The sequence below is a fragment of the Methanoregula sp. genome (assembly GCF_028679125.1).
In the GTDB taxonomy this organism is placed as follows: domain Archaea; phylum Halobacteriota; class Methanomicrobia; order Methanomicrobiales; family Methanospirillaceae; genus Methanoregula.
Genome location: NZ_JAJRCG010000001.1, coordinates 111,867 through 315,949 on the forward strand (window position 1 = coordinate 111,867; position 204,083 = coordinate 315,949).

Annotated in this window: 215 protein-coding genes, 4 tRNA genes and 1 pseudogene (1 of these 220 only partly in view); 128 read left to right on the plus strand and 92 right to left on the minus strand. The window is 54.0% G+C overall.

From position 1 onward, the window contains the following. From LUQ43_RS00640 to LUQ43_RS00650, 3 genes are all read left to right on the plus strand, one after another. Nucleotides 1–270, plus strand: the 3' portion of a protein-coding gene (locus LUQ43_RS00640; protein ID WP_299962716.1) for a PEGA domain-containing protein. The gene continues 765 nt to the left of window position 1, outside the view; the window shows 270 of its 1,035 coding nt (coding positions 766–1,035); its start codon lies off the left edge, out of view; it ends in the stop codon at nucleotides 268–270. 194 nt (nucleotides 271–464) lie between these two features. Next, nucleotides 465–1,523, plus strand: a complete 1,059-nt coding sequence (locus LUQ43_RS00645) for a PEGA domain-containing protein (RefSeq protein ID WP_299962718.1) — start codon at nucleotides 465–467, stop codon at nucleotides 1,521–1,523. Nucleotides 1,524–1,865: 342 nt separating this feature from the next. Next, on the plus strand, nucleotides 1,866–2,819 hold the full coding sequence (locus LUQ43_RS00650) for a PEGA domain-containing protein (RefSeq protein ID WP_299962720.1): 954 nt from the start codon (nucleotides 1,866–1,868) through the stop codon (nucleotides 2,817–2,819). A gap of 43 nt (nucleotides 2,820–2,862) precedes the next feature. Here LUQ43_RS00650 and LUQ43_RS00655 read toward each other — a convergent pair whose 3' ends face one another. Then, nucleotides 2,863–3,264, minus strand: coding sequence for a DUF473 domain-containing protein (locus LUQ43_RS00655; RefSeq protein WP_299962723.1), 402 nt, complete (start codon nucleotides 3,262–3,264; stop codon nucleotides 2,863–2,865). A gap of 6 nt (nucleotides 3,265–3,270) precedes the next feature. Further along, nucleotides 3,271–4,077 (minus strand): proteasome assembly chaperone family protein, encoded by an 807-nt coding sequence (locus tag LUQ43_RS00660; protein ID WP_299962725.1) that lies wholly within the window; start codon nucleotides 4,075–4,077, stop codon nucleotides 3,271–3,273. 34 nt (nucleotides 4,078–4,111) lie between these two features. Here LUQ43_RS00660 and LUQ43_RS00665 point away from each other — a divergent pair, with 34 nt between their 5' ends. The 3 genes from LUQ43_RS00665 to LUQ43_RS00675 all read left to right on the plus strand — a co-directional run bounded on the left by LUQ43_RS00665 (nucleotide 4,112) and on the right by LUQ43_RS00675 (nucleotide 5,525). Then, nucleotides 4,112–4,423, plus strand: coding sequence for a DUF5611 family protein (locus LUQ43_RS00665; protein WP_299962726.1), 312 nt, complete (start codon nucleotides 4,112–4,114; stop codon nucleotides 4,421–4,423). 119 nt (nucleotides 4,424–4,542) lie between these two features. Continuing rightward, nucleotides 4,543–4,761, plus strand: coding sequence for a hypothetical protein (locus LUQ43_RS00670; protein WP_299962728.1), 219 nt, complete (start codon nucleotides 4,543–4,545; stop codon nucleotides 4,759–4,761). A 2-nt stretch (nucleotides 4,762–4,763) separates the two neighbouring features. After that, nucleotides 4,764–5,525 (plus strand): zinc-ribbon domain-containing protein, encoded by a 762-nt coding sequence (locus tag LUQ43_RS00675; protein ID WP_299962730.1) that lies wholly within the window; start codon nucleotides 4,764–4,766, stop codon nucleotides 5,523–5,525. A 253-nt stretch (nucleotides 5,526–5,778) separates the two neighbouring features. Here LUQ43_RS00675 and LUQ43_RS00680 read toward each other — a convergent pair whose 3' ends face one another. From LUQ43_RS00680 to LUQ43_RS00690, 3 genes are all read right to left on the minus strand, one after another. Further along, nucleotides 5,779–7,047 (minus strand): WD40 repeat domain-containing protein, encoded by a 1,269-nt coding sequence (locus tag LUQ43_RS00680; RefSeq protein WP_299962732.1) that lies wholly within the window; start codon nucleotides 7,045–7,047, stop codon nucleotides 5,779–5,781. Between the two features lie 147 nt (nucleotides 7,048–7,194). Next, a complete protein-coding gene (gene leuS, locus LUQ43_RS00685) occupies nucleotides 7,195–9,987 on the minus strand; it encodes a leucine--tRNA ligase (protein ID WP_299962734.1) in 2,793 nt (930 codons plus the stop codon). A gap of 18 nt (nucleotides 9,988–10,005) precedes the next feature. After that, on the minus strand, nucleotides 10,006–11,979 hold the full coding sequence (locus LUQ43_RS00690; RefSeq protein WP_299962736.1) for a PINc/VapC family ATPase: 1,974 nt from the start codon (nucleotides 11,977–11,979) through the stop codon (nucleotides 10,006–10,008). 449 nt (nucleotides 11,980–12,428) lie between these two features. Between LUQ43_RS00690 and LUQ43_RS00695 the strand changes: the two genes are divergently transcribed. Beyond that, nucleotides 12,429–13,586: an ATP-binding protein gene (locus LUQ43_RS00695; RefSeq protein WP_299962738.1), complete on the plus strand. Its 1,158-nt coding sequence runs from the start codon at nucleotides 12,429–12,431 to the stop codon at nucleotides 13,584–13,586. Continuing rightward, nucleotides 13,587–14,186 carry a hypothetical protein gene (locus LUQ43_RS00700; protein ID WP_299962740.1) on the plus strand — a complete coding sequence of 200 codons (600 nt, stop codon included), beginning with the start codon at nucleotides 13,587–13,589 and terminating at the stop codon, nucleotides 14,184–14,186. A 44-nt stretch (nucleotides 14,187–14,230) separates the two neighbouring features. Here the strand turns inward: LUQ43_RS00700 and LUQ43_RS00705 are convergent, their stop codons facing one another. Together LUQ43_RS00705 and LUQ43_RS00710 are read right to left on the minus strand one after the other, a co-directional pair. After that, a complete protein-coding gene (locus LUQ43_RS00705; protein ID WP_299962742.1) occupies nucleotides 14,231–14,593 on the minus strand; it encodes an NIPSNAP family protein in 363 nt (120 codons plus the stop codon). Nucleotides 14,594–15,201: 608 nt separating this feature from the next. Further along, complete coding sequence (locus tag LUQ43_RS00710; RefSeq protein WP_299962744.1) at nucleotides 15,202–15,720, minus strand: hypothetical protein; 519 nt, start codon at nucleotides 15,718–15,720, stop codon at nucleotides 15,202–15,204. A gap of 94 nt (nucleotides 15,721–15,814) precedes the next feature. On the opposite strand from LUQ43_RS00710, the gene LUQ43_RS00715 reads away from it, so the two are divergent. Continuing rightward, on the plus strand, nucleotides 15,815–16,096 hold the full coding sequence (locus LUQ43_RS00715) for a hypothetical protein (RefSeq protein WP_299962746.1): 282 nt from the start codon (nucleotides 15,815–15,817) through the stop codon (nucleotides 16,094–16,096). Here the strand turns inward: LUQ43_RS00715 and LUQ43_RS00720 are convergent. Continuing rightward, the gene (locus tag LUQ43_RS00720; protein ID WP_299962748.1) at nucleotides 16,038–17,561 is read right to left on the minus strand and encodes a hypothetical protein; all 1,524 of its coding nucleotides are present in this window, start codon (nucleotides 17,559–17,561) and stop codon (nucleotides 16,038–16,040) included. The two genes, LUQ43_RS00715 and LUQ43_RS00720, sit on opposite strands and share 59 nt — an antisense overlap. Before the next feature lie 229 nt (nucleotides 17,562–17,790). After that, a complete protein-coding gene (locus LUQ43_RS00725; RefSeq protein ID WP_299962750.1) occupies nucleotides 17,791–20,388 on the minus strand; it encodes a YcdB/YcdC domain-containing protein in 2,598 nt (865 codons plus the stop codon). Nucleotides 20,389–20,543: 155 nt separating this feature from the next. Between LUQ43_RS00725 and LUQ43_RS00730 the strand changes: the two genes are divergently transcribed. Further along, entirely contained in the window at nucleotides 20,544–21,365 is an 822-nt protein-coding gene (locus LUQ43_RS00730; protein ID WP_299962752.1) for an FHA domain-containing protein, read from the plus strand. An 80-nt stretch (nucleotides 21,366–21,445) separates the two neighbouring features. Here LUQ43_RS00730 and LUQ43_RS00735 read toward each other — a convergent pair whose 3' ends face one another. Next, nucleotides 21,446–23,638, minus strand: a complete 2,193-nt coding sequence (locus tag LUQ43_RS00735) for a serine/threonine-protein kinase (RefSeq protein ID WP_299962754.1) — start codon at nucleotides 23,636–23,638, stop codon at nucleotides 21,446–21,448. Between the two features lie 373 nt (nucleotides 23,639–24,011). Here LUQ43_RS00735 and LUQ43_RS00740 point away from each other — a divergent pair, with 373 nt between their 5' ends. Continuing rightward, nucleotides 24,012–24,332: a hypothetical protein gene (locus tag LUQ43_RS00740; protein ID WP_299962756.1), complete on the plus strand. Its 321-nt coding sequence runs from the start codon at nucleotides 24,012–24,014 to the stop codon at nucleotides 24,330–24,332. Nucleotides 24,333–24,935: 603 nt separating this feature from the next. On the opposite strand, the gene LUQ43_RS00745 is transcribed toward LUQ43_RS00740, so the two are convergent. From LUQ43_RS00745 to LUQ43_RS00770, 6 genes are all read right to left on the minus strand, one after another. Continuing rightward, nucleotides 24,936–25,343, minus strand: coding sequence for a bacteriohemerythrin (locus LUQ43_RS00745; RefSeq protein ID WP_299962758.1), 408 nt, complete (start codon nucleotides 25,341–25,343; stop codon nucleotides 24,936–24,938). 68 nt (nucleotides 25,344–25,411) lie between these two features. After that, entirely contained in the window at nucleotides 25,412–25,906 is a 495-nt protein-coding gene (locus LUQ43_RS00750) for an ATP-binding protein (protein ID WP_299962761.1), read from the minus strand. Continuing rightward, on the minus strand, nucleotides 25,827–26,240 hold the full coding sequence (locus LUQ43_RS00755; protein ID WP_299962763.1) for a pyridoxamine 5'-phosphate oxidase family protein: 414 nt from the start codon (nucleotides 26,238–26,240) through the stop codon (nucleotides 25,827–25,829). The genes LUQ43_RS00750 and LUQ43_RS00755 overlap by 80 nt, the downstream gene beginning before the upstream one ends. Before the next feature lie 214 nt (nucleotides 26,241–26,454). After that, entirely contained in the window at nucleotides 26,455–27,021 is a 567-nt protein-coding gene (locus tag LUQ43_RS00760) for a hypothetical protein (protein ID WP_299962765.1), read from the minus strand. Between the two features lie 28 nt (nucleotides 27,022–27,049). Then, nucleotides 27,050–28,042 (minus strand): hypothetical protein, encoded by a 993-nt coding sequence (locus LUQ43_RS00765; RefSeq protein WP_299962767.1) that lies wholly within the window; start codon nucleotides 28,040–28,042, stop codon nucleotides 27,050–27,052. A 4-nt stretch (nucleotides 28,043–28,046) separates the two neighbouring features. Continuing rightward, nucleotides 28,047–28,676 carry a hypothetical protein gene (locus tag LUQ43_RS00770; protein ID WP_299962769.1) on the minus strand — a complete coding sequence of 210 codons (630 nt, stop codon included), beginning with the start codon at nucleotides 28,674–28,676 and terminating at the stop codon, nucleotides 28,047–28,049. A gap of 782 nt (nucleotides 28,677–29,458) precedes the next feature. Between LUQ43_RS00770 and LUQ43_RS00775 the strand changes: the two genes are divergently transcribed. The 5 genes from LUQ43_RS00775 (at nucleotide 29,459) to LUQ43_RS00795 (ending at nucleotide 36,153) form a co-directional block, all read left to right on the plus strand. Further along, nucleotides 29,459–29,830, plus strand: a complete 372-nt coding sequence (locus tag LUQ43_RS00775; RefSeq protein ID WP_299962771.1) for a hypothetical protein — start codon at nucleotides 29,459–29,461, stop codon at nucleotides 29,828–29,830. A gap of 854 nt (nucleotides 29,831–30,684) precedes the next feature. Beyond that, nucleotides 30,685–32,178: a DHA2 family efflux MFS transporter permease subunit gene (locus LUQ43_RS00780; RefSeq protein ID WP_299962773.1), complete on the plus strand. Its 1,494-nt coding sequence runs from the start codon at nucleotides 30,685–30,687 to the stop codon at nucleotides 32,176–32,178. A gap of 235 nt (nucleotides 32,179–32,413) precedes the next feature. Then, nucleotides 32,414–32,563, plus strand: a complete 150-nt coding sequence (locus tag LUQ43_RS00785; protein WP_299962775.1) for a hypothetical protein — start codon at nucleotides 32,414–32,416, stop codon at nucleotides 32,561–32,563. Nucleotides 32,564–32,701: 138 nt separating this feature from the next. Continuing rightward, nucleotides 32,702–34,327 (plus strand): putative manganese-dependent inorganic diphosphatase, encoded by a 1,626-nt coding sequence (locus LUQ43_RS00790; RefSeq protein WP_299962777.1) that lies wholly within the window; start codon nucleotides 32,702–32,704, stop codon nucleotides 34,325–34,327. Between the two features lie 224 nt (nucleotides 34,328–34,551). Beyond that, nucleotides 34,552–36,153: a PKD domain-containing protein gene (locus LUQ43_RS00795; protein WP_299962779.1), complete on the plus strand. Its 1,602-nt coding sequence runs from the start codon at nucleotides 34,552–34,554 to the stop codon at nucleotides 36,151–36,153. Between the two features lie 144 nt (nucleotides 36,154–36,297). On the opposite strand, the gene LUQ43_RS00800 is transcribed toward LUQ43_RS00795, so the two are convergent. Beyond that, nucleotides 36,298–37,029, minus strand: coding sequence for a hypothetical protein (locus LUQ43_RS00800; RefSeq protein WP_299962781.1), 732 nt, complete (start codon nucleotides 37,027–37,029; stop codon nucleotides 36,298–36,300). Between the two features lie 266 nt (nucleotides 37,030–37,295). On the opposite strand from LUQ43_RS00800, the gene LUQ43_RS00805 reads away from it, so the two are divergent. The 3 genes from LUQ43_RS00805 to LUQ43_RS00815 all read left to right on the plus strand — a co-directional run bounded on the left by LUQ43_RS00805 (nucleotide 37,296) and on the right by LUQ43_RS00815 (nucleotide 40,951). Beyond that, a complete protein-coding gene (locus tag LUQ43_RS00805) occupies nucleotides 37,296–38,000 on the plus strand; it encodes a hypothetical protein (protein WP_299962783.1) in 705 nt (234 codons plus the stop codon). 453 nt (nucleotides 38,001–38,453) lie between these two features. After that, nucleotides 38,454–39,116: a DUF4013 domain-containing protein gene (locus LUQ43_RS00810; RefSeq protein WP_299962785.1), complete on the plus strand. Its 663-nt coding sequence runs from the start codon at nucleotides 38,454–38,456 to the stop codon at nucleotides 39,114–39,116. A gap of 254 nt (nucleotides 39,117–39,370) precedes the next feature. After that, nucleotides 39,371–40,951, plus strand: a complete 1,581-nt coding sequence (locus LUQ43_RS00815) for a PKD domain-containing protein (protein ID WP_299962787.1) — start codon at nucleotides 39,371–39,373, stop codon at nucleotides 40,949–40,951. 62 nt (nucleotides 40,952–41,013) lie between these two features. Here the strand turns inward: LUQ43_RS00815 and LUQ43_RS00820 are convergent, their stop codons facing one another. Beyond that, nucleotides 41,014–42,144, minus strand: coding sequence for a PH domain-containing protein (locus LUQ43_RS00820; RefSeq protein ID WP_299962790.1), 1,131 nt, complete (start codon nucleotides 42,142–42,144; stop codon nucleotides 41,014–41,016). A 327-nt stretch (nucleotides 42,145–42,471) separates the two neighbouring features. Here LUQ43_RS00820 and LUQ43_RS00825 point away from each other — a divergent pair, with 327 nt between their 5' ends. Then, complete coding sequence (locus LUQ43_RS00825; protein WP_299962792.1) at nucleotides 42,472–43,473, plus strand: hypothetical protein; 1,002 nt, start codon at nucleotides 42,472–42,474, stop codon at nucleotides 43,471–43,473. 118 nt (nucleotides 43,474–43,591) lie between these two features. Continuing rightward, the gene (locus LUQ43_RS00830; RefSeq protein ID WP_299962794.1) at nucleotides 43,592–43,861 is read left to right on the plus strand and encodes a hypothetical protein; all 270 of its coding nucleotides are present in this window, start codon (nucleotides 43,592–43,594) and stop codon (nucleotides 43,859–43,861) included. Nucleotides 43,862–43,947: 86 nt separating this feature from the next. On the opposite strand, the gene hisI is transcribed toward LUQ43_RS00830, so the two are convergent. Together hisI and LUQ43_RS00840 are read right to left on the minus strand one after the other, a co-directional pair. Then, entirely contained in the window at nucleotides 43,948–44,316 is a 369-nt protein-coding gene (gene hisI, locus LUQ43_RS00835; protein ID WP_299962796.1) for a phosphoribosyl-AMP cyclohydrolase, read from the minus strand. Continuing rightward, nucleotides 44,317–45,516 carry an A24 family peptidase C-terminal domain-containing protein gene (locus LUQ43_RS00840; protein WP_299962798.1) on the minus strand — a complete coding sequence of 400 codons (1,200 nt, stop codon included), beginning with the start codon at nucleotides 45,514–45,516 and terminating at the stop codon, nucleotides 44,317–44,319. It abuts the gene before it with no gap. Nucleotides 45,517–45,678: 162 nt separating this feature from the next. Between LUQ43_RS00840 and LUQ43_RS00845 the strand changes: the two genes are divergently transcribed. The 3 genes from LUQ43_RS00845 to LUQ43_RS00855 all read left to right on the plus strand — a co-directional run bounded on the left by LUQ43_RS00845 (nucleotide 45,679) and on the right by LUQ43_RS00855 (nucleotide 48,840). After that, a complete protein-coding gene (locus tag LUQ43_RS00845) occupies nucleotides 45,679–46,290 on the plus strand; it encodes a hypothetical protein (protein ID WP_299962800.1) in 612 nt (203 codons plus the stop codon). Between the two features lie 131 nt (nucleotides 46,291–46,421). Beyond that, nucleotides 46,422–47,987 carry a Cache 3/Cache 2 fusion domain-containing protein gene (locus LUQ43_RS00850; protein WP_299962802.1) on the plus strand — a complete coding sequence of 522 codons (1,566 nt, stop codon included), beginning with the start codon at nucleotides 46,422–46,424 and terminating at the stop codon, nucleotides 47,985–47,987. Nucleotides 47,988–48,045: 58 nt separating this feature from the next. After that, on the plus strand, nucleotides 48,046–48,840 hold the full coding sequence (locus tag LUQ43_RS00855; RefSeq protein ID WP_299962804.1) for a response regulator: 795 nt from the start codon (nucleotides 48,046–48,048) through the stop codon (nucleotides 48,838–48,840). A gap of 114 nt (nucleotides 48,841–48,954) precedes the next feature. Here LUQ43_RS00855 and minD read toward each other — a convergent pair whose 3' ends face one another. From minD to LUQ43_RS00870, 3 genes are all read right to left on the minus strand, one after another. Next, nucleotides 48,955–49,746 carry a cell division ATPase MinD gene (gene minD / locus LUQ43_RS00860; RefSeq protein WP_299962807.1) on the minus strand — a complete coding sequence of 264 codons (792 nt, stop codon included), beginning with the start codon at nucleotides 49,744–49,746 and terminating at the stop codon, nucleotides 48,955–48,957. Nucleotides 49,747–49,817: 71 nt separating this feature from the next. Beyond that, nucleotides 49,818–50,345, minus strand: a complete 528-nt coding sequence (locus tag LUQ43_RS00865; protein ID WP_299962809.1) for a hypothetical protein — start codon at nucleotides 50,343–50,345, stop codon at nucleotides 49,818–49,820. Nucleotides 50,346–50,401: 56 nt separating this feature from the next. Further along, the gene (locus LUQ43_RS00870; protein WP_299962811.1) at nucleotides 50,402–51,082 is read right to left on the minus strand and encodes a hypothetical protein; all 681 of its coding nucleotides are present in this window, start codon (nucleotides 51,080–51,082) and stop codon (nucleotides 50,402–50,404) included. A gap of 1,144 nt (nucleotides 51,083–52,226) precedes the next feature. Here LUQ43_RS00870 and LUQ43_RS00875 point away from each other — a divergent pair. The 5 genes from LUQ43_RS00875 to LUQ43_RS00895 all read left to right on the plus strand — a co-directional run bounded on the left by LUQ43_RS00875 (nucleotide 52,227) and on the right by LUQ43_RS00895 (nucleotide 57,933). After that, nucleotides 52,227–52,574, plus strand: coding sequence for a roadblock/LC7 domain-containing protein (locus tag LUQ43_RS00875; protein ID WP_299962813.1), 348 nt, complete (start codon nucleotides 52,227–52,229; stop codon nucleotides 52,572–52,574). Nucleotides 52,575–52,586: 12 nt separating this feature from the next. Beyond that, the gene (locus LUQ43_RS00880) at nucleotides 52,587–53,345 is read left to right on the plus strand and encodes a roadblock/LC7 domain-containing protein (RefSeq protein WP_299962815.1); all 759 of its coding nucleotides are present in this window, start codon (nucleotides 52,587–52,589) and stop codon (nucleotides 53,343–53,345) included. Between the two features lie 367 nt (nucleotides 53,346–53,712). Then, entirely contained in the window at nucleotides 53,713–55,956 is a 2,244-nt protein-coding gene (locus LUQ43_RS00885; RefSeq protein ID WP_299963133.1) for an ATPase, T2SS/T4P/T4SS family, read from the plus strand. Next, complete coding sequence (locus LUQ43_RS00890) at nucleotides 55,949–56,872, plus strand: type II secretion system F family protein (RefSeq protein ID WP_299962817.1); 924 nt, start codon at nucleotides 55,949–55,951, stop codon at nucleotides 56,870–56,872. Before LUQ43_RS00885 ends, LUQ43_RS00890 begins: the two co-directional genes overlap by 8 nt. Nucleotides 56,873–56,874: 2 nt before the next feature. Continuing rightward, entirely contained in the window at nucleotides 56,875–57,933 is a 1,059-nt protein-coding gene (locus LUQ43_RS00895) for a type II secretion system F family protein (RefSeq protein WP_299962819.1), read from the plus strand. Nucleotides 57,934–58,023: 90 nt separating this feature from the next. On the opposite strand, the gene yciH is transcribed toward LUQ43_RS00895, so the two are convergent. Then, on the minus strand, nucleotides 58,024–58,329 hold the full coding sequence (gene yciH, locus LUQ43_RS00900) for a stress response translation initiation inhibitor YciH (RefSeq protein WP_299962821.1): 306 nt from the start codon (nucleotides 58,327–58,329) through the stop codon (nucleotides 58,024–58,026). A 170-nt stretch (nucleotides 58,330–58,499) separates the two neighbouring features. Between yciH and LUQ43_RS00905 the strand changes: the two genes are divergently transcribed. Beyond that, nucleotides 58,500–59,942 (plus strand): cobyric acid synthase, encoded by a 1,443-nt coding sequence (locus tag LUQ43_RS00905; RefSeq protein WP_299962823.1) that lies wholly within the window; start codon nucleotides 58,500–58,502, stop codon nucleotides 59,940–59,942. A 14-nt stretch (nucleotides 59,943–59,956) separates the two neighbouring features. On the opposite strand, the gene LUQ43_RS00910 is transcribed toward LUQ43_RS00905, so the two are convergent. Next, nucleotides 59,957–60,223, minus strand: coding sequence for a hypothetical protein (locus tag LUQ43_RS00910; protein ID WP_299962825.1), 267 nt, complete (start codon nucleotides 60,221–60,223; stop codon nucleotides 59,957–59,959). A 118-nt stretch (nucleotides 60,224–60,341) separates the two neighbouring features. Here LUQ43_RS00910 and LUQ43_RS00915 point away from each other — a divergent pair, with 118 nt between their 5' ends. After that, complete coding sequence (locus LUQ43_RS00915; protein WP_299962827.1) at nucleotides 60,342–61,520, plus strand: NDP-sugar synthase; 1,179 nt, start codon at nucleotides 60,342–60,344, stop codon at nucleotides 61,518–61,520. Between the two features lie 93 nt (nucleotides 61,521–61,613). Here LUQ43_RS00915 and LUQ43_RS00920 read toward each other — a convergent pair whose 3' ends face one another. Next, nucleotides 61,614–62,399, minus strand: coding sequence for a CBS domain-containing protein (locus LUQ43_RS00920; protein ID WP_299962829.1), 786 nt, complete (start codon nucleotides 62,397–62,399; stop codon nucleotides 61,614–61,616). Between the two features lie 306 nt (nucleotides 62,400–62,705). On the opposite strand from LUQ43_RS00920, the gene LUQ43_RS00925 reads away from it, so the two are divergent. Beyond that, on the plus strand, nucleotides 62,706–63,401 hold the full coding sequence (locus LUQ43_RS00925) for a hypothetical protein (RefSeq protein ID WP_299962831.1): 696 nt from the start codon (nucleotides 62,706–62,708) through the stop codon (nucleotides 63,399–63,401). A gap of 265 nt (nucleotides 63,402–63,666) precedes the next feature. Here the strand turns inward: LUQ43_RS00925 and LUQ43_RS00930 are convergent, their stop codons facing one another. Continuing rightward, entirely contained in the window at nucleotides 63,667–64,242 is a 576-nt protein-coding gene (locus LUQ43_RS00930) for an HVO_0476 family zinc finger protein (RefSeq protein WP_299962833.1), read from the minus strand. Between the two features lie 33 nt (nucleotides 64,243–64,275). Here LUQ43_RS00930 and LUQ43_RS00935 point away from each other — a divergent pair, with 33 nt between their 5' ends. Beyond that, nucleotides 64,276–64,704, plus strand: coding sequence for a DUF371 domain-containing protein (locus tag LUQ43_RS00935; RefSeq protein WP_299962835.1), 429 nt, complete (start codon nucleotides 64,276–64,278; stop codon nucleotides 64,702–64,704). Here LUQ43_RS00935 and xseB read toward each other — a convergent pair. Together xseB and xseA are read right to left on the minus strand one after the other, a co-directional pair. After that, nucleotides 64,688–64,873, minus strand: a complete 186-nt coding sequence (xseB, locus tag LUQ43_RS00940; protein ID WP_299962837.1) for an exodeoxyribonuclease VII small subunit — start codon at nucleotides 64,871–64,873, stop codon at nucleotides 64,688–64,690. The genes LUQ43_RS00935 and xseB overlap by 17 nt on opposite strands. Beyond that, on the minus strand, nucleotides 64,857–66,110 hold the full coding sequence (gene xseA / locus LUQ43_RS00945) for an exodeoxyribonuclease VII large subunit (protein ID WP_299962839.1): 1,254 nt from the start codon (nucleotides 66,108–66,110) through the stop codon (nucleotides 64,857–64,859). The genes xseB and xseA overlap by 17 nt, the downstream gene beginning before the upstream one ends. Nucleotides 66,111–66,152: 42 nt before the next feature. Between xseA and LUQ43_RS00950 the strand changes: the two genes are divergently transcribed. The 14 genes from LUQ43_RS00950 (at nucleotide 66,153) to LUQ43_RS01015 (ending at nucleotide 74,826) form a co-directional block, all read left to right on the plus strand. Continuing rightward, nucleotides 66,153–66,974, plus strand: a complete 822-nt coding sequence (locus LUQ43_RS00950) for a sugar phosphate isomerase/epimerase family protein (RefSeq protein ID WP_299962841.1) — start codon at nucleotides 66,153–66,155, stop codon at nucleotides 66,972–66,974. Nucleotides 66,975–67,068: 94 nt separating this feature from the next. Next, nucleotides 67,069–68,346 carry a hemolysin family protein gene (locus tag LUQ43_RS00955; RefSeq protein WP_299962843.1) on the plus strand — a complete coding sequence of 426 codons (1,278 nt, stop codon included), beginning with the start codon at nucleotides 67,069–67,071 and terminating at the stop codon, nucleotides 68,344–68,346. A 26-nt stretch (nucleotides 68,347–68,372) separates the two neighbouring features. Beyond that, nucleotides 68,373–68,981, plus strand: a complete 609-nt coding sequence (purN, locus tag LUQ43_RS00960) for a phosphoribosylglycinamide formyltransferase (RefSeq protein WP_299962845.1) — start codon at nucleotides 68,373–68,375, stop codon at nucleotides 68,979–68,981. 96 nt (nucleotides 68,982–69,077) lie between these two features. Next, nucleotides 69,078–69,407, plus strand: a complete 330-nt coding sequence (locus tag LUQ43_RS00965; RefSeq protein ID WP_299962848.1) for a ribonuclease P protein component 4 — start codon at nucleotides 69,078–69,080, stop codon at nucleotides 69,405–69,407. Continuing rightward, the gene (locus LUQ43_RS13350) at nucleotides 69,388–69,927 is read left to right on the plus strand and encodes a YhbY family RNA-binding protein (RefSeq protein ID WP_363318464.1); all 540 of its coding nucleotides are present in this window, start codon (nucleotides 69,388–69,390) and stop codon (nucleotides 69,925–69,927) included. Before LUQ43_RS00965 ends, LUQ43_RS13350 begins: the two co-directional genes overlap by 20 nt. A 167-nt stretch (nucleotides 69,928–70,094) precedes the next feature. Beyond that, nucleotides 70,095–70,682, plus strand: a complete 588-nt coding sequence (locus tag LUQ43_RS00975; RefSeq protein ID WP_299962850.1) for a 30S ribosomal protein S19e — start codon at nucleotides 70,095–70,097, stop codon at nucleotides 70,680–70,682. Between the two features lie 9 nt (nucleotides 70,683–70,691). Continuing rightward, nucleotides 70,692–71,030, plus strand: a complete 339-nt coding sequence (locus LUQ43_RS00980; protein WP_299962852.1) for a DNA-binding protein — start codon at nucleotides 70,692–70,694, stop codon at nucleotides 71,028–71,030. Continuing rightward, nucleotides 71,030–71,620: an alpha hydrolase gene (locus tag LUQ43_RS00985; protein ID WP_299962854.1), complete on the plus strand. Its 591-nt coding sequence runs from the start codon at nucleotides 71,030–71,032 to the stop codon at nucleotides 71,618–71,620. Before LUQ43_RS00980 ends, LUQ43_RS00985 begins: the two co-directional genes overlap by 1 nt. 12 nt (nucleotides 71,621–71,632) lie before the next feature. Continuing rightward, nucleotides 71,633–71,785, plus strand: coding sequence for a 50S ribosomal protein L39e (locus LUQ43_RS00990; protein WP_299962856.1), 153 nt, complete (start codon nucleotides 71,633–71,635; stop codon nucleotides 71,783–71,785). A gap of 3 nt (nucleotides 71,786–71,788) precedes the next feature. Then, nucleotides 71,789–72,055: a 50S ribosomal protein L31e gene (locus LUQ43_RS00995; protein WP_299962858.1), complete on the plus strand. Its 267-nt coding sequence runs from the start codon at nucleotides 71,789–71,791 to the stop codon at nucleotides 72,053–72,055. Then, nucleotides 72,056–72,718: a translation initiation factor IF-6 gene (locus tag LUQ43_RS01000; RefSeq protein ID WP_299962860.1), complete on the plus strand. Its 663-nt coding sequence runs from the start codon at nucleotides 72,056–72,058 to the stop codon at nucleotides 72,716–72,718. Nucleotides 72,719–72,725: 7 nt separating this feature from the next. Continuing rightward, nucleotides 72,726–72,917, plus strand: a complete 192-nt coding sequence (rpl18a, locus tag LUQ43_RS01005) for a 50S ribosomal protein L18Ae (protein WP_299962862.1) — start codon at nucleotides 72,726–72,728, stop codon at nucleotides 72,915–72,917. A gap of 91 nt (nucleotides 72,918–73,008) precedes the next feature. Continuing rightward, nucleotides 73,009–73,752 carry a hypothetical protein gene (locus tag LUQ43_RS01010; RefSeq protein ID WP_299962864.1) on the plus strand — a complete coding sequence of 248 codons (744 nt, stop codon included), beginning with the start codon at nucleotides 73,009–73,011 and terminating at the stop codon, nucleotides 73,750–73,752. A 606-nt stretch (nucleotides 73,753–74,358) separates the two neighbouring features. Further along, on the plus strand, nucleotides 74,359–74,826 hold the full coding sequence (locus LUQ43_RS01015; RefSeq protein ID WP_299962866.1) for a RidA family protein: 468 nt from the start codon (nucleotides 74,359–74,361) through the stop codon (nucleotides 74,824–74,826). A 44-nt stretch (nucleotides 74,827–74,870) separates the two neighbouring features. On the opposite strand, the gene LUQ43_RS01020 is transcribed toward LUQ43_RS01015, so the two are convergent. From LUQ43_RS01020 to LUQ43_RS01045, 6 genes are all read right to left on the minus strand, one after another. Beyond that, nucleotides 74,871–76,502 (minus strand): PAS domain S-box protein, encoded by a 1,632-nt coding sequence (locus tag LUQ43_RS01020; protein WP_299962868.1) that lies wholly within the window; start codon nucleotides 76,500–76,502, stop codon nucleotides 74,871–74,873. A gap of 156 nt (nucleotides 76,503–76,658) precedes the next feature. After that, nucleotides 76,659–76,907 (minus strand): hypothetical protein, encoded by a 249-nt coding sequence (locus LUQ43_RS01025; RefSeq protein ID WP_299962870.1) that lies wholly within the window; start codon nucleotides 76,905–76,907, stop codon nucleotides 76,659–76,661. 68 nt (nucleotides 76,908–76,975) lie between these two features. Beyond that, nucleotides 76,976–77,617, minus strand: coding sequence for a DJ-1/PfpI family protein (locus LUQ43_RS01030; protein WP_299962872.1), 642 nt, complete (start codon nucleotides 77,615–77,617; stop codon nucleotides 76,976–76,978). Nucleotides 77,618–77,676: 59 nt separating this feature from the next. Then, nucleotides 77,677–78,786, minus strand: a complete 1,110-nt coding sequence (locus tag LUQ43_RS01035) for a hypothetical protein (RefSeq protein WP_299962874.1) — start codon at nucleotides 78,784–78,786, stop codon at nucleotides 77,677–77,679. A 94-nt stretch (nucleotides 78,787–78,880) separates the two neighbouring features. After that, on the minus strand, nucleotides 78,881–80,104 hold the full coding sequence (locus LUQ43_RS01040) for a type III PLP-dependent enzyme (protein WP_299962876.1): 1,224 nt from the start codon (nucleotides 80,102–80,104) through the stop codon (nucleotides 78,881–78,883). Between the two features lie 12 nt (nucleotides 80,105–80,116). After that, entirely contained in the window at nucleotides 80,117–81,562 is a 1,446-nt protein-coding gene (locus LUQ43_RS01045; protein ID WP_299962878.1) for a saccharopine dehydrogenase C-terminal domain-containing protein, read from the minus strand. Nucleotides 81,563–81,806: 244 nt separating this feature from the next. Here LUQ43_RS01045 and pfdA point away from each other — a divergent pair, with 244 nt between their 5' ends. Genes pfdA through LUQ43_RS01095 form a run of 10 tightly spaced genes read left to right on the plus strand, consistent with a single transcriptional unit; the run spans nucleotide 81,807 to nucleotide 89,577 of the window. Continuing rightward, the gene (gene pfdA, locus LUQ43_RS01050; RefSeq protein ID WP_299962880.1) at nucleotides 81,807–82,259 is read left to right on the plus strand and encodes a prefoldin subunit alpha; all 453 of its coding nucleotides are present in this window, start codon (nucleotides 81,807–81,809) and stop codon (nucleotides 82,257–82,259) included. Nucleotides 82,260–82,276: 17 nt separating this feature from the next. Further along, on the plus strand, nucleotides 82,277–83,332 hold the full coding sequence (gene ftsY, locus LUQ43_RS01055; protein WP_299962882.1) for a signal recognition particle-docking protein FtsY: 1,056 nt from the start codon (nucleotides 82,277–82,279) through the stop codon (nucleotides 83,330–83,332). Next, on the plus strand, nucleotides 83,332–84,660 hold the full coding sequence (locus LUQ43_RS01060) for a signal recognition particle protein Srp54 (RefSeq protein ID WP_299962884.1): 1,329 nt from the start codon (nucleotides 83,332–83,334) through the stop codon (nucleotides 84,658–84,660). Before ftsY ends, LUQ43_RS01060 begins: the two co-directional genes overlap by 1 nt. Nucleotide 84,661: 1 nt before the next feature. Beyond that, entirely contained in the window at nucleotides 84,662–85,240 is a 579-nt protein-coding gene (gene trmY, locus LUQ43_RS01065; protein WP_299962886.1) for a tRNA (pseudouridine(54)-N(1))-methyltransferase TrmY, read from the plus strand. Beyond that, nucleotides 85,231–86,463 (plus strand): tRNA pseudouridine(54/55) synthase Pus10, encoded by a 1,233-nt coding sequence (locus LUQ43_RS01070; RefSeq protein ID WP_299962888.1) that lies wholly within the window; start codon nucleotides 85,231–85,233, stop codon nucleotides 86,461–86,463. The genes trmY and LUQ43_RS01070 overlap by 10 nt, the downstream gene beginning before the upstream one ends. A gap of 1 nt (nucleotide 86,464) precedes the next feature. Further along, nucleotides 86,465–86,755, plus strand: coding sequence for a 50S ribosomal protein L21e (locus tag LUQ43_RS01075; RefSeq protein ID WP_299962890.1), 291 nt, complete (start codon nucleotides 86,465–86,467; stop codon nucleotides 86,753–86,755). Between the two features lie 21 nt (nucleotides 86,756–86,776). Next, nucleotides 86,777–87,127, plus strand: coding sequence for an RNA polymerase Rpb4 family protein (locus tag LUQ43_RS01080; RefSeq protein WP_299963135.1), 351 nt, complete (start codon nucleotides 86,777–86,779; stop codon nucleotides 87,125–87,127). A gap of 10 nt (nucleotides 87,128–87,137) precedes the next feature. Further along, nucleotides 87,138–87,701, plus strand: coding sequence for a DUF655 domain-containing protein (locus LUQ43_RS01085; protein WP_299962892.1), 564 nt, complete (start codon nucleotides 87,138–87,140; stop codon nucleotides 87,699–87,701). Beyond that, nucleotides 87,698–88,462 (plus strand): 16S rRNA (adenine(1518)-N(6)/adenine(1519)-N(6))-dimethyltransferase RsmA, encoded by a 765-nt coding sequence (gene rsmA, locus LUQ43_RS01090; protein ID WP_299962894.1) that lies wholly within the window; start codon nucleotides 87,698–87,700, stop codon nucleotides 88,460–88,462. The genes LUQ43_RS01085 and rsmA overlap by 4 nt, the downstream gene beginning before the upstream one ends. 59 nt (nucleotides 88,463–88,521) lie before the next feature. Continuing rightward, nucleotides 88,522–89,577 (plus strand): DUF1848 domain-containing protein, encoded by a 1,056-nt coding sequence (locus LUQ43_RS01095; protein ID WP_299962896.1) that lies wholly within the window; start codon nucleotides 88,522–88,524, stop codon nucleotides 89,575–89,577. Here LUQ43_RS01095 and thiC read toward each other — a convergent pair. Next, on the minus strand, nucleotides 89,563–90,816 hold the full coding sequence (gene thiC / locus LUQ43_RS01100) for a phosphomethylpyrimidine synthase ThiC (protein ID WP_299962898.1): 1,254 nt from the start codon (nucleotides 90,814–90,816) through the stop codon (nucleotides 89,563–89,565). The two genes, LUQ43_RS01095 and thiC, sit on opposite strands and share 15 nt — an antisense overlap. 308 nt (nucleotides 90,817–91,124) lie before the next feature. Between thiC and LUQ43_RS01105 the strand changes: the two genes are divergently transcribed. Then, entirely contained in the window at nucleotides 91,125–91,673 is a 549-nt protein-coding gene (locus tag LUQ43_RS01105) for a HemK2/MTQ2 family protein methyltransferase (RefSeq protein WP_299962899.1), read from the plus strand. Between the two features lie 8 nt (nucleotides 91,674–91,681). Here LUQ43_RS01105 and LUQ43_RS01110 read toward each other — a convergent pair whose 3' ends face one another. The 5 genes from LUQ43_RS01110 to LUQ43_RS01130 form a co-directional block, all read right to left on the minus strand. Beyond that, nucleotides 91,682–92,467, minus strand: a complete 786-nt coding sequence (locus tag LUQ43_RS01110; RefSeq protein ID WP_299962901.1) for an ABC transporter permease — start codon at nucleotides 92,465–92,467, stop codon at nucleotides 91,682–91,684. A 2-nt stretch (nucleotides 92,468–92,469) separates the two neighbouring features. Continuing rightward, nucleotides 92,470–93,384 (minus strand): ABC transporter ATP-binding protein, encoded by a 915-nt coding sequence (locus LUQ43_RS01115; RefSeq protein WP_299962903.1) that lies wholly within the window; start codon nucleotides 93,382–93,384, stop codon nucleotides 92,470–92,472. Nucleotides 93,385–93,464: 80 nt separating this feature from the next. Then, the gene (locus tag LUQ43_RS01120; protein ID WP_299962904.1) at nucleotides 93,465–93,887 is read right to left on the minus strand and encodes a phosphate-starvation-inducible PsiE family protein; all 423 of its coding nucleotides are present in this window, start codon (nucleotides 93,885–93,887) and stop codon (nucleotides 93,465–93,467) included. Nucleotides 93,888–93,972: 85 nt separating this feature from the next. Beyond that, complete coding sequence (locus LUQ43_RS01125; RefSeq protein ID WP_299962906.1) at nucleotides 93,973–94,443, minus strand: HEAT repeat domain-containing protein; 471 nt, start codon at nucleotides 94,441–94,443, stop codon at nucleotides 93,973–93,975. A 15-nt stretch (nucleotides 94,444–94,458) separates the two neighbouring features. Continuing rightward, nucleotides 94,459–94,806: a hypothetical protein gene (locus LUQ43_RS01130; RefSeq protein ID WP_299962908.1), complete on the minus strand. Its 348-nt coding sequence runs from the start codon at nucleotides 94,804–94,806 to the stop codon at nucleotides 94,459–94,461. On the opposite strand from LUQ43_RS01130, the gene LUQ43_RS01135 reads away from it, so the two are divergent. Then, complete coding sequence (locus LUQ43_RS01135) at nucleotides 94,805–94,927, plus strand: hypothetical protein (RefSeq protein WP_299962910.1); 123 nt, start codon at nucleotides 94,805–94,807, stop codon at nucleotides 94,925–94,927. The two genes, LUQ43_RS01130 and LUQ43_RS01135, sit on opposite strands and share 2 nt — an antisense overlap. A 91-nt stretch (nucleotides 94,928–95,018) precedes the next feature. Here the strand turns inward: LUQ43_RS01135 and LUQ43_RS01140 are convergent, their stop codons facing one another. Then, on the minus strand, nucleotides 95,019–95,393 hold the full coding sequence (locus LUQ43_RS01140) for a hypothetical protein (RefSeq protein ID WP_299962912.1): 375 nt from the start codon (nucleotides 95,391–95,393) through the stop codon (nucleotides 95,019–95,021). Nucleotides 95,394–95,557: 164 nt separating this feature from the next. Between LUQ43_RS01140 and LUQ43_RS01145 the strand changes: the two genes are divergently transcribed. Continuing rightward, entirely contained in the window at nucleotides 95,558–95,746 is a 189-nt protein-coding gene (locus LUQ43_RS01145) for a hypothetical protein (protein WP_299962914.1), read from the plus strand. Nucleotides 95,747–96,192: 446 nt separating this feature from the next. Here the strand turns inward: LUQ43_RS01145 and LUQ43_RS01150 are convergent. Next, a tRNA-Glu gene (locus LUQ43_RS01150) sits at nucleotides 96,193–96,267 on the minus strand. A gap of 144 nt (nucleotides 96,268–96,411) precedes the next feature. Between LUQ43_RS01150 and LUQ43_RS01155 the strand changes: the two genes are divergently transcribed. Further along, nucleotides 96,412–97,524: a GTP-binding protein gene (locus LUQ43_RS01155; protein WP_299962916.1), complete on the plus strand. Its 1,113-nt coding sequence runs from the start codon at nucleotides 96,412–96,414 to the stop codon at nucleotides 97,522–97,524. Nucleotides 97,525–97,791: 267 nt separating this feature from the next. Here the strand turns inward: LUQ43_RS01155 and LUQ43_RS01160 are convergent, their stop codons facing one another. Beyond that, on the minus strand, nucleotides 97,792–98,916 hold the full coding sequence (locus tag LUQ43_RS01160; RefSeq protein WP_299962918.1) for a tRNA (guanine(10)-N(2))-dimethyltransferase: 1,125 nt from the start codon (nucleotides 98,914–98,916) through the stop codon (nucleotides 97,792–97,794). Between the two features lie 62 nt (nucleotides 98,917–98,978). On the opposite strand from LUQ43_RS01160, the gene LUQ43_RS01165 reads away from it, so the two are divergent. From LUQ43_RS01165 to LUQ43_RS01175, 3 genes are all read left to right on the plus strand, one after another. Beyond that, nucleotides 98,979–99,053: transfer RNA gene (locus LUQ43_RS01165), tRNA-Arg, on the plus strand. Nucleotides 99,054–99,105: 52 nt separating this feature from the next. Further along, complete coding sequence (locus LUQ43_RS01170; protein ID WP_299962920.1) at nucleotides 99,106–99,954, plus strand: geranylgeranylglycerol-phosphate geranylgeranyltransferase; 849 nt, start codon at nucleotides 99,106–99,108, stop codon at nucleotides 99,952–99,954. 92 nt (nucleotides 99,955–100,046) lie between these two features. Further along, nucleotides 100,047–100,460 carry a polymer-forming cytoskeletal protein gene (locus LUQ43_RS01175; RefSeq protein ID WP_299962922.1) on the plus strand — a complete coding sequence of 138 codons (414 nt, stop codon included), beginning with the start codon at nucleotides 100,047–100,049 and terminating at the stop codon, nucleotides 100,458–100,460. On the opposite strand, the gene LUQ43_RS01180 is transcribed toward LUQ43_RS01175, so the two are convergent. Genes LUQ43_RS01180 through LUQ43_RS01195 form a run of 4 tightly spaced genes read right to left on the minus strand, consistent with a single transcriptional unit; the run spans nucleotide 100,425 to nucleotide 103,960 of the window. Beyond that, nucleotides 100,425–101,126: a DUF116 domain-containing protein gene (locus tag LUQ43_RS01180; protein ID WP_299962924.1), complete on the minus strand. Its 702-nt coding sequence runs from the start codon at nucleotides 101,124–101,126 to the stop codon at nucleotides 100,425–100,427. The genes LUQ43_RS01175 and LUQ43_RS01180 overlap by 36 nt on opposite strands. Nucleotides 101,127–101,148: 22 nt before the next feature. Beyond that, nucleotides 101,149–102,192 carry an S-methyl-5-thioribose-1-phosphate isomerase gene (gene mtnA, locus LUQ43_RS01185; RefSeq protein ID WP_299962926.1) on the minus strand — a complete coding sequence of 348 codons (1,044 nt, stop codon included), beginning with the start codon at nucleotides 102,190–102,192 and terminating at the stop codon, nucleotides 101,149–101,151. Next, nucleotides 102,193–103,470: a CoB--CoM heterodisulfide reductase iron-sulfur subunit A family protein gene (locus LUQ43_RS01190; RefSeq protein WP_299962928.1), complete on the minus strand. Its 1,278-nt coding sequence runs from the start codon at nucleotides 103,468–103,470 to the stop codon at nucleotides 102,193–102,195. Continuing rightward, a complete protein-coding gene (locus LUQ43_RS01195) occupies nucleotides 103,463–103,960 on the minus strand; it encodes a gamma carbonic anhydrase family protein (protein WP_299962931.1) in 498 nt (165 codons plus the stop codon). The genes LUQ43_RS01190 and LUQ43_RS01195 overlap by 8 nt, the downstream gene beginning before the upstream one ends. Nucleotides 103,961–103,990: 30 nt before the next feature. On the opposite strand from LUQ43_RS01195, the gene LUQ43_RS01200 reads away from it, so the two are divergent. Beyond that, nucleotides 103,991–104,449 (plus strand): phosphopantetheine adenylyltransferase, encoded by a 459-nt coding sequence (locus LUQ43_RS01200; protein ID WP_299962933.1) that lies wholly within the window; start codon nucleotides 103,991–103,993, stop codon nucleotides 104,447–104,449. A 136-nt stretch (nucleotides 104,450–104,585) separates the two neighbouring features. On the opposite strand, the gene LUQ43_RS01205 is transcribed toward LUQ43_RS01200, so the two are convergent. The 3 genes from LUQ43_RS01205 to pyrB all read right to left on the minus strand — a co-directional run bounded on the left by LUQ43_RS01205 (nucleotide 104,586) and on the right by pyrB (nucleotide 108,384). Then, complete coding sequence (locus LUQ43_RS01205; RefSeq protein ID WP_299962935.1) at nucleotides 104,586–106,856, minus strand: PKD domain-containing protein; 2,271 nt, start codon at nucleotides 106,854–106,856, stop codon at nucleotides 104,586–104,588. A 161-nt stretch (nucleotides 106,857–107,017) separates the two neighbouring features. Next, entirely contained in the window at nucleotides 107,018–107,491 is a 474-nt protein-coding gene (gene pyrI / locus LUQ43_RS01210; RefSeq protein ID WP_299962937.1) for an aspartate carbamoyltransferase regulatory subunit, read from the minus strand. Next, nucleotides 107,488–108,384, minus strand: coding sequence for an aspartate carbamoyltransferase (gene pyrB / locus LUQ43_RS01215; protein ID WP_299962939.1), 897 nt, complete (start codon nucleotides 108,382–108,384; stop codon nucleotides 107,488–107,490). The genes pyrI and pyrB overlap by 4 nt, the downstream gene beginning before the upstream one ends. Before the next feature lie 155 nt (nucleotides 108,385–108,539). Between pyrB and LUQ43_RS01220 the strand changes: the two genes are divergently transcribed. The 4 genes from LUQ43_RS01220 (at nucleotide 108,540) to LUQ43_RS01235 (ending at nucleotide 112,855) form a co-directional block, all read left to right on the plus strand. Then, on the plus strand, nucleotides 108,540–109,634 hold the full coding sequence (locus LUQ43_RS01220) for a DegT/DnrJ/EryC1/StrS family aminotransferase (RefSeq protein WP_299962941.1): 1,095 nt from the start codon (nucleotides 108,540–108,542) through the stop codon (nucleotides 109,632–109,634). Between the two features lies 1 nt (nucleotide 109,635). Further along, nucleotides 109,636–110,544, plus strand: coding sequence for a Gfo/Idh/MocA family oxidoreductase (locus LUQ43_RS01225; RefSeq protein WP_299962943.1), 909 nt, complete (start codon nucleotides 109,636–109,638; stop codon nucleotides 110,542–110,544). A 12-nt stretch (nucleotides 110,545–110,556) separates the two neighbouring features. Next, complete coding sequence (locus LUQ43_RS01230) at nucleotides 110,557–112,005, plus strand: nucleotide sugar dehydrogenase (protein ID WP_299962945.1); 1,449 nt, start codon at nucleotides 110,557–110,559, stop codon at nucleotides 112,003–112,005. Between the two features lie 76 nt (nucleotides 112,006–112,081). Next, nucleotides 112,082–112,855: a DUF169 domain-containing protein gene (locus LUQ43_RS01235; protein ID WP_299962947.1), complete on the plus strand. Its 774-nt coding sequence runs from the start codon at nucleotides 112,082–112,084 to the stop codon at nucleotides 112,853–112,855. A 42-nt stretch (nucleotides 112,856–112,897) separates the two neighbouring features. Here LUQ43_RS01235 and LUQ43_RS01240 read toward each other — a convergent pair whose 3' ends face one another. Further along, the gene (locus tag LUQ43_RS01240; RefSeq protein ID WP_299962949.1) at nucleotides 112,898–113,401 is read right to left on the minus strand and encodes a hypothetical protein; all 504 of its coding nucleotides are present in this window, start codon (nucleotides 113,399–113,401) and stop codon (nucleotides 112,898–112,900) included. A gap of 649 nt (nucleotides 113,402–114,050) precedes the next feature. Here LUQ43_RS01240 and LUQ43_RS01245 point away from each other — a divergent pair. Then, nucleotides 114,051–115,025, plus strand: coding sequence for an RDD family protein (locus LUQ43_RS01245; protein ID WP_299962951.1), 975 nt, complete (start codon nucleotides 114,051–114,053; stop codon nucleotides 115,023–115,025). An 80-nt stretch (nucleotides 115,026–115,105) separates the two neighbouring features. Here LUQ43_RS01245 and LUQ43_RS01250 read toward each other — a convergent pair whose 3' ends face one another. From LUQ43_RS01250 to LUQ43_RS01265, 4 genes are read right to left on the minus strand one after another with little or no spacing between them, the layout of a single operon-like run. Further along, complete coding sequence (locus LUQ43_RS01250) at nucleotides 115,106–115,831, minus strand: protein-L-isoaspartate carboxylmethyltransferase (protein ID WP_299962953.1); 726 nt, start codon at nucleotides 115,829–115,831, stop codon at nucleotides 115,106–115,108. Further along, nucleotides 115,831–116,169, minus strand: coding sequence for a nascent polypeptide-associated complex protein (locus LUQ43_RS01255; RefSeq protein WP_299962955.1), 339 nt, complete (start codon nucleotides 116,167–116,169; stop codon nucleotides 115,831–115,833). Before LUQ43_RS01255 ends, LUQ43_RS01250 begins: the two co-directional genes overlap by 1 nt. Next, nucleotides 116,093–116,647, minus strand: a complete 555-nt coding sequence (locus LUQ43_RS01260) for a PUA domain-containing protein (protein ID WP_363318465.1) — start codon at nucleotides 116,645–116,647, stop codon at nucleotides 116,093–116,095. The genes LUQ43_RS01255 and LUQ43_RS01260 overlap by 77 nt, the downstream gene beginning before the upstream one ends. Beyond that, on the minus strand, nucleotides 116,592–117,998 hold the full coding sequence (locus tag LUQ43_RS01265) for a DHH family phosphoesterase (RefSeq protein ID WP_299962957.1): 1,407 nt from the start codon (nucleotides 117,996–117,998) through the stop codon (nucleotides 116,592–116,594). Before LUQ43_RS01265 ends, LUQ43_RS01260 begins: the two co-directional genes overlap by 56 nt. Nucleotides 117,999–118,035: 37 nt before the next feature. Between LUQ43_RS01265 and LUQ43_RS01270 the strand changes: the two genes are divergently transcribed. From LUQ43_RS01270 to LUQ43_RS01330, 13 genes are all read left to right on the plus strand, one after another. Then, nucleotides 118,036–119,436, plus strand: a complete 1,401-nt coding sequence (locus LUQ43_RS01270) for an NAD(P)H-hydrate dehydratase (protein ID WP_299962959.1) — start codon at nucleotides 118,036–118,038, stop codon at nucleotides 119,434–119,436. Further along, the gene (gene moaC, locus LUQ43_RS01275; RefSeq protein ID WP_299962961.1) at nucleotides 119,437–119,910 is read left to right on the plus strand and encodes a cyclic pyranopterin monophosphate synthase MoaC; all 474 of its coding nucleotides are present in this window, start codon (nucleotides 119,437–119,439) and stop codon (nucleotides 119,908–119,910) included. Nucleotides 119,911–120,152: 242 nt separating this feature from the next. Then, on the plus strand, nucleotides 120,153–120,665 hold the full coding sequence (locus LUQ43_RS01280) for a hypothetical protein (protein ID WP_299962962.1): 513 nt from the start codon (nucleotides 120,153–120,155) through the stop codon (nucleotides 120,663–120,665). Nucleotides 120,666–120,774: 109 nt separating this feature from the next. Further along, complete coding sequence (locus tag LUQ43_RS01285) at nucleotides 120,775–121,623, plus strand: Shedu anti-phage system protein SduA domain-containing protein (protein WP_299962964.1); 849 nt, start codon at nucleotides 120,775–120,777, stop codon at nucleotides 121,621–121,623. A 179-nt stretch (nucleotides 121,624–121,802) separates the two neighbouring features. Then, nucleotides 121,803–122,393, plus strand: a complete 591-nt coding sequence (locus LUQ43_RS01290) for a 50S ribosomal protein L15e (protein ID WP_299962966.1) — start codon at nucleotides 121,803–121,805, stop codon at nucleotides 122,391–122,393. Nucleotides 122,394–122,425: 32 nt separating this feature from the next. Then, nucleotides 122,426–123,070, plus strand: a complete 645-nt coding sequence (locus tag LUQ43_RS01295) for an RNase P subunit p30 family protein (RefSeq protein ID WP_299962968.1) — start codon at nucleotides 122,426–122,428, stop codon at nucleotides 123,068–123,070. Next, entirely contained in the window at nucleotides 123,067–123,597 is a 531-nt protein-coding gene (locus tag LUQ43_RS01300; protein WP_299962970.1) for an Rpp14/Pop5 family protein, read from the plus strand. Before LUQ43_RS01295 ends, LUQ43_RS01300 begins: the two co-directional genes overlap by 4 nt. Continuing rightward, nucleotides 123,569–124,291: an archaeal proteasome endopeptidase complex subunit alpha gene (gene psmA, locus LUQ43_RS01305; RefSeq protein WP_299962972.1), complete on the plus strand. Its 723-nt coding sequence runs from the start codon at nucleotides 123,569–123,571 to the stop codon at nucleotides 124,289–124,291. Before LUQ43_RS01300 ends, psmA begins: the two co-directional genes overlap by 29 nt. 4 nt (nucleotides 124,292–124,295) lie before the next feature. After that, nucleotides 124,296–125,000: a ribosome assembly factor SBDS gene (locus LUQ43_RS01310; protein ID WP_299962974.1), complete on the plus strand. Its 705-nt coding sequence runs from the start codon at nucleotides 124,296–124,298 to the stop codon at nucleotides 124,998–125,000. A 43-nt stretch (nucleotides 125,001–125,043) separates the two neighbouring features. Beyond that, the gene (locus LUQ43_RS01315) at nucleotides 125,044–125,337 is read left to right on the plus strand and encodes a 50S ribosomal protein L37ae (protein ID WP_299962976.1); all 294 of its coding nucleotides are present in this window, start codon (nucleotides 125,044–125,046) and stop codon (nucleotides 125,335–125,337) included. A 10-nt stretch (nucleotides 125,338–125,347) separates the two neighbouring features. Next, complete coding sequence (locus tag LUQ43_RS01320) at nucleotides 125,348–125,482, plus strand: DNA-directed RNA polymerase subunit P (protein WP_012107386.1); 135 nt, start codon at nucleotides 125,348–125,350, stop codon at nucleotides 125,480–125,482. A gap of 69 nt (nucleotides 125,483–125,551) precedes the next feature. Continuing rightward, on the plus strand, nucleotides 125,552–125,800 hold the full coding sequence (locus tag LUQ43_RS01325; protein ID WP_299962984.1) for a KEOPS complex subunit Pcc1: 249 nt from the start codon (nucleotides 125,552–125,554) through the stop codon (nucleotides 125,798–125,800). Between the two features lie 88 nt (nucleotides 125,801–125,888). Further along, on the plus strand, nucleotides 125,889–126,251 hold the full coding sequence (locus tag LUQ43_RS01330) for a prefoldin subunit beta (RefSeq protein ID WP_299962986.1): 363 nt from the start codon (nucleotides 125,889–125,891) through the stop codon (nucleotides 126,249–126,251). A 274-nt stretch (nucleotides 126,252–126,525) separates the two neighbouring features. Here the strand turns inward: LUQ43_RS01330 and LUQ43_RS01335 are convergent, their stop codons facing one another. Then, complete coding sequence (locus LUQ43_RS01335) at nucleotides 126,526–128,043, minus strand: 2-isopropylmalate synthase (RefSeq protein ID WP_299962988.1); 1,518 nt, start codon at nucleotides 128,041–128,043, stop codon at nucleotides 126,526–126,528. 168 nt (nucleotides 128,044–128,211) lie between these two features. Here LUQ43_RS01335 and LUQ43_RS01340 point away from each other — a divergent pair, with 168 nt between their 5' ends. From LUQ43_RS01340 to LUQ43_RS01350, 3 genes are all read left to right on the plus strand, one after another. Continuing rightward, nucleotides 128,212–128,820, plus strand: a complete 609-nt coding sequence (locus LUQ43_RS01340) for a uracil-DNA glycosylase family protein (RefSeq protein WP_299962990.1) — start codon at nucleotides 128,212–128,214, stop codon at nucleotides 128,818–128,820. Nucleotides 128,821–129,015: 195 nt separating this feature from the next. Further along, nucleotides 129,016–129,121, plus strand: a tRNA-Tyr gene (locus LUQ43_RS01345). A gap of 13 nt (nucleotides 129,122–129,134) precedes the next feature. Further along, nucleotides 129,135–129,207: transfer RNA gene (locus LUQ43_RS01350), tRNA-Asp, on the plus strand. Nucleotides 129,208–129,548: 341 nt separating this feature from the next. Here the strand turns inward: LUQ43_RS01350 and LUQ43_RS01355 are convergent. After that, on the minus strand, nucleotides 129,549–130,124 hold the full coding sequence (locus LUQ43_RS01355) for a recombinase family protein (RefSeq protein ID WP_299962992.1): 576 nt from the start codon (nucleotides 130,122–130,124) through the stop codon (nucleotides 129,549–129,551). Between the two features lie 514 nt (nucleotides 130,125–130,638). Between LUQ43_RS01355 and LUQ43_RS01360 the strand changes: the two genes are divergently transcribed. The 3 genes from LUQ43_RS01360 to LUQ43_RS01370 all read left to right on the plus strand — a co-directional run bounded on the left by LUQ43_RS01360 (nucleotide 130,639) and on the right by LUQ43_RS01370 (nucleotide 133,683). Beyond that, a complete protein-coding gene (locus tag LUQ43_RS01360; protein ID WP_299962994.1) occupies nucleotides 130,639–131,922 on the plus strand; it encodes a hypothetical protein in 1,284 nt (427 codons plus the stop codon). A gap of 64 nt (nucleotides 131,923–131,986) precedes the next feature. Beyond that, the gene (locus LUQ43_RS01365; RefSeq protein WP_299962996.1) at nucleotides 131,987–132,631 is read left to right on the plus strand and encodes a DUF2441 domain-containing protein; all 645 of its coding nucleotides are present in this window, start codon (nucleotides 131,987–131,989) and stop codon (nucleotides 132,629–132,631) included. A gap of 446 nt (nucleotides 132,632–133,077) precedes the next feature. Continuing rightward, on the plus strand, nucleotides 133,078–133,683 hold the full coding sequence (locus tag LUQ43_RS01370) for a tetratricopeptide repeat protein (protein WP_299962998.1): 606 nt from the start codon (nucleotides 133,078–133,080) through the stop codon (nucleotides 133,681–133,683). 9 nt (nucleotides 133,684–133,692) lie between these two features. Here LUQ43_RS01370 and LUQ43_RS01375 read toward each other — a convergent pair whose 3' ends face one another. The 5 genes from LUQ43_RS01375 to LUQ43_RS01395 all read right to left on the minus strand — a co-directional run bounded on the left by LUQ43_RS01375 (nucleotide 133,693) and on the right by LUQ43_RS01395 (nucleotide 137,394). After that, nucleotides 133,693–134,514 carry a hypothetical protein gene (locus LUQ43_RS01375; protein ID WP_299963000.1) on the minus strand — a complete coding sequence of 274 codons (822 nt, stop codon included), beginning with the start codon at nucleotides 134,512–134,514 and terminating at the stop codon, nucleotides 133,693–133,695. Between the two features lie 300 nt (nucleotides 134,515–134,814). Next, nucleotides 134,815–135,522 carry a hypothetical protein gene (locus LUQ43_RS01380; protein WP_299963002.1) on the minus strand — a complete coding sequence of 236 codons (708 nt, stop codon included), beginning with the start codon at nucleotides 135,520–135,522 and terminating at the stop codon, nucleotides 134,815–134,817. Nucleotides 135,523–135,787: 265 nt separating this feature from the next. Continuing rightward, nucleotides 135,788–136,072, minus strand: coding sequence for a hypothetical protein (locus LUQ43_RS01385; RefSeq protein WP_299963004.1), 285 nt, complete (start codon nucleotides 136,070–136,072; stop codon nucleotides 135,788–135,790). 132 nt (nucleotides 136,073–136,204) lie between these two features. Further along, nucleotides 136,205–136,675 (minus strand): hypothetical protein, encoded by a 471-nt coding sequence (locus LUQ43_RS01390; RefSeq protein ID WP_299963006.1) that lies wholly within the window; start codon nucleotides 136,673–136,675, stop codon nucleotides 136,205–136,207. Nucleotides 136,676–136,749: 74 nt separating this feature from the next. Continuing rightward, complete coding sequence (locus LUQ43_RS01395) at nucleotides 136,750–137,394, minus strand: hypothetical protein (RefSeq protein ID WP_299963008.1); 645 nt, start codon at nucleotides 137,392–137,394, stop codon at nucleotides 136,750–136,752. 39 nt (nucleotides 137,395–137,433) lie between these two features. Between LUQ43_RS01395 and LUQ43_RS01400 the strand changes: the two genes are divergently transcribed. The 3 genes from LUQ43_RS01400 to LUQ43_RS01410 all read left to right on the plus strand — a co-directional run bounded on the left by LUQ43_RS01400 (nucleotide 137,434) and on the right by LUQ43_RS01410 (nucleotide 140,303). After that, nucleotides 137,434–137,943: a hypothetical protein gene (locus tag LUQ43_RS01400; protein ID WP_299963010.1), complete on the plus strand. Its 510-nt coding sequence runs from the start codon at nucleotides 137,434–137,436 to the stop codon at nucleotides 137,941–137,943. A 110-nt stretch (nucleotides 137,944–138,053) separates the two neighbouring features. Then, the gene (locus LUQ43_RS01405) at nucleotides 138,054–139,613 is read left to right on the plus strand and encodes a zinc ribbon domain-containing protein (RefSeq protein ID WP_299963012.1); all 1,560 of its coding nucleotides are present in this window, start codon (nucleotides 138,054–138,056) and stop codon (nucleotides 139,611–139,613) included. 63 nt (nucleotides 139,614–139,676) lie between these two features. Further along, the gene (locus LUQ43_RS01410; protein ID WP_299963014.1) at nucleotides 139,677–140,303 is read left to right on the plus strand and encodes a PH domain-containing protein; all 627 of its coding nucleotides are present in this window, start codon (nucleotides 139,677–139,679) and stop codon (nucleotides 140,301–140,303) included. Nucleotides 140,304–140,306: 3 nt separating this feature from the next. Here LUQ43_RS01410 and LUQ43_RS01415 read toward each other — a convergent pair whose 3' ends face one another. Continuing rightward, entirely contained in the window at nucleotides 140,307–141,230 is a 924-nt protein-coding gene (locus LUQ43_RS01415; protein ID WP_299963016.1) for a DUF4349 domain-containing protein, read from the minus strand. A 280-nt stretch (nucleotides 141,231–141,510) separates the two neighbouring features. Then, on the minus strand, nucleotides 141,511–141,681 hold the full coding sequence (locus tag LUQ43_RS01420) for a hypothetical protein (protein WP_299963018.1): 171 nt from the start codon (nucleotides 141,679–141,681) through the stop codon (nucleotides 141,511–141,513). Nucleotides 141,682–141,694: 13 nt separating this feature from the next. On the opposite strand from LUQ43_RS01420, the gene LUQ43_RS01425 reads away from it, so the two are divergent. The 6 genes from LUQ43_RS01425 (at nucleotide 141,695) to LUQ43_RS01450 (ending at nucleotide 147,182) form a co-directional block, all read left to right on the plus strand. Continuing rightward, the gene (locus LUQ43_RS01425) at nucleotides 141,695–142,069 is read left to right on the plus strand and encodes a hypothetical protein (RefSeq protein ID WP_299963020.1); all 375 of its coding nucleotides are present in this window, start codon (nucleotides 141,695–141,697) and stop codon (nucleotides 142,067–142,069) included. Between the two features lie 91 nt (nucleotides 142,070–142,160). Next, nucleotides 142,161–142,778 carry a HEAT repeat domain-containing protein gene (locus tag LUQ43_RS01430; RefSeq protein ID WP_299963021.1) on the plus strand — a complete coding sequence of 206 codons (618 nt, stop codon included), beginning with the start codon at nucleotides 142,161–142,163 and terminating at the stop codon, nucleotides 142,776–142,778. A 487-nt stretch (nucleotides 142,779–143,265) separates the two neighbouring features. After that, a complete protein-coding gene (locus tag LUQ43_RS01435; RefSeq protein ID WP_299963023.1) occupies nucleotides 143,266–145,419 on the plus strand; it encodes a PAS domain-containing protein in 2,154 nt (717 codons plus the stop codon). A gap of 136 nt (nucleotides 145,420–145,555) precedes the next feature. Then, a complete protein-coding gene (locus LUQ43_RS01440; RefSeq protein WP_299963025.1) occupies nucleotides 145,556–146,083 on the plus strand; it encodes a CAP domain-containing protein in 528 nt (175 codons plus the stop codon). Between the two features lie 63 nt (nucleotides 146,084–146,146). After that, complete coding sequence (locus LUQ43_RS01445) at nucleotides 146,147–146,773, plus strand: ArsR family transcriptional regulator (RefSeq protein WP_299963027.1); 627 nt, start codon at nucleotides 146,147–146,149, stop codon at nucleotides 146,771–146,773. Beyond that, nucleotides 146,763–147,182, plus strand: a complete 420-nt coding sequence (locus LUQ43_RS01450) for a hypothetical protein (protein ID WP_299963029.1) — start codon at nucleotides 146,763–146,765, stop codon at nucleotides 147,180–147,182. Before LUQ43_RS01445 ends, LUQ43_RS01450 begins: the two co-directional genes overlap by 11 nt. A 16-nt stretch (nucleotides 147,183–147,198) precedes the next feature. Here LUQ43_RS01450 and LUQ43_RS01455 read toward each other — a convergent pair whose 3' ends face one another. The 3 genes from LUQ43_RS01455 to LUQ43_RS01465 all read right to left on the minus strand — a co-directional run bounded on the left by LUQ43_RS01455 (nucleotide 147,199) and on the right by LUQ43_RS01465 (nucleotide 150,466). After that, entirely contained in the window at nucleotides 147,199–147,918 is a 720-nt protein-coding gene (locus tag LUQ43_RS01455; RefSeq protein WP_299963031.1) for a hypothetical protein, read from the minus strand. A 98-nt stretch (nucleotides 147,919–148,016) separates the two neighbouring features. Continuing rightward, nucleotides 148,017–150,200 carry an anaerobic ribonucleoside-triphosphate reductase gene (nrdD, locus tag LUQ43_RS01460; protein ID WP_299963137.1) on the minus strand — a complete coding sequence of 728 codons (2,184 nt, stop codon included), beginning with the start codon at nucleotides 150,198–150,200 and terminating at the stop codon, nucleotides 148,017–148,019. Beyond that, nucleotides 150,200–150,466 (minus strand): glutaredoxin domain-containing protein, encoded by a 267-nt coding sequence (locus tag LUQ43_RS01465; RefSeq protein ID WP_299963033.1) that lies wholly within the window; start codon nucleotides 150,464–150,466, stop codon nucleotides 150,200–150,202. Before LUQ43_RS01465 ends, nrdD begins: the two co-directional genes overlap by 1 nt. A gap of 142 nt (nucleotides 150,467–150,608) precedes the next feature. Between LUQ43_RS01465 and thpR the strand changes: the two genes are divergently transcribed. From thpR to LUQ43_RS01480, 3 genes are all read left to right on the plus strand, one after another. After that, nucleotides 150,609–151,148 carry an RNA 2',3'-cyclic phosphodiesterase gene (gene thpR, locus LUQ43_RS01470; RefSeq protein WP_299963035.1) on the plus strand — a complete coding sequence of 180 codons (540 nt, stop codon included), beginning with the start codon at nucleotides 150,609–150,611 and terminating at the stop codon, nucleotides 151,146–151,148. After that, complete coding sequence (gene cca, locus LUQ43_RS01475; protein WP_299963037.1) at nucleotides 151,142–152,533, plus strand: CCA tRNA nucleotidyltransferase; 1,392 nt, start codon at nucleotides 151,142–151,144, stop codon at nucleotides 152,531–152,533. Before thpR ends, cca begins: the two co-directional genes overlap by 7 nt. Before the next feature lie 154 nt (nucleotides 152,534–152,687). Beyond that, the gene (locus LUQ43_RS01480; RefSeq protein WP_299963039.1) at nucleotides 152,688–153,836 is read left to right on the plus strand and encodes a hypothetical protein; all 1,149 of its coding nucleotides are present in this window, start codon (nucleotides 152,688–152,690) and stop codon (nucleotides 153,834–153,836) included. A gap of 441 nt (nucleotides 153,837–154,277) precedes the next feature. Here the strand turns inward: LUQ43_RS01480 and LUQ43_RS01485 are convergent, their stop codons facing one another. From LUQ43_RS01485 to LUQ43_RS01510, 6 genes are all read right to left on the minus strand, one after another. After that, the gene (locus LUQ43_RS01485) at nucleotides 154,278–154,607 is read right to left on the minus strand and encodes a P-II family nitrogen regulator (protein WP_299963041.1); all 330 of its coding nucleotides are present in this window, start codon (nucleotides 154,605–154,607) and stop codon (nucleotides 154,278–154,280) included. Between the two features lie 4 nt (nucleotides 154,608–154,611). Beyond that, nucleotides 154,612–155,040, minus strand: a complete 429-nt coding sequence (locus LUQ43_RS01490; protein ID WP_363318466.1) for a P-II family nitrogen regulator — start codon at nucleotides 155,038–155,040, stop codon at nucleotides 154,612–154,614. A 14-nt stretch (nucleotides 155,041–155,054) separates the two neighbouring features. Further along, nucleotides 155,055–156,257, minus strand: coding sequence for an ammonium transporter (locus LUQ43_RS01495; RefSeq protein ID WP_299963043.1), 1,203 nt, complete (start codon nucleotides 156,255–156,257; stop codon nucleotides 155,055–155,057). Nucleotides 156,258–156,897: 640 nt separating this feature from the next. After that, entirely contained in the window at nucleotides 156,898–157,566 is a 669-nt protein-coding gene (locus LUQ43_RS01500; protein ID WP_299963045.1) for a type 1 glutamine amidotransferase, read from the minus strand. Between the two features lie 63 nt (nucleotides 157,567–157,629). Further along, on the minus strand, nucleotides 157,630–158,826 hold the full coding sequence (locus LUQ43_RS01505) for an ammonium transporter (RefSeq protein ID WP_299963047.1): 1,197 nt from the start codon (nucleotides 158,824–158,826) through the stop codon (nucleotides 157,630–157,632). 205 nt (nucleotides 158,827–159,031) lie between these two features. Next, complete coding sequence (locus LUQ43_RS01510; RefSeq protein WP_299963049.1) at nucleotides 159,032–160,357, minus strand: glutamine synthetase beta-grasp domain-containing protein; 1,326 nt, start codon at nucleotides 160,355–160,357, stop codon at nucleotides 159,032–159,034. 120 nt (nucleotides 160,358–160,477) lie between these two features. Here LUQ43_RS01510 and LUQ43_RS01515 point away from each other — a divergent pair, with 120 nt between their 5' ends. From LUQ43_RS01515 to LUQ43_RS01530, 4 genes are read left to right on the plus strand one after another with little or no spacing between them, the layout of a single operon-like run. Beyond that, a complete protein-coding gene (locus tag LUQ43_RS01515) occupies nucleotides 160,478–161,530 on the plus strand; it encodes a glutamine amidotransferase family protein (protein WP_299963051.1) in 1,053 nt (350 codons plus the stop codon). Further along, nucleotides 161,527–163,038, plus strand: coding sequence for a glutamate synthase-related protein (locus LUQ43_RS01520; protein WP_299963053.1), 1,512 nt, complete (start codon nucleotides 161,527–161,529; stop codon nucleotides 163,036–163,038). The genes LUQ43_RS01515 and LUQ43_RS01520 overlap by 4 nt, the downstream gene beginning before the upstream one ends. Nucleotide 163,039: 1 nt before the next feature. Next, nucleotides 163,040–163,783: a hypothetical protein gene (locus LUQ43_RS01525; protein ID WP_299963139.1), complete on the plus strand. Its 744-nt coding sequence runs from the start codon at nucleotides 163,040–163,042 to the stop codon at nucleotides 163,781–163,783. Between the two features lie 5 nt (nucleotides 163,784–163,788). Next, entirely contained in the window at nucleotides 163,789–164,823 is a 1,035-nt protein-coding gene (locus LUQ43_RS01530) for a Coenzyme F420 hydrogenase/dehydrogenase, beta subunit C-terminal domain (protein WP_299963055.1), read from the plus strand. A gap of 190 nt (nucleotides 164,824–165,013) precedes the next feature. On the opposite strand, the gene queC is transcribed toward LUQ43_RS01530, so the two are convergent. Together queC and LUQ43_RS01540 are read right to left on the minus strand one after the other, a co-directional pair. Next, on the minus strand, nucleotides 165,014–165,670 hold the full coding sequence (queC, locus tag LUQ43_RS01535; RefSeq protein WP_299963057.1) for a 7-cyano-7-deazaguanine synthase QueC: 657 nt from the start codon (nucleotides 165,668–165,670) through the stop codon (nucleotides 165,014–165,016). A gap of 375 nt (nucleotides 165,671–166,045) precedes the next feature. Continuing rightward, on the minus strand, nucleotides 166,046–166,405 hold the full coding sequence (locus LUQ43_RS01540; protein ID WP_299963059.1) for a hypothetical protein: 360 nt from the start codon (nucleotides 166,403–166,405) through the stop codon (nucleotides 166,046–166,048). 96 nt (nucleotides 166,406–166,501) lie between these two features. On the opposite strand from LUQ43_RS01540, the gene LUQ43_RS01545 reads away from it, so the two are divergent. Then, on the plus strand, nucleotides 166,502–166,690 hold the full coding sequence (locus LUQ43_RS01545) for a hypothetical protein (protein ID WP_299963061.1): 189 nt from the start codon (nucleotides 166,502–166,504) through the stop codon (nucleotides 166,688–166,690). A 270-nt stretch (nucleotides 166,691–166,960) separates the two neighbouring features. On the opposite strand, the gene LUQ43_RS01550 is transcribed toward LUQ43_RS01545, so the two are convergent. Both LUQ43_RS01550 and LUQ43_RS01555 read right to left on the minus strand, forming a co-directional pair. Then, nucleotides 166,961–167,233, minus strand: coding sequence for a type II toxin-antitoxin system RelE/ParE family toxin (locus LUQ43_RS01550; protein ID WP_299963063.1), 273 nt, complete (start codon nucleotides 167,231–167,233; stop codon nucleotides 166,961–166,963). A gap of 1 nt (nucleotide 167,234) precedes the next feature. Beyond that, complete coding sequence (locus tag LUQ43_RS01555; RefSeq protein WP_299963065.1) at nucleotides 167,235–167,435, minus strand: hypothetical protein; 201 nt, start codon at nucleotides 167,433–167,435, stop codon at nucleotides 167,235–167,237. Between the two features lie 21 nt (nucleotides 167,436–167,456). Here LUQ43_RS01555 and LUQ43_RS13355 point away from each other — a divergent pair, with 21 nt between their 5' ends. Then, the gene (locus LUQ43_RS13355; protein WP_363318470.1) at nucleotides 167,457–167,648 is read left to right on the plus strand and encodes a HepT-like ribonuclease domain-containing protein; all 192 of its coding nucleotides are present in this window, start codon (nucleotides 167,457–167,459) and stop codon (nucleotides 167,646–167,648) included. Nucleotides 167,649–167,671: 23 nt separating this feature from the next. Continuing rightward, nucleotides 167,672–167,899 (plus strand): hypothetical protein, encoded by a 228-nt coding sequence (locus tag LUQ43_RS01560; RefSeq protein WP_299963067.1) that lies wholly within the window; start codon nucleotides 167,672–167,674, stop codon nucleotides 167,897–167,899. Nucleotides 167,900–167,962: 63 nt separating this feature from the next. Here the strand turns inward: LUQ43_RS01560 and LUQ43_RS01565 are convergent, their stop codons facing one another. The 4 genes from LUQ43_RS01565 to LUQ43_RS01575 form a co-directional block, all read right to left on the minus strand. Then, a complete protein-coding gene (locus LUQ43_RS01565) occupies nucleotides 167,963–168,610 on the minus strand; it encodes an AAA family ATPase (protein WP_299963069.1) in 648 nt (215 codons plus the stop codon). 182 nt (nucleotides 168,611–168,792) lie between these two features. Continuing rightward, nucleotides 168,793–169,011 carry a type II toxin-antitoxin system HicA family toxin gene (locus LUQ43_RS13360; RefSeq protein WP_363318467.1) on the minus strand — a complete coding sequence of 73 codons (219 nt, stop codon included), beginning with the start codon at nucleotides 169,009–169,011 and terminating at the stop codon, nucleotides 168,793–168,795. Next, nucleotides 169,008–169,232, minus strand: coding sequence for a type II toxin-antitoxin system HicB family antitoxin (locus tag LUQ43_RS01570; RefSeq protein WP_299963071.1), 225 nt, complete (start codon nucleotides 169,230–169,232; stop codon nucleotides 169,008–169,010). The genes LUQ43_RS13360 and LUQ43_RS01570 overlap by 4 nt, the downstream gene beginning before the upstream one ends. A gap of 169 nt (nucleotides 169,233–169,401) precedes the next feature. Continuing rightward, a complete protein-coding gene (locus tag LUQ43_RS01575; RefSeq protein WP_299963073.1) occupies nucleotides 169,402–169,593 on the minus strand; it encodes a hypothetical protein in 192 nt (63 codons plus the stop codon). Nucleotides 169,594–169,911: 318 nt separating this feature from the next. On the opposite strand from LUQ43_RS01575, the gene LUQ43_RS01580 reads away from it, so the two are divergent. Together LUQ43_RS01580 and LUQ43_RS01585 are read left to right on the plus strand one after the other, a co-directional pair. Next, nucleotides 169,912–170,169 carry a MarR family transcriptional regulator gene (locus tag LUQ43_RS01580; protein ID WP_299963075.1) on the plus strand — a complete coding sequence of 86 codons (258 nt, stop codon included), beginning with the start codon at nucleotides 169,912–169,914 and terminating at the stop codon, nucleotides 170,167–170,169. Nucleotides 170,170–170,380: 211 nt separating this feature from the next. Next, complete coding sequence (locus LUQ43_RS01585; RefSeq protein ID WP_299963077.1) at nucleotides 170,381–171,517, plus strand: DUF4238 domain-containing protein; 1,137 nt, start codon at nucleotides 170,381–170,383, stop codon at nucleotides 171,515–171,517. 53 nt (nucleotides 171,518–171,570) lie between these two features. Here LUQ43_RS01585 and LUQ43_RS01590 read toward each other — a convergent pair whose 3' ends face one another. Together LUQ43_RS01590 and LUQ43_RS01595 are read right to left on the minus strand one after the other, a co-directional pair. Next, nucleotides 171,571–173,232 carry a DEAD/DEAH box helicase family protein gene (locus LUQ43_RS01590; RefSeq protein WP_299963078.1) on the minus strand — a complete coding sequence of 554 codons (1,662 nt, stop codon included), beginning with the start codon at nucleotides 173,230–173,232 and terminating at the stop codon, nucleotides 171,571–171,573. A 1-nt stretch (nucleotide 173,233) separates the two neighbouring features. After that, nucleotides 173,234–175,600: an ATP-binding protein gene (locus LUQ43_RS01595; RefSeq protein WP_299963079.1), complete on the minus strand. Its 2,367-nt coding sequence runs from the start codon at nucleotides 175,598–175,600 to the stop codon at nucleotides 173,234–173,236. 136 nt (nucleotides 175,601–175,736) lie between these two features. Here LUQ43_RS01595 and LUQ43_RS01600 point away from each other — a divergent pair, with 136 nt between their 5' ends. After that, nucleotides 175,737–176,147 carry a very short patch repair endonuclease gene (locus LUQ43_RS01600; protein ID WP_299963080.1) on the plus strand — a complete coding sequence of 137 codons (411 nt, stop codon included), beginning with the start codon at nucleotides 175,737–175,739 and terminating at the stop codon, nucleotides 176,145–176,147. 12 nt (nucleotides 176,148–176,159) lie between these two features. On the opposite strand, the gene LUQ43_RS01605 is transcribed toward LUQ43_RS01600, so the two are convergent. The 6 genes from LUQ43_RS01605 to LUQ43_RS01630 form a co-directional block, all read right to left on the minus strand. Next, complete coding sequence (locus tag LUQ43_RS01605) at nucleotides 176,160–177,005, minus strand: hypothetical protein (RefSeq protein WP_299963081.1); 846 nt, start codon at nucleotides 177,003–177,005, stop codon at nucleotides 176,160–176,162. Beyond that, nucleotides 177,002–179,296, minus strand: coding sequence for an ATP-binding protein (locus tag LUQ43_RS01610; RefSeq protein WP_299963082.1), 2,295 nt, complete (start codon nucleotides 179,294–179,296; stop codon nucleotides 177,002–177,004). The genes LUQ43_RS01605 and LUQ43_RS01610 overlap by 4 nt, the downstream gene beginning before the upstream one ends. Beyond that, entirely contained in the window at nucleotides 179,296–180,510 is a 1,215-nt protein-coding gene (locus tag LUQ43_RS01615) for a DNA cytosine methyltransferase (protein ID WP_299963083.1), read from the minus strand. The genes LUQ43_RS01610 and LUQ43_RS01615 overlap by 1 nt, the downstream gene beginning before the upstream one ends. A 91-nt stretch (nucleotides 180,511–180,601) precedes the next feature. Next, the gene (locus LUQ43_RS01620; protein WP_299963084.1) at nucleotides 180,602–180,841 is read right to left on the minus strand and encodes a hypothetical protein; all 240 of its coding nucleotides are present in this window, start codon (nucleotides 180,839–180,841) and stop codon (nucleotides 180,602–180,604) included. Nucleotides 180,842–181,120: 279 nt separating this feature from the next. Then, on the minus strand, nucleotides 181,121–181,867 hold the full coding sequence (locus LUQ43_RS01625) for a winged helix-turn-helix transcriptional regulator (RefSeq protein ID WP_299963085.1): 747 nt from the start codon (nucleotides 181,865–181,867) through the stop codon (nucleotides 181,121–181,123). A gap of 99 nt (nucleotides 181,868–181,966) precedes the next feature. Continuing rightward, nucleotides 181,967–182,389: a pre-peptidase C-terminal domain-containing protein gene (locus LUQ43_RS01630; RefSeq protein ID WP_299963086.1), complete on the minus strand. Its 423-nt coding sequence runs from the start codon at nucleotides 182,387–182,389 to the stop codon at nucleotides 181,967–181,969. Between the two features lie 309 nt (nucleotides 182,390–182,698). On the opposite strand from LUQ43_RS01630, the gene LUQ43_RS01635 reads away from it, so the two are divergent. From LUQ43_RS01635 to LUQ43_RS01695, 13 genes are all read left to right on the plus strand, one after another. Beyond that, a complete protein-coding gene (locus LUQ43_RS01635; RefSeq protein ID WP_299963088.1) occupies nucleotides 182,699–183,256 on the plus strand; it encodes a hypothetical protein in 558 nt (185 codons plus the stop codon). 28 nt (nucleotides 183,257–183,284) lie between these two features. Next, complete coding sequence (locus tag LUQ43_RS01640) at nucleotides 183,285–184,658, plus strand: hypothetical protein (RefSeq protein WP_299963090.1); 1,374 nt, start codon at nucleotides 183,285–183,287, stop codon at nucleotides 184,656–184,658. A gap of 343 nt (nucleotides 184,659–185,001) precedes the next feature. After that, nucleotides 185,002–186,201, plus strand: a complete 1,200-nt coding sequence (locus tag LUQ43_RS01645) for a C39 family peptidase (protein WP_299963092.1) — start codon at nucleotides 185,002–185,004, stop codon at nucleotides 186,199–186,201. A gap of 15 nt (nucleotides 186,202–186,216) precedes the next feature. After that, entirely contained in the window at nucleotides 186,217–187,542 is a 1,326-nt protein-coding gene (locus LUQ43_RS01650; protein WP_299963093.1) for a PQQ-binding-like beta-propeller repeat protein, read from the plus strand. Between the two features lie 997 nt (nucleotides 187,543–188,539). Next, nucleotides 188,540–189,460, plus strand: a complete 921-nt coding sequence (locus tag LUQ43_RS01655; protein ID WP_299963095.1) for a hypothetical protein — start codon at nucleotides 188,540–188,542, stop codon at nucleotides 189,458–189,460. Between the two features lie 252 nt (nucleotides 189,461–189,712). Beyond that, nucleotides 189,713–190,171, plus strand: coding sequence for a hypothetical protein (locus tag LUQ43_RS01660; protein ID WP_299963097.1), 459 nt, complete (start codon nucleotides 189,713–189,715; stop codon nucleotides 190,169–190,171). Nucleotides 190,172–190,182: 11 nt separating this feature from the next. Beyond that, nucleotides 190,183–190,734 carry a hypothetical protein gene (locus tag LUQ43_RS01665; RefSeq protein ID WP_299963100.1) on the plus strand — a complete coding sequence of 184 codons (552 nt, stop codon included), beginning with the start codon at nucleotides 190,183–190,185 and terminating at the stop codon, nucleotides 190,732–190,734. Between the two features lie 489 nt (nucleotides 190,735–191,223). Further along, the gene (locus LUQ43_RS01670) at nucleotides 191,224–191,493 is read left to right on the plus strand and encodes a hypothetical protein (RefSeq protein ID WP_299963102.1); all 270 of its coding nucleotides are present in this window, start codon (nucleotides 191,224–191,226) and stop codon (nucleotides 191,491–191,493) included. After that, nucleotides 191,490–191,843, plus strand: coding sequence for a hypothetical protein (locus LUQ43_RS01675; RefSeq protein ID WP_299963104.1), 354 nt, complete (start codon nucleotides 191,490–191,492; stop codon nucleotides 191,841–191,843). Before LUQ43_RS01670 ends, LUQ43_RS01675 begins: the two co-directional genes overlap by 4 nt. Nucleotides 191,844–192,775: 932 nt before the next feature. Further along, nucleotides 192,776–193,081 (plus strand): hypothetical protein, encoded by a 306-nt coding sequence (locus LUQ43_RS13365; protein ID WP_363318468.1) that lies wholly within the window; start codon nucleotides 192,776–192,778, stop codon nucleotides 193,079–193,081. Between the two features lie 62 nt (nucleotides 193,082–193,143). Next, on the plus strand, nucleotides 193,144–193,308 hold the full coding sequence (locus LUQ43_RS01685) for a hypothetical protein (RefSeq protein WP_299963106.1): 165 nt from the start codon (nucleotides 193,144–193,146) through the stop codon (nucleotides 193,306–193,308). Then, on the plus strand, nucleotides 193,298–193,771 hold the full coding sequence (locus LUQ43_RS01690) for a hypothetical protein (RefSeq protein WP_299963107.1): 474 nt from the start codon (nucleotides 193,298–193,300) through the stop codon (nucleotides 193,769–193,771). The genes LUQ43_RS01685 and LUQ43_RS01690 overlap by 11 nt, the downstream gene beginning before the upstream one ends. Nucleotides 193,772–193,838: 67 nt before the next feature. Continuing rightward, nucleotides 193,839–194,408, plus strand: coding sequence for a hypothetical protein (locus tag LUQ43_RS01695; RefSeq protein ID WP_299963109.1), 570 nt, complete (start codon nucleotides 193,839–193,841; stop codon nucleotides 194,406–194,408). 124 nt (nucleotides 194,409–194,532) lie between these two features. Here LUQ43_RS01695 and LUQ43_RS01700 read toward each other — a convergent pair whose 3' ends face one another. Beyond that, entirely contained in the window at nucleotides 194,533–195,807 is a 1,275-nt protein-coding gene (locus LUQ43_RS01700) for an ATP-binding protein (protein ID WP_299963111.1), read from the minus strand. A gap of 241 nt (nucleotides 195,808–196,048) precedes the next feature. Between LUQ43_RS01700 and LUQ43_RS01705 the strand changes: the two genes are divergently transcribed. Beyond that, a complete protein-coding gene (locus LUQ43_RS01705; protein ID WP_299963113.1) occupies nucleotides 196,049–197,740 on the plus strand; it encodes a PAS domain-containing sensor histidine kinase in 1,692 nt (563 codons plus the stop codon). 171 nt (nucleotides 197,741–197,911) lie between these two features. Here the strand turns inward: LUQ43_RS01705 and LUQ43_RS01710 are convergent, their stop codons facing one another. Further along, nucleotides 197,912–198,259 carry an SHOCT domain-containing protein gene (locus LUQ43_RS01710; protein WP_299963115.1) on the minus strand — a complete coding sequence of 116 codons (348 nt, stop codon included), beginning with the start codon at nucleotides 198,257–198,259 and terminating at the stop codon, nucleotides 197,912–197,914. A 359-nt stretch (nucleotides 198,260–198,618) separates the two neighbouring features. On the opposite strand from LUQ43_RS01710, the gene kdpA reads away from it, so the two are divergent. From kdpA to LUQ43_RS01725, 3 genes and pseudogenes are all read left to right on the plus strand, one after another. Further along, a complete protein-coding gene (gene kdpA / locus LUQ43_RS01715; RefSeq protein WP_299963117.1) occupies nucleotides 198,619–201,048 on the plus strand; it encodes a potassium-transporting ATPase subunit KdpA in 2,430 nt (809 codons plus the stop codon). Continuing rightward, on the plus strand, nucleotides 201,041–203,140 hold the full coding sequence (gene kdpB, locus LUQ43_RS01720; RefSeq protein ID WP_299963119.1) for a potassium-transporting ATPase subunit KdpB: 2,100 nt from the start codon (nucleotides 201,041–201,043) through the stop codon (nucleotides 203,138–203,140). Before kdpA ends, kdpB begins: the two co-directional genes overlap by 8 nt. Then, a pseudogene (locus LUQ43_RS01725) lies at nucleotides 203,137–204,083 on the plus strand (sensor histidine kinase KdpD); the annotation flags it as partial. The gene kdpB and the pseudogene LUQ43_RS01725, both read left to right, overlap by 4 nt.

A 204,083-nucleotide genomic window follows, 5' to 3' on the forward strand; every position in this document is an offset into this window, starting at 1 on the left:
AGCGGGTACACTGATTATTCGAGAAGTGTAAAAGTCACGAACGGTGGCGTTACCACTGTGGATGCCAGTCTCGACATGATAACAACCGCACCCACCGCCACCTCAGTTCCGACCACCGCACCGACCACGATTAAAGTAACCCGAAAGTCCACCATAGTAACCTCCACACCCTGGCCAAGCGACACGCCGACTACTGCCGCCTCTCCGGTGGGTACCCTGGTGGTTGTCGGTGCTATTGGATTTACCCTGATCGCGGTCCGGAAACACTGATCCCGGTTTATCCATTAGGAATCAAGTCCCCTTTTTTCAACAGATTTTACTGAAGTATCTTCGTATCGGGATAGTGTAACCCCTTCGGACAATATATTACACCGCGGCGTTAAAATAATCCCATTTCCCACAAACTGAATTTATCCCTTGGCGGCTACTGATGTATCTCCTATAAGCCCCAGAGGGAGTAAAGTATGAACCATTCTTTCGTAATACGGTTTTCCTTGGTTATGGCCCTGCTGCTTGTCATGGCATTTCCTGCCAGTGCAGAGTCATCATCCATCTCATCCATCAGCCCGTCCGTAGCATATCTTGGAACATCAACAACAGTCACCATCACCGGTTCTGACTTTAACACGAGCTCCGTGAAAGTTAAACTCATACGGGATGACGAGTCCAACATCACGGCATCGGTCTCATCCCTGAGCAGCACAACGATCGTCTGCAAGTTCTCGATCTCGTCATCAAAAGAGACCGGCAGCTGGGATCTTGTTGTCGTGAACGAGGATGATTCGGAAGTCGTCAAGGTCGACGGATTCAGCCTGAGAAATGCGATCACCCTCTCCTCCATCTCGCCTGTCACCGGCCAGACCGATAACGAGAGCGTTGAATTTACCCTTACCGGTACCGGATTCTCCGATGTCGAGTCGGTATATCTCTATAATTCCGATTACGACAACGTGACTGCGAGTGTCGATGATGTCGATTCCACCGAAGTCACCGGATATTTCGACCTGGATGATATTGACGAAGATACCTACAAGGTCTGTGTCCTGGATTCCGCTGGAACCCGGAAGTGCGGGCTGTCGTTTGAGGTTACCACGGACCAGCTCGGTACTATCGACATATCCTCATCGCCATCCAGTGCAGCTGTCTATGTAGATGGCACGTACTATGGAACATCCCCCTGTACAGTTGATGAACTCACCGAGGGCTCCCATAAAGTCCTGATTGAGAAGACCGGCTATACTGACTGGGGAAAATTTGTCAAGGTAACCTCCGGAGGAACGACAACCGTGGATGCAGATCTCGTTGCGATAACAACCGCACCGACAACCGTGCCGACCACGGTTCCGACAACCGTACCCACTACCCAAAAAGCACCCCAGAATACTGGCGCCATGCAACAGCAGCAGACCCCCCCAAGTTCAACACCTGTACCTACGACAACAACACAAGAATCGCCCCTTGAAGGTGCGTTTGTGGTGGCTGCAATCGGTATCGGTATCCTGGCGCTCCACCGGAAATACTAACTTTTTTAAGACGCAGGCATCCTGCTTCATGAAGAAGCGATCGGATGAAACCTGTCACGGTCTGTTATCCCTGCTCAAGGGTTGTATGATGGAAGAGAAACTCTGCCCTGTGCGTCAGGGAGAATATTTTTGAACTATTCTCCGGTATGACTACACATTATTTATGAGATGTAATCCCGTTCCGGATGATTGCCGGCTCATCCGGACTGGTAACGGGAAATACCTTGCCCGTCTGGGATAATCGTAATCCGGTTTTCTGATTATTTTAACCCAGGCGATATACACAAAATATATCCTGATTCCATCCATTTCACGTCGCTTAATATGCGGGATGGAAGACGTATGATAAAAAAATTTCTCGTTTATATCGGCCTGATCATGACCCTTACAGTGGTGCTCCCGGCGTCGGTATCCGCGGTGGGAAACATCTCTGTTGCATCATCTCCGGGAGGAGCGGAGATCTACCTGGATGACTCGACTACCGGCCTGTACACGCCCGGGATCATCGAAAGCGTAACAGCAGGAACGCATACCGTCAAGCTGATGTTGACCGGGTATGAGACCAGTTCGAACACCGCGTACGTCACCGACAACCTGACCTCGACGATAGATACTGTGACACTCACCAACCTGACCAGTGAGGTATACTTCTACTCCTATCCCCCCGAGGCAACAGTCTATGTCGACGGGACAAAGAAAGGGTACACGAACGATTCGTTCACCATCGGGTATGGATCGCGTGAGATCGTGCTCGTCCTCGACGACTACGAGAACTGGTCCTCGACCCTGCTCGTCAACAGCAGCACGCAGTCCCTGACTGCTGAGCTGGAGTCCTCGGTGGTCAATGGCAGTATCTACTTCACCTCCTCGCCTTCCAACGCTGAGGTATACATATTCGAGGAATATTACGGTACAACCCCCCTGACCGTTGATGACCTCGAAGAGGGTTCGTACGATGTTATCATCTACAAGTCAGGGTATGAGAACTGGACCGATGTTGTCTATGTGACGGCCGGGGAGGAATACGATGAAGATGCAGATCTCGATGCAACGGAGACAACCGCTACCACGGCCGCAACAACCGTGACAACCGTCAGGACCTCGACTCCCGTCCAGACTATCGCCACGGTTGCTGCCGTGAAAACATATGATCTGACCACAACGAAGGTCAAATCAACGGTAACTGTGCCGACACCGTGGCCGACCGATACACCCACAGCGGCTTCATCCCCCCTCGATCCGCTCCTGATCATTGGTGCGGTGGGTATGGGCTTAGTCGTGATCAAACGGCACTGATCCGGGCCTCAATAAAAAAGAAATTTTTTCCGTGTCTTTTATTTCATCCCGCGTGGTAACACGAGGACTTGAGCACTTCGACTTCGGTCGGCTTCATCAGGCTCTCGTGGAACACTTCCTTGATCACGGAGGTAGAGCAGAACTTCACCTGCACCCGCGCGGACATGCGCTCCCTCTCCTCGTATGCCATGCCCCCGTGCGAGAACTCCACCACGCGTTTCATGGAGATGGCAGTGGAGAGAAGGAATACGCAGATCCCGGAATCGCCGGGAGAGAGATCCTCCACATCGATCGATGTCATGAAGATATGCTTGTCCTCGCCCGGCTCAACCCCGGCAATGGTCACGATGTTATGCGTGCTCTGCAATTCGATCGTTCTCGGCCTGCCGGATCTGAGATCCTTGATGATATCAGGCGATATGCTGGTTAGTGCGGCGCATCTCATGTCAGGTCACCCGTACATCGGCAGGTCTTTTTTGGGAGTCGTATCCGCGGACTGCTGCACTTCTTCGGCAAGTTTTCCCATGGTCTGTTCGATCTCCACGGCCTGTTCGATCAGCGGCTGGATGTCGAGGGCAAGGTTGTACATCTTGTTGAGCACGTCGATTGTGGCAGCGGCTGCCCGCGGGTCGGGAGCATTGATAGTCTCTCCCAGCAGCCCGATCGCAGGGATGGTGCGGGCCTTACATTCCGTGAGGAGGCTGGACGCGATCCCCGAGATGCTCCCGATCGGGAGGACGAGCGTATTGTCCTGGATCCGCTGGAGTGCTTCCGGTGTCGTGGCAACGCCAAAGACCCGTTTCTCCGGCTCATTGGTGACGATACCGGCAATGGTCAGGACTTCCTTAGGCTTGAAGGGTTCCAGCCACCCTATCAGGGCGCTTGCGATCTCGTAGCAGATCGGGGGGGCAATCGGGATATCGGCAACGATCGCGGTGATGGGAGTATCGCCGATATTTTTAGCGTATATGCGGACAGGATCGTTGATGAGTCCCTTGTTCATCATCGCCAGCGGCGGGAAGTAGCGGGAGTTCATGGAACCGATCTGCTCAAAATTGAGCTGGTCGACCAGGTACTGGAGGGCGATGGTGCCCACGAGCCCGCTTCCCGGGAATCCCAGGAGGACCGCCCCGTTCTCCGAAAGGGGACTGGATATGATATTGAGATCGCGCTTCTGGGTGATCTCCACGAGGTCTTCGTGGACAGAACCCAGTTTGGTGAGGATCTTTGTACAACACTCAGGAGTCTCTGCCGTCATTAGATTAACATACACAAAAGTACTAAAAAAGTGTATGCAAGAGTATCCTATAAAACGCGGGTTGACAAAAGATCTTGAGTCCCTGGCTGCCGCGGAACTGAAAGCCTGTTTCGGCATTGAACCCCAGAAGACCGACAAGGGTTTCCGGGTCGTGTTCGGTGCGCTGAAGCGACTGGATGTGTTCATAGGGGCCGGAGGGAAGTCCGTCATCATCGATACGGAATCGGACATCAGTGCAAGCGATGAGGTTATCATCGACACCAACAAGCGGTTCCGGAAATTTCTCGATGGGGTGACCGGGTTCTCCACCAAGGAACGGGTCAAGCGGGCCAAGAGCGTGGAATAAAGACTCCCTGGTTCTCTACACCCCGGCGTCATCCGGTGGGGCGGTACTGCCGGGAATTAAATCCTTTTCCCGGCGTGGTATGCCCCACATTTCCCCCCTTTGTGGTGACCGTTCTGTCCGTGTATCGGATCCCGGTCCGTTCCGGGGCCGGCTATGGCGTCAGCACGGTGGTTCATGGTTGTGAATTTTTGGCCGTCCAGACCACGGTTCATGATCTTTTTTTACTGGTCATCGGTATCCTCGTGATTGCAGCCATACGGTTCCGTCGTTACCGCTCGCGCGTTACCCTTGAGGAAGGCTCATTAATTCCGGTGGTGAACCGGAGGGTACGTGATTGATCATGCCGTTCTGTCCTGAATGCGGGAAAAGCGTAGCACCCAATGCAAAATTCTGCAGGAACTGCGGGGCATCATTATCGGAAGAAGCCTCCCCAGTACCTGCACCAGCGGCTGTTTCATCGGCAAGCACCCCAATTGTTCCGGCCTGCAGTACTCACATGAGCCCGGATGAGAAGACCAGCGGGAATTGCGATGTATTGGCATCCGGTACATCCCCTGCCCCCGCAGATCCGGCCGCTGCCCCGGGTAGCGAAGAGGTTATCGGGGTAATTGCCAATGCCCGCAAGATGAAGATGCTGGGAATGTCGTATGATACGTACAACATCGTCATCACGAACCGGCGCATGATCCTCTCCCGGCTCACCCAGGCGATGCTGAATGCAGCCATTGCCGAAGCACAGGCAAAGGCCAAAGCCGAAGGCAAGGGCTTCTTCGGTATCATGGGCGACCAGATGGCAGCCCAGTTCCAGTACGCACGGCGGTATGAGTCCATGGCACCTGATGCAGTCTTAAAAGAGACGCCCGGCAATACCGCTATTGAAAACGCAGCAGTTTCCGCGATTGATTTGCGCCTGTTATCGGATGATACCAACGCGGCTTACAGCGAATTCGCCATGACTATCAAATCCAGCGCCGGCAAGGCCGAATACCGTATCGGAGAAGATGACCGGTTTGTCACTATCCTGAAATCAGCCTACGGGGACCGGGTCCACATGCCCTTCGGGTATTTCCGGGCCGGTGGCGTGAAAATAAAATTTTTCTGATCTTTTTTTAAAGCAGGGAACCGCTGGTGTTTCCTTGTTCACCGGTTACAACACGGGTGGGATTCGATCTCACCTTTTGGAATCCACCATAGTATCATTACATTACCGGCAGACCAACGAAATACCGGGTCACCTCAGCCCCCGATAAGAACGTGTGACACAGGAAATGAAGATCCCTGAGATCTTTACTGCGCCGTGTAGCCGGAGCGGATCGTCAAGGATCCTGACAGAACCTGAGATGAATACCTGCCATTTACTGCCGGTATCGTTTTACCAGGGAGAACGCACCGGCCACGGCCGGAAGAACGATCCATACACCAACAGGTGATTGTTTTGTTGCAGCCGGTGTCGCAGTTGTCGTCTCCAATACGGTACCAGTAACAACCGGGACCAGAGTTGCAACTGTTGTTACCGTGGTCTTAGGCACCGGGTTGAGCGATGCGGCCACAAATATCGTATCGGAATCGGCATCAGAACCGCTGACCCCGGTGAGGGTGAGCCCGTACAGGTAATACTGGTCCGCAACAGCGATCCGCGATCCGTCCCTGCTGACTGCCAGTGTCCGTGGCTGAATGCGGCTGTCGAACGACCGCTTGGTCAGGAGATTACCGTTGTGATCGAAGACAAAGAGGGTACCGTCATTTGCGCCAGCGGCAACAACCGCACCGTTTCTCGAAGTGGCCACCGCGTTTGCCCACTGTCCGGTCGAGTACGTCCAGTGGGTCTTGCCGTACCGGTCAAGGCCGCGGACGGCATTGTCCTGGCTCCCGACAACGATGAGCGAGCAGTCCTCACTACAGGCCAGATCATTGATGGTATCCTTGGTTACCTCGGCCTGCCAGTTCAGCAGGCCTTTCCGGGTATGCGAGGAGACCCGGGAACCCCCGGCCGTGATGATGGTAGATCCGTCATCTGCAATCTGGATATAATCGTCGAGGCTTCCTGCACGGGGGTCGGTCCAGACCGGCTCAAGGTCGGGCGCGAAGAAGCGTATTCCAGCATCCGTGGTAACAACCACCAGGTCGCCCGAGGGGGCGATGGCCATCTTTTTTACTATATCGGTCTTGTTCCTGCCATAGAAGTCACCGTTGGTGGCCCACGAGTTGTAGTTGCCCTTGTCGTCAGCGGATATGACAAAGGAACCATTTTTCGATACGGCAACGGCCTTGATCTGCCCATCCATGTTCCGCGACCAGATCTGCGAGCCGCTGGTGTTCAGCAGGGTGATCGTGCTGCCCGAACTCGAGACAATGTACTGGCCATCGGCGCTCATGGCAGCAATGAACCCGACCTGCCCGCCCCAGTGTGCATCCCCCTCCCAGTTCCGGACCAGCAGCTGGCTGCCCCCGGAAAAGACTTTCGATGCATCCGGTGTTATCGTGACCCCGGAGAAAACATTGTCTGCGAGGATCGGGGATTGTTTCCAGTCGATCCCGAGACTTGTTGCGGCCGCGGTGCCAACGAGGCATGCGGAGAGAAGGAGAACTACTGCCAGATACCTGTTCAGGAAGCCGGTGCGCATGGAATATCCATGAATCGTATCATGCACCGGGTTATCTTATTTGTGGAACCTCGCGGTTATACGCATGGAAGATCCGCTGGATATTCCGGTCTGATGCACGGGAAAATGGTCAGGAAAACCGGCTAATTGAAAAAAAGGGATGTCTGATTATTCAATAATAATCGCCGGCTTGAACGGCAGTGCGGTCAGTGCCTTGACCAGGCCGCTTCCTTCCGCCTCAACGATGTGGACCGGCACGCCGAATTCCTGTTCGAGGAATGCCTTGGCGGAGTCGAAGACTGCCTTCTCGTTGATAGGTTCGCGTGCGAGCGGCTCGACCACGTACGGGGGCAGGCGGTGGATGAGGGTCGTGCACTGCTTGGCTGCATCGGTTGCTTCCTTGCCGCGCTTCCGCATGTTCTCGTCCTTCATGATCTCCTTGATCACGCTGTTCCTGTCGCTCGCTGTTGCGATCATGCGGAAGATATCGTGCTTCCATGCAGGGGCAAGGGCGATGGTGATCGACTTGGGCGTGATCTGGATCAGCTTCCGGATCGACTCGATATCCTCGACCGTCCGGGCAAGGAGTTCTTCGGCCAGCTCGATCTTCTCGTTGACCAGCTTCTTGTCCGCAACCGGCCACGGGGCGAACGAGATGAGTCCTTCTCCTGCCATCTCTTTCCAGAGGTGTTCGCCCGTGAACGGGATGAACGGGGCAAGGAGCCGGGTCCAGACCGAGCAGAGGGTGTGGAGATCCCTGCTGCCATCGCAATCCTTCGGCATGCGCCGGCGGTACCACTTCAGGTCGGTCTCGATCCCGAAGTATGCCTCCTGCAGGGCCTGTCGGGTCTGGAAGTTGTCCAGCGCCTCGGTGGTCCTGGCAATATGCTCCTGGAGCCGGCTCATGAGCCAGCGGTCGATGTCGTGCGGTTCGCCGCTCGCGTCCTTTATCTCCATCACGGTGTTGTAGAACCGCTCGATCTGCTTTTTCGTTGAGAGGACGAGCTCGTTCCTCCAGTCAAAGTCCTGCCATGGCTCGGCGCTGCCCATCAGGAACATACGGACGGTGTCGCCGCCGAACTCGCTGACCGCGTCTTCGAGCAGGAAAACATTGCCCTTGGACGAGGACATCTTGGCGCCGTTCAACAGGCCCATGCCGAAAACGACCATGCCCTTGGGGAGGAATTTTTTCTGTCCTTCAAAGACCGTGCAGTGGTGGAAGATCTGGAAGGTCAGGTGGTTGGAGATGAGATCCTTTGCCGAGAACCGGAAGTCGTACGGGTACCAGTACAGGAACTCCTCCCGCATGGCGTCGAGTTTCTTCTTCTGGGGGAGATCGTCTGACTTCTTCCCGAGGAAGATGTAGTCGAAGACCTCGGGGGTGAGGAGCTTGGGGTCTATCTCACGGATCTTATGGGCGATGGTGTAATACGCCATGTAGACCGTGGAGTCCGAGAGCGGCTCGATCAGCTGCTGCTTGTCCCACGGGAAGCGGGTACCGAGGCCGACACGGCGGGTGCAGGCCCAGTCCTTGAGCCAGTCGACCGTGCGGTCGAACTCGACCCGGACTTCGGGGGGCACGAGTGCCATGTCCTTTAAGTGGTCCGAGACTTCCTGCTTCCACGCGGGGTCGCTGTACTTCAGGAACCACTGGTCATGGAGGATCTTGACCTTGACCCGGTTGCCGCACCGGCAGATGACGGGGCGCTGGTCGAACTCGTACATGACGACCGAGTCGTACTTTTCGGTCATGAGTTCGGCAACTTCGTCGCGGGCGATCTTCACGGGCTTGCCGCCGTACTGTGCGAAGAGCTTGCCTTTCGAGAACTCCGCGGAGTAGATCTCCTGCGTGAGGGCATCCATCCGGCTGTCCATCTGGTTTGCGATTGCAGCCTTCTCGACTGCGAACTGGGCCGGGACTTCGCCGTATCCCTCGACCTTGATGAGCGGGATCGGCTTGATGGTCGTGTACTTCCCTGCCTGCTGGAGGTCGCGGAGGGCAATGTAATCGAACGGGGCGTGGGCGGGGACGCTCATCACCATGCCGCTTGCCATGTCGGGGTCCACGAACTCCGCGGGGAGGATCGGGACCTCGCCGCAGAGCGGGTGGCTGACCTTCTTATCAACAAGGTCGCTTCCCTTGATCTCTTCCCTGATCTCGACCGTGTGGTCCTGGAGGACGAGTTTCTCGGCCGCCTCTTTCGAGATGATCCAGGCCCTGCCGTCCACGAGCGCCTTGACGTAGGTGACCGTCGGGTTGGCCCAGAGGTTCGTAACCCCGTGGATGGTCTCGGGCCGGAGGGTTGCGCAGGGGATGAACGCGTCGCCGAACCGGAACATGACGAGCGTGAACTTGATCACTTCGGCCTTGTCGCCTTCAAGGAGATCGTGGTCGCCGACCGGGTTGTCGTCTACCGTGCAGTACCGCACCGGGTGGACACCCTTGATCACGTGCCCTGCCTCGTACAGGTGCTTCCACTGCCATTCGATGAACTTCGAATAGGTCGGGTCGACGGTGATGAACCGGCGGCGCCAGTCAATGGAGAGACCGCAGGCGGTCATGACCCGCTGGTACTCGTTGGCAAAGTGCTTGACAATCGTCAGCGGGTCGGTGAACTCGTCGAGAACATTCTGCGGAACGCGGTAGAGATCGCGGTACAGCCGGATCGTCTTCTCGTCCTTGTTGGCGATCCGTTTCGAGATACCGACTACGGGTGCCCCGGTGACGTGGAACGCCATCGGGAAGAGCACCTGTTTTCCCTTCATCCGCTGGTACCGTGCAACAACGTCCGGCACAATGTAGGTCCTGCCGTGCCCGACGTGCATGGCGCCGCTCGGGTACGGGAAGGCAACGTTCAGGTAATACTTTTCGAGTTTCGAGGGGTTGGACTCAAAAGAATGTGTCCACTTCTCGTGCGCTTCTTCTTCGAATGCAGATAGATCGAACTGGCTCACAGACATGCACCATCCACGAAAAAATTATACCGGTCTTAACTTGATGACCTCATTGTTCGTATAGCGCCGGATCATTTCCTGCGCAATGCTGGAATTCTTGGCAAGATGGATCTCGCCGGTCTCGTTCACGGTTGCGGTGAAGAGGTATTCTTTGCCGGCAAAGACGTCCACGATCTTGCCGCTCTCGCCCGGGGCAACGATCGTGAGCTGTTTCTTGTCGGTCTGGATCTTCAGGCCTCCGCCGAGATTGAACTCCTCGTCGTTCTTGGGCTGGACCTGTTGCCGGTCGAACTCGGAGCGGGGCTTGATGTCGATCCCGATGCCGAGCTTGTTGACAATGGCGGAGATGTTCTTGCCGCCCTTGCCGATTGCGGCGGGGACATCCTTGTCATCGATATAGACAACGGCTTTGGTGTCGGAGAGCATCTGGACGTCCACAAATCCGTCGGAGTAGCGCCCGATCTCGCGCTGGATCTCCTTCTCGTTGAGTTTCCACCCGGGCCGCTCGTCGCTCTCCTTCTCCCGCTCTTTCCGGGCGGGTTCGGGAGTTGCCTGCGGTGCCCGCATGGACTCGTGGGTGTTGACCGGCTGGCCAACGTTCTGCACCTGGATCCCTGAACGTGCAGCGGGGACCGCTGCTGCCTGCGGGACGACCATTACCGGCATGACGATGGTCTGGCCATCGTACCGGAAGATATCGAGCACGAGTTCGCCCGTCTCGTGGTCGGTGACCGTGGTGACGGGCCGGAGGTGTACCTCGCCGCCCATCCCCTCGGGGACCTTGATGGTGAACGCGACGTCGTACACTTTCGTGATGACGCCCTGCTTAAGGAAGATGATGGTGTTGACGACCTGCGACAGGACCGAGAAGTCTACCCGGTCGGAGAAGCGCTGGACTGCGTCCTGCACGCCATTGGCGTGGATGACACCGACCATGCCGAGGCCGGCCAGGCGCATGTCGGAGAAGACACTGAAGTCCTCGGCCTTCCGGAGCTCGTCGAAGATGACGAAGTCGGGGCGGACGAGCAGGAGGACGTCGGCGGTGTTGGCCATGCTGCCGTCAAGCATCGTGTACTGCGTGATCTGGTCCGGGACCTGGAGTTCGCGTGGGGCTTCCATGGTCTTGACAACAAAGCCGCTTTCTGAGAGGTATGTTGCAACGCTCTGGGCGAGCGTGGTCTTGCCGCCACCCGGGGCGCCGACGATGAGCATGCCCCGCTTGTCGCTCGTGATCCTCTTCGTGATGATATCGGACTTGGTGTAGTCCTTCAAGGTCACGTCAACGATCGGGCGGACCGCGGTGATCTCCATGCCGTCCGAGAACGGCCTGCGGGCAATGGCGATCCGCATGGAGCCGATCTGGACGACCGTGATGCCGCGCTTCTCGACTTCGATGAAGCCGTCGGGGTCTCTCTTCGCCCGCTCAAGAATTTCCTGGGCCATCATCCGGAGCTCGTACTCGCTTGTGGGAGCGTCGCGGATCTTCACGAGTTTCATGTCGTTGATGGAGCCCTTCTTGGCCATCGGGCTGATCCGTTCCTTAAGGTACACCGCAATCGTGTGCTCGTCAAAGAACTGGTCGATGGCGAGCGGGACAAAATCGGTTACCTGGGGTTTTAAGTAGATGACATCGAGCCCCTTGGCCCGGGCCACCTCGGCCTGCACGTTGTCGCTCGTGATGAACCGTGCCTTGTTCTCAATGGCGATACTGCGAATCATCGCGTCGATCTCGCCGCCGCTTGCAAGCTTTACCTGTTCAAGCGTGGGGCGGATACCGGAGAACTTCAGTTCAATGGTCTTCTCTTCGGCCATTTTGCACAGCGACTGGAGCTCGTTGAGGCCCGAGAACCCGATCTCGCGCCCGTTGTTTGCCTGCGCCTCGAGTTCAGCAATCACTGCTTCCGGGACGATTATTGTTGCACCCTTGTATTCACCGGCTTTTATCATCGATGTTATGCGCCCGTCAATAAGGACGCTGGTATCTGGTACTAAAATCATATGATATCCTCTTTCGTTATGGTCTTCTATGGTATGCTATACTATTCTCGTGGGAGAACGCAGCACGCGCTCCCTGTTTGTGTGCCAGCTACGTTGTTACGACGTGCAGCACATATTATTCAACGATGCAGCATCGTTGATGTGGTAGATATAGTACCACAGGGTTTATAAGAGTAAGGGGAGGCAAAGGTGGTGTCAAATCCTGAAAGAATGAGGCACGAAAAAATTTGTCAAAATTTTCGAGTTGCGGTCCCGAACTATGAGAATGGAGTAGGGGGATTTAGTAAATTTTGAGAGGGGTAAAAAAAATCTCGTTTCGAGAAACGATAATTTCGATTTTAACCTATCGTTTTTATGTGAGGCTATTTAGGTTAACAAAAATCTCCAAAAAATTTACATAATTTTATGTATTGTTATTTTAAAAGGTAGTCAACTGGAGTTCTTCTTTCATGAAAGTAATTCGTTTGAAAGCGAAAAATTGGAGAAATTTTCAGGATGTTGATATCTCTCTTCAAGATATCACATTTTTAATAGGTCCAAATGCATCTGGCAAATCCAATTTTATTGATATTTTTAGATTTTTACATGATATTGTCGTAATTGGCCTTCAAAAAGCTATTACCACTCGTGGGGGAATGTCCAAAATTCGTTGTTTGTCCGCGAGAAGATATCCAGATATTGAGATTGAAATCCATTTAGGGGAACGATATGACCAATCACCAACGTGGATTTATTCTCTACGGATCATGCAAGAAGGCCGCAGAAAACATCAACATTTGGTGCGTTCAGAAGTTATTGTTAAAGAGGGAAAGCGGATTTTAAACCGACCTGATGATAAAGATAAATCAGATCGAGAAAAATTATCGCGGACGCATCTCGAACAAATGCAAGTTAATGATGCGTTTCGTCCAATTTTCCAATATTTTGAGACATTTAAGTACTTTCATGTAATCCCTCAATTAATTCGAAATCCTCAAGCATTCTCCGGCCCGGGAATTCCTGAAGATCCATATGGGCAACATTTTCTTGAATATTTGGCGAAAACAAATCCGAAATTAAGGAAAAATCGTTTAGATAAGATTCAGGATGCTCTACGAATTGCTGTTCCAAGATTACAAGAATTATCTTTTGTAAAAGATGAACTTGGCTTTCCACATTTAGAAGCTCATTATGATCATTGGCGGCCTAAAGCGGGAAAACAAAGAGAGGATCAATTTTCTGATGGCACCTTAAGGCTTATTGGACTCTTGTGGTCAATTTTAGATACGAGGGATTCTTTACTATTGCTTGAGGAACCTGAATTATCATTAAATTCTGGAATTATTCAAAATTTAGTTCCAATTATATATGAAATTCAAAAGAAAAAAACAAAACCTAGCCAAGTGGTAGTCAGTTCGCATAGTTGGGAATTATTATCATATTCCGGAATTCGAGGGGATGAAATTATTATTTTTAATCCCACGCATGAAGGAACGGATATAAAATTAGCATCTGATATTAGAGAAATTCGGAAATTATTACAAAGTGGAATGCTTCCGGCAGATGCCATTTTCCCTGTAATATCTCCAAAAAATATTGGGACACAATTAACGTTATTGGAGTTTTGAATGGAAAAAATTCCAATTAATATTGTTTGTGAAGATGATTGTTCCGAGGCAACAATAAAAAAAATTATTGCTATGCGATCTGATTTGGAAATAGGTACAATTTACAAAAAAAGAGGAAGAAACTACATTCAAGAAAATATCAATTTCTTCAATGAAGTTGCTGAAGTCACACCATATATTGTGTTCTCAGATTTAGATTTCGATACATGTGCTCCAAATTTAATAAGAACATGGCTGAGAAAAGAGAAACATAATAATCTTCTTTTTCGCATTGCAGTACCCGAAGTAGAAGCTTGGTTAATTGCCGATACCCAAAATTTTTCAAGATATTTTGAAGTACCAAAACAAGAAATTCGACAAGATGTTGAATTGTTATATGATGCAAAAAAATATCTTTTTCATATCATCGGAAAACATTGCAAAAAAGACATTCAAACTGATATTTTGCCGAAAGGAACGTCAACTGTCGGAAAAGGGTATAACAAACGTATGTTAATTTATATTTCGCGATATTGGAATCCGATGAAAGCAAAAGAAAATTCAGATAGTTTGGATCGTTGTATTAACAGGGTTTTAGAATTCTCACCTTCAATTGAATAAGGGTATCCCCCAATCGCCCCCCATTCTCTCAATAAGTGGATCAACTATCTTAGATTAAACCCCGGTCCATACCCCATCTCACTCATCACCCGCCCCGTCACCTTCAACACCGGCTCCCCGGTCTCAGCAACCGTCTCCTTCTTGATAGCGATCCACTCTTCGTCCGCGAGAAATGCCTTCCACTGGCGATCCATTGTCGCGACATCAGGCCAGCGCAGGATATAGATGAACTCAAAGTCCACAACCGACGTACTTTCCCAGAGCGCAACAAACTCGAAACCGTACCGCTTCATGATCCGCATTGCGTGGTTCCTGAACCGGTTATGGAAGACCTCCTTCTTGTCGGGCGCGACCTCATAGATACGAATCTGGTAGACACCACGGGAATTGTTCTGCTCGTTCGTCATGATTTGTACTCCAGTATCACGCTGCAAAAGATTCTCAAAAGGGATAGCAGTGCAACGATGATGTATCTTATCGTGTGATGGCGGACCCCCCCTCCCGTACGTGGGGGGGGGGTCTCCCGGATACCCCCCGGCTCAAAAACGCCCCGCCTCAGCAGATGTACAGACGGCAGACCCGGCTCTACCGGTGATTTCCCGGAACCCCCCGGCCCCTGATCGAAGGGGGGTCTGGTGCATACCCCCCCACCCCCATGCAGGGGGGGTCTGATCGATTTGAAAAAAAGTGGAGGGGGGGTATGCCGGACACCCCCCTCCTCAAAAATGGGAACTGTGCATTATTGCACACGGATTTTTCAGGCCCGTGTATCCAAGGTCCGGGGGAGCGGTCGTTTCGAAGGCTTCCCAGAAATGATCACGGGGGGTCTGATCCGGCCGGAGGGGGGGAGGGGTATGCCGGATACCTCCCCCCCATGGGGGTGGGGGGGTCTGATCGATTTGAAAATAAAAGGGAGGGGGGGTATGCTGGATACCCCCCTGCATGCCAGCTCCCGGCATCGCCGTTCCATATCGCAGCCCGGATCCCCGCACGCGTACCTGAACGTCCGGGTACCTCAGATCGGGACACCCAGGCGCTGCTGACTGCATTCCTCGACAGTATCGGTCATGGTATTGTAGGACAAATTCCTGTTGTATGCGTCCCGTACCAGAGGAATTCTCTTGTTCTCTCTTGCATATCCCGCACTGGTAGCGTCATCTTTTGTCGCTTTGAGGATGTTATACTTGTAGTTCACCGCACACACCCCTTTCGGGTCCGGAGTATTCTGCATGCAGGTGGTAAACGCCAGCTGGGTGGTTACATCGGAGATAACAGGGGTAGCAGCCAAACATACATTAGCCGCATTGAAAAATGCCGTGTCCGCAATTGCCGCCGTGTCCGGTTCCGGGGCTGGTGCGGATGTCGGCAGGGGGGTAACTGCGGGGGTCGGCGTTGGAGTATACGTGACCGCCTGAGTGTTTTCAACCTGACCAACCGGACCAACCGGCGTGTTACTGGTACTCGTACAACCACTTATAGCCGTCATCAGGACGACAACTGCCATCATTACCATGAGAACCGATGAACCTTTCATGTTCCTTTAGATCGACTGGGGGACGATAAACTCTTGGATTGGGGACCCGCTGCACACACGGTCTCACTCTCCTCTGGTATCCAACGTCCCGACCGTGCTGACCTTCGTTGTCGCGCTGATCATCTCAACGGTTATCATTTACTACGTTGCAAAATTCTTCGGTGCAAAGGACAGTCTGACCACGGCCGTCCTCGCTGCACTGATCGGCACCGCTGTGTACACGATCTTTTATTACGTGCTGGGCCAGGGGCTGCTGCCGGTATTGCAGAAACTGTACACGATCGGCTGGCTTCGGGCCAAAAAAGAGTATTTCCCTTTTAGAAAACTCCTGACAGGAAACCCCAGACCTGGTCTATCAGGTTGGCGGATGCTGTAGTTTTTGTGTTCTGTCCGCTGGTCAACGGGTTCGGTGTTTCCGAAACCAGGTTCGATTGTACGGGTACGGTATCACCGGATCCGGCCGGGTTAACGGTTGAGGGGAAGATCACGATCGTGTCATCGACAGCCGGATCTTCGAATACCTGGACAAGCGCTTCGTAGGCATCGTTGCCCTGCAGGCTCCCGGCCCCGCGAATCTTGAATACGCGTGTACCATCTGCATTGGTGTTGTCCTTGAGCATCCGGTTCAGGACCCAGCCGTCCGCTGTGTTTCCTGCGGTATTGTTGGCCAGGTAAATATCAAAGACATTGTTCAGCATCGGGTGCTGGACGACAACATGGAATTTGCCATCTTCCAGTCCGGTCGTTGCCCTGTCGAGATCCAGGGAATAGGATCCGGCGGGATTCGGGTGGACAATTACCTGGTCTGCGTAACCCGCCATGCCGGAACCCGGCGCACCAATGATCCAGATGGCCACACCGGGACCCGGGTTGCCTTTTGCGGTACCGGAGATCGTGATCGTGTTTCCCTTCATGACAACCGAGAGTGTCGAGAGATTGCCCTCCGGGGACTCGATGTTCGCCGGCCTCGCCATGATGAAGGAGACCCTGGCGTACTGCGTGTCGTTTATATGAGGGAGATCCCGGGGCGAACCGGCTGCAAACACCTCGAACATGCCGGCATCAATGAGGGCCTTCTGGCTGTTCCATGTATATGACCATTGGTGATCCGCACCGACACTGGCTGCCAGGAACGTGGATGCATTGTTGTCGATAACGGGGGAGTTGCCCGGATGTGTACTCTGGATCTGTGCTCCCTTCGCGTCCAGGTTGGGCCCGGTGATAAAGAGATACGTTGTACCGGAACCGGTGTTGGTGCCGGAGAACGTGACCGTATCTCCTATGGAATACCTCCCGCTTTTAGGCTGGGTTATGGTTACGGATGCATTGCTTCCGGTTCCTGCCGGGTTCCCACTGGTGGATGTGTCCATGGCGGCCACTTGAGCGTTTGCCGGTCTTTTCATGATGAAGGTAACCGTATCGAAACGCGTACTGTTGACATGCGGTAAATCCCGTGGTGTACTGGCTGCATAGACCGTGTACACTCCGGCATCGATGAGCACGTTCTTCGTATTCCATTCCCAGGACCATGTGTTACCTAGAGAACCCCTGATGGCGAGGAACGTGGATACATTGCCATCAGTAACGGGAGAATCGTGCGGATTGGTACTCTGGATCTCTGATCCTTTCGTGTTCAGGTTGGGCCCGGTAATAAAGAGGTACGTTGTACCGGAAGCGTTGTTGGTACCGGAGAACGTGAGTGTATCTCCGATAGAATAAGCCCCCTCGTTGGGCTGGACGATTGTTACGGATCCTCCGTCTCCGGTGGATCCCGCGACCGGGATTATCGCAGCCAGGATCGACAGGCATACTGCGAAAAGTACAAACAGGTTTTTCTTCATAAGTATTCCCGGGATCGTTTTCTCCTGCAAGGTAATAAGCACCCAAAATATCCGGGGTTATGGGGTGAACCTCCCGGTTCAGCCCTGAAATGGCCGGTGCAGCCGGAGAACAGGGTAAAAAGAGTGTATCCCTCGTTTTTCACAGGAGGAAGCATTTTTTAAAAAGAATCAGATCTGGATATGCGGGACACTCCCTTCTCAGCCTTCGCGTCACGGAAAAAAGGCCCGATCAGGTACGGTGGATGTAGTGCAACGACAGCAGGGTCCCGTTCTCTGAATCGACCCATCCCTCGGCCGGGTCGGGGTAATCCTGTGCCCGGATCGCGGTATCATCGAACCGGACATACCAGCCAAGCGGGATGACGCCGGGCGATGGGAGGTACTGATCCTGGTTGTAGATATCCATCCACCGGAGGTCCGCAGATACGATCCTGAAACTGTCGGACGATTCCGGGTGGCATATCCTGGCATGCCGTTCAACAAGCGCTGTTGCTTCGTCACGGGAGATGGCCGGGGAAGATTGCGCTGCGACCGCATTCTCCGGAGTGTACCATGCCTTATAGTACCTGACGACGTTACCGGTCCCCGGATCCACCGTAATGGTGATACCGTTATTGTTGCTGGGGACCCCCTGAATGATTCTCCGGTAATCAAAGAAGTAGGTGCCGTCATAATCAGCCTGCGAATCGACCAGCGTTAAGGGGAGTCCGCCATTCCGTTCCCGGATCTCGTTCTCCGCAGCCCGCTGTGCAATCTCCATGGATACAGCGGCGAGACGGGGTACCTCCAGAGTACCCGTCCAGTACCGGGAAGGAACCTGGTACTCGGTAAGATCGCCGGTATTCGCATCGAGCGTGCCAAGGACAAGTTGCTGGTCGCCCTTACGCATGTCAAAATGCCACCAACGGGAGTTGACGGAGATATCGGAATAATCCATCACGATACGGTCGGGGGAATACTGCGGGAACGCGGACCTGGCGATCTTTTCTGCCTGCTCTTTCGTTATCACTGCACCCTTCTTCGCAAAAGCGGAAGAGTAATTCCCCGCCGATACCGCAGTGAATACCGATGTATTGTACCAGACGCACCCGATGATATCGCGGAAGTTTTCATTGTTAACCGGAGAGAAACCTGCAGGAATCACATTCAGACGGGAAAATCCTTCCATTGCCATAGTTTCCCCGGCAGTTGTAACCTGATCGGCTGGAATTGCCTGGACGCCGGTCCCGGACAGGGCCGGTTGATCGGTCACCGGATTAATCCGGGCGGCAAGGATGAAATCGGATCCCGGGATGGGATTGCCGGCCGGATCGACCTCCGTCACCGTGAACAGCGTGACGTTTGCGGACGATGTTACGCGGGGTGCCGTTCCGTTCAGCGTTACTTTCAGCCATTCGCCGTTTGATGGCGGGTAGGACAACACCCATCCGCTGACACTCAATAATCGGCCGGCTGAATCCGGCTGGGGATTTTCAACGCCGTCAAGGACAAGAGAATACTCCCACCGGGGTTTCTCCAGGCCGGTTGACATCTGCAGAACGTCCGCCGAAGGGAAGGTCTCGTTACCGGTCTCCGAAAAGTTCACCCTGAACGAGACGGTTACCGGGATCCCGGATGCAAGGTCCCCCGTTGGATCGACCACGACCGAGTCCACTTCAAACGAGGATCCCGCCGCGGGTTCTGCATAGGGAAATTCATTCCGGGGCTGCGTGATTGCTGTTTCTCCCGTTTCTCCCGTGTCGTTTACGATCACCGGCCGGGACGTTTCCCCTGTTGTTACCCCGGCTGGAGTGACCGACGGTGAGGGAGCGATCGCAATAATATCATCGACATTCGGATCTTTGAACGCCTCGATGAGCGCCTTGTAGGCATTGTCACCCTGCAGGCCCCCGGGACCATACATCATGAAGATTTTTGAACCATTTGCATCGTTGTTCTCTTTGAGCATCCTGTTCCAGATCCAGGAGTTCATGCTATTTTCGTTGCCGTTGGTGTTGGGGGTGATATCAAAGACCTTGTTCTGCATCGGGTGCTGGACGACAACATGATAATTGCCGGCTTCTATCCGGCTGATCGCATTGCTGTCGATGATGTAGGTGAAATAGTTCCCTGCCGGATCCGGGGAAACATATCCCCAGCCGGACCCGCCGCCCCCGTGTACCGGATCGGGATCCCACTCCGTGGTCCAGATCACGAGTTCGGGAGGCGGGTTGCCTTTTACCGTACCGGAGATCCTGATCCTGTCTCCCTCCCTGACAACAGAAGGCGGCGGGAGAATATCGTTATCCGAAATACTCTGCCGTTCCGGCCGGGTTATGATAATGGGTTCATTGCTGCCGGTCGATGCGATCATACCCGTCGGCATTCCCGTGTTTTCCGGCGAAAGTTTCAGGAACGATACCGTGTCGGAATTCGTTCTGTTGATATGGGCCAGATCCCGTGGCGCTCCGGCAGCATGGATCGTGAACGTACCGGGCCCGATGAGAACATTCCGGGTATCCCACGTGTATGACCACCGGTTATCTGGTCCGACAGGGACCGCCTGGAACGAAGATGCATCGCCATCGCTCACCGGAGACTGGTCCGGGTGCATGCTCTGGATCCGGGCACCGTTCATGTTCAGGCCGGGTCCGGTGATAAAGAGATACGTTGTACCGGAATCCGTATTTGTACCGGAGAATGTGATGATATCTCCCCAGGTATACATCCCGCTTTGTGGCGCGGCGATTGTTACGGAGCCGCCATCTCCGGTTAATCCTGCTGCCGGACCAATGACAGTCAGGAGAAACAGGCAGATGGCTGCAGGAACGAACAGGTTTTTTCTCATACCCCTCACGGGATCTACTCTTTCCTGCAAGATAATAAGCGCCTCATATAACCGGGGTTATGGGTTGAACTTCCCGGTTCAGCCCTGAACCGGCCGGTGCAACCCGGTAAAGAAGATATAACTCCGGAACGCATATGCTGAAAGAGGGAGTGGGTATGAGGGAAACGGGTAGCAGGACCTGGGTACATCAGAATGACCCGGGCGAAAAGTTCCGGACGGTCGAGGGTCTCGGAGACCTGGACCCGCTTGCAGAACTCTCCGAATACCTCGATGTCCTTTCGAACAGCACCCGGCTTAAGATACTGAAATGCCTGGAGAAAAAACCCGGCACAACCCGGGAGATCTCGCAGGAGGTCGAGACCAGTTATGAGAATACGAAAAAGCATCTCGACCGGCTCTGTCAGATCGGGGTGATCAAAAAAGAGGCAGGGATCACGGACCCCCGGCAGAAAGGCGTCCAGCTCTTTTGGGAATACTCCCTTGTGCCCGGCGGGCTTGAACTGATGGTCCGCAATCTGGGACTGTTCTCCCACATGAAAATGCATATTGTCAGGAACGATATATCCGAAAAGATCGACGAGACACGAAAAATGGTCTCCCGCGAACTCTTCGGAAATGCCCCGGTCCTCATCGTGCTTGGCGGGCAGGATGACGGGATGGCCTTCTCCCTCTCCCACGATATCATACTGATTGGCAGGACCGATCCTGAAAAACAGGCACTGGTCAGTCCCGGACAGGACCTTGTCCTGTCGCAGGGATATTCCTCCGTGAGCCGGGTCTCCCGGCCCCATGCCCGGCTTGTCCGGAACAAAAAAACCTGGTGCATCGAGGACTGCGGGAGCCGCGGGGGCACCACGATCAACAAAACCCCCCTCGGCCAGAACGAGTATGTTCCCCTCCATGACGGGGATCTTATCGAACTGTCGAAGGGAACGACCGGCGCAAAACTTCTCGTGATCATCCCCCCGGGTACCTGATGAGGCCCCCTCCTACGGCCGGGACGCCCGGGTTTCCGGCAGGGCCAGCAGGTCTATAAAACGGCAAAGAAGAGGTTCTTTCAGGACCCGTCACCAGGGAGGTCCGTGTCATGGTCACCCAGGTACCCCCCGAGGGCATCCAGTAACTCATCGGCTGACTGGTAACGCTGTTGTGGATCCTTGGCAAGGCATTTCAGGATAATTTTTTCCACGTCCGCTGCATCCGGATTAAAATATGAGGGGATGACCGGATCGTCATAGAGTATCTCATTGACCATCTCCATCATGCTCGCGTCATCAAACGGTATCATGCCGGTGACGAGTTCGTAAAAGACCGCGCCAATCTGGTACATATCCGTCCGTTCATCCGTACTGCCGAATTTTTCCGGTGCGATCTGTTCCGGTGCCGCATACGAGAGAGAGAAGCCGGCAACCGTGGTATTCCTGGTATTTTCTTCAAGGACTTTGCTGATCCCCCAGTCGGTGATCTTCGGCACGATCTCAACCGTGAGGAGGATGTTCTGCGGCTTGATATCGCGGTGAATGCACCGGCGTGCATGGGCATACCGGATCCCTTCCGCAATACCCCGGATAATCCGGGCTGCCGTGAGGACCGGCACCGGTTTTGCCAGGGTATCGAGGGACCCGGCGACAAATTCCATCTCGACATAGGGAACCGGGAGAATGTTTGCCGCTGTCACTTCGACAATATTGGGGTGGTGCATGGTCTCCCACACCTTTATCTCGTGCAAAAAGGACCTCCCGGTCCTTTCATTCGACCTGATGGGAATCTTGATGGCGACTTTCCGGTTGTCGCTTACACGGTACGCGGAATAGACCATGGCAAATCCCCCGCTGCCGATGGGGGAGATCTGCGTGTATTTACCCGCGAGTTCCTCGGGAAACGCATTCATCGGGGACGCCGGGGATGCAGGATCTCCTGCTGCCAGGGTTACCGGGAGAGCAATCCCGGTATCTCCCGTCCGCCCCTGTCCCGCCTTCCCCTCCGGGAGAAGGAGCGTATCGCAAGGAGAATTTTCCGGAACGGTGTTGTTTCTCTTTTTCCTGGAGAGAACTATCGCACCGCCGATACCTCCAAGGAGGACGATGCCGGAGATCCCCGCAAGGATTCCGTACGGCAGGCCGCCACCGGAGTTCGCTGCGGGTGAGATATTACCGGAAGAATTGCCGGGCACTCCCTGCACGGTCTCTGCCGGGATGGGGGTCGGTGAACTGCCGGCAGCTGCCGGTCCTGCGGTGTTGTTATTGACGATCCTGGTGCCGGAACCCGTGGTTCCGTTGCCGTTGAAATACGTCACGTTAACCGACGGGGAATTGGATAATGCAGCGGCAGCGGTTGCCGGGGGTGTCCCAAAGGTGAATGAGACCGGTACGATCAGGTCATCATTCTTCGGGCCATTGACCGCGGCGGAAAATGCGGAATATGCAGCCTCTCCATAGAGTCTCCCGTTTCCCCGGAACGTGAATATGTTTGAACGGATCCTGTTGTTGAACAGGTAATCGCCGTTCAGGTCAAAATCAAACGCGTCATCGGCCGAGGGGTGTTCAACAAACACATGATAATTCCCCGGGAGCAGGTGGGTGGCTGCACTGTCGATACCCAGGGAAAAGGACCCGTCAGGATCCTGTCCGACAACAGACCTGTCTGAATAGTTCGGGCCAATCACCCAGATGGCAATACCGGGTCCCGGGTTTCCGGTCGCCCTCCCGGAGATGGTGATCGTATCTCCCTGTTTCGCTGCCGTTGGACTGACTGATGCGGAGAGTACTGGTTCTGTGATATTGATTGCCACACTGTCATAGATCGCACTGCCCAGGTGCGTTTTGTCACGCGGCGTACTGACCGCATAGATCGTATAGGACCCGGTATTCAGGGGCACTTTATGGGTATCCCAAGTCCATGTCCACTGGTGGTCGGTCCCGACCGGGACAATCTTGAATGTGGATCCGACACTGTCAGTGACAGGCGAGATTCTCGAATCATTGCTCTCGATCTGTGAACCGGCAGCCAGAAGACTGGGTCCGGTGATGAAGAGATAGGTCCTGTTGGAATCGGTGTTGGTACCGGAAAACAGGATTTTGTCGCCAAAGATAAAGGATCCTCCTGCGGGTGGGGACGTGGCAATGGTGACGGCAGAAGGACTAATGATTTGTGCCGGGCTCCCGTTAAGGGATGCCGAGACCGGTTGTATCGCAACGGGGATGACGAACAGACATGAAGCGACAATTATTAAAAAAATGACCTCTCTCATTGTTTCCGGCTCTGGAGAAAAATATTGTGCTTTATTATTAATAACATGCTGATATTTCCGTCCTTTTCCTGCAAGGGAAACTAGAGACAAGAAACGGGGCTAAAGGGGATCTGGTTCGCGTATGGATCATTCAACTGCACACGCACAGAGGAATGGATGAATAAATAACAGAAAAATTACGAAGGCGATGGTGATTTCCTGAGTTCTTCCGTATCCGATTCGTGGGAATAAGGAGTGGTCACCTGGCAGATTTCCTCAAGCCCTCTGTCCGCTCCTCTGCAAATCCCCTTCATTCCTCCTCCCGGTACGATGCGTCGCTCCAATGAATATACCTCCACGACAGGATTAATTGCAAAAAGCACAAGCACTTTACATGGTATCGAACGTCTCGACCGTGCTGACCTTCGTTGTCGCACTGATCATTTCAACGGTCATCATTTACTATATCGCAAAACTCTTCGGTGCAAAGGACAGCCTGACCACGGCCGTCCTCGCTGCACTGATCGGCACCGCCGTGTACACGATCTTTTATTATGTGCTGGGCCAGGGGCTGCTGCCGGCATTCATTGCCGGGATCGTCTGGCTGTTGGCATTGCAGAAACTATACACGATCGGCTGGCTCCGGGCGTTCGTGATCGCGGTCTTCATCTGGATCGTGACCTCCATCGCCGGGTGGTTCCTGCCGGTGCTGTGATACGGATTTGCACTACCGGGTACTACCCGGTATCCTCTTCCGTCACCTCATCTCCCCATCTGTCGGAACAATTCCCTGATTACTGCTCCCCCTGGCTCTCCCTCTCCGTCGGAGACCCCCCGTCACAACCTGTCTGACAACACCCCCCTACAAAATTCTCCGACGTGAAACATCCGTTCCGGATCTGATCCGCCTCTTCTTCGCCACTTCCGACACCCGGTGGCACCCCCCGATTTGCCTATAGAATGCGAATACGTGCTTCTTTTTGCTGGGTGATTTTCGCGTGTGCATGTGCAAAAAGGGGGAAGCCGGTTTTGGGGGCGATCGGCCGCTGGAACACTGCTAAATACTGTCATTGTCCGGGCACAGTTTACCTGGATTTACGCCAATCCGGGGGTATTTTGAACGAATCCCAAAACAATACTGTCGTTTTTCCGGGCAATACTGTCGGTGATGTAAAAAAACAGGGTGATCCGGGGCGGAAATGAGCCCGGATTGGGGGATGTCAAAATCCATGGATCCCCCTACGTCCCTCAACGGTTGGAGCACAGCCCACCCATAACAGGGATCATGGGGCGTCTGGAGGGGCCGTGCCGGTATCCCTCACTTCAGCCCGTTCCTGATGAACGTGTCGGAATATTTCTTGTCCGTCTCCCTGATGTGAGTAGTCACCCAGTCTTTGAGGAAATTCATGAGATCAAGCGAGAGCCCGAGCTTCCCTGCCTGGTAATCCGCCTGGAACCCGGTGACCTTTTTAACAAACGCATCGTGTTTCAATTTGTGGCTGAGGTAACCGGGATACTTGAACTGCTGCATGTACTTCTCCTCGGCCTGGAAATGGTACACCGCATAGGAAGCAAGCTCCTGCAGGGTCGTCTCCAGCACCTGCTTTGCCTGTCCGGCTTTCATTGCATCGTGCAGGGTATTGATCAGCTGGATGAGTTTTTTGTGCTGGCTGTCGATCTCCCCTACCCTGACACTCAGGTCTTCGTTCCAGTTCATGAGAGCCATAACGCTTGATTTTATCCGGGAAGTGATAAAGCCATCTACGGGACCGGTGGAGCAGCCGGGGCTCCGCATTACCTGCGGAAGATTCCTTCCGGTACCGCGATCGCGAATCGAGCACCCTCCCCCGGGATACCGGTCTCGCTGATGGTGATGCCGGTGATTGACAGGATCTCCCGGGAGAGGAAAAGTTCGAGCCCGGTATTTTTCCCAAAACCGCGTTCGAACAGGTGCGTTTTGTCTTCCCGGGAAATGCCGGCCCCGTCATCAGCAACGGATATGACGAGTCCGGTGCCGGCGGGACGATGGGATACCGATATGCGGGTGACTGTCCCCCCGTGCTGCCGGGCATTATCGAACAGGTTGTAAGAGACCTTGATAAGGAGCGGGTCAGTAAAACCGGCCCCGGAAATGTGATCTTCCTCTCCCCTTACAGGAGAATACCGGAGAGCCGCTTCATTATTACCAGAAGGGTACTCTGTAACCGTATCAGCGCTTCCAGACTTCCAGGCTTGACATATTTTTGCCGTGGTACGTGATCTCGCCCGCTTTGAATACGAGCACGACAAAATCCGGGTTCTCGGGTGTCTTGAAGAATTGCTCGTACATCGGGATCCAGTACTTCTTCTTCGTTGCAACGTCCTCGTGGATCGTTCCTTTTGCCGCTATCTCGACATATGGTTCGGAGAGTTCCTTCCCCGACCAGATCGAGAGAGCTGCCGCAGCGTTCTTCTTCAGCTGGCCGACCTTTTTGCTGGCCTTCAGGCTCGCCCCGACAAGGGTCATATCGGGAAAACCGGTAAGCACCATGAACCGGACGTCCGGCAGCTTCCCATCCACTGTTGCAACAGCGGCTGTATGCGGGCCGCCGATCACTTCCATAATCTGGTCTTTGAGTGCCATGCGGGACATTCCCTGTCATGATCCCATATACATTGGGATTGGGGAACCCCGATCGACGGGAACAGAGTTTTGATGCTCCTGCACCGGAACCGGTTCAGCCCGGGGGTTTGGGAACCATCGGTTACATTTCCTGCACTGCAGTTTCGGTCCGGTCTCTGTGGCACGCTACCGAAGCCCGCGGTGCGGGCAGGTGAACGCGTGATCGTGGACAACGTCATCTGTCCTGTATGTTCGGAACCGGATTTACGTCATCACCCTGTACAGTTGTAGTTTCCCTGTTCGCAGCCGGCAAGCCGGTGCGATCCCATCCTGTCAGAAAAGATCGTGTAATACTGTCCATGATATTCGAAGACGGTGAAGAGGGGAAACATTCAGCACGCGTCTTGTTTTTACATGCTGCATCATAAAACCGGTAAAGGTCACTTTCGTTCCCCTGGAACCAGGTTACAACGCGTGAACCGTAATTCCATGCAGCGGGATCGTTATTTACCCCCTGCATGGATCTCGCAAACTCGGGAAAATCTGCAAAATCATCCCGATTAAGGAGTATCATAGTCATATTCATTTTGTGAACTTTACTGAGATTCCATTCCTGAATCTCAAAATTCGTATCGATTATCTTCTGGCCCTGCACCAGGTGATCTCCCGGTGATGAAGAATGTACTGAGGGGAGATCCTTTGCAGGGAACAAGATTCCGTATAGGGAAAAACCGCCCGCAATTCCCAGGACTACGATGATACTGATCAGGATAATAGTAAGTATCAGGACTTTTTTCTGCATAGTACCGTCGGGATAAAGTGATGGTAAATTATGGGTGCATCAATGGCGCTGTTGTCGGAGTGAGAGTCGGCTCACGCGGTGTTACTCCGTATAGGGGCATAACGGTAAGCTCCCTTGTTACGGTACTATTGGGGACAACATTCCCGAAATTATCCACAACGGATATCTGTACGACGTTTTTTGTCCTGCCTTCACGCACGGCCGGTGCGGTACCCTGAAGCGTAACCACAACCCGCTCTTCGTTTACATTCCCCGGGTAGGAGAGTTCGAACCCGCTCAGGTCCAGCACCGTACCGGGCATGGCAGGCCGTTTGTTCTCGACACCATCAAGGACAAGGGTATATGACCACTGCGGGTTGTCAAGTGTTGTGGAGAAGACCAGGTCATGATCCGTGGGGAACGTCGTTGCCGTCCCCGTCAGTACAAAATTAATGGAGGATGTCACGGTCACGGGGGTTCCTGACGTAACAGGCCCGCCGGGATTCATGGTGACCAGTTCTTCCAGGATAAGTTTTTCCGGACTGACCGCTGCGGGCGATCCGGGTTTTACTAAAACGACTGATGTCGTGCCATAGGGGGAATATTCCAGGTGGTTTTTGTCATGCGGCTTACTGACGGCAAACACCGTGTACGCCCCGGGAGCAACGGTACTCTTTCCCGTGTCCCATGAAAAGGACCAGCGGCCATCCGCTCCCACGGCCGCTGTCGCGAATGTGGAGGCATCGCCATCAGTGACCGGGGCGCCTTTCGGGTAATCACTCTGGATCTGTGCGCCGCCCTCGTCCAGGTTGGGCCCGGTGAGGAAGAGATAGGTTGTCCGGGAACCGGTGTTGGTGCCCGTGAGGTTGATCGTATCGCCATTCCGGAACTGGAAGACGGGGTCTGCCTGTGCACTTTCGGGAATCACTGCATATACGACCACACTTCCCGGTTCGGCTGCAGGGGTTTGGGCTGCCACTGCCGTGACGATGGCGAGCAGGACTGCCACCACGATCAGAATCGAAGAGATTTTCCGGTCCATTGTTTCACTCCCTGGAACTGGCTGACTGTCGTTTCCCGATGATGTGAACAATCCCGCACGCACTGGCAATCCCGCAGAAAATTACAATCGGGGCAGGGCTCCCCTTCTGCGTCGTCGGGATCGTTGTCGGGACCGGTGCCGGGGTTGTCGTCACCCGGGGATAGATGGGGATCTGGCTGTCCGAACGCGAGGTATTCGGGATGATCTTCCCGGCATCATCTCGTTCAGATGTATCCATGATGCTGGTCATCGTTACCCTGCTTACCTCGGGTGCGGTGCCATTCACGATAACAACAACCGACTGCTGCACATTGGCCGGGTAGTTCAGTTCAAACCCGCTCAGGGTCAGTTGTTCGGCCGTGACCGTTTTGTCTGGATTCCTGAAGCCGTCAAGGATGAGTGCATAGGTCCAGAGCGGGTTCTCCAGCCTTGTCGTGAAAACCAGGTTATGATCTGCGGGAAATGTCCCCTCGGACCCGCGTGGCGGGAAATCGATAACCGCTTTGTAGGTCACCGGGGACCCGGAGGTGATATTTTCAGAGGTTGGGAGTGCCCCGGAGGAGGGCTGGAATGCAGATGCTGTGCCGATGAGTGATATGAGGAAGAGGAGCACCAGAAATTGTTTAAATCTCATGAGGAATTATAAGCCCAGTCTCTATTTATGTATTACATTATTATTCCCGGATTATGGCGATAGGCATACTGTCCCTTTTTAAAATGGTGTTCTCTTTCGTCCTCATTGTTGAGAATATGCTGACGGCTCCCGCTATACGGTGAGCCCTGCGTTTGGAAGATACCGGTGATGCTACTGCACCACAGCCGGTTCAGCCCAGGGGTTCGGGAACCATCGGTTACATTTCTTGCAATGCAGTTTCGGGCCGGTCTCTGTGGTGCGCCACCGAAGCCCGCAGTGCGGGCAGGTGAACGCATGATCATGGACAACGTCATCTGTCATGTATGCCCGGTATGCCAAGGGTAATACATAGGCATATCGATCGGGGAACCTGTCCAGACGGTACCGCACGGATGTATCGTCCCCTTATTTGGATCTCCTTTCTCCTCATCCAAAAAATACTTGGAGGGGGGTCTCCCGCATACCCCCCCACCCGGGCCGGCACAATGCGATACGATTTCGTGCCCGGCAATTTCGAAATGTACCCGGGTAACGACGGCTGAGTGCGCCTGGCCCGGCTCCCGTGTGATCCGACCGGGAGAACGACCGGCCGTGATCGAAGGGGGGTCTGGTGCATACCCCCCACCCCCATGCAGGGGGGGTCTCCGCGATTTGAAAATAAAAGGGAGGGGGGGTCTGTGTAAATATATTTCCTGATGATGGGGGGTATGCCGGAGATCCCCCCGTTTCCTCCTGGGAAGCATGCCAACATATAAGACATGAAACCGCGAGAGGACTCGTGTATGCCGGATTCCAGGACCCTCCTGTTCGTCCACAATCTTGACAGCGGGGTACTCCAGTCACTCCATGACTATTCCTCGGCTCATCCGGTTTCATCCAAATCGGATCCCTGCACTCTCAGCATAATGACCAACAGCCCGGTGGGGATGAAGAAGGAGTGGAAACGGTTCTTAAAAGATTGTGCAATTCCGTCACGGACCCTTGACCGCGATGAGTTCTTATCAGAATTCGGATCCCGCCCGGTCACGTTCCCGGTTGTGCTTCTCAGGAAAGGAACGGAACTCTCGATTTTTATCAGCACGGAAGAGCTCAACCTGTGCCATGACCTCAGTGACCTTATCCTCCTTGTGAAAGAACGGATTCCCCGGGTATGAGATTCTCACCCACGCGGAGGATTTTTCCGGATGACCCTCCCGGTGACCCCGTACGAATGCTCACGGTTTTCCCGGTTTACCGAACCGTTGTTCAGCCGGAACTCTAAATAAAAACTACCTGTACGGCAGCCCAGATGATACCGAACCGTGAGTGGAGAAATGCGCCGATTACGGAGATCAGGTACGACACAGGATTTGATCCGATAACAATTGTAATGGGATAATTTTCCTTGCAGCCCGTTTCCTGTATACCGGAATTAACGAATTAATGATATAATCGATTCCCTCATCATCCTCTGGCATCCCCGTTGTCTCTCCGTCTTTTATCCCAGGATTACCTGAACCTCCTATTGTCGCGACAACAAAGACAGACCGGATTCATGATGCCCAAGGGTTTAGGTATTGCAGTTCCTGGTGATATTTTTCCCATGGCAGATTCTCCCAATATATCAGGTCTTGCCCGGAATTCTGATCTCGAACCCTCCATGACCCGAAAAAAACTTTCAGATTGTGTGCAATGCCCTCACATGTCCACGTGTGATGCTCATATTACCGGTGGCAGCCACGAACACCGGGAAGGACCCGATCCCTGCGAACTGAATCTCGAAAGCGAGTGCAGTCGTGATGATCAGAACCGTCTGGATATGGACCGGTTTATTAGGTCCATTTTATCACCCTAAGGTTGTCGCATGCAAAATTAAAATGGGATCAGGGCGGTTCTGTAACTCCAGGATGTTATCGTTGCCCTGCGTTCGTTATCCTCTGCACACGGCTGATGATAACCCCGTTATCTTCCTGTTCCCTCCAAAATTCAATCCGCAAACATCATCTGTCATCATCAACAACCTCTGAGAATGGAAAACCCGGATACCCGCGGGAACGAGAAGGGTCTTGGCCTCCTCGTCTTCTCCATCTCGCTTGCCATGTTCATGACAAGCCTTGACGGCACGATCGTCAATATCGCACTCCCGACCATCTCCGAAGCATTCAATGTCTCGACAAGCACCGTGAGCTGGGTTGCCACGTCCTACCTGCTGGTGATGGTGGGCTGCGTGCTCGTGTTCGGGAAGATCTCGGATACGATTGGGTACAAGAAAATTTTCATCTCCGGTTTTGCCATCTTCACGCTCGGATCGTTCTTCTGCGGTTTCCTCCCGGAGGTAATTGCGGGGTTCCCCTCGCTCGTGGGATCCCGGATGTTCCAGGCCGTTGGCGCAGCGATGCTCATGGCGGTGGCTGCTGCCATGATCTCCACCTATGTCCCCATGCAGCAGAAAGGAAAGGCAATGAGCATCATCATGATGCTCGCAGCACTCGGCACGGCCCTTGGCCCGACCATCGGCGGCATCCTCACCCAGTACCTCTCCTGGCACTGGATCTTCTTCATCAACATACCGGTCGGGATTGTTGCGATCCTTCTCGGGGCAAAGGTCATCCCGGCGTCAGTCCCGGTGCAGCGCACCGGCAGTTTTGACAGGGCAGGTGCCGTGCTCGCGTTTGCCGGGCTTGCGTCGCTGGTCTTTGTTGTCTCAGAAGGTTCCGTGTTCGGCTGGACCTCCCCGGTGATCCTTGGCATTGCAGCACTCGCGATCATCTCCCTTGGCTGGTTCGCCCGGCACGAACTCGGGAGTGCCGATCCGCTGCTCGACCTGCGCATCTTCCGGAGCAGGAATTTCATCCTCGCAAACCTGCTCCTCTTCCTGGTCTTCTTCAGCCTGTCCGGGATCAGTTATCTCCTGCCCTTCTACCTGGAATATGTCCACAACTACGATACCTCGACTGCCGGTCTGATCATGACCTCGCTCTCGTTTGCCATGATGGTTGCCGGTCTCATTGCGGGCGCGACCTTCAACCGTGTAGGGCCGCGCCGGCTCTGCATCATGGCAGCCATTCCCCTTGTCATCGGGTACGTCATGATGACTCAGCTGCATGTCTATACCTCGACCGGGTTCGTCATCCTCGCCCTTGCCCTGATCGGCTTCGGGATGGGCCTGATGGTCAGTCCGTCCACGACGATGATCATGATGGCGGTCTCAAAGGCAAAGGCGGGGATGATCTCGAGCATGACCAGCCTGGAGAGGACCGCTCCCCAGTCCCTCGGGATCGCGACCTTCAACGCGATCCTGATCGCGGGTGTCATCGCGGTTGCCAAAGGTTACGATGTGACCACGAAATCCCCGGTCAATATCAAGATGGAGGTGCTCTCTGCCGGGTTCGATATCGCGTTCATCCTGTCTGTCGTGCTGGGCATCGTGATCCTGATAATCACGCTCGTGGTGAAAGAGGAGATCCACCCGGACTATGCAGAGGATGCGAAGATCCTGCTCAAGAACAAGGATTCGCAGTAACGTATCCGGGAAATTCCCGATCACGTTTTTTGGATTGTAGTGCTTCTTTTTTAAGGGGATTTCGCGGTTCCGTTATGATACGTTCCCGGCCGTGATATGAATACATGAGTTCGCCAGGTGGGCGCTGAACTCATTCATGAGGTTGTTTACTGCCGTTAATTATGGGTAATACCTCAGGACCCGGCGTTTTTATACATCTCTTTATCGTGTCACCCGCCAAGTATGCATCTATCCTATGCAGTACTCCTTAAAAAAGATCAAAACTATTCGTGACAAGCTGAGCAGGATCGGTATCCGGGAAAATAACCTTGACGATGCAGCGATCCTTGCTACGTACAGTATCAACCAGAAAGGCAATCTCTGTCCGGTTCTCCGGATTCCCTGATCCTTTTTTCCCGGTTCTCCGTGATGGCAGTATTGCCCGGCAGGAGATCGCGCCGCAGTTTTCCCCGGCTCCCCGTACGTTAAGACCCGGGACAACCCACCAGTTAGCAAGAAATCCTGGACAGCAGGAACCAGCACTATGAACCAGATCTACCTTTTCGGTCACCGCCAGCCTGACACGGACAGCATCGCGAGTGTCATCGGGTACGCGGAGTTCCTGAACATGGCCGAGCCGGGGAAGTATATCCCGGCCCGGTGCGGCGAGCTGAACCCGGAGTCCCGGTACATGCTCGAACGGTTCGGCGTCAAAGAGCCGGTCTTCGTTGAATCGGTTGAACCAAAACTCTCGGATATTACCTACAAACCGGTCTTCTCGCTCCCGCAGGATGTCCCGACGGTTGATGTCGCGACGCTGATGGCAAAGGAAGGGATACGCAATGTTGTCATCACCGATTCCGCGGACCGGCCGGTCGGGATGGTGGGCGAACATGCGCTTGCCAATGCCTATATCCGGAAGATCCACCTCTCCGAGCTGACGGTCACGCCCATTCCGGTCGGGACGCTTGCACGGATACTCAGCGCGGAGATCATCGTCTCTTCGCGTGAGACGCTCGAAGGCCGGGTCTACATCGCCATCGACGCCCTGCATGTCACCCTTGCGAAGATGACAAAGAACGATATCGCTGTTGTCGGGGACGATGAGCCCACCCAGCTCGCCCTCATCTCTGCGGGGATCGCCTGCCTGATCATTGCGGAAGGCGCACCCGTGGGCGAACGGGTATCCGCAGCCGCAACAAAAGGCGGAGTTACGGTCCTCTCCACCGATCTCGATGCATTCGGTGTCGGCAAGATGATGAACCTCTCCCTCCCGGCCCGGGAGGTCATGGAGACGGAAGTTCCGGTCCTCACGTTCGATGATACGCTTGCCCGGGCGAGAAAAGTGGTTACGTCATCGAAATTCCGGGCTGCCTGCGTTGTGACAAAGGAAGGCACGCTTGCCGGTGTTCTTACCCGGACAACGCTTTTAGACGAGGTCCGGAAACCGGTCATCCTCCTTGACCATAATGAATCCTCGCAGGCCGTGAGCGGGATTGAGGAGGCAGAGATCGTGGAGATCATCGATCACCACCGGCTCGGGACCATCACCACGTTAAAACCCATCCGGTTCCTCAACGACCCGGTCGGGTCGACATCGACCATCATCGCGATGAAATTATCAGAGTCCGGGCAGAACCCCTCAAAAGCGGTTGCCGGGATCCTTCTCTGCGGCATCCTGTCGGATACCCTTGCCCTGCGGATGTCAACGACCACCTCCCGTGATAAAAAGGCTGTGGAGTACCTTTCACAGGTTTCCGGGGAGAATCCGGATCAGCTGGGTATCGCCCTGCTGGAACGGGGCATGGATCTCTCGGGGGCATCCCTTGCAACCATCCTTGCCCGGGATACCAAGGTCTTCGACCTGTCCGGCAAAAAGGTGTTCATCTCGCAGGTCATGGTCCCGTCATTTGCCTGGAACCAGGAACGGGCACGGGAGATCCAGGCAGAACTCGCGAAGGTGAAGACAACGGGGGGTGCCGATCTTGCCTTTGTCCTCTTTACCAGCGTGATGGATAATTCGAGCGAGTGTTATGGTGAAGCGGACCCGGATCTGCTCCATATGGTTTTTGGAAAATCCCTGCCGGTTCACCTTGACGGTGTCATGTCCCGGAAAAAAGATTTCCTTCCCTGGATTGGCTCGAAGCTCCGCACCTGTTCCGGAATGTAATGGTTTTTTCACTTTTTGGATCCGGATAACAAATCTCCGGAAATCTGATCATGCCAATAATATCAGGGTTGTGGTTGGGTAACCATCCGGATATGATAAAAAGAACTCTTGTTTTTTTATAGAAGATCATTACTAATCTCCTCTATAGTACATTCTGTGGGAGGGATTTGATTACGAATTACCTATCTCGATCTGGTGAACATCTCACCGTTTCAAAAAACCCGGTGGCCGACCTGCGGCTGAACCGGGCAGACGGGATTACACTCTGGCTGTGTTTCCTTCTTTTTCTTGTCATGATCATTGGCCTGGTACCGGTGATAAGCGCCACTGCGCCGGATGCATCGTTTACAGTGAACCATACCAGCGGGGATAAACCCCTTGCCGTGCAGTTCATCGATACATCAACCCATACCCCGACCAAATGGTTCTGGTCGTTTGGTGATGGTGTGTCATCGGTAGACTCGGATCCGACCCATGCCTACACGAAGACGGGAACCTATACGGTCACCCTCACGGTCACCAATGCAGACGGCAGTGATACCCTGAGCCGGGGTGATTATATCACCTGCACGGAATCCAATGCATCCCCGGTGGCGTCATTCACGTCCACGGGCGCGACCGGAGCAATACCCCTGACGGTCAAATTCATTGATACCTCGACGGAAAACCCGACCTCATGGGCCTGGTCATTCGGTGATGGCGGGACGTCAGCGGAGCAGGACCCGAGTCATACGTACACGAAGAAGGGTACCTATACGGTGACGATGACCGCCACGAACTCCGGTGGCAGTGCAACGGTGACGAAAGACTCGTATGTCACTGTGAGCGAAGAAGCGATTGCACCGGATGCATCGTTCACGGCAACCACCACCGCGGGAACGATCCCGTTCACCGTGAAGTTTATCGATACCTCCTCAAACAGCCCGACATCCTGGCTCTGGACGTTTGGCGACGGGTATTCCGCTCTTACCCAGAACCCCACCCATACGTATACTCAAGCGGGAGACTACACGGTCACCATGACCGCCACGAACTCCCAGGGCAGTTCCACCGCTACAGAACCCGACTACATTACCGCGGAGATGGCAGTTCCAATCGCCTCCTTTAAAGCCGATGTCACTTCGGGGACTGCGCCGCTGGTTGTGCAGTTCAACGATACCTCCAATAACTCCCCGACCTCCTGGAGCTGGTATTTTGGCGATGAGGGCAGTTCAACCGTGCAGAACCCCCTGCACGTGTTTAACGACAAGGGCTCCTACACGATCGTCCTGACCGTAAAGAACAGTGAGGGATCCAATTCGACAAGCAGGCCAAAGTACATCAACGTCTCTGCACTGGTCACCCCATCGGCATCCTTTTCTGTTGACACTTCCAGCGGACTGGAACCGCTGACCGTGCACTTCACCGATACCTCGATAAACAAGCCCACTTCATGGCAGTGGACGTTCGGTGACGGATCCTCGTCATCAGAACAGAATCCGGTTCATACGTATTACAGCGCCGGCACGTATACGATAGTCCTCACAGTAACCAATTCCCAGGGAAGCGACACCTACACTTCTTCGGGCCGCATCACGGTTATGGGTACAACGACCCTGCCGACTGCCACACCAGCCATTACTGAAGAAGTCATGACCATGGGGCCCACAAATGCACCCGAAGTGACGCAGACTCCTGCTGCTTCCGGAACCGGGTCATTGAGTGGTACTCCGTCATGGCTCATCCCAGCCCTGTTCATTATTGTGATCGCTGTGGTTATCGTGATCCTGATCCTAAGGAGAAGGCCGCCCCGGGGTTATTCCGGATCACGGGGAAGGGATCTCTGATCCCCGTATGGAATTCTAATCCCTTTTTTTAATCCGTGTTAATGTTGTGCTGAAGGCCGCTGTCATGCACCTGCCATTTTCGATGAGTTCTTGCAAGCAGCATCCCGGGTGTCCCGGCAACAAAGGGGATTGTCAGAAACCCGCTCATGCGTTCTTATGGAATACCATCTCTAGGCTATCGAACCGGTCCATCTCCACAGTCTTTACCGGGACATACAGTTCATAGATAACCGGCTGGTCAAGAATCAGGGTCCGGTTCAGTCTCAGCTGCGCAGATACTTTTCCCCTGGACCGGATATTGATGCCGATGTCATAGTTCGTTGGCCTGGCATTCCGGGGCATGATGGTCGCATCAATCCTGACAAAATTCCATGTCGGTGATGTAACCGTTCCCATGCAACTGGTACCCCCCAGGTTGTTGGTATCGACATAGTTGGCGATGTACGGATCAACCTCCATTAGATCGGAGGTATACGGCATGGCATTTGCCTTCAGGAATGCCAGCATCTGTTCTTTTGAGTATGCGTCCAGCCGGGTATTGGGTTCCTGGATGCCGTATCCCGTGTTGTTTGCCACTTGCGGGAATGCCATCCTCATACCGCAGTCGGGAAGGTCCGATCTGAAATAATCCTTCGAGAATTCCAGGATGACGATATAGGGGTCATTGGCTGCTTCGGTGATGGATGATTTTTGTATCCAGGTGGTTGTTGGCGCAGGAGTAATCACGGGTGTTGTGGCGGCAGGTGATGGTGTGGGGGTTGCGACAGGAACCGGTTCACTCGCGAGAGTGGTAACCTGCAGAGAAACTGTCGGGGTTTCAGGAGCTGCAGGTGTCCGGGTGACCACAGTTACATTGCCCGCAGGTACTGAAGACATACACCCGGTACTGAATACTAATCCGGAGATCAGGATTATGCAGAAAATAATGAATGGAATTATTTTCATTGATTGGTTATACTACCGGGAATATGTTAAATACGATCGGTTATGTTCCTGTTGGTTGTAACATGCGATCGATACACCCCGCTCCCGCACTTGCGTTCGTTCTGTTTTAGAATATTTAATGAGCTTACCCGACGATTGGTCTTTAATATGCAAATCGGTATTCTAATAACAAAATACAGCATTTTCTCGTTGATAACATGAACCTTACTACCTCTCGCGTTTTTCCCGTACTGTGCTGGATCCTGATCCTGTCATGTGGCGTATTCTCTGCTGGGTGCACCACTTCCCCTACCCAATCCACTGGGTCACTGGCGTCTATCGGTACGACCGTAACAACCGTGGTCCCGGTTGTAACTGCCGCGACAGCGACTCCCGCCCAGACCCAGATTCAGCTTGTTAAAGCCAATCTTGCTGATGGCGTTTCCGTTTCATATCCGGCTGACTGGCAGAAAGAAGAGATCTCGGAACTTGCCCTGCGTGACTACGGGCGCACTACCTTGAACATCGCCAACTTCTACTCTCCAGACATCTCGTCAGGGCAACAGAATCCCGATGGGACAAACCCTGACACGTCCGCCTATACAACACTCAGCATTGATGTCGACCCGAACACAGTCACGGATTTTGAGCAGTACTTCAATCTCGTAACACTTGCGCTGCAGAAGAGTTATGGTTCAATTACCATCACCAAGCATAATTATCAGCTCAAAATTTCCGGTTATGATTCCTACCAGATGGACTTTGATACTAAAACTATGCGGGGATCCTACATCTTCACGGATGTGGACGGAACGATCTATATCTTTGCTTTTAAGAATCCCTCCCCAAACTCTTTGGAAGTTGAAAACATGTACAAGTCTGTTGTGATTACCCCGACGGTCACGACGACAAAGCACCGGTAGGTGCAAACTCCTTTTTCTGGTGCCGGTTATTCCCAGGTGTTTTGACCTCGTTGGAGCATAATCTTGCTAACCGCAATCAACCCCATTCCCAATCCTTATTGGCCATGCAACTTGACAACTGCTGATACTATATAGGTCCTGCCCTTCGTCTTCTACCGGTATGTATGTCGGCTGTACGGTATCCACATGTACATAAATAATCTGTTCAATCTGCATTGATACAGAAGCAGGCTGATTGGAAATCACATGAGCACAACGATTCTCCAACCAGTGTTATAAAATAATGGCAATCGGCAGGGTGAACCACACCTTTTCCGGGGTACTGGGAGTTCAGGAGAAGTTAGATTTCTTACCTGCCCAATCGCACACCAGTGAAATTACTCCTGCCGGTTTTTTATAGATATGAGCCGTATTGGAAATACGCCGGACATCGGTACAAGGTGAAACACAGTTATGGATTACGGAAGTGTTCTTGGTGACTCCTTTGGTTATGCAAAGGATTCAGTGATTGGTAAGTGGAAACAGTGGCTGTTGTTCCTTATCGCAACAATTCTCTTAACGATTCCGCTGCTCGGGTACGTTTTAAAGGTCTTCCGTGGCGAGAAGCCCGCGCCGGAAGTAGACGGGTGGGGCACCCTCATCATTGACGGTATCAAGTATGCGATCGTCAGCATCATCTGGGCTATTCCCTGTATAATTATCCTCGTTCTGCTGGCTGGCAGCCTGATTGGAGCTATTGCAACGATGAACACGGCAGCCATGATGGCATTCGTCACCGGAGCCATCATCAGCTTCATACTCCTCGTGATCGTTGCCATCATCACCGGGCTCCTTGCCACCATCGGTATCATCCGCTTTGCACGGACCGGCAGCATGGGTGAGGCTTTCAACTTCGGTGCCATCCTTGAGACTATCGGTAAGATCGGCTGGGGCACCTACATCATTGCCATGATCGTCCTGATCATCGTCCAGGTCATCTTCTTCGCGGTCATCAGCGGTCTGAACATGATCGTACCGATGCTGGGCCTCGTGGTGGAGTTCATCATCCTTGCACCCTACTCGATCTTTGTGGCCCGCTACCTCTGCCAGGTCTATGACGCGGCAGGGACAGCGTAACCCCCCAACATCTCACATCACTTTTTTCCTATCAGGGAACACGCCACCGCAATTTTCCCCGTGAAAAACGCAAATAACCGCGTTCCGGATAAAGGATCCATCCGGGTTCAATTATTCACCTGTAGCGATCAAGGCATCACTCCCCCGATGCACCGAAAATATATACCCCGGTGCAGTATCAGGTATCATCACCGTCCCGGCAATAGTTACCCTCTCACCGGGGCGGTTACCTTCTATTTATCTGGATGACTCGTATGAAACAAACCGTGTGGCTCTTCCTTTTTCTTGCTGCCGGGCTCTTAATTCTGCCGGCAGTTGCCGGTGCCAGCGCACCGGACGCATCGCTCACCGCAAACATCACGAGCGGGGGCATCCCTCTCTCCGTCAAGTTCATTGATACCTCGACAAACAGTCCCTCCACGTGGACATGGTCATTTGGCGACGGTGGCACGTCAACGGAGGAAGACCCGGTACATACATATACTTCAGCAGGCACCTATACGGTCACACTGACCGTAATCAATTCTGACGGAAGCGATACGACCACCAAGTCCGGGTATATTACCCTGAGCAAGTCCGCATCATCCCCTTCTGCGACATTCATCGCCAATATCACCTCGGGAACGCAGCCACTCGCGGTTCAGTTTGTCGATGCCTCCACGAATTCCCCCTCCACCTGGGCATGGTCGTTTGGTGACGGCGGAACTTCGACTTCACAAAATCCGACCCACACCTACACGAGCACCGGAAGCTTCACGGTAACACTCACCGCAGTCAATACCGCGGGGAGTTCCACGGTCTCCAAGGAGGCCTATATCACGGTATCGTCAACCTCATCATCCCCGGGCGCCTCGTTCACATCTACCGAGACCTCGGGATCGTGCCCGCTCACGATCCAGTTCATTGATACCTCCTCCAACTCCCCGAACTCGTGGGTCTGGTCGTTTGGCGATGGCGGGACTTCAACCTTGCAGAATCCGTCCCACAAGTACGTGACCTCCGGTACCTATACTGTTACGATGACCGCAACAAATTCCGGCGGCAGCGACACGGATACCGAGACGGATTACATCACAGTGGATGAAACTGAACCGATATCCACATTCAAAACCAACGTGACGTCCGGTCCCGTCCCGATGGCAGTCCAGTTCAATGATACGTCGCTGAATTCCCCGACTTCGTGGTACTGGTACTTCGGGGATGGCGGGACCTCAACAGAACAGAACCCGGTGAACACGTATACTGCTGAAGGAACCTATACCGTGGTCTTCACCGCAACAAACTCCGAAGGCAGCAACACCACCTCGATTGCGGACTACATCAACGTGACTGCCGTCACTCCCCCGACCCCTTCGTTCACGGCGGATGTCATGACCGGTACTGCCCCGCTCACGGTCCAGTTCACCGACACTACCACGCATTCTCCGACCTCGTGGGAATGGAGTTTTGGTGACGGTGACACATCAACGCTCCAGAACCCGAAGCACCGGTATACCTCGGTGGGTACCTATACCGTGTCCCTGATTGCCAGCAATGCAGGGGGGAGTCGGACGATAACGACCAGCAGTTTCATCATTGTCATGTCTGATGGTTCGACCTCCGCAACCATGACCGGGACGCCGGCACCTGCAGCCACCGAGGCTGCCATGCAACAACCCCCGGCTGCTGTAACACCGGAGGTCACAGCCACATCTGAAGCATCTTCGCAGGGAGAATCATCCAATATATTCGTGATCGTTGGTGTGGTCATCCTTGTGGGTGTTGGTGCCCTTGGTTTTCTCCGCATGAGAAGACCCCCTCAGGGACAGGTACATTCACACCGGAAGGATCTCTGAACGGCAGAGCAAGAGGTGATCCGGTAGATTTGAATTTTAAAAATATTTTTCAGGATTGGTTTTCAGGAACGGCGCCTGTTCTCCTTTCGGACGGTGCTGATATGCTCGTGGCAATAACAGCGCCTGTCGCTCCCGATGTGGTGGGGCAGTTCCTTTCTTCCGCAGATAACGCAGGCACAGGAATCCGGGAGATCCTCTTCCGTAATCCAGGTTACCGCACCCGGTTGTTTGGTTGGATCCGTGCCTGACGAGTTCCCCCCTGGGGCGGTGGGCCTGGTGACCTGTCCGGGGCCCGGCATACCCGCATGGCTCTCGTAGATCTTTTTGAGGTAAGCGATCTGCTCTTCCTCGCGTGCCATCGGCCTGCACATGAACGTCTCCAGCATCTGCCGGGCCTTCTGCGGGTCGGGAATGCCGAAGAGGCAGTCGAGGGGATACCGCGAAGCCTCTTCCCTGCCTTTTGCATACCCGATCCCGACACCAAGGTTATCCTTCTGCCCGCTGGCACCAACGCCCCTGAACGATGTCTCTGCACCCCAGCGGGTGATGCTCTGCGCGATCACCGTCCCGTAATTGTACCGAGCACCAAGGAAATCCTGTTCCAGCACCACCCTCCCGATCTGGTGGTGAGGGATCATGTGCTCCTGCCGCTTCCAGACTCCTCCCCGGATGTAAATCCCGTTGCTGGTGATGGTATACGTGATTGATTGCCGGAATTTCTCTGTGGTGGCAAGTACGATGACCGTGGCAACGATGCTGAATGGCTGGACCAGGAATGCGATCCACTGCAACAGGACTGAAATGAATGTTCCGGAGATCTCCGGGCCTGCCGAACCGTGCGTAAGTACGAACGCCGTGATGGCGCTCAGGCCAAGGGTAATGAACGGCCCGGTCCACATTGCTGCATTACGCATCGCCCAGCCTGCCGCGATCACCGCAAGGAAAATCCCTATCGGGGCGATGAACAGGATCGTGAGCGCTGCTGAATCGTTGATCCCGTTCGAGTACTGGCTGACCGTTGAGGTATACTGGGTCATCACATCAGGATACCCTGCAACCGACCCGGTTGTTGCAGCAGGAGCAAGGGATGGGATCGATGAGGACACGGCTGAGGATGCTGCAAGGTACATCCCGTCCAGCAGCCAGCGTATGGCCACACAGGCGATAACAAGATAGATCGCAATGGGTGCCATGAGATATTTCCCGATGAAACTCAGTGCTTCCGGTCTGGCCGAGAAGAGGGGTTTATCATCGGCAGTGTCCGGTCCGCCGCGGTTTTCCGGGAAGGGTTGCGGAAAGGAAACCGGCTGAACTGTGCCCAGCGGGCAGCCGCAGTCAGGGCAGTGGTTATTGGCCGGATCCGTGCTGCGATTGCATCGGGGACATACGTTGACCGGTTTCATGTATCGTCAGGTCACTATTGCGCAGAGCGGATAAAATAAATTCCTGTTTGCTCCCGGCGATCGGCAGGCAGAAGGAGGCACTATCCTTTTTTATTGCACGTCCACGTATCGTATTCTGTGACATGGGCAGACCGGGTTTTGTTGATTTTTATTATCGTACTCCTTGCCGGTGCCGGGTGTATCATGCCCCGTGGCAATGATGCTGCGGTGCCGGCATCGTCCCCCACCATGACGTCGTTTGTTATCGTGGAGACGGAGACCGTAACACCCTCCCCGGTACCCCCCGGCCCTGCCACGGCAACCCCGGTTATTACGGCAGAACCCACGATACCCCCGCAGGATGTTCTTGAGACCGGCGGGAAGAAGAAGCCCTTCGCGTATGCGATACGAAGCCGCTCGCAGTTCCTGTATTACACCACCTATGACGGCGTGCGGGATTACCTCCGGGACCGGTATCCCGATCGCCCTACGGACTTTTACAATCTCTCCACGCTTGAAGTCTATTACCGGCAGTATGTCAGCGATCCCGTCCAGAGATCCTATCTCGATGCATTCGTGGAGAACCTGAACGACCGGAGCACCCTGCGTCCCGAGCGGGCCCGTATTGCCGTGAGCCTGATCCAGCATATTCCCTATGCCGAGACCACCCGGACGCTCTACCCGTATGAAGTCCTGTATTATGATATGGGGAAATGCGAGGACAAATCGATCCTGATGGCCTATGTCCTCTCAGAGATGGGATACGGGACTGCCCTTCTCCTGTATTACCCGGAGCACCACATGGCGCTCGGGCTTAAATGCCCGAAACAGTACAGTATCGACGGATCCGGTTACTGTTTTATCGAGACTACCACGCCCAGCATCATGACATTTGACAATGGTACGTACGCGGGTATCGGGAAACTCAGATCGCGGCCGGAGATCATCCGGATATCTGACGGGGATTCGTTTGACCAGATCAGCGAGGAGTATACCGATGCACAGGCCTTTGATGCGGTGCTGAACAGTGCCGAATGGGACGAGAAGGGGATGTACCTTGACGATTTCAACTACGGGCAACTCGGGTATCTCCGTGAGAAATACGGGCTGCTTGAACTCGATCCCCTGAGCGTCTCGTAGCTGTGCGGGTGGTTCTGCTATCCCCGGCACTCCCGGTGGCAGGGCGGGACCACACTTTCACCTCCTGCATGCCGGAGGTTCATCTGCCCACCCTTCCAACGGGGATCCGGTGAACAGTATGAAACGGACGGAACTGGACCCGCTGATCTTCCGGTGGAAGAAGACCACCCGGGCCCTGAAGATCCATGAGCAGCCCTACGGACGGTATATCACGGATATCCTGGAACAGCGGACCGATGCGGAACTGGCCCGGTTCTCCGACCCGGTCGAGGCTGCGGCATTCTTCTGCCTGCTTGCGCTCTCAAAGGAGGTCTGGCCGGAAGGACTCCCGGGGCGTCAGCCTGTGCCGGGACAGTCCACACTCGTGTCCGGGCAGGGTATGACATGAGGGGATGTGAGAGCATGACGATGACTGCGGGATATCCGGGAATGATCAGGTAAAATCAGAATATGAAAACCGGGCGGGACGGACTGTTAGTGCCCGGGTTTCTTGTATACTTTTTCAGGGTCAAAGACCTTGGTGCCGATCACGGTACCGTCAAGCGTGCGGTAGAAACAGGTCCGGTATCCGGTGTGGCAGGCAGCGCCGGTCTGTTCAACTTCGTAGATGAGGCAGTCCTCGTCACAGTCCGCAAAGATCCGCAGCACCTTCTGGAAATGGCCGCTCTCCTCTCCCTTTTTCCAGAGTTTCTTCCGGCTCCGGCTGTAGTAGTGGGCAAAGCCGGTCTCCTGCGTGAGGCGGACCGCTTCGTCGTTTGCATAGGCCATCATCAGTACCTCGCGGCTCTGTGCATCCTGTACGATGACGGGGATCAGCCCGTCGGCAAATTTCAGGGGTAACATCTAGATTCCTCCGGTAACCAGTTTCATAATCACAAACAGGAAATCCCCGAAGATCACGGCAGTGACGAATCCTGCGGTGATGGGGATGATGAACGGCACGGCATAGGAGATCCAGACCGTGCCGGCTTTTTTGTATGTCGCGAGTTCGCGGGTGAACTCTTCCGGGTGCTCCCGGAGATCCTTGGTATAGATCCTTCCCTCTCCGGCATACATCCTCCTGATCGAATCGAAGAACCCGATGAATTTCCTGCTGACCTTACCCTCCTTCTCTTCGAACTCCTCCATCACAAAACCCCATTCGTTCTGGATTGCCGAGCCCTTGACCGGGAAGCCGAAGAAGAGGTACATGAGCGGGGCCCGGTTGCCCCGGACAATGTTGATGACGAAGATTGCTACTGGTGCAACAAGGTTGAGCAGGAGGGCATTGATCAGCGCCGAGAATGCAAGGAACCCGATCGGGGAGGTGCCAAGGAGCGGGGTGAACGGGAAGGTTGGCACACAGAGCGAGATGAAAACAAGCGCCCAGGCATCAGCACCGCCAAAGAGGTGCATCCGGCCAAAGGTGTAAAAAACCCCGCAGAAGACTGCAAGAAGCAGGATCACGATGGCTGATGTGCCCCACCCCCCGGTACTGCCATACATCAGGACGGAGGTGATCGCGAAGATCAGGACAATCAGCACAAAATACCAGCGGGTCAGTACTTCGCTTACGTTCGATTCCCGGTGTGCATCCTTCTGTTTCCCCTTCTTCTTTGGCTCCTCCGGCCATCCCCGGTACTCCATCCAGGAGATGTACCCAAAAACCCCGGCAAACATCGCGTACCAGGGAATAAGCTGGATATTCACCGACGGGGCAAGAACGAACCATGACAGCGCCGGCAGAATGAGTACGGGGGCAAGGTACCAGAAGATGCGGGACTTTGCATAATACCCGGTCAGGCCCAATGAATCGGTCCGGCCCCGGTTATCGAGATAGTCCGCGTACAGGAAACTTGCCACGAGCGCAAGGTACCCGGTGACGAGGCTCATGCTTGCCGTCTGCTGCCAGAGGAATACCGATGTGCAGGTTACACCCACGGCGAGCATGGGGAGCCAGTGGATGAACGGCACGCGGCGATCCCGGATGTCCAGGTACGATGTGTAGACCAGCGTAATGAGGACCGCGATCGCCGAGATGATGAGTGGGTAGAACAGTTCCATAGATCCGGTATACTGTCTCTTCTTGGAACACTTATGTATGGCGATTTTTCAAAACGCCCGTAAAGCTTCCGTAATTATATATTATCCTGTATCGCATATCACCATGCGTATGAATCACGGGTTTTTGGGCATTCACTGACTGAAAACCGGTGGAGTCTGTTCATGGATATTCAGGACCTGATAGATACTGTTCTTAAAAATGCAAAAAAAATGGGCACCTTCCCGCTTCCCGATCTGCTGAAGGCAGCCATGAAAGACAAAGTCAGCGGTATTGCCATTGCACCGGAGCCCGGGATAATTGCCTGCCTTGCCTTTGTCAGCGGTGAACCGGATGGAGCTATCTACATCGATGCAAAGGGGGAGCTCTATGGGGACCGGGCGGTCATGCCGCTCACGCATATGGATTCGTTTACGCTCTGTGAAGTGCAGCAGGATATCGTCGAGGCCCTGGTTATGGGATGCCGAATCTTCGAGAAGAATCACCTGACACGGGGCAGTACGCATGAAATCCAAGAAATTGGTATCAAGCGGGAGGCGATCGGGCACCTTACCCTCCATATTATGAAGGACCGGGAGCCGCAGAAAGGTGTACGCGTTACGATGCGGAAAGATGGCCGGGTGGTTGGCAGCGACGTGACGTTCGACGATGGCAGCGTGGGGTTCCGGATACTGTTCGGGATCTATGAATGCGTTGTACAGAACCGCAGCCAGAGCATCCGGGCCTTCCCTGTGCAATTCACTGAAGCATCACCGGACCAGGTAATTGATCTCTGAAGTCGATTTTTCCCAGGCAGTATTTAAGGTTTGACCCCTGTCATTTTTTAATTAAATCATGTTTTTAACTATTTACTTTGTAAAATACAATTCGAAATCCTTTTAATTGAATAATACCAGAATTGAGATTCATGAAGATTGGTCGCGAAGATTTTGAGGCGCTGATCAGAGGCGACAAGACCATCGTCCCCTATATCGAACTCGACCCGCTTGCGGGAACGTACTCGGTATTCGGGGTAAAAACAGCCGGCAACCCGAATTATCTTATCAAGGCTATTTATGAGATGTACGAGGCCAATCTTAACCGGAAACTTGCCGTCAAAGCGGTGCGCAAGCTCTTCCGGTCAGTCGGGGCGGGCTCCGTCGGGCTGAACAATATGCTGAAGAAGCTCGGCATGGAATTAAAACCCGAAGAGTTCCTGATGCTGGTCTTCAAGCTCCAGCACCAGCAGGGCTGGGGTGCCCCGTTTGAGCTGGTTTCGGCCAGTGACAAGCGGATCGTCGTCAGGACCAAGCACACGTTTGAGTCCGTGGTGCTCAAGGACTGGAACATGGCAGTCTGTGGCGTCCACCAGGGCTGGATCGAAGGAGTCCTCATGTCAGTGACCGGCAAGTCGTGGTATTGTCTTGAGAAGAGCTGCCATGCGAAAGGCGACGAGTATTGCGAGTTCGTTGCCGACCGGGTCCCTGCGAGCTGGAGGTTCAAGGCTGAAGCCATTGTCAAGGGCGAATCTGCCATCACCGAGTTTATCGAGCACAAACCCCTTGAGGGCAAGATCTCCCTCATGGATGAACCGGTGGTCATGATGCCCCGCTTCATCTTCACGTCCATGACCAATTCATTGAAGAAGACCATGGGAGAGGCGCCGGCAAGCGGTGTCAATTATCGTGCATACAAGGACATGGGCAAGGAAAATGTCGAGCACTACAAGAAGATGAGTGTCTCGTTTGACCTCTCAAGGACCAAACTTGACAACGATCTCACCCTGCTGGACAGCCGTTTCACCGCATTCGGGGCGCCTTCAGTTTCCGGAGGCAAGATTGCGTATGGCAGCCATATCGTCAACGATAACTTCGAGGTTGTTGATTCCGTCGAGAAGGAAGTGGGCAGCAAGGCCACCGTATTCCAGAAAATCGGCGATAAGGCAATCCGTGTATCTACCAACGTTATTGGCGCTGACGGCAAGCGGGCTGTCGGGACCGAGATTTCAAGCATTGTCTACGATGCCGTGATCAAGAACGGGCAGACCTATTACGGCACTGCAGATGTTGTTGGTAAAAAGATGGTCGTGGCATATGAGCCAATCAGGAATTCCGCAGGAGAGATCATCGGTATCCTTTTTGTCGGAATCCCTGAAGACATGGTCTACGGCACGTTAATGGAAGAGAAACTTAAAAAGATCAATCCCAAGACCATCTGCGATATGGCGTTTGCCTTCTACTCCCAGATGGGCTGGTTCAATTTCGTCAAGGAAGACTGGGACGAGGCATCAAAGACCAGGACCATTACGCTTTCCCATACGGTCGAGTCCGAATCCTTCGGGAACATCGGCAAGAATGTCTGTTACTGCACTGCCGGCCTGCTCGCCGGAATCATCGAGGGATCGTTCGGGATCAGGGTCGATGCAAAAGAGATCCAGTGCAAGTCCAAAGGGGACGAGCACTGTGTCTTTGCGATTACCAATAAAAAGGAGTAAATCCAATTTTTTTAAATAGCATCTCCACCAATTTTTATAAAACTTTTCCCTGATTCCCATGGTATCCATCCCCCGTATCCTGATCGTTGAAGACGATGAGATCATCTCTAACCTGATCACCACCATGCTGGAGCGGAGAGGGTACAGTGTTGTCGGGAAGATCGATTCCGGCGAGGGAGCGATCCTCAAGGCGGCTGAACTGGAACCCGATCTCGTGTTGATGGATATCACCCTGAAAGGACAGATGGATGGCGTGGCCGCGGCACAGTTCATCTTCCAGCTCTTCCATATGCCTATCGTCTTCCTGACGGCCCATTGCGACGATACCCTGCTGGAACGCGCAAAGAATGCCCAGCCGCTTGGCTATATCCTCAAGCCGTTCTCCGACAAGGATCTCTCGTCGAATGTCGAGCTGGCCCTGTACAACCATGGCATCCGGAAGAAATACTTTGATGTCCCGCCGATCGGCGAACCAAAGAAGCTCATGATGATCATGGATCCGGTCTTCGTCCTGGATACCCGGGGCAGGATTGTCTTTTTCAACCCCTATGCGGCGCGGTTTCTTGAACTTGGGGAGAAGGAGATCCTGATGAACCACTGGCGCAAGGTGATGATGATCATCAACGATACAAGCGGGGACGAAGTCCCTGACCCGGTCCCCGAAGTGGTTAAACAGATGCTCGTTGTCACCTATGAATTCAATACTGCAATCGTGACCACGACCGGCAAGACCCGTAAGGTATCGGTTACGGTGCGCCCTATCAAGGATGACAATCACGAACTGATCGGGGTGCTCATGCATGTCCGGGAAAAGACCCTCGACCAGATCCGGATGGCTGCGATTAAAAAATAACAGCCGGCAAGGTATCCAAAACGGTATACCTGCAACCCCGAGGTCTTCGCGATGGGGATTGCCGGAGAAATAACCTGCCGCTGGTTAACGTGGCAGGGAAAAATACCTGATGAATTATTCAGGCTTCTTCCTGAACAGAACCCGGCTGAACCGGTCGATGAATCCTTCTTTTGCTTCCGTTGTCTTCTCTTCCTTGTATGCGATACCTGCGAGATCCGATGCGATCTTCTTTATCGCCCGTGACGCCGGCGATGTCGGGTACTTGATAACAATCGGGGTCTTGGCAGATGATGCACGCCGCACATTGGCATCCTCCGGGATGATGCCGATTACCCGGACGCCCAGGACCTTCTCCATCTTCTTGGTGATGACATCGCTCTTTTCCTGGTCCGTGCGGTTAATGATGCATCCCAGGACATGCCCGCCAACAACCTCGGTCAGGATCTTGGTCTTGAGGGCATCGACAATAGAGGAGATCTCCGGATTGACAACAAGGATCACTTCATCGGCAATGGCAAGGGGGACGACACCATCCTTGCTGATACCCGCCGGGGCATCGATCAGCAGGAATTCGCATCGCTTGACCAGTTCGCTCATCACATCCCGGATCTTCTCAGGATCGGCCTGCTGGAATCCCTGAAGAGAGATGCCGCTGGGGATCACCTTGAGGTTGCCCGGCGTGGTATAAATTGCATCATCGATCTTTCCCTTTCCGGCCAGCACCTCGTGCAGGGTGACCGGGGCATCCTGGAGCCCCATGATAAGGCCGACATTGGCCATACCGATATCGGCATCCATGAGATAGGTCTCTTTCCCCAGCTGGGCAAGCATGGTGCCGAGGTTGACGGACACCATGGTCTTACCTGTTCCGCCTTTGCCGGAAGCGATGGTATATACCTTAACCATGGGGTGACCTGATCTGCGATGCGTGATCGGTGAACTGCATAATCCAGTGTCTGCTCCTTCTTATATTCGTTTTATAGCCACCAGTTTAAAATAACTTGGGTTTCTTCGGCAATCATCCTGCGCCTTTCCCTGGGGATTTGGAGCGTTGTACGGGCAATTCCAACAAGATCAGATCCCTGGTGGGTAAGTCCGATAAGGACAATGTCCCCGGATTCGTCAGTGGGACTGCTGGCATACAGCGCGGCATACTGTGCAGCATCCTCGTATGCAGATGTTCCCCCGCTTGAAGCAAACAGGAGCCCGTCGGATGTGGCGATGGTAAACTGGTCCAGGGAGTATTTCACCGCAAGGGCACGCAGGCTCCCGTTTATCGTGGTCTGGCCATCAATAACATTACCCGGTTTAACCGGAGGAAGTACAGGTGAGACCGGGACATTCGTTTCGGGTGCAGTCCGTTTTGCCAGGGGGAATACCGGTCTGAGTTCCGGCTGGTAGGCAAAGTTCTGGCGGGGCCCTTCCCGTTTCCTGGACCGTGCACGGAAAAGGAGCATTGCTGCGGCAATGATGGCAAGTATAACAACCAGTGTAAGGATGATCACCAGCGAATCGGAAAGAGGAAGTATGGCAGGAATAACGATCCACTCCGGTAAACGGGTCAGCGTTCCATCAGATGATCCATCTGGAGCTGCTTGATAAGATTCTTGCAGTCGCTCCGGATACGGGTTGTTACGTGATCAAGGTCCATGCTGTCCAGCGCATCGATATTGCTCTCGAGATCATCATCGACGGGGGGAACTGCGGCACTCTCTGGTTCAGTCCTGGCTTCCGGAACTGCATTCACTGGTTCGCGGCGGTGTACCACGGTCGCGGAGGGTGTTGCTGATAAGGGAATTTTATTGCGGAATGCAGGAGCTGCTGGTGCCGGTATTGTGGTTTTGGGGTGCTGGACCGGTGCAACCGGGAATGCTGCTGATTGCACAGCCGGGATTTTTCGTGCCTTCCCGGGGTGAGATGCACCGATCGTACCCGTTTTTACGATTTTACAGGTTGGATTGAACTCAATGGAGAGTTTGAGTTGAGCCTCGTCCAGCGATGCAAGTATCACATCCACCATTTCTCCGAGGGCAGTTTGCATCTCTGCCCACCCGGTGTCCCCGCCTTTTCCCCGGAACTTTATAAGGATGCAGGTACCTTCCCGAAAGACGAAGGTTGCTGTGACCGGGCCGGAAAAGATGCTGCCCGTACCGGTGAACCTCTTCTGTTCCATTTCGGCAATAATGCTCTCTATGGATATGTTCTTCCGGATCTCAAGGAAGGTACCCCGCGGGAGTTGCATTCATTAGGGTGTTACGATATTCTCCTATTTAGTTTCTTTTTATTGATGTCGGCATATGAAAATGGGCAGGGCGATCCTCCTGTTCGTACTCACAGAAATTATGGGGCCCGTACTTCTCTCATAATTCCTCCGTGAATCCTGGTAATGTACATTGCCTGCCAAAAACCTGAGTGAATAGTTACACCATTATCAGCATCGCAATCGATCCCTGATTAAAAAAAAACTCTGGAGAAATCCCTTTTTGATAGGGCATCTGTCATGCACCCTGTTTGTACACCGTCCGACCCCCGCTCCCACCGGAGCCAGGACAATCCCTTCAGTCATCCCGTAAAACTGCATGAATCCGGCTCGGAAATGGGAGGGGCTTGGGGGGGTAGGGCGGTGTACTTTGATATTTTACCGCCCGTGACCAACAGGTCAGGGAGAAAATTTCCGACTGTCTTTACGTGAATCACGTTGGTTTGTCCGCACGGGAAGTACACCGCCAGACCCTCGCTCAACGAGTGCAATATAAGCCCGGGAGCGTTAGCATATCGAAATGCTTTCTACCGGGCAAAAAAAAATTTCAACCACCCCCTCGACCCCTACTCAAAATTTTTCAGGCAGGGTCTGGTAGATCAATCCCTCACAACACGCCGGAAACTGCAAAATATTGTCGGTTATTCAATTGAATTATCGGTTAATTAACCGGTAACCGGTTCGTTAACTTACACCCTGTGATCGCGATTGAACATTTTTCAGCAGGGTCTGCTTGAAAAAATATGCTCTGGAGAATACCTTAATCCAGACGAATTGCAGGAATCCCGTACGTCCCTGAAATATGCTTTGTGAATAGTGGATAGTCGGCAGGTACCGGGTCGCAATGTTTCTGGAAGATGGTTGAATATTCGGCTGGCTTGTTTGCTGTAGAGTGACCATATCCGGTGCCCACTGCCGGTTTGGATCGTAACTTTTCTTTGGTTCGGGCAGGCATTGAGTGAAGTACTGGGGGCAGAGCGGTATTCTTCAATACTTATTTCAGGATCGAACGATATCCTCTTACATTGCGTGATTATCCTTAAATACACTCAATTTTCCGTAAAATTAAAAAACAATCTATTAATAGATGAAACACAAGAGGATATTTTTATATCACGGTGGGTATATGCTAAAACCATTATTAGAAGAGTTCCTTAAAGTGGAAGGAGTATCCGCTGCCGTAGTGGTGGGACGGGACGGCTTTGTTATTGAGAGTGCTGTCTCGGGAAAGGTGGATCTTGAGGCTCTCGGCGCCATGGCATCGACCGGTCTGGGAACTTCCGAGGCCATGGGAAATACCTTGGGGAAGGGCGAACTCCTGCAGATGCTGGTGGAACTTGAAAAAGGGCCGATCCTCTTATCCCCCTTATCGGCGGATGAACTCATCGCCCTGGTGGCCGATACCTCGGCAAATGTCGGGCGGATCCGGTACGAACTGAAGAAGAACAAAGAGAGAATTGTTGCAGCGCTCTGATCCCCATTTTTTATGAAATTTCCCGCAGGAACTGACGGAGGAACCATCTCCACACCTCGTGACGAGGATGCCGCCCGGGAACTGCGGTCTTTCACCGGGGCCATTGAGGTCGAGTCCGGGTCAGGCAAGGGATTTGTCCTTGCCGATAAGGGGACCCTGTTTGCTGCGTATTTCCGATCAGATCAGGGCAGTTTCAAAGGAAATGCGGCCCTCTCCCATATCTCGTTTGACACCGACAGCGGGGATGACGAGATCTTCAGCCTGCGGAGTTACAATCCCTCGGAATTCTCCCGGGCGATCAGTATATCCCGGGAAGAAGGACTCATCCTCCCCTCTGTTGTAAGGATACTTCCATCCGAAGAAGAAACAGCGGTGTCGTCTCTTCCGCCATCCCCTTCCGTGAACAAGATAGTCTCCCCGGTACCGGTTACCCCCCGTCTCCCCGATGAGGCCAGGTTCCGGAAGATCATGAGCCTGCCGGGAGTACTTGCAGTTTCAGCATTCTTTGAAGGGTTCCCGGTACAGTCGTACGGGGACAAGGATTTCGAGCATGTGGCGGCATTTGCAGAGGATTTCGTGCGGGCCGGGACAAAGGTTGCCCAGGAGATGGGGATTGGCGATCTCGATCAGCTTATCCTTGAGACCGGCAGCAACAAGTTGATCATCGCTCCGTGTGGTGACCTGTATCTCTGCCTCTTCACCTCGTCCGATGCCCAGCTCGGATTAATCAGGGTGCTGCTCAGAAGTATCCAGAAGGAGAGTGCCGGATGAGGGAGATGTATGGACCCCATGATTGATGTGGGTTCGCAACCGGTGACTATAGTTCATAAAAGACCATCATCCGGTTCAGGGAATGCCAGTATGTATGTACAGATCATCCGGTCTCCCTGGAGAAAAGACAGGGAAATAACGATGTCTGGGGATTGCGAACAGTACTTTGGAGGGATCAGGTTTGGGTAATGACGATGATGATTCGTTCGGCGATGTGGACGGTCTCCTGGAGCAGATCGGAGGAAAGAAGAAACCAAATCAGCCGGATGCGAAAAAAGAGGTTCCTTCTGTCCCGGTAACTCCTGCACCGCCTGCTCCCGCGTCCGTGCCCAAATCCCCGTCAGCCAGGGGGGATTTCTCGCTTCTCATGAAAAAACTGGGCATCGCTTCAAAGGATGGTGCGCCGGTTGTATCAAAGCCGGATCCCTCCAGCATATCATCACCGGAAAAAGCATCGCTGCCGGAACCTGCAGCCCCGCCGATTCTGAATCTCGATGATCTTCTGGAGGATGAACCTCCTGCACCGGCTCCTGTCCGTAATGTTTCATCGACCCCGGTTGAATCCGCTCCATCTCAACCTCCCGCAGCCCGAAAGGACGTGCTGTCGGAAGACCCATCCCCCTCATCCCAAGAGACCCCGTCTCCTGCAGCGGAAAAAGAGATTCTCCCTGAGATCCGGGATGACGATCCCCGTATCGTCACCAAAAAGGAACAACTCGCAAGAAAAGCCAAGGCGGTCCAGGAAGATGAGCCCCTCTCAGAATCCGAGGATGTTACTGATGAGAAGATCATCTCCGTTGACCAGATCTCCGACATTACCGGCCTGATCCTGCCCAAGGGTGCAACATTCCATATCGAGGAACTCAAACTGCACAGCCGCATCAATGCTTTTGAAAGCACCGGCATCGGCGAGCTCCCGGATGAGTTTGCTGAGATCTGGAAAAAGGAGTTCTCAACGGCAGGTTTCCATGATCTGGATCTTGCGGATACGGCACTCAGCGACAAGGAAACCCTCAAACCCGCGGTAAAAAAATTCAGTATTGCCAGCCTGTTTGCAGCCATACGGACCACCGAAGAGGAGTATGATGCCAGGAAACACGGGGCGCTTGTGGATCTCGCGTTTGCTCCCAAGGCGGGCATCGAGGAGATGGAGATGTACCCGGTCAACGAGCCCTATGCCTATGTCCGGATCACCTATGATCACTCCACCCACGAATATACCTACAATGTGCTCGAACCGGTCCTTACGGAACCTGAGAAGAACCTGTTAAAGGAGATCAAGGAACGCCTCTTCGAGACGCTTGATATTAACACCAAAGACCTCTCCCGTGAGGAGGCCAGGCAGAAGCTCAGATCTGCAACAAATGAGATCCTGCAGGATTATGGCATCCGTCTTACCCCGGTACAGAAAGAGAAACTCCATTACAACATGCACAAGGATTTCCTCGGTGACGGCCTGATCGATCCGATCATGCACGACAAATATATCGAGGATATCTCGTGCGATGGTGTCCATACGCCGATCTTCGCCTTCCATGCCAGCTATGAATCGATGAAGACCACGCTTGCGTACCACACCTCCGAAGAGCTGGACTCATTCGTCACCAAACTCGCCCAGCGTGCCGGGAAATATATCTCCATTGCCGAACCGATTCTCGATGCCTCCATGCAGGACGGGTCCCGTATCCAGATGACTCTTGGCACCGAAGTGACCGCCCATGGGTCCACCTTCACCATCCGTAAGTTCAAGGACGAACCGATCACGCCAACGGATCTCATCGAGTGGCACACGTTTGCCCCGCTCTCGATCGCCTACATCTGGCTTGCGGTAGAGACCGGCAAATCGGCAATCTTTGCGGGCGGCACCGCATCGGGAAAGACCACGGCCCTCAACGCCATCTCGCTCTTCATCCCCCCGATGGCCAAGATCGTCTCGCTTGAAGATACCCGGGAACTGAAGCTTCCGCACCCGAACTGGATCCCGAGTGTCACCCGTGACTCGTTCGATTCTGCCGGGCGGGGCGAGATCAACATGTATGAACTCCTCCGTGCTGCAATGCGTCAGCGTCCCGAGTACATCATTGTCGGGGAGGTTCGTGGCAAGGAATGCCAGACCCTCTTCCAGGCAATGAGCACGGGGCACGTGACTTACTCCACAACGCACGCGGACTCGGTAGCCAGTGTCGTGCACCGTATCGAGAACCCGCCCATGGACGTGCCGCGGAACATGCTCTCATCCCTTGACTTCATCTGTATCCAGGTACAGGCACGGGTTGGCGGGAAACGGATCCGGAGGAACAAGCAGATCGTTGAGATCCTCGATATCGACCCGAGGACCAACGAGCTGATCACGAACGAGGTCTTCAAGTGGCGTTCGGCAACCGATGAGATCAGTTACTCCGGCAAGTCCTATATCCTCGAGGAGATTATGGAGGCAAAAGGCTGGAGCGAGAACCGGATGCGCGAGGAGCTGAAACGCCGGCAGGAAGTGCTGGAGTGGATGCGCATCAAGAAGATCCGCCACTACAAGGACGTGGCAAAGATCCTGATCTCCTACCACCGCGACCCCGAGGCCGTCATCGAGAAAGTCCGGAAAGACCTGTATGAATAGTTACGAGCGACTCTGTTTCAATCTCCTTGGCAACCGGATGAAAGGGAAACGGGAGGAATATGCCCAGCTCAAGAACGACCTGATATCCGCCCGGCTCAAGACACCGTTTGAGGTCTACCTCTCCACGGCGTTTATCAGTTCCATCATTGTCGGGTTCTGCATGGCAGTAGTAATCGGCTTGTTCTCCTGGATCCTGAAACTTCCCGCCCTGATCAAGTACAAGGGCGCGGTTCCCGGTTTTATTGTCCCGCTCGCAGCCCACAGCCTGGTGATCGGTACGATTCTCATCACGATCTTTTCTCTCCTGATCTTCGGTGGGATTACCTATGCCGCATTCATTCTGTATCCTGGTATCGAAGCGGGGAACCGGCAGCGCAATATCGATGCAACCCTGCCGTATGCAATCAATTATGTCACCTCGATGTCCACCGCCGGTATCACCCCGGCAGAGGTGTTCCGCCTCTTGGGCGACAGCCCGATCTATGGGGAAAGTTCGGTAGAAGCCCGGTATGTGGCCCGCGAGATCGATATCTTCGGCAGGGATCTCGTCGACGCCCTGAGACTGGTGTCCGCAAGTACGCCGAGCAAGCGGATGAAGGAATTCCTGCAGGGTGCCATGGCGAGCATATCGAGCGGCGGCAACCTGACGGAGTATTTCCGGATCAAGGCCGACCAGTATGCCCTTGAGAACCGGCAGACCCAGAAACTCTTCCTCGATACCCTGGCGCTCATCTCGGAATCCTATGTCACGGCCATGGTCGCAGGAACGTTGTTCCTGATCATCCTCCAGTCCATCATGTCGGTGATATCAGGGGACAATAATCCGATGTTCCTCTATGCGGTCATCTACCTTATGATACCTCTGGGAAGCGTTGCATTTGTGGTTATGATCAGTACCATGACTCCGGAGACCTGATTATGGGTATACAGGATATTCTCGGGAAGGTTACCGGTAAAGCCGGGGTACCGGATACTCCCGGTGTAGTAAAGACACCCGGGCCAGGGAGATCCGACCTGAACACTACCGAAGAAGAGCAGCTCAACGAGATCACCGAAAAGATTGAACTGGAACGGAAGAACCGCGAAGGGATAGGGAAGTTCCTGAAACATCCTGTCCAGGTTCTCACGGAACGGCCCGAGAACATCCTGGTCGTCTGCCTCCCTGTGGCGCTCCTGGTCTTTTTCGGGGGTTTCATCTTCATGGTGCAGACCTATGGCATGAAGGTCATCTTCACTACCACGTCCGTTGATGACTTCCTGGTGTTCGCTGTCATGATTGCCATCGTTCCCATGGCCCTCCTTGACTTCAAGGAACAGAGCCGGGTCAAGAACCTTGAGAATTCCCTGCCCAACTTCTTCCGGGATCTTGCCGGCATGAATGATTCCGGTATGACCCTGCCCAATGCCGTCCATATTGTGGCATCGTCCGAGTACGGGACCCTGACACCCCATATCCGGAAACTCGACAACGAGATGTCATGGGGTGTAGGTTTTGTCGAGGCACTCTACCATTTCGGTAAAGGGCTTGGCACCTCGCTTGCTGACAGGAGCGTTGATTTGATTGCAAAGGCCAGCAAGGCCGGCGGTGATGTCAGTGAGGTGCTGCGGGCCGCAGCAAAAGATACCTTTGAAGTTGTCAACCTCCAGTCTGAACGATCCAATAACATGCTGATCTACGTGGTCATCGTGCTGGTCTCGTTTGCGGTCTTCCTCTTTGTCATTGCCATCCTCGTCTCATCGTTCCTGACCACGATGGCAACCGCCGGTGCCTCAGCAAGCGCTTCAGGTGCAAAGGGTTTCGGGGGGAATGTAGATATCTTCGTGTACAAACGACTCTTCTCCCATGCTGCCATGATGCAGGGATTCTTCTCGGGTCTTGTTGCCGGGCAGATGGGTGAAGGACGGTTTATTGGCGGCCTGAAGTACTCGGCGCTCATGCTTCTGATTGCATGGGTGACCTTCCGGTTCTTCATCTGATTTTTTCTTTTTTTACCGCGTCTGCTCCAAAAAGAGTACGGAATTACGTAAATCTCGCAGGAAATTGAAAAAAAGAAAATATCCGTCTGATCAGGAAATATTTTCCATGTTGTAACCTTTGAGGGTAAGGAGTTCCTTGACCCGTTCCCGGTGGTTGCCCTGCAGCTCAATGGAATTACCTTTTACGGTTCCACCGCAGGCAAGTTTGCTTTTCATGAATTTTGAAAGATCTTCAAGATCGATATCAGTTGGATCAAGTCCCTCGATAACGGTCACTTCTTTCCCGTACCGGCGTTTATTGACTTTGACATTGATCCTCTGCTGTTCCTTTGCTACCTCCTCACAGATACACAGTTCCTTAGGTAGACCACACGTCGGGCAAATCCCACCAATCATTGCATGTATTTTTACGTCTCACTTTATTTATGTCTTGGCATTGTCTGGCGGAAAATGTGTTTTTTTTCCTGAATCGGAGGGCATTTCTGGCTGTACACGGAATTTCGATCAGGATCCGGTCCGGAGTATACCTGTTTTTATGATCCGGGACACGATGTTATACCAACGATATGTCATTGTTTGTGGTGGGAACATCATCCCATGTGGGAAAGAGCGTGACGGTGGCTGCCATCTGTCGGTGTCTTGTCCGCCGCGGGATCCCGGTTGCCCCGTTCAAGTCCCAGAACATGAGCCTGAACTCGTTCGTAACTCCGGATGGAGGGGAGATCGGCATGGCACAGGCAATGCAGGCGGCTGCGGCACGGGTGAGTCCCCACACGGATATGAACCCGATCCTCCTCAAACCGAAGGGAGACTGCGTCTCGCAGGTTATCCTGAACGGGAAGCCGTACAGGGATGTCAGGATCACCGAGTATTACAAGGAGACCCCCGAACTGCTGGAGCAGGCGCTTGCGGCCTATGACAGGCTGAAGGATGAATACGGTCAGGTAGTGGTCGAGGGCGCCGGCGGGGCCGCGGAGCTGAACCTCTATGACCGGGATATTGCAAACACCCTGCCAGCCCGGCGGCTCAAAATCCCGCTCATCCTGGTAGCGGATATTGAGCGGGGCGGTGTTTTTGCGCAGGTGTACGGGACAATCAAGCTCCTTCCCGATGAGATCCGCCCGCTGGTCCGGGGGATCATTATCAACAAGTTCAGGGGGGATCCGTCCATCTTTGCATCAGGGATCACGATGATCGAAGATCTCTGTGGTGTCCCGGTGCTGGGTGTTGTACCGTATTTCTCTCTCCCGTTGCCAAGCGAGGATTCGCTCTCGATCGGCGACAAGAAAACCGGGTCAGCCAGCGTCAGGATCGCCGTGATCCGGCTCCCGAGGATTGCCAATTTCACGGACTTCGAGCTTCTCGAACAGTATGTTTCCGTGGAGTATGTTGCGCCGGGTGCGTCCCTTACCGGGTTTGACTGCGTGATCATCCCCGGGACGAAGAATACCATCGAAGATCTCAACGATCTTGTCAGGCATGGCACGGACAGCGAGATCCGCCGGGTACGGGCGCTAGGCATTCCTGTTATCGGCATCTGCGGCGGGTACCAGATGCTCGGAACCACCCTGATCGATGCCGGGTTCGAGTCTGTTGCCGGCACGTACCCCGGCCTGGGACTGCTGGATTGTGTCACACACTTTGCTTCCTATGACAAGAACACAACGCAGGTGACGCGGAAAGCCTGCGATGTCTCTCCCATTCTCTCCGCCATGGGGGAGGTATCCGGCTACGAGATCCACATGGGCGTTACCGAACCGGGAAGCAGCCGGGAAGCCCTGCACGGGGATGGCAGGGTCAGCGACGATGGCCTGGTGTTTGGTACGTACCTGCACGGGCTCTTCCAGAACGTTTCAGCAGCAAATGCGCTGCTCTCGTTCCTGCACCGGAAAAGAGGGCTGCCCTTTATCCCGATCCCGGAAACGGCTGCCGACCCGTACGAGACGCTCGCCGATCTGTTCGAGCAGCATGTGGATATGGATGCAATCGTGGCGCTGGTCCGGGAATAACGCCGGTGCTGTGATCAACTGATGAGATTGGTGATGCTGTGAAATCCCCCGCCCTGCCGGTCAGCACACTTCACGGCATCGGCTTTTGCATAATCCACCCGCTCGGTCACCCGGCATTTCGTGCAATAGGCAAGTGAGGGGGACTTCACCCACTTTGCGCCAACCCGGAACTCCCTGCTGTGGATGCAGAACCCGCAGTTCTCCAGCGGTTCTTTCTTGTCGGGAAGGCACGGGACTTTTCCCTGGCTTGACGGTAAAATACGGTAATCTTCATCGGTCATGATGCACACTTCCGGAACGGTACGATGTATTCTTCCCGCGACCATATAAAACCGGAGAACCGGGACCGTACCCTTTGAAAACATCAGCCTTAAACGGTACCCGGACGAAACCTACTGTATGAAGGTGTGTATCATGTGCGGGGGAGAAGGCACCCGTCTTCGCCCCCTCACCTTCGAACGGCCCAAGCCCTGTATCCCTATTGTCAACCGACCTTCCATCCAGCACCTTGTTGCACACCTGACGAATCTCGGGTTCCGGGAAGTGGTGCTCACACTCGGCTATATGGGGGATGCGATCGAGGAGGCGCTGGGCGACGGCTCGCTCTTTGGCGCCGAGATCACCTATGTCCATGAGAAGTGCAAGCTCGGAACGGCCGGCAGTGTGAAGAATGCACAGGAATACCTCGATGGTCAGGACTTCCTTATCGTTGGCGGTGACCATGTCACCGATCTGAATTTACTGGAGTTCTACCGGGCACACCAGAAGGAGAAGGCCACGGTGAGCATTGGTCTCATCTCCATTGATGACCCCGGGGAATACGGTATTGCGGAGATCGATGTCGGGTACGAGATCAAGCGTTTCAAGGAGAAACCCTCTCCCGGTGAGATCTTCTCCAACCTTGCCAGCACCGGCATGTACGTCTGCAGCCCTGAGGTTTTCGACTATATCCCTGAAGGAATCAAGTATGATTTTGCCCGGGATCTCTTCCCCCGTCTTATGGAAGAAGGCCACTCCCTGAAAGGCTGGCTTGCCCGGGGGAACTGGACGGATGTCGGGAGCCCGCACTCCCTGCGGCATGCGGAGCGGTGGAAACTCCAGGACATTGAGTTCACCGACATCATCGGCGATCTCTCGATGCATGGCGCACAGGTGCAGGGCCCCGTCCAGCTGGGCGGGTCAATCACCCTTGGCAAGAATACCCGGGTCATCGGGCCGGTGGCGATCGGGCCCGGTACGACTATCGGGGACAATGTACTGATCGGACCCTATACGAGCATCGGGGAGAAATGCATCATCCGGAGTAATGTGAAGATCTTCTCATCCTCGCTCTATAACCGGGTGGTTATCGGGGCGAACAGCACGGTCTCCGGCAGTATCATGGACAACGACACCCATATCGGGGAGCACTGCAGCATTGAGAACGATACGGTGATCGGCCCCCGGGTCGTCATGCGGAACCATGTGGTTGTCCATTCCAAGACCCGGCTCTGGCCGGAGGTTGTCATACCCGAAGGAACCATTGTCAAAGAGCACGTACTGAACGAGAAGTTCGACCTGCGGTATGATGGATCGTAATAACCTCTGATATCCTCTGTTTTTTGATTTTGCCGGGCAACCGGGAGAGTCCCGTCAACAAAAAGGCATTCTGCCAAAAAAGAAAAACTGAACTCAGTCTCTCTTGACAAGCCGGTGCGTTATTGCAACGAGCGGGTGTCGGGCGTAGTCGAGTACCTGCACATCGTCAAGGGTTTTTAAGTTCATGGCCAGTGCGGTGCGCTCAAGACCCAGTTCGATATCCTCCCTGATGGTAATAATATACGCATCCAGTGCCGTGATCCCGAGTTTCTTTGCTGCCATGGCCCGGTGATGGCCATCGACAAGGATCGTGCGGCCGGGGCGTTTCACGACAATGATCGGTTCGGCCAGTCCCTTCTTGATCTCGTATACCCGGCCTTCCAGTTCGTCCTCGTAAATCTTCGACTGGGTTGGCAGGAGATCCTTGACCGGCACGATACCCCGGTCAAGGGTAGGGTCCACATTGTACAACTTCTTGAGCGTTGTGATAAAATTGAAGACTTTTTCCGGGGACACATGTTCTATCTGTGACCGGATAACGTCAGAGTTGGAGATGATGCCCAGAAGGTTGTTCTTCTCGTCAACCACCGGCAGTTTCTGGATGCCGCTCCTGAAGATGACGCGTGCTGCATCGTTGATATCCATCTCCGGGTCGGCAACAATGAGGTTTGCCGACATCACCTGTTCAACCGGGGTGGACGGCTGGACGAAGAGCAGGTCGCGGGCGGATATATACCCGACAACCCTGCTGCCGCTGACCACCGGGAAACCATCGTGATTGGTCTTCTGGATCCGGTCGATGACGTCCTTTGCAGTACCGGCAAGATCGACACTGACGACATCATAGGTCATGTAATCTTTGACCTTCTTCTTGTCCATCAGTACAGCTTTACAGCGCCCTGCACTTTAAAACATCGGTACGGTTCAAAAAAAGTGAGTGGCAGACACTTCCCGCTATTCGATAGAGATACGGGGCCTGTCTGCATCTTTTGACTTGTTCAGGGTCACCTCAGGAACACCGTTCTTGAAACCGGCTTTTGCCTTGTGCCCATCGGAATACCGATGAGTTACTCCAGGATAGTATCAATTTGTTATATCTGTTTTCTATACTGCCCATGCTGTCACGCTGTAAATCGGAATAGTTTATAGCAAGTGGTCACGAAGTTATAAGGAGGATCGTTAAATATGGGTGAAAAGAAGAAGAAAGAGGCAGCACAAAACAAGTGGAAGAAGATTCTCTTTGTTGCAGCTGCGGTATTGTTTGTCTTTGTCATGGTGATCTCTTCCATGGGTACGCACTGGATCACCGGAATTGCACCGGTCAAAGCCGGGGATTCAGTAGTGCTTGAATACACCATTTATGATGCATCCGGCATGCCGTTCCTGACAACCGATGAGACGCTGTATGAAAAGAATGCGGGCGCCGGGCAGGCGATCATGTATGGCAAAGATATCAGCCTGACTGCCAACCAGTCCATAAAACAGGCAATCTACCCGGTTGATGTCTATTCTACCAACACTGGCAGCGTGCAGCAATTCGCGCTCTATAACCCTGAATACAATGCGATCAGCAGCGGGGTTGTCGGCATGCGGACAGGTGAGATCAAGAAGATTCCATTATCGACCAACAGTACAATGAGTGCGCTGTTCTCACCGGAAGATCTTGCGCAGGTTCATGTGAACATGAGCTCGCTTTCAATAGGCGACTCCCTTGTGATGGGTGTTTCTGAGACCCAGAATGCAACTGCAACCAACTCGACTGCGGTCAGTTATCTCCGTCTCGGGGATGTGACCCGGATAAACACGAACGGTGTTGTCGTGGAGTTCGGCTATCCCTATGCAGAAATCACCCTCAAATCATTCACAGCAAGTAATTCCTAAACCATATCTTTTTTTATTGCCAGGACGGGTTTCCTGTTCATTGCTCTTTGTATCCTTTTTCAAGACAGGCGATGAGCGGCTTGGACCCGGGCTCCTCAATACCGTGGTGGCGATAAACCGGTATTACCATCGAGAAATCGATGTGAGTAAAAGTGTAATATATATAGTACCGTCTGAAAACAACCGCTTCCATCTAGTGCTTGCCCGTGGAGAAAAGGAGCAGTTAATAAGAGTGGTCCAATTTGGGCAGTATTCGCCTAAAAGATTATAATCGGACCCCGTAGATCCGCTTGATGCGATGGGCTACCGTCTTCCACCCCTCTTTTCGCATGAGCGGGCCGTCACGGAGTTTGAGGTGCGAGATCCGGAACCGTTTCCCTGATGCCACGTACATCTCGTTGACAACAAACGGCTGTTCACCGTCGCATTCCATGTACACCGGGATTGTCTTACGGCCATCGTGGATGGAGACCTTGACCACGACATTCTCGATTGTACGGGTCCAGAGCGTTGTGATGTCGGGGGCCTTTGCCCGCGTCACCCGCTTGTCGCCGCACTCGATAGAGGTTACTTCGACACCGAAGGCATCATCGCCGCACTCGGCAACAAGGTGGTCGTCGACAAAGCATTCATCTTCTTCTGCAAGTTCGATCCCACAGACTTTTGAGGCACCTTCGCGGGATACGATTGCCTTGATCATGAGCGCCTGGGGCTCTTTCTCTTTCGGGAGACGCCGGTGATGACCGCAGGTGGTGCACCGGACGAGCATATCGCGGGAATCCGCAAGTACCTCATGCTCGGTCTCATCGTTGCATTCGGGGCAGTTGGCGGTGATAAACATTGAATATCAATGGCAACCCTCACATGATAAAGCATGGAGGCACAGGAGATCATCCGGTGCCGGGGACACCCGCTGGTCCTTGGCACGCACCCGACAACCTTTGAGGTGACCTGCGAGGATCACCTGACCGAAAACGGGAATTGTATCATCGGGATTGCCGCGGACAAGGGCTGTGCCGGGCTCTCACCGGAATTCAGAAAGGCGCTGGCCCATGATGATGCGATCCTGCGGACCCGGCTGGAATGCGGAGGGATTGTCGCGGAGATCACGTCCCGGGGCTCTGCGCAGATGACCCTTGACCACCCGACAGATATGGTCTGGCGCAGGAGCACGTTTGTCTGCGGGCGCACGATCGGAATCCTCTCGGATTCGGTTGCAGGAACGCTCCCACGCGATCTTATACGGAACCTTGTCCTGGGAAAAGAGATGCTTGTGACCCTGGCGGTTACCTGTCCCGGCTGAGCGTGGTAATCTTTACTTCCGCTTCGGCGAGCATGCTCTCGCACTGCTTCACGAGGGCCGCACCCTGCTCGTAGAGTTTCATGCTCTCGTCAAGGCTTGTATTCCCGTCCTCGATCTTCTCGATGATCTTCTTCAGCTGTTCGATCGTTGTCTCATATGTTTCCGTCATGATCCACACGCTCCACGTTCACGAGACTGCTCCCGTCATAAAACTGTATCTTCATGCGATCCCCCGGGGTAATGCCCGCAACCCCCCGCACGACCGCGCCCTCTTTCTCCACCACACAATATCCCCTGGCCAGGAGCGCACGGGGGCTTCTCCCTTCCAGCGCGTTTCTCATCCCCGCAAGGAGGAGGCGCTCGCGTTCGAGCCGGGTGGAAAATCCCCGTTCGAGCCGTTCGGCAAGATCGGCTGCATCCGTCTTCCGCTCGTCCAGTTTCCGGAGGAACCGTTGGGGCCGGAGCCGGTCGCGGAGGCCGGTGATCTCCTCTTTTACCCATGCAACCCTCTCGATCAGGGCATCACTCATCCGGCATCGCAGTTCCGCAAGCTGCGAGCGCAGGATGTTCCGGTCCGGCACGACAAGCTCGGCAGCAGCCGATGGTGTCGGCGCCCGCATATCCGCAGCAAGATCGGCGAGCGTGACATCCACCTCGTGGCCGATGGCGCTGACAACCGGTACCGGGCAGGCAGCGATCGCCATAACGACCTCCGGGTGGTTGAACGGGAAGAGGTCCTCGAAGCTTCCCCCGCCCCGGGCCACGATCACGACATCCACAAGCCCGGCAAGGCGCTCAATTGCCGCCGCGATCTCGTGGTGCGCCGTCTCGCCCTGCACGGCCGTAGGCGAGATGACGATCTCCACCGGATACCGCCGCCCGATCACGTTCCGGATATCATGGATCACGGCACCTGTTTCTGAAGTAACCACACCGATCCGTGCGGGAAATGCGGGGAGCTGCCGTTTCCGCTCCTGTGCAAACAGGCCCCGTGCGTCAAGGTCCTTCTTCCACTTCTCAACGAGCAGGTATTTCTCGCCAAGGCCGGCTTTCTCCATACTCTTAACCTGGAACTGGTAGGCGCCGTGGGGAGCATATACCACCACAGACCCGGAGACCACCACCTCCATCCCTTCCTCCGGTGTGAACGCGAGCCGGTCTGCATCAGACCTCCACATCACGCACTTGATCACCGCAGCAGTGGATCCCCCGCCCTTCTCCGAGAGCGAGAAGTACCGGTGTCCCCGGCTATGGTGCTTGTAGTTGGTCACCTCGCCCCGGACCCGGATATCCTGCAACCGGGAGTCGTCGAGGAGCCCGGCAATGACTGCCGAGAGCTCCGAGACGAGCAGGGGCGCACTTGCACCGGCGGCAGCAGGTTCCTCGGGGGTATTGAACCAGTCCATCAACAACTATTAGGCTAAAACCGCATATCAAGTAGTACTACCATGGTGTCGTTCTCCGTCGCCAGCATGTTCTTCCACGAGTACACGCTTCCCGAGATCTTCTCGTTTGTCTCCCGGTCAGGACTCAACGGGCTGGAATTCTGGCTGGAGACTCCCCATTTCTGGCTCCGGGATATGCCCATGGACGAGGTGGTTGCCTGCCGGAGAGAGCACCCGGAACTGACAACCTTCACCGTACACACACCGATCCTCGACCTCAACCCCTGTTCCATTAATCCTGCTGTGGCCGATGTCTCGGTGGAATATGCCGTCAGGTCGCTGGAGATCGCCGGTCAGATGGGTGCGGGCGTCTTTACGGTCCACCCGGGAAGGAGAACAGCAAAACGCCCCCCGGGCGAGGCGGACTTTGTCCGTTTCCGTCACTATATCAGCGTCCTCCGCGAGGCGGCGATGCGCGACTCTATCCGGGTCTGCATGGAGAACATGGAGCCTGCGGTCAACTCCCTGCTCTGCACTCCGGAGCGGATGCGGGAACTCCTTGATGATGAACCGTGGCTCTTCTTCACGCTCGACGTCTCCCATGCCCTTGCGAAATCCGAAGAAGAGCCGATCCGGTATATCGAGCTCTGCCATGACCGTCTTGCGAACGTGCATATCAGCAGGGTCGAGAAAAAGACCCTGCACCTCCCGCTTGCAAAAAGCCCGGTTATGGCAGACGTCATGCGTTCTCTTGCGGACGCTGGTTATACCGGCAGCCTCACCCTCGAGATTGAGGACCTGAACTTCGGCCGGCCCTACTCGGCCGATGAGAAGATTGCCCTGCTCGCACAGGACTGCGCCTTCATGCACGAATGCATGGACTAATCGCTGGTTTTATTAAATTTGCTCCCGAATATAGGTATGAAATTCCCGCGGTATGCGGGAGAGATATGCGTGCACCCGCACGTTGTGAAACCCAATGATTCTGGACGCCCTGGAAATCCTTCTCTTCATCATCTGTGTCCTGCTCTCCGCGTTTTTCTCCAGTTCGGAAGTGGCTCTCGTTGCTATGACCCGTGCCAAGGCACGGACGCTTGTCAACGAGGGAAAACCCGGTGCGCAGGCTGTGGCAGCCCTCAAGGAATCGCCGGAACATCTCCTGATCACGATCCTTGTCGGTAACAATATTGTCAATATCGCTGCGGCGTCAATTGCCACGGCAGCGGCGATCCGGATGTTCGGCGACCTCGGTGTCGGCATTGCCACGGGATTTGTGGTGATCGTGCTCCTGGTTTTCGGCGAGATCGGTCCCAAGATCTATGCCGCACGGGCAACAGACTCGTTTGCCCTGACGGTCGCGCCGGTGGTCCTCGTCCTCTCCCGGGTGTTAAGCCCGGTCATCTGGCTTGTGGAGAAGGTTAGCCCGACATTTGGTATCGGCAAGGAGGTCTCCGAGCCCGCGGTCACGGAAGAGGAGATCAAGGAGTGGATCGATGTCGGCAAGGAAGAGGGCACGATCGAGCAGGGCGAGCAGGACATGCTCTACTCGGTGCTCGAGTTCGGCGACACCCCCGTCAGAGAGATCATGACGCCCCGGGTCGACGCGATCCTCATGGAGGACACCCTGACGTTCGAGGAGGCGATCCGGATCTTCAACGAGACGGGTTTCTCGCGGATCCCCGTCTACCACGACCGCATCGACAATATCAACGGCATCCTGAACGTCAAGGATGTCTTCGCCGCCATGGTCTCGCACCGCAAATCATCGACTATCAAGGAGGTCATGTATGACCCGATGTTCGTGCCCGAGACCAAGAAGATCGATGACCTGTTAAAGGAACTCCAGGTCCACCGGGTCCAGATGGCGATCATCATCGATGAGTACGGCAGTTTCGTCGGGATCGCGACGGTCGAGGACATCCTGGAGGAACTTGTCGGGGATATCATGGATGAGTTCGACAAGGAAGAGCCTGATGTCCAGGAACTCTCCCCCGGTGTCTCTGTTGTCGATGCCCAGATGTGGGTCGAGGACATCAACGAGCAGATGCATCTTAACCTCCCGACCGATGAATCCTACGAGACCGTAGGAGGACTAGTTATCGACCGGCTCGGGCACCTCCCTCAGCACCCGGGCGAGAAAGTGGAGATCGATGAGGGCAGGGTAACGCTCGTTGTCATGCAGATGCACGGGCGGCGCATCGTGAAGGTGAAGATCGTTGTCCGGGCAGAGAACACGAACGGTTCGGGTCTGGCCTGATCCATCATTATCTGAGAGGTACGGGTATGAAAAAACGCATTGCAGTCCTCGCATCGGGAAGGGGTTCGAACTTCCAGGCTATTATTGATGCCATTGGTGCGGGAACGATCCCCGCAACCTGCGTTGCACTCATCACGGACAACCCGACGGCCTATGCAATAGAACGGGCAGAAAAAGCCGGCATCCCGGTAAAGGTCATCGATTTCAGATCATTTCCCTCGCGTGAAGCGTACGAGCGTGCCCTGCTTGCTGCTATGCAGGAAGCACGGGCGGATCTCTACGTCCTTGCCGGGTACATGCGTATCCTGGGAAACGAGGTGGTGCGGGCGTTCCCGGGGAAGATGGTGAACATCCACCCGGCCCTTCTCCCGAGTTTCACCGGCCTCCATGCCCAGCGCCAGGCCATACTCCATGGCGTGAAGGTTGCGGGGTGCACGGTGCACTTCGTTGACGAGAGCCTTGACTGCGGCCCCATCATCCTCCAGAAGTGCGTCCCGGTCCTGGATGGCGATGACGAGGATACCCTTGCCGATCGCATCCTTGAACAGGAACATACTGCGTTCCCCGAAGCGGTCCGGCTCTTCTGCGAAGACCGGCTGGAGATCGCAGGCAGAACCGTCCGGGTGCGGAAGTAAGTATTCACCCTGAACCGTTCCTGGTCCCGGGCGAACCCGAAGATTATTATCCGGGACGCTGATAGTGTACCAGAACCGGGAGCCATATCACGGATTATGAAAGAGAGATCGAGGAACCCGGCAACAAAGAAGATCGCAAAGGAGCGCATAAGCGAACTCTTCGTGCAGGCACAGGGGGCATTCGCCGAGCACCCGGAACGGAGCAACCGTTACGTGGAACTTGCCCGGAAGATCGCAATGCGCCAGCGTGTCCGGATCGACCGGGAACTCCGTCGGCAGTACTGCCACCACTGTTACGCGTTTCTCGTCCCGGGCAACAATATGCGGGTGCGGGTACACCGGGGGAATGTCGTGGTCACCTGCCGCACCTGCAACAAAAAGACGCGATACCGCGTGGTGAGACCTGATGGCGGAACCGAACAATAACTCAATGCAGGATCTGAAGCCGACCGTCTGGATCGGCAAGCAGGGAAGTACGGAAACGATGATCGAAGAGATCGCATCCCAGCTCAAGAAACGTAAAATAATCAAGGTCAAGTGGCTCCAGAACACGGAGGTTGACCCGGAGGCGATAGCAGCGCAGGCAAAAGCGAAGCTGGTCGAAGTGCGGGGCAGGACGATGGTCCTGGCAGACAAGAGCCGGGCACCGGGGACTCCGTCAAAGCCCGCGAAATCTCCCGCAAAAGCCACCGCCAAGGCAACCGCCCGGGCTTCGGTAACCGCCCTGGATCGATCCAGGGCAAAGGCTCCGGCAAAATCACGGTCACGGGTCTCCACCAGGGAACCTACCCGATCTGCGGCCACATCCCCGGCCCGATCTCCCTCCGGATCATCCCCCCGGACTTCTGGCAGATCCCCGGCCCGATCCTCCGCGAAAACGCCGGCAAAAGAGACTGCAACGGTAAAACGGCGCCAGACCGGTACCATGCAGCGGGGACGAAAGTGAGTCTGGTATCACGGTGACCGTCCGCAGGAACACATCTGCGCGATCTCCCCCGTCCCGTACCTTTTTTTCTCCGATCCGTCAGGGCTTCTGCCCTTGGAAATATATAAGAACCATCCTCACAAATAACATAAGACTGTTATTTCATTATTCAACAGTGAGGTAGTAGAATGACAACAGTATACGATGTCCCCGCTGACCACATCATCCGGAGGGTCGCCGAGGAGCTCAAGAAACGGAAGGAGATCGTCCCTCCCGCCTGGGCAGCCTTCGCTAAAACCGGTGTGCACAAAGAGATGCCGCCGGAAGATCCCGACTGGTGGTTCATACGGGTAGCAGCAGTGTTGAGACGCGTCTATGTCGACGGCCCGATGGGTGTCGAGAGGATGCGGAGTTTTTACGGCGGTAACAAGAACCGTGGGTCAAGACCCAACAAGTTCCGCAAGGGCAGCGGGTCTATCCTGCGCAAGTCTGTCCAGCAGCTCGAAGCAGCAGGTCTCGTCATCCACGACAAGACCGGTCGCCGGGTTTCTCCTGAAGGAATGAAGTTCCTGGACAACCTCTCGCTGGAAGTCCTAAAGAGCCCGCCAGCACCTGTCCCGAAGCGTGTCAAGCCGGTTGTCGAAGAGGCCAAGAAGGCCGACGGCAAGGGCAAGAAGAAGAGCGCAAAGGAACCGGCAGCAGAAGGCGCCGACGGTGCAAAGGCCGAGAAGAAACCGGGAAAGAAGAAAGCCGAAAAGACTGAAGCCCCCCAGTGAGGTAACAGCATGGGTGACGACGAGCTTAACGAAATCCGCAGACGCAGGATGGCACAGCTGCAACAGCAGGCTGGCGATCAACAGGGTATGCAGGAAGAGCTCGAACGCCAGCAGCGTCAGAAACAACAGATCCAGATGATACTCATGCAGGTTCTCGAGCCGGATGCGAGAGAACGGCTGAATACCATCAAGCTCACCAAGCCGGATTTCGCCGGCGCGGTCGAGCAGCAGCTCATCCAGCTCGCACAGAGCGGACGGTTGCAGAAGAAGATCACCGATGCACAGCTCAAGGAGCTGCTCAGGCAGCTCGCGCCAGCCAAACGGGATTACTCCATAACAAGGAAATAATGAAAGCCGGAGTGCTTTACAGCGGCGGTAAGGACAGTTCCCTTGCAGCAATCCTGCTGGGTACGTATTACCAGGTCGAACTCAACACGTTCGTGTTCGACCAGGACCGCCTAATCCCCTCGGTTGAGGCTGCGGCAGACGCGCTGGGATATCCCATAAAAAAACGAGTATTCGAGGAAGGGATGCTGAACAAAATGGTCGACCTGGTCGTGGAGAAGGGGTATCCGAATGATGCCATCAACTTCGTGCACAAGTCGGCCGTGGAATCGCTCGCAGGAGAGTATGACGTGGTCGGGGACGGCACACGGTTTGATGACCGGGTCCCGATGCTCTCCCGCGAGGCGGTCCAGAGCCTGATGAGCCGGACAGGGAGTTCGTACGTGCGACCCCTGCTCGGTGTTCCCAGGCGCGAAGTCGACCGGCTGGTGGATCAGCTCCTCGTCGTCCAGTACGGCGAGACCGGTACCATCGAGAACGGCGATTACGAATCCGAGATCCGGGATGCGTTCCGGGCCCGCGGGCTCGATTACACAACCCTGTTCCCGCAACATCACGAGCAGTCGCTTGTGGTCGGCAGGAAAGTTAATTAAAGGTGAACGGAAATGAGCAAACTAAGCAAAGGCAGGAAAATCCGGCTTGCGAAGGCATGCGACCAGAACCGGCGCGTGCCCCAGTGGGTTATGGTCAGGACCAAGAGGGCGGTTGTTTCGCACCCGAGACGGCGGAACTGGCGCAAGAGCACGCTGAAGGTGTAATCAATGGCAGACAAGATGGAAGAGCATGTCTATGTAATCCCTCTCAGGGATGCCCGCCGCATGCCCCGCTGGAAGCGGAGTAATGGTGCGATCAAGGATATCAGGAAGTACCTGGCCAAGCACATGAAGAGCGAAGATGTCAAGCTCGACCAGGCAATCAACGAGAAGGTATGGTCACGGGGCAGCTCCAAGCCGCCATCAAAGATCCGTGTCCGTGCCATGAAGATGGAGGACGGGCAGGTTCAGGCAGAACTTGCACCGGAATCGTAGATGCAAAGGACGATCACGTTCGACGGCGATCCGAACATCGGGGTTTTTGCCCGGGTGCTCGGGGATATCGCGATTATTCCCCCGGAATCACCGGAGGATTTCAGGGCAGCAGTAAAAGAAGCGCTCGATGTAACGCTTATCGAGACCACGATCCAGGGCAGTGCCATCATCGGTTCGCTCGTTGCCGGCAACAGCCGTGGTGCCGTGGTCTCGGGGCTTGCCACGAAAGAGGAGATTGCCCTCCTGGCGGAGTACCGCGAGGTTATGCTGCTCAATGAATCGATGAACGCCGCGGGCAACGTGATCATGGCAAACGATACCTTTGCCGCAGTCCACCCGGACATGCCCGCTGACCTGATGAACGTGATCGGCGAGTTCCTTAAGGTCGAGATCTTCCCTCTCGTGCTCGGCGGCGTCAAGACCGTCGGCATGGCAGGCGTTGCCACGAACAAGGGTATCATCGTGCACCCGCGTGCAACAGACCGTCAGATCGAACAGATCGAGTCGGTGGCGAAGATTCCGGTCGGAACAGGCTCGATCAACATGGGCAGCGGTCTCGTGGGAACCGGTCTTCTCGTTAACGAGAAAGGGTATCTCACGGGCAATGCCACGAGCGGGTTTGAACTGGGCAGGATTGAGGATGTATTTGGTTTTCTGGAGTGAATGAATTATGGCAGATCAGAAGTTTGAAGTGAAAGGCACATTCCTGATGGGCGAGAACTGGATGCCCTACACGAAAGTGATCGAGGCACCCAACGAGCGGCAGGCGCAGGAGCGCACCTTTGCCGTCATCGGCAGCAAGCACAACCTGAAGCGGCGCTACATCAAGATAGACGGCGTCAAGGCTGTGAAAGCCGAGTAATTTTTTTCTCTTTTCTCACGACTTCAAAACAGTCTATCCGTGCGTTGTTCTCATCGGTGTTTTTATCCCATACCGTGCCGGATATCTCCCCATGAAGGAAGAAACCCGCTGGAAACTGCTCGTGGCTCTTGCGCTCGTAACGGTCACGCTGTTCCTGATGACAATCCATCTCCTGATCTACCGGGATCCCAACCACCTGTTCATGTACTTCCTCGGGGACCTGGTCTTTGTCCCGATCGAGGTGCTCTGCGTGACGCTGATCATCGATGAGATGCTGGAATCGCGGGAGAAGCAGCAGCGGATGGAGAAGCTGAACATGGTGATCGGGATCTTCTTCTCCCGGTTCGGCACCCCGCTCATTGCCCGGCTCGCGAATGCGGACCCGTGTGTCTCCCGGCTCCAGAAGGAGATGGCAGCAGGTGCAGACTGGACTGCCGACCGGTTCCGCACGGTCCGGGCAGGTCTTGACGGGTCGAAGTGCACCATCGATCCTGCCCGCGCCGACCTCGAATCCTTACAGGGGTTCCTGCTCAACAACGAGGATTTCCTCATCAGCATTGTCGAGAACCCGATGGTCTTTGAGCACGAGTCGTTCACGGAACTGATCTTTGCCGTCACGCATTTTGCTGAAGAACTGAAAGCCCGGAGCGATCTTGCGAACCTGCCCCCGACCGATATCGCCCATCTCAGGGGTGATATGGAACGGGTGTATTCGCGTCTCGTGCCGGAATGGCTGAAGTACATGGAGTACCTGAAGAACCATTACCCGTACCTGTTCAGCCTCGCGATGCGGCAGAACCCGTTCGATGAGAAGGCGAGTGTAATCGTGAAGTAGGGGATCATCCCTCCCAAAAATCCAATCGGGAGGGGGGTATGCCGGAGACCCCCCCTCCCCCCAACATGAGCATATCAGCGTTGTTCCTGCTGCCCGGACCCGGGTGGTGTGGCATGGTGTCGTCAGAGTGTCACGGCCGGATGAGGTTTTTAAAAAAAGGATCGGTGCTGCGATCTTTCCTGAAGATTGGGGGGTACCCCCCCTTCCAATAATAATGTGGGTGGGGGGGTCTCCGCGATTTGAAAAAATAATGGAGGGGGGGTATGCGGGACACCCCCCTCCTCAAAAATGGTATTGCACATCTATTGCACACGTTCCGGGCCCCCTTCCGGAATGGTGTCTCCGGTGAGATACCTCTTCCATGTGCTTACTCAAAAATGATCGGAGGGGGTATGATCCGGCTAACTGGGGGGAGGGGTCTCCCGGATACCCCCCCACCCCCATGCAGGGGGGGTCTGCACAAAATAAAATCAAACGGGCGGGGGGGTATGGCAGAGACCCCCCTCCCCCCAATCAGCAGCAGGATTCCGACATGTATATCGTGAACTCCGCGTACTCTTCTCACACTATACGGTAGGTGCGATCCTGAACACAATCCATAAGAAGATGCTACTCCTTGTGCTGATCTTTGCCTGCGGGGTATTCCTCGGCGCAGTATATACCACGTATCTCACTCCCCCGGCAGTACACCCGGCAAAGCAGGCGGTCTTTTCAAAGAATGCACCGGAACCCATCGGGCCGTACAGCCAGGCCATCGAGTCCGGCGATTACGTGTACCTGTCCGGCCAGATCGGCCTGGATCCTGCAACCGGCAACCTGACTGCCGGAGGCGCACAGGAACAGACCGTCCGGGCCATGGAGAACCTCCACGCCGTCCTCAGTGCTTCCGGGCTCTCGTTCTCCGATGTGGTCCAGACGCGGATCTATCTCACCAGCATGAGTGATTTTACCACGGTGAACCAGGTCTATGGCACGTATTTCAACGATACCTGGCCGGCACGCTCCACGGTGCAGGTTGCCGGTCTTCCCAAAGGGGGGGTAGTCGAGATCGAGATGGTGGCGCAGAAGCGGTAGGCCTCATTCGCCTGTGCACTCAGGCAATGCCCCGGTTGCTTATGTTATGCAGTGCCTTCGGGTGAATCCGTCGGCCCGCATCTCATCTCATTCTCTTCAAGGATATGAAGCAGCCCTTCAACTCCCGCAGGCCGGTCCATCTCGTCATAATAAATGTGGCTTGTTGCCGTCACTTCCATCTTTGAGCCGTCACGTTTCTTCAGGGCAAGACGATATCCTTTCAGTTCCCTGGATGCAGAGATCTGTCTGAAGAATTCGTCCCGGTCCGATGGATGGTAATAAAACGATCCGGCAACATTTTTCCCGATGATTTCGTCAATGGAATCATATCCCATCGCCCTGACAAAGGACGGGCTGACGAGAATAATATTGCCTTCCTTATCCGTCCGGTAAAATGCGTCCTGGAGGTTCTCGATGATAGAGCGGTAGTTTCGCTCGCTCTCCTGTATCTTCTTCTGGCTGTGGTCCAGTTCCTCATACTGTGCCCGCAGTTCCTCTTCCGTTGCGGTCAGCTGCTCGTACGTTGCCCTCAGTTCATCCTCGGCCTTTCTCCGGGCGGTGATGTCCACGAGGGATACCACGCTGTTGGTAGTGCCCGGGATCATGCGGACGTTCACGATGCAGTAGCGTACAGAGGTATCACCGCCGATCATCCGGCATTCGTACACACCGGGAGCCGACGACGGATCGTTCCTCCGTGCATAGTGGTACTGCTTCAGTCTCTCCACGTCATCGGGATCGATGAAGACCGTCCAGCTCATCCGGTTCTCCTGCTGTTCCCGCACAACACCCGTCAGTGTCTCCCACCCGGCATTGGCGAGCAGGATCGTGGTGTTGTGGGCTGTGATGATCGTGGCGGCGCCCGTTGTGTTGAAGATCGTCCGGTACAGGTCCTCCGACACTTTGAGAGCCTCTTCGGCGGTCTTCCGGTCGGTGATATCTTTTCCTGCCGACTGGTACTCGGCAACCCTGCCCTGGTCGTCAAAGATGGCCCGGTCGCTCCACCACTGCCAGCGGATCTGGCCGTCGGGCAGGATGACCCGGTGTTCGATCTCGGCAACCGGGTGTTCCCTGCTCAGCGATCGGATATGCCGGTGTATCAGTTCCCGGTCTTCCGGCAGGGTGCCCGGGACAAACCGGTGCCCGACAATCTCCTCCCGCTGCTTCCCGAAATACCGGCAATAGGCTTCGTTGACAAAGACATGAGTCCCATCCGGCAGGAAGCGGCAGATGAATTCGGTCTGGGTCTCGACCACGTCGCGGTATCTTCGTTCGCTCTCTGCAAGTGCCACGACTGCCTGCCGCCGCTGCACCGAGAGCCGGACCTTGTGCGCCAGCTCGGCAAACTGGGGCTTTGGTGCCCCGCCTTTCTGGATATAGAAATCCGCCCCGTTGTTGAGGGCAAGGATGACAACGTCTTCCCTCCCGCGCCCGGTAAAAAGGATGAACGGGATATTCCCGTACTCTTTTCGTACCTCACGCAGGAAAGCCAGCCCGTCCATGTCAGGCATCTGGTAATCGGAGATGATGGCATCGTACCGGTGGGTTTTTAAATGTTCGAGGGCGGCAGTCGCCGACTCCATCAGGTCTACCCTGAAGTCACCGGTCTCTTCCAAAAAGATCTTTCCGATATCAAGGAGTCCCTGTTCATCATCCACGTACAGGACAGAGATCACGAGAAGGCACTCCGGAGTTCATGATAGATAGAACAATACCGCCGATCTACAAAAATGTTCTGGAGCCCCGGGGAAATACAAATGGCAGGAGTCCTGGATTATGATTTCAGGTTGCCATGGTGCGAAAAAAGGGAAAAATTACCTGGTTTTGGACGATCAGCTCTCCTTACACACCAGGTCCCCTTCGTGGACCCGTTCGTTCACGAGAATGCCGATGTCCTGTCCCGGGTCGGCCTCCTCGATAGGATTGTGGTCGTACTCCATCGAGGTCACCGTCTGGTAGAGGTCATCATGCGGTCCATGGATGCGGATCCGGTCGCCCCTGGCAATGTGGTCCGAAAGGACGATCGCGGCAACACCAACTCTCGGGTAGTAGTGGGATACCCTTCCAATCATGGTTATCATCGTCTTCTCCCTCCCAACATGAGACTGATATCCTGCTGGGGAGATAAAAGTATTCCCGGGTTTTCCGGTTACCTGGGAGCGGGAGGCTGGGGAAGGGACTGCATCAGAGCATAGAAATATTCCGGTTTTTTGGTGGTATAGACCCCGTACCATGCCTCAAGGGTAGCCGGAAGCATAACGCCAAGTCTTTTGAAGACCTGGTACGCGAACTCGACCGGCGCCGCCCCGCATGCCGTGACGAGGTTGCGATCAGCAACCGCAGGTTCGTTCACGTAGAAGTGCTCGCCATGATACCCCGGGCAGAAATTCTTCAGGGCAGCGAGGTCGTTGCTCGTGTGCGGGCGGTTGTCCAGCAGGCCGGCGTTTCCAAGACCGAATGTTGCCCCGCAGATCGCAGCCACCACCGCGTCGCCCGCAAGCACATCACGGGCCTTTGCAAGGACTGGTGCCTGTGCCGGATCGAGCCACGTGGTTGCTCCCGGCAGGAGGAGTAAGTCGCCTGCATCGGGCCTGATATCAGCGATCAGTTCATCGGGTGTCAGGTGCAGGCCACCCATTGTCGTGATCGTATCCATGGTCCGGCCGCACAGCACGGTATCGTATCGTAAGGCCGGGTCTTTTAAGAACCGCCCCGAGTGGAGTTCGGCAAGGACATGGCCCGGTTCCCAGTCGGCGAGCGTGTCCTGAATGTAAACGTACATCGTTCTCATGGTTATCCTGTCGTCTCCCGACAGAAAAAAAGTTTGGAATGGGAAGTGAAAGTGTCCCGCTACTGCATCGGCAGGATGCCTTCTGTTCTCAGATCGGTGATGGAGAGATCCTGTGATGCATTGGTTTTGAAATTCCCGTTGGAGATCTCGGTCTGGTACTTCTCAGTCCCTTCTTCCAGCGCCTGTTCGAACGTCCAGTCCCCCGAGGTCATCGTGGTCTCGAGACAGATGAGCCGGCCGGAGTCGTCAGGCTTCGAATCATAGCAGGTGAACGCGTGGCTCGGTGTCGTGATGATGTGTGGATGCATGCCGATCGATTCAAGGGCCGATGCATACAGCACTGCGCCATCGATACAATTGGCGGATTTTGAAGACAGGGACTCTTTTGGCAACCGGACCCGCTGGGGGTTCACGTTCCCTTTTCCAAACGCCGTGGGCGAGTTGATGTACGTGAGCTGGTAATCTTCTTTGAGTGCCATGTAGATCGCTTTCACCTGTGCATTCGTGTCTGCAACCCACTCGGTATCCGTGCAGCTGTCCCCGCACTGGTATCCCGTCATTGCCTTCTCCGGGTGGTGCTCGGCAGCCTTGCGCACGAGTGTATCGATTGCCGGTTCATGGGGGGTTACCCACGCGGCAACGTACGGGGTCATGTCGATCCATTCGCCGTCTTCTTCGACTCCCCAGATCATCGTGTCCTTCGGGTAGATCGTGACGGTATCGCTCTGTTCGGTAATGCGTGTCCCGTCAGCGAGGGCGACCTTGTAGTGGAGCGATGCGGATGTCCTCTCTACGGGAATTGCACTGGTGCGGAGGGAAGGGGTCTGCCCGACCGTGATGTTCCCGTGGGCAGGGACTTCAACCGTACTGATCGACTTTTCCGTATAGCCGGGGATCTCCGATTCCACGATGACCGTCTTAGCGGTGTCTGTGGGATTCGTGATCGTGAAATCGATGAAGGTGATGTCAAGGTTCGGGAGCTGGACGTACGTGGAGGTAAGGACGAAATCCATCGGGTTGACCGTCACCGTGATGCCTCCCGCACCGGTACTGGCTGCGGGAGACGCACCAGAAGAATCTGATGAAGTCGGGGAGGTTTCGGTACAACCTGCGGCCAGGATGAGGATGACAACAAGACCGGATATCAGGAGAAGGATGCTGCTTTTCATAACTGGTCCGGTTATTGTGCATTCCAACTATTTGGTAGCATCGTGGGGCGGGGAGAAAAACCGATCCAAAAAGAGTCCGGAAAAATGAAGAACATTATTTATTGATGTGCACGACTTTTGCCGGCGGGAAGCCGTTGAAGTACGTGGACGAGGCATGGGAGTATGCCCCGATATTCTCCGAATACACGAGGTCGCCGATATCGAGATCGGGCAGCTCGGCCGAAAGGGTGATCGTGTCAAACGCATCGCAGGTCGGCCCGAACACTGCGGAGATCTGGGTCTCGCCTTTCTTGAACGCAAGGACCGGGTAATTGACATGATCGAAGACCTGCCCGGAGTACGTGTGGTAGACACCGTCGTTGATGTAGTAGCAGGGCTTGCCGTCGCGGATTGCCTTCCCTACCACCTTTGCAACGAGCGTGCAGGTGTTGGCAACCAGGAACCGGCCCGGTTCGGCAAGGATCTGCATATCGCTCGGGAAGAGCCGCTTTATCTCGGCGTTCAGTTTCCGTGCAAGCGTCCGGATGGACCGGATGCCGGGGTGGTACTTCACCGGGAAACCCCCGCCGATATCGAGGATGCGGATCTTCCGGCCGGTCCGGTCTTCCACTTCCTTGATGATACTGGCCGAGATCTGGAGCGCCTGCATGTAGTTCTCGAAGTTGGTGCACTGGCTTCCGACATGGAAGCTCAGGCCCTCGACAACCAGGCCGTTCTCGAATGCCTCGACGATCAGGTCTACGGCCTCGCCGGGGTGGGCGCCGAACTTGCTGGAGAGTTCCACCATGGAGCCCGTGTTCGGGACGCGGAGCCGGAGGACGAGTCCTGCATGGGGTGCATGGTCGCGGATCTTCAGGATCTCGAAGTGGTTATCGAATGTAACGAGCGGTTTGTACTTGTCCAGCGCATTCAGGGTATCGATCGGCTTGATGGTGTTGGCATAGATGATCTTGTCCCAGATGAACTCCTGCTGCTCTTTCTTGGGCAGGTGCTTGAAGTTCTCGTGCACGATCATGAACTCGGGCATTGACGCCACATCGAAACTGGATCCGATGTCGTACAGGGTTTTGACGATCTCGGCATTGGAGTTGGCCTTGACCGCAAAATAGATCTGCACGTTGGGCAGGTGCTTGTGGAATTCCCGGTAATTCTGCCGGATCTTCTCATGATCGATCACAAAAATAGGGGTGCCGTGCTCTGCAGCAAGGTCCAGCAGGTGTCTCTTCCCGCTGTGCCCGATATGGTGAACGGGAGTGGGGACCTCTTCGGTCTCCTTTTTCTTCCGTCTCTTCTTGTTATCAACCGCGACTTTTGTCATTATATGATTGATTTACTGCACGAATAAGAAGTTTTTGAATTGCCAGATATCTTCGCGGTCATAATTGTTCTCCGGGTTCTCCTTGAAGTAGACCACGCGGTTCTTCATGGGTGTCCAGTCCGAGGGCCCCGACCAGAACTCCCCTAGGTAGGGGCGGGCAATATCGAGGACGAACTCGTGCGGCAGGTCGTCGGGCAGGCAGAATCCCTTCTTCGGGTTGTCGATCATCCACATCACCGCGCTGACAACGCCGAGCGCTACCTGGATGGTGGTGGCGTTCTCGCCGGGTGCGAGTTTCTTGGCTTCGTCAATGGAGAGGATGCTCCCCGTCCACCAGGATTTGTAGGGATGCCCCATGAGGAGCGCACCGAGAATATCTGCACCGGAGACGATCTCCCGGTCGTTCAGGATGCGGAGCTTGGGCTGGAGGACGTAATTCCTCGCCCGGAGCTCCTGGATGGACGCGATGGTGGCATCGCAGGGCATGTAGGCATAGTGGACGGTCGGGCGGTAGATGGCTTTGCCGTCCTTCCAGACGGTCCACCGGTCGGAGATACCGAATGCCTCCCCATGCCGGATCACCATGCCGATGATCTCCTGGTTGGGGATCCAGGACCGGACCCAGGTATTGATCCCCATCTTGGGGATCAGGATGCCGTTTTTGGGGCCGACCGGTGGCACGATGGCAAGGGGGGGCAGGGTCTTCTCGTGGGTGCCCCACCCGATCTCTGCCGGGGCGATCCCCTCTTCCCGGAGCCCCTCGATACACCAGGTCCCGACGAATTCCCCGACCTTCTTTGGGGACCGGGAGATCTGGGTGTCGTGCTCCGAACAGTGGATCACCTTGACGCCGACTTCCATGGCAAGTTCGGCGAAGTTCTGGTCCTGGATCAGCTGCTGTATCCGGTCCGGGTCCTTTGCGATCTTATCCTCGATCATCCGGTTGGCGATATCCACCAGGCCGTGCTTGGCAAAGTGCGAGATAAGACCCGGGTTTGCCCCGTGGTCCACGACGCAGGTCGTAGCATCATCCTTCCAGTCCTTTGTCAGTTCCATGAGCCGCATCTGGCGGAAGTACAGGGTCTTCTCATACGGGCTTGCCGTGGCAGCGATGGCCTCGGGATCCCAGGCTTCCACGGACGTGTTGACGTAGAGGACATCGTGGTCATGGCACCACTGTACGACCTCGCAGCAGTCGATGTTCCACGCCTCGTCGATCAAGAGGCCGCCCGGGGTAAGATATTCGGAAAGGACTTTGCCAAGGTTTTCCTGGGTGATCTTCTGCTTGAAGAACCGGAGGCCTCGTGTGGTCCAGGCCTTGAGATCCGCTGATTTATCCTTGAAATCGAGGATGGTGATATTCTCCAGGGGAATGTTCACATGGCGGAGCAGGATCGGGAACATGCACTTGCAGACAGCACCATATCCGATGATCAGAACCTTGTTTTTGAATTCCACAACAACCCTCCCGGCTCACGTTACAAATGAGCTTATCCTTCTCTTTGTCCCTGTTCCCTAATAAACTGATGAGCGCGACTAAAATTACGCCGTAAAACTGCCTTGCTGAAGTAGCCATCCGGTGCACCCGGCGGCCCGTTTCCTCTTCGTCAATCCTTACAATGATGTATTTATTGTGGTGGAGAACATACATATCTGGAGTCATAATACTAGTGCAATAGGATATTTTACGGAGTGGCGGATTTTGGCAGATAAGAATGCACCAATGAACCAGCAGGAACTGATGACCCTCCAGAACTACCTGCAGGAGTACGGGCAGCAGGCGGAGATCTTTGTCCAGCAGTTACAGATGCTGGAGAACGGCAGGCTGGAAGCCCATGCGGCTATCGAATCGCTGGAAGACATGCTCACCGCTGAAGACGGGACGGTCCTCCTCCAGATCGGTGGCGGGGCGAGTGTCCGGGCAAAGGTCGTGGAACCGGAGAAGGTCCTCCTTGCGATCGGTTCGGAAGTTATTGTCGAGCGCTCCAACAAGGAAGCGATCGATTTCCTCAAAGAGCGGATCATGGAGATGGAGGCCTCGCAGAAGAAGGTGGCCGAGACGCTCGACCGGCTCCGGGCCCAGATGAATGAAATCAATAAGCGGATCGAGTCGGGATACCAGCAGGCAATGGCTGCCGGCCAGAATCCCGGATAAGCGGAGTCATAGGATCCATGTTCGGGGGACTTCGGGACAAGCTGCGGGCGGCACGTGCCCGGATAGGCGGCAGTATCCAGGCAGCAGAAGGAAAGGCCGGATCTGAAGAGAAGGCTGTTCCGGCAGCAGCCCCGGCACCGCAATCCCCCACGGCAGATGGACAGGCGGCTCCTGCCCCCGCATCACCTTCCTTTGTCGATAAGGTCAAGGTTCTCATCACGGAGCGGGAACTGATAGTCTCGGAGAAAGACCTGAACGATGCCCTCTCCGAACTGGAGATGACGCTTCTCGAGAGCGATGTCGCTCTCCCGGCAACCGATGCGATCATCAGCAGCGTGAAGAAGAACCTTGTCGGGAAGCACCGGAAGATCGGCGAATCGGTGGATGCACTGGTGGTCAATGCCCTGAAGATCGCCCTGCTGGACGTGCTCGGCAACGGCTTCGATCTCAAGGAATACATCACGAAGCACGAGCGGCCGGTGAAGATCCTCTTCACCGGTGTGAACGGGACCGGCAAGACCACGACCGTTGCCAAGATCGGTGCATACCTCAAGAAGGAAGGGTTCACCGTCGTGATCGGGGCCGGCGACACGTACCGGGCCGGGGCCATCGAGCAGATTGCTGTCCATGCCGAGCGTATCGGTATCCGGGTCATCCAGCACCAGGAAGGTGCGGATCCCTCTGCGGTGCTCTTCGATGCAGTGGACTATGCAAAAGCTCACAAGATCGATGTTGTCCTTGCCGATACCGCGGGACGGTTCCACAACAAGGCGAACCTGATGAGCCAGCTGGAGAAGATCAAACGCGTCATGAAACCTGACCTCGTGGTCTATGTCGACGAAGCCGTGGCCGGGAACGATGCTGTGACCCGGGCATTCGAGTTCGACAAGACCGTTGGTGCGGATGCTGTGGTGCTGACCAAGGCTGACATGGATTCACGTGGCGGTGCTGCGATCTCGATCGCCCACACGATTGGAAAACCGCTGATGTTCCTCGGCGTGGGACAGGCCTATGAGGATATCATGCCCTTTGTCCCGGAGACGGTTGTTGAAGACCTGCTGGGTGGTGCATAATGCTCGACGGCCTCTCCTCATCCCTCAAGGACGCGCTCAAGAAACTCGCCGGCAAGTCGGTGGTTGACCGGGCAGCGGTCGATGAACTGATCAAGGATCTCCAGCGGGCGCTGATCTCATCGGATGTCAACGTCAAGCTCGTCATGGAGCTCAGCAAGGCGATCCGTACCCGTTCGCTTGATGAGGAACCGCCCAAGGGCATGAACGTCCGCGAGCACGTGCTCCGCATCGTGTACCAGGAACTGGTACGGCTCATCTGGGCATCGAGCGATGTCCGGCTTGAACCCCAGACCATCCTGATGGCGGGTCTCCAGGGGAGCGGCAAGACCACGACCACGGCAAAGCTCGCCCGTTACTTCCAGAAGAAGGGCATGAAAGTCGGGGTCATTTGTGCTGATACGTTCCGGCCCGGTGCCTATGACCAGATCTCCACGCTCTGTGCGAAGATCAATGTTCCCTGTTTTGGCAATCCGCAGGAGAAGGATGCCTTAAAGATCACCCGCGAGGGGCTTGCAGCATTAAAAGAGCAGGAACTGATCATCGTTGATACGCAGGGCCGGCACGCGCTGGAAGCCGATCTCATCCAGGAGATCATCGACCTCAATGTCCTGACAAAGGCGACCCACCGCTGGCTCGTGATAGACGCAGCACTGGGCCAGCAGGCGAGCGAGCAGGCAAAACGGTTCCACGAAGCGATCGGGATCGACGGGGTCATCATCACCAAGATGGACGGCACTGCAAAAGGCGGTGGCGCCATGTCGGCCGTTGCCGAGACCAAGAGCGGGATCGCGTTCATCGGCAGCGGGGAGACGATCGAGGATCTCGAACGGTTCGATCCCGACGGGTTCATCTCCCGGCTGCTCGGCATGGGGGACTTAAAGGCCCTCATGGAGAAGGCGAACGAAGCGATCAACCCCGGGGACGTTGATGTCAACGCGATGATGAAGGGGAAGTTCACCCTCCGCGATATGTACAAACAGCTCGAAGCCCTGAACAAGATGGGCCCCTTAAAGCAGATCATGGGGATGCTCCCGCTCGGGAACATGCAGCTGCCCGAGGGCGTGTATGATGTCACCAGCACGAAGATGGTCCGGTACCGGATCATCATGGACTCGATGACGCCGGGCGAACTCGACGACCCGGCACTCATCAACAGTTCCCGCATGCAGCGGATCGCCCACGGGGCGGGCGCCACGCCCGACGAGGTCAGGGAACTGATCAAGTACTACAAGATGATGCAGCGGACGCTCAAGGGGCTGCGGGGCGGCCAGGGTGGCGGAAAGTTCAACATGCAGCGCCTGATGAAACGCTTCTCCGGAATGCAGTGAGATGACCTCGTTTGCGATTGTCGGGCACCTTGCCCGGACGGACGGGAATTTCTCGATCAATGACCTGCCGGGCAGCGGGGGCCGGATGGACATCCTCTGCCGGTGCGTGAATGCATCGCTCTTCCTCTCGCACGACCTGCGACGGGATGTGGACTGTTATCTTGTCCTCCTCGGGGCACCATCGGGACCAAAGACCGTGAAGTTCTCGGGTGCGTCCGTGCGGTCGCTCTCGCCGGATGAGAGAAGTGCGGCTGCCCTGATCAAGAAAGTGATCGATGTTCCCTGCGGCAGTGAGTTCCGCGAGGGAGCTGACGGGGTCTCGATCCGGAAAGGCGGGCTTGAGCGGCTCGCACAGGACATGCCGCTTGCCGTGCTCGATGAGAACGGGGAGGATATCCGGAAGGCACCGGCATTACCGGGTGCATTCCTCCTCTCCGATCACCTGAACTTCACGGATGCGGAGAACGAACTGGTCCGGGACTGCCCCCGGTATTCGGTGGGGCCGAAATGCCTGCACGCCGATCATACCATCACGGTATTGCACAATGAACTGGACAGGAGGATGAGCGGATGGAAATGAACGAACAGGTAAAGGCGATCCTCGCCTACGGGGAAGCTTGCGATCACTGCCTCGGGCGTTTCTTTGGGAAACGCTCGCACGGGCTCTCGAACGATGAACGCGGCAGGGGCCTCAAGATTGCGCTTGCCCTTGCCGAGAACCAGCCGTATAAGAAGTTCGCAGGGACCTGCTGGGTCTGCGGCAACTTCTTCGATGACGTACCGGTCTGGGCGGATCGCGTTATTGAAGCAACGAAGGGCATCGAACACTCAACGTTCCTTGTCGGGTGCCGCGTGCCTCCCATGATCGCCGAGAACGAGGAGATGGTCTGGAGCGACCTCTCGCTTGCGGAGCCGGAGCCCTTCAAGTCGGAAGTGAACCGGGAAGTCGGGAAGGCTGTGTCGGCAAAGACCGGCAAGGTTGTCGATTTCAAGAAGCCGGAGGTTGTCGCAATCCTCGACCCGTCGAATGGCAATGTCGAGGTCCAGATCAACTCGGCCTTCTTCTATGGCCGGTACCAGAAGTTCGAGCGCGGTATCCCGCAGACCCACTGGGACTGCAGGGCCTGCCATGGCGCGGGCTGCGAGAAGTGTAACTTCACCGGTGCCCAATACCTGGACTCCGTGGAAGAACTGATCGGCAGGCCGGTGATTGAGGCGTTTGACGCAGAGAATGCCGTGCTCCATGGCGCGGGGCGCGAGGATATCGATGCCCGCATGGTGGGCACCGGCCGGCCGTTCATCCTCGAAGTAGTCTCTCCAAAGAAGCGTTCCATCGACCTTGCGGAACTCGAAGAGGCAATCAACCGGACTGCAGAAGGACGCGTTTCTGTTGCGATAAAACGCTGGGCTGACCGCGCAGAGGTGGAAACCCTTAAATCAAACAAAGCGCATAAAAAATACAGGATCCTGGTCGAGGTTGACGGCGAATTATCTGCGGATGAGTTCGCAAAAGCCGTAAAAACCCTGGAGGGCGTCACAATATACCAGCGCACGCCCGAACGGGTTGCACATCGCCGGGCCGACAAAGTCCGCGAGAGAACAGTCCTCGGTATCGAGTGTATGGGGCAACAGGACGGCAAATTTATTGTTGAAGTCCTGGGTGAAGCCGGCCTCTACATCAAAGAACTCGTGTCCGGGGACTCGGGGCGAACCCGTCCAAGTCTTGCCGAGATCCTGAACAGAACGGCTCACGTCACCAGCCTCGACGTCACGCAGGTGGAAGGAGCAAAGGAGGGAGAATAAATTGGCACATCACAATGGTCCAAGAAAGAAGACACGGTATAAGTACAAGAAAGAACTGAGAAAGCGCGGCCTGCCGCCGGTAACCTCGGTTATCCAGCGGTTCGAGATTGGCGACCGTGTCCACGTTGTTGTCGAGCCGAGCATCCAGAAAGGGATGCCCCACCGCCGCTTCCACGGAAAGACCGGCACGGTCATCGGTCAGCGCGGCCGTGCATGGATGCTCACCATCCGCGATGGTGACGCCGACAAGATTGTCATTGCAAGACCGCAACATCTAAAAGCACAAAAGTAAATTCTCTGTCAGGTGATTGGCATCAAAGTAAAGGGTATTATTAGCGAAGAGAAGGTCACGCTTCCTGAGATGCGCAGCGTCCTCTTACGGGTTGAATCCCAGCGGCTCGCTGCCGAGAAGGAGATGTCCTATGAGTTCAGGCGCAGTATCGAGCATGCCAATCAGCTCTCCAAAACGGATCCTGAAAAGTCCCGCGATCTGGTGACTGAACTCTCCAAAATGGAAAAGATGAAGCCCGAGATCGCGTACAGGATTGCCAACATCATGCCTAAGACACGCGATGAAGTGCGGGCAATCTTTGCCAAGGAGCGGTTCACGCTGTCTCCTGAAGAGATTGATTCCATCATCGAACTGGTAACCACACACTTCTGAGGTGTGTCACATGAAGGCGGAGAAGAAAGAGGTCAACGCGATAGTACTGGATGTGCTGATGAAGGGGCACTCCAGCGACCCGCGTCCTACTTTTAAACGGGAGCCGGTTGTCCAGGCCATGGGTCTCGAGCAGTTCAAACTTCTCGAGCTCGTGCCGAAACCTGCGGCTGTCATTAACTTGTACGACAAGGTCTATATCGGAGATTCCGAGCGCGACAAGATCGAACGCGTGAAGCGCCGGATCGGGTACGAGGAGCTCACCCCGACAGCACGGGGTGAACTGCCGTTCATCATCGAGAAGGTGGTGAAGGAGCGTGAGCCGGAGTTTGTCCTGTTCTTCAACAAGGCAATCTCGATTACGCCCAAGCTCCACATGCTCCATCTCCTCCCGGGCATCGGCAAGAAGCTGATGTGGGAGATCCTGGAGGCCCGCGGCAAGAAGCCGTTCGAGAGCTTTACTGACATCTCGGCACGGATCAAGGCGATCCCGCACCCGGAGAAGATGATCCAGGCACGTATCATCGAAGAACTCCAGGACAAGGACACCAAGTATCACCTCTTTACCACGAAATGAAAGCACCCCGCGACCAGCATTTCCTCATTGACCCAAATGCGGTGAACCGCATAGCGGACCTTGAGGATGTGCAAGGGAAGAAGGTGCTTGAGATCGGGCCGGGCAACGGGGCGCTGACCCGGGCCCTGCTCGATCGTGGCGCCATTGTGCATGCGATTGAACTCGACGGGCTGCTCTGCGAGCAGCTTGCCGTGACGTTTTCTCATGAGATTGAACAGGGGCAGCTCACGCTCCAGCACGGCGATGCAACCCGCTGTGAGATCCCGCCGTTCGAGATGACGGTCTCGAACCTGCCCTACTCGGCATCATCGAAGATCACGTTCCGGCTGATGGGCATGGGATTCCGGGTAGCAGTGCTGATGTACCAGGCCGAGTTTGCCGACCGGATGGTGGCAAAGGCAGGGACCAAGGACTGCGGCCGCCTCTCGATCATGGTACAGACCTATGCCGTAGTGCAGCACTGTTTCCGGCTCCCGCCGCAGTGCTTCTCGCCACGGCCCGAAGTGCATTCGGCTGTCGTGAAGATCTTCCCCCGCGATCCTATCTTTTACATCAATGACCGGAAGGTATATGCTGACGTGGTCCGGGCCCTCTTCTCCCACCGGAGGAAGACGGTCAGGAACTGCCTTCGCGGCTCGGGCAGCCTGCTTGGCGAGGCATGGGTGAACCGGGTGATTGCTGCACTGCCGGAAGAGATTCTTAAAAGCCGGCCTGAAGAACTGTATCTTGAGGATTTTGCAACCATTGCGAATATCCCCTGAAAAGCAGAACTCTTTTTGCCATTGTACGCTGGTGTACTGGTAGTGACACGTGACCTGCCATGAAATGGAACGGCTGGGAGAAGATCCCGCTTGATATTCCCGATTCTTCTGCACCTTCAGGAGTCCGCACGGTTCTGGCAGTTGCCCCGCTTATTATCTCTGCCAGCCGTTCCACGGATATCCCGGCATTCTATGGCGACTGGCTGATGGCACGGCTGAAGGCGGGATACGTGCAGTGGAGAAGCCCGTTTGGCGGAAGCCCGGTCTATGTCTCGTTCCGGAATACCCGGCTCTTTGTCTTCTGGTCAAAGAACCCGGGCCCGTTCATCCCGTCCCTTGATGCCCTCGATCGTCTCGGGTACCGCTATTACTTCCTGTATACCCTCAACGATTACGAGAACGAACACTTCGAACCAAATGTGCCCCCCCTGGACGAGCGGATTGCGACCTTCATCCGTCTCTCGGAACGGCTCGGAAAAGGAAGGGTGGTCTGGCGTTTCGATCCACTGATCCTTACCAGTAATATAACCGTTGATGACCTGCTGGATCGCATCCGCTGTATTGGTGACCGGATTGCTCCCTGGACGCGAAGACTGGTCTTCAGTTTCGTGGATATAGAGAAGTATGCGAAGGTCCGGCGGAATCTTACGGCAGGAGGATGCGGGGGAGCACGTGAATTCACCGACCCCGAGGTTGCAGAATTCTGTGAGGGTCTTGCAGTGCTCAACCGTGCATGGGGGCTTTCACTCACCGCTTGTGCGGAAGGGCGGGATCTCTCCCGGTACGGGATTGGCCGGGGGCAGTGTATCAGTTACGACCTCATCAGAACGGAATTTTCCGACGATGTTCCCCTGATGGCATTCCTTGAGCCGGGGACCCAGCAGACGCTTACCGGATGCCCTACCTCGACCGATCCGGCCCGGTTCCTGAAGGATCCGGGCCAGCGGAACACCTGCCGGTGTATTGTATCGAAGGATATCGGGCAGTACTCGACCTGCATGCACCTCTGCACGTATTGTTATGCAAATACCTCTCCTGCGGCGGTGCAACGGAATTATGCGCAGTATTACACTGATCACGAACGTGGGACATTCCACGACTCAATCCTTAGGTGAGGATATGACGGGAACGAACTCCCGCATGATTTTTATCGCACAGAACTCGCCGCACATTGTACACTCTTTTTCCCCGTCAGTGAGTTCCCGTGCCCGGGCCGGGTCCATGGCGCACCGGATCTGTCCCTCACGGTCAAGGTCTGCCCGGAGCACGGCAACTTCCCAGTCCTGCATGTCTTTGCCATACTTGACCGTGTCGCCAATATGGGCTGCGATCCTGAACGCAATGAGTCCCTCTTTTACCGCATCCGGGCCCGGGAGCCCGAGGTGTTCGGCCGGTGTGATATAACAGAGATAATCGGCCCCGGCCGCGGCTGCAGCGCTACCCCCGATAGCACCGGCAATGTGGTCATATCCCACAGCGATATCCGTAGGCAGCGGACCGGCCACGAAGAGCGGGAACGGTGACCGCTTCTTGTACCGGTGGATCATGGAAGCGATCCGGTCGGAGCGGATATGGCCTCCCGCGCCTTCGATGATCACCTGCACCCCGGCATCAAGAGCCCTGTGGGCAAGCACGATGTTCTGGCGGATCTCCGCCAGCTGGAATGCATCCCTCTGGTCATGGATGCATCCGTTCCGGGCCGTGTTGCCGAGTGAGAGAACGATATCGTATTTCCTGCAGACCGACAGGATCTCGTCAAAATGCTCAACGAACGGGTTCTTGCAGTCATGCATGAGCATGAACGCGCTGGTGATCGATCCGCCCTTGGACACCATACCAAGGACACGTCTCTTCTTTTTAAAGGCAGCAAGCATCTGTCGGGTCACGCAGTGTACGACAACAGAACTGATGCCCTGCGTCGCCTGCATCTTCAGGGTGGAGAGGATATCATCTGCGGTCATTTCCCTAAGTCCGTACCCGATAACCGCCTGGTAGACCGGTACGGTGGTGACAGGCAGCGTTGTATGGGCAAAGATCTCCCGGCGGATGGCGTTGATGTCCCCTCCCATCGAGAGGTCGCTGATGGTATCGGCCCCGAACTCCTCTGCTATACGGGCCTTTTGTATCTCCTCACGGACATCGGCTTTTCCGGTTGAGGTGCCGAGGTTGACATTGATCTTGGTACGGAGCCCGCTGCCAATACCGGTCAGATGTTTTCCGCGCCGCATGATCACGACGCTCCCTTCAGCAATCTGATTGCAGAGGACAGAGGGATCGACCCCCTCATCCTTTGCAACCGACTTCATCTGGCGGGTGATGGTTCCGTCTCGTGCATATTCAACCTGGGTTTTCATGGGTACTGCAGCGCTCCTGTAAGGTAATTTTCGCGCTCCTGCCATATGGATGTCCGCTATGTGAGTCCGGTTGGAAGAACCGGTGGCACAAATTCGATGAATTTTGTGGATATTCCTTCAAATAAACTGCCGGTGGGTTTATGATCGTGATGGACCATTTTGCGGTTCTTCGGGGAAGATCCGGGACATTTTCGGGCTCTGATGCGGATGATACAATGATTGATCCTGCATCTTCTGCCGGAAATTACCTGCCCGCCGCTTACCATCCAATCCCTTTTTGCACCCTGCATCCAACCATTCCCTACCATATGCACTACGATCCATCCCAGGTGTACCAGCCCGAGGCTGACACGTACCTGCTGCTCGATGCAGCGTTAATGGAAGTCCGGCCCGGTGACCGGGTACTGGAAGTGGGCACGGGGTCAGGATTCATTGCTGCGGAGATGCGGAAAAAAGGCTGCACCATTGCCACCGATATCAATCCCCACGCCGCGATGAGTGCGCATAAGGCCGGTGTTGACGTAGTGCGCTGCAACCTCTTCGATGCGCTCGGGGGGACATTCGATCTCATTCTCTTCAATCCCCCCTACCTCCCTACGGAACCTCATGAGCGGATCGATGACTGGCTTGAGTACGCACTGGATGGCGGAACGTCCGGACGGGATACCATCGTGCGGTTTGCAGCGGGTGTGTCCCGGGTGCTTGCACGCGACGGGAGGATCCTGCTGCTCGTCTCGTCCCTGACGGGACTAACTGAAGTGAAGACTCTGTTCTCTGCGGAAGGTTTCACATCGGAAGTTGTCCGGCAGGAAAAGGTGGAGGACGAGATACTGTACGTCCTCCGGTTCCACCGGTAACCGGCTGTTCAGACGATCAGCCGTCTCCGCATCAGGTTGATGGAGAGAAGGCAGAAGAGAGCAGTGACTACTGCGATCCAGGCGATGTGGGCGAAGATCATCCACGAGAGCGCGGGCAGCGTGAGCATCCGCATGATTGCCACAACGTGCGTGAGCGGGAGCACGGAAAGGGCAATGTACTGGAGGAAGGCCGGCATCAGCGTCAGCGGGAAGAACGTACCCGAGAAGAGCGCCATGGGCGTGATGAAGAGAAACGCCGGGTAGTTCAGGGTGTCGATACCGGGGCTTATGGAAGTGAAGCACATCGCAATGCCCGCAAACATCAGGCCTCCGAGGAACGCAACCGGGACGGCAAGCAGTGCGAGTGGAAGGGAGATGACCCCGAACGCTGCGAGTACGGGCAGCATGATGACCACGTAGATGACGCTGCGGGTTGCCCCCCAGAGCAGTTCTCCCGCGATCACATCCTCGATGGAGAGCGGGGTCGCTATCATGGCATCGAAACTCTTCTGGTAATACATCCGGACATACGAGCCGTACGTGCACTCGAAGAATGCGGAGTTCATGACCGCAATAGCGAGGATCGCCGGGGCAATGAAATTCACGTACGGGATCCCCTCAATCTCCTTCACGTAGGTCCCGATGCCGAGGCCGATGGCAAAGAGGTAGAGGAGCGCCTCGACAAGCGGCGGGAAGAAGTTCACCTGCCAGGTCCGGACAAAGACAACCATATTCCGGTACCAGACTTTTATAGCCCGGCGGGTGATGCGGGGGAACGAGACCAGGGACGGCATGGCTACTCCCGGAGTCCCCGTCCGGTCAGTTTCAGGAACACGTCTTCGAGCGTGGCAGGCCGGGTAATCATCCGGCCGGGCCTGCACCGGTCGAGCACGGTGCGGGCAACCTCGCGGGCTGTATCTGTTGGTGCAACGATCTGGAGCATGTCGCCGGTCTTCTCGAACGGGATCTTCAGGTCGACAAGGCACGCGATTACATCATCGCTCGTCTCCACTTCCACGATCTCATGGCCGGCATGCTGTCGGACAAGCTCTTCGGGAGTGCCTTCCACCAGGATCTTCCCGTTGTCCATGATCACGAGCCGGTCGCAGAGCCGGGCTGCCTCGTCAAGGTAATGGGTGGACATGACGATGGTATTCCCCTGTGCCTGGAGACTCCGGAGTTTTTCCCAGATCAGGTGCCGGGCCTGCGGGTCGAGACCGATCGTGGGCTCGTCCAGGATGAGCAGGTCCGGGTTGTTGACGAGCGCCCGGGCAAGGATCAGGCGCCGCTTCATCCCGCCGGACAACTTATCTACCGCTACATCCCGCTTCTCCTTCAGCTGGACAAACTCCAGCAGTTCATCTGCTCTCTTTGCCGCTGCCTCTTTCGGGATATCGAAGTAGCGCGAGTAGTAGAAGAGGTTCCCGAAGCAGGTGAAGTCAGGGTCGAGGTTGGTCTCCTGCGGGACCACCCCAAGGCGCTGCTTGATCTCTGCGGGATTTGTCTCCGGGTCCATGCCAAGAACGCGGAGCGTGCCGGAGGTGCGGGGCGAGACGCAGGTTATCATCTTCATCGTGGTGGTCTTGCCGGCCCCGTTGGGTCCGAGGAAACCGAAGATCTCGCCTTTCCTGACCGTGAAACAGATACCATCAACCGCGATGGTGGGGCCATAGGTTTTTTTCAGATCCCCTGCTTCGATAATGTCAGGCATGATCCCACCTTGTCAATCAGTGTTTCAGCGGGCGTACCTGATAACCCTCGCGATTGGAGCAGGCAGTACCAAAAGAAAAATTACGCGAGCGATTCCGGTTTGACAAGGACAATACCTGCAATCAGGACTGCGAGGAGTGCAACCGTGCCGAACAGGACCGCCGGGTCCACCGTGCTCACATTGTAGATGAGGACATGCCGCACCATGCCCGTGAGCCCTGCGATGAGGAGAGCCCGGACTTCGACGTGCTTGGTCTTGAAATAGACCGTCACGGTCTCGAAGAGTACGATGATGGTGATCGTCAGGAGAAGGGCATAGATGACATTGACGAGCCCGTTGGTAAAGTCCCGTGTCAGGATCATCTGGGCGATCAGCTGGAGTGCGTCCCATACGGAAAATGCGGCGATGATCGTGAGCAGGATTGCCACGATCGTGTAGAGGACCATTGGTACAAGTGAAAAAAAGGCGATGAGATGTTCCATGATCGTTTTGTTGGAATTCATACAAGAGACCTCGGTATGTCGTTACACGTAGTGTGGGGTCATGAGCATAAAAAAGGTGCGGGAACGTTCGTTCATCCCCTCGTGTTTATTCCCTGAAACGCAGGAGTGCCGCCTCGGCTGCCTCGCGGACTTCCGAGAATGGATCGTGAGCCAGCTCGTTCAGCGGCTCAACTGCCCGACGGTCCCCCAGTTTCCCGAGTATTACTGCGGTACCGATTCTTACCTCCACGTCCCGGTCATTTTTGAGCCGGATAACCGCAGGGACTGATGTTGGATCTTTTAATTTCCCGAGTGCTGCGAGAGCAGCGGCCCTGACTGCCGGTTCGGCATCTTCAAGGGCATGGATGACAGGGGGAACAGCGGATGGATCGGCAAGCCGGCCGAGTGCTGAAACGATCTCGCACCGGACCGCCGGGTGGGGATCGCCGAGCGCGGCAGCGAGCATCGGGATTGCAGCAGTACTCCCGGATTTTCCCAGTGCCGCAGCAGCTGCCCGCCGTTTCACTACGCTTCCGGCTGTGAGGTCAGCAAGAAACGGGGCAATGCCGGTCTTCATGAGAAGTCCCTGCAATCAATGTGCACATTCGTTTCCGGATTCGTATGCGGAGATGACCGCCTGTGCAACTTCAGGAGAGATCTTGTCATGGACGTGGTGGACAAATGCCTCAACATCCTCAACCGGCAGGCATCCGAGGCTCTCTTCTCCCTTCCGGATCATGTCCGTGATATAGGTTAGTTCCTCCGTGCTCAGCTGGCTGATGCGCCGTATGAAGTCCTCGGAGTCCTCCGAGAAGTGGTTGGAGACCGGGGGGAGAATGGAGTGGAACATATGGCCGGAACCGGAGCAGGTCAGTTCGCCGCATTCCGGCGCGAGTTTTTTCAGGATGGCTATATCTTTCTCGTCAAGTTCCCGTGGCATGGTAGGTGTACCTGCGTTAGTATTTTCCGGGCTTTGGAATAAACGTGCGGGAAGGGCACCGCTCCGCATCGCGATCCGGCATGGTCTCACCGTTGATACGGCACTCTCCCCGGTCTTTTGATCTCGGTATGTAACTGATACAGTCAGCACAGGATGGCATATGCTCTTCCTTGGTGGTCCTGCCCGATTATCCTTGCTCTAAAAAAAGAATATCAGAAATATTTGCCCAGCCAGTTCTTGATCCCTGCGAAAAAGCCGCCGGAACTTCTCGAGCCGGATGATTTCTTGCCACGGGGTTCCATGGTCTGTGCCGGACGGGCGATGGTCCGCTTGACCGGGGGAGATCGTGGTTCGGGAATATCCCGGAGCGTGGCTTCCGGCTCGTCAGCAGTCGGCTCAAAACCCCAAGCGAACCCGATCTTGTATTCCTTCTCGTGCTGGCGGATCCAGTTGGCTGCACCCATATACCCGCGGTCTTCTGCCTTCTTGATGGTGTCCTGGTGATCCTGGGTGAAATGGATCTCACGCTGGAGGCATACTAACTCCTCGTAGACTTTTCCGGGGACCTTGATCTTCTCCCTGCTCATAAGTTCTCGTATAGGATTATGCCGGGATGCGCTATTTAATGCTTCGGTTATATAACGCCGAAAATACAGGGGAATCTGCCGGATTGTACGTTACGGCAGGAACCGCCATCGCACAAAATTGATAAGGGTGGTCAGCAATTGTTCACCATACCAGGAGGGATAGTATGGTAAAAGTCGTTTATGAAGGGGACGATTTCAAGAGAATGCTCAGGTCGGACAAGCTCGCTCTCGAACGTCTTGTCGCCCAGGGAAAAACCGGTATCCATGAAGTAAAATACAAGGATACCACCATCAAGGTCGAGATCAAGAAGAAGGGAATGGATCTCGTTGTCAAACGGTTCCGGGCAATATAATCCCGGACCCTTCGTTTTTCTTTTCATCCGTTTTTTTAAATCCGAATCCCGGCCAGGGACCGTGCGGGCCGGAGCACTTCCCCTTGGGAGAATAGTACTATTCGGAGCCCGCAAAGGGCTCCATTTGCCAATACGGGGATCGTCTTCCGTGCCGGATTGGAAACGGTGTCAACACTTTTGCAAAAGTCCTTGAAAACCGGAGATTTCCTCAAAAAAAGGATTTTCTCCGTTTTAAACCTGCGAAAACAACAGACTTTCCTGAAGCGTCTTTTTTCAGGCCGGAGGAAAGACCCTGCCGGAGAAAGGAGGCCCTGTCCCGGGATCCGGGAATATTCCTCCCCTTCACAGAGATGATAATGGCCTGGCATGCGAGAGTTTACGTCAGCAAATCTCGCTCCCGCTCATTTGAAAAACAGTTCAGGGAATCAGATCATCAGAAGAAGAAATGCTGCTAATGGGATTTGAACCCATGTCGCGAGCGTGAGAGGCTCGCATGATTGGCCGGTCTACACTATAGCAGCAGAGTTGCTTAATAAAATGGGCTATATGGTTACTTATAGTTTTTTACAGGTGAACCCCAGGCCGGTTCCCGAAGGAACCGGTCCACCGTGCCCTCTCACCTGAACAATCAACTATATCTCGAACATACGACGAATAATGTAGGAATGAGTAGTCTTGAAGAACAGATCAAGGAGCTCGAGGATGAGCTCACCAAAACCCCTTATAACAAGGCTACATCGAAACATATCGGCAGAATCAAGGCAAAGATAGCCCGGTTCCGCGACGAGGCGGTCAACCGCGCAATGAAAGCCGGTGGCGGCGGCGAAGGCTACCAGGTCAAGAAGTCCGGGGATGCAACCGCCGTTCTCGTGGGTTTCCCTTCAACCGGTAAAAGTACGCTCCTCAATAAACTCACCGGTACCGCAAGTGCGGTTGCCGCGTACGCATTCACCACCCTCACCGTAGTTCCCGGAGCACTTGAGCACAAGGGAGCAAAGATCCAGCTCCTCGATATTCCCGGACTCATTGCCGGTGCAGCAATGGGCAAGGGCCGGGGCAAGGAAGTCATTGCGGTTGTCCGCGGTGCCGATATCATCATCATCCTCGTGGATGTTTTCAATGAGCGGCACTTCGATGTCCTCCTCAAGGAACTGTACGATGCCGGGATCCGGATCAATGTCCCGAAGCCGGATATCACCATCAAGAAATCGTCACACGGGGGTGTCCGTCTCAACGCGGTTGGCACACTGGACCTGGATATCGAGGAAGTGCGCTCGATCCTTTCGGAAAGCAAGGTGATGAATGCCGACATCCTCATCCGCGGGAATGCAACGCAGGATGATTTCATCGATGCCGTGCAGGGCAACCGGGTCTATATCCCGGCTTTCATCGCGGTCAACAAGGTCGACCTCGTGGACAAGGCACGGTATCAGGAGATCGAGCGCGACCTTACCGGACGGTTCGGCAGCGCACCGATCATGATCTCGGCCGCTGCCGGGTATCATACCGAGGAACTCAAGGATGCCATCTACGACTGCCTCGGGTTCATGCGTGTCTACCTGAAACCCGTGGGTGAAGACGCGGATCTCGAAGAGCCGCTGATCATCCGGAAAAACAGCACGGTGGAAGACGTGTGTAATAAGCTTCACCGGGAATTCGTGCAGAAGTTCCGCTATGGCCGGATCTGGGGCACGTCTGTCAAGCACCCCGGCCAGCGGATAGGCCTGACCCACCGGCTCATCGATGGCGACATCCTCTCGATTGTTGTCGAACGTTAGAATCGTTCCTGATCGACCCTTCCGGGCTTCCGGTCTTATCTCCTTTATTCAGAGAACGGCACTATGACAATCCTGCCGGTCGGTGCGTTGCCAAATACCTCTGCGGGGTTCTGCAGGTATTTCCCGGTTCATCGGGACTTTGTGTTCAAACCGGCAGCCTTTAAAAAAAATCTCGTTCCCGCTGCTGATGATCGCATGGATCTGCCGTGAGAGAAAGCGGCCGGGCCCGCTCTCCTCCTCAAATCCCCGTATCCAGGTTCTTTCAGGTTATTCGGAATTCTTGCCAGAGATTGCTGAAAGAACCGTTTCCAGTGGTGCTGTTGTTTTGATACCATAGCCGGAGAAATGCGTCCTGCTTGCCGGGTAGCCTTTCGCAGCAATGCGGGAAAGGACCGTTGTTATGTCCGGAGGGGAGCAGACCAGCAGTTTTGCAAGCACATGGTAATCGTAGAAACCCGGCTCCGGAAGTTCTTCGCTACAGCAGTCCAGCAGTTTCACCAGTTCCTTCTGGGATCCAAGGCTCATCCCCTCAAGTTGTGCCCGCATATCGGCAAGCAGGGTCCGGTTGTGGAGATCCCCGAGCCAGACGGGTCCGATGGGCTGGAGCGGCTCCCCGCACCGGGGGCAGGTGCGGGATGAAGAGAGGATGGCAGCCTCAGTCTCACGGTACGGGCATTTCCTGCACTGGTGGATATACCCGGTCTGCTTCAGGGAATCGTCGGCAGCCTGCGGGCCCCGGAGAAGGTGGAGGTGGAGACGGGCGAAATGCTCGCGGGCATAGCAGAAGATCGGTTCAACCCCCCGGTCGTACCGTGCAGTCTGCCGGACAACAAAGCCCAGCAGGATGCGGAGCCCCACCTCGCTGTGGTAGGGTGTGTTCATCGGGTATGCCGAGTAGCGCCGGATCCCGGCTTTCAGGTGGGCGCCGCAGAGCGGGGCAGTATCGGTTGCCGTCACGAAGAGGTACCTTCGTGTCCCCTTTATTGCAGCATCGATGAACGGCGCCGGGGTGCCGAAAGGATCGAGATCAACGGTATCGAAGGACTGTTCCGAGAGCAGGGCATTGACATCCCGCTGGATGACCGTGACCGGCAGGCCGGACCGCTCCACATTCTTGGTGATCAGATCGATAGCCACAGGTTCCCGGTCGCTGATCGTGACCGGTATGCCGCACTCGGTTGCTACCCGGAGACCCCGGATGCCGGTTGCACCCATGCCATCGAGATAATCGGATGGATGGAGGATTGAGAGGAGAAGGACGGTCACATCCCGGTTGAGCTCCATCCGGCGGTTGAAGAAGATCGGGGCGGAACCGGGCGGGAACCGGGCCGTGTCATCCTGGACCGGGACAAGGAATGATGTCCTGCCTTCGGTTGCCTCGGTCAGATCCATGGTGCCAGAGATGTTACCGCGCGCAAAACTTATACATATTCCCCCGCAATGGTTATGGGCATGGGCGAGTGGCTTAGCCCGGACATAGCGTCAGCCTCCTAAGCTGAACGCCGGGGGTTCAAATCCCCCCTCGCCCGTTATCATTCCTTTTCGCGCATTTTATGAGCCTGATGATCAGAGTGTAATCCAATGAGTGCTGCCGGTTTCCTGAAGATAACCCGCCCGGCCAATGCGGTGATGGCCGGTGTTGCATCGGTCGTGGCCTACCTCATTGCCACCGGCACTCTCATCCCGGCAGTTATCCTTCTCCTTGTCGTTGTCACGCTTATCACGGCCGCCGGCAACGTGATCAACGATTATTACGATGCGGAGATCGATGCCGTCAACCGGGCCGATCGCCCGATCCCCTCCGGCCAGATCTCCCGCAATGCAGCGCTCTGGTACGCGATCTTCCTCTTTGCCGCGGGTATTGCTGTCAGCGTGTTCACGAACCCGATCTGTATCGGTTTTGCCATCGTCAATTCCCTCCTGCTGGCGTTCTATGCGGCCCGGCTCAAGAGCATGCCGGTGGTCGGGAACGTGGCGGTTGCCTACCTGAGCGGGAGCATGTTCCTCTTTGGCGGGGCTTTTACCGGTATTGACGGGCTCATCCACCTCACACCTCTTGCGGTCATGACGTTCCTTGCCATGATGGCGCGCGAACTGTTAAAGGATGCTGAAGATGTGGAAGGAGATGCAGCCGGCGGGGCGTCCACGCTCCCGATACGGATAGGCGTGAAGAAGACTGCGCAGTGCGCCTTTGTCTTCGTCCTGCTCTCGGCATGTGCGAGTACCGTCCCCTTCCTGGTATGGGGGTGGGGCATCCCGTACCTCGTCATGATCGGTATGGTGGATCTTATCCTCATTGTTGCAGCGTTCCGGGCATTGCATTGCGACAGCCCGTCATGCATCCGGGAGTCCGGGGCATCATCGGCCCTGAAGTACAGCATGTTTGCCTCGCTGATTGTGTTCGTCATTGCCGTGATTTTTCTCCAGTAACGTATTTTATGAACACTCTCTTCACCCCTCTCTGCCGAGCAACAAGTTTATCCCCCCGATCGCTCCACAGTTACCCTGAGAGATAGAGATTCATGCCCACACTCATTCAGAAAGGAACTACCTATTTTGCGCAGAAGGGATCCTATTTTGAAGGGAATGTCCGGGTTGACGGCGATTTTGTCGTCCCACCCCGGACTCATTTCTGGGGCAGGCTCACCATCTCCGGCAGCCTTGAACTGGGTCCCCGCTCCAGCGTTGCGCTCGATATCACCTGCGGGAGTGCCGTTATCGGGAGCCAGTGCCGGATCAAGGGCCCGCTCACCGCAAGCGGCGATGTGGCCATCCTCGACCACGCGAGCGTCCATTCCGTCAGGGCCGGCGGCCGGGTGATCCTGCGCCCCGGTGTCATTGTCGGTGACGTCACAAGCCAGGGCGAAATTGTCGTCCACGGGAAGATCAAAAGCGGGAATTTAATCGGAAAGAGTATGAAGGTCCTCGGGGATTGAGGCCGGGTCGATTCCCAGCACGGCCACTTCATAGACATCAGGCCAGTTGACGATCGTCTCAACACATCCTTCTTTTAACGTCACTACGCCCATGACGACAAGTCCCATCTTGTCGGCCATGTCGATCCCCTCTTTCACTTCCGTCAGGCACCCGACTCCGATGATCGCCTTCGGCCGGTATTTCTTCACCATGCGTTTGATGAACGAGGATCCTGGCACGATGAAGATGCGGTATCCGAGCCCTTCGAGCAGGATCCGTGCCCCGCCGACCGTGCACTGGCCGCAGTTTACGCATTTGAGGCCTTCCGGCGTGAGATGAGCGGGGCACTGGGACGAGCGGAGGCACTGGGGCATGAAGACCGCCCGTTCAGTGACCCGGATACGCCCGAACTCGGCAGCGTTCATGGTGTTATGGATCTTGATGAAAAAGGTGAGCATCTCCCGGTCCTCAAGGCCGATGAGCCGGAACATTGCCTTCATCAGTCCCTCCAGGAAGACCAGCCCGGACTTGATCAGTTTCGGGAAGTAGAGTTTCTGCTTCCGGATGGAGTAGAGCGAGATGATGACGAGGATAAAGGAGATGACCACAGCCCCGAGTATGATGATGACGGTGATCTCGCCGATGAGATACATCAGGCTGTTCCAGAACGTGAAATCAAAGGCCATGAGGGGTGCCCGTTGTGCTTGACTAGTGGGATTTACAGAATGATAAGTGTGACCGGGTATCGATGGGCTGGCGGAGCACGCCCTTCTCGGTGATGATGGCCGTGACAAGCTCCATGGGTGTTGCATCGAACGCGGGATTCTTCACCTTTGCGCTGTCGGTAACATAGGTGCGGTTGCCCATGATGGTGATTTCCTCCCGCGCCCGTTCCTCGATTACCACGTCGCGTTCATTCCTTTCGGCATCGAACGTAGACAGCGGTGCTGCCACGTAAAACGGGATCTTGTGATACCGGGCAGTGACGGCATGGGTGTAGGTCCCGATCTTGTTGAAGACGGCATCGTGGGTGATCCGGTCGGCGCCGACAATCACCGCATCGATCGCGCCGGCCCGCATGAAGTGGGCGGCCATGGAATCGGTGATCACGGTCACGTCGATCCCGTCCCGCGCCAGTTCCCATGCCGTGAGCCGTGCTCCCTGGAGGAGCGGCCGGGTCTCGCAGGAGAACACCTTCACGTCCTTTCCTGCTTCAATGGCAGACCGGATCACGCCGAGCGCCGTTCCCCACGAGGAGCAGGCGAGCGCGCCGGCATTGCAGTGGGTGAGGACAGTGCACCGGTCGGGCAGCAGGGCAGCACCATGCCCGCCGATTGCATGACAGCAGGCCGTATCTTCCGCTGCAATATTCTCCGCCTCGCGGAGTGAGATGGTGCGTACCTCGTCAGAGGTGCGGGCCGCGGCGAGTCCCTTGAGCACCCGGTCGATCCCCCAGCCAAGGTTGATGGCGGTTGGCCGCGTGGAGCGGAGCAGTTCTGCGGCCTGCCGTACACCCGTCATAACCTTACTGAAGTCAGTGTGAGGGGAGGTGCGGGCGGCAAGGGCAACGCCATATGCGCCGGCAACACCGAGTGCCGGAGCGCCCCGGATCTCAAGTCGTCTGATGGCCGTGGCGAGCCGGTCAACATCCCGGCATTCGATGATCCGGTATTCTCCCGGAAGGAGTGTCTGCTCGATGTAACAGAGACAGTCTTTATGACTGTCCCACCAGAGCGTGGCAGAGGTGTCCAATCAGATCCCCGTCTTCATTGCAGTGATCCATGCCCGTACTGCTGCCGCGCCTGCCGATGCCACGCTGTCCGGGATATCCCGGGGAGCCGTGGCAGTTCCGGCCACGTAGATCCCCGACCGGAGGGTCTCGGCCGTGTTGAGCGCATCATGCACTGGCCGGATGAACCCGGTATCTTCACATCCGATGCCCAGTTTTTCCGCAAGGGCAGATCCCCCGTCCGCAGGCCGGATTCCGACCGAGAGGACCACGAGTTCCGGGTGGATCACGGTCACCTCGCCGGTCTCGGTATTCTCGAGCTGGAGGGCCATACCATTCCTGTCCGGCAGCACATCGGATGGCATGCCCCGGAAGAACCGGATACCGAGAGCCTTTGCCCGCTCGAAGTACTCTTCATACCCCTTGCCATAGGCCCGGATGTCCATGTAGCAGATGATCACGTCCATCCCCGGGTTCTTCTCCTTGATCAGCATCGCGTTCTTCAGCGCCTGCATACAACAAACACAGGAGCATGCCGGCCGGCCGATCGCCATATCGCGGGACCCCACGCACTGGATGAAGACAATGGACTTCGGTACCTGCCCGGTGCTCATCCGCTTCACCTTGCCCCCGGTCGGTCCCCCGGCGTTTATCATCCGCTCCAGTTCGAGGCTCGTGACAACATCCGGCAGCTGGAGATAGCCGAGCGGGGATTTCATCCGGGCATCGAACACATCGTATCCCGTGGTGATGACAATACTGGCCGCATCGATGGTGAGTATGGTCTCCTCGTCCTTTTTGCGGATCGAGCCCGGGCCGCAGACATCATAGCAGAGCCCGCACTCGATGCAGTGTTCCGTATCCCGGATCACGATCTCCGGTACAGCCTGTGCGTGCGGCTTGTAGATCGCTTTTCGGACACCCACTCCTGCGTCGAACCGGTTATAGACCTCCACCGGACAGATCTGGATGCAGTCCCCGCAGCCGGTACAGGTCGATTCGTCTACATAGCGCGGGTGTTTCTTCACCGTGACGTGGAAATTTCCTGCATCGCCCCCGATCCCTTCAACCTCGGCACAGGTATGGATCGTGATAAGCGTGTTCCGTGCCACGTCTACCATCTTGGGCGAGAGGATGCACATCGAACAGTCGTTTGTCGGGAATGTCTTGTCCAGCTGCGCCATGTGCCCGCCGATGGTGGGCTCCCGCTCGATGAGGTCTACATGGACCCCGTGGCCGGCAATATCGAGTGCAGCCTGGATACCCGCCACTCCCGCCCCGATGACAACAATGTTAGCCATGGTGCGCGTATTCACCTGCGAGTTCGACATAGGATGCGGCGTTGGTGAGGATGTGCTGCTGCTGGCTGTCGCTTGCCTGCTTGATGATCTTACCCGGGACCCCCACGACAACCGATCGCTCGGGGACGATCATGCCCTCGGTCACGACCGCCCCTGCACCGATAACCGAACCGTCCCCGATATTTGCGCCATTGAGCACGATGGCACCCATCCCCACCAGCACGCGGTTCCCGATGGTGCTGCCATGGATGATCGCCCCGTGGCCGATGGACACATCGCTGCCGATAAGCACCGGGAATCCCCTGCTCGTATGGACAACGCAGTTATCCTGGACATTGGACCGGTCCCCGATAACGATACGGTCCTTGTCCGCACGGATCACCGCACCGAACCAGATCCCCACCTGGTTACCGATCGTGACATCCCCTGTAACCGTTGCATTGCCCGCCTGGAAGAGCGCTTCGCCGGAGATCTTCGCATCCATATGCATAATAACATAGGAAATTAAGAATCAAAGAGTATGAAGGTTATGGTAGGAGGCACGTTCGATCCCCTTCATGACGGCCACAAGAGCCTCCTGAACCGGTCGTTCGAACTTGCCGGGCAGTCAGGGCATGTCGTAATCGGGCTGACCACCGATACATTTGCCAGCCGGAAGGTCCATCCTATCCGCCCGTTTGAAGAACGGAAAGCGGACCTTATAACCTACATTACCGGAAAGCACTATCCTGTCGACTGGGTGATCGAGCCGCTGAGCGACCGGTTCGGTTCCGCTCTTGCATCTGATTTCGATGCGATCGTGGTCTCCGAAGAGACCCTTCCCGTTGCAGTCGAAATCAACAAGATCCGGCGGGAGAGTGGCAGACGAAAGGTCGATATCCACCAGATCACCTGTGTCCTTGCCGAGGACAATCACTGGATCTCCAGTACCCGTATTTACCGTGGCGAGATCGATATCCACGGCCATATCCTGCACTGATTCCCTGGCAGGAACCTGCTGGCAACCTCGTGCTGAATCGGCGGGCCAGGAACTTTTAACCCTGTTTTCAGGATATTTACGGATGAACCGGTACATTACCGGATCGTTAAACCATGCACTGATAAAAAAAAGATGATTATTTCCTGTGGACGACAGCGATTGCCATCATCGCAATGGCTGCTGCGATCACGGAAACTGCCACCGGCAGGGGGGCCTGGGTGGTTGGTTTTGCCGTTGCTGCTGTTGCAACAGGGGTGGTCGGTATCTCTGTCGGTGCTGCAGTCGGAGCAGCGGTGGTGACCGCAACAGTTACTGGTGTATTGGCTGCGGATCCGGTCTTGAACATGGTGTCGCTGCCGTACTGGTTGGTTGCAGTGAGGCTGACATCATAGGTGCCTTCGCGCAGGTAGATGTGGCGGGGGTTCTGTTCGGATGATTCTGTGCCATCTCCGAAGTCCCACTTCCACGAGGTTGGGGCGTTGGTTGAGAGATCGGTGAACTCGACAACGAACGGTGCCTTCCCAATCTGCCTGTCTGCCTTGAACTCAGCAACCGGTGCAAGGGTTGTTACGATGTAACTGGCCTTGGTCATGGTGTCTGCACCGTCCTTGTTGGACGCTGTCAGGGAGACCGAGTAGGTGCCAAGCGTCGTGTAGGTGTGGGTCGGGTTCTGCTCAGCAGATGTTGCGCCGTCGCCGAAGTCCCACTTCCAGGAAGTCGGTGCATTGGTTGACTTGTCAGAGAATGCGACTGCCATGGGGGCGCCGCCACGTGTCTTGTCGGCAATGAAATCCGCCCTGGGGATGGAGAGGACCGTGATATACTGGTTCTTGGTCCGCGAGTTGGTCATGGACGGGTTCGATGCCGTGAGCGTAATGTCATAGACACCTGTTGCCCGGTACACGTGGTCAGGGTTTGAACCGGTACCGGTTACACCATCGCCAAAGTCCCAGACCCAGATCGTGGGGTTGTTGGTTGAGAGATCCGTAAAGGAGACAATCCTGCCAACACCAACGGTTGTCGAGTCAGCGGTGAAATCAACGGCTGCGCCGCCACCTACGGTGATGAGGTTTGTACGCACCTTGGTGTCAGAACCAAAGGTGTTCTTGGCGGTCAGGGAGACGGTATAGGTTCCTTCTTTTGCATAGATGTGGCTGGGGTTCTGTTCGGTGGATGTTGCACCGTCACCGAAGTTCCACTCCCATGAGGTTGGCAGTGCGGTTGACTGATCGATGAACGAGACTGTCATTGGCACCTTGTACTGCTGGTAGGGCACGATGACTGGTATGAACTCGGCAGTTGGGGGCATACCCACATTGATGTAACTGGTTTTCGTCTCGGTGTCCTTGCCGTTTGCATTCCGTGCATTCAGCGAGACCGTGTAGATACCCTTCACCTGGTATGCATGGGTCGGGTTCTGCAGGGTAGAGGTCGCCGTGTCTCCGAAGTCCCATGACCAAGCGGTCGGTGCATTTCCGGACTTGTCGGTGAACTGGACATTTTCATTGGGGTTCACCTGCGTCGGTGTGCCAACGAAATCGGTGTTCGGGACGCCGCCGACGTTCAGGGTCTGGGTTGATGAGGCGGTCTCGGTGCCCCGGGTGATGGTGAGTTTCACATCATACGAACCAGCGTTGGTAAAGGTATGGCTGGGGTACTGCTCAGTTGAGGTGATCCCGTCGCCAAAGTCCCATGCCCATGTTGTCGGGCTGCCGGAGGACCGGTCCGTGAAGGTCACCGCAAGGGGTGCCTTGCCGGATGCGGGATTGGCGGCAAATTTCGAGACAAGGTCATCGGATACCACGATGTACTGTGCCTTGGTTATATCAGAAGATCCGTGCTCGTTGGATACGGTCAGAATGACGTTGTAGGTCCCGGCAGTCCAGTAGGTGTGGGTCGGGTTCTGCTCGTTCGATCCCTTTCCGTCACCGAAATCCCAGGTCCATGTGGTTACCTGGCCGGTTGACTGGTCGGTGAATCCCACGCTCAGCGGGACACTGCCTGAAGTCGGGTTTGCAACAAAAGCCGCCTTGGGTGCTACACCAACGGTAATGTAGTCTTTCTTCTCTGCGGTGCTGACACCGTAGGAATTCTTCACGGTCAGCTTAACCGTGTAGGTGCCGCGCTGGAGATACAGGTGGCTGGGGTTCTGGTCGGTGGACGTTGCGCCATCGCCGAAATCCCATGCCCATGTCATCGGGGTTGAACCCAGTGAATTGTCAACAAACTCAACCTTGGTCGGGATGGTAGTAAACGCATAGTGGGCATCGAACTGTGCTACCGGTGCCACACCAACGGTGATGTAGCCTGATTTAGCGGTATCAGCTGCTGATACCCCGGGTACTGCCAGGGCCAGGAGCAGGAAAATCAATCCTGCATATAACAAGAACTTAACGGATCTCATCATGATCACTAACCTGATTTATCACTGAACACGTATTTAATTCCTCACTTCATCGTCAATGAGGCGGACTGTAGTGGAGTTGTACAATTGGAATGTTTGGATGTATAGCTATCTCCATACTAGTAAAAAGGTGTTTTCCCGGGGGTGGAGATGCCCCGGGCAGATCAGATGATGTGGCTGGTGATGTCGCGTGAGATCACCCAGTCGCAGTAGATACAGTGAATTCCTTCAGGCCGGACCCGGAACTTGCTCCGGATGGGCTCGTGGGTATTGGAGATGCACCCGGGATTCGGGCAGCGGACAAGGCCCTCAATCAGGGTCGGGATCTCCACGCCTTTCTTCTCGAAGACCTTGAAGTTCCGGATGATATTGATGGTTGCCCGCGGGGAGATGAGGGCGATCCGGTCCACTTCCTCCTTGGAGAGCTCCCTGTTGGTCAGCTTGACGATGTCCTTTTTCCCCATGTTGCCGCTCGGGACATTGGTTGCAATGGAGAGTGCCTCCTGCGTGGTGCCCGTGATACCGAGGATCTTGACCACATTGAGTGCCTCGCCCCCGTCGATATGGTCGATCACGGTGCCGTTCTTGATCCGCCGGACCAGCAGCCCCTCGTTTTCAGCAGCTTCATTGTTCTTCATTGCATCACCTGCATGAGCATCGCCATCCGGACCGGGACCCCGTTTCTTGACTGCTCGAAGTAGCGGGCATGGGGCAGGGCATCGACGCGGGGGTCGATCTCATCGACCCTCGGGAGCGGGTGGAGGACGATAAGCCGTTTCTTTGCCCCGGCCAGCAGTTCCGGCGTGATCCGGTAACTTGAGGCCACGTTGAAGTACGAGGCCGAGTCGGGGAACCGTTCGCGCTGGATGCGGGTGACGTAGAGCACATCCATATCGGGGATGATCTCCTCGAGATTGTCGTGCTCGATGATCTCCGTCCCCTTGGCGGCAAGCTGTGCAGCAAGGGTTGCCGGCAGTTCGAGTCCCTTGGGGCAGATCGTGTGCAGCCGTGCGTTATAGAGAGAGAGGGCGGAGGCAAGGGAGTGTGCGGTCCTGCCATAGCGCAGGTCGCCGATGAGCGCGATGTCCAGCCCGTCCAGGGGCATGGACTGGCGGATCGTGTACAGATCGAGGAACGTCTGGGAGGGGTGCTGGCCTGCACCGTCCCCGGCATTGATGACCGGGACCGTGGAGAACTCTGCTGCAAGCCGCGCCGCCCCCTCTTTCGGGTGCCGGATAACGATGGCATCGGCGTACCCGCTCACGACACGGACGGTATCTGCGAGTGTCTCGCCTTTTGCCATGGAGCAGGCCTCGACACTGCCGACCGAGAGGGATGTGCCACCGAGACGGGCCATGGCTGACTGGAAGGAGAGCCTGGTCCTCGTGCTGGGTTCAAAGAAGAGGACGGCCAGGATCCTGCCGTCAAGGGCATGCGCATCGTACTTTTTCTTCTGGATCTGCCCTGCGTGATCCAGCAGGCGGTCGATCCCGTCCCGGTCAAAATCCCCGATAGATATGATGTGGTGCACAGCAGTTCACCCTCCCGAATATCTGATGAATATATCGTGCTCATGCCCTAATTAGCTATCTTTCGCGTTGCATGGTCCATGCGGTAACAGGAACGCTATTATTGGATCATGGCGCATTTTTATTCAGTATTTGTCATATTTTGCGGGGTAATTCTTTGGATCCTATACCCATTGCGCGGCCGGTGATAGGCCGGGACGAAATTGATGCCGTGACTGCGGTGCTCGAATCCGGGATGCTTGCATCCGGCAGCCGCGTTGCAGAACTGGAACGATCATTTGCGGATTACTGCGGTGCTGCCCATGCCGTTGCGGTCAACAATGGCACAGCAGCCCTCCATGCAGCGCTGATGGCTGCGGGGATCGGTCACGGTGACGAGGTGATTGTACCGGCCTTTACGTTCTATGCAACGGCCTCATCTGTGCTGATGTGCGGGGCAACGCCGGTCTTTGCGGACGTGGATGAGAAGACCTTCAACATCGACCCGCGGAAGATCAGCGCGTGCATAACGAAAAAGACCAAAGCGGTCATCGGTGTTCACATCTTCGGCCAGCCATTCGATATTCCTGCCGTGCAGGAGATCTGCGGGCGCCACAAGTTGATCCTGATCGAAGATGCTGCACAGGCCCACGGAGCATCCCTGAACGGGAAGAAGGTTGGATCGTCTGGTGATCTCGCCTGCTTCTCGTTCTATGCCACCAAGAACATGAGCACCGGGGAAGGCGGGATGGTGACCACAGGCAGCAAGGCCCTGAATGACCGGTTGCGGCTGGTCATCAACCATGGCCAGAGTGAAAAATATCTCCATACCTGCCTTGGCTACAACTACCGCATGACCGACATGGCGGCAGCACTGGGGATCGTCCAGCTGAAGAAGCTTGACGGCTTCAATGAGCAGCGCCGGAAGAATGCCGCATACCTGAATGCGCACCTCTCTGTAAACGGCCTGGTCACACCGGTCACGCCAAAGGGCATGCAGCCGGTCTTCCACCAGTATGTCATCCGGCTGACCGACGAGTTCCCGATGAACCGGGCGGCGTTCATGGACTACCTGAAAGAAAACGGTATCGGGAGCGCGATCCACTACCCGATCCCCCTCCCCCGCCAGCCGGTCTTCGGCCTCAAAAACGATCCCGACCCCTGCCCGGTCGCAACCAGGCTTGCGGCATCGGTGCTGAGCCTGCCCGTCCACCCCTCGGTGGATGAGAAACAACTGGCATATATCTGCGATACCATCAACCGGGTGAAATAACATGGATGTTGGCATTATCGGCGTAGGGACCATGGGGAAGAACCATGTCCGCGTCTATTCCGAGCTCAAGAGCGTGGACAGCGTCTCTGTCTTTGATGTGAACCAAGCAGCGGCAAAGACAATTGGCAACCAGCACGGCGCTAATGTCTGTGCCACCATGGACGAACTTCTGGCCGGCACGGATGCGGTCTGTGTCTGCGTTCCAACGCAGTTCCACGCGGCGACGGTGAAACAGGTCTTTTCAGCGAAAAAGTCCGTGCTTATCGAGAAGCCGATCGCTGCCACGGCAAAGGAAGCCATCGACCTCATGAAGTCGGCACCCGGAGGAGTCACGATCGGTGTCGGCCATATCGAGCGGTTCAACCCGGTGGTGAGCGAGATCAGGAAGATCGTGAACAAGCCACTCTATGTGGAGATGAAGCGCCACAACCCGGCTTCCGCACGGGTGACAGGGAGCACGGTTGTTGAGGACCTGATGATCCATGATATCGACATCCTCCTCAATGTGTTCGGCCATCCGACCGATATCCACAGCGCCGGTAATGCGGATGTCTGCAGTGTCCTGATGAAATGCGGGAAGGTCCCGGTCTCCCTCTCCGCGAGCCGCAAGGCCTCCAAGAAGATCCGGATGATCTATGTCGAGGAGGAAGATTTCACTATTGAGGGTGATTTCATGACGCAGGAGGTCACCATCTACCGGAAGCCGGGGCAGTACCAGTTCGAGGCCGAGCGGTACGTGCAGGAGAACATCATCGAGAAGGTGATGGTGAACAAGCTCGAGCCGCTGAAACGCGAACTCTCTACCTTTGTCGAGTGTGCGCGGGAGAACCGTCCGTTCCCGATCACGCCGGAACAGGCCATTGATAACCTGCAGGTCTGCGAGCAGATCCAGGCCGGACTTTCAATCTGAACCACCCCTATCATGACGACGAATGTATCGAAACTGGCAGAAATTATCAGGAAACGCGGGCCGATAAAGAAGATCGGCGTGCTTGGTATGGGATACGTGGGTATCCCGGCCGCAGCGCTGTTTGCGGATGCCCCGCAGTTTGAGAAGGTATACGGGTTTCAGCGTGACTCCAAGTCCTCGGGATACAAGATCGCGATGCTCAACCGGGGGGAGAGCCCGCTCAAGGGCGAGGAACCGGGGCTTGAAGACCTGCTGAAGAAGGTCACTTCGCAGGGGAAGTTCTCCTGCACCTCGGACTTCTCGAAGATCCGGGAGCTGGATGCGGTCACGCTCTCGATCCAGACTCCGTTTCTGAACAAGGAAGACCTGCTGCCGGACTTCTCCGCCCTGTTCGAAGGGGTTCGGAACGTAGGCCGCAACCTCACGCCCGGTATGCTGGTAGTGCTCGAATCCACGATCACGCCCGGCACGACCTCCGGGATTGCCTGCGAGATCCTGGAAGATGAGTCCGGCCTGGTTGCCGGGGATGACTTTGCCCTCGCCCATGCACCGGAGCGGGTGATGGTCGGCAGGCTCCTGCGCAATATCCGGGAGCACGACCGTATTGTCGGCGGCATCGATGCGACGAGCACGAAGCGGGCAACCGAACTCTACTCCCCTGTCCTTACTCTCGGGAAAGTTATCCCGATGACCTCGACCGCTGCGGAAGTGACGAAGACCGCGGAGAACACGTTCCGCGATCTCCAGATCGCCGCCATCAACGAGCTCGCTCTCTACTGCGAGGCGATGGGGATCAACGTGTACGATGTCCGGACCGGCATCGACAGCCTCAAAGGGGAAGGCATCACGAGGGCGATGCTCTGGCCGGGGGCCGGCGTTGGCGGCCACTGTCTTACGAAAGATACCTACCACCTGGAACGCGGTGTCCAGATGCTCGGGAAGGATCTGCTCGATTACCCGACCGGCGAGCCGTCGCTCTACGTGCTTGCCCGGCGGATCAACGACTTCATGCCGAGCCACATGTTCCGGCTCACGAAGGAGGCGCTCGAACGGGCAGGCAGGCCGATGAAAGGGGCAAAGATCGCCCTGCTCGGCTGGGCGTTCCTCTCGAATTCGGATGATACCCGGAACACACCCGCCGAGCCGTACCGCGATCTGCTGGTGAAAGAGGGTGCGGTTGTCAGGGTCCACGATCCCTTCGTGGCTGAGTATCCCGGTGTCCCGCTTGTCCCCACGGTAGATGTGGCGCTCAAAGGTGCCGATGCGGTTATCATCTTTGCCGGCCACCACCAGTACCGGACGCTGGATGCAAAGGAGATCCGGAAGGTATCCGGCAGGAAACACCCGGTTATTATCGATGGCCGGAATATGGTGGATCCTGATGCATATATCCGGGAAGGGTTTGTCTACAAGGGTATCGGTCGCGGGGATAAGAACGAGCATGCAATCGTGGACGTATAATTCCGCTAATCACTATTTTTATTGAGCCGTATCCTGACAGATCGCCTTAATATCACGGAATGTGTCAATTACCCGTATGGACACCAGCCTCCGCGACCGGTTCACTGCCCTGTGGCAGCAGCATTTCCCGGGTGCAGAACTTCCCCTTGCCCTTGAATTCCGGACCGATCCCGGTACTGCAGAGAAGGTCCCGCCGCCTTCCGGCCACCGCTGCATCATCTGCCAGATCGGTCGGGCCCGGAACGGGACGCCGCTCGCCTTCGATGCCCGCTCGATCACGTGCGGGGGCGGGCTCGTGTTCACCGGGTATTCCGGTACGCGCCCGCCCGGCTTCCGGTTCTTCCTCTCGCACGGCAAGGCGGGCGTAGTCGAAGGGGAGCGGTACAAGCAGACCCCCGAGATCGTTGATGCCTGGGAGAAAGCGTATGTCCCCATCTCCTCGCAGGGGAAGGAGATGGTCTTCACACGCTGGGACCAGCTGACGGAGAAGGATAATCCCGAAGTCGTGATCTTCTTTGCCCGCCCTGAAGTCCTGAGCGGGCTCTTCACGCTCGCGAACTTCGATCAGTCCGACCCGAACGGGGTCATCTGCCCCATGGGGGCCGGGTGCAGTTCCATCATCCACTGGCCGAGGCTCGAACAGCAGAAGGATGACCCGAAGGTCGTGCTGGGGATGTTCGACCCGTCAGCACGGCCCTGTGTCCCGGTGGATGTCCTGACCATGGCGTTCCCGATGAAGCGCTTCGTGAAGGGGATCGGGTACATGGAGGAGAGTTTCCTCATCACGAAGACATGGGATGTCGTGAAGAAGAAGATCGAACGGAGCAACGCAGCGCAGAAGAAAGCGTGAGGGGACCTGCTCTCCCCCCGGGACATCTTTTCTTTCCTGTCCTCACCGGAGTTCCGTCACGCTGTCCGCCCACTCCTCCACCTTCCGGCGGATCGCATCGTCCGTGTAGGACGAGACCGTGATCCGGTCGCGGGCAAGGCTCACGAAATAGAGTTCGCCCGCAGGGTCGTGGCATTTCAGCGTGACGGAGAAGAGATCGGCCTCCTTCAGGTGGTTCACCGTCCCCCGGTGGGCGGCGATGTTCGCCATGTTCGTGATCATGGAGGCAACGCCCGTCTCGTAGCCCTCGGCCGAGTCGTACACTTCCGAGCTGGCGCCCACCTGCTTTCCATTCTTGTCAAGGTACACGAACTTTGCCGTATAGCGTTCGCGCACCGGCATGACTGGTGGGAAATTTCTCCGTTGGGCGTAGTATGAGGTGCATCCGAGCGGGTTTTTGAGCCGCAGCGCCTGAACAACTGCGGAGAATGCCGCACTGTCCGGGAACGGGTGTTTCAGCCTTCTCGATGCACTCTTGGATCCGGGTCGTGAGCGGAAATGGGTCATGATATCTCCTGCCCTCTTCTGGTCCTGCTCCGTGGGGTGAATTCCCCGGTTCACAGGATGCCTGAGTAGGAGAATGGGGGGGACCGAGAAAGCCTTGGTGGTCCGGTGCACGGATGAAGTGGGGGGTCGCGTGGGTACAAGATGCTGATCGGTTCATGGATCCGGGGCCGGTGGGTTTTGCCCCTTGTGACCGGAGTCTCCATCGCTGTATGCAGGGCCCTGATGGGGATTATGTGGTCTTTTGACATGGTGCTGCGGGCGTTCAAAATATTCTTGTACCCACGCGACCCCCCCTTGCCCCTTCCGGATTTTGTGCGAAATTTGTAAAATTTTACTTCTGTAATGTGTGCGAACAGGAGGATTTGTGGTGAGGGGGGGTCGCGTGGGTACAGAAAAAATGGAATAAGTCTCAACGATTGCGATGCCTGCCGCCGCCCCGAAGGACGCCCCGCGGCGGCTCACATACGTTTTCAATCACGTGAACAGGTAAGTGAGTAGCGCAAAACCCGACGAGGCGTTTTGAGCGTAAGGCCTCATAAATTATAAGTTGAGAAGAACTTTGATGTTTCATTCTCGTTGAAAGCTACGTCCCAAAAGTATTATTCCATAATTTTATGCCTTGATGAATTGAATTGAAGATTGATACCACATGGTAAAATTTGTAAATGGTGCAATGTCCTATGGTGCTATTACTGAAATCATAAACGGCGCCCATGATGAGCTATATATCGTTGCGCCATACCTCAAAATTCCACAACAGACAAAAAATTATATAAAAAATGTAGATACGCGAGGAATAAAGTTTATAGTTATTTCACGAGCCGAGAATAATACACAAAGAAATGTCGATGAGAATGACATTCAATTCCTACGGGGTCTAATTAGCGCAGATGTTCGTGTTTGTGAAAACCTTCATGCGAAGTGTTTCATAAATGAGAATGAAGGTCTGATAACCTCAATGAATCTTCACGAACATTCACAGGCATATAATTGGGAAATGGGGATACGGTTCACGAAGAATGAGGATCTCGCCATATATGATGCAACGTTCGACGAAGTTCAAATGATTGTAAAACAGAGTAAAGAAAACCCAAAAATTAAATTTGTCAATCCTGCAGCGAGATCGCAAAAATTTACACCGGGACCCGTCCCCCCAAAAAACAACTCAAATTCCGAGTTAAAGCCAAACAACAACTACGCTTCAACAAGTGAAACACTAACATTTGGAAACAAAGAGTTAGGAATTAACTATGCAGGCTTTTGGCTGAGATTAGCTGCAGCAGTAATTGACGGATTAATTTTGCTTATTCCATTTGTTATCTGTGTTGTAATATCTGGAACAAATCCATTGATTTTCTATTTTTTAATCTGGATAGTGGGATTTGCTTATTTTGCTTATTTAGAGAGTTCTCCGAAAATGGCAACATTTGGAAAAGAGGCTATGGGATTGATTGTAACAAATATGGATGGATCACAATTAACGTTCAAACAGGCATCCATTCGATATATTGGAAAATTGTTATCTCTTGTAATCTTATATGGGGGGTTCATCATGATTGGATTCACAGAAAAGAAACAAGGACTTCATGATATGATAGCAAAAACACTTGTGGTCAAGAAATAAAGGAAGTATATCTTTACTTTGATTACGGGTAAGATACATTTTACAATTTTTCACTTTTCCCTATGCAAAATCATAAAATATCATTTCCTCGCAATCGTCACATACCCCGAGTGACACACACTCGTCGAAGGCCGGGTCCCCCTCTTCGACCGGATCATCTCCCGTTCGATCAGTTCATGGGTATGGACTTCGGAAAACCGCTCGGCAGCCGTATCGACCACGATCGCCATCTGTTCGAGGAACGGCGTGTAGCACGCGAGGTATCCCCCGGACCGGAGCAGGGAATACGCATGGATCACGTGCTCTGACTGGATCTGCAAATCGAGGTGCACAACGTCATAGAGTCCGGTTGCGGCAAGGAAATCCAGGGGAATTGCCTCGATATTGGTGAGTTTTGCATCCGTGATATTCTTCATCGCGAGCGTGGAGAACTCGGGGCGGACCTCGTAGGTCTTCACGGTCTTTGCAACGCCGGCAAAATAGATCGCGGCAATCCCGCTGCCGGTGCCGGCATCGAGCACGTCATCGTTGTGGTTCATGCCGGTGTAGGCAATGACAAGGCCGATATCCTTTGGGAGCATCGGGGCGCCGGAGCGCTTGCCGTGCGTGAAAAAATCGGTTGGCCGGGGGATCCGGATCGTGAACTCCGCACCGCTGTGCGTAGTGATGGTATCCCCGGAGTTCTTCCCGACAATCGCTGCAAGGTCCAGCTGGCCCTTGTCCGTGCCAAGCGAGCCCTTCCCCGCCTTGATGTAGAATTCCCGTCCTGCCCCGACGAGCAGGATCCTATCGCCCTCTTCGATCATCACGATGCGAGCTGCATGATTGCTTCGGCAATGTCGCCCTTTGACGCTACGAGTGCGGCCTTTGCCTTCTCTTCAGAGACATTTGCCTGTGCGGCAACCATCGTGATATCCTCTGCGGGGATCTCGACAGCCGCTGCCTCGAACCGGGGGTTTCCCTGGATCTGGTACGAGACCGAGCCCTGCATGGTCATCACGGTGACCTCCGCAGCGTCGAAGACGTAGTTGCCCTTCGGGGTCTTGATCACGATACTCTGCACGTCTTCAATCTGCTCGACATTCATGCCGAGCTTCTTCATCATCGCCTTCATCTGGCGTGGATTGATGTTTCCCGGAAGCATCCTTCTCACATCCCTGCCGTACTTTTACGGCGGCTCCGTAATTAAATGCAATCATATCGGGGCCCGAGATCATCGCACCGCCGCACGCAATCACCCGGTCGCCTTCTGCAACAACCATGACATCGTCGCCCGCGCGGATCTGCGGGTCGGCCGCGGTCACGTGCTTGGCAAACACGTTCTTGCCTTTCGCGATGAACTCTGCCACATCCTCGAGGACCGTGACCCGGTAATTCGGTGCCGGCAGGGCTGCCCGGAGCCGGTATGCCCCCTCGATGCTGAGCGTGAGCCGGCCGTCCGATGCCCGGACCGTTGCAAGGCGCACCCCGTTGTTCAGCACCTGCCGGACCCGTCCGGTGGTGGAGTAGATGAACGTGCAGCCCTCCGGGAAGAGATGGGGTCCGGCATTACCGCCGAACTGGAAGTCAGCTATGACCTGGACCCGCCGCAGTAAACTGTTCTCCGAGTATACGGTTGACACGAATAACAAACTCCTCTTCCGCTGCCTTGGGGATATATGCTCCCGCAGCAATCTTATGTCCTCCGCCCCCGCCGCCATATTCAGAGGAGGCGTCCGAGAGGGCTTTCTGGAGATCGATTCCTTTCTCGACAACCCGCTCGGTGGTGCGCATCGAGACTTTGGTCAGGCTCCGGTCCTCGGGCACCTCGCACATGATCAGGATGGGCTTGTTGGCATTCAGTTTCGAGAGCGCCATCCCGGCTCCTATCCCCACAATCGTGTCGGGATACTTCCCGCCGACATGGAGGTACTGGAGGTATTCCAGTTCCTTCACCCCCGTATCCACGATATACTGGAGCAGCTCGCGGAGGATTGCACGGTGGTTGTTGAGCATGTGTTCCGCATCGCGGTATGCCGTGCCCCGGTCGCCCCGGAGGATGGCGCCGCCGATCTGAGGCTTCGACCAGCGCCCGCAGGCATTGAGCAGAGTCGCATATTCCTGGGCATTCCGGAGGGGTGTTCTTGGGATCTCGCCGGGGAACCGGTAGGTCTCCGCAAGCAGGCGGTCGGTCTTATCCCCGTTTGCCATCAGTTGCTGGGCGAGTGCCGAGATGATCGTCCTGTGGTCGTCATCGGAGAGTTCCTCCCAGACATACCACCGCCCGTCCGGGGCCTGCTGACGGATCCCCAGTCTCTTTAAGAACTGGCGGGCGCCTTCGGGATTGTTGCTGATCCCCTTCACGAACGGGTCGTCATTATACGCGAGTGACAGGTGGACCGGGCGGGTCGCTGTCCCGTAACAGTTGAGGTCTTTCTTGTTGACCCTGACCGACCCGTGCTTAATTCCGTCCTCGACAATGATCTCCCGTGCAGGCCCGACAAGCCCGCACTTCTCCCGCGCCATCATGTCGCCGACATTGCCGACAATCGCGAGCTGGGCGAGGTCGATGTTCGCAGTATCCATCTGCTTTGCGACAAGATACGCAACGCCCGCCGCGCTCATCCGCGTATACCCGTAGGGCAGGCAGTTCACCTGCGTATACTCCCGCTCGCAGGGCTGGCTGACGTGGTGGTCGATGATAAGGACTTCCTTATCCGTAAAACCCCGTTCGAGCATCAGGTTCTGCTGGCCGGCGCCGAGATCGGAGAAGATCTTGAGCGAGGAATCGGACGGGACCTGCGGCATCGTGAGGGGTTCGAGCTGGCGCACAAAAACGGATTTGACCGGGATCTCCTGCCGTGAGATCGCCTGCGACAGGATCGCCTCGCAACTGATGCCGTCCGCATCGATGTGGGAGATGATGGTTATTTCCGGTGCTGCCGCGATCTGTTCGGCGGCTGCTTTGACATCATCGCAAAAACCCATTGCCATATATTTAGGGAGTTCATACAGATGAATTAGACGAACCATGCAACCCGATCCGGCCGAAGGCTTTTCTGAAACAGGGCTTATCACCCCTGAGCGGATGCGTGCTGTGGATGCCAATGCGATAGCGCTGGGCGTCACGGAGCTCCAGCTGATGGAGAGCGCGGGCCGGGGGCTTGCAGAGCATGTGCTTGCCCGGAATCCCTCCCGCGTGCTCATACTCTGCGGGAAGGGGAACAATGGCGGCGATGGCATGGTTGCGGCCCGCCACCTGCGGCGTCACGCGGTCACGGATGTCTGTTATCTTGACTACGGGCAGCAGAGCAGCGCCTGCGAACACCAGCTCCGCGCTCTTTCGCATTCGCGGATCGCGCTCCACCCGTTTGCATCCCGCGACGATCTCGATTTGCTCCACCCGCTCTTTGCGGAATCCGATGTGATTGTCGATGCCCTGCTCGGCACGGGTACGAGCGGGAGCCTCAAAGAGCCGATCCGGACCTGCGTGGCGATGGCCAATGCATCGCAGGCGAAGATCATCGCGGCCGATATCCCGACGCCCGGTATGCGGGCGGACCAGATCTGTGCGTTCCACCGCCCGAAAGTGGCGGGATCGACCGTCATCGACATCGGTATCCCGGTCGAGGCGGAGTGCTTCACCGGCCCCGGGGATCTCATGCTCATACCCTCACGCCCGAAGAAGGCCCACAAGGGCAATGGCGGGGAGGTGCTCATCATCGGGGGAGGGCCGTACCAGGGCGCTCCCTGGCTGGCGGGTCTCGGGGCGCTCCGGGCCGGTGCGGATATCGTGCGGATCGCGTCGCCGGTCTTCGAGCCCGTGCCTGACCTGATCTATGAACGGCTGGAGGGGAAGGTGATAGGGCCGGAACACACCGAACGGCTCATCACGCTAGCAGAGAAAGCGGACGTGGTGGTCTGCGGGAACGGTCTTGGCGCAGACAGCCATTCGGTTATCACAGCCATTGCCCCGCACTGCAAAAAAGCGGTCTTCGATGCCGATGCGCTGCGTCTTCCCCTTCCCAGCGCTGCGGGTGAAACGATCTATACCCCGCATGCCGGGGAATTTGCCCGTATCGCCGGTGTCACGCTTCCCGGTGATACGACCGGGCGGGCCCGGGCAGTGCAGCATGCCGGTATCAAAGGCACGGTGCTTCTAAAGGGGCACATCGATATTATTACGGACGGGAAGCAAGTGCGGTTCAACCGGACCGGCGACCCCGCGATGACCGTGGGAGGGACCGGCGACGTGCTTGCCGGTATCGCCGGTGCACTGCTCTGCCGCCTTCCCGCGTTCGATGCGGCCTGCATTGCTGCATATGTCAGCGGGAAAGCAGGGGAAGCTGTGGTCGCGGAGCGGGGCGGGGGGATGCTTGCCTCGGATATCATCGGGAAGATCCCGGCAGTGCTCTTCAGGAAAGGTGCGTGAATGGTGAAATTTACTCATATCGAGAACGATCGGGCGCAGATGGTGGACATCAGCGGAAAGGGAGATGTTGTGCGCGAAGCGGTAGCGGCAGGGAAGATCTATCTCCGGCCGGAGACGCTCGCTGCCATACGGGAGGGAACGGTAGTGAAGGGCAATGTGCTGGCAACCGCCCGCGTGGCAGCAACGCTTGCGGTGAAGAACACCTCTTCTCTCATCCCGATGTGCCATCCCATTCCGATCAGTTCCATCACGGTCGACTTTACCGAAGGCGACGGGTATATCGAGACCACCGTTGTCGTCAAGATGACTGGTAAAACCGGCGTGGAGATGGAAGCGTTAACCGGAGTCTCTCTGGCATTGCTTACCGTATGGGACATGGTGAAATCAGCTGAGAAGGATAAGGATGGGCAGTATCCCGTGACCCGGATTACCGATATCCGGGTGATCGAGAAGAAGAAGGGGAAGTCTCCCTGATTTTCGTTTCTTACAAGAACTTCGTAACGCTCACGGGGGCATCGCCCCCGCTGCTGTGGCATCCCCATAACGATACTTTACGCGCAAAACGCCTCGTCGGGTTTTGCGCTACCCACTTACCTGTTCCTAACGGGAATAGTCCATTGAGGTCGCCGCGGGGGCGCCCCGTCGGGGGCGGCGGCGTTCAGCATAATTTGAAAATGGAAGATTTATCTACTGAAAATCATTATTGCATATTATATATGGATTCTGAAGAAATTGACGAAATTTGTGAGGATCTATTATCCTTCAATCAATCTATAGATTCACAAATTGAACTTTATCAAAGCAAAATTGCAGCATGCCAGAATATGAGGAATAATCCTGATTTTTCTTCTAATGTACTCCTAACTCACGGAGATTCAGAAAGAACTGAAATAAAATCAACAGACATTCGTCGATACGTGTGGCCTTTCTTTTTTGTTTTTGTTGGAAGTATTGCATTAATTATCAGTATAATATCCTTATCAGAAGGAGCGGCTTCACTTACAACACCAGGAGTTTCAATACCTACTGTGGAGGCTGCGATTGCGGCTTCATTGGCAATATATGGTGCAGGGATCGCCGTTTTGTTATTCGGTGCAGATTTGATTTTACAGACAAAAACTGATATCAGAGATGAGGTTACGAATAAAAAAATGTTTAAGGAACTTGAAAAGATTGTCGTTCAAAATCGCAAATTAATAGACCTTTTGGAACGGAATAAGGAACCGTGATAGGTGCATCGGTTATTCATTTTTTCCTCGTCAATTTCTGAAGTAGGTAGTGCACAGAATGACTGGTTTGAAACCCACATATCAAATTGAAACACCTCCTGAACCGGCAATGGAGTGGAAAGATTATGAACAATTAATACTGTCTGAATGGCAGAAACTTCTGGATGGTACTCCGGCACCAACTGAAAAAGAGATGCAACATTTTTTGGAGCAATATCCTTCAATGGTACCGGGGGCTTTCAATCTTATCGGTTGCGAGAGTGGACATTATCCATGGCTTTGTGGTTTGATCTCGCAACCTATACTTCCATCATTCGACCATCGCAAACCTGATTTCATGTGGCTTTCACTCAACAGTGCAACAATCGAACCGGTCCTCATAGAAATTGAAGCTCCAAACAAACGCTGGTGGACAGAATCTGGTCAACAGACAGAAAGACTAACGCAAGCATTAGACCAAATTCTCCAATGGAAAATGTGGTTTAAGGAGCCACATAACTTGGATGCATTTAAAAAAATGTATGGACTTGATTTGGCAACACCTACGAAGAGGAATTTTAGACCATCCTATCTCTTAATTTTCGGACGTCGAGCTGAAGCGAATGTAAAACCTGGTCTTATTGCAAAACGCAGTCTTTTAGCTCAAGATGATGTCACAGTAATGACCTATGATCGGTTAAATCCGAATCCTAAAGCACATAATCTAGTTTGCATGAAAATTAAAAATGACCGTGGTGATTACTCTTTCAAAACAATCTCTGTACCGGCAACATTCACTTTAAAACCCCGTTTAGCAATTTGCCGTTCACGTCTTCATGATCTTGATATTGCAATTAATTTAAACAATCATATTTCGAAAAAGCGGAAAAAATTCTTAATTCAACGACTTCCTTACTGGAATGTTTGGCTAAAAGAAACGGGTGGGTGTGGAACTATTAAACCAGTTGATGAAGAGTAGTGATACAAATTTCGAAATCAAACGAAATCTTGTAACTGGCTTCTCAATTAGGTTACTCCTGATTTAGTTGTCCGCGCCTGCATCCTTTAATACCCCCCATAACGTAGTATATAGGAATACGGGTGCGTCCCGTATACAAGGAATGTAGCCCTCTTTGGGCTGAACCTTAGGTGATTACCATGGTAAAATCGATGTACGCCTTCGTCAGGGAGGCATGGAAGAGACCTGATAAGTCAGAGGTCAAGGAACTCCTCTGGAACAGGATGCAGGAATGGCGCCGCGAGGGCAGCGTTGTCCGGATCGAACACCCGACCCGTATCGACCGCGCACGCACACTCGGCTTCAAGGCCAAGCAGGGCATTGCTGTTGCACGTGTCCAGGTACGCCGCGGTGGCCGCAGGGCATCCCGGTACGTCCGTGCACGCCGCTCCGCCCGGATGGGTAAGAGACATCTTACTCCCGGCAAGAGCATCCAGCGCATTGCTGAGGAACGCGCGTCCAGGAAGTTCCCGAACATGGAAGTCCTCAACTCCTACTGGGTAGGGCAGGACGGAAGGCGGAAATATTACGAGGTTATCCTCGTTGACGGGCACCACCCGGCCATCCGTGCAGACAAGAACCTTGCATGGCTCGCAGACCCGGTACACCGGGGACGTGCAGAGCGCGGCAAGACCTATGCAGGCCGGAAGGGCCGTGGCATGATGACCCGGGGCAAGGGAACCGAGAAGACCCGCCCGAGCATCCGTTCCCACGCGAACCGTGGGAAGTAACCTTATTCTTTTTTCAACACAACGTTACACTCATGAAGATCACCGATGCAGCAGTCTGCCCGTTCCCGAACGGGGATTCATCGGTGCGCAGGTTTGCGTTGGAAGCAGCAGCGCTGGGACTTGACAGCCTCGTTGCCATCGACACGCCCTCTGCAACCTATGGCAGTGTCGTGGTCAGGAACGGTGTGTTCCTCCGGAAAGCCGGCATGAAGGATGTCATCAATCAGGTAAAGCGGGGAAAGGATCCCTCGAGCGTGATATCGGTGCAGGCCGGGGATGCCGGGTTCAACCGGGGCGTTGTCGGCCTTCGCGGGGTGCACATCCTCCGCGGTGTTCATGCTGCTGATAAGAATGCCTTCGATCACGTGACGGCGAAGATGGCGGCAGACAACCGGGTGGCGATCGATATCGACCTGTCTGTTCTCATAGCGGCCCGGGGAGTTACCCGCCAGCGGGCAATCCAGCGGTACCGCGATGTGCTCGTGCTCCAGCGCCGGTTTGAGTTCCCGCTCACGCTCTCCAGTTATGCCCGTTCTGTGCTGGACCTGCGCGCTTCCCGGGAGATCAGCGGTCTCTGCTCCCTGGTCGGCATGGATATGTATGATGTGGAGAAGGCGTTTTCCGGTGTGGATATCGTTACTGCCACGCCGGAACCGTCCGTCCGGGTGGTGGAATGACCGTCAGGCCCCCGACCCTTCGCGATAAGCGACGGTATCTCCTGGTCCGTGTCGATCCCCCGGGAGTCCCTCTCGACCCAAAAGAGCTCTATTATGCAATATCGGATGCCGTCACATCTGTCTGGGGCGATGCGATGGCTGCGATAATCGTCCAGGCGGTCATCTGTGTCGAAGGCAGGTATGCCATAATCCGGTGCCGGCGCGGGACCGAAGGCGAGCTCTCGATCGCGCTCTCCACGGTTACCCTGCTCCGCGACACCCGGATTGCCCTGCGGATCATCGCGGCATCCGGCACCATCGACAGCCTCCGTGACCGGATGCAGCCCGCGATACGAAACCCCCCTGCGAATGCCAATGAGGCACCGGTTCCGGAGTACCGGTTCTGCGGGAAGGAGTACGTTCCCGTGCATTGTGACGGTCAGAAGGTTGATGTGATTGAAAAGGGATTTAAAAATACAAGCCGATTGTTTCTGACAACAGAAGATCTGGAGACTCTAAATGCAACCACAATACCAGATGGGATATGACCGGGCCATCACCGTCTTTTCACCCGACGGCCGGCTCTACCAGGTAGAGTATGCCCGTGAAGCCGTGAAGCGCGGGACCACGGCAGTAGGGATCAAGGCAAAGGACGGCGTTGTGCTGATCGTTGACAAGCGTGTCAACTCAAAACTCCTCGAAGCCTCCTCGATTGAGAAGATCTTCAAGATCGACGAACACATCGGGGTCGCCTCTTCAGGTCTTGTCGGGGATGCCCGTGCGCTCGTGGACCGGGCCCGCGTGGAATGCCAGATCAACCGCGTCTCCTACGATGAGCCGATCGAGGTCGAGGCGCTCAGTAAGAAGCTCTGCGACCACATGCAGAACCTCACCCAGTACGGCGGCATCCGCCCGTACGGCACTGCGCTCCTGATCGCCGGTGTCAGCGACGGGGAGAGCCGGCTCTTTGAGACCGATCCCTCCGGCACGCTCCTTGAATACAAGGCAACCAGCATTGGTATCGGCCGCCCTGCGGCAATGAAGGTCTTCGAGGAAGAGTACAACCCCGAATCGGAGATCAAGGATGCAATCCTGCTGGGCCTGAAGGCGCTTCACTCCGCAACGGAAGGCAAGTTCGATGTCGACACGGTCGAGATCGGTGTCATCGGCAAGGAGCACCCGGCGTTCCGGAAGATGAGCAGGGAAGAAGTTGCCTCGTTTGTAGAACAGTTCAAGCCGTGATCGTATGATACCGCTCGACCATGCCGTTGTAGCACGCCTTGAAAGTTACGGGGAGCGTTTCGAGATCCTCGTTGACCCGCACAAGGCAGCGCTGGTCCGCCAGGGCCAGCCGGTTGCAATCGAGGATGTTGTAGCAGCGCTCAATGTCTTCGGCAACGCCTCAAAGGCAACCCGGGCCTCAGACGAAGCGCTGATGAAGGTCTTCCACACCACGGACTTCGACGCGGTTGCGCGGAGGATCATCGAGAAGGGCGAGATTCACCTGACGGCCGATCAGCGTAAGATCATGGTGGAGGAGAAACGCCGCCAGGTGATCACGTTCATCTCGCGGAATGCGGTCAACCCCCAGACCGGCCACCCGCACCCGCCTGCCCGGATCGAGATGGCCATGGAAGAGGCGCGGGTGAATATCGACCCGTTCAAGCACGTGGACGAGCAGGTGAAGGAAGTGGTCAAGGCCCTGCGCCCCCTCCTCCCGATCCGGTTCGAGGAACTCCGGCTTGCGATCAAGATCCCGCCGGAACTGGCAGCAAAGGCATACGGCGATATTGCCGCGGCATCCACCATGGAGAAGGACGAGTGGTTAAAAGACGGCTCGTGGGTCTGCGTGGTGCGCATCCCCGCTGGTATCCAGGGGGAATTCTACGACCTTGTCAACAAACTCTCCAAGGGCGAGGGACAGGTCAAGATCCTCAATCAAGTATATTAGTGCAGAGGACAAATAAAAGAAGACAGATCGGTGGGTAACCATCATGGTAAAATCAACACTCAAAGCAAAGGGAAAAGTAACCGGCAGTGCAGGCCGTTTCGGTTGCAGGTATGGAAGGTTCGTCAGGAAGAGAGTATGCGAAATTGAGAAGATTTCGCGCGCCCTTCACCGCTGCCCGAAGTGCGACATGGATACGGTTGCACGGAAGGGAACGGGTATCTGGGAATGCCGCAAGTGCGGATACAAATTCGCCGGCGGTACCTATCAGCCCCAGACTCCCACCATGAAGATCGCGCAGCGTGCGATCGACCGTACTGCTGATGAGCTCAAGAAATAAACGGTAATCTATGGCAAGTACCTACAAGTGTGCTCGGTGCAAGCAGAAAGTCGAGATCGACGTCAATGTCCGGTGTCCCTACTGTGGCCACCGGATCCTGTTCAAGGAACGGGGCGCGGCGATCAAGGAACTCAAAGCCCGTTAAGCACTGCCGGGCGTTTCCCGGAAAAACCTATATCTTCTTTTTTTACCAATACCCCGGAGAGGGTACCCTATGCATAACCACGAGGCGATATTCCGGTTCAGGACAGAACATGCCGGGCGTATCTACCGGTCGCTCCAGCCGGAACTGGACGACGAGGTGAACCCAAGGTCCGCAGTGGCATGCCGGCTCGAAGGGGATGACCTGCTTGTCATGACCGTGACTGCCCAGGATATCTCGTCGCTTCGTGCAGCGCTCAACATGTACCTCCGCCTGGTGAACGTGGCAGACGAGGTCACCGATCTTGCAGAAAAGTCCTGAACCCGTCCGCTCATGAGAGCCGATCTTCAGGTGCAAAGGAATAACCCTTTTTAGCATACGGCGCCGATATTCTCTACAGGAATTTCTTATGAACAATATCTCACCCAAGGTCCAGAACCAGATCGGCATGCTCCAGCAGATCCAGCAGCAGCTCCAGACGATCCTCCAGCAGAAGGCCCAGTATGAGATGGCCGTGCGCGAAGCAAAGCGCGCTCAGGAAGAGATCAGCGATTCTGCCGAAGATGCGGTCATGTACATGAGCGTCGGCACCGTCATGATGCAGAAGAAGAAAGAGGTCATCAACGCCAAGCTCAACGAGAAGGTCGAGACCCTCGAGCTCCGCATCAAGTCCCTGGAGAAGCAGGAGAAGATGCTGCAGGGTAAGTTCGAACAGCTCCAGACCCAGATCAAGTCAGCCATCGAGGGCAAGAGCGCCCCGAACGCTGAATAAATCTTTTTTCAACCATCCAGGTCCTGATTTCAAATTCTCATGTATGCCGAGACCCCTCCGGCATTCCAATACCTGATCCCCGCAATTAAAACGATCATTAGTGAGTTGTTCTGCTGAACGGTTTACCGTTACATGGCACCGTTCAGAGATCCCGCAGGATTTCATGAGCGGGCAGCCTGAATCGGGAAGACTATACAGACCTTCCGGCTGTTCCTGCAAAATGCATTGTCCCGGCCGGGATTACCCGAATAAAAAGTGAGGCTTCTGACCGGGCTTACGCCCGGTTGATCAGGTTGATTGCGTTGACCAGCGCTTCGACTGAGGAAAGAACGATGTCGTCCCCCGTCCCGCTGGCATCAAAGATCTTCCCGTGCTCGTCTTCGACCGCGATGGTCACGTGGCACATGGCGTCCGACCCGCCGGAGATCGCCTCGATGGCAAACTCCTTGAGCTGGAGTTTCGACGGGGTGATCCCGAGGATCGCGTTCAGCGCTGCATCGACCGGGCCGTTCCCTACCGCGGAGAAGACATGCTCCTTTCCGTTCACCATGGCCCTGACGCTGGCGGTCGGGATGGCGTGGTTGCCGGTCATGATCGCGATGTCCTTTAAGTCGAGGATCTTCTGGTTGATCTCGATCCCCATCACGCTCTCGGCGATCTCGTACAGGTCCGCATCGGTGACCCGCTTGCCCCGGTTGGCAATCGCTTTCACCTTCTCGATGATCGCCATGAGCTGCGGATCGGTCGGGGTGATGTGGACGTCAGCGAGCATCTGCCGGACCGCGTGATGTCCTACATGCTTCCCCAGCGTCAGCCGCCGCCGGTGTCCCACCATTTCCGGTGTCATGATGCCCGGTTCGAAGGTGGCCGAGTTCTGGAGCACGCCGGCCGAGTGGATGCCGCTCTCATGCGAGAAGACATTCTCACCGACAACCGGCTGGATGGGAGGGATGCCGAGGCCGGAGAACCGGGATACGAGGCGCGAGGTTTCGACAAGGCGCTCCTTTGCGATCCCGGTCCTGATCCCGTACATCGACTCCATGATCATAACGGTCTGGGCAAGGTCGGCATTGCCGGCCCGCTCGCCAATCCCGTTCACGGTCACCTGCACCTGCGAGGCGCCGGCCTCGACTGCAGCGATCGTGTTCGCCACTGCAAGGCCGAAGTCATTGTGGCAGTGGACATCGATCGGGCATCTCACGTCCTTGTTGATGCGCGTGATCAGGGTCTTCATCGCGGACGGCGAGATGACTCCCACCGTATCCGGCACGTTGATGATCGTGGCCCCGGCGTCAGCGGCGGTCCGGAACACCTCGATCAGGTAGTCCCAGTCCGTCCTTGTCGCGTCCATGGCGGAGAACATGCAGAGGTCCGAGCGCTTCCGGATATGGCCGATGATATCGGCCGTGATCTCAAGCACTTCCTTTCTGCTCTTATGGATCGTGTTCTCCCGCTGGATATCCGAGGTCGGGATGAAGACATGGACCATGTCGACATTGCAGTCAAGGCAGGTGTCCACATCGGCTTTCACGGAGCGGGCGAGCCCGCAGGTCTTCGCTTCAAGCCCGAGTTTTCTGATAGCGCCTACGGTCTCTTTCTCGGCTTTCGAAGATGCAGGGAAACCTGCCTCTATCGTATGTACGCCGATTGCGGAGAGCTGGCGGGCAATTTCGATCTTCTGTTCAAAGGTGAATGCAATACCAGGGGTCTGTTCTCCGTCACGTAATGTGGTATCGAAAACAGTTATTTCTTCACGAGCATGGCTATCGGTGAAGAAAACGATCCCCCGCAAAATCCTTGCGAGTACTCATACCACATACTAGGCATACGAATTATTTAAAGAATCGCTGCACCAGAATTATTCCGGAGGGATCTGACTATCAATCACGTCGTACCCATCATACGGATAGCATCCGGTATGTCCTGGCGGAATTTCAATAATTGAGTCCTGGTGCACATCATGAAAAAGAGTAACGTTACCTGCGATTATCCCTGTGCTGATGTACGGAAGGAGATGATCTTCCCGCAGGCAGACCTCGATTCCGAGACAATAAAAATTGTCATGATTTCAGAATGTCCTCCTGCCAACCGATCGGATTATTTTTACGAGAATTGTTCAGGTGCCTTCTTCCAGACAACAAAAACAGCATTCCAGGACGCGGGAGTTGTCATTGAAAATTATGAAGATTTAACCCGCAGGGGTATCTATCTCACGACTGCCATCAAATGCGGTAAGACCGGGTATCTCGTATCTGCAAAGACCATAAAAGAGTGTGCGTTACGATTTCTGAAACCTGAACTGGAGCAGTTCCCCAATATCGTGATGATCCTGTGCATGGGGGATTTTGCCATCAAAGCGGTGAATTATATTTGTAAAGAGAAATACGGTAAAAGCCCGATACCCCCGGGATCTACCTATAAAATCCGCAAACAGGAATATGTCCAAAACGGCATACGGTTTCTCCCTTCCTATACCCATACCGGAGACAGTTTCAATATCGAAAAGGTGAAGCGGCAGATGATTGCCGAGGACATCAGGACCGCCCTGGGTTACCTGAAGTCTCACTGATCGCTCTGCTGCTGTGGGCACGGTATGGTGCAGGCCGGGGGGGAAGCCGGATCTGACCGTTTTTGCCGCAGGAATCAGCGCATCGTACGGTACGACACGATCCTTACGATAAATCCAGGCATTTTTTACCCGGAACCGCCGGGGATCTTACGATACGTTTAATACGAAACTTGCCATACATTAGTAGCGCAGTGCCCCGCCTTAACTCAGCCTGGTAGAGTGCGCGGCTGTAGTATGGTTTGCCGATTCAGGCAACTGCGCGGCTACCGCGATGTCCCCGGTTCGAATCTGGGAGGCGGGATTACTGTAAAATTGCCCAGGTAGTGTAGTGGCCTATCATGATTGCCTGTCACGCAATCGACTCGGATTCGAATTCCGACCTGGGCGTCCACCTTTTAGGGATTCTTCAGTAGAGTAAGGATCTTTTTTATTTTCGTTAGGTTTACACTCACCGTTCTGTGCATCTACGAGGGCACGAGATATATCAGAGTTAGGGCTTTCAGCGCTAGTGTTTAAACTTGGTGTAAACTGCTCCTTTTGTGAAGCGTCCAATGCATTAGGCTTGGATTCAGAATCTAATGATATATAGAAAACATTGCCGTTTTTGTAAATAGTGATGGGCTTACCAATCAATGATTCATCGTAACTCCAAGGGAACTGCACATAGGGCGCTACATATCCCTGTTTTGGACTCATACGTTTTACCTTCGTTTGGCAGATTAAATCCATTACATCACCTTTTGTTTACGTCTGATTAACGTCACATATGGGACATCGATCTTTTCAGCAATCTCCTTGTAGTTCATTCCCTCTTTGTGAAGAAGATCAACATACTTCCAATCGATTTCTTTGAAGGGTCTCCCGCAATGTTTCCCCTCATCCCTAGCTCTTTGCATTCCAACCTTTGTCCTCTCAATAAGGTTCTCCCTCTCTCGTTGAGCACACCACGCCATAACAGAGATAATTAGTTGGCGAATGGATGGATCACAATTTAGCCACGTCTCGTTTGGGGAAATTGATTGAACACAGACACCGAGTCTGTCAAAGTCTCGTATTACATTAAGAGTGTCTGTAAGATCTCTCGCTAGACGTGAAAGCTCATAGATGTAAAGATGAGTGGCATTATTCTCTTTGATGAAGTCCATCATCTTTTGGAATCCCTTACGTTCATACGGAGATATAGATCCAGAGATCCCAACATCTTGGAATATGTGTTTTCTCTCAACACCTTTCGCTAACAATTCCTGGATCTGATTTTGCTCATGTTCTGTAGCAAGAGAAGTTCGAACATACCCTATTATCATAAAGCACCCTTATAGTAACTAGAAGGAGATCTTAGTATAAAGCTTTACCGGCCAAAAATGAGTTATCGCAAACGAACCCTTGTGATCATCATAATGTCAAAAGTAGATCTCTACAAGACCCTAATAAGCACTTATTAGCACTGAATCATGTTTGATTGATAGAAATGTGCAACAGGAAAAATGAAATTCCTAGCAGAGCCTTATTACGCTATTACAGCCCCTAAACTCAAAATAAAGGGCGAATTAGATAGTTTTATGTTGTAATAAAACAAATACTACCTAGACAATTTTTCTGGTTCGTGTTTTAAGTAACATCATTTTTCGATAGCCTTGGCTCTTTCCTTCGGTAAAATCTCCGAACAATAGCACCGCGTATCGACTTTTATTTTTAACCACGTCGCTAGAAGGGCACAGGTGAGAGGGATGTAAGGTATGGTATGTGTAGCGGAGGCTATTGAGTTATTTTCATTTTGTATTGTCAGTTGAAAAAATCCAATCTAATAATGTGATTTAAATGAGTGAAAAGATAGACGAAAAAGCATGTAAAACTAGTGACGTTCATACGTCAACAAATTCAGGTATCGAAGAAGAAGCTATGAAGATTCTCCGAGGTGGAAATCCTATTGATTATATTATGAAAGAGTACAATCGGATTCACGTTGGGGATAAAGAGTTAGGTGAGTTCTTATTAACGACAATCGGCTGCTCGCTCTGTGCCAATACGGATGGATTACAACCAGATCTATCTGGTGAGAGTGGAAAAGGCAAGAGTGATGCATGTAAGGCAATGGGATCCTTGGTGCCACAAGAGTATTTTAATAAGGGCAGTCGTTCTGCAATGGCACTCTTCTATACAGATGGACTAAAGGCTGGCTCCATTATTTTTATGGACGATGTCGAAAGTTTCTCTCAAAAGGAGGAAAGCATCCTGAAGGTGGCTACTTCACAATATCAGGAGGCTTTCGAACATTCATATACCGACATTAACCAGAAAGGGGCCAATAAGGGTCGCAAGGTTAGCCTACCCCCGAGACAGTCCTTTTGGATTACAAGCGTAAGCTCATCTTTCGATCCCCAAGTTTTAAATCGTTGTATCAAACTGCATGTCGACGAGAGCAAAGAGCAAGATGAGGCGGTGTTTACTAGGCAAAAGGATGCAGCCAGAACGGGATCTTATCGTGCATCATTAACGCATGAGACATTAGTTTGTCGCGCAATGATCAAGCATCTGAAAGAATTGGAGCTCGTAAATGTGAGCATCCCATTTGTTGATAATATCCAATGGCACGATTATTCGAATAGACGTAACTTCCCTATGTTCTGTGATATTGTCAGAGCATTCGCAGCGGTAAACCAGTATCAACGAGCCACGAATGAGGAACGTTATCTGATTGCAGATTTGGATGATTTTGATCGTGCTGCGAATTTGTGGTCAACAATTGATAAGGCACAAAGTACGGGTCTCACTAAAGACGAACAAACGGTATTGTCTGCTATCCCCAGGTCAGATAATAAAGGGATCTCACAGTCGCAACTGGCAATCCAATGCAACAAGAATAAAGGATCGATATTCCGAGCATTATTCGGAATCAAGCAGCCAGATAAATCATACAAAGGTGGACTGATGAACAAAGTTCCAGGAATTGACTATAATTCCGATGAGCGGATATTTCGATATAACGGGACACTTCTCTCATCTGAGACCAAGGTCTCATTAATCAATAGAGATGAGATTGAGAAATGTTGCACAAGGTTGCATACAGTTACAACCCCAATGCAACCAGTTTTATCGACGTGAAATATAAAAAGTTGCATGATTATCAGAATCATAATTAGTTAAATAAATTGTAATATGAGTGATAATGAACGAATTCTTTCATCTTGATCGAAGTAAAAAACTTACCTCTGGAAAAATACTCACCTGCGATTCAAACTATGATGATTGTGAATCTTGGGTTGTTACAGATCTTTTTGAAAAAAATGACTTAATCCGTTTGATTAATGATTTATACCCTAATGGATTAACAGAACACGGGAAAAAATACCTATTAGAGCAAGGACTTATCATAAAAGGTCTAGTCTTCGAATACAAATCTCTTATAAAAAGTGATCAAATTACAGGCCTTGAAATCGGCAATCAGATATGTAATATCCCTAGAGGGCCTGCACAATTCATTCATAACATACCGATAATTGAATTAACATTTGAACTTATTCGCAGAATGGAGTTTCCACAACTCCCCTCAAGATTTCAGTCGATCTTCGGTTGGAGCACACTTAATGAAGCTAAAGCATTTCGGGAAACACACGGAAATGGTGAATCCGATATCTATTCTGTGAAATGCGAAGAGTGTATCAAAGTTGATATGAATTTATTATTAATGGGCGGCAGCCCGATTGGAAGCATCATCCTAGCAAGAAAATATTGGAGTGGGGAGGCAGGGAATAATCCAAGATGGGAAATTCTAATGAAACCTCCTGTTTACATAATCCACAAAGTAGAGTGAGTTATTATACAATGAAATTATGCAACTTTTACTTATTTTTATAAAACCTATCTCGTAAAAATGTCTTGAGATCTAGTTGCAATGCCCATGCAACTCAATGTAACTAATGCAACTATCAGAGTTAAAAAAAACCAATAAGTATCAATAATGTATTTACGGCGGATTATGGCAAAAAATGTGTTTGACAAATGTCGGCTAAATAATAAGCAAGTGCCTATGCAAAATTATGAGAAAAAATCAACTTTCTGACGTAAAGTTGAATATATGAGTACAATTTTGATCTATGCGTATAGTTTTTTGTATGCACATGAAAAAGTCCACGCAAATTTAAGTTTTTGGAAAATGAGGGGCAATAGCTCAATATTTTATACTCCATTTTATGAATTAAAGTTACATTCCAAGTAAAAAGCAAAACGTATATCGGATATTGATATGATGTTTTCATCATGGGTTTTTTTGGAGATCTCTTAACAAAATTGAACAGCATCCCAGAAAAGTCGGTGAGTGCAGAGGAGGCGCAGAAATCATTTGAGGCTAACATATTCTTTGCGAAAACTTGTTTTGAGAGGGGTGAGTCTGATTCTGGACTCGGATTTCTTAACATGGCTATGCTAGACAATCCGAACTGCATCACGATATTGAATAATCAAGGTATTTTATCATTAAATGAAGGCGATGATGAAGAAGCTCTTGTTTTTTTTGATATGACACTTGCGCTCTCTCCAAAATATTCTGATGTGTGGCGTTATCGAGGAGAGGCTTTACAAAACCTTGATCGTTATGCAGAAGCGGTTGCATCATACGATAAGGCTATTTCAATAAATCCTAACGACGAAAACTCGTGGAATAATAGGGGAGTTGCACTATTAGATCTTGGAATGAATAATGAAGCTTTATCATCATATGAACAAGCCATTACCCTCAATCCAAATTTTGCTTTGGCTTGGAATAACCGAGGAAATCTGTTACGGCATTTTGGAAGAGATAAAGAGGCGGAGGTCTCATACAAAACGGCAATAGATATCCACAAAAAGCAGATAAACTCTAGATAAGACCCTCTCTCAAATTATTTTGATCGGCTCCCAACACTCTATATACCTTTTATAGACATTCTCTGGCAAGAATTGCTTATACGACGTCCAATTAATCGAACTCACTCCGTGACTCATTATAAAGTTCTTATTAGCATCCACGAACCCAACTTCATCGCTCTTCTGCTCGAAGAATTTGCGCAGGTCTCTTTGCTGAAGGTTTCCCTTTGTGTGACTCATGGAAATTGGGTGATGCTTAAACCATCTCTGCAAGCCAAGATAATCAAAGACCAAATTATCCTCCTTTTTTCCTGTGACGATCTTCTCAATAAGAGGAATAAGCACGGGATGTAACGGAACATAATGAGCCATTCGGATCTTATCCTGCTCTGCCTCCACAGTTAGCACTGGTGGATTATGGTTAAGAGCATCCTTGAATTGGCTTACCGTTAATCTGGATGCGGTTATTGTTCTTTGACCTGAATACGAGAGAAATAGTATCGACGATTGATAGTTCTGTTTCTTGACATTTGTTAACTCTGAATCATTTGCTATGGCATTCAGTGCCTTCTCAATGTCCTCTTGAATGATAATCCTAGAAGTGAGTAACTTGATTGGCTGTTTGTTCTTGGGCCTTTCAAAGATAGAATGGTAAGATAGAATTTTAGGATTCATCGTGAGTTTATAGAGGTAATTGAAGAATGCGCGCGTGTAATTGAAACACTTCTCTAGGGCTGATGTGCTCTTGCATTTTGTGATAAAGAAGTCTGACAAATTACCAAGTGTCGCTGTATTGATTACACCGTTTAGTATTGCCCATATCTCCGAACCTACTTTCTTGATAATGTTCACTGTGTTTCTGTTAATCCCTCTTGAACGATATCTCACAAAACTGTCTAATTCTTCTTGGGTAAAATAAACCCAATTTGAATCTTGATCATCGAGCCTGTCACGCAATCGACTCGGATTCGAATTCCGACCTGGGCGTATAACCGTTTTTGGGAAATTTTTCTGAACGTTTCAACTGTTTTCATTCTGGTTGATTCAGATTTTGTTGTAAATCTCCAACCGATTTTATGATTTTTACCGGTTATGGCGTGGGAAGCTTCCCCACGGTGTGAAAAAAGGAAAAAAATGATTCCTGTTCAGCCCTCACACCAGTGCCCACGCAGCCTGGTGGTCCGCATCGAGCGTGCCCACGAGCGCTGCTTTGGTGAGATCAATGGTGGCCGGCACATCATATGCGAGGAACCCTTCATTTGCGTTACTCGTGCCCGGCAGAATATACCCAATATGGCCCCCGGTTTCGTACTCGTAATTATACTGGGGGCCCAGGCCGTTCGCGACGGTTATCTGTGCACCCTGGATGGAACTGTATGCATAGTCCTTTCCGTTGTAGTGAAGGAGGAACTGGTTGCCGGATGGGGCAACAAGGCCCTTTGTCCCGGTATCGATGACCCTGACATAGGTGAAGACGAATACATTGCCCGGTGAAGGTTCCTGGGTGTTGTACCCATACTGGGTAGTGAATAACGTATCACCGGCATGCAGCTGATCGTGGACGCTGTTGAACGAGGGGTCCGACCAGCTGTAATTCGGCAGGATCTTGACGCCGTACACTGTTGCCGTGCCGGTCCGGTCATCCTTTCCGAAGGCTGCCAGCTGGTTCAGGGCAAGAGTACCCGGATAGGCTGTTGCTGCGGGTACGGGTGTTGCAATCATTGCTGTCTCCGATACCAGTGTCGGGGTTGTTGTTGCGACTGCCGATTGTGGCGGTGCACGTTGCACACCGGTGCACCCGGCGCAGAAGATCAGGGCGATGACAATAAAAATGATTCCGATTATAGGGACTGCTTTCATAGACAGTCGATTATTATGTACGGGTAAAACGATTTGGTAACATTGCAAAAAAAATCACGTGTTCTTTATTGCGGAAAGATTTACGGTTCAAAAAATCTGTGGGCTGCCGTGATCGTTCCTGTCAGGATCCGGGGAATGGATGCCGTAAACGATAGCGGGTGGTATTCCGCCACAATCCGGAGACTGTGTTGTCGGTTCACGTACCTTTGCGGTTCTCAGAAAAATGTTGGATATATGAACCCGGAACCGGGTAATAAAAAGGAGATCAACTGGTTGATGCCGGCTGGATCAGGAGACGGCCCCTGGATGTGAGCCGGAGAATAATCTCGCTGCTGGACTTCCCCCCGTCCAGATACCGCTTGGAGAGGAGGACCCTGACACCGGACCGGACACTGCTCTCGCTGTGGACGGTATGCAATGCCTGGACAACCTGGGTGATGTGGCAGCTCTGCTTTTCTGCAACAGCCTTGAGGATGTCGAGATGAACAGGCAGGGGCACAAACACATCAGGAGGTGCGAAGGAGATTGATTTCATTGTGGCTTCTTTCATGATAGATCCTGGTGATAGCGAAAACACGGACCATTCCTGATTGCGGAGAACGGATCACCAGTATAGTATATGCGGTATGAGATAAAGTAACCATGCTTATAAACCCGTACTAATCAGCCGGAATATTCCGGGCTATTCAACCTGGTATCCTTTGTCCCGGAGGAATGCGGCAATCCACGGTTCGGCTTCCGTATCGGATTTCGGGCGTTTCCGTTCAACTTCTTCCCACAGGGTCCGGAGTGCGGGATCGTCCGCATGAAGCGCCAGCGCGCCGGTAACCCTGCCGAGCGGTATTCCCCTGCTGTCGGCGACCTTCATCGCAACGCACCGGTAGTATTTACATTGCGCCGGACTGTCACGGTGGATGGTGCAGCGGAGGAGACTGCCATACGGCCGGAGAAACCGGCAGGCATGGGGGTGCTGGTCCGGAAACGTGTGATCGAGAAAGATCTCCCGCTTGTCCTCATCCACTTCCGCGGTAAACGGTGTGCCGGTGGAGACGGATTCGCATGCGAATACGAACGGGGCGGTCTGCTGTTCGATCACGATATAATCGCCAAGATACATGCAGCATGTCCCGCACTGCCGGCAGCAAAAAACCATGTTCACTCGTCCTGCAGGTACTATTCTGCTGGATCGTACAAAAAGATTTCAAAAAGAGTGGGCGTGCGATCCCGTTACTGTATCCTGTCGGCTGCTGTCTGTGCAAGCGATTTGAGAATCTCGTAATCGGTGCTGGTGCCGGACAGCGTGATCTGCTCGTACACATTTTTCTTCGTGAATATGACCGTATAGGTGACTATCGTGCCATAACTCCCGCTCCTCGTTGTCCGCCACGCCATGCTCCGGTCACCCTGCTGCGGGAAGGGAACCTGGTAGTCAGTCGCATTGTCCTCAGGGGGACACCGCCGGTCCTTCTCCAGGAAATAAACCTCTTTTACGGTTTCCGGGGGATATATGCCGATGTCCTGCGTGATCAGGGTCATGTCGTCCCGATCCTTATCCAGCCGGTAAAACGAGACCCGGTATCCCTGCCTCCAGCCGAGATCGCGGAATATCTTGTCAATACCGGCATACGCGGTGGCGCTCCGGTCCCGGAGGATATAATCCGGTGGCAGGTCGGCTTGCTGGAATGCCATGTCAGCAGCCATGACGGTTGCAAGAGTACTTTCCGGTGCCGGCGAGACCCTGGTCTCTGTCGGTGGGATCGTGGCAGACAGGGATGCCGGGGAATCCATCCCCAGAAGACATCCTGCTGACACGGTGCAGGCGAATGTCAGGAGTGCGGCCAACAGGCCCCAGGTGCGGTACCCGCGTTCCATATCGTACACCATGGCACAGTGGATTTAAAATGTTGGTGGATGGACAGACCGAGCACAAGCGCTATAACCACGGGCGCAGAAGATCCTGAAGAGGTAAAAATGCCAGCTGCCAGCATCGCCATGCTTGATAAGGACCATCATATCCACATGGTCCCGCCGTACCGCATACTCATGCTGAGTATCGAACATTCGGCAGTGAAGAAGGTCGAGATCGAACGGTTCGAGGTTGAGTGTTCCCTGAAACTCTCGGTCGAGGGATTCCCGCACCCGCTCGAGGATACGATCCGGTTCACGTTTGCCGCCACCCGGGTTCCCGACCAGCAGATGATGACGGAGCTCACCTTTGTCCAGAACCACATCATCAAATCTGTCTTTGACCAGGGTATTTCCGGAGAACTGACCGGCTGCCTGCCGGATGATCCCGGGGCACGGGAATCCGGTGTCACCATATCATCCGAGATTAAATCCCAGATGGCCGCATCAACCCAGCTCAGGGAAGTGCTTGCAAAGAACGGAGCATTACCGGAATCCCTTGTATTTATACGGTAATTTTGTCATGATCCGTTGCGTTCCCGTGGATTTTGCCGATTCCCGGTGATAAATACCTTTTTCCCGTGTAAGGATCAACCACTACCGAACAGGCTTAAGAGCGTGGTATCATGGGCGATCCAGATCTCAACAATGGCGAACAGGTTCTTATAAGGACGCCGGGGATCCTTGTCAAGGCGATCCCGTTTGAGGGTATCCTCACCGGCAGCCGGATGATCCTTGTCGATCGGCTGAAAAAAATCATTCCCACCCGGGAAATTCCGCTTTCGGCAATACAATATGTTGAATCGGGCGAGAACGCAGTCCAGGATCCAATCCTGACGATCTCGGTTGAGGCAAGTCCCGGGGAAGCCCGCCAGATGGTCCTTACATTTTCCCGCCAGGCAGGGGGAAACCGTGCCCGGATTCGGGATGAATGGGTACGCATAATCCTGGCGGGTATCGCATCACGGCGCACCCAGGCAGCCACACCCCAGAGGGTCCCGGTGAAACGGGTTGTTGAGACCGGGACTCCCATGAGATCCCCCGTGTCTCCCGCTCCGGCGCCAGCCCCTGCTGCCCGGCAGCCTGAGATTCCCCCGTCCGGTGCGAGTGTATTCTGCTCGCGGTGCGGGAACCGGGTGCCCGTGGGCTCGGTATTCTGCAACCGTTGTGGGACACCGATCGTATCGCCCGTCCAGGCACAGCAACAACCGCCTGCACCGCGCCAGCAGTACACCCCGGCACCGGCTGCAGAGCCCGTGTTCGATGCGCCCCCGTCCATACGGATCCCCCCGGTTCAGGCGCCGCCTGCACCGGCTCCCGTCCAGCCTGTTGTGGAAAAGGTGGAACATGTACCTGTTTCCCGGCCAGTATCTGTGGCACAACCTGTACAGAAACCGGTAAAGAAGGGATTCTTTTCACGGATCTTCTCATCCGGCGGGAAGAAGGCCGCTGCGAAACCGTCCATGCCCCCAATCCAACCGGCACCAGAGCGTAAAACCCGGCGCGGTCTCATGCCCGGTAAAAAAGCACTTATGGCCGGGGTAATTGTTATCATCCTCATTATCGTCATCGCTGCCGGTGCGCTTGTGGTGTACCCGATGCTTTCGTCAGGTGTCCTTGCCGGGAGCTCGTCATCGTCAGGAACATCCTCCAGTGGGAGCAGCAGTACCTCAGGTACCCTGACGAACACCGGTGTCGCCTCCATCACGGTCAAAGAAACCACCGCCCCCACGGTGCCGGTCTCCGGTGTCTGGGTCATGGTCGATTATATCGGCAGTTATGATGGCACGTATGGCATGTCCTCCGATATCCAGAGCGTAAAGGATTCCGGTTCCCGGCTGTACGAGGTTGTGAATGCCTCGGGTCTGATCAAGGTCTCGCTCACAAAGCAGGACAGTTCCACCAAGCACGAACTCGTGGTCTCGATTTACAAGGACGGGGCACTCCTGAAGAGTGACTCGACCAGCGCATCATACGGGAAAGTGAGCATATCGACAGATGTTGGTGGTACTCCTGAGACAGTGTCAACAGTATCAGCGTCAACGACAACAGGTAATGTTACCTCACAGACAACCGTGGCAACAAACACAACTGCGGCCATCACTACGGTAAAGACCACCGCCAAAACCACAACAACGACAAAGGCTGCAACGATAAAAACAACTACGACAACCAAGGTATCGTAGGTATCCCTCCATTTTTCCCGATACTTTTTTTGGACCCCCGGCTGATACTAGTCCGGAATTATCATGTCTGGTTCAGATCATTTTCCCCGTAATGTGCCGTTCAGGCCGTCCACGGCATTCATCCCGTGGTTCATCATTGATTTCATCCTCGTTGTAGCGCTTCTCTTTGCATGTATTGCCCTTCCGGTCCTGCTCACTGGAGAGGCTGGCCCGTTCATAACGATAGCGATAGTTGCTGTGGTCGTCGTGGTGGTAATCCTCTTCGCGGTCTGGACGCGGCTCTATTACGATACCATGGGCTATGAACTCCATGATGACGAGCTGCGCTGGCGCCGCGGTGTCTGGTTCCGCACCACCGGCATCGTGCCCTATAACCGGATCACCAATCTTGACCTTAAGCAGGGGCCGGTGATGCGCTGGCTTGGGATCTCCACGATCTCCATCCAGACCGCGGGATACTCCGGCCAGAACGTGCCCGAGATACGGATCGAAGCTATCGAGCAGGCAGAGGAACTCCGGGAGATCCTGCGGGCATCTGTTCGTGCATGCAGTTCACAAAATGATGGCACAGGAACGGGAGCGGCTGCTCCGCAGCGTGCGGATGTCCCGTTTGCATCAACGGGTACCAGCATGCTCATCCTTGACGAGATCAAGAAGATCCGGATGCTGCTGGAACAACAGAAAAAATAAAAATTACTTTTTCTCTTCAGGTCTCACTGCATCCGGTGCAGCGCCTTTTTTGTGGTGATATCTCCGGTATCCCCAGTACCCGATCCCGCCGATGATGATGATCGGGAGAAGCGTGAATGCAAGGATGATGAGCGCATCGATCATGCCAAGGAAGCCGGAAATTCCCGCATTGATGGTTGCAATGAAGTCATGACCTGTCTGCCCGCCAACCGGTTCGGGTTCCTCGAGATACACGGTAATTGTCGAGATGTCGATGCGGTTATCCAGGTAACTCAGCCTCCCGTTGAGCCGGTCCAGCTGGGTCTGCACCCGGTCGATCTGTTCCTGTACCTTGACGATATCCTCCACCCGGGTGCTCTGCTTCATGATCGCATTATACTGCGCGAGCTGGTTGGTGTACGAAGTCTTCTGCGCCTGGAGATCCACGTATTCTTCTGTCACGTCCTCCCCGCTGGTCGAGATCGACTTCACCGTGCCGAGCGCCTTAGTGCCGGCAATAGTGCTGTCAAACGAAGCCTGCGGAACCCGGAGCATGACGGTTCCGGTCAGCTGGTTGTTGTAGCCCTCGCGAATATTTGTCGAAGAGAGGTACCCTCCATTCGCCGCGGCAAGACTCTTCAGCAGTTCAACCGTGCCGGTAACATCCCGGACCTCAAGGCTGATGCTGGCAGTCCTGATGACCTTTGTCTCGATACCGGTGTTTCCTGCACCATACGATGCGGATGTGGGTACGGGTGCAACGGCAGGAGCAGTACTCCCGGACCATGACATCTTCTCCTCAGCAATACTGTTCCCGCTGTCGTAGGATGTTACCCGTGCGCTCTGTGAGGCAGTATTTACCGATCCCCCTTCAGAAAGTCCCGTGCAGCCGGCAACAGCAATGACTGCGATGCACACCGCAAGAAGTGCGATGACCTTGTAGTTCATACACAGTCCATCGCTGTGTGAGATATAATAATACGTCGTATACTGCGAATTTTTTGGCACTTATCCGGGGGATGGACAGGTGCACTCTTCTCCTGCAGCAAGAGTATAACCTGCGGGTTCAATCATCCAACCCCGGGGGTTTTACGATTTTATCAGCCGGGGGCACGGATGGGATAGAGTGCGAGTTGTCATAGCAGGAGACCTGTCCATCCGGAACCCCGGGCATCAGAAATGCGATGGATGCAGCCTGTCATACAGGGCAGGAAGCGGAGTGCAGGGTTCACGGGTTGATATGCCGTGCAGCAGGAACAGGAGATCCGGATGAGATTGCCCCGGCACCGGAGAACCATGCGGCGATTGCCGCGAACCGTGACAGCCCTGCGACGAGCATATGAGCCCGGGAGGACGCCAGCACCGGCAGGATCTCTGAAACGATGTGCACGACAACCATGGAGTTTTTCCTGATGACGCGATGTGTCAGTACGCTCAGTCCGGAGCGTGAACAGATGAAAAAATTTCTTGACCTGAGTAAAGACATGCTGGTCCGGTCCGATCAGATGAACACGGATCTCAGTACGCTTGGCATCAACTGCATGCATACCCGAACCCTTGTCGAAACCGGGTGCCGGCAGATTGCCCGGATCTATGAACTGGAAAATACCTGCGATACCGGTAGTGTACGGGCAACCCTGCCCGCGTTCAATACGACCCTGAAATCCCTGCGGGATGCGTACCGGATCATACTTATCCGCGAGGATCTTCCCCCGGCAACGGCACATGGTGTCCTCTCCATGGCCCAGTCACTTGAGGTCATGGTGGTGCAGGTGAGTGCTGTCTGATGATTCCCGCTGCCGGAAGGCCCCGGTTACGTTACCGGACTGACCTGCAACGTTATATAACAATACGCGCGATATCTCAATGAGGATAATTATGACCAATGACAATGTACCAGAATTAAATGTGCCGGAGAAGCCTGAAAATGCCGGCGATCTTGAAAAACTGGGACTCGAGGGGCTGGTCAAGGCCCTCCGGGACAGCACGGATCCCCAGGTCCGGCAGTACGCTGCCTACCTGCTCGGGAAGGCCCATAATCCCCGGGCAATCCAGCCGCTGATAGAGGCGCTCGCGGATTTCGACAAGTCTGTGCGGGAGCAGGCCACCCTTGCCCTCTCGCGGATCGGGAAAGCGGCAATCGAACCGCTTGCGGAAGCAATGAAAGAGCCCAAGTGGGAGACGCGGTACCGGGCAGCCGAAGCACTGGGAAGAATTGCTGATGAGAAAGCGGTCAAGCCTCTTGTCCAGGGACTCAAGGATAACCGGGATCATGTCCGGTATATGGCGGCAAAAGGGCTCAAGGAACTGGGAGATTCAGACACCATCGAGCCTTTGATCATCCTTCTCAAGGATGAGAACCGGTTTGTCCGGATGATGGCAGTCCGGGCACTGGGGGTTATCGGCGGCACCAACGTGAATACAGCGCTGAATGCGGCACTGGCTGTCGAGCCGGATGCGAAGATGAAGGAAGCAATCACCGAAGCGCTCAAATAAGCATTATTTTTTTACCTGGGCACGGGATCTGTTCTCATCGTCCTGGAATGCAATAAACTAAAATGATCTTATTTTTAACATGGTAAACTCTATTTAAAACAGTTGTAAGATTACCGTCGTTACACGATATCCGGACATCTCCCTGCAAACGGTGATCCTGCCAAATACCCGGGTGTATGTCCCGTCAGTATGAACCAGATCGCGTTGCTGTCTGTATACCGGAGCCGCGTTTTTATACGCGTCTCCCGTGACATCCTGGATCTGCGGCGCGGGAAACGCATGGCGATACCGGCAGGGACACAGCGGGAATGCCTGCTCCTCCGGATCCGGGTGAAGGCGGGTACCAGAAACCGGCACTGTCGCGATCCGCGGGTATTGACCCGGGGATGCCAAAAGAGAGATGCGACCGGGTGCCGGGAAATCTCCCTTAGGAGATCCTCTGCCGTAGCGGGGGAGGTCATGCAACGGGCAGAAACCAGAGGCATCCATGCAGTCAAGGAAAAAAACCCCGGAACTCTACCGTTCATTCTCGTTTTATCTTCTCCTCTTCATGGTTGCGCTGATCATCTGCATCGTGGGGATCCTGACGGTCAACGCGTACCTCAATACCAAAGATAATTTCGATCGTGAATATCGCAGTCTCGAGACCCAGACCGAGAATAATGTTGTTGAGGCCGTGCGTCTTACCGACCGGGCGACCTCCATCGTGGATAACAGCCTGAACGAGCAGATGCGTTCAGGACTGACCGCGGTAAACTCGGAATATGAACGTGTTGACGGCGATCCGGCGCGGATGGATCTTGCCGGTATCAAGGCACGGCTGGGAACGGGTTTTGACATTTACATTATCGACGAGAATGGTGTTATCATTGAAACCACGTACTCCCCCGAACTCGGGCAGGATTTCAAGAACGTCCCGTACTTTTTTTCCTATCTGACAAAGATCCGGGAATCGGATGGTTTTTTCCCTGACCGGGTGGTCCATGAATTTCTCGGCAGGGGAACGTACCGGAAGTATGCCTACATGCCCACTGCTGATCACCGGTATGTCCTTGAACTTGGGCTTGAGGGCCCCTCGTTTGACGAAGCCAACGCGCAGCTGGATGATCACAAGAATATCAGAAATATCGTCATGGCAAATCCGTACGTTGAAGAGTTCATCACCTTCAATACCCTCGGCTACCGGTCAGACAACAATACTCCCCCGGCTGAACCGGTGAAGAGTTATCTCAATGAAGTGATCCAGACCCGCACTAACCTGAAGATCGTTGATACGGCCAATTCCCGGACAACGCATTTCCTCTATATCGACCTCAAGGATGACCAGTACGGGTCAGATCCGAGCCGCATTATGATGATTACCTACAATACCCGGCTCATCGAAGACCAGCTCACCCGCCTGCTCCTGTACCACCTCCTCGTGGCCACGACCGCGATCATAATCGGATGTGTCATTGCATTCTTCCTCTCCCGCCGCATGACAGCCCCTATCCAGAAGATTGTTGCGGATGTCAATAGTATTGCACAGGGGGATCTCAATCACCGGATCGGTGAGACCCGCAACAGCGAGTTCGTGGTGCTCGAACAGGGTATCAACAGCATGGTTGATTCGCTCAAGGCCGCATTCCAGAAAGCAAAGGATGATGAGATATTCCAGCAGGAGATGATCAACCAGCTGCCGGTGGCTATCTTCATCAAACGGGCAGACGACGGGAAGTATGTCTTCTGGAACCGGGCCAGCGAACAGCTCTTCAGGATTCCTGCTGCACGCGTGATCGGCAAGACCGATGCCGATCTCTTCCCGGCAGATGTTGTGGAGGATATCCATAAGGAGAATCTTGAGATCTTCCTCTCCCGGAGCGATGTCCGGAACAAGATCATCACGAGCAAAAAGTATGGCGGCGGGATCATCCACATGATCATTGTCCCGGTCTTTGACTCCACCGGCACACCCCAGTACGTGCTGGGGATCTCGGAGGATGTCAGTCACCAGAATATCAATCTCAAGATGGACCTCCTCTTCAGCATAACCCGGCGCGATATTCTCGACAACCTGTCGGTGATCATGAGCCACCTTGAGCGGGCCCAGCTCCTGAACTCCCGGGATGAGATGCAGCGGTTCTTCACCAAGACCATTGGCTCGGTCGAATCCATCCGCAACCAGTTATCCTCCATGCGTGCCCTGCAGGAGCTGGGGATCATATCACCGAAATGGCAGCGGGTCGGGCAGGCATTTTCCGATGCTGTTCACCTGCTCCCGGAGCATACGGCGCAAATCCGCTCCGAAGTGAACGGGTGGGATATCTATGCCGATCCTCTCCTTCCCCGTGTTTTTTACAGTCTCCTGGAAAATTCCCTGCGGAACGGGCAGGCGGGACGTTCAGAGATCTCGCTTACCGCCCGTCTGGAGAACAACGACCTGCTTCTTCTCTACCAGGACACCGGCTACCGGGTTCCGAGAGAGGATAAGGAAAATATCTTTGATATCGCAAACGACAGCGGAACGATACAGGGCCTGTTCCTGATCCGTGAGCTGCTGGGTTTTACCGGGATCACGATCCGGGAGACCGGGGAGCGGGATACCGGGGTACGGTTCGAGATCCGGGTTCCAGCCGGCAAATTCCGTTTTAACGCGCAATGATCCGGGCAGGCCGGCCCCGCTGCCGGTGCCGCTCTTCTTTTTTATAAGTTGAACCCGCAGGTTCAATCATCGTGCCTGCACGATGTTTTGAATATATATCACGGGGCACTCCAACCAGGATCTACGGGATGCAGACATGTCAGACACCTGTTCGATCCGGAGATACCGGCGCCAGACTACGATAGTCACGGAGACCTGCAGGAAGAAACGGTTCTCCCGCGTGACCCTGTTCCTGCTGCTTGCCGGCATGGCCGGGATAGCGTTCATCCTCGCCAGTGCAGGTATGATGGCTGAAGCCGGTCCTGCAGTTGCCGGGGAACTGGCATCACGGATCAACCTCGAACGCCAGAGTAATGCTCTTGAACCGGTCCGGGTGGATGAAGGCCTGTCAGGGCTTGCCCTTGCGACCAGCAGGGATGCGATGATTCCAGCGCCCGCCTTCCTTACATCCACTGGTGGTGGGTATGGTACTGCCAATGTTTTCATCATCCCGAAAGTATCCTGGGCACTTTTGGGAAATGATGCCCGCCAGCAGATATTCGATACGATGGAGAACAATGACGGGACCTTCCGTGCCAATATCCTCAACAGCGATTTCAGGAATGTCGGGATTGGTGTCTCCAGTGACGGCTATAATTATTATATCGCGGTGGAATGGGGATAACCGGGTTGTGACAGGGGAAATAATTCAATATATAAATACTAATCAGCCTAACATGATGTAAGTATGAACGATGCTGCTGAGGTTGCACGGCTGCTGGACATTCTTGGTAACCGCAACCGGAGGCGCATCATCGCCCTGCTCCGGCAGAAACCCTGCTTTGTCACGGAGATCTCCGATACCCTGGAGCTCTCGCCAAAGGCGGTCATCGATCATCTCCAGATGATGGAGCGTGAAGAGATTCTCTCGTGCGAGACCGATGACCGGCGCCGGAAATACTACTACCTTGCGCACGACATCCTGATCGATGTCAGTCTCAAGGAGCTCCGGATCACAACACCTGCGCTCGAAGAAGACGAACACAAAAACGATCAGCTCAAGAAAACGGTAGCCATGCTGGCACGCATGATCCAGGCCCACGACCGGATCCTGGCAAATCTCGAACAGGTCAACCATGATATCGAGACCAAGATCAACGACCTTGCCCAGATCCATAAGGATTTATTCAAAAGCGATCGAGAGCTTAGCGTAGTAATAGCTCTCTCCCACCAGCCGCTTACCCTTGCGGAGCTGGAGCAGGTCACGGAACTGCCCCGGGCTGATCTTCTGGAGATCATAAAACCGTTTGAGCGGCGGGGAATCGTCCAGAGAGAGAAAGACCGGTATACTATCCGAGGTGTCCATGCCGAATAACCCGAGCGGTCCCTACGACGATGTATTCAGCAATCTTGCAAAGATCGTGGAAGACATTGTGAAGAACATGCCGGATAGCCAGCATGCCCGGATTGTCGGATACACGATCATCACCCGGCAGGGGTCCGGCGGCGATCCCGAGATGTTCCGGGCCGATCCTCCCGATGATGACGGGGAGGTTCCCTACGAAGTCGTGGAAACGGACAATGAGATTTTCATCACCGCTGAGATGCCGGCCGATCCGAAAAATGCACCGGTTGCAGAGATCGAACCCGAATGTGTCCGGATCCTTGTCGATGAACGGCTCACGACCATCATGCTCAATACCCCCATCGACCGAATCCACAGTTACTACCGGATCCACCGGGGGATAATGGATATTGCCTTAAAAAAGGTAAACGACCAGTAATTCTTTTTTTGTTCCGTTATGCCAGTTTCCAGATGCCGGTGTCCTGGCCGTTGAAGCCGATCTCTACATAGGTTTTCTCCGGTCTCAGGGAACCAGGTACCTGGTAGATGATATACCCGTCAAGGCTGTTGCTGGTGCCCGGGTACAGGAAATCCGCAGTCGTCCCGTGCGAATAACCGAAGTCTTCCACGTACTCGTCACCCGACAATTTCCCGAAATACTGGATCTCCAGGATTTCGATTGGCTTTGCATCGTCATCCTCTGCCTTGTCCGGGATATAGTGGGTGTAATCATGGGTGTACGTTGTCCCGTCATAGTGGACGAGGATGGTCCGGGCCGGCGGGTACCAGACCCGGGTATCCCCGCTGTTGGTCATCTGGACAAAGACGAACAGGTATTTGTACCCGGCTGCCGCGGTCTCCGTGTAATACCTGTTATCCACATCGTTGTGCCAGTGGTAGGTATCATTGATCCAGTAACGGTACACGGTGCCATTGCTCGCCACCTTTCCCATGCCAAAGGGAAATTTCTCGCCAAGGGCCCGCGCCTGAGGGTAGGGTACCGGGATGGTTGTCGGTTCCGGGGTCGGGATCGTAGTTGACGGCGTTGTTGCGACCGTTGTCGGCGTGGCTGATGGGGTAGGCGCCAGTCCGCTGAAGATACCCGTTCCCGTACAGCCGGCAACTGCGATGAGCGCAATGATGCATGCGGCAGGAAGAACGTATCTGAATCTCATTATTATAGTTCCCTATAGGGAAACCCGAAGAAAAAGATAGCGGCAGGCTGCTGGTGTATGCACCGCGAGACGGGAACCTCCGGGTAAAAAAAATTCGGTTATGCCTTTGCCGGGATATCCGACGGGACCGGGTGGCTGACGGGTTTCTTCTCGGACTTCATCTCGTGGAATTGCCGGAGTGCGACCGTGATATCCCGGGTGAAGGCGAAGTACCCGATCTGGGTGTTGCGGCAGAGTTTCATCGCCATGTCCATCAGGCCGCGGGGATCCGGCCGTGCCTCGCCCAGCCAGATGTGGAAGATGTTCCCGCCATCGACAATCGGGAAGAAGACATGCTCGATCTCCATGCGTTTGGTCAGGGGCACATTCGCCCCGGGGGCAACATGCGTTCCGTTCGTGTAATAGATCGGCAGGTCCCGGCTCTTGCCCAGCTTCGGGAGGCTGTCTTCAAGATCGCCCTTGATCACCTTCTTTGCGAAATCATGGTACCGGCGGTCGAGCAGGTCGGCGACCGCAAACCGCTGGCCGGTGGTCTCGGCCGGCGTGCGGGCGAGCGCTAAGGTCATGTTGTTCTTCTTACTGAGCTCGCGGGCATACAGTTCCATCTCCGTCATTGCCCGGACTGCCAGCTTGAACGCGGCTTTTGATTCGTGCAGCTGCTTGCCGGTATGGTGCTGGACCATCTCGTTGACGCCGACGACCCCGATCGTGTACACCAGTCCTTCGAGATCGACTGCCAGGGCTCCCCGCTCTCCCGTGTTGGGATCTTTGGGGCGCTGCATGGCAAACGGCATCCGGCTGTTCGACCGGATCAGGTCCATCCAGCGGCGTTTGATCTTGAAGATCTCGACCGAGACATCCATGAGTTTCTTGAGTTCGGCGAAGAGCCGGGCATCGTCGCCCTCCGCATTGTACGCTGCCCGCGGACAGTTCACCGAGACCACCTGCCACGAGCCCATGGAGAAGTGGCGGCCGTTCTCGAAGAGCAGTTTCCGATCAAAGTCCGAGTCCTCGTCAGCAACTGCCGAGAACTGGTAGGCGCAGCACTGGTAACAGGAGATGCCCTTGCCGGCGCCACGGTACGCCGGCAGCTGGTTGTCGTAATAGGGCGTGCCGAACTTCGCGGCCAGCTCGAAGGTCATGAGGTACAGGTCCTGGAACGTGGGGAGGTCGGGGTTCTTCTTATTGAATTCCTCCCGTTCGTTCATGAAGTCCGGCTCGATGGAGATCTCGGGCTTGGGGAAGTTGAAGGGTTTTCCCCAGTAATCCCCTTCCAGCATGACCTCCATCAGCGCCTTGAAGAGCAGCCGCACCTCGCGTTCGAACTCCCCGTACGTCCGGTGGGGTGCCGATGTGCCATCCCAGACTTTTCCTTTGAATACGCAGGGCTTGTCCTGCCAGAGCGACGGGACCCCCGGCGAGAGCTGGATGGATGAGAAGACGAGCTGGCCTCCGCGGGCAACCATCATCTGCGTCATCTCGTACACGAACATCTGGACCATCTGCTTGATCTCGCCGTACTCCATTCCCTCCATGTAGGGCGCAAGGAAGGTGAGGAAATTATAATATCCCTGGCCACCGGCAAAGTTTGTCTGGGCCGATCCGAGGGCTTTGACTGCATGGAGGATCGCGACCTCGGCACGTTTCGCCGGCCCGGCAACCGAAGCCTTGGTCCCGTTGCCATCCGGCATCAGGCCGTAGTAAAAGAAGTAGCGCAGGTCCCAGTCCTGGCAGAAGGGCCGGGTGCCGAAGTATTCGAGATCGTGGATATGCATCTCGCCCGAGAGGTGGTGGTCGGCAAGGGACGGCGGCAGCTGGAGCAGGTACTGCTCTTTTGAGATCTTGTCCGCTTTCTTCTTGTGCGAGGTCTCGGCGTTCTCCTGGAGGTTGGCATTATCGTGGGCCTCGAATCCCTTGCCGACATCGATCTGGTGGGCGTCGTAGACCGGGGTACCGACCCGTGTCGAGACATTCCGGTACTGGACCATCCCTTTTTCGAGGAGAGTAATATTGACGATCTCCCGGATGAGCGGACCGGAGAGGGACTTGAGCCCCATATTTTTGATTCGGTTCTCTACTTCGAGCGCGATCTCCTGGGCGATCTCCTGGCTTGCGCCTTTGTACCCGTAGAAGGTCTCGACAAGTTTGGTCTCGTCGACCAGCTGGCGGACAATCCGGTTGCGGTCCCATTCGACGATATGGCCGTCAGTTGTCCTGACTGAAGGGAGAGACGGTGTATACTCACCAAAAATGGTCTGCTGCCGGGTCTCCGGGCGGGGCATCATTCACCCGCAATCAGTTTTCTGATACGATCCTCGTCGAGCTTTCCCTTGGGAAAAAGATCTGCGGACGTCAAAAAATCCTCGTCCTTCTGGAGCACCGGGGCCTCGTTCACAAATACCCCGTTGATCCGCAGTTCTGTAAGGGACTCTGCACTGGACAGGTCGCGCTCTGCATACGTGTACCCGAACTTTTTCAAAAATGCCTTGAGAAGTTCGCAATGTGGGCAACACTCAAGCGAGTATACAATCAGTGAACTGTCTGGCACAAAAACACCCTCTGTCAGATATCAGATAGTTAGTATGTGGGAGTATGTGAATAAAAAAAAATTGGTTCAGTTCTGGTGATCCCACCATTCCTGCAGGGCCCGGCGATTATCCTTATCAGGAAATCGGACAATAGGTAAAGTAATGGTCAGGACGTTTGTTGCGCTCGAACTCTCCGGTGAGATACGGGAGCAGCTGCAGGAAGCACAGGACATGCTTCGCGGGTGTTCTGCCCGCCTCACGTTTGTTGATCCGGCACTCATCCACATCACCGCAAAATTCCTTGGCGAGGTGGATGACCGGACGCTTGTCCGGGTCCGGGATGCCCTGAAGGCGGTTTCCTTCTCACCGTTCCCGGTTACTGCCGGGTGCGTGACCGTGAACAACTTAAAACGCCCGCATACGGTCTGGTGCGCGATCGATGACGGGGGGAAAGGAGAGGAGCTCCTCTTCCGCATCGAGGCTGCGCTCACTCCCCTCGGGTTTGCACCGGAATCGAGGAAATTTACCGCCCACGCGACCGTGGCCCGGGTGAAATCCCCGGATCCGTCCCTCTCTGCTGCCCTTGACCGGCTCAGGGGCCGGAACTACGGGAGCTGCATGGTGACCGGCATGAAACTCAAGAAGAGCACCCTGACTCCCCGTGGCCCGGTGTACGAAGACCTGCTGGAGGTGCCATGGTGACACGCCCTCCCTTAGAGGAAACGGTACTTGCAACGCTCCGGCCCTCCCGGGAGGAGAAGGATCACGTATGCGGTATTGCCCAGCGCCTGCTCGAACAGATCCGGCAGAGCGGAAAGGCGGAGGGCATGGTCGTGGGATCCATTGCCCGGCACACGTGGGTGAGCGGGGACCGGGACCTCGACGTCTTCATGCTCTTTGACCCGGCCCTGCCCCGGGAGGAACTCGAAAAGCAGGGGCTTGGCCTTGCCCGGAGCATTGCCGCGGCGTTCACGGACAACTACCATGAAAAATATGCCGAGCACCCGTACATCAATGCCACGATTGAGGATGTCGACGTTGATCTCGTTCCCTGTTACCATGTCGACAGTGCAGAACGGATCCAGAGTGCGGTTGACCGGACACCGTTCCATACCCGCTACATCACGGAGAAGATCAACGGCCTGATCGATGACGTGCTGCTCCTCAAGCGGTTCGCCAAGGCGGGCGGCATCTATGGCTCCGACCAGATGACGGAGGGATTTTCCGGGTATCTCTGCGAGCTGCTCACCCTCCACTATGGCGGCTTTGCACCGCTTCTTTTAGCTGCCGCGGAATGGAAGCCGCAGACCATCATCGATATCGAAGCCCACGGGGCAAAGGAATTCGACGAACCGCTGGTGATGATCGACCCGGTGGATTCCAAACGGAACGTTGCCGCCGCGGTCTCGATCGATCGCATGGCGGAGTTCGTGGAGCTTGCCCGGGGCTATATCGAATCTCCGTCAGCCTCGTTCTTCGGGCTTCCTGCGGAGTCTCCGATCACCTCTGACGAGCTTGCCGCACTTCTTGAAGCCCGGGGCACCACGCTCTACGCGATCACCTTTGCAACCCCACCCTATATCGAAGAGATCGTGGTTCCGCAGCTGAAGCGCAGTGCGTCGGCGATCAGCGAACATCTTGTCCGGAACGGCTTTGCCGTCCATCATGCACAGTACCAGATGGGGAGCGGGGAATGTATGATCTTGATCGAACTGCTCGTCTCCGAACTGCCGGCGATCCGGAGCCATATCGGCCCGCCGGTCTGGAACCGGCTCAATGCGGAAAAATTCAGGGCCAAGTATCTTAATTCGCCGCTTCCCGGTCCGTATATTGAGAATGGCAGGTACGAAACGGAAGTGCCCCGGGAATTCCGGCATGCCGGTGACCTGCTCCGGTCCGAAGGAATGCTGCAGGTGAGCCTCGGCAAACATGTCCGGCAATCCCTTGCCAGCGGCTGGCAGGTGCACGAGGGCAGGGAGTGCTGGAACCCGGCATTCTCCGCATTCATTGCCGGGTTTTTCCACCGCTGTTCCCCGCTCGTGCGCCACGAGAAGGAAGCCGGGCATCTGGTTCCTGACAATCGTTGATGAGTGGCGGCGTGCCGTGCAGGGAATTGTACGAAAAAATGAGCGTGTTTCCCCGGATGCCAGAAGAGTCGGCGTTTCCCAAATTTTTTTTAAATATCCGTTTGCCAAGGCAGATTGTTATTTACTATAACGGCAGAGACTCTTTACACCAATCATGATCCCGTGGCTCAATTCCAATTTCCGGCATTTCAAACCGACCGCGGCAATCGCGATCAATGCCACGCGGCACATGAACAAGATCGAGCGGAAGAAATTATTCTCCCCGGACCTCGAACCCATGCGGACCGCCGAGGGGAGATGGTTCGAGGCAATTGTCTACGAGATGTTCCTGGATATTGCCAAAAAAACCGATGCAATCAGGTACGTTGCCATGAAAGGCGCTGATGCCCCCAACCAGCGCGAGAATGCGAAGATCGGGCAGAACGGATTATTCTATTCAAAGTACGGCGACATCACTGTACGCGGCAACGGGCAGGATCTTGCCGAGTTCGATTTTCTGCTGGTCGATGCACAAAACCATGTGGCGTTCGGCGAAGTGATCACATCCCCGTCGGACTTAAAGGAATTCGAAGTGGAGATTGCGTACAAGAAACGGCTGCTCGGGTACCTCTACGGGCAGAAGATCACGCCATTCATCCTTGTCTCCTCCATCGACCTCTCGAATTATGTTGTTGTCAAGCGCCTTGCAAAAGACAAAACCAACGCGATCATCCACACCAGTACCTGCGAGGAGATCAAAGGGCTGGTCAAGCATTACCGCCCGCGGATCATCTACAACCTGCCCGAGAACCATCCCAAGCTGATACGGGCAACCGATATCCCCATGAAACACCCGTTTGACTACAAGCGCTATCACGACGAGGTAAAAAACCATATTTTCACGGAGATCAACCGGGCACCGGGGCGCATCCGTCCCGAGATTGCGGACCAGACCGGGCAACTGGTGAAGAAGGTGCTCTATGGCGGCCTGTTTCCCCCTGCGATCAAGGCGGTCTGCGATACCTATGGCATGACCGTGAAAGGAAAGCAGATTACGCCGGAAGAGTTCCCGAAGTATTACTCGAAGGCGATCCTCGCCACCGACCTGCCCGGCTATGAACTGATCATCTACCTGCGTTCAAAGCAGAAGAAAGAATATCACAAGATGATCCAGATGAAGGACGGGCATTTCAAATTCGAACGCCCGACGCCGCCCAAGGTCGGGTTTTTCCTCTGGCTGGAATCGATCCAGCCGACACTCGGGTCACGGGTCACGCTCCAGGTTCTCGACGCGTTTACCATTCACGAGCGCCAGCGGCAGTGAACACGGGTTGATCGGGCAGTTGCGGGATTATTCCCCGGTACGATGCAATCTGTCGCAAGATCGTGACCGGGCATCCCGTCCGGGTACGAAATAAAAAAAGAAAAGGTGATTGTGTAACATTCACTAAAAGTGCGATAAACCTGAAACAAAATTTTCATTACCGCTCTTGGGGGCTCCGGCAAGCCTCCGCCCCCGCCGCTCGGGCATCCCCCGATTGCGATAGTGCCGTATTACCTGTACTTGTGTGCCCTCAATTAAGGTAATGTCGGGGCATCGCAATGCTTCCTGTCCCCCTCGGGGGACTGGCGGCGCAAGAGGGGGGCTGAATTTTTGTGTTCTCCGGTGTGCAAATCTAAAAAAACTGAATTGGCTAAATACTAACCATGGGTTAGTGGTGAAATTTACCTAATCACCAAAGAAAAAAGAGAGGTGACGGGATTCTCACTCGTCGGTCTCTCCGGTACGGATCCGGATCGATTTCTCAACAGGAATGACAAAGATCCTGCCATCGCCGATCTTTCCCGTTTTCGCTGCTTCGGAGATGGTGCTGATAAGCGATTCTGTTTCGCTAGATTTGACGACAATCTCGATCTGGATCTTGGGAAGGAGATCGACTACCATCAGGCCGCCACGATATTCGAGGGCAATTCCCTTCTGCTCACCGCGACCCTGGACTTCGGTAATGGTCATACCTTTGAAGCCTTTCTCCTCCAGTGCTTTCTTGACGAATTCCAACCGTTCCGGTTTGATGATTGCTTTTACCAGTTTCATGGATTCACTCTCCTTTTTGCTGCGCTGCAACAGGCTGTGCGAGATTGAGCCAGACATATGATTTTTCACCGGTCGCGTTGCCGGATGTTCCTGCAGCCGGTGTCTCACCCAGTGATTCACCGGTCCGGATCCGGATGACCTTCTCGACCGGCATGACAAAGATCCTGCCATCGCCGATCTTTCCGATCCGGGCAGATTCTGCGATCGTCCTGACCAGGTGATCAGCCTTATCCTGGCTGGTCACCATCTCGATCTGAAGCTTGGGGAGGAGATCTATCCTCACCAGACCTCCGCGATACTGGAGTGCAATCCCGTTCTGTTCGCCGTGTCCCCTGACTTCCGTAACGGTCATACCGCTGAACCCGTTCTGTTCGAGTGCAGTCTTCACGAATTCAAACCGTTCCGGTTTGATGATTGCCTTTACCAGTTTCATGCTGTTTCCTCCCGTCAGCACCGTTCCCCGTGCTGCGAGATGTCAAGGCCGACATACTCTTCCTCTTCGGTGACACGCAGGCCGATGGTCTTGTCGATCACTACTGCAAGGATATACGTCACGACGAATGCATAAATAACCGCCGCGAAGGCACCCGCTGCATTGGCAACGAACTGGTGCACGTTCCCCTCGATCAGGCCGGACGCACCATTGACTGCTGCGACCGCGAAGATACCGGTTGCGAGTGCACCCCAGAGTCCGCCCATGCCGTGGATTGCCCAGGCATCGAGACTCTCATCATAGCCTTTCCGGATGCGCCAGAGCATGACCGCGTAGCAGAACATACCGCCAATCGCACCGATAAGGATCGCTGTCATCGGCGTCACAAACCCGGCTCCCGGCGTAATCGCAACGAGACCTGCAACAGCCCCGCTCACGAACCCGAGGGAACTGGGTTTGCCGTTGATCCAGCTCACTACCATCCATGCCAGTGCACCGGCCGCTGCGGCAACGTTGGTGGTGACAAATGCACTTGCCGCCAGTCCGTTGGCTGCGACTGCGCTGCCGGCATTGAACCCGAACCAGCCGAACCAGAGGAGCGCTGCACCAAGGATGGTCAGGGGAATGTTGTTGGGTTCCATGGCATACTTGCCAAAGCCGACCCGTTTCCCGATGACCAGGGCAAGAGCCAGTGCGGCAAACCCGGAACTGATATGGACAACCGTACCGCCGGCGAAATCCAGGGCGCCGAACTGGGCTGCCCAGCCGCCACCCCACACCCAGTGTGCGAGCGGATCATAGACGATCGTTGTCCAGAGGAGGGCGAAGATGAGGTATGCACTGAACTTGACACGTTCAGCGATACCGGAAGTTACGATTGCCATGGTCACGGTTGCAAAGACCAGCTGGAATACCATGTATAACAGCCCGGGAATCGCACTGCTGAACGCTCCGGGTTCCATGCCCACGTTGTTCAGACCGAGATATTCAAGGTTGCCGATGAAACCCCCGACATCTGAACCGAACGCAAGCGAATACCCGATCAATACCCACTGGATGCTCACCAGTGCAAAGGCAACGAACGACAGGGTGATCATGGAGATCAGATTTTTCCTGCGCACGAGCCCGCCATAGAAGAATCCTACCGCCGGCGTCATGATCATGACAAGCGCCGTTGAGGCAAGGATCCATGCAGTTGCTCCCGAATCAATTGGCATTCAATTCACCTGTAATCTGTTTCTCATTACTTTTTTGGTTCTTAATCATTTTCCAGAGCCCGGAAGGAATGAGCTGGAACCAGCGTACCACTGCCGGATGAGAAGTCCGGTGTATCCGGGATGGTAATTCTCATTCCTGTTTCCGGTTTTTCAAGTTTGTAAGATTGTGTAATTGACAGAAGGAAGTTGTATTCCTACCCTTATAAATATTGTGTACGTGGTATCTATAATGCCGTTGAATAAAAAAATAATAATGGTTGCCCCGGATAAAACCGTATTGACAAAAAAATACAAAATTCACGGGAAGAGCACGGCCAGCCTGTCCCGGGGAGTTTCCTTTGCGGGACCGGGTACTCCGGCGTTCATATCGCCACGGGATTTTCTATTCAAACGGAAGAATGTATGTTCCGTTGTATCCGGTTTCAGGTACCGGAACATGTGCTGACCGTGAGCATTCCCCGGCAGGATCGTTTGTCCCGGGAACGGATTGCCAGGGACGCGTTGGCTACGGGTCTTTTTTAGGCCGGTGACGAACAGTCCCGATGCCGGGCCCCTTTCCTGGACAGTACCTTACGGAGATGCATGTCCATGGATACGGCGTGTGAAAAAGAATCCGGTGATACCCCGCGCCCTGGTGTATTCACGCCGGGCGGATGAAATCCTCTGCCACCATCCGGCAGAGCCGGTTGCTCTCTGCAAGGAAACGGGGAGTGTCCCGTGCGATTACGGCCTGCTGGTGCTTCCGGAGATCGTTTGACCACTCTTTGATGATCGCGCCGGTCATTTCCATGTGGAACTGGAGACCGAGTGCGTTCCGGTACGAGAAGGCCTGGTTCCTGACATTCTTCCCGTACGCGAGCAGCCGGCCCCGGTAAGGAATCCCGAAGGTCTCCCCGTGGAGCTGGAAAACAGGGAACTGTTCCGGGAATTTTGAAAAGATGCCGGATGCATCGGCTGCCCGGTTCAGCACATGCCACCCGGTTTCCCGGACGAACGGGTATACCCGTGCCCCGTGAGCAGAGGCGATCAGCTGCGCCCCCAGACAGATACCCAGTACGTTCTGACCGGTTTTTACGGATCGCCGGATGAGTTCCTTCTCCTCTTTCAGCCACGGGAATTCGTCTTCATCATTGACGCTCATAAAACCGCCCATGAAGACAAGATGGGTGGCATTCAGGGTGCGGGGAACCTCATTGATATCGTACAGCCGGAAATATTCGAACGGGATATTCCGCTCACGGAAGATCGTTTCAAGATACCCTGACGGTTCGTTTTTGACATGCTGGAAGATGGCGATCTTTGGATCCATAGCAGGCTTCCTTGTTTTTCGGTATCCCTTGAGTGGATGGGACGGGGGATATAGGGATCCCCGCTATGCCCGTTCACCATGCTGGCAGATATCCAGCCCCACATATTCTTCATCTTCGGTTACGCGGAGCCCGATCGTACGATCGATCGCCGTCGCGATAAGATACGTGACAACGAAGGTATAGGCGAGTGCAGCAAATGCGGCCACCGCGTTTGCAAAGAACTGGGAGGAGTTGCCTTCCATCCACCCGGCAAATCCCCCGATTGCCGCGGCGGCAAAGATACCGGTGGCAAGGGTTCCCCACAGCCCCCCCATCCCGTGGATCGCCCACGCATCGAGGCTCTCATCCATCTTCCGGGAGATCCGTACAAGCATCATGGAATAGCAGAGCACCCCGGCGACTGCCCCGATGAGCACGGCAACAAGCGGGGGGACGAAACCGGCGGCCGGCGTGATCGCAACCATCCCGGCAATGGCACCGCTGACCATTCCGAGCGAACTGGGCTTGCCCCGGTACCAGCTCGCAACCATCCACGCGAGCGCCCCGGCCGCTGCTGCCGAGTTCGTGTTGACAAACGCGATCACGGCGCTGCTGTTGAGCGCGAGGGCACTGCCCGCGTTGAACCCGAACCAGCCGAACCAGAGGAGCGCAGCACCGAGCAGCGCGATCGGGATATTATGCGGTTCAAGGGCATGCTCCCCGAACCCGGCACGCCGCCCGATGACGAGCGCGAGCGACAGGGCGGCAAAACCCGAACATATCTCAACAACCGTTCCCCCGGCAAAATCGATGAGGCCCATCTGCTGTGCCCAGCCGCCTCCCCATGCCCAGTGCGCGATCGGGCAGTACACGACCGTCAGCCATACCAGGCAGAAGACAATAAACGAGGAGAGTTTGATTCGTTCCGCCACCGCGGACGTGACGATGGTAATGGTCACCGCCGCAAAGAAGAGCTGGAAGATCATGAAGAGGAGCGGGGGATAGGTCCCGGCACCGGCCTCTGCACTCACCCCGGCCAGGCCCAGGTAACTCAGGTTCCCGATGAACCCCCCCACGTCAGGCCCGAACGCAAGCGAGTACCCGATCAGGATCCACTGGATGCTCGCAAGCGCCAGGCACACAAAGGAGAGCGCAATCATCGAGATAAAGTTCTTCTTCCGTACCAGTCCGCCATAAAAAAGACCGACTCCCGGGGTCATCAGCATGACCAGCACTGCCGAGACCATCAGCCAGCATGTAACGCCTGTATCCATCGCCATCGTAATCTCCGTATTGTTGTTGCGGCAGCGATCGATCGGTACCGGTCGCAGGAAGTATTCCGCGGAGCTGCACCGGGCACGTACACGTATCCACTATGCCTGCGCCCACGGGTGAGCCTTACGACTGGTACAGAACGATCGGCCGATTATTCCGGGATTACAAGTCCGAAGATCGCCGACTATTCAATAAAAATTTTTGAAAAATTTAATAGGTTGCCAGGTACCTGTCCAGTTCCCACGGGTGAACCGCGAGCCGGAAGGCATCGGTTTCCATATCTGCAATGCGGGTGAGGTTCGTCACCACATGTTCGCCGAGCGTGTTGCAGATGACCTCATCCTTGAGGAGCGCAGCATTCGCTTCGGCAAGGCTCGCCGGCAGCATCTCGACCTTCAGCCGCTTGCGGTCCTTTGCATTGAGGTGGTAGATGTTGGTGTTGGTCGATTCCGGCGGCATGATCTTGTTCTTGACGCCGTCCATACCCGCTGCGAGCATGCAGGCAAACGTGAGGTACGGGTTGCACATCGGGTCCGGGCTGCGGAACTCGGCACGGGTGCTGTTGCCACGGGCTGCGGGAACGCGGACAAGGGCAGAGCGGTTGGCCGCACTCCAGGCAAGGTAGCAGGGTGCTTCGTAGCCGGGGACGAGGCGCTTGTACGAGTTGATCGTCGGGTTCGCCACACGCGTGATGGCCCGTGCATGCTTCAGGATACCGCCGATATAGTAAAGGCAGGTCTCTGAGAGCTGCAGGTCGGCGTTTGCATCATAGAACGCATTCTTGCCGTTCTTGGAGAGCGAGCCGTGGGTGTGCATGCCGCTGCCGTTGATGCCGGCAATCGGCTTTGCCATGAAAGAGGCATGGAGGCCGTACTGCAGGGCAATCGACTTGGTCGCAAACTTGAACGTGATGACCCGGTCCGCGGTGGTCAGGGCATCGCCGTACTTGAAGTCGATCTCGTGCTGGCTGTCGGCGACTTCGTGGTGGGAGGCTTCGATCTCAAAGCCCATCTCGCTCAGGGCGAGGACCACGTCCCTCCGGACATCTTCAGCAGAGTCGGTTGGCGCGAGATCGAAGTAGGCACCATGGTCTTCGAACTCCGTGGTAGGAACGCCGTCGTACATCTTGAACAGGAAGAATTCAAGTTCGGGGCCGGTATTGAACGTGTAGCCCAGCTTGGCGGCTTCGGCCATGGTCTTCTTCAGGATGTAACGGGGATCTCCTTCGAACGGCTTGTTGCCGTACGTCTGGACATCGCAGATGAACCGGGCAACCTTTCCTTCCTGGGGTCTCCACGGGAGAACTGCATACGTACTCTGATCGGGCTTCAGGATCATGTCGGATTCTTCGATCCTGGCAAATCCTTCAATGGAAGACCCGTCAAACCAGATCCCTTCCGTGAGCGCTTTTTCCGCCTGGATGGCAGGGATCGAGACGTTTTTGGGCATCCCCTGGATATCCGTGAACTGAAGGCGGATGAATTTTACCCCGTCCGCCTCAATCCTCTTGAGCATCTTCGTTACGTCTGCTGACATAATGGAAGAATGGTTCCACCCAATCGTATTTATATTTATTTTACGTACATTATTGAGCGAATGCTCATATTCACTTTCAGGAAATGGTTACTCTAGTGGATCAACGTTCTCTGTGATAATATGTGTGGTATTATAGGTGTAATTGACCGGCGCCGCCAGTGTATGGATGGCACCAAGATAAAAGAAGCGCTCGCTTCCATGGACGAGCGCGGGAGCGGAGAGGGTGCAGGATATGTAGCGTACGGCATCTATCCGGACTACAAGGACTACTACGCGCTGCATGTCTTCTTTGATAACATCCGGGAGAACAAGGCCCCGCTCGACAACCTGCTTGAAAAATGGGGAACGATCATCCACGACGAGCAGATAAAAACCTACGAGCAGCCCGGCCTTCGCAAGGTCCACACCCCCTGGCGCTATTTCTTCCGGCCGGACCGGGGCATGATGCCCAAGAGTACCACACCCGACGAGGATATTGTCACCCATATTGTCATGAAAGTGAACAGTGAGCGGAACGGCGCCCTCATCTTCTCCTCCGGAAAGAATCTCGGTGTCTTCAAGGCAGCCGGCTGGCCGGAGGATGTCGCGAACTTCTACCGGATCCAGGACTACCAGGGCTACCTCTGGCTCGCCCACAACCGGTACCCCACGAACACGGCCGGCTGGTGGGGCGGGGCGCATCCCTTCAACCTCCTCAACTGGAGCGTTGTCCACAATGGTGAGATCACCTCCTACGGCACCAACCGGCGCTACATCGAGAGTTACGGGTACAAGTGCACGATGTACACCGACACGGAAGTCGTCGCGTACCTCGTTGACCTGCTCGTACGAAAACACGGGCTTTCCGAGAAGATGGCGGTCCGGGCCCTTGCGCCCCCGTTCTGGGACGAGATCGACCGGATGCCGGCAAAAGAGCAGGAACTCAACCGGGCGATACGCCTGACCTATGGTCCCGCCCTCATGAACGGCCCCTTTGCCATCTGCGTAGCGAACGAGAACTCGCTCGTTGGTTTCACCGACAGAATCAAGCTCCGCCCCCTTGTCAGCGGGGAGAGCGGGGACCGGCTCTTCATCTCCAGCGAAGAGGCTGCCATCCGGAGGATCGATCCGGATGTGGAAAATATCACGATGCCCAAAGCCGGCGAACCGGTGATCGGGAGGGTGATCGCATGAGCATCGGCAGCACCCCCCTGAGATTCCGGGTCACGATCGACCCGGACCGGTGCATGAACTGCGGGCGCTGTATCGAGAACTGCTCGTACGGCGTGTACCGGAAGGAGGGGGATTCTATCCGCATCAACTCGCGGAACTGTGTCGCCTGCCACCGCTGTCTCGCGTTCTGCCCGCGGGATGCAATCGAGATCGAAGAGAAACCGGGCGATTACCGGAGCCACCCGGTCTGGACCCGCGAGATCCGCGAGGCGGTCTTCAACCAGGCAAAGACCGGCAGGATCATCTCCGGGGGCATGGGCAATGCCCTGCCCTGGCCGATCATCTTCGACCGGCTCGTGCTCGATGCCTGCCAGGTGACGAACCCGAGCATCGATCCCCTGCGCGAGCCCATGGAGCTCCGCACCTATATCGGCAAGAAGCCGTCATCGCTCTCGATCCGGGAACGGCCCGGCAAGGATGTCGAACTCTTAACAAAACTCACGCCCAACCTCCAGATCGAGACCCCGATCATGATCGGGCACATGAGCTACGGGGCGATCAGCCTGCCGGCCCAGCAGGCCATGGCCCGGGCGGTCCACCGCATCGGCACGTTCATGGGCACGGGAGAGGGCGGGCTTCACCAGTCGCTCTACCCGTACCAGAAGAACATGATCGTCCAGGTTGCCTCGGGACGGTTCGGCGTCGACATCGACTATCTCGAACGCGGGGCCGCGATCGAGATCAAGATCGGCCAGGGTGCAAAACCGGGTATCGGTGGCCATCTCCCCGGCGAGAAAGTCTGCGCCGATGTTGCCTGCACCCGCATGATCCCGGAGGGCAGCGACGCGATCAGCCCGGCGCCCCACCACGATATCTACAGCATCGAGGATCTCAAACAGCTGGTCCACGGACTTAAAGAGGCAACGGAATGGAAGAAGCCGGTCTTTGTCAAGATCGCTGCGGTCCATAACACCGCCGCCATTGCCGCAGGAATTGCCCGCTCGGGGGCAGACGCCGTGGTCATCGACGGTTTCCGGGGCGGAACCGGTTCGGCACCCGTGGTCTTCCGCGATCATGTCGGGATCCCGATAGAGGCAGCTGTTGCAAGTGTCGATGCGAAACTCCGGTCACAGGGAATCCGCAACGAAGTCTCCATCATCGCGAGCGGCGGCATCCGGCAGAGTGCGGACGTGGCAAAGATCATCTGCCTCGGCGCCGATGCCGTCTATATCGGGACGTCGGCGCTCGTGGCTATGGGATGCCGGGTCTGCGGGACCTGCAACCGGGGCATGTGTGCCTGGGGCATTGCCACCCAGAAACCCGAACTGACGAAGAGGCTGGATCCCGAGACCAATGCCGTGCAGGTCGAGAACCTGATCCATGGCTGGACCCTCGAACTGGGCGAACTGATGGGAGCGGCCGGTATCAACAGCATCGAGAGCCTGCGGGGCAACCGCGACCGGCTCCGGGGCTACATGCTGGACGAGGGACTGCTGAATGTGCTCGATGTCAAGACCGTGGGGGCTTGAAATGAAGACGCTCACGATCGATGCAAAAGACATCCATTATACGCCGCTGAACCAGCAGATCCGTGCGGCCATTGCTGACGGGGCAAAGGAGATCACCCTCAACAATGTCCTCGGCCAGCGGTTCATCGGGGACGGCCTGCGGGGCGACGATGTCACGATCACCGTGAACGGCGTGCCGGGCGGGGATCTCGGGATGTTCATGAGCGGCCCCACCCTCATCGTCCATGGCAACGCGGACCATGCGCCCGGCAATACCATGGACAAGGGCAGGGTGATCATCCATGGCAGCGCCGGCGATGCCGTAGCCCACAGCATGCGGGGCGGCAGGGTGTATGTCCGGGACAATATCGGGTACCGGGGCGGCATCCACATGAAGAAGTACCTGGAGAAACGCCCCATTCTCGTGGTCGGCGGCAGCGCTCGGGCGTTCCTCGGGGAATCCATGGCAGGCGGGCTCGTGATCGTGCTGGGCCTCGGGGGCGTTCCCCCGATCGCGGAGCAGGGGGTGGGGAGCGGCATCCATGGCGGCGAGATCTTCGTACGGGGACCGGTCGACAACCTCTGTCTCGGGAACGGGACGAAACAGGCACCGGTCACGGAGGAAGAGAGGGCCATGATCCGCCCGATTATCGAAGACTTCGCGCAATCGTTCGGGATCGATTCTACCCCCCTGCTCGCAGCTGAATACACGCGGATCGCCGCAGTCAGCGCACGGCCGTTTGCGAACAAGTATACGTTGGAGTGAGAGCGATGGCACAGAAAAGTTATCTCGATCTGAAAAGCGAGGTATGGGATACCGGCATATGTTCGGGCTGCGGTGCCTGCGTGGCGGTCTGCCCGGCCGATGCGATCTCCTTTAAGGAAGGGGAGATGGTGACAAGCCCGGTCAGCAACGGTTACTGCAAGCAGGCGACCGACAGCGTCCCGTGCGGGGCATGTTACGCGGTATGTCCCCGGACAACAGAACAGCCAAACGAAGAACTCGGCGACTATCTTGAGATGGTCGCGGCAAAAGCGGCCATCGACGTACCCCACCGGCAGAGCGGCGGTGCCGTTACGGCAATCCTCGCCCATGCGCTGGATACCGGCCTCATCGATGCGGTAGTGACGGTGACAGAAGACCGCTGGACCCTCCGGCCGTCATCTGTTGTCATCACGAAATCCGATGTCCTGATCGGCCAGGCGGGCAGCCGGTACAACTGGTGGGTGCCGCTGCTTGCTGCGCTCAAGACTGCGGTGGTAGGACGGAAATGCACCAAGATCGCGGTGGTCGGCGTCCCCTGCGTTGTCCAGGCCCTTGCACGGATTCGTTCAGGCGACAATGATCTCCTCAAACCCTATGCCCGTGCGATCCGCCTCGTGGTCGGCCTGTTCTGTACGGAGTCGTTCGATTATGCGGCGCTGGTCCAGGGAAAACTCAAAGCCCGGTACAGGATTGAACCAAACGAGATCCGCAAACTGGACGTGAAGGGAAAACTCGAGATCGCAAAACAGGATGGCAGCACGACCATCGTCCCGCTCGCGGAACTGGATGACTGTATCCGGAAGGGCTGCCATTACTGCACCGATCTGACGGCCGTGTATGCCGATATCTCTGCCGGAGCCATCGGCAGCCCTGCCGGTTCAACCACCCTTGTGGTCCGGACTCCCGCGGGCAAGGGATTTGTCGACAGCGCAGTGCGGGACCATGCCCTCACCACGAGTGCGGGTATTGACGAGGCCGCCATCCGCAAACTTGCATCTGCGAAGATTAAAAGAAATTCCGGCCGGCATAAAACCCCGTAGAGACGCGGGGATTTTCTTTTTTTCCGGCCCGGTATTACCGTGAAATCCGGTGCGGGTTTTTTCCCACAATTTTTCTCGTGCTAAAAGAACAGGAGGCGATCTTTGTGTACGTTCCCCGGCAAAATCCTTACATCCATGTGGGATTCTTTCACCAGACCGTATTCAGTATGCAAAAATAGCTGAATTGCATTCACTCATATTCCAGCGGATCGGCAACCCCGGCATCCCGGAAAGCAGCCAGTCGTTCATCGCACGACCCGCATTTCCCGCACGCCTTTTCTCCACCCTTGTAACACGTCCATGTCAGGGAATAATCTACACCGAGAGATAATCCGCGTTTGACGATGTCTCCCTTTGACAGGTGAAGATACGGAGCGGACAGGACCAGGTCGTTCCAGTCACAGAGATGGAACGCGGCAGTCATTGCATCGACAAATGCCGGACGGCAATCCGGGTAGATGGCGTGGTCCCCGGCATGCGCTCCATAGAACAGATGGCCGGCATGAATGCCGATTGCATATGCTGCCGCGAGGCTGAGCAGGACCATATTCCTGTTCGGGACTACCGTCTGCTTCATGGTCTCATCGTCATAATTTCCTTCAGGAACGGCCAGGTCCGATCGGGTAAGGGCAGAGGGTGCGAGATCGTGCAGGACCCTGGCGTCGATGATCTTCTGGGGGATATCCAGGCGTTCGCAGGTTCTTGTTGCATACGCGATCTCCCTCTTATGCCGCTGACCGTAATCGAACGTCACCGCCGTGAGGGCATAGCCCTGTTCGCGGAGGTCGTAGAGCAGGGTGGTGCTGTCCAGTCCTCCTGAAAGAATGATTACCGCATCGTGCTTCATACAGTGTCCCGGGTTATCCAGTACTATGAAGGATTTCATTCTTATTTTTCTTTTGACAGGTTTTTTGTGGATCGCGGGGGCATCTGATAGTGATGAGGGGGGCTGGCGCTCCTGCCGGGGCTCCGCAGTCAAAGGATCCTGTTGAATTCTCCGTCTCCCCAGATTTCACGGTACGTAATTTTTCAGGGATCGGAGATTACCTGATAACCGATCTTGGAAGACGTCCGTCCGTCTCCCCTCAATCCCCGGTGTGATGAAGGAAGATGAGAAGAGCGCTATAATGCTTCCTTCGCTGTTGCGATGATTAATTCCCGGCAGCGTGGCCCGGTTCCGGAATTTGTATATTTTTGATCCGGTATCCGTGGCGTATTCCGGTCATTCATCATCCCGAAAAAATTCCGGGAAATGGGACCGGATACGGTTGCGATCCGGTTCGGGCAGTCGCTCAAGCTGTATATGTTCTTTTCCGAGAATGTATGCTGCGGCCTCGAGCCGCGATTCGAAGGGTACGATCGAGTACCTGCCCGCTGGTTCAGAGGGATAGTGGATATAGTAGATGCCCGTCTCTCCCGGTACTGCGTGTACGAAGATCTCGGTGTCATCGTCGGGCATGCTGCCGGAACCCGGGATGTCCGGAGGGGGGCGGTAGAGCAGCAGGTCTGACCGGGGGTCGGGAGATCCCGGCAGCTCTTTCGTGTTCCTCTCGCCATCCATTGCCATGCGATCGGGTTTCACTCTGCACCTCACACTGATGGTGGGGGGCGGGGACAGATAAACTTATGCACATAATGTGCATTAAACGCTAAATGTGCATCGTTCCCATGAGGAGGTATGCCTGACAAGGAAAATATCGTGAAGTCCCGGCTCCATCACGGTTCCCATTCTCTCGATCTTACCATCCCAGCTGGAGTAGCACAGTCCAGGAAGATCAATCCCGGCGATATCTTCCGGCTCGTGGTGAAAGAGCAGAAGGACTCCCTGGTCCTGGAGTACGAACGGGTGTATTCGACCAGAGGATGAATGTGCCTGAGTACCGGAGCGTATTGCCGGACAATGGCGGGGTCATTTCCGGTGGTAACGGTTGTTCATCGCGATCCGGATCGCGATCGCAAAAAGAAAACAGGTCCGGAATGGGGGGTTGAACGGTATTGTTGGCTGAAAAAGTAAAGTGGATCGTATTGCTGGCTGATGAGTGCGGTCTGGCGCTTCAGCCGGGTGTTGACTGACGGCCTGCGTGGGCCGGTCCCGGCAATTGCCTGAGATAACTACCTGACCGTGATTATAAAAAGGTCAGGGAAAGACCCGGTAAATTTCTTCACGACTTTTTACCCGGTAGAATATGACTGTATTGTCCCCGGTGATCCTGCACCCGATCCGGTATTGTCCCAGGCGAATACGATAATAGTGTTCATACCCTTTCATCCGGCGTATATCAAATCCCGAAAAAATAGTTTCTGCTGCGGGGATCTGGTCAAATACCAGACGCTCAATACGGGACCGGTGACGTGCAGGGATGGCAAAAAGATCCTTTAAGAAAATTTTCTTGTAGCCACAGGCAGGCATTTTAATCCTTTTTCAAAGATTTATAGAATTTTCTGGCTTCATGAACCGAGAGAACCGGATCATCCTCTGCGTCCTCCATGAATTTTCCCAGCCCGTGATCTTCGATAATGGATTCCATCCGGTTGAAGGTTGCAAGGTCAACAATCACTGCCTGCTTCTGGTTCCTGGCATCCGTGATGTATTTCCGGGGTATTGCGGTCATGCCTGTCTCACTTCAATGTATATGTTGGAAAGTATAAATGAGCTTGTTTCGTGGTGGAGACGGCAGAGATCTGACCCTCTCGCGGGGGAACGGGATATTGTTACGCACCGGTATTTCCGCGTGGACTGGAATCTGCTCTGGATCAGTATCCATGAAGAATTACCGGTACTAAAGAATCAGATCCACATTCTTATGAACAGGGAAAAAGGATAATCCGGAACAAAGGAGATCAACGCATGAACCGTTACCGGGGAAAATCCCGTGAACAAAATACCATTGCCCAAATCCAGAGCGAAGGGTACGATGCCCTGGCAGATGCCCTTGGACCGGAGGATGCTGTCCGGTTCATCCGGAGTTTTGATCCCGGGAGAGGCGATTATACCAAAGAGCGGAAGAAAACGTTTGGGAAAAAGACGGCAAAGCAGATCGGCAAGGAGATCCTTGAACTGCAGAAGTCTTTGTGATTAATTTTTCAGAGTCGCTGTTACGATTTCCCGGTAATTCCGGCCAGGTGGAATTATATGCGTTTATAATATCTGTTTTACCTTCATAAGGGTGAAGTAACGGGCGAAAGGTAATACTATTGCTGGAACTGTTTTTTTAAAATCATTGCGGGGACGAACAGATCTTCCGATTACTGAATACATCCGGGCAGCGGACGTTGTACCGGAGAATTCCTGCCGGATTGCATGAAAACCGGGTTCCCTGTTCCAGATACAATTCCAGGCACATTCGATTGAGTCGTGGATAGCCGGTACAGAATAGCCGACCGGTCCCCAGGGAAACGGCGAGGGAATATCTTTCTGCCTCTGCAAAGCCCGGGTTATACAGGTATCCAGCGGAAGCACAAGCCAGATCACCGATACAGGAATGGTGGAGCAAAGAAGGTTCTCCCGGACTTCCCCGACATGGGGACCCATCCCGGAAAATTCCAGGATTCCCGGTGCGGGCCTGCCACATATCTCAAGAAAATGGTCCCAGGCACAATCTTCTCCTTCGACTGTGCTGTTACTATACCGGACCCGGCAGTCATCGATCGATGCGTATGGGAATCCGGTATCCCGTGCCAGGTATTCCGCAAGGGTTGTCTTTCCGGATCCCAGCGTCCCGATCAAGAGGATTTTCCGGGGGCTGGTAAATGAGCCTCTCTGCGTTACAAAATCATGCGGGTCCATGCCGGTTCCTGCTCACCGTTCACCCAGGGTGCCTCTGTGATTTATTCATCGCTGAAATTCCATGCCTACGTGCTGAACAATCCTGTCCTAAGGAGGAATACCGATGCGAATACAACCGGCGTATACTGCCACCCGCCAGGGATGCGGATAACGTTGTACGCATGAGGCCGTGGACCGGCCTGTTACATGAATTCGTCGGGATCGATCCCGGCATCTTTACAGATCTGCTTTAAAATTTTAGGATGCAGGATTTTTCCGGCGTGATCCGGCACGGTTACCCTGATTCCGGCATCGTTCTTGAATATCTTGTGACTCCCGCTCTGTCTGACACAGGTGAATCCCTTTTTTTGCAGCACCGTAATGATCCGGTGGGCCGGGACTCTCGGAAGTTTTTCACTCATACCGAGACGTCCACGGTCGTCAGGTTGATGAGCTGTGCCTGGGGAATTTTCTCCCCGGATTCAATCCGATCATCGAGATGGAGGTGGATAGCGTCTTTGATATTGGCGAGGACTTCCTCATAGGTTTCGCCCTGTGCATAACATCCCTGGAGTTCAGGGCAGAACGCAGTATAGCCATCATCATCTTTTTCGATTACTACGGAAAAACGGAAATTGTGCATCTGATACCTTCCCCTGTGCGTTCACTGCTAACTATATCTTACCGGTCCGGCCCAATAACTTTTTGATTGCCCGGAAGGATTTTTTTGGGCCCGCTGGTTGTCGTTCACCCGGGTCCGGCCCTGGCAGGTTCTCCTCCGGGTTCAGGCAGACGTTGCCCCGTCTTTGTGTTTATTCATCGCTGAACCAGAATGCCCACACGCTGAACGATCCAATCCCGAGAAGAAATACCGCTACAAACACGACCGGCGTATAACGCCACCCGTCGCATACCCGGAGTACGGCATAGAGCATGAGGCCGAGGACTGGCCCGGCAATGCAGGCACCGGTAAGGCGTTTTTTAGTAAAATCCGGGATGTTCAAAAGGTCCGGCAAATGGTATCACTTTCTATAATCATTTTTTTACGTTATGTAATTTCTCGCGTGTTCATCTACCGTTCCCGGAAAAATCTACCGGTGACTGGTGATATTTTCCGGAACGGCCGCGAGTGCCATGTCAGAATATTGGTTTACAGCCGGGGGTGGCCACTCGGGATTTTTATTTTAGGTCCGGGAGTTGACGAAGATGGTTCACCAGTGCACCAAAGAATATGTTGGGGGGTAAGGCGGATAAAATTTACTACGTATTTAATATGTATTTACTACGTAAATTCATCACATAATTTTCCCTATTGTCACTAGATGTTTGACCTGGTGAGTTTTGTTGGCCGGGGGAGAGTAAGGAAAAAAGTACTCAAAGCTCTCATCAAGCTTAATTCTCCTACAGAACTTGCCAAAGAACTGGATATCGAACGCTCAACAATTAGCCGGGCAATTAATGAACTTACAGAAAAAGGACTCGTGGAATGCCTGACGCCGGATGAGCGGATGGGCCGGTATTACCGGACAACTGATCTCGGGAAGAAGATTCTTGCAATTATTGAGGGGAAAGAGGAGTGAGTTTTCCTGAGGATTTGACGTTCAATGGGGCTCCGCCCCAGCCGCGTGGGCTTGGCCCACGATTTGGGGTGTCAATCGTACCATTTGAAAATGACTATTTGGCCTTCCGTTCTGCTATATCCTGACCGTTGGGATGGATAAAATAAAATTTTATGAGATGAGATTGGTAGATAGGAGTTGGATCTTCGGATTCATCACAGTGTGAGAGAAAATGTCTGAAAACAAGAAACAACACTATGTTCCCCAATTTTATCTAAAAAATTTTTCACAAGATAAGAAAAGACTTTTCATCTACCATTTAGCATCTGAAAAATCGAATCCCGGTCCGATCAGTTCAACCTGCCAAGAAAAATATTTTTATGGGAATGATGGCGAATTTGAAAAAGTTCTTTCCGAAATGGAAACATCGCAAGCAAAAGTCATTAAAAAAATCCTAAAAAATGGGAGTGTCAAAGGGTTATCATCGAAGGAATTTTCTAATTTGTTAATTTTTATTATGCTCCAACTTACGCGAACAAGAGACGCAAAAAATAGTGCAGAGAATATATACGATTTTTTCGCAGAGAATTTTATCTTACCGATGATTAAGGGTCATGAAAAATTAAAAAAATATCCCCCAGAATTGCTCGAATTATTGGATGTGGCCAAGAATCCAGAATTTTATAAAACTCTATTGGTAATCGCATGCAAAAATGCAGAAGGAATATCAGACTTGAAACCTTTTCTTCTCATCAACAAAACGTCAAAACCTTTCATCGCTAGTGATTCTCCGATAGTATTGAACAACATTATCAAACTAGGTAATCTGAGTATGATTGGTTTTCTCTCTCCAGGTTTACAAATTATTTGTCCGTTGTGTGACACAATTGCTCTATTATTGGTTGATGCAGAACCGTATAAGATTCAATCAAACCCAGATTCCACTATCTATATTTCGGTTGAATCTGATGTTGATAACTTAAATTTTTTACAAGTTCTCAATTGTTTTGAAGTCGTTTTTTCTCAGAGAGCAGAAGATGAGAAATATATCAATAAAATTCATGATGAATGTAAGACATTAAAAATTACAAAAGCAGTTAAAGGGAAAGAAGTCTGTAAAATCTCCAAGCCAAATGTGAAACAAAGTACGGTCACACATGTTCAGCAGGAGGGAATGAATTATAGCATGCGTTTCTCTTTCTTGAAATTGGATCATGAAAAATTTTGCAAATTCAAGGCACGATTTGAAAAATTATCAAAAGAATCTGACGCGGTTATTCCTTGTAGGAATGAGAAATATGCCCAAAAAGTCAATGATAAGCATAAGAACCTATTCAAAAAGGCAAAAGATTCCGAAGAACCGAAATAACATTATTTTTTTATCTTAGATTTTTTTAGTTTTGTAAAAGATAAACTTTCTTTTCAAGCGGGGAACACGATTGTATCATCGTCAGAATATTCCTGAATTGCAGCTTTATCGCGTAAATATTCCTCAAAAAATGTCTTAGCATTCTGTACCGAAAATTGGACGTTGAACTGGTCTTTCATAACTTCCTGATCCTTCTCGCCATACACCTTTGCATCAATATCTATTGTTTCCGCAATCCGTTTGATATCCGCGACAAAATCTAGCACGACAACTTTTTCTTTTCCTTCTGATAGTCTCAGCCCTCTCCCAAGTTGTTGGAGGAAAATTATCCGGCTATGGGTTACCCGAAGGAAAATTATCAAGTCGACTTCTGGGACATCAATCCCTTCATTCAACATGTTCATGGAAGTAAGGATTTGGATTTTCCCTCTCCTGAATTCCCGGAGCCTTCTTTCGGATTCGCGGAAATCAAGATCGCTATGGAGGCATCTTGCCGAAAAATTGTACTCCCGTAAAACAGTCTCCATTTTCTTCGCGTGACTGATGCTCGCACAATAGATGATCGCACGTTTTGGTGATAATTCAGCCCACAATTTCTGTATTTGTTCGATTACTTTCTCGTCTCTTTCCGGCAAGAAAAGCCGCTTATTCAAATCCTTGATGGAGTATTTTTTCTTAGATTTTCCTTGGATGAAATTCCAATCAAGGTTGTCGCATAATAACCGGTAATCGACTTTGGAGAGGTACCCGTTTTGGAGAGCTTTGACGATGTCGATAACACAATTATTGCATGGGTTCCCGAAGACATCGTATAGTTCTTTCTCATCTGTTCTCCAAGGGGTTGCTGTCATGCCGAGCAAGAATTTCTTGTTTAATTTTTCAATCACTTCCAAGTAAGTATCCGAGGGTGCGTGATGCGCCTCATCGACGATCACAACTTCGTAATCCCCTTCAAAATTATCCCGTATGATTGCATTTCGCATCGTCTGGAATGTTGATAGGGTGATCCCGTCGTCGTAAGCCGGCTTTTCGCCACTATCCCAAATGTGTGTACTAACCTCCTTCGGGAGATGTTTCCAGAGAGCTCTTTCGAATTGGCTTAAGAGTGCTTTTTGGTTTGCTAATATTAGGATCCGGGCATTTGGCTTATCGTGCAACACCCTCTTTATGAATGTACCCGCGACAAAAGTTTTCCCTAAACCCGTCGCGAGGATAACCATCGTCTTAGTTGTTCCCCGATGGTACACCCCCCACAGCGAATCGATAACCTGAACTTGGTAAGGATATGGGGTATATTCTACATCAGGAATTCTTGGTAATTGGGAATAAAAAGAAAAAAGTGAATTTCCCTCAAGTTTTTCTATTGAATATCCGGTCTTATTCAATTCCTGAATGTAGTCATTGGCTGTCGATGAAAGCCGGGTATTGGTTGCAAGGTAACCCTTATTGATTGAGTAAAAATCCATCGCAGTTTTCAATTCGGTGACTGCACCTTTATTGACAAGCGTAGAGCTTTCTTTCTTGAACTTTACCTGAATGACAAAATCTTCGTTTTCATCGGAAACGATTATGTCTGCGCCATGATCTCCTGATCCCCCAACAAGAGCGACATGAGGCCATCCGATGTGTTGGTATAATCTCGCGACCGCTCTCTCAAGAGCTTGCCATGGACCTTTTTCAATCCGGTATGAAGACAAAAAACCCGTATCACCCATTTCACTCACGGTACCGTTCGAGCAATCGCAAGCTGTAAGCTCCCCGTTGGAGACGGAACTCAATATCGTCCGCCATTATTTCAGGATCGTAATCCTTGGCTTCGTGGTTTAGCCAAATTATGTCACTGATGAAGCCTGAAAACGTCCGCTTGATCTCATCTTGTAACTCCGGTGTTACTAGGGAACTGTACGGCCGGTTCCAGAATCCCCCGTCAAGGAAAATTCCAGGTGAATGGTTAAAAATGTTCAGTATTTCCTCGTCGGGAGCGTATGAAATATATTTACTTGTCTTCACTAGTTTCTTGACTTCTATTTCGCCTTTTCCCATTTTAGAAAGGAAATTTTTCCGGATCAGGTCCATTGTTCGGTCATCGATCAGCTCTTCCATTATTGTGAAATTTTTTGAAGCAATGAATTTTTTCAAGCTTATGATCATGTCGCTTGCTTTCCCACCAAGATCTCGTGGTGAAAGTCGTTTTTCTGGGGAATATTTTTTCTTGAGGTAATAGAAAATCTTGGAAGTTGGCCAGTCCTTCGGATCGTCTTTCCTTTGGTTCAGGACTTGTGCCAATTCTATGAGTACCAAGTCCATTGGCTCAAGGTTATACGTTTTGAATATGGGATGGTTCGGATCGAAATATGCTACAAATTTTTGGGTTGAATTCTTCTCGATTTTTAATGGGCTACCTTCGATTGAGCCATGAGTAATCTTATTGGCCGCTAAAGAAATTGGGACCTCGCCAAGTTCATCGATTTTGTACTCTTGGGATAGGAAAATATCCGGCTCAAATTTGAGGTCGCTCTTCGATGATATCGAATCACTTTGTGATTGTGTGCCTGTCCCGTTTTCATGGACACCTTCTGGTTGGGTTTGCGAAAGAGGTTGTTGGCTGGTTTTTGGTTTCTTACCTGCTGGGATTGCCAATGTAGGTTCTTGGCCTCCGGATGTCCGTTTATTCATCTCGGCGTACTCAACCGCTTCCCACCATTTCGTATCATCTTGGTATTCAGGATCCCCCTGTTCAAATTTCTCCACCCACTGCCTGATGGTAGAGTCATTCCATCCTTTGACTTTCCGGTCTGCCTCATTCCATTTACCGGGGACAAGCCAATATTTTCCTGGATCCTTTCCTGATCTGAAACCTTTGAACATTATTCCCATTGGGCTCTTATTTTCACCATATCCCATTTTCTTAGATATTTCTGGCCTTAGTGGGCCATCACCCCGAATATATCGTTCGAGTACCTTCCACCGCTTGTCTTTTTTCTCGAATGAATCTTTAGTATAAGTGACCGGGACAAAATCGATATCGAGCTCCCCGACAATGCGCCCACCCCAGAATGTTGTGTCGATAGGGTACTCTAACTCCTTATCTTCAGTCTGGGGATTTATCCAGCTAAAAAATTCTTTTGATTCCGGTTCGATAACTCTACCATTGCGGATCAGGTCAACACCAAATCCTTCCATATCGAAATAACGCAAAACTCCTAACCAGCCAGTGACTTTTCTCTCTTTCACTACGACGCCATTCGATTCGCCGCATTGGGGACAAACAACTTTCGGGAGATCTTTTTGCGCTGAAACGGTGTCGATCCAATCCCAGCAATTCTTACAGTAATACTGCTCGCCAAATTTCTTGTCGATCGGCATCCAGGCATGAATGATCTCATCATTCTCGCGTTCGACGTACCTGTTCTTTCCCCAGATGCAATGACCCCAGCTGGCCAAGGGATCTTCATCGATAATGATATTGATCTTGCCTTTTTGGAGAATGGGACTATATGTCCTTGATAACCGCTTCTTGATGATTTTCTGTTTCCTAATTGTTTTAACACGATCGGCAAGGTTTGTTATTGTTACAATGGTTCCAGAATCGTTCTTATTTTTCTTATTAATTGCATAAAGCGACCGGGAATAACTACCAGATTTTTCCATTTCGTTGAAATCGATAGTGACCGCTGTCCATTTCTTATCACCCATACGGGTTGTCATGACATTGGTTCTCCTACCGAGTCGGGCGGTTGCAATATTAAAACCCATGCCAAACAAACCTAGCTTAGAAAGGGGATCGTTCCCGGAGTACCCCGCCTTCAGGGCATTTTGGAGTTGTTTCGGTGTCATTCCCGGTCCGTTATCACGGATTTTTATTGAGACCTCGGGATCGTTTTCGAATTGGGTGGAACTTGGGAGTGTGATCCAAATATTCCCACCCCCGGTCTCTTCGAGGGCATCAATTGAGTTATCTATTAACTCGGCAAGGCATTGCCAAGTATCAAACTCAATTTGCCCGAGCATCCGCAGGACTCGTGGATTCGGGGTGAGGTCAATTTCCCCGATCTTTTGTTTGCCGTTTTCAAGTTCCCCCATTTTCCACTCCAAAAATTATTAAGTTATTGTTATAGGAAATGGGACGATTAATCTTTCTTAACTACCACTGAAGACAAGTGAAGGATTATAGGGTTTCGGTTGAAATATTCCGGTATTCCTATTGATACTCCTAATAATGGTTGACATATTCACTCCAGAGAAGCGTAGCAAGATCATGGCCTCGATAAAGGGGAAGGATACCAAGATCGAGCTCATGCTTCGAAAGGCACTTTGGAATGAAGGTATCCGAGGTTATCGCCTCAATGTTAAGCTTCCGGGTAAGCCGGATATTGTTTTTCCGAAATGTAAAATTGCAATTTTTTGCGATGGTGATTTTTGGCATGGTAAGGATTTTGATGAATTGAAGAATCGGTTGAATCCGTACTGGATAGAGAAAATCCAAAAAAATATTGAACGTGACGAGAAAAATGATACTCGCCTATTAAAAGAAGAATGGATCGTTTTACATTTTTGGGAAAGTGATATCCAAAAAAATTTGGAGGGATGCATTTCCAAAATCCAAAGAACAATACAATTACAAGAATAACGCGGTGAAAACTTATTCTTTTGGAGTTTCAAGACTCCGAATGAATTTCGTTAGTTCATCAATTTGCAATGCTACAGTGTCAATTTTGTTGAGTAAATCTCTCAAGTCTGATCTATTAAATGGGCAGGGTTCGCCTGATGATATGAGTACTGTAGGGTTAGTTGGATCAATCTTACAATGGGCTAATTTATTCCTTAAATCAGCCACCTGCATCAATTTACCTACCATTCCAGAAAATTTTGGATCTGTTTTAATATCATATTTGTCTAGGATTTTTGCCAAGACTTTCTTTTTCCCTTCTAATGGGAGATATGATCCTTCTAATACATAATCGTGGAAATCATCCCTGAGAACCACTTGGATTTTGAAATACTCAGCGAAAAATTCATTCAATTTTAATTCAAGATCTATGACTTTGGAAATGACGAATCCGCGCAAGAAAATAATATTTTGACTCCGTCTAATATTTTTATCAATAATTAATTTCAATCTTTCAGCTACATCTTTTCCTTCCATAAATTCGATGAAGCCAAAACGACTGACTTGTTTCAAGAGTTCTACATCATTAGAAATTTCAGGAACGACAGAATAGAGAAGAATATCGATGAGTTTTTCCTTTTTACGAACTAGTTTAATTACATCAATTCCCGTAAATCCCTCAAAAATATTATAGTCTGTAACAATAATTTCAATATTAGGATTTTGCTGGACGAATTCTTCTACCTTATCACCATATTCATCGTAAAGAAGGATTAAATTGTAACCTAATTCTTTGAGATGTTGCCTAATATCATCAATTTGGTCATCAACTACTGATTCTTTATCTTCCACCCACACAATTGTAAAATCGTCGGTCATCTAAAAATTACCTCAAAACATGCCCCTATTTCCATCCTCGGAATATTATTCCCAATAAATCTAATTTCACCTTTGTTCTGGCCAATAAGTTTATTGACATAAAATAATCCGAGGCCCGATCCATTCGTCGTTGTATATCCTCTGTCAAATATGTGTTTTAGTTTTGTGTCGGGGATACCGCTCCCGTTGTCAGAAATAAAAATATGCAGTTCGTCGTTTTGTATTTCATACTTGATTCGTATCCATGATGCCCCAGCTTTTCTCGAATTGTCAACCAAATTTTCGAAAATTATTGAAATTTCCAGCGGTTTAAACTTATATGGAAAAATAAGGCTCTCATTTTCATATTTTATCTTTAAATCCTGTTTATTTCCAAGTAGAATCCGATCAAGATACTCTTTTGTGAATTGGACTAGATCACGTTTAATAGATTCAACTTTGGTATCGAACGATGCCAAACTGACATAACTTGATAATACCCGGATTTTATCATTTTCAATTTTGATATCATCAACTAAAGGTATCATCTCACTTGAGTCCTTTCCCTCTTTGATAAGCTGATTAAGTCTTTTAAGAATTCTCTCAATAGTAAAAGTTGTAATTTTTATTGTATGATTCAAGCTCATCAAGACATCTTTGTCTGCAGATACTGCTTGATCGAGAAAAAGTGAGGTCTTTTTGGTCGCCTCTAGATCTTCTACAATCTCAGCTTTTTCCTCCTCTAAAATTTTTATTCCAATGCGAGCTGCTTTCAATTGGCTTTCAATATATTTTCTTGCAGGTGTAGATTTTACGTGAACTTTCAGGGATTCAATGTTTTTCATTACTTCTGAAAGTTTTTCAACTTGTTTCTCCTTCGCAATCTGGAAAAGGTTAGGGTTTATTTCCAAATCTTTTTCGGGATCATTGACCATACCCACGAGTTTATTGATAAGTTTTAAGCTGTCCTCTTTAATTTCTTCCGGTGTTTTCGCATCGGAATCCCACTCTATGCCTTCGACGACATATCTTTCCAGTCTCCTAAGCACTTTTTTATGGAAAAAATCGTTCAGCTGGTTAAAGGCATCTGTCTTGATGACTCCTCCATCTCTGCTTGATACTTCTTTGAACCCGGGCTGGTAACCGTTAACCTCGATGCGTCCCATTAATTCCCGATTCGAAAGATATCTTTTATATCCTTGCCCTTTCCTCCCTTCGAGCCCTAACCAATCATCACCCTCATCCCCGTATGGGTGAACCCTGAATCGGTTTTTATACAAGAAAATTGAGCCATACCGGAAGGGTTGTAATCCCATTAACCTCGAGAATGCTTGTTTTGCTTCTTTATTTAGAAAAAAAATCTTAATATTGATATTTTTTAGAAGTCGATAATCATTTTTCTCTTCGAGACTGAAGATGAATTCATTTTTATCATGAATTTTCGTGACAATTTTCTCACCCGTCTCATCTACTTGACAACTAATTTGGGTCGTTTTTATTCCAAGTTTTTCAAAAACAATATTTTTTATTATTCCATTAATGACTTTGATATCCCATTCTTTATCCCTTTTCTTTGAGTCTTCAATGTTTTTCTTATCGTCTTCAATGAATTCTTTAGCTTCTAGAGAAATCTCAATCTCGGCTATTTCACCAATTTCTGAAGGATTTATTAATCTCTGGAGGTACCGCTTTAAATTTAATAATTTTTTATCATCCCAGTTATCATTCAGCGATGAGATAATTAGAATCGTACCGTTATTAAAATCCTCTTGGATATTGTAATCTTTGATTATGGTTCTACTGACTTTTTCATAATTCACCTTTATTGTGTGGAATTCTTTTTTTGGGTCTTCCTCAAATTTTTTCCAATTTAAATGAATTTGGTGATATTCTTTTTCCCCTTCTGTTTTCGTTAATAAAATGAGTTCGCTTCCCAAACGATCGCAAGAAAATCGGCCGATGCCTTTTTGGCCCGCAAATATCCGATTCCCAATAATTTTTTCACGATAATTTGGATTTTCCAGATCTAATGATTTTTCAAAATCTTTTTTATCAGAGTAACCGACGAAAAGCCATTTATTGAGCAAGTCGTCATACGACATCCCTGAACCGTCGTCAATAACAAGAATTCTAGATTCATTTAATTTATTTTCATCCTTAATGTTCTCGAAAATTATTCTTACTTTTTTTGCATTTGCATCATATGAATTTTTGACAAGCTCGAATATCGCCATTAAGTCGTTGGTTATCAGTTCACGTCCGATGATATTCTTTAAACCAGAGCTGATTTTGAAATCCAGTTCCCGATCCATTATCTCATCGCCTTTAATACTCTTCCAGCTTGTTCAACGAACAAAGGTGGTATGGCATTGCCAACCTGAGTGTACCGAGGAACCTCAGAAGTTCTTAATTTTCCCCCAGTTGTGTATTTATCCTTGAATTCAAACCAGTCATTGAATGATTGGAGACGGGCAAATTCCCTGACCGTAAGGACCCTCGGCTCTGAATAATGGATATAGTCGTCAGTTAACGTTGTAAGAGTCGGGCTAGGTTGGCCCGGGTCCATAATTGTGATACTTTGTTTCAATAGGTTGAGATTCTCTTTTGCAAGGTTACCTATGTTCTTATTCCGAGGATACGTATCCAAATAATGTTGGAATCGCTCCATTGTATCATTCCTGTGGTTGACAAACCTGTGGCTATCAGGATCTTTCCGGTAGTCCCCTTTCATCACTTCTTGGTATTTGCCAATCGTTGGCCCATACAGGCCGGCCTTAAAACTTTTTGTATCCGGTGATATTTTCTCACCGTGATGCCGTTCAAGGTCGGATATCGCCTCTTTTGCAGTGACGGTTTGGGGCAATCCCTTATTCTTAAGGAATGATTCCTTGTTTTCCTTGAGTTTCCTAAAGAAGATACTCGCGTCCTTAACAGGGATACTCGCGTCCCCTCTCAATACCCCAACGAGAATAAACCGTTGCCGTCTCTGGGGTACCCCGTATTCAGAGAAATTGATTATCTCACTTTTTACGTTATAACCCATGGAATCAAGTTCAGCCTTGACAAATTCCGAGAATATTTTCCCATGGGATGATTTTTTCACGAATTTTGATGTAAACCCACGTACATTCTCGAAGAAAATCATTTTAGGCTTAACGATTTTCACGAATTCAAGGTATGAGTTAACCAGCTGGTTGCGATGATCTTGCTCATCCCGCTTTCCCGCAAATGAGAAACCTTGGCAAGGTGGCCCTCCTGCAATGAGATCAACTTTCCCTTCCAATGCTTGGAGATCCGCCCGGTGATCCTTAAGGACATCATTAATATCGTATGCTTTTTCCTCTAGCCAACTTGGCCAGTGGAAATGCTTCTTATTATCAATCAAGTTATGTTTGAGGGTTGCAAATGCCATGGGGTTTTTCTCTATTGCGAAGAGGCCATTCCAACCTGCATTATATAACCCCAGGGAGAGCCCGCCACACCCTGAAAATAAATCGATATAATTTAACTTCGGGCTATGAGCCATGATACAAATTTTCCTTTTATACCTATATTATATGTTTGGAGTGCGCGGGGTGAACGTATGTCAAGGGGTTAGCCCACGCGGCACCTGAGCGTCACTCCCTCCTCTTCCCCCGCCACAGCTGGAAGACCGAGATTCCCCCGGTAACCAGAAGCGCACCAATGAACACAAACCACCCTTTCCCCACCGCACAATCATACTCCGGCCCCATCGCAAAGATCTCCCCGCACCGGAATAAGATGGTAAAGACAATCACGAGGATCAGGGCAACCGACATGAACAGGCAGACCCAGTACCCGTACTTATGCAGGAATCCCTGACGGTCTCCGCTCACAGTAACAGGGAATAGAATCCGGTGCATGATAGATTGTTCCGTTCATGGGGGTTAGCCCACGCGAAGGTAGCGACATCCAGACACGATGGTTCGTACATAGTATCTAATCCCCAACAGTTATTTTCACAACCGCACCCATCCTCGATTTGAGACCTTACTTCAGATTACCCAGACACTGTCTGGGCATTCTGCGACACCCATTACGGGGAGAATTCCCATTCCGTAGAAAATTCCTATTCCAGAGAGAACGCCTATTCGGCAGACTCTGTCTGTACAATCTCACTTCCCCGCCACCTCCCCGGTCTCCGCATTCCCGCACGCCTTCCCGGCCTCCTGCCCGAAACAGCGTTTGAAGATATTCATCCCCGCCGGGCAGAGCGTGTACCGGACTGCCCTCCCGTTTTTTGTGGTGGTGATAATCCCGTCGCCGGACAACCGCTTCGTGTGCCAGGAGATCGATGGGCCGGCAATGCCCATGATCCCAGCGATATCCTTCCGGGAGACTTCCGGGGATGTGGTGAGGATCTCGAGGATCCTGCGCGTCGTCGGGTCCTGGAGGTGCAAAAACACCCTCTTTTCCAGTTCGCTGTACCGGCCGTTGTTCTCAAAATACCGTACGGACCTGCCGGTGCCAAAGGAAATGATCCTCCTCTTCGCCCCGAGGATGAGGAGATGGTACTTCAGGGGTCCTTCCTTTACGCCGGTCAGCCGTTCCAGCGCAGTGAACTTCACGCCCGGGTTTGCATTTATACAATCGAAGATTTTCTGGCGTTTCTCGTTATACCGGACGGCATACTGCTCAACCTTCCGGTACCCGAGGAACGTGAGCAGCTTCAGGAAGAAGATAATGTCCAGGGGATATACCAGGATCGGGCAGAAGGAGAGGGCGATGGCGATCGCCATTTCCCGCAGCGTGAGATCCCAGAAGGATATCAGCACGGGATCATGGGAGATCCCTCCGAGCTCTGCAGGAGTGACCGGTGTAATGGAACAACTGCCAAGGCCAGTAACCGCGACAGGGATCATGCCCATAAAAATGAAGATCAATAGTGCGGCTGACCGCACTAAACCGGCTCTCATCAATTTATCTTTCTCACGCAAGTTAATTAGATCTATGATTTTGTTTTAATACGTAACAAAATTATAACTCTGGGATCCCAGCACCGTCTCCCCATAAACTTTGAATTTCCACGTTCCCGGAGAAAGCCCACCGGTCTGGGATGCCATCAGCGTGATCCTCCCGTTCGTTGTCCCATCCGAAAGGTCATTGTAAGGACCATACGTAGCGTCGGGAGACAGGATCGTGAGGGTGAGTGAATCCGGTGCATATCCCCAGTTCAGGTCCATGGTCAGGGATGACGTTCCCGAAGTGACTACTGTTGAATACCAGTCAGTCTGTCCCTGTGTGATCGTACCAACGGTCCTGGGAGATGCAGTACCGGGCAGGTTCAGATCTCCCGCCGGGGTAATTGAAAACCCGGCGCTGTTGTCAACATTCTGTGCAGAAACTCCCGGTACGAGCATGATGGCGCAGACCAGGATTGCCAAGCTGATTCCGGATACTTTCATCGTATACCGGTGAGCGGGTTTTGGTATCCGGCTCTTAACTCTTCTAACGCAATTGTCTACCGGTCAGGAATCCGGTAGATGGCCGCGTTAGAATCGTTATATCTCCCTTTTTGAAATCCCAGAAACGTGGGCAGCCGGGGGTTGTCCCACAAATGAAAGGACGGGCTCGCTTACGTGACGAACTTTGCCGGGCCCGGTCCCGCCCGCAGGGATGATCCGGATTCCTTTTGCACACCTATGAAATTCCGGATCATGCCTCCCGGGCGAAGTATGAATGGAGGAAAAACCATGAAACCAATGAAACTTGGCGTCATCCTGCTGGCGTTCCTGCTGGCAGCGATGGCTATGGTGCCGCTCGCCAGTGCTGAAAGCAGCGATCATGGCGTAACTACGAAATACCTGTCCCCGGAAGAAGGGGCAAAATTTACCGGGGCCGATCCTTTAAACGACATCGGGGTTGGCGGTATGCTGAAAACAAAGACCGCTGTCGTCTCCGGTTCTGCAGCATTTGCAACAACTGAAGCGCCTCAATGGAGTGCTTACACAGATCTCTGGAGAAACTGGTGGTCTGCAAGTCCCGTGTACTGTGATGCATATTCCCGTTCAAGGACCAGTTCAGGTTCAGCATATGATATCGACAAAATCGCCCTGCGGGAACGTGTCTGGAGGGATGGTTCACTCTACAATGACCAGACTCAGACGAATTATAATTCCGCTGATGCACAGGTGAATTATCAGTACTCATCTGTATACACCGGCGGAACATGGACCGCACAATCCGATCATACCTTTGAACTTTCAGGATATTCGTCCTGGTATCCGGTTACAACCGATACCTTAACTTAACTTATTTTTTAATAACAGGTGTGGACACATGAAAAAAAATGAATTTTTAATCTCTCTGGCATTTTTTAGTTTATGTATCATTATTGTGACTGTCGGTATTATGAGCATCCCACCTGCGGAAAACTCCCCCCTGTGGGTGATGATGTTGAATTCTTCCGGGAATAATACAACTTATTCGACAGCATATAACGAGAATCAGGTATCGGAAAGTTTCGGTGTTGGTATTTTTCCGGGTCCGGTAAAACAAAATAAAACTACCCAGACGGCGTTAAGGACAATTGCGTCAAATGAGTCATTTGAAGGTTATCTCTGGGTAAACAACCAGATGACAACGGGTAATGATTTTCTCATTTTCGGACTCCTGGATTACCAGCAGATACCGTTTGAATTCAATAATTCAGGTACACATGTTCACCACGTAATTCACATGGCTCCATTCGAGGAATCGTTTTATCACTTCAGGATCCCGCCAATGAATGACGGGAGCCATGATTTTGAACTGTTCCTGGTCATGAAGCCGGATGTGCACTCCCTGAATAATTCATTCAGGCTCAGCACAGACCAGGCACTTCTCGGGAGCCGGCGGGTGAATATTATTGCGGGAAACACTACGGGATTTTCCGCGCCCCACAGGAAAAATTACGAAGGCCCGACACAATCCTGCGGTTCCGATTATGTTCTCAATGACGGGTTGCTTCTCACAACAAAGCCCTGCGACACCAAGGCGTTACTTTCGGCGAATGTGACCCCGAATGAGATATATGATTATTCCATCAATATCGCAGCGGATGATAAATACCCGGTCTCTGTCGCGGTTATCCCCCTCCTTGATTATTACCAGGTCCCCCTTGCAAATAATATGAAAGAGAATGTGGCATTTTTTGATCTCGGTGCCGGAAAAAAATTAGCGGTTCCTGCAAATGTCCTTATCCCTCAGGATGAAGGTGTTCATGAACTCATGCTACTCTGGATTCCACAACCGTACATTTCTCTTGATGAGGATTCCCGGAGCGTAAAACAATACCATCAATGGGCAACATCTGAACCAAGTATCCGGGTAGGCCTTGATGTGAGATCTGATCATCTGCAAACCCCTCCGGATACTCAATCGTCAGCCAGCGTTGAACGTGCTGATGCAGTTGCGATTGCCTTGAATGACCGTGACGTTCAGGATTACCTCAGGAATGGTTATACCATCGGAAATGTCGGGCCACTTTGCTATGAACGTTCCTTGAGTGATCGAAAGATCTACAAATCGTGTTTCACCGGAGTTGAGTTTAATACCCCTGACGTTTTTCTCATCGTGTATGTCGACCTGAAAAAAGGTGAAGTGAATGAAACATCTGCAATGTACAATCGTAATCCCGTTGTTCCGGTGAACTCTTCAGTCACTCCCCGGTAATATCATTTTTTTGCCCTGGGGAAATCATCGGTAACTCTCTGGCGCTCTTGGGGACTGCGCCAATCCTGTCTTTGCCCTCGCCGCTACTTTCCATCTCTCATTTTTCCCGTTCGATCCTCCCGTCCCGTAGACGGTTGCGTTAGAATCGTTATAACCCCCGTAATAAAATCCAAAACCGTGGACAGCCGGGGGTTGTCCCACAAAAGAAAGGCCGGGCTCGCTTACGTGACGAACTTTGCCGGGCCCGGTCCCGCCCAAGAGGCATGACCCGGATTCCTTTTGCACACACCCATGAAATTCCGGATCATGCATCCCGGGCGAAGTATGAATGGAGGAAAAAACCATGAAACCAATAAAACCTGGCGTCATCCTGCTGGCGTTCCTGCTGGCAGCGATGGCTATGGTGCCGATGGTTACAGCAGCAGATAATCAAAAACCCGCTTTGGATGCTGCAACCATAATCGGGAGCAATGACGTGTCTTCCGGAACGGCGCTGCAGTCAGCTGTGGGGGCGATGAATGATTTCATCAGCAGGAATGCACTCGACGAGAACTGGAATGGTGCTGCGATCAATCCGGAACCTGAGATCATATATGATGCTAATGGCAGGCAGTTGTTCTATCTCTTCACCGTAGAAAAAAACGGGAAACGAATCGGGGAGATCAAAGCAGCTGCCAATAAAGTGGTCGGCGGTTCCATCGTGACAATCGGCACGGGAGCAGAACCGGTCGACATGGCGGCCATTGAAATGCAGGCCGCAACGATCATCGGCCGGGATTATAAGGATGCAACCATCGACTCGATCAGCCTGGTATGCTATAATTACCCGCAGATCGGGGCATCGGTCGCATTCACCACACCGGATTCCGGAAAACAAACGATTGTCATAGATGCCTATGATTATTCAGTCGTACCGGAATCTGATCAGGTATCGTTTTACAATGGAATTACTTCGTCGGACGTTGCAGGCCGCATTGACCGCTACAATGCCGATCAGGACTATTTCAAGGCTGAGAATTACGCAATCGCATCTCCGATGGCAACTGTTACGAAGACAATCAGCGGTTTCTCTCTGTACCCTCAACAGGGCGCAAACTGGTGTGCTTTTGCAACAGCACAGATGATCTCAGCGTACTACGGTTATTCACGGACACAATCAGGTATTGCCTCGACAATGGGGGTAAATCCGGATGACGGTGCATCAATAGAACTTACACGATCGAACTATTATGTTGTCCCGACAGCAAGCGGTGGTCTTGGAAAAACCGGAACCGCGATCAGCTACATCAACATGTTCACGTATACCGATCTCGTCAACGAGATTGCGGTTAACCGTCCCATTCACACAGACCGGTACGAGTCATTATCCTACCATGCCCGGGCAATCACCGGGTACTCTTACACAACGACTGCACCGGTTTCGCAATACCTGTACATCTATGATCCGTGGCCAACCACATCAGGTGCGGTCTACTGGGAAAACTGGAATGTTTTCTCGGGAGCGCCAAATCCGGTCCACGCAATTCTTTATGTGAGGAACTAATATTCCGGGATAACCATGATAACCAGGAAAATTTCCGGAATATTCCTTTTTTTGATCTTTTTTATTGCAGTCTGTTCACCGCTGGCAGCTGCGCAGTCACCTGAATCGTTCCGGGCCGTGGGAGTTACCCTGCTGCCATTTACCGGTCCCGGTGAAAATACTTCATATGCCCTTCACGTTGCAGATAATGGGCAGCTGGTAACCCTTAACAGCCGGAACGGGCCGGGTTTGTTCGCCTTTGACAGCAACGGATCATTCCTCTGGAGCAAGACACTTTCTGCCGAACAACAGCCGTGGATTTCGTCAGTGAGTATTGCACCTGGTGCGCAGGATCTCATCGTCACCCAGCTGGTCCCCGCCTGCTGCCATGGCAGCGTAACCAATACATCTTCCAATAAGGTTATTCTCATCGACAGGACCGGTACGGAAGCCTGGGAATACCCGACCATGAACCCACCCCTCTCCTCCGGTATTTCCTCAAGCGGCCAGGATTTTTTTATCGGGACAGATGACGGTCGCATACTCAGCCTGGACCATAATGGGACTGTTCGCTGGACTACTCCGATGGAAGCGCCCGTGACTTCCTTTGCAATCTCCCGCGACGGTAACACCATCGTCGCCACCGGTGAGAGCAATTATTACTATCACAACCTGTATGACGAGCCGCTGAATCCTGCGGATATGTTTGTCCTTGACCGGAACGGCACCCTGCTCTGGGACTACCAGACCGGTGGCCTGAATGCGGCTGCCGTGAGTGACGACGGGTCGGTAATCGCCGTTATTGAAGAGCGTTCCGGCAACGTGCTGGTATTTAACCGGTCGGGTAGCAGGGTTGCGGTTAGATCGCTTGGCGGGGTATCTTCGGCACTTGCCCTGTCACATGACGGAAACCTTATCATTGCGGAAACGCAGGGAGGTACCGTTTACGGCCTTGATCGAACCGGCACTACCCTCTGGACGATAACCGCAGACTCCGGTTCCCGGGGAATCGCGATCTCCGGTGATGATAACAATATTATTATCGGGAATGGACGGTCTGTTGCCCTGTTTGACTGCCGGGGGAACCAGATCGGGGATTACCTGACCGATGGACAAATACTGGTGGTCGAACCGGCCCGGGATTTTAGGATGGTCGTTGCCGGGACAGATCGCAGCCTCGTCTTCCTCTCTCAGAACAAACCTGTGGAGGAGGCAGAAATGTCGGCAGGTACGCCGGTTATAACAATTCCGGTAAATGCCACCGTTCCGCAAACGTCGATGAAAGCACCAGTAGATCCGGTCATCACCATTCTTGCGCTGGCGGGGAATGCACTCGGGATGATAATTTTCCGGAAAAAGTGAAAACCATACCGTTTTTTTGTGACCCCTCATCAGAAAAAACAGATAATTCTGGCAGCAGTTTTTTGCTGTTGTCTTGCAGGTATCGTCATCGTCATCTTTCCGATAGCTTTTCATCCCATCGGCGGTCCGGTCCCGGTCGAAATATGGACACTGGGTTACCTGAATTCGGACGACCGTATTTCTGATGACGGGATCCACAGGACGGTGTTCCGGAAAACCGGTAACGTGATGAGCGGCAAACCTCCCCTCTTCCCGGACCTTTCCCCGCATACGAGTTCTGTATTCCAAACGCGGGAAGGTTCGAACGACCTATCCTGACAATTGTCTGGTATTTCACCGACCGGGAAACCTTTCTTGACAGAAAGGGCGTTCTTGATTCCTTTTACCTGGAGCGTTATGGCAACGTGTCAATAACAAATCTTACCTTTACTATGATGAGCCGGGAAATTCAGGAAATCCCCGGCACTGAACCGCCATCATAAACGTAACCGGCTTAGAAAATAATGTCACGGCGGGATATTTCACGACAATACAATACCCGGAGAGTAAAAGCCCTGATTTCTTTATTCTGTATTACGGTACCGTGAAGTCGGGGAACCTCAGCCAACAAGTGCCGTACCTGAGCTCATGAAGCCGTTTTTTGATCCGGAGAGTATTGAACGGATCACCCTCCCGGTCTGAACGTAGTCACTGAAGGGAAATGCAATCGCATTTTCAAAAAAACAGAGAGTCATGTTCACCACAGAATGGATTGATTTCATCCCCTCTTGATCCCCCGTCCGGTAGACCCCCGCGTTAGAATCGTTATATTCCCCGTAATAAAATCCCAGAAACGTGGACAGCCGGGGGTTGTTCCACAAATGTAAGGACGGGCTCGCTTACGTGACGAACTTTGCCAGGCCCGGTCCCGCCCGCAGGGGATGATCCGGATTCCTTTTGCACACCTATGAAATTCCGGATCATGCCTCCCGGGTGAAGTATGAATGGAGGAAAAACCATGAAACCAATGAAACTTGGCGTCATCCTGCTGGCGTTCCTGCTGGCAGCGATGGCGATAACACCGGTGGTGAGTGCCGGCGGATGCCAGGACAACAGTGCCGTGACAAGCGGCAATGCTGAAGTCATTCACCCCGGGGAGAGCATTAATCTCTTTGATGAATTCGGTCTCCGGAAGCCGGCAGAACAGGACACAAATGTGCCGTTCAGGACTTATGCTGAGTCCAAAGAGAGCGCCGACAGGATTTTATCCGCACTGGAAATCCCGGCGGGATCCGGTTCTGTTATCGGAACATATGATCTCGGGAACTACCAGGTCATGCTCATCGGCCGGGAGGATACCATCCTCGAAGCCGTGTACGATGGGAAGACCGTGGGGACCAATGCTCTTGTCCCCAGGTTGCTGGGAGAAAAGAAGGAGTCCGGCACTCCCGAAAAAATAGTAACCGACAGCACGGTCGGGAGTGACTATACCCTCACTACGGAAACTGTAACCCAGTTGTATTCCGTTACCCTGCAACTGCCTGATGAGGACCTGACCCGTTTATCTCCAGGAGCCGTCCTGACGACATACATTGTGAAAAAAAGCCGTACTGATGTGTACAGGTCCGGGCTCGTGGACATTGCCAGTCTCCATACGGAAGGCTGGTTCTACGTAAACTACGGCAGCAGTATCTCTTCAATCGGTGATTACAGTACCTACTGGGTAACATCCCTCCCCTTCTGGCAGGCATGCGAATACAGTACGCAAAACCTGGGAATCGGATCCACATCCGCCCAGCATAAGACACACCTGAAATTCGGCGCACCGTACGTCCGCGACACGATGGATATGTGGGTCAGCTGCGATGCATGGCTGAATGCCAATGACGGAGGATTCACGAATTCCTGGTCCTCGGGCAACGGGGACGCATGTTCTTAATAATATTAAACCTATTTTTTTATGTGAGGAAAAATGGAACAGAATTACCAGATCCTTTTACTTGTTATAGGTATAGCGTTTGTACTCTACGCATTCCTGACCTTGCAGTTCCTGTTGGGAATCGTTACTGCTGTTATCATAATCATTGCAATCCTGATCATCCCCTCAGTTAAACGATGGATCGAAACACACTGAACCACGGATAATTTCAAAGAATGCTCCCCGAAGTACCCAACATACTGGTAACAGACCATGTCCCCGGAAGCCCTGACCCCTCAAAAATCTCTCAATATTTATTCATCGCTGTTGATCACCGCCTCAATTGCCATCCTCTGGCTGGTTCCGGCATTCGCTTCGGGGGGGCACGACGGACCCCTTGGCACTGGTGTAATGGGTGGTGTCTCCATCATTGCACTCACGTCTACCATCATTGCCCCGATGTTATACGGATGGTATTCACCCGATCGAACCGGTGCGGTGCTCATCGGAGTTTTACCATTCCTCCTGGTGACCGGAATCTCAAGGATAATCTCCGGTAACCGTCCGCCCGGTACGGATTACCTGATCTATTCGGTGTTTTATATCGTATTATTGAGCCTGGCTGGCGGCCTGGAAGGTTATTTTGCTTCAAAGAAATCTGTAGGATCTCTCTCGATCTCGTTGCTTCTTGCACTCGCGTGGACGGGAATTTTTTTCAGCGGAATTCGTTGAGGAGAAAAATCATGGTCGCTAAAATAACCTGGAATGGGAACCTGTCCCGGGCTGGACGGGGAGTGATCCTCCTCGTGCTGGTCATCGGGGGAATTATCGCAGGAGTGTACCTTTCAGGGATGTACTCTGCAAGCCCTCTACGCGATCCGGACCCTGGTACTGCAGTTCCGTGCAGCACCAATACCGCATCCGGCCCTGATTACTGTATTATCATGGAATACGGTGAGACACGAGCGGCACGTGCAAACCTGATTCCCCTGGTGGAGAAGGATTTCCGCGCCTTCCCGGAATTTACGCGGTGGATGAACTGCTCAACTGGCTCAGTCTCCTGGTACAATGATGCCCGGACCGTTGGCGATTTCATCGATTGCGGGGGCCGGTTCCATGCATTCCTGAATCTTTCCTGCCGGAATCTTTCTGAAGAAGAATGTGCATCAGCCCCGAAGAAATCCCCCGATCTTTTCGTGCATGACGGCCGGTATTATTTCGTGTCCTGCCTTCCGGGATTCGGGATGTCAGGGCACCCCGGGTCACCTGTAAACAGTTCTTCCTCATGCCTGTGAAGGTCTTCCTCGCTATCAGTTCACATGGCATGCGCTTCCATTGAGGATTGTTTTGACACCATTCTTCCCGGCAGGTATCCCCTCCAGTAGACAGCCGCGTTAGAACCGTTATATATCGCGTGACGAAACCCCCAGTCGTGGACAGCCGGGGGTTGTCCCGAAAAGAAATGATGGGTTCATGAAGAGACGAACTTCGCTGGACCCGGTCTGCCTGATGCATGTGATAATTATCGTAAATTTTTATGAAAAATTTTCCCGTGCACGGGCTGATAACAAGGGAAGTGTTAGCATAGAATCAACATACAAAAAGCAAAACGGAACTGACGGTATCCGGCAGGATGCAGTCCTTGTCAGCGAAGAAGAACGGCCATTTTCCCCTAATTGGGATGTACTTCGGAAGATGGAGATACCTGGCACTGGCATCCGGTTATCCTGCAGGAAAAAACCGGCATGCGGATCGAGAGCCCGTGTGGCGGAGGCGGGCACAGGATGACAAAGAGTAAATCCGTGACGGAATCGGGAGTGCCCCTGTATCTCCTGCCAGGGAAACTTGCCCACCACATCAATCGGATCGGGGCCCCGGTATACCGCATCAGTGTGAAGCGGACTCACTGGCATCACTACAACATCTCGGTCAGGACAAAGTCCCTGCCAAAGGAACTTGTATCGTGCCGGGTCATGAGGCCCACGGCACCTGGTGAAAGAGAACCGGATTATCCGCCGATGGTACACGTTCACCTCCAGGGTTGTGGGGCATGAGCCGGGGACCGTACCCGGGACGGACGCTTGCCGGTGCCCTTCCCATCGCAGCGATACGGGGGACCGTCCATTTGGTCAGGCAGGCCCGCGGGGGCCTGTACGATCTCGTGATCCCGACCGCGGTCCCGGTTGCATTTGTCCGCGTGATGTATGCGGACCGGATCCTCCTGACGCTTGCAGAGGCAGAAGAGTGCTACCGGGGAGTGATCATCGGCCTCCGTTCCATCATATCAACAGAGAATATCTCGCGTGAACTCTGGCTGCGTTCCCGGCACGGGACCTGGCGGTTCTTCCGGGTGATGAAAACCGGTCTTGTCGAGCTCTCCCGTAACGGCGTGCCTCTCGGGTGAACGGAAACAGGCCAAGCAGATTCCCTCTTAAATACCAGGAAGTGAGAAACAGGGGATTTCCTGTTTTCTCTCTCCCATGATGGGATATATAGATCCCTCTTTCCTGGAGTACCTCCGAAATACGCCTTATACGGGCTCCGATTGGCCATTTTCCCGGATCCCGGGGAGGTATTTCGGGAAAAAGGGACATTATTCCGTCAAAATTCACTTGTTTTCACGCCGGTAACCCAGGGACGCTATTTGGGTGCATCCGGGAGGCGAAAAGGGAGAACGATCAGGTTTCAGCACGGACCGCGATAGGATGTAAACCGGGATAGTGGATCGCGATCCATGTCTGGAGTACCTCCGAAATATGCCATATACGGGCTTCGAATGATCATTTTCCCGGATCCCGGGGAGGTATTTCGGTAAAAAGAGACATTATCTCACTAATATTTGCTCATTTTCACGTCGGTAACCCAGGGACGTTGTTTGGGTGCATTTGGGAGGCAAAAATGGGAGTGGATCTGGTTTTAGCCTGGACTTCCCGGGGCAGTGAAAAGAACCCTCAATTCCGATCCCATTTTTGCGAAATCTTCCGGCTAATATCCTTCCCCGGATTGTCCCCAAACGCGAGCAAAACACGGCGTTTTGCCTCCTGAAAATTTATTCAGCCAGACCCATCCCTCCCTGCGTCGTATAGTGATATGTCAAAGGGGCCCCCGAGACGCAGAAAAAAAGATGGAGGAATAAAAATGGGAGATTTCGTACAGAAAACAACCGTCAAGACCGCGGTACGCGAACTCGCGACCCTGATCGCAGATGTATCGGCATTCGACACCATCGTCTAGTCAGTCATCACCGGCAACCCGTTTGCCTGTGTTGCCTATGAGAGCGCCGGCGTCAGTCACCCGCCGGTAGAGAAGACAAAGGAGGCCTATACGGTAAAGATCGTGTACCAGGATGCTGACGCAAAAAGTGTTGGCAGTCATTCCGACAAGTTCAACACGATCGCCGGATTCAATGCTGGTGCTACAGCGATACTCGCCGATTCGGCCCTGACCGCAGCCCACGGGGGCACCCCGGTCCGCGATACCACGAACGAGGCCTTCTCGGCAACGCTGAAATGCCGCGACCCGAACGGGGAGATCTATATGGTCACCTTCGGGCGCACCAGCATCAGCCTCACCTCGTACTCGGACGATGGGATCCGGACCAAGGTCGAGACCTGGGCCGACACCGTTGCGGCACTGGCCTGAGGAGAACCCGGGGCGGGGACACGAAACGTCCCTTCCCCCACAGGTTTTTGGAGACATTCACTATGGAAACAGAAATTCTTGGCATACTACTCGGGGCCGTCCTCCCGATTTATCCCCTGCTCTTCGTCATCTACCAGAAGATCGGCAGGTACGATGAAGTGGTCGAGGAGTTCAAAAAACTCCGGGACGAGCACGAGCACCTGAAGGAGGCGCATTATGGAAGCTGAAACCGTACCGGTCGCAACTATTACCGGCCTGTACCGGGGAACCTTCTCCGGTCTCGAACCGCTGACAAAGGATACCCCGCTGACTCTGGACGAAGTCCGGCGCAACCCTATCTTCTACGAACTGGACCTCCAGCCAAAAAGGGAGAACGAGAACCTGATCATCGATGTGATCTACGACAACATGGTACCCCGGCACCAGCAGGACCTGTTCCGGGGAACAGATATCCCCCGGGGCGTCCGCTTCTGGCCGGACTGGTTCGAGATCCCGCCCTACCGGGAGATGCGTGACCGTACCGGCCGCCGGGTCTACCCGCGTGCACCGGGCATTCACACCGTCAGGTTCCGCACAGGCCGGAGAAAACTGGGACTTGCCCGGGACTTCAGCCCGGAGAACGGCGGGTACATGAGCCCGGTCTTCGAGTTTACCATCACGGCGGACGTGAAGGATGTCCGGGAACGATGAGGGGGATGGACCATGAACACACCAGTCATCCGATCGCATAGGACGTGGTACCCTGTTTGAAAATGTCGTGCAGACCCGGGCCGCCATCTGTGGTGCAGGGCTCCTGCTCGCGATCATTTTTCTCTTCGCCAGCCTCCCGTATATTCTTCTCGTTATACCGGTCGCGATCTTCTTTCTCGGCATCGTTGCCGACCCGGAAGAGACCCACGCGGTCTGGTACGGGATGCTGAACGTGCTCGGGATATTTGATTGCACCCTGCTCACGGACGAAGAGAAACGAAACTACGCAGAGAAACGGCATTACTTCTGGTTCGGCGAGGTCGGGCTCGCGGCAGTCCTTGCCGGCATCTTCGCCATCCCGTCCGGGTGCTTCCTTCTGGCTCGTGCCGGGATCACCCTGGCGTTTATCGGCGCTGCGATCTGCTTCCTGCCGCTCTTCGTCTTCCTGCCCAGAATACTGCAGACCGCGATGAAGGCCGACACTGTATCGATCATCGAAACGTTCGGGAAGAACGAGCACGTGAAGAAGGTGTTCTGGGCCCTCTTTTCCTGCCTTGCCGGCATCGTGCTCGCGGAGGTGCTGGACCCGGTGGCGGCGCAACAGATTGTCGGGATTATTGCGGGAACGGGGGTATGAACGGATCCCCGCTCCCGGGTCTTTGTCCGGAGAGATCCGGGCCAGCGGCCCATCGTTTTTCTCTCAGCAATTAATTGGATTATTTTCCGGAACGAGCATCCGTACTGCACCACCCGGTGTCAGATCATGCTCCCGTTTTTTTGTCCGCCCCGGCATCGATAAGCCATTTCCATGCCGGTACAACCCGGATAACGGTATCCCCGTCGTTGATGGTCTCCTCCTGGAGGTACGTGAGAACGATCCCCTCGTCCAGGCCATGCACGGCCATAGCCCCGGAGAGCCCGGCAAGTTCGCGCTCCCGGTTCTCCCTGGTGAGTTCAAAGCAGACCTGGATCGCGCCGGTGATCTTCCCCCGCTCTTCCGTGATGAAATCGCACTCTTTGGGATTTTTGAAAAAAAAGACGGACTTGTTCCGGCGCAACAGCTCGATGAGGACGAGGTTCTCAAGGAGCCTGCCCTTGTCATCCGGGAACCGGAATGCGACTGCATTGCGCAGGCCGGTGTCGATGCAGTAGAGTTTCTTCTCGTTGACGTACTGTTTCTTCAAAGAAAAATCGTACCGGAAGATCTCGAAGATGAGGTATGCTTCTTCAAGGAACCCGACATAATCCCGGACCGATGCAACGCTTTTGAACCCGAGCGTGTTCCGGAGCGCATTGTAGGTTGCTGAATTTGCCGTATTGGTGACGAGATAATGGGCGAGCTTTCGGAACCCTTTCACCTCACGGATCCCGAACCGGCTGATGATGTCACGGAAGAGGATGTCGTCATAGATCCGCTTGAGGTACTCCGGGTCACCGGACTTCAGGTAGTCGGGGAACCCGCCACCTGCGAGGTACCGGTCGAACCCCGCGAGGATCTGTGCCTTCTTCTTCGATGAGATCCGGTCGGTCCCGATCGATGTGAACTGCAGGTATTCACGGAACGAGAACGGGAAGAGGGTGATCGTCGTGTAACGCCCGGTAAGCCGGGTACCGGGTTCCTGCGAGAGGAGATTTGCATTGGACCCGGTGAGGAAGATTTTGTATCCCTCATCATGGATGCGGCGGATGAACCGTTCCCAGCCCGCGACATTCTGGACCTCATCGATGAAGAGGATTTTTACATCGGGCGAGATCTTTTCGAACACGAGCATCAGGGAGGAAAAATCCGCTACCGTGAAGTCCATGAGCCGGTCATCGTCGAAATTGATGTAGTGGAAATCTGCATACTGTGCTGACAACTGGCGCAGGAGCGTGGACTTGCCGCACCGCCGGATTCCGGTAATCACGACGATCGCATTTGTCCGGGTAATCTGCCCGGTCGCGATCTCCCGGGGTATCCCGGGATCCTTTGCGAGAAATGTCTCCTTCTGGGTGTGTACCAGTTCTTCGAGCTGCGATGCGGTGATCATATGCATTACCAATGTATGCTTTATGCGATTTATTTACATTACTAATGTATAAAATTATTTATCCGGCGGGCACTGCCCGCGGCCTGTCATGGCCGGGAAAAGAAGCGATCATCCGCCATTCACCCGCAGGGGATTGACTCAGGTATCCGCATTACGAATATTCATTAGGTGAGAAGGAAAAATATCTCCCACCTGTTCCAAAATATATATCCGGCGGGTAACACCGGATGGAGTTAAAACCATGTGGATGCCCGATATCCGTACCCTTTTCCTGACCCTCTTTCTCGTGAACACGGTCCTCACACTGATGCTCTTCACTTTCTGGAGATCCCAGAAGACCCATGACGGCTTTCGGCTGTGGATGCTCTCCCTCCTCGTCACATCCTGCGGGTATTTCCTGTACATGCTCGAAGGAGCCGTGCCCGCTTTCCTCTGCTCAACGGTGGCAGGTCTTCTGATCATGCTGTCGGTCATGATGCGGCTTGACAGTACCAGGATGTATTTCCAGTCACGGGCGCTCCCCAGGATCACATACAGCATCCTGGTACCGGGAATTCTCCTGTTATTCTGGTTTATGATCATAGACGATTCGCAAATCATGCGTGGCGTGATTATCGGATTGTTCATCGTCCCCTGCTTTGTTGCGACCGCCCTCATCGCGATCCGGTCCAGGGAACCAGAGACCCGGTCGCTCAGGTACAGCTTCAGCGCGGCTCTCCTGGTCACGGCCCTCCTCTGGACCATGATGACCGTTCATGCGCTCATCACCCCGGGGGATCACTCACTTGGGGGCCCGGATCCCATTAACACAATCTTCTTTATCGTCACGATCCTCATGGATATCGTCCTCACGGCATCCTTCCTGATGCTCAACATGGCCCGGTCCCAGGGGGAACTCAAACAAAGCGAGGAGCGGTACCGGAACCTTGCAGACAACCTCCCGGATTATGTTCTCATCCACGACCGTGAGTTCATCCACTACGCCAACCCGGCAGCAACCCGGCTCCTGGGACCCGCAGAAGGAACCCTTGCCGGGCAATCGATCTATTCCATCCTGACACCCGCGAGTGCTGAGGCTGCACGGGAGATCATCGATGCCATCCGCAGGGATGAGTTCCCGGACCATCTCAGCGAGATCGATATCCAGCTCCGGGACGGCACGATCCGCCACTGCCTGATCAAGACCGTCCGGATCGAAGATGCCGGGCTCCCTTCAGGCTTATCGGTCATCACCGATATCACCGAGCGGAAGGCAGCAGAGGATGCACTCTCCCGGGCAAATAAAAAACTCACCATCCTCTCATCGATCACCCGGCACGACATCAAGAACCAGCTCACGGCCCTCGCGGCCTATCTCGAGCTCTCGAAAGAAGAACTCGGCACCAGTCCTACGGCCTCAGAATATCTCACGAGCGAGATGAAGATTGTCGAGACCATGGGGCACCAGCTCGATTTCACCAAGGTCTACGAGGATATGGGAACAACCGCTCCCGCCTGGCAGAACGTCAATGCCGGTATCCGGCGGGCGGTTGCGGCACTTCCTATGAGAGAGGTACGGGTGGATGTCGACCGGACGGACGTGTCGGTGTACGCGGACCCGTTGTTCGAGAAGGTCTTCTATAACCTGATCGACAATGCCCTGAAGTATGGCGGTGAAGCGATGACGACCATCCGCATCACCTCTGAAGAAACCGGCGCGGGGCTCGTGATTACCTGCGAGGATGACGGGGCCGGGATCGCGGTCGGGGATAAAGCCCGCCTGTTCGAGCGGGGCTTTGGGAAACATACCGGCCTCGGCCTCTTCCTCACCCGCGAGATCCTCGCGATCACCGGAATCACCATCGCGGAGACCAGCGGGCCGGATAACGGGGCCCGGTTCGAACTGGTTGTACCGAAAGGGGCATACCGGTTCACCGGTGAGACGGTACCTCCCGGATAGTTTCCTTCCCATGTCCGCCGGTGCGATCAGCGAAACGTCCGGGAAGAACCGGCAGGCAAAAAAGGTCCGGGCCCTGTATGCTGCAAGGGCCGGCCTTGTTCCGGCCCGGGCCCCGCACCCGCCCGGCAGGAACCGGGGATTATCGCAGGCACGGGCAGGTGAAAAACAGGATTATTTTTTCAGTTCTTCACGCATTGTCCTGAACTGCTCGTCCGTGATCTCCCCTTTTGCATACCGCGTTTTGAGAATCTCCATCGCACTCTCCCCCGCAGGTACGGTTTTCTGCTGGTTGCTTTCCCGGATAACGATGTACAGGATAAGGAAGAGGATCCCGATCATCGGGATGAGGATCAGGATTCCCCAGAGCAGCCCGTTCATCCCCCTCGTGTTCGCGTCCAGGTACACCAGGTACGCGATGATGAGGAACAGTACAAGCAAGATCAGCATCATCCCCATGCCGAAGAAGGGAAACCCGTAGCTGGAATTCCCACCCCACATGCCATCCATCATGTATGCCATGCTGATACGATGCTCACCGTATCAGATAACCATTGAGATCGTACCAAGAAGTTCCGGGCCCCCGGGCGTCACGATCCTGGTTTGCCGGCCGAAGTAAATCTGCGATCGCATGGAGATGGGACATGCGGCAATGGCACGGCGGGTCGCGGTCCGGATCGCAGGCCTGGTTACAGGCCTGGTGATGAGCGTGTGAAGAATGGCGCGGCCGGAGTTTTTTTCTTCCTTTATTTCCTTAAAATATATATTTGCAGGGTTTTTCCCGGTTTTTTTCTGCAAGCATTTATACTTGGACTCTTCACGATTGTAATGTGAACCTGTTCCGGAAAACCCGGAGTACGGACACTCAATGGCGGTCATGTATGGCTACCGAACCCGTCCAGTCGATCATCAGAAAACAGGCAAAACCTGCGGTACTGATCTTTTTCCTGCTCACGCTTATCGTGGGCATTCTTTACCCGTTTATTGTCACAGGCATTGCCCAGGTACTCTTCCCGGTCCAGTCAAACGGGGATCTCCTCATCCATAACGGCAAGATCGCCGGCTCGTCCCAGGTCGGGCAGCCGTTCTCGTCCCCGCAGTACTTCTGGGGCCGTCCTTCTGCAACCTCGCCCGTGCCCTATAATGCCGGCGCCTCCTCCGGATCCAATCTCGGGCCGGATAATCCCGCACTCGCCGATGCGGTAAAAACCCGGGTCGGTGCCCTGCATGCAGCCGATCCCAAAAATACGCAGGAGATACCAGTCGATCTCGTCACCGCTTCAGGAAGCGGGCTTGACCCGGACATCTCGGTCGCTGCCGCGTATTACCAGGTGCCCCGCGTGGCCCGGGAACGTAACCTCTCCGAGCCGGAGGTATCAGCGCTCGTAAACTCACAGGTCCAGCAGCGCCAGTTCGTGATCTTCGGCGAGCCCCGGGTGAATGTCCTCTCCCTGAACCTCGCACTCGATGATATCAGCGCCGAAAAAATCTCCGTGCCGCAATCGGCCGGGTCCGGTGCTGATCCCACCGACCCCCCGGCCAGTCTCTTCGGCATGAGGATCGCCGACTGGTTCCAGCTGCTCCTCTTCATCCTGCTCGTCATGTTCATCGTTGTGCCGCTGGGTGCATGGATGGCAAAGATCTATACCGGGAAACCGAACTTCTTCTCCCCGTTCCTCGAACGGATCGAACAGAAGATCTTCCTCATTGCCGGTGTTGATCCCGGGGAGGAGATGGACTGGAAGCAGTTTGCCGTCGCCGTCATGGTCTTCTCGGTTCCCTGCATCGCGGTCGTCTTCTTCCTCCAGCTCGTTCAGCAGGTCCTGCCGCTCAACCCGGCCGGCCTTTCGGCCGTTCCCCCGGATCTCGCGCTCAACACGGCGGTCAGCTTTGCCACCAACACCAACTGGCAGGCCTATGTGCCCGAAGTCACGATGAGTTACTTCACCCAGATGGCGGGTCTCGCCGTCCAGAATTTCCTCTCGGCTGCGGTCGGGATGTCCGTGCTCGTCGCGCTCATACTCGCCTTCACGCGGAAGTCCGGTACAACCATCGGCAACTTCTGGGTGCTGCTGACAAGAAGCGTCATGATCCTCCTCCCCATCTGTCTTGTCATCTCCCTTCTGCTCGTCTCGCAGGGAACGCCCCAGACGTTCTCCGGTGCGGTCACGGTCCCGCTCCTTGACCCGGTGAACGACAGTGCCGGGACGCTCGTCACCACCCAGACGATCCCGCTCGGGCCCGTTGCCTCGCAGGTTGCCATCAAGCATCTCGGGACAAACGGCGGCGGGTTCTATAATGCCAACTCGGCCCATCCGCTTGAAAACCCCACCCCGTTTGCGAACTTTGTCGAGACCTTTGCAATCATCATCATCCCCGCAGCGCTCTGCATGACGTTCGGGGCCATGATCGGATCGCGGAGAAAAGGGGCTGCCCTCCTGATCGCCATGTCCCTCATCTTCCTGCCGCTCGTGGGTCTTGCCATCTGGTCGGAAGGGGCCGGCAACCCGGCGCTTTCCCCGCTGGGGGTCGACCAGGCCCCCTCGGACCTCCAGTCCGGCGGGAACATGGAAGGAAAGGAGGTCCGGTTCGGGATTGTTCCCACGGTCCTCTTTGCCGTGGTCACGACCGTGACATCCTGCGGTGCGGTCGATGCCATGCACGATTCCTTCATGCCCCTTGCCGGGGGGATCATGCTCTTTGACATGCAGCTCGGCGAAGTGGTATTCGGCGGCGTCGGCTCGGGCCTGTACGGCATGCTCATCTTTGCCATCATCGCCATGTTCATTGCCGGCCTCATGGTCGGGCGGACACCGGAGCTCTATGGCAAGAAGATCGAGCAGTTCGAGATGAAGATGGCGACGATCGTCATACTCATCCCGATCCTCCTGATCCTTGCCTTCACCTCGCTTGCCGTCCTCACCCCGGCAGGCCAGGCCGGCGTTTTCAACCCGGGCCCGCACGGTTTCTCCGAGATCCTGTACGCGTTCACATCGGCATCGCAGAATAACGGCAGCGCTTTTGCCGGGCTATCGGCAAACAGCCTGTTCTACAATCTTGCAACCGCCTTCTGCATGTTCGTGGGCCGCTATGCCACGATCGTCCTGACGCTTGCGCTTGCAGGGTCGCTTGTCACAAAGAAGATCGTTCCTGCGGGCGAGGGAACCCTGCGCGATTACCGGCTGCTCTTTATTGTCTGGCTGGTCTTTGTCATCATCGTTGTCGGGGCGCTCAGTTTCCTCCCGGCGCTCTCGCTCGGGCCGATTGCTGAGTATATGGGCATGATCGCGGGGGGGATGATCCATGTCTGATGGAGAGACCCGCACCGCCCCGGCCATCCCGGGGCTCTACCGGCGTGCAGCGGTCGATGCGGTCCTGAAACTCGATCCCCGGACCCTCATTGCGAACCCGGTCATGTTCACCGTGGAAGCCGGGAGTGCGCTGACCACCCTGCTGTACCTCCAGGCCCTCACCGGGGCCGGGGAAGCACCGGCAGGATTCATCGGCGCCATCTCCGCATGGCTCTGGTTCACGGTGCTCTTTGCAAACTTTGCCGAAGCCTTAGCTGAAGGCCGGGGCAAGGCGCAGGCAGATTCATTACGAAAGATGCGGCAGGATACCTCGGCAAAAAAACTCGATCCCGATTACACGCTCATCAGGGGCAGGGAACCCAAAGAAAAATATATTGCGGTGGTATCCTCCTCTGCCCTGCGGAAGAACGATCTCATCTATGTCAAGGCCGGGGATACGATCCCGGTGGATGGGGAAGTGATCGATGGGGTTGCATCGGTCAACGAGAGTGCGATCACCGGTGAGAGCGCACCGGTGATCCGTGAATCCGGCGGGGACCGGAGCGCGGTCACCGGAGGGACGGGTATCCTGTCTGACTGGCTCATCATCCGGGTCAGCGCGAATCCCGGCGAAGGGTTCCTCGACCACATGATCAGCCTCATCGAAGGGGCAAAACGGCAGAAGACCCCTAATGAGATCGCGCTCAACATCCTGCTGCTCGGCCTGACGGTAATCTTTATTGCCGTCGCAGCAGCACTCTACGCCTTCTCCGCGTACAGCGTCCAGGCTGCCGGGGCCGGAACCACCGTCACGATCACCGTGCTCGTCGCGCTCTTCGTCTGCCTCGCCCCGACCACCATCGGCGGGCTTCTCTCCGCCATCGGCATTGCGGGCATGGACCGGCTGATCCAGAGAAACGTGATCACGACCTCGGGCCGGGCCATCGAAGCGGCGGGAGACGTGGATGTCCTCCTGCTCGACAAGACCGGGACCATCACGCTCGGGAACCGGCAGGCTGTCGAGTTCATTCCCGTTGACGGGACCACGATCCAGGACCTTGCAGAGACTGCACAACTGGCCTCGCTTGCCGATGAAACCCCCGAGGGCCGCAGCATCGTGGTCCTTGCAAAAGAGAAGTACGAACTTCGTGGCAGGACCGTTGGAGCATCCGAAACGAGCATTGAGATGCAGTTCATCCCGTTCTCCAGCCAGACCCGGATGAGCGGGGTGGACCAGGGACAGCTCCATATCCGGAAAGGCGCAGCCGATGCGCTGTTCCGGTATATTGAAACGAACGGCAACTCCGTATCGGATGAACTCCGGCAGGCTGTCGATGATATCTCCCGGGCCGGCGGCACCCCGCTGGTCGTTGCACAGAACGGGAAGGCGCTCGGGGTCTTCCACTTAAAAGATATCGTCAAAGGCGGGATCCGGGAGCGCTTTGTCCAGCTGCGCAGGATGGGCATCAAGACGGTCATGATCACCGGGGACAACCGGCTTACTGCTGCAACTATTGCCGCAGAGGCCGGTGTCGACGATTTCCTTGCCGAGGCAACGCCCGAGAGCAAGCTCAGACTGATCCGGGAGTACCAGGCCGGCGGGCGCATGGTCGCGATGACCGGCGACGGGACCAACGATGCCCCGGCGCTCGCCCAGGCCGATGTTGCGGTCGCCATGAACACCGGCACCCAGCCGGCCCGGGAGGCGGCGAACATGATCGATCTCGACTCCAACCCGACAAAACTGATCGAGATCGTGGAGATCGGAAAGCAGCTCCTCATGACCCGGGGGGCGCTCACCACGTTCTCCATTGCAAACGATATTGCCAAGTATTTCGCCATCATCCCGATCGCGTTTGCGTCAACGTACCCGGCGCTTGCCGCACTCAATGTCCTTGGCCTTCACAACGGGATCCTTGCAGCCGTGATCTTCAACGCCCTCATCATCGTCGCGTTAATCCCGCTCGCCCTCCGGGGCGTCCAGTACCGTGCGATGTCGGCGGAAGAGGCGCTCCGCAATAATATCCTCCTCTACGGGATCGGCGGGCTCATCACTCCCTTTATCGGCATAAAGATTATCGATATCCTGCTCGTACTGCTGGGTGTAGGATGATGCCTGTACCTGAATACCGCCCGGACCCCGATGCGCTGCTTGCCCGGATCACGGGTGAGGAGCGAAAGAAACACCGGGGCAAGCTGAAGATCTTCCTCGGGTACATCGCGGGCGTCGGCAAGACGTACGAGATGCTCAAGGCAGCCCATCTCCGGCTGGCCGAAGGTGTCGATGTCCGGGCCGGCTATGTCGAGATCCATGGCAGGAAAGAGACGGAAGCGCTGCTCGAAGGTCTCACGGTCATCCCGCGTAAGATGATCGAGTACCGGGGGGTCACGCTCCCGGAATTCGATCTCGATGTTACCCTCCAGTGCAGGCCCGCGCTTGTCCTTGTCGATGAGCTGGCCCATACGAACGTGACGGGCTCCCGGCACCTGAAGCGGTACCAGGATGTCGAGGAACTGCTGGATGCCGGTATCGATGTCTATACGACCCTGAATGTCCAGCATATCGAGAGTCTCAATGATGTCGTGGCCCAGATTACGGGCGTCATTGTGCGGGAGACGGTCCCGGACCGCGTCATCGACGAGGCGGACGAGATCGAGGTGGTCGATCTCGCACCTCCCGAGCTGCTCCAGCGGCTGCGGGAGGGAAAAGTCTATGTGCCTGATATGGCCGCCCGGGCGATCGAGAAATTCTTCAATGAAGGCAACCTGTATGCCCTCCGCGAACTCGCCCTCCGGCGGGCGGCAGAGCGGGTCGACGAGCAGATGCTCGCCTACATGCAGACCCGGGCAATCCCGGGGCCGTGGGCTGCCGGGGAACACCTGCTCGTCCTTGTCGGCCCGGGACCGCTCTCGGAACGGCTGGTGAGGACAGGACGCCGGCAGGCCGACCGGATGGGGGGGGCCCGGTTCACGGCAATCTACGTGGAAACACCGGCCCACCACCGGCTTTCAAAGGAGAGCCAGGAGCAGCTGGCCCGTACCATGGAACTTGCACG

What these genes read in the sequence shown, in the direction of transcription:
- LUQ43_RS00645 (WP_299962718.1), top strand. Translation starts at nt 465, where the DNA reads ATGAACCATTCTTTCGTAATACGGTTTTCCTTGGTTATGGCCCTGCTG.
- LUQ43_RS00650 (WP_299962720.1), top strand. Translation starts at nt 1,866, where the DNA reads ATGATAAAAAAATTTCTCGTTTATATCGGCCTGATCATGACCCTTACA.
- LUQ43_RS00655 (WP_299962723.1), bottom strand. Translation starts at nt 3,264, where the DNA reads ATGAGATGCGCCGCACTAACCAGCATATCGCCTGATATCATCAAGGAT.
- LUQ43_RS00660 (WP_299962725.1), bottom strand. Translation starts at nt 4,077, where the DNA reads ATGACGGCAGAGACTCCTGAGTGTTGTACAAAGATCCTCACCAAACTG.
- LUQ43_RS00665 (WP_299962726.1), top strand. Translation starts at nt 4,112, where the DNA reads ATGCAAGAGTATCCTATAAAACGCGGGTTGACAAAAGATCTTGAGTCC.
- LUQ43_RS00675 (WP_299962730.1), top strand. Translation starts at nt 4,764, where the DNA reads ATGCCGTTCTGTCCTGAATGCGGGAAAAGCGTAGCACCCAATGCAAAA.
- LUQ43_RS00680 (WP_299962732.1), bottom strand. Translation starts at nt 7,047, where the DNA reads ATGCGCACCGGCTTCCTGAACAGGTATCTGGCAGTAGTTCTCCTTCTC.
- leuS (WP_299962734.1), bottom strand. Translation starts at nt 9,987, where the DNA reads ATGTCTGTGAGCCAGTTCGATCTATCTGCATTCGAAGAAGAAGCGCAC.
- LUQ43_RS00690 (WP_299962736.1), bottom strand. Translation starts at nt 11,979, where the DNA reads ATGATTTTAGTACCAGATACCAGCGTCCTTATTGACGGGCGCATAACA.
- LUQ43_RS00695 (WP_299962738.1), top strand. Translation starts at nt 12,429, where the DNA reads ATGAAAGTAATTCGTTTGAAAGCGAAAAATTGGAGAAATTTTCAGGAT.
- LUQ43_RS00700 (WP_299962740.1), top strand. Translation starts at nt 13,587, where the DNA reads ATGGAAAAAATTCCAATTAATATTGTTTGTGAAGATGATTGTTCCGAG.
- LUQ43_RS00705 (WP_299962742.1), bottom strand. Translation starts at nt 14,593, where the DNA reads ATGACGAACGAGCAGAACAATTCCCGTGGTGTCTACCAGATTCGTATC.
- LUQ43_RS00710 (WP_299962744.1), bottom strand. Translation starts at nt 15,720, where the DNA reads ATGAAAGGTTCATCGGTTCTCATGGTAATGATGGCAGTTGTCGTCCTG.
- LUQ43_RS00720 (WP_299962748.1), bottom strand. Translation starts at nt 17,561, where the DNA reads ATGAAGAAAAACCTGTTTGTACTTTTCGCAGTATGCCTGTCGATCCTG.
- LUQ43_RS00725 (WP_299962750.1), bottom strand. Translation starts at nt 20,388, where the DNA reads ATGAGAAAAAACCTGTTCGTTCCTGCAGCCATCTGCCTGTTTCTCCTG.
- LUQ43_RS00730 (WP_299962752.1), top strand. Translation starts at nt 20,544, where the DNA reads ATGAGGGAAACGGGTAGCAGGACCTGGGTACATCAGAATGACCCGGGC.
- LUQ43_RS00735 (WP_299962754.1), bottom strand. Translation starts at nt 23,638, where the DNA reads ATGAGAGAGGTCATTTTTTTAATAATTGTCGCTTCATGTCTGTTCGTC.
- LUQ43_RS00740 (WP_299962756.1), top strand. Translation starts at nt 24,012, where the DNA reads ATGGTATCGAACGTCTCGACCGTGCTGACCTTCGTTGTCGCACTGATC.
- LUQ43_RS00745 (WP_299962758.1), bottom strand. Translation starts at nt 25,343, where the DNA reads ATGGCTCTCATGAACTGGAACGAAGACCTGAGTGTCAGGGTAGGGGAG.
- LUQ43_RS00755 (WP_299962763.1), bottom strand. Translation starts at nt 26,240, where the DNA reads ATGGCACTCAAAGACCAGATTATGGAAGTGATCGGCGGCCCGCATACA.
- LUQ43_RS00760 (WP_299962765.1), bottom strand. Translation starts at nt 27,021, where the DNA reads ATGCAGAAAAAAGTCCTGATACTTACTATTATCCTGATCAGTATCATC.
- LUQ43_RS00765 (WP_299962767.1), bottom strand. Translation starts at nt 28,042, where the DNA reads ATGGACCGGAAAATCTCTTCGATTCTGATCGTGGTGGCAGTCCTGCTC.
- LUQ43_RS00770 (WP_299962769.1), bottom strand. Translation starts at nt 28,676, where the DNA reads ATGAGATTTAAACAATTTCTGGTGCTCCTCTTCCTCATATCACTCATC.
- LUQ43_RS00775 (WP_299962771.1), top strand. Translation starts at nt 29,459, where the DNA reads ATGCCGGATTCCAGGACCCTCCTGTTCGTCCACAATCTTGACAGCGGG.
- LUQ43_RS00780 (WP_299962773.1), top strand. Translation starts at nt 30,685, where the DNA reads ATGGAAAACCCGGATACCCGCGGGAACGAGAAGGGTCTTGGCCTCCTC.
- LUQ43_RS00785 (WP_299962775.1), top strand. Translation starts at nt 32,414, where the DNA reads ATGCAGTACTCCTTAAAAAAGATCAAAACTATTCGTGACAAGCTGAGC.
- LUQ43_RS00790 (WP_299962777.1), top strand. Translation starts at nt 32,702, where the DNA reads ATGAACCAGATCTACCTTTTCGGTCACCGCCAGCCTGACACGGACAGC.
- LUQ43_RS00800 (WP_299962781.1), bottom strand. Translation starts at nt 37,029, where the DNA reads ATGTCTTCAGTACCTGCGGGCAATGTAACTGTGGTCACCCGGACACCT.
- LUQ43_RS00805 (WP_299962783.1), top strand. Translation starts at nt 37,296, where the DNA reads ATGAACCTTACTACCTCTCGCGTTTTTCCCGTACTGTGCTGGATCCTG.
- LUQ43_RS00810 (WP_299962785.1), top strand. Translation starts at nt 38,454, where the DNA reads ATGGATTACGGAAGTGTTCTTGGTGACTCCTTTGGTTATGCAAAGGAT.
- LUQ43_RS00815 (WP_299962787.1), top strand. Translation starts at nt 39,371, where the DNA reads ATGAAACAAACCGTGTGGCTCTTCCTTTTTCTTGCTGCCGGGCTCTTA.
- LUQ43_RS00820 (WP_299962790.1), bottom strand. Translation starts at nt 42,144, where the DNA reads ATGGCACCCATTGCGATCTATCTTGTTATCGCCTGTGTGGCCATACGC.
- LUQ43_RS00830 (WP_299962794.1), top strand. Translation starts at nt 43,592, where the DNA reads ATGAAACGGACGGAACTGGACCCGCTGATCTTCCGGTGGAAGAAGACC.
- hisI (WP_299962796.1), bottom strand. Translation starts at nt 44,316, where the DNA reads ATGTTACCCCTGAAATTTGCCGACGGGCTGATCCCCGTCATCGTACAG.
- LUQ43_RS00840 (WP_299962798.1), bottom strand. Translation starts at nt 45,516, where the DNA reads ATGGAACTGTTCTACCCACTCATCATCTCGGCGATCGCGGTCCTCATT.
- LUQ43_RS00845 (WP_299962800.1), top strand. Translation starts at nt 45,679, where the DNA reads ATGGATATTCAGGACCTGATAGATACTGTTCTTAAAAATGCAAAAAAA.
- LUQ43_RS00850 (WP_299962802.1), top strand. Translation starts at nt 46,422, where the DNA reads ATGAAGATTGGTCGCGAAGATTTTGAGGCGCTGATCAGAGGCGACAAG.
- LUQ43_RS00855 (WP_299962804.1), top strand. Translation starts at nt 48,046, where the DNA reads ATGGTATCCATCCCCCGTATCCTGATCGTTGAAGACGATGAGATCATC.
- minD (WP_299962807.1), bottom strand. Translation starts at nt 49,746, where the DNA reads ATGGTTAAGGTATATACCATCGCTTCCGGCAAAGGCGGAACAGGTAAG.
- LUQ43_RS00870 (WP_299962811.1), bottom strand. Translation starts at nt 51,082, where the DNA reads ATGCAACTCCCGCGGGGTACCTTCCTTGAGATCCGGAAGAACATATCC.
- LUQ43_RS00875 (WP_299962813.1), top strand. Translation starts at nt 52,227, where the DNA reads ATGCTAAAACCATTATTAGAAGAGTTCCTTAAAGTGGAAGGAGTATCC.
- LUQ43_RS00880 (WP_299962815.1), top strand. Translation starts at nt 52,587, where the DNA reads ATGAAATTTCCCGCAGGAACTGACGGAGGAACCATCTCCACACCTCGT.
- LUQ43_RS00885 (WP_299963133.1), top strand. Translation starts at nt 53,713, where the DNA reads ATGAAAAAACTGGGCATCGCTTCAAAGGATGGTGCGCCGGTTGTATCA.
- LUQ43_RS00890 (WP_299962817.1), top strand. Translation starts at nt 55,949, where the DNA reads ATGAATAGTTACGAGCGACTCTGTTTCAATCTCCTTGGCAACCGGATG.
- LUQ43_RS00895 (WP_299962819.1), top strand. Translation starts at nt 56,875, where the DNA reads ATGGGTATACAGGATATTCTCGGGAAGGTTACCGGTAAAGCCGGGGTA.
- yciH (WP_299962821.1), bottom strand. Translation starts at nt 58,329, where the DNA reads ATGATTGGTGGGATTTGCCCGACGTGTGGTCTACCTAAGGAACTGTGT.
- LUQ43_RS00905 (WP_299962823.1), top strand. Translation starts at nt 58,500, where the DNA reads ATGTCATTGTTTGTGGTGGGAACATCATCCCATGTGGGAAAGAGCGTG.
- LUQ43_RS00910 (WP_299962825.1), bottom strand. Translation starts at nt 60,223, where the DNA reads ATGACCGATGAAGATTACCGTATTTTACCGTCAAGCCAGGGAAAAGTC.
- LUQ43_RS00915 (WP_299962827.1), top strand. Translation starts at nt 60,342, where the DNA reads ATGAAGGTGTGTATCATGTGCGGGGGAGAAGGCACCCGTCTTCGCCCC.
- LUQ43_RS00920 (WP_299962829.1), bottom strand. Translation starts at nt 62,399, where the DNA reads ATGGACAAGAAGAAGGTCAAAGATTACATGACCTATGATGTCGTCAGT.
- LUQ43_RS00925 (WP_299962831.1), top strand. Translation starts at nt 62,706, where the DNA reads ATGGGTGAAAAGAAGAAGAAAGAGGCAGCACAAAACAAGTGGAAGAAG.
- LUQ43_RS00930 (WP_299962833.1), bottom strand. Translation starts at nt 64,242, where the DNA reads ATGTTTATCACCGCCAACTGCCCCGAATGCAACGATGAGACCGAGCAT.
- LUQ43_RS00935 (WP_299962835.1), top strand. Translation starts at nt 64,276, where the DNA reads ATGGAGGCACAGGAGATCATCCGGTGCCGGGGACACCCGCTGGTCCTT.
- xseB (WP_299962837.1), bottom strand. Translation starts at nt 64,873, where the DNA reads ATGACGGAAACATATGAGACAACGATCGAACAGCTGAAGAAGATCATC.
- xseA (WP_299962839.1), bottom strand. Translation starts at nt 66,110, where the DNA reads ATGGACTGGTTCAATACCCCCGAGGAACCTGCTGCCGCCGGTGCAAGT.
- LUQ43_RS00950 (WP_299962841.1), top strand. Translation starts at nt 66,153, where the DNA reads ATGGTGTCGTTCTCCGTCGCCAGCATGTTCTTCCACGAGTACACGCTT.
- LUQ43_RS00955 (WP_299962843.1), top strand. Translation starts at nt 67,069, where the DNA reads ATGATTCTGGACGCCCTGGAAATCCTTCTCTTCATCATCTGTGTCCTG.
- purN (WP_299962845.1), top strand. Translation starts at nt 68,373, where the DNA reads ATGAAAAAACGCATTGCAGTCCTCGCATCGGGAAGGGGTTCGAACTTC.
- LUQ43_RS00965 (WP_299962848.1), top strand. Translation starts at nt 69,078, where the DNA reads ATGAAAGAGAGATCGAGGAACCCGGCAACAAAGAAGATCGCAAAGGAG.
- LUQ43_RS13350 (WP_363318464.1), top strand. Translation starts at nt 69,388, where the DNA reads ATGGCGGAACCGAACAATAACTCAATGCAGGATCTGAAGCCGACCGTC.
- LUQ43_RS00975 (WP_299962850.1), top strand. Translation starts at nt 70,095, where the DNA reads ATGACAACAGTATACGATGTCCCCGCTGACCACATCATCCGGAGGGTC.
- LUQ43_RS00980 (WP_299962852.1), top strand. Translation starts at nt 70,692, where the DNA reads ATGGGTGACGACGAGCTTAACGAAATCCGCAGACGCAGGATGGCACAG.
- LUQ43_RS00985 (WP_299962854.1), top strand. Translation starts at nt 71,030, where the DNA reads ATGAAAGCCGGAGTGCTTTACAGCGGCGGTAAGGACAGTTCCCTTGCA.
- LUQ43_RS00990 (WP_299962856.1), top strand. Translation starts at nt 71,633, where the DNA reads ATGAGCAAACTAAGCAAAGGCAGGAAAATCCGGCTTGCGAAGGCATGC.
- LUQ43_RS00995 (WP_299962858.1), top strand. Translation starts at nt 71,789, where the DNA reads ATGGCAGACAAGATGGAAGAGCATGTCTATGTAATCCCTCTCAGGGAT.
- LUQ43_RS01000 (WP_299962860.1), top strand. Translation starts at nt 72,056, where the DNA reads ATGCAAAGGACGATCACGTTCGACGGCGATCCGAACATCGGGGTTTTT.
- rpl18a (WP_299962862.1), top strand. Translation starts at nt 72,726, where the DNA reads ATGGCAGATCAGAAGTTTGAAGTGAAAGGCACATTCCTGATGGGCGAG.
- LUQ43_RS01010 (WP_299962864.1), top strand. Translation starts at nt 73,009, where the DNA reads ATGAAGGAAGAAACCCGCTGGAAACTGCTCGTGGCTCTTGCGCTCGTA.
- LUQ43_RS01015 (WP_299962866.1), top strand. Translation starts at nt 74,359, where the DNA reads ATGCTACTCCTTGTGCTGATCTTTGCCTGCGGGGTATTCCTCGGCGCA.
- LUQ43_RS01025 (WP_299962870.1), bottom strand. Translation starts at nt 76,907, where the DNA reads ATGATAACCATGATTGGAAGGGTATCCCACTACTACCCGAGAGTTGGT.
- LUQ43_RS01030 (WP_299962872.1), bottom strand. Translation starts at nt 77,617, where the DNA reads ATGAGAACGATGTACGTTTACATTCAGGACACGCTCGCCGACTGGGAA.
- LUQ43_RS01035 (WP_299962874.1), bottom strand. Translation starts at nt 78,786, where the DNA reads ATGAAAAGCAGCATCCTTCTCCTGATATCCGGTCTTGTTGTCATCCTC.
- LUQ43_RS01040 (WP_299962876.1), bottom strand. Translation starts at nt 80,104, where the DNA reads ATGACAAAAGTCGCGGTTGATAACAAGAAGAGACGGAAGAAAAAGGAG.
- ftsY (WP_299962882.1), top strand. Translation starts at nt 82,277, where the DNA reads ATGTTCGGGGGACTTCGGGACAAGCTGCGGGCGGCACGTGCCCGGATA.
- LUQ43_RS01060 (WP_299962884.1), top strand. Translation starts at nt 83,332, where the DNA reads ATGCTCGACGGCCTCTCCTCATCCCTCAAGGACGCGCTCAAGAAACTC.
- trmY (WP_299962886.1), top strand. Translation starts at nt 84,662, where the DNA reads ATGACCTCGTTTGCGATTGTCGGGCACCTTGCCCGGACGGACGGGAAT.
- LUQ43_RS01070 (WP_299962888.1), top strand. Translation starts at nt 85,231, where the DNA reads ATGGAAATGAACGAACAGGTAAAGGCGATCCTCGCCTACGGGGAAGCT.
- LUQ43_RS01085 (WP_299962892.1), top strand. Translation starts at nt 87,138, where the DNA reads ATGAAGGCGGAGAAGAAAGAGGTCAACGCGATAGTACTGGATGTGCTG.
- rsmA (WP_299962894.1), top strand. Translation starts at nt 87,698, where the DNA reads ATGAAAGCACCCCGCGACCAGCATTTCCTCATTGACCCAAATGCGGTG.
- LUQ43_RS01095 (WP_299962896.1), top strand. Translation starts at nt 88,522, where the DNA reads ATGAAATGGAACGGCTGGGAGAAGATCCCGCTTGATATTCCCGATTCT.
- thiC (WP_299962898.1), bottom strand. Translation starts at nt 90,816, where the DNA reads ATGAAAACCCAGGTTGAATATGCACGAGACGGAACCATCACCCGCCAG.
- LUQ43_RS01105 (WP_299962899.1), top strand. Translation starts at nt 91,125, where the DNA reads ATGCACTACGATCCATCCCAGGTGTACCAGCCCGAGGCTGACACGTAC.
- LUQ43_RS01110 (WP_299962901.1), bottom strand. Translation starts at nt 92,467, where the DNA reads ATGCCGTCCCTGGTCTCGTTCCCCCGCATCACCCGCCGGGCTATAAAA.
- LUQ43_RS01115 (WP_299962903.1), bottom strand. Translation starts at nt 93,384, where the DNA reads ATGCCTGACATTATCGAAGCAGGGGATCTGAAAAAAACCTATGGCCCC.
- LUQ43_RS01120 (WP_299962904.1), bottom strand. Translation starts at nt 93,887, where the DNA reads ATGAATTCCAACAAAACGATCATGGAACATCTCATCGCCTTTTTTTCA.
- LUQ43_RS01125 (WP_299962906.1), bottom strand. Translation starts at nt 94,443, where the DNA reads ATGAAGACCGGCATTGCCCCGTTTCTTGCTGACCTCACAGCCGGAAGC.
- LUQ43_RS01135 (WP_299962910.1), top strand. Translation starts at nt 94,805, where the DNA reads ATGGTAGGTGTACCTGCGTTAGTATTTTCCGGGCTTTGGAATAAACGT.
- LUQ43_RS01130 (WP_299962908.1), bottom strand. Translation starts at nt 94,806, where the DNA reads ATGCCACGGGAACTTGACGAGAAAGATATAGCCATCCTGAAAAAACTC.
- LUQ43_RS01140 (WP_299962912.1), bottom strand. Translation starts at nt 95,393, where the DNA reads ATGAGCAGGGAGAAGATCAAGGTCCCCGGAAAAGTCTACGAGGAGTTA.
- LUQ43_RS01145 (WP_299962914.1), top strand. Translation starts at nt 95,558, where the DNA reads ATGGTAAAAGTCGTTTATGAAGGGGACGATTTCAAGAGAATGCTCAGG.
- LUQ43_RS01155 (WP_299962916.1), top strand. Translation starts at nt 96,412, where the DNA reads ATGAGTAGTCTTGAAGAACAGATCAAGGAGCTCGAGGATGAGCTCACC.
- LUQ43_RS01160 (WP_299962918.1), bottom strand. Translation starts at nt 98,916, where the DNA reads ATGGATCTGACCGAGGCAACCGAAGGCAGGACATCATTCCTTGTCCCG.
- LUQ43_RS01170 (WP_299962920.1), top strand. Translation starts at nt 99,106, where the DNA reads ATGAGTGCTGCCGGTTTCCTGAAGATAACCCGCCCGGCCAATGCGGTG.
- LUQ43_RS01175 (WP_299962922.1), top strand. Translation starts at nt 100,047, where the DNA reads ATGCCCACACTCATTCAGAAAGGAACTACCTATTTTGCGCAGAAGGGA.
- LUQ43_RS01180 (WP_299962924.1), bottom strand. Translation starts at nt 101,126, where the DNA reads ATGGCCTTTGATTTCACGTTCTGGAACAGCCTGATGTATCTCATCGGC.
- LUQ43_RS01190 (WP_299962928.1), bottom strand. Translation starts at nt 103,470, where the DNA reads ATGGCTAACATTGTTGTCATCGGGGCGGGAGTGGCGGGTATCCAGGCT.
- LUQ43_RS01195 (WP_299962931.1), bottom strand. Translation starts at nt 103,960, where the DNA reads ATGCATATGGATGCGAAGATCTCCGGCGAAGCGCTCTTCCAGGCGGGC.
- LUQ43_RS01200 (WP_299962933.1), top strand. Translation starts at nt 103,991, where the DNA reads ATGAAGGTTATGGTAGGAGGCACGTTCGATCCCCTTCATGACGGCCAC.
- LUQ43_RS01205 (WP_299962935.1), bottom strand. Translation starts at nt 106,856, where the DNA reads ATGATGAGATCCGTTAAGTTCTTGTTATATGCAGGATTGATTTTCCTG.
- pyrI (WP_299962937.1), bottom strand. Translation starts at nt 107,491, where the DNA reads ATGAAGAACAATGAAGCTGCTGAAAACGAGGGGCTGCTGGTCCGGCGG.
- LUQ43_RS01225 (WP_299962943.1), top strand. Translation starts at nt 109,636, where the DNA reads ATGGATGTTGGCATTATCGGCGTAGGGACCATGGGGAAGAACCATGTC.
- LUQ43_RS01230 (WP_299962945.1), top strand. Translation starts at nt 110,557, where the DNA reads ATGACGACGAATGTATCGAAACTGGCAGAAATTATCAGGAAACGCGGG.
- LUQ43_RS01235 (WP_299962947.1), top strand. Translation starts at nt 112,082, where the DNA reads ATGGACACCAGCCTCCGCGACCGGTTCACTGCCCTGTGGCAGCAGCAT.
- LUQ43_RS01240 (WP_299962949.1), bottom strand. Translation starts at nt 113,401, where the DNA reads ATGACCCATTTCCGCTCACGACCCGGATCCAAGAGTGCATCGAGAAGG.
- LUQ43_RS01245 (WP_299962951.1), top strand. Translation starts at nt 114,051, where the DNA reads ATGGTAAAATTTGTAAATGGTGCAATGTCCTATGGTGCTATTACTGAA.
- LUQ43_RS01250 (WP_299962953.1), bottom strand. Translation starts at nt 115,831, where the DNA reads ATGATCGAAGAGGGCGATAGGATCCTGCTCGTCGGGGCAGGACGGGAA.
- LUQ43_RS01255 (WP_299962955.1), bottom strand. Translation starts at nt 116,169, where the DNA reads ATGCTTCCGGGAAACATCAATCCACGCCAGATGAAGGCGATGATGAAG.
- LUQ43_RS01265 (WP_299962957.1), bottom strand. Translation starts at nt 117,998, where the DNA reads ATGGCAATGGGTTTTTGCGATGATGTCAAAGCAGCCGCCGAACAGATC.
- LUQ43_RS01270 (WP_299962959.1), top strand. Translation starts at nt 118,036, where the DNA reads ATGCAACCCGATCCGGCCGAAGGCTTTTCTGAAACAGGGCTTATCACC.
- moaC (WP_299962961.1), top strand. Translation starts at nt 119,437, where the DNA reads ATGGTGAAATTTACTCATATCGAGAACGATCGGGCGCAGATGGTGGAC.
- LUQ43_RS01280 (WP_299962962.1), top strand. Translation starts at nt 120,153, where the DNA reads ATGGATTCTGAAGAAATTGACGAAATTTGTGAGGATCTATTATCCTTC.
- LUQ43_RS01285 (WP_299962964.1), top strand. Translation starts at nt 120,775, where the DNA reads ATGGAGTGGAAAGATTATGAACAATTAATACTGTCTGAATGGCAGAAA.
- LUQ43_RS01290 (WP_299962966.1), top strand. Translation starts at nt 121,803, where the DNA reads ATGGTAAAATCGATGTACGCCTTCGTCAGGGAGGCATGGAAGAGACCT.
- LUQ43_RS01295 (WP_299962968.1), top strand. Translation starts at nt 122,426, where the DNA reads ATGAAGATCACCGATGCAGCAGTCTGCCCGTTCCCGAACGGGGATTCA.
- LUQ43_RS01300 (WP_299962970.1), top strand. Translation starts at nt 123,067, where the DNA reads ATGACCGTCAGGCCCCCGACCCTTCGCGATAAGCGACGGTATCTCCTG.
- psmA (WP_299962972.1), top strand. Translation starts at nt 123,569, where the DNA reads ATGCAACCACAATACCAGATGGGATATGACCGGGCCATCACCGTCTTT.
- LUQ43_RS01310 (WP_299962974.1), top strand. Translation starts at nt 124,296, where the DNA reads ATGATACCGCTCGACCATGCCGTTGTAGCACGCCTTGAAAGTTACGGG.
- LUQ43_RS01315 (WP_299962976.1), top strand. Translation starts at nt 125,044, where the DNA reads ATGGTAAAATCAACACTCAAAGCAAAGGGAAAAGTAACCGGCAGTGCA.
- LUQ43_RS01320 (WP_012107386.1), top strand. Translation starts at nt 125,348, where the DNA reads ATGGCAAGTACCTACAAGTGTGCTCGGTGCAAGCAGAAAGTCGAGATC.
- LUQ43_RS01325 (WP_299962984.1), top strand. Translation starts at nt 125,552, where the DNA reads ATGCATAACCACGAGGCGATATTCCGGTTCAGGACAGAACATGCCGGG.
- LUQ43_RS01330 (WP_299962986.1), top strand. Translation starts at nt 125,889, where the DNA reads ATGAACAATATCTCACCCAAGGTCCAGAACCAGATCGGCATGCTCCAG.
- LUQ43_RS01340 (WP_299962990.1), top strand. Translation starts at nt 128,212, where the DNA reads ATGAAAAAGAGTAACGTTACCTGCGATTATCCCTGTGCTGATGTACGG.
- LUQ43_RS01355 (WP_299962992.1), bottom strand. Translation starts at nt 130,124, where the DNA reads ATGATAATAGGGTATGTTCGAACTTCTCTTGCTACAGAACATGAGCAA.
- LUQ43_RS01360 (WP_299962994.1), top strand. Translation starts at nt 130,639, where the DNA reads ATGAGTGAAAAGATAGACGAAAAAGCATGTAAAACTAGTGACGTTCAT.
- LUQ43_RS01365 (WP_299962996.1), top strand. Translation starts at nt 131,987, where the DNA reads ATGAACGAATTCTTTCATCTTGATCGAAGTAAAAAACTTACCTCTGGA.
- LUQ43_RS01370 (WP_299962998.1), top strand. Translation starts at nt 133,078, where the DNA reads ATGGGTTTTTTTGGAGATCTCTTAACAAAATTGAACAGCATCCCAGAA.
- LUQ43_RS01380 (WP_299963002.1), bottom strand. Translation starts at nt 135,522, where the DNA reads ATGAAAGCAGTCCCTATAATCGGAATCATTTTTATTGTCATCGCCCTG.
- LUQ43_RS01385 (WP_299963004.1), bottom strand. Translation starts at nt 136,072, where the DNA reads ATGAAAGAAGCCACAATGAAATCAATCTCCTTCGCACCTCCTGATGTG.
- LUQ43_RS01390 (WP_299963006.1), bottom strand. Translation starts at nt 136,675, where the DNA reads ATGGTTTTTTGCTGCCGGCAGTGCGGGACATGCTGCATGTATCTTGGC.
- LUQ43_RS01395 (WP_299963008.1), bottom strand. Translation starts at nt 137,394, where the DNA reads ATGGAACGCGGGTACCGCACCTGGGGCCTGTTGGCCGCACTCCTGACA.
- LUQ43_RS01400 (WP_299963010.1), top strand. Translation starts at nt 137,434, where the DNA reads ATGGACAGACCGAGCACAAGCGCTATAACCACGGGCGCAGAAGATCCT.
- LUQ43_RS01405 (WP_299963012.1), top strand. Translation starts at nt 138,054, where the DNA reads ATGGGCGATCCAGATCTCAACAATGGCGAACAGGTTCTTATAAGGACG.
- LUQ43_RS01410 (WP_299963014.1), top strand. Translation starts at nt 139,677, where the DNA reads ATGTCTGGTTCAGATCATTTTCCCCGTAATGTGCCGTTCAGGCCGTCC.
- LUQ43_RS01415 (WP_299963016.1), bottom strand. Translation starts at nt 141,230, where the DNA reads ATGAACTACAAGGTCATCGCACTTCTTGCGGTGTGCATCGCAGTCATT.
- LUQ43_RS01420 (WP_299963018.1), bottom strand. Translation starts at nt 141,681, where the DNA reads ATGGTTGTCGTGCACATCGTTTCAGAGATCCTGCCGGTGCTGGCGTCC.
- LUQ43_RS01425 (WP_299963020.1), top strand. Translation starts at nt 141,695, where the DNA reads ATGACGCGATGTGTCAGTACGCTCAGTCCGGAGCGTGAACAGATGAAA.
- LUQ43_RS01430 (WP_299963021.1), top strand. Translation starts at nt 142,161, where the DNA reads ATGACCAATGACAATGTACCAGAATTAAATGTGCCGGAGAAGCCTGAA.
- LUQ43_RS01435 (WP_299963023.1), top strand. Translation starts at nt 143,266, where the DNA reads ATGCAGTCAAGGAAAAAAACCCCGGAACTCTACCGTTCATTCTCGTTT.
- LUQ43_RS01440 (WP_299963025.1), top strand. Translation starts at nt 145,556, where the DNA reads ATGTCAGACACCTGTTCGATCCGGAGATACCGGCGCCAGACTACGATA.
- LUQ43_RS01445 (WP_299963027.1), top strand. Translation starts at nt 146,147, where the DNA reads ATGAACGATGCTGCTGAGGTTGCACGGCTGCTGGACATTCTTGGTAAC.
- LUQ43_RS01450 (WP_299963029.1), top strand. Translation starts at nt 146,763, where the DNA reads ATGCCGAATAACCCGAGCGGTCCCTACGACGATGTATTCAGCAATCTT.
- LUQ43_RS01455 (WP_299963031.1), bottom strand. Translation starts at nt 147,918, where the DNA reads ATGAGATTCAGATACGTTCTTCCTGCCGCATGCATCATTGCGCTCATC.
- nrdD (WP_299963137.1), bottom strand. Translation starts at nt 150,200, where the DNA reads ATGCCCCGCCCGGAGACCCGGCAGCAGACCATTTTTGGTGAGTATACA.
- thpR (WP_299963035.1), top strand. Translation starts at nt 150,609, where the DNA reads ATGGTCAGGACGTTTGTTGCGCTCGAACTCTCCGGTGAGATACGGGAG.
- cca (WP_299963037.1), top strand. Translation starts at nt 151,142, where the DNA reads ATGGTGACACGCCCTCCCTTAGAGGAAACGGTACTTGCAACGCTCCGG.
- LUQ43_RS01480 (WP_299963039.1), top strand. Translation starts at nt 152,688, where the DNA reads ATGATCCCGTGGCTCAATTCCAATTTCCGGCATTTCAAACCGACCGCG.
- LUQ43_RS01485 (WP_299963041.1), bottom strand. Translation starts at nt 154,607, where the DNA reads ATGAAACTGGTAAAAGCAATCATCAAACCGGAACGGTTGGAATTCGTC.
- LUQ43_RS01490 (WP_363318466.1), bottom strand. Translation starts at nt 155,040, where the DNA reads ATGAAACTGGTAAAGGCAATCATCAAACCGGAACGGTTTGAATTCGTG.
- LUQ43_RS01495 (WP_299963043.1), bottom strand. Translation starts at nt 156,257, where the DNA reads ATGCCAATTGATTCGGGAGCAACTGCATGGATCCTTGCCTCAACGGCG.
- LUQ43_RS01500 (WP_299963045.1), bottom strand. Translation starts at nt 157,566, where the DNA reads ATGGATCCAAAGATCGCCATCTTCCAGCATGTCAAAAACGAACCGTCA.
- LUQ43_RS01505 (WP_299963047.1), bottom strand. Translation starts at nt 158,826, where the DNA reads ATGGCGATGGATACAGGCGTTACATGCTGGCTGATGGTCTCGGCAGTG.
- LUQ43_RS01510 (WP_299963049.1), bottom strand. Translation starts at nt 160,357, where the DNA reads ATGTCAGCAGACGTAACGAAGATGCTCAAGAGGATTGAGGCGGACGGG.
- LUQ43_RS01515 (WP_299963051.1), top strand. Translation starts at nt 160,478, where the DNA reads ATGTGTGGTATTATAGGTGTAATTGACCGGCGCCGCCAGTGTATGGAT.
- LUQ43_RS01520 (WP_299963053.1), top strand. Translation starts at nt 161,527, where the DNA reads ATGAGCATCGGCAGCACCCCCCTGAGATTCCGGGTCACGATCGACCCG.
- LUQ43_RS01525 (WP_299963139.1), top strand. Translation starts at nt 163,040, where the DNA reads ATGAAGACGCTCACGATCGATGCAAAAGACATCCATTATACGCCGCTG.
- LUQ43_RS01530 (WP_299963055.1), top strand. Translation starts at nt 163,789, where the DNA reads ATGGCACAGAAAAGTTATCTCGATCTGAAAAGCGAGGTATGGGATACC.
- queC (WP_299963057.1), bottom strand. Translation starts at nt 165,670, where the DNA reads ATGAAGCACGATGCGGTAATCATTCTTTCAGGAGGACTGGACAGCACC.
- LUQ43_RS01545 (WP_299963061.1), top strand. Translation starts at nt 166,502, where the DNA reads ATGCCTGACAAGGAAAATATCGTGAAGTCCCGGCTCCATCACGGTTCC.
- LUQ43_RS01550 (WP_299963063.1), bottom strand. Translation starts at nt 167,233, where the DNA reads ATGCCTGCCTGTGGCTACAAGAAAATTTTCTTAAAGGATCTTTTTGCC.
- LUQ43_RS01555 (WP_299963065.1), bottom strand. Translation starts at nt 167,435, where the DNA reads ATGACCGCAATACCCCGGAAATACATCACGGATGCCAGGAACCAGAAG.
- LUQ43_RS13355 (WP_363318470.1), top strand. Translation starts at nt 167,457, where the DNA reads ATGTTGGAAAGTATAAATGAGCTTGTTTCGTGGTGGAGACGGCAGAGA.
- LUQ43_RS01560 (WP_299963067.1), top strand. Translation starts at nt 167,672, where the DNA reads ATGAACCGTTACCGGGGAAAATCCCGTGAACAAAATACCATTGCCCAA.
- LUQ43_RS01565 (WP_299963069.1), bottom strand. Translation starts at nt 168,610, where the DNA reads ATGGACCCGCATGATTTTGTAACGCAGAGAGGCTCATTTACCAGCCCC.
- LUQ43_RS13360 (WP_363318467.1), bottom strand. Translation starts at nt 169,011, where the DNA reads ATGAGTGAAAAACTTCCGAGAGTCCCGGCCCACCGGATCATTACGGTG.
- LUQ43_RS01570 (WP_299963071.1), bottom strand. Translation starts at nt 169,232, where the DNA reads ATGCACAATTTCCGTTTTTCCGTAGTAATCGAAAAAGATGATGATGGC.
- LUQ43_RS01580 (WP_299963075.1), top strand. Translation starts at nt 169,912, where the DNA reads ATGTTTGACCTGGTGAGTTTTGTTGGCCGGGGGAGAGTAAGGAAAAAA.
- LUQ43_RS01585 (WP_299963077.1), top strand. Translation starts at nt 170,381, where the DNA reads ATGTCTGAAAACAAGAAACAACACTATGTTCCCCAATTTTATCTAAAA.
- LUQ43_RS01590 (WP_299963078.1), bottom strand. Translation starts at nt 173,232, where the DNA reads ATGGGTGATACGGGTTTTTTGTCTTCATACCGGATTGAAAAAGGTCCA.
- LUQ43_RS01595 (WP_299963079.1), bottom strand. Translation starts at nt 175,600, where the DNA reads ATGGGGGAACTTGAAAACGGCAAACAAAAGATCGGGGAAATTGACCTC.
- LUQ43_RS01600 (WP_299963080.1), top strand. Translation starts at nt 175,737, where the DNA reads ATGGTTGACATATTCACTCCAGAGAAGCGTAGCAAGATCATGGCCTCG.
- LUQ43_RS01605 (WP_299963081.1), bottom strand. Translation starts at nt 177,005, where the DNA reads ATGACCGACGATTTTACAATTGTGTGGGTGGAAGATAAAGAATCAGTA.
- LUQ43_RS01610 (WP_299963082.1), bottom strand. Translation starts at nt 179,296, where the DNA reads ATGGATCGGGAACTGGATTTCAAAATCAGCTCTGGTTTAAAGAATATC.
- LUQ43_RS01615 (WP_299963083.1), bottom strand. Translation starts at nt 180,510, where the DNA reads ATGGCTCATAGCCCGAAGTTAAATTATATCGATTTATTTTCAGGGTGT.
- LUQ43_RS01625 (WP_299963085.1), bottom strand. Translation starts at nt 181,867, where the DNA reads ATGATCCCTGTCGCGGTTACTGGCCTTGGCAGTTGTTCCATTACACCG.
- LUQ43_RS01635 (WP_299963088.1), top strand. Translation starts at nt 182,699, where the DNA reads ATGAAACCAATGAAACTTGGCGTCATCCTGCTGGCGTTCCTGCTGGCA.
- LUQ43_RS01640 (WP_299963090.1), top strand. Translation starts at nt 183,285, where the DNA reads ATGAAAAAAAATGAATTTTTAATCTCTCTGGCATTTTTTAGTTTATGT.
- LUQ43_RS01645 (WP_299963092.1), top strand. Translation starts at nt 185,002, where the DNA reads ATGAAACCAATAAAACCTGGCGTCATCCTGCTGGCGTTCCTGCTGGCA.
- LUQ43_RS01650 (WP_299963093.1), top strand. Translation starts at nt 186,217, where the DNA reads ATGATAACCAGGAAAATTTCCGGAATATTCCTTTTTTTGATCTTTTTT.
- LUQ43_RS01655 (WP_299963095.1), top strand. Translation starts at nt 188,540, where the DNA reads ATGAAACCAATGAAACTTGGCGTCATCCTGCTGGCGTTCCTGCTGGCA.
- LUQ43_RS01660 (WP_299963097.1), top strand. Translation starts at nt 189,713, where the DNA reads ATGTCCCCGGAAGCCCTGACCCCTCAAAAATCTCTCAATATTTATTCA.
- LUQ43_RS01665 (WP_299963100.1), top strand. Translation starts at nt 190,183, where the DNA reads ATGGTCGCTAAAATAACCTGGAATGGGAACCTGTCCCGGGCTGGACGG.
- LUQ43_RS01670 (WP_299963102.1), top strand. Translation starts at nt 191,224, where the DNA reads ATGACAAAGAGTAAATCCGTGACGGAATCGGGAGTGCCCCTGTATCTC.
- LUQ43_RS01675 (WP_299963104.1), top strand. Translation starts at nt 191,490, where the DNA reads ATGAGCCGGGGACCGTACCCGGGACGGACGCTTGCCGGTGCCCTTCCC.
- LUQ43_RS01685 (WP_299963106.1), top strand. Translation starts at nt 193,144, where the DNA reads ATGGAAACAGAAATTCTTGGCATACTACTCGGGGCCGTCCTCCCGATT.
- LUQ43_RS01690 (WP_299963107.1), top strand. Translation starts at nt 193,298, where the DNA reads ATGGAAGCTGAAACCGTACCGGTCGCAACTATTACCGGCCTGTACCGG.
- LUQ43_RS01700 (WP_299963111.1), bottom strand. Translation starts at nt 195,807, where the DNA reads ATGCATATGATCACCGCATCGCAGCTCGAAGAACTGGTACACACCCAG.
- LUQ43_RS01705 (WP_299963113.1), top strand. Translation starts at nt 196,049, where the DNA reads ATGCCCGATATCCGTACCCTTTTCCTGACCCTCTTTCTCGTGAACACG.
- LUQ43_RS01710 (WP_299963115.1), bottom strand. Translation starts at nt 198,259, where the DNA reads ATGGCATACATGATGGATGGCATGTGGGGTGGGAATTCCAGCTACGGG.
- kdpA (WP_299963117.1), top strand. Translation starts at nt 198,619, where the DNA reads ATGGCTACCGAACCCGTCCAGTCGATCATCAGAAAACAGGCAAAACCT.
- kdpB (WP_299963119.1), top strand. Translation starts at nt 201,041, where the DNA reads ATGTCTGATGGAGAGACCCGCACCGCCCCGGCCATCCCGGGGCTCTAC.